The 226,173-nt window shown below is 64.4% G+C and carries 210 protein-coding genes and 5 pseudogenes (2 of these 215 only partly in view); 136 read left to right on the top strand and 79 right to left on the bottom strand.

Translation table 11 applies throughout. The features are described from left to right. The 8 genes in view from nuoL to I6F17_RS18435 are tightly spaced (at most 30 nt apart) and all read left to right on the top strand, a layout consistent with a single transcriptional unit that may run on beyond the window. Window positions 1-681, top strand: the 3' portion of a protein-coding gene (nuoL, locus tag I6F17_RS18470) for an NADH-quinone oxidoreductase subunit L (RefSeq protein WP_225124064.1). 1,425 nt of this gene lie to the left of the window's left edge; the window shows 681 of its 2,106 coding nt (coding positions 1,426-2,106); its start codon lies off the left edge, out of view; the stop codon is at window positions 679-681. Then, the gene (locus I6F17_RS18465) at window positions 682-2,190 is read left to right on the top strand and encodes an NADH-quinone oxidoreductase subunit M (RefSeq protein WP_036010164.1); all 1,509 of its coding nucleotides are present in this window, start codon (window positions 682-684) and stop codon (window positions 2,188-2,190) included. 22 nt (window positions 2,191-2,212) lie between these two features. Further along, complete coding sequence (gene nuoN / locus I6F17_RS18460; protein ID WP_036039013.1) at window positions 2,213-3,649, top strand: NADH-quinone oxidoreductase subunit NuoN; 1,437 nt, start codon at window positions 2,213-2,215, stop codon at window positions 3,647-3,649. A 1-nt stretch (window position 3,650) separates the two neighbouring features. After that, complete coding sequence (locus I6F17_RS18455) at window positions 3,651-4,457, top strand: biotin--[acetyl-CoA-carboxylase] ligase (protein ID WP_057029436.1); 807 nt, start codon at window positions 3,651-3,653, stop codon at window positions 4,455-4,457. Continuing rightward, window positions 4,457-6,127, top strand: coding sequence for a ribonuclease J (locus I6F17_RS18450; protein ID WP_036039008.1), 1,671 nt, complete (start codon window positions 4,457-4,459; stop codon window positions 6,125-6,127). The genes I6F17_RS18455 and I6F17_RS18450 overlap by 1 nt, the downstream gene beginning before the upstream one ends. A 10-nt stretch (window positions 6,128-6,137) precedes the next feature. Continuing rightward, window positions 6,138-6,542: a methylmalonyl-CoA epimerase gene (gene mce, locus I6F17_RS18445; protein WP_036010154.1), complete on the top strand. Its 405-nt coding sequence runs from the start codon at window positions 6,138-6,140 to the stop codon at window positions 6,540-6,542. Between the two features lie 9 nt (window positions 6,543-6,551). After that, window positions 6,552-6,827 carry a DUF1467 family protein gene (locus tag I6F17_RS18440; RefSeq protein WP_025036606.1) on the top strand — a complete coding sequence of 92 codons (276 nt, stop codon included), beginning with the start codon at window positions 6,552-6,554 and terminating at the stop codon, window positions 6,825-6,827. A gap of 30 nt (window positions 6,828-6,857) precedes the next feature. Then, a complete protein-coding gene (locus I6F17_RS18435; RefSeq protein ID WP_036010150.1) occupies window positions 6,858-7,211 on the top strand; it encodes a hypothetical protein in 354 nt (117 codons plus the stop codon). Here the strand turns inward: I6F17_RS18435 and I6F17_RS18430 are convergent, their stop codons facing one another. Both I6F17_RS18430 and I6F17_RS18425 read right to left on the bottom strand, forming a co-directional pair. Further along, window positions 7,212-7,475: a GlsB/YeaQ/YmgE family stress response membrane protein gene (locus I6F17_RS18430; RefSeq protein ID WP_024341246.1), complete on the bottom strand. Its 264-nt coding sequence runs from the start codon at window positions 7,473-7,475 to the stop codon at window positions 7,212-7,214. 31 nt (window positions 7,476-7,506) lie between these two features. Then, window positions 7,507-7,956 (bottom strand): YidB family protein, encoded by a 450-nt coding sequence (locus tag I6F17_RS18425; protein WP_036025325.1) that lies wholly within the window; start codon window positions 7,954-7,956, stop codon window positions 7,507-7,509. A gap of 230 nt (window positions 7,957-8,186) precedes the next feature. On the opposite strand from I6F17_RS18425, the gene mtnK reads away from it, so the two are divergent. After that, window positions 8,187-9,476, top strand: a complete 1,290-nt coding sequence (mtnK, locus tag I6F17_RS18420) for an S-methyl-5-thioribose kinase (protein ID WP_225124065.1) — start codon at window positions 8,187-8,189, stop codon at window positions 9,474-9,476. Between the two features lie 59 nt (window positions 9,477-9,535). On the opposite strand, the gene I6F17_RS18415 is transcribed toward mtnK, so the two are convergent. Then, entirely contained in the window at window positions 9,536-10,420 is an 885-nt protein-coding gene (locus tag I6F17_RS18415; RefSeq protein WP_225124066.1) for a hypothetical protein, read from the bottom strand. A 224-nt stretch (window positions 10,421-10,644) separates the two neighbouring features. On the opposite strand from I6F17_RS18415, the gene I6F17_RS18410 reads away from it, so the two are divergent. The 8 genes from I6F17_RS18410 (at window position 10,645) to I6F17_RS18375 (ending at window position 19,974) form a co-directional block, all read left to right on the top strand. Further along, the gene (locus tag I6F17_RS18410) at window positions 10,645-12,231 is read left to right on the top strand and encodes an ABC transporter substrate-binding protein (protein ID WP_036010252.1); all 1,587 of its coding nucleotides are present in this window, start codon (window positions 10,645-10,647) and stop codon (window positions 12,229-12,231) included. 54 nt (window positions 12,232-12,285) lie between these two features. Beyond that, on the top strand, window positions 12,286-13,209 hold the full coding sequence (locus I6F17_RS18405; RefSeq protein WP_036038986.1) for an ABC transporter permease: 924 nt from the start codon (window positions 12,286-12,288) through the stop codon (window positions 13,207-13,209). Next, window positions 13,206-14,027, top strand: a complete 822-nt coding sequence (locus I6F17_RS18400; RefSeq protein ID WP_036038984.1) for an ABC transporter permease — start codon at window positions 13,206-13,208, stop codon at window positions 14,025-14,027. Before I6F17_RS18405 ends, I6F17_RS18400 begins: the two co-directional genes overlap by 4 nt. Beyond that, complete coding sequence (locus tag I6F17_RS18395; RefSeq protein ID WP_225124067.1) at window positions 14,024-15,004, top strand: ABC transporter ATP-binding protein; 981 nt, start codon at window positions 14,024-14,026, stop codon at window positions 15,002-15,004. Before I6F17_RS18400 ends, I6F17_RS18395 begins: the two co-directional genes overlap by 4 nt. Beyond that, window positions 14,997-16,025: an oligopeptide/dipeptide ABC transporter ATP-binding protein gene (locus I6F17_RS18390; protein ID WP_225124068.1), complete on the top strand. Its 1,029-nt coding sequence runs from the start codon at window positions 14,997-14,999 to the stop codon at window positions 16,023-16,025. Before I6F17_RS18395 ends, I6F17_RS18390 begins: the two co-directional genes overlap by 8 nt. A gap of 238 nt (window positions 16,026-16,263) precedes the next feature. Beyond that, on the top strand, window positions 16,264-17,187 hold the full coding sequence (locus I6F17_RS18385; protein WP_225124069.1) for an ABC transporter substrate-binding protein: 924 nt from the start codon (window positions 16,264-16,266) through the stop codon (window positions 17,185-17,187). Window positions 17,188-17,509: 322 nt separating this feature from the next. After that, a complete protein-coding gene (locus tag I6F17_RS18380; protein ID WP_225124070.1) occupies window positions 17,510-19,270 on the top strand; it encodes a radical SAM protein in 1,761 nt (586 codons plus the stop codon). A 335-nt stretch (window positions 19,271-19,605) separates the two neighbouring features. After that, the gene (locus I6F17_RS18375; protein ID WP_081493744.1) at window positions 19,606-19,974 is read left to right on the top strand and encodes a hypothetical protein; all 369 of its coding nucleotides are present in this window, start codon (window positions 19,606-19,608) and stop codon (window positions 19,972-19,974) included. 549 nt (window positions 19,975-20,523) lie between these two features. Here I6F17_RS18375 and I6F17_RS18370 read toward each other — a convergent pair. After that, window positions 20,524-21,234, bottom strand: coding sequence for an outer membrane beta-barrel protein (locus tag I6F17_RS18370; RefSeq protein WP_225124071.1), 711 nt, complete (start codon window positions 21,232-21,234; stop codon window positions 20,524-20,526). Window positions 21,235-21,642: 408 nt separating this feature from the next. Between I6F17_RS18370 and I6F17_RS18365 the strand changes: the two genes are divergently transcribed. The 3 genes from I6F17_RS18365 (at window position 21,643) to I6F17_RS18355 (ending at window position 27,108) form a co-directional block, all read left to right on the top strand. Next, window positions 21,643-24,120 carry an arylsulfatase gene (locus tag I6F17_RS18365; RefSeq protein WP_225124072.1) on the top strand — a complete coding sequence of 826 codons (2,478 nt, stop codon included), beginning with the start codon at window positions 21,643-21,645 and terminating at the stop codon, window positions 24,118-24,120. A 117-nt stretch (window positions 24,121-24,237) separates the two neighbouring features. Continuing rightward, on the top strand, window positions 24,238-24,663 hold the full coding sequence (locus I6F17_RS18360; RefSeq protein ID WP_225124073.1) for a DUF2721 domain-containing protein: 426 nt from the start codon (window positions 24,238-24,240) through the stop codon (window positions 24,661-24,663). A gap of 159 nt (window positions 24,664-24,822) precedes the next feature. Then, window positions 24,823-27,108: a multiheme c-type cytochrome gene (locus tag I6F17_RS18355; RefSeq protein WP_338107421.1), complete on the top strand. Its 2,286-nt coding sequence runs from the start codon at window positions 24,823-24,825 to the stop codon at window positions 27,106-27,108. Between the two features lie 223 nt (window positions 27,109-27,331). Here I6F17_RS18355 and I6F17_RS18350 read toward each other — a convergent pair whose 3' ends face one another. Beyond that, window positions 27,332-27,958, bottom strand: coding sequence for a LysR family transcriptional regulator (locus I6F17_RS18350; protein WP_036038958.1), 627 nt, complete (start codon window positions 27,956-27,958; stop codon window positions 27,332-27,334). Between the two features lie 130 nt (window positions 27,959-28,088). On the opposite strand from I6F17_RS18350, the gene I6F17_RS18345 reads away from it, so the two are divergent. Next, complete coding sequence (locus I6F17_RS18345; protein ID WP_225124074.1) at window positions 28,089-28,481, top strand: RidA family protein; 393 nt, start codon at window positions 28,089-28,091, stop codon at window positions 28,479-28,481. A 45-nt stretch (window positions 28,482-28,526) separates the two neighbouring features. After that, window positions 28,527-29,228, top strand: a complete 702-nt coding sequence (locus I6F17_RS18340) for an L-2-amino-thiazoline-4-carboxylic acid hydrolase (protein WP_036038955.1) — start codon at window positions 28,527-28,529, stop codon at window positions 29,226-29,228. A 284-nt stretch (window positions 29,229-29,512) separates the two neighbouring features. Here the strand turns inward: I6F17_RS18340 and I6F17_RS18335 are convergent, their stop codons facing one another. From I6F17_RS18335 to I6F17_RS18320, 4 genes are all read right to left on the bottom strand, one after another. After that, window positions 29,513-30,538 (bottom strand): ABC transporter permease, encoded by a 1,026-nt coding sequence (locus tag I6F17_RS18335; RefSeq protein WP_036038970.1) that lies wholly within the window; start codon window positions 30,536-30,538, stop codon window positions 29,513-29,515. Between the two features lie 11 nt (window positions 30,539-30,549). Continuing rightward, window positions 30,550-32,052, bottom strand: a complete 1,503-nt coding sequence (locus I6F17_RS18330) for a sugar ABC transporter ATP-binding protein (protein WP_036038953.1) — start codon at window positions 32,050-32,052, stop codon at window positions 30,550-30,552. A gap of 15 nt (window positions 32,053-32,067) precedes the next feature. After that, entirely contained in the window at window positions 32,068-33,087 is a 1,020-nt protein-coding gene (locus tag I6F17_RS18325; protein WP_036038951.1) for a sugar ABC transporter substrate-binding protein, read from the bottom strand. Window positions 33,088-33,229: 142 nt separating this feature from the next. Next, window positions 33,230-33,634, bottom strand: coding sequence for a globin (locus tag I6F17_RS18320; protein WP_225124075.1), 405 nt, complete (start codon window positions 33,632-33,634; stop codon window positions 33,230-33,232). A 481-nt stretch (window positions 33,635-34,115) separates the two neighbouring features. Here I6F17_RS18320 and I6F17_RS18315 point away from each other — a divergent pair, with 481 nt between their 5' ends. The 8 genes from I6F17_RS18315 (at window position 34,116) to I6F17_RS18280 (ending at window position 43,062) form a co-directional block, all read left to right on the top strand. Beyond that, on the top strand, window positions 34,116-34,493 hold the full coding sequence (locus I6F17_RS18315; protein ID WP_225124076.1) for a DUF2946 family protein: 378 nt from the start codon (window positions 34,116-34,118) through the stop codon (window positions 34,491-34,493). 85 nt (window positions 34,494-34,578) lie between these two features. Further along, window positions 34,579-36,789 (top strand): TonB-dependent receptor, encoded by a 2,211-nt coding sequence (locus I6F17_RS18310; RefSeq protein WP_225124077.1) that lies wholly within the window; start codon window positions 34,579-34,581, stop codon window positions 36,787-36,789. A 62-nt stretch (window positions 36,790-36,851) separates the two neighbouring features. Continuing rightward, window positions 36,852-37,385, top strand: coding sequence for a copper chaperone PCu(A)C (locus I6F17_RS18305; protein ID WP_225124078.1), 534 nt, complete (start codon window positions 36,852-36,854; stop codon window positions 37,383-37,385). A 29-nt stretch (window positions 37,386-37,414) separates the two neighbouring features. Beyond that, window positions 37,415-37,933 (top strand): YcnI family protein, encoded by a 519-nt coding sequence (locus I6F17_RS18300; RefSeq protein ID WP_225124079.1) that lies wholly within the window; start codon window positions 37,415-37,417, stop codon window positions 37,931-37,933. Next, complete coding sequence (locus tag I6F17_RS18295; RefSeq protein ID WP_225124080.1) at window positions 37,933-39,495, top strand: CopD family protein; 1,563 nt, start codon at window positions 37,933-37,935, stop codon at window positions 39,493-39,495. Before I6F17_RS18300 ends, I6F17_RS18295 begins: the two co-directional genes overlap by 1 nt. A 164-nt stretch (window positions 39,496-39,659) precedes the next feature. Next, window positions 39,660-40,979, top strand: coding sequence for a proline--tRNA ligase (proS, locus tag I6F17_RS18290; RefSeq protein ID WP_036038943.1), 1,320 nt, complete (start codon window positions 39,660-39,662; stop codon window positions 40,977-40,979). A gap of 90 nt (window positions 40,980-41,069) precedes the next feature. Then, window positions 41,070-42,350, top strand: coding sequence for a lipoprotein-releasing ABC transporter permease subunit (locus tag I6F17_RS18285; RefSeq protein ID WP_036010095.1), 1,281 nt, complete (start codon window positions 41,070-41,072; stop codon window positions 42,348-42,350). Window positions 42,351-42,357: 7 nt separating this feature from the next. Next, the gene (locus I6F17_RS18280) at window positions 42,358-43,062 is read left to right on the top strand and encodes an ABC transporter ATP-binding protein (protein ID WP_036038941.1); all 705 of its coding nucleotides are present in this window, start codon (window positions 42,358-42,360) and stop codon (window positions 43,060-43,062) included. Window positions 43,063-43,154: 92 nt separating this feature from the next. Here I6F17_RS18280 and I6F17_RS18275 read toward each other — a convergent pair whose 3' ends face one another. After that, on the bottom strand, window positions 43,155-44,234 hold the full coding sequence (locus I6F17_RS18275; protein WP_225124081.1) for a zinc-binding alcohol dehydrogenase family protein: 1,080 nt from the start codon (window positions 44,232-44,234) through the stop codon (window positions 43,155-43,157). A 111-nt stretch (window positions 44,235-44,345) separates the two neighbouring features. Between I6F17_RS18275 and I6F17_RS18270 the strand changes: the two genes are divergently transcribed. Both I6F17_RS18270 and I6F17_RS18265 read left to right on the top strand, forming a co-directional pair. Further along, window positions 44,346-45,119 (top strand): helix-turn-helix transcriptional regulator, encoded by a 774-nt coding sequence (locus I6F17_RS18270; RefSeq protein WP_225124082.1) that lies wholly within the window; start codon window positions 44,346-44,348, stop codon window positions 45,117-45,119. A 153-nt stretch (window positions 45,120-45,272) separates the two neighbouring features. Beyond that, window positions 45,273-48,422, top strand: coding sequence for a GAF domain-containing protein (locus I6F17_RS18265; RefSeq protein WP_225124083.1), 3,150 nt, complete (start codon window positions 45,273-45,275; stop codon window positions 48,420-48,422). Window positions 48,423-48,472: 50 nt separating this feature from the next. Here I6F17_RS18265 and I6F17_RS18260 read toward each other — a convergent pair whose 3' ends face one another. Together I6F17_RS18260 and I6F17_RS18255 are read right to left on the bottom strand one after the other, a co-directional pair. Continuing rightward, the gene (locus I6F17_RS18260; RefSeq protein WP_225124084.1) at window positions 48,473-49,792 is read right to left on the bottom strand and encodes a hypothetical protein; all 1,320 of its coding nucleotides are present in this window, start codon (window positions 49,790-49,792) and stop codon (window positions 48,473-48,475) included. A gap of 156 nt (window positions 49,793-49,948) precedes the next feature. Next, window positions 49,949-51,355, bottom strand: a complete 1,407-nt coding sequence (locus I6F17_RS18255; protein WP_225124085.1) for a PLP-dependent aminotransferase family protein — start codon at window positions 51,353-51,355, stop codon at window positions 49,949-49,951. A gap of 113 nt (window positions 51,356-51,468) precedes the next feature. On the opposite strand from I6F17_RS18255, the gene I6F17_RS18250 reads away from it, so the two are divergent. The 18 genes from I6F17_RS18250 (at window position 51,469) to fabZ (ending at window position 74,470) form a co-directional block, all read left to right on the top strand. After that, window positions 51,469-51,930, top strand: coding sequence for a carboxymuconolactone decarboxylase family protein (locus I6F17_RS18250; RefSeq protein WP_036025271.1), 462 nt, complete (start codon window positions 51,469-51,471; stop codon window positions 51,928-51,930). Between the two features lie 41 nt (window positions 51,931-51,971). After that, window positions 51,972-52,610 (top strand): HD domain-containing protein, encoded by a 639-nt coding sequence (locus I6F17_RS18245; protein WP_036025269.1) that lies wholly within the window; start codon window positions 51,972-51,974, stop codon window positions 52,608-52,610. Between the two features lie 557 nt (window positions 52,611-53,167). Then, window positions 53,168-53,890: an outer membrane beta-barrel protein gene (locus I6F17_RS18240; RefSeq protein ID WP_225124086.1), complete on the top strand. Its 723-nt coding sequence runs from the start codon at window positions 53,168-53,170 to the stop codon at window positions 53,888-53,890. 445 nt (window positions 53,891-54,335) lie between these two features. Then, window positions 54,336-57,839: a DNA polymerase III subunit alpha gene (dnaE, locus tag I6F17_RS18235; protein WP_225124087.1), complete on the top strand. Its 3,504-nt coding sequence runs from the start codon at window positions 54,336-54,338 to the stop codon at window positions 57,837-57,839. A 130-nt stretch (window positions 57,840-57,969) separates the two neighbouring features. Further along, window positions 57,970-58,713: a carbonic anhydrase gene (locus I6F17_RS18230; protein ID WP_225124088.1), complete on the top strand. Its 744-nt coding sequence runs from the start codon at window positions 57,970-57,972 to the stop codon at window positions 58,711-58,713. A 145-nt stretch (window positions 58,714-58,858) separates the two neighbouring features. Further along, window positions 58,859-59,386: a DUF2846 domain-containing protein gene (locus I6F17_RS18225; RefSeq protein WP_225124089.1), complete on the top strand. Its 528-nt coding sequence runs from the start codon at window positions 58,859-58,861 to the stop codon at window positions 59,384-59,386. Window positions 59,387-59,612: 226 nt separating this feature from the next. Beyond that, complete coding sequence (locus tag I6F17_RS18220) at window positions 59,613-62,414, top strand: caspase family protein (RefSeq protein ID WP_225124090.1); 2,802 nt, start codon at window positions 59,613-59,615, stop codon at window positions 62,412-62,414. A 211-nt stretch (window positions 62,415-62,625) separates the two neighbouring features. Then, a complete protein-coding gene (locus tag I6F17_RS18215) occupies window positions 62,626-63,621 on the top strand; it encodes a 30S ribosomal protein S2 (protein ID WP_036010040.1) in 996 nt (331 codons plus the stop codon). Between the two features lie 133 nt (window positions 63,622-63,754). Further along, a complete protein-coding gene (tsf, locus tag I6F17_RS18210) occupies window positions 63,755-64,678 on the top strand; it encodes a translation elongation factor Ts (protein WP_036038916.1) in 924 nt (307 codons plus the stop codon). Between the two features lie 59 nt (window positions 64,679-64,737). Continuing rightward, window positions 64,738-65,454 (top strand): UMP kinase, encoded by a 717-nt coding sequence (gene pyrH / locus I6F17_RS18205; protein ID WP_036038914.1) that lies wholly within the window; start codon window positions 64,738-64,740, stop codon window positions 65,452-65,454. A 65-nt stretch (window positions 65,455-65,519) separates the two neighbouring features. Beyond that, on the top strand, window positions 65,520-66,083 hold the full coding sequence (gene frr, locus I6F17_RS18200) for a ribosome recycling factor (RefSeq protein ID WP_025036556.1): 564 nt from the start codon (window positions 65,520-65,522) through the stop codon (window positions 66,081-66,083). A gap of 12 nt (window positions 66,084-66,095) precedes the next feature. Continuing rightward, a complete protein-coding gene (locus I6F17_RS18195) occupies window positions 66,096-66,854 on the top strand; it encodes an isoprenyl transferase (protein ID WP_036038912.1) in 759 nt (252 codons plus the stop codon). Beyond that, entirely contained in the window at window positions 66,851-67,693 is an 843-nt protein-coding gene (locus tag I6F17_RS18190) for a phosphatidate cytidylyltransferase (protein ID WP_036038910.1), read from the top strand. The genes I6F17_RS18195 and I6F17_RS18190 overlap by 4 nt, the downstream gene beginning before the upstream one ends. 4 nt (window positions 67,694-67,697) lie before the next feature. Continuing rightward, on the top strand, window positions 67,698-68,921 hold the full coding sequence (gene dxr / locus I6F17_RS18185) for a 1-deoxy-D-xylulose-5-phosphate reductoisomerase (RefSeq protein ID WP_225124091.1): 1,224 nt from the start codon (window positions 67,698-67,700) through the stop codon (window positions 68,919-68,921). A 44-nt stretch (window positions 68,922-68,965) separates the two neighbouring features. Further along, window positions 68,966-70,117 (top strand): RIP metalloprotease RseP, encoded by a 1,152-nt coding sequence (gene rseP, locus I6F17_RS18180; protein ID WP_036010021.1) that lies wholly within the window; start codon window positions 68,966-68,968, stop codon window positions 70,115-70,117. A gap of 176 nt (window positions 70,118-70,293) precedes the next feature. After that, complete coding sequence (bamA, locus tag I6F17_RS18175; RefSeq protein WP_225124092.1) at window positions 70,294-72,819, top strand: outer membrane protein assembly factor BamA; 2,526 nt, start codon at window positions 70,294-70,296, stop codon at window positions 72,817-72,819. Between the two features lie 125 nt (window positions 72,820-72,944). Then, the gene (gene lpxD / locus I6F17_RS18170) at window positions 72,945-74,012 is read left to right on the top strand and encodes a UDP-3-O-(3-hydroxymyristoyl)glucosamine N-acyltransferase (RefSeq protein WP_036010017.1); all 1,068 of its coding nucleotides are present in this window, start codon (window positions 72,945-72,947) and stop codon (window positions 74,010-74,012) included. Continuing rightward, window positions 74,009-74,470: a 3-hydroxyacyl-ACP dehydratase FabZ gene (gene fabZ, locus I6F17_RS18165; RefSeq protein ID WP_024341283.1), complete on the top strand. Its 462-nt coding sequence runs from the start codon at window positions 74,009-74,011 to the stop codon at window positions 74,468-74,470. The genes lpxD and fabZ overlap by 4 nt, the downstream gene beginning before the upstream one ends. Before the next feature lie 12 nt (window positions 74,471-74,482). Here the strand turns inward: fabZ and I6F17_RS18160 are convergent, their stop codons facing one another. Continuing rightward, window positions 74,483-74,803, bottom strand: coding sequence for a KTSC domain-containing protein (locus I6F17_RS18160; RefSeq protein ID WP_225124093.1), 321 nt, complete (start codon window positions 74,801-74,803; stop codon window positions 74,483-74,485). 176 nt (window positions 74,804-74,979) lie between these two features. Between I6F17_RS18160 and lpxA the strand changes: the two genes are divergently transcribed. The 3 genes from lpxA to lpxB are packed head-to-tail and all read left to right on the top strand — an operon-like array spanning window position 74,980 to window position 77,837. Continuing rightward, the gene (lpxA, locus tag I6F17_RS18155) at window positions 74,980-75,771 is read left to right on the top strand and encodes an acyl-ACP--UDP-N-acetylglucosamine O-acyltransferase (RefSeq protein WP_225124094.1); all 792 of its coding nucleotides are present in this window, start codon (window positions 74,980-74,982) and stop codon (window positions 75,769-75,771) included. Window positions 75,772-75,789: 18 nt separating this feature from the next. Then, window positions 75,790-76,659 (top strand): UDP-2,3-diacylglucosamine diphosphatase LpxI, encoded by an 870-nt coding sequence (lpxI, locus tag I6F17_RS18150; RefSeq protein ID WP_157283600.1) that lies wholly within the window; start codon window positions 75,790-75,792, stop codon window positions 76,657-76,659. Next, complete coding sequence (lpxB, locus tag I6F17_RS18145) at window positions 76,659-77,837, top strand: lipid-A-disaccharide synthase (protein WP_225124095.1); 1,179 nt, start codon at window positions 76,659-76,661, stop codon at window positions 77,835-77,837. Before lpxI ends, lpxB begins: the two co-directional genes overlap by 1 nt. Before the next feature lie 112 nt (window positions 77,838-77,949). Here lpxB and I6F17_RS18140 read toward each other — a convergent pair whose 3' ends face one another. Next, window positions 77,950-79,491: a PAS domain-containing sensor histidine kinase gene (locus I6F17_RS18140; RefSeq protein ID WP_225124096.1), complete on the bottom strand. Its 1,542-nt coding sequence runs from the start codon at window positions 79,489-79,491 to the stop codon at window positions 77,950-77,952. Between the two features lie 346 nt (window positions 79,492-79,837). On the opposite strand from I6F17_RS18140, the pseudogene I6F17_RS18135 reads away from it, so the two are divergent. Then, window positions 79,838-80,011 (top strand): annotated as a pseudogene (locus I6F17_RS18135) (lipid-A-disaccharide synthase); the annotation flags it as partial. Between the two features lie 79 nt (window positions 80,012-80,090). Here I6F17_RS18135 and I6F17_RS18130 read toward each other — a convergent pair. The 4 genes from I6F17_RS18130 to I6F17_RS18115 form a co-directional block, all read right to left on the bottom strand. Continuing rightward, entirely contained in the window at window positions 80,091-80,417 is a 327-nt protein-coding gene (locus tag I6F17_RS18130) for a GcrA family cell cycle regulator (protein ID WP_036010004.1), read from the bottom strand. A 39-nt stretch (window positions 80,418-80,456) separates the two neighbouring features. Then, window positions 80,457-80,642 (bottom strand): hypothetical protein, encoded by a 186-nt coding sequence (locus I6F17_RS18125; protein WP_036025247.1) that lies wholly within the window; start codon window positions 80,640-80,642, stop codon window positions 80,457-80,459. Window positions 80,643-80,787: 145 nt separating this feature from the next. Next, window positions 80,788-81,099 carry a hypothetical protein gene (locus tag I6F17_RS18120; protein WP_036044300.1) on the bottom strand — a complete coding sequence of 104 codons (312 nt, stop codon included), beginning with the start codon at window positions 81,097-81,099 and terminating at the stop codon, window positions 80,788-80,790. Window positions 81,100-81,226: 127 nt separating this feature from the next. Beyond that, window positions 81,227-81,442 carry a dodecin family protein gene (locus I6F17_RS18115; RefSeq protein ID WP_035699963.1) on the bottom strand — a complete coding sequence of 72 codons (216 nt, stop codon included), beginning with the start codon at window positions 81,440-81,442 and terminating at the stop codon, window positions 81,227-81,229. Between the two features lie 258 nt (window positions 81,443-81,700). Here I6F17_RS18115 and I6F17_RS18110 point away from each other — a divergent pair, with 258 nt between their 5' ends. After that, complete coding sequence (locus I6F17_RS18110; RefSeq protein WP_225124098.1) at window positions 81,701-82,327, top strand: phytochelatin synthase family protein; 627 nt, start codon at window positions 81,701-81,703, stop codon at window positions 82,325-82,327. 541 nt (window positions 82,328-82,868) lie between these two features. Here I6F17_RS18110 and I6F17_RS18105 read toward each other — a convergent pair. The 9 genes from I6F17_RS18105 to gltX all read right to left on the bottom strand — a co-directional run bounded on the left by I6F17_RS18105 (window position 82,869) and on the right by gltX (window position 92,623). Then, window positions 82,869-83,186: a hypothetical protein gene (locus I6F17_RS18105; protein ID WP_225124099.1), complete on the bottom strand. Its 318-nt coding sequence runs from the start codon at window positions 83,184-83,186 to the stop codon at window positions 82,869-82,871. Window positions 83,187-83,391: 205 nt separating this feature from the next. Continuing rightward, complete coding sequence (locus I6F17_RS18100; RefSeq protein ID WP_036025234.1) at window positions 83,392-84,159, bottom strand: SDR family oxidoreductase; 768 nt, start codon at window positions 84,157-84,159, stop codon at window positions 83,392-83,394. Then, window positions 84,156-85,265, bottom strand: coding sequence for an ABC transporter ATP-binding protein (locus I6F17_RS18095; RefSeq protein ID WP_225124100.1), 1,110 nt, complete (start codon window positions 85,263-85,265; stop codon window positions 84,156-84,158). Before I6F17_RS18095 ends, I6F17_RS18100 begins: the two co-directional genes overlap by 4 nt. A 10-nt stretch (window positions 85,266-85,275) precedes the next feature. Beyond that, on the bottom strand, window positions 85,276-86,133 hold the full coding sequence (locus I6F17_RS18090; RefSeq protein WP_036010046.1) for a carbohydrate ABC transporter permease: 858 nt from the start codon (window positions 86,131-86,133) through the stop codon (window positions 85,276-85,278). Next, window positions 86,126-87,049: a sugar ABC transporter permease gene (locus tag I6F17_RS18085; RefSeq protein WP_225124101.1), complete on the bottom strand. Its 924-nt coding sequence runs from the start codon at window positions 87,047-87,049 to the stop codon at window positions 86,126-86,128. Before I6F17_RS18085 ends, I6F17_RS18090 begins: the two co-directional genes overlap by 8 nt. After that, entirely contained in the window at window positions 87,046-88,332 is a 1,287-nt protein-coding gene (locus tag I6F17_RS18080) for an ABC transporter substrate-binding protein (protein WP_128265666.1), read from the bottom strand. Before I6F17_RS18080 ends, I6F17_RS18085 begins: the two co-directional genes overlap by 4 nt. Before the next feature lie 60 nt (window positions 88,333-88,392). Next, window positions 88,393-89,571 (bottom strand): ROK family transcriptional regulator, encoded by a 1,179-nt coding sequence (locus tag I6F17_RS18075; protein ID WP_225124157.1) that lies wholly within the window; start codon window positions 89,569-89,571, stop codon window positions 88,393-88,395. 178 nt (window positions 89,572-89,749) lie between these two features. Further along, the gene (gene gltA / locus I6F17_RS18070; protein WP_036009984.1) at window positions 89,750-91,051 is read right to left on the bottom strand and encodes a citrate synthase; all 1,302 of its coding nucleotides are present in this window, start codon (window positions 91,049-91,051) and stop codon (window positions 89,750-89,752) included. Window positions 91,052-91,195: 144 nt separating this feature from the next. After that, window positions 91,196-92,623 (bottom strand): glutamate--tRNA ligase, encoded by a 1,428-nt coding sequence (gltX, locus tag I6F17_RS18065; protein WP_225124102.1) that lies wholly within the window; start codon window positions 92,621-92,623, stop codon window positions 91,196-91,198. A 155-nt stretch (window positions 92,624-92,778) separates the two neighbouring features. On the opposite strand from gltX, the gene I6F17_RS18060 reads away from it, so the two are divergent. The 4 genes and pseudogenes from I6F17_RS18060 to I6F17_RS18040 all read left to right on the top strand — a co-directional run bounded on the left by I6F17_RS18060 (window position 92,779) and on the right by I6F17_RS18040 (window position 97,496). Beyond that, the gene (locus I6F17_RS18060) at window positions 92,779-94,455 is read left to right on the top strand and encodes a glutamine--tRNA ligase/YqeY domain fusion protein (protein ID WP_225124103.1); all 1,677 of its coding nucleotides are present in this window, start codon (window positions 92,779-92,781) and stop codon (window positions 94,453-94,455) included. Between the two features lie 17 nt (window positions 94,456-94,472). Continuing rightward, a complete protein-coding gene (locus tag I6F17_RS18055) occupies window positions 94,473-94,859 on the top strand; it encodes a nuclear transport factor 2 family protein (protein ID WP_225124104.1) in 387 nt (128 codons plus the stop codon). A gap of 123 nt (window positions 94,860-94,982) precedes the next feature. Next, window positions 94,983-96,206: pseudogene (locus I6F17_RS18050) on the top strand (ComEC family competence protein); the annotation flags it as partial. A 642-nt stretch (window positions 96,207-96,848) separates the two neighbouring features. Further along, window positions 96,849-97,496: a BglII/BstYI family type II restriction endonuclease gene (locus I6F17_RS18040; RefSeq protein ID WP_225124106.1), complete on the top strand. Its 648-nt coding sequence runs from the start codon at window positions 96,849-96,851 to the stop codon at window positions 97,494-97,496. A gap of 2 nt (window positions 97,497-97,498) precedes the next feature. Here I6F17_RS18040 and I6F17_RS18035 read toward each other — a convergent pair whose 3' ends face one another. Further along, a complete protein-coding gene (locus I6F17_RS18035) occupies window positions 97,499-98,164 on the bottom strand; it encodes an MT-A70 family methyltransferase (RefSeq protein ID WP_225124107.1) in 666 nt (221 codons plus the stop codon). A 254-nt stretch (window positions 98,165-98,418) separates the two neighbouring features. Between I6F17_RS18035 and I6F17_RS18030 the strand changes: the two genes are divergently transcribed. Further along, a complete protein-coding gene (locus I6F17_RS18030) occupies window positions 98,419-99,690 on the top strand; it encodes a hypothetical protein (RefSeq protein ID WP_225124108.1) in 1,272 nt (423 codons plus the stop codon). A 604-nt stretch (window positions 99,691-100,294) separates the two neighbouring features. Here the strand turns inward: I6F17_RS18030 and I6F17_RS18025 are convergent. The 7 genes from I6F17_RS18025 to I6F17_RS17995 form a co-directional block, all read right to left on the bottom strand. Continuing rightward, window positions 100,295-100,522 (bottom strand): hypothetical protein, encoded by a 228-nt coding sequence (locus I6F17_RS18025; protein ID WP_225124109.1) that lies wholly within the window; start codon window positions 100,520-100,522, stop codon window positions 100,295-100,297. Then, a complete protein-coding gene (locus tag I6F17_RS18020; RefSeq protein ID WP_225124110.1) occupies window positions 100,519-100,740 on the bottom strand; it encodes a hypothetical protein in 222 nt (73 codons plus the stop codon). Before I6F17_RS18020 ends, I6F17_RS18025 begins: the two co-directional genes overlap by 4 nt. A gap of 11 nt (window positions 100,741-100,751) precedes the next feature. Continuing rightward, the gene (locus I6F17_RS18015) at window positions 100,752-101,822 is read right to left on the bottom strand and encodes a phage major capsid protein (RefSeq protein ID WP_225124111.1); all 1,071 of its coding nucleotides are present in this window, start codon (window positions 101,820-101,822) and stop codon (window positions 100,752-100,754) included. 70 nt (window positions 101,823-101,892) lie between these two features. Beyond that, a complete protein-coding gene (locus I6F17_RS18010; RefSeq protein ID WP_225124112.1) occupies window positions 101,893-102,141 on the bottom strand; it encodes a hypothetical protein in 249 nt (82 codons plus the stop codon). A gap of 47 nt (window positions 102,142-102,188) precedes the next feature. Continuing rightward, the gene (locus I6F17_RS18005) at window positions 102,189-102,530 is read right to left on the bottom strand and encodes a hypothetical protein (RefSeq protein WP_225124113.1); all 342 of its coding nucleotides are present in this window, start codon (window positions 102,528-102,530) and stop codon (window positions 102,189-102,191) included. A 281-nt stretch (window positions 102,531-102,811) separates the two neighbouring features. Continuing rightward, the gene (locus I6F17_RS18000) at window positions 102,812-104,218 is read right to left on the bottom strand and encodes a helicase RepA family protein (RefSeq protein ID WP_225124114.1); all 1,407 of its coding nucleotides are present in this window, start codon (window positions 104,216-104,218) and stop codon (window positions 102,812-102,814) included. Between the two features lie 2 nt (window positions 104,219-104,220). After that, window positions 104,221-104,661, bottom strand: coding sequence for a hypothetical protein (locus I6F17_RS17995; protein ID WP_225124115.1), 441 nt, complete (start codon window positions 104,659-104,661; stop codon window positions 104,221-104,223). 132 nt (window positions 104,662-104,793) lie between these two features. On the opposite strand from I6F17_RS17995, the gene I6F17_RS17990 reads away from it, so the two are divergent. From I6F17_RS17990 to I6F17_RS17975, 3 genes and pseudogenes are all read left to right on the top strand, one after another. Beyond that, window positions 104,794-105,507 (top strand): hypothetical protein, encoded by a 714-nt coding sequence (locus I6F17_RS17990; protein WP_225124116.1) that lies wholly within the window; start codon window positions 104,794-104,796, stop codon window positions 105,505-105,507. A gap of 259 nt (window positions 105,508-105,766) precedes the next feature. Then, window positions 105,767-106,900: a site-specific integrase gene (locus I6F17_RS17980; RefSeq protein ID WP_249782548.1), complete on the top strand. Its 1,134-nt coding sequence runs from the start codon at window positions 105,767-105,769 to the stop codon at window positions 106,898-106,900. Window positions 106,901-106,938: 38 nt separating this feature from the next. After that, window positions 106,939-108,009, top strand: a pseudogene (locus tag I6F17_RS17975) (ComEC/Rec2 family competence protein); the annotation flags it as partial. A 6-nt stretch (window positions 108,010-108,015) separates the two neighbouring features. On the opposite strand, the gene I6F17_RS17970 reads toward I6F17_RS17975, so the two are convergent. From I6F17_RS17970 to I6F17_RS17940, 7 genes are all read right to left on the bottom strand, one after another. Continuing rightward, the gene (locus I6F17_RS17970) at window positions 108,016-108,957 is read right to left on the bottom strand and encodes a GAF domain-containing protein (protein ID WP_225124118.1); all 942 of its coding nucleotides are present in this window, start codon (window positions 108,955-108,957) and stop codon (window positions 108,016-108,018) included. A 217-nt stretch (window positions 108,958-109,174) separates the two neighbouring features. After that, window positions 109,175-109,609 (bottom strand): hypothetical protein, encoded by a 435-nt coding sequence (locus I6F17_RS17965; RefSeq protein WP_025036527.1) that lies wholly within the window; start codon window positions 109,607-109,609, stop codon window positions 109,175-109,177. Between the two features lie 389 nt (window positions 109,610-109,998). Then, a complete protein-coding gene (gene lexA, locus I6F17_RS17960) occupies window positions 109,999-110,700 on the bottom strand; it encodes a transcriptional repressor LexA (protein ID WP_036009965.1) in 702 nt (233 codons plus the stop codon). A gap of 176 nt (window positions 110,701-110,876) precedes the next feature. Continuing rightward, window positions 110,877-112,085, bottom strand: a complete 1,209-nt coding sequence (gene glp / locus I6F17_RS17955) for a gephyrin-like molybdotransferase Glp (RefSeq protein ID WP_036044304.1) — start codon at window positions 112,083-112,085, stop codon at window positions 110,877-110,879. A 219-nt stretch (window positions 112,086-112,304) separates the two neighbouring features. After that, the gene (locus I6F17_RS17950) at window positions 112,305-112,508 is read right to left on the bottom strand and encodes a hypothetical protein (protein ID WP_036009959.1); all 204 of its coding nucleotides are present in this window, start codon (window positions 112,506-112,508) and stop codon (window positions 112,305-112,307) included. A gap of 158 nt (window positions 112,509-112,666) precedes the next feature. After that, window positions 112,667-113,290 (bottom strand): HAD family phosphatase, encoded by a 624-nt coding sequence (locus tag I6F17_RS17945; protein WP_036044305.1) that lies wholly within the window; start codon window positions 113,288-113,290, stop codon window positions 112,667-112,669. A 28-nt stretch (window positions 113,291-113,318) separates the two neighbouring features. After that, window positions 113,319-114,452 carry an alpha-hydroxy acid oxidase gene (locus I6F17_RS17940; RefSeq protein WP_225124119.1) on the bottom strand — a complete coding sequence of 378 codons (1,134 nt, stop codon included), beginning with the start codon at window positions 114,450-114,452 and terminating at the stop codon, window positions 113,319-113,321. Between the two features lie 302 nt (window positions 114,453-114,754). Between I6F17_RS17940 and I6F17_RS17935 the strand changes: the two genes are divergently transcribed. Further along, window positions 114,755-116,089 (top strand): S41 family peptidase, encoded by a 1,335-nt coding sequence (locus tag I6F17_RS17935; RefSeq protein WP_036044307.1) that lies wholly within the window; start codon window positions 114,755-114,757, stop codon window positions 116,087-116,089. Between the two features lie 81 nt (window positions 116,090-116,170). Here the strand turns inward: I6F17_RS17935 and I6F17_RS17930 are convergent, their stop codons facing one another. The 5 genes from I6F17_RS17930 to I6F17_RS17910 form a co-directional block, all read right to left on the bottom strand. Then, window positions 116,171-118,897 (bottom strand): EAL domain-containing protein, encoded by a 2,727-nt coding sequence (locus I6F17_RS17930; RefSeq protein WP_225124120.1) that lies wholly within the window; start codon window positions 118,895-118,897, stop codon window positions 116,171-116,173. Between the two features lie 183 nt (window positions 118,898-119,080). After that, the gene (gene moaC / locus I6F17_RS17925; RefSeq protein ID WP_225124121.1) at window positions 119,081-119,614 is read right to left on the bottom strand and encodes a cyclic pyranopterin monophosphate synthase MoaC; all 534 of its coding nucleotides are present in this window, start codon (window positions 119,612-119,614) and stop codon (window positions 119,081-119,083) included. After that, window positions 119,614-120,435, bottom strand: a complete 822-nt coding sequence (gene trpC / locus I6F17_RS17920; protein ID WP_225124122.1) for an indole-3-glycerol phosphate synthase TrpC — start codon at window positions 120,433-120,435, stop codon at window positions 119,614-119,616. The genes moaC and trpC overlap by 1 nt, the downstream gene beginning before the upstream one ends. An 8-nt stretch (window positions 120,436-120,443) precedes the next feature. Continuing rightward, window positions 120,444-121,457, bottom strand: coding sequence for an anthranilate phosphoribosyltransferase (gene trpD, locus I6F17_RS17915; protein WP_225124123.1), 1,014 nt, complete (start codon window positions 121,455-121,457; stop codon window positions 120,444-120,446). A gap of 14 nt (window positions 121,458-121,471) precedes the next feature. Beyond that, on the bottom strand, window positions 121,472-123,370 hold the full coding sequence (locus tag I6F17_RS17910) for a SurA N-terminal domain-containing protein (RefSeq protein WP_225124124.1): 1,899 nt from the start codon (window positions 123,368-123,370) through the stop codon (window positions 121,472-121,474). Window positions 123,371-123,593: 223 nt separating this feature from the next. Here I6F17_RS17910 and tpiA point away from each other — a divergent pair, with 223 nt between their 5' ends. From tpiA to I6F17_RS17895, 3 genes are all read left to right on the top strand, one after another. Next, entirely contained in the window at window positions 123,594-124,349 is a 756-nt protein-coding gene (gene tpiA, locus I6F17_RS17905; RefSeq protein WP_225124125.1) for a triose-phosphate isomerase, read from the top strand. A 140-nt stretch (window positions 124,350-124,489) separates the two neighbouring features. Continuing rightward, on the top strand, window positions 124,490-124,873 hold the full coding sequence (gene secG / locus I6F17_RS17900) for a preprotein translocase subunit SecG (RefSeq protein WP_036009912.1): 384 nt from the start codon (window positions 124,490-124,492) through the stop codon (window positions 124,871-124,873). Window positions 124,874-125,039: 166 nt separating this feature from the next. Beyond that, complete coding sequence (locus tag I6F17_RS17895; RefSeq protein ID WP_225124126.1) at window positions 125,040-126,671, top strand: CTP synthase; 1,632 nt, start codon at window positions 125,040-125,042, stop codon at window positions 126,669-126,671. Window positions 126,672-126,713: 42 nt separating this feature from the next. Here I6F17_RS17895 and I6F17_RS17890 read toward each other — a convergent pair whose 3' ends face one another. Then, a complete protein-coding gene (locus I6F17_RS17890) occupies window positions 126,714-128,372 on the bottom strand; it encodes a hypothetical protein (RefSeq protein ID WP_225124127.1) in 1,659 nt (552 codons plus the stop codon). A 215-nt stretch (window positions 128,373-128,587) separates the two neighbouring features. Between I6F17_RS17890 and I6F17_RS17885 the strand changes: the two genes are divergently transcribed. The 3 genes from I6F17_RS17885 (at window position 128,588) to I6F17_RS17875 (ending at window position 131,084) form a co-directional block, all read left to right on the top strand. Then, window positions 128,588-128,914 carry an NIPSNAP family protein gene (locus tag I6F17_RS17885; protein ID WP_225124128.1) on the top strand — a complete coding sequence of 109 codons (327 nt, stop codon included), beginning with the start codon at window positions 128,588-128,590 and terminating at the stop codon, window positions 128,912-128,914. 113 nt (window positions 128,915-129,027) lie between these two features. After that, window positions 129,028-129,876 carry a 3-deoxy-8-phosphooctulonate synthase gene (gene kdsA, locus I6F17_RS17880; protein ID WP_225124129.1) on the top strand — a complete coding sequence of 283 codons (849 nt, stop codon included), beginning with the start codon at window positions 129,028-129,030 and terminating at the stop codon, window positions 129,874-129,876. Further along, a complete protein-coding gene (locus I6F17_RS17875; protein WP_225124130.1) occupies window positions 129,876-131,084 on the top strand; it encodes an MFS transporter in 1,209 nt (402 codons plus the stop codon). The genes kdsA and I6F17_RS17875 overlap by 1 nt, the downstream gene beginning before the upstream one ends. Window positions 131,085-131,141: 57 nt before the next feature. Here I6F17_RS17875 and I6F17_RS17870 read toward each other — a convergent pair whose 3' ends face one another. Next, the gene (locus I6F17_RS17870) at window positions 131,142-132,212 is read right to left on the bottom strand and encodes a GTP-binding protein (protein ID WP_225124131.1); all 1,071 of its coding nucleotides are present in this window, start codon (window positions 132,210-132,212) and stop codon (window positions 131,142-131,144) included. Between the two features lie 116 nt (window positions 132,213-132,328). On the opposite strand from I6F17_RS17870, the gene I6F17_RS17865 reads away from it, so the two are divergent. Next, window positions 132,329-133,417 (top strand): cyclase family protein, encoded by a 1,089-nt coding sequence (locus I6F17_RS17865; RefSeq protein WP_036044326.1) that lies wholly within the window; start codon window positions 132,329-132,331, stop codon window positions 133,415-133,417. Window positions 133,418-133,474: 57 nt separating this feature from the next. On the opposite strand, the gene queF is transcribed toward I6F17_RS17865, so the two are convergent. Together queF and I6F17_RS17855 are read right to left on the bottom strand one after the other, a co-directional pair. Continuing rightward, window positions 133,475-133,939 (bottom strand): preQ(1) synthase, encoded by a 465-nt coding sequence (gene queF / locus I6F17_RS17860; RefSeq protein ID WP_036044327.1) that lies wholly within the window; start codon window positions 133,937-133,939, stop codon window positions 133,475-133,477. 40 nt (window positions 133,940-133,979) lie between these two features. Then, window positions 133,980-134,957 carry a lyase gene (locus I6F17_RS17855; protein WP_036044328.1) on the bottom strand — a complete coding sequence of 326 codons (978 nt, stop codon included), beginning with the start codon at window positions 134,955-134,957 and terminating at the stop codon, window positions 133,980-133,982. A 174-nt stretch (window positions 134,958-135,131) separates the two neighbouring features. On the opposite strand from I6F17_RS17855, the gene eno reads away from it, so the two are divergent. The 15 genes from eno (at window position 135,132) to I6F17_RS17780 (ending at window position 150,954) form a co-directional block, all read left to right on the top strand. After that, window positions 135,132-136,415 (top strand): phosphopyruvate hydratase, encoded by a 1,284-nt coding sequence (gene eno / locus I6F17_RS17850; RefSeq protein ID WP_036044362.1) that lies wholly within the window; start codon window positions 135,132-135,134, stop codon window positions 136,413-136,415. A gap of 46 nt (window positions 136,416-136,461) precedes the next feature. Beyond that, the gene (locus tag I6F17_RS17845) at window positions 136,462-137,595 is read left to right on the top strand and encodes a zinc-binding dehydrogenase (protein ID WP_225124132.1); all 1,134 of its coding nucleotides are present in this window, start codon (window positions 136,462-136,464) and stop codon (window positions 137,593-137,595) included. A gap of 202 nt (window positions 137,596-137,797) precedes the next feature. Beyond that, the gene (locus I6F17_RS17840; protein WP_036044330.1) at window positions 137,798-138,349 is read left to right on the top strand and encodes an NAD(P)H-dependent oxidoreductase; all 552 of its coding nucleotides are present in this window, start codon (window positions 137,798-137,800) and stop codon (window positions 138,347-138,349) included. Between the two features lie 178 nt (window positions 138,350-138,527). Then, a complete protein-coding gene (locus I6F17_RS17835) occupies window positions 138,528-138,845 on the top strand; it encodes a septum formation initiator family protein (protein WP_025036496.1) in 318 nt (105 codons plus the stop codon). A 220-nt stretch (window positions 138,846-139,065) separates the two neighbouring features. Further along, on the top strand, window positions 139,066-140,025 hold the full coding sequence (locus I6F17_RS17830) for a GAF domain-containing protein (protein ID WP_225124133.1): 960 nt from the start codon (window positions 139,066-139,068) through the stop codon (window positions 140,023-140,025). A gap of 330 nt (window positions 140,026-140,355) precedes the next feature. Then, a complete protein-coding gene (gene adh, locus I6F17_RS17825) occupies window positions 140,356-141,873 on the top strand; it encodes an aldehyde dehydrogenase (RefSeq protein ID WP_225124134.1) in 1,518 nt (505 codons plus the stop codon). 350 nt (window positions 141,874-142,223) lie between these two features. Further along, a complete protein-coding gene (pdhA, locus tag I6F17_RS17820) occupies window positions 142,224-143,246 on the top strand; it encodes a pyruvate dehydrogenase (acetyl-transferring) E1 component subunit alpha (RefSeq protein ID WP_036025165.1) in 1,023 nt (340 codons plus the stop codon). A 30-nt stretch (window positions 143,247-143,276) separates the two neighbouring features. Continuing rightward, window positions 143,277-144,659 carry a pyruvate dehydrogenase complex E1 component subunit beta gene (locus I6F17_RS17815; protein WP_074447972.1) on the top strand — a complete coding sequence of 461 codons (1,383 nt, stop codon included), beginning with the start codon at window positions 143,277-143,279 and terminating at the stop codon, window positions 144,657-144,659. A 3-nt stretch (window positions 144,660-144,662) separates the two neighbouring features. Beyond that, entirely contained in the window at window positions 144,663-144,965 is a 303-nt protein-coding gene (locus I6F17_RS17810; RefSeq protein ID WP_008547332.1) for a DUF5076 domain-containing protein, read from the top strand. Window positions 144,966-144,967: 2 nt separating this feature from the next. Beyond that, window positions 144,968-145,420: a nucleoside deaminase gene (locus I6F17_RS17805; RefSeq protein WP_225124135.1), complete on the top strand. Its 453-nt coding sequence runs from the start codon at window positions 144,968-144,970 to the stop codon at window positions 145,418-145,420. A gap of 63 nt (window positions 145,421-145,483) precedes the next feature. Continuing rightward, window positions 145,484-146,833 carry a pyruvate dehydrogenase complex dihydrolipoamide acetyltransferase gene (locus tag I6F17_RS17800; RefSeq protein ID WP_036044339.1) on the top strand — a complete coding sequence of 450 codons (1,350 nt, stop codon included), beginning with the start codon at window positions 145,484-145,486 and terminating at the stop codon, window positions 146,831-146,833. 49 nt (window positions 146,834-146,882) lie between these two features. Beyond that, window positions 146,883-147,089, top strand: a complete 207-nt coding sequence (locus I6F17_RS17795; protein ID WP_225124159.1) for a hypothetical protein — start codon at window positions 146,883-146,885, stop codon at window positions 147,087-147,089. A gap of 17 nt (window positions 147,090-147,106) precedes the next feature. Then, the gene (lpdA, locus tag I6F17_RS17790; protein ID WP_225124136.1) at window positions 147,107-148,528 is read left to right on the top strand and encodes a dihydrolipoyl dehydrogenase; all 1,422 of its coding nucleotides are present in this window, start codon (window positions 147,107-147,109) and stop codon (window positions 148,526-148,528) included. A gap of 133 nt (window positions 148,529-148,661) precedes the next feature. Then, window positions 148,662-149,903, top strand: coding sequence for a threonine synthase (locus tag I6F17_RS17785; RefSeq protein ID WP_225124137.1), 1,242 nt, complete (start codon window positions 148,662-148,664; stop codon window positions 149,901-149,903). Window positions 149,904-149,982: 79 nt separating this feature from the next. After that, a complete protein-coding gene (locus I6F17_RS17780; RefSeq protein ID WP_225124138.1) occupies window positions 149,983-150,954 on the top strand; it encodes a tripartite tricarboxylate transporter substrate binding protein BugD in 972 nt (323 codons plus the stop codon). 55 nt (window positions 150,955-151,009) lie between these two features. Here I6F17_RS17780 and I6F17_RS17775 read toward each other — a convergent pair whose 3' ends face one another. The 3 genes from I6F17_RS17775 to I6F17_RS17765 all read right to left on the bottom strand — a co-directional run bounded on the left by I6F17_RS17775 (window position 151,010) and on the right by I6F17_RS17765 (window position 154,146). Further along, a complete protein-coding gene (locus tag I6F17_RS17775; protein ID WP_036031653.1) occupies window positions 151,010-151,396 on the bottom strand; it encodes a response regulator in 387 nt (128 codons plus the stop codon). A gap of 96 nt (window positions 151,397-151,492) precedes the next feature. Beyond that, window positions 151,493-152,164: a response regulator transcription factor gene (locus tag I6F17_RS17770; RefSeq protein WP_225124139.1), complete on the bottom strand. Its 672-nt coding sequence runs from the start codon at window positions 152,162-152,164 to the stop codon at window positions 151,493-151,495. Next, entirely contained in the window at window positions 152,161-154,146 is a 1,986-nt protein-coding gene (locus I6F17_RS17765; protein ID WP_225124160.1) for a PAS domain S-box protein, read from the bottom strand. The genes I6F17_RS17770 and I6F17_RS17765 overlap by 4 nt, the downstream gene beginning before the upstream one ends. Window positions 154,147-154,788: 642 nt before the next feature. On the opposite strand from I6F17_RS17765, the gene I6F17_RS17760 reads away from it, so the two are divergent. From I6F17_RS17760 to I6F17_RS17750, 3 genes are read left to right on the top strand one after another with little or no spacing between them, the layout of a single operon-like run. Next, the gene (locus tag I6F17_RS17760) at window positions 154,789-155,181 is read left to right on the top strand and encodes a hypothetical protein (RefSeq protein ID WP_225124140.1); all 393 of its coding nucleotides are present in this window, start codon (window positions 154,789-154,791) and stop codon (window positions 155,179-155,181) included. Further along, the gene (locus I6F17_RS17755; protein WP_225124141.1) at window positions 155,178-155,366 is read left to right on the top strand and encodes a hypothetical protein; all 189 of its coding nucleotides are present in this window, start codon (window positions 155,178-155,180) and stop codon (window positions 155,364-155,366) included. Before I6F17_RS17760 ends, I6F17_RS17755 begins: the two co-directional genes overlap by 4 nt. Beyond that, window positions 155,363-155,725, top strand: coding sequence for a hypothetical protein (locus I6F17_RS17750; RefSeq protein WP_225124142.1), 363 nt, complete (start codon window positions 155,363-155,365; stop codon window positions 155,723-155,725). The genes I6F17_RS17755 and I6F17_RS17750 overlap by 4 nt, the downstream gene beginning before the upstream one ends. Window positions 155,726-155,902: 177 nt before the next feature. Here the strand turns inward: I6F17_RS17750 and I6F17_RS17745 are convergent, their stop codons facing one another. Beyond that, on the bottom strand, window positions 155,903-158,092 hold the full coding sequence (locus I6F17_RS17745; protein ID WP_225124143.1) for a lytic transglycosylase domain-containing protein: 2,190 nt from the start codon (window positions 158,090-158,092) through the stop codon (window positions 155,903-155,905). Window positions 158,093-158,412: 320 nt separating this feature from the next. On the opposite strand from I6F17_RS17745, the gene I6F17_RS17740 reads away from it, so the two are divergent. The 6 genes from I6F17_RS17740 to I6F17_RS17715 all read left to right on the top strand — a co-directional run bounded on the left by I6F17_RS17740 (window position 158,413) and on the right by I6F17_RS17715 (window position 165,289). After that, window positions 158,413-160,149: an adenylate/guanylate cyclase domain-containing protein gene (locus I6F17_RS17740; protein WP_036044356.1), complete on the top strand. Its 1,737-nt coding sequence runs from the start codon at window positions 158,413-158,415 to the stop codon at window positions 160,147-160,149. Between the two features lie 124 nt (window positions 160,150-160,273). After that, window positions 160,274-160,450, top strand: coding sequence for a hypothetical protein (locus I6F17_RS17735; RefSeq protein WP_167361664.1), 177 nt, complete (start codon window positions 160,274-160,276; stop codon window positions 160,448-160,450). A 151-nt stretch (window positions 160,451-160,601) separates the two neighbouring features. Beyond that, window positions 160,602-160,814, top strand: a complete 213-nt coding sequence (locus I6F17_RS17730) for a hypothetical protein (protein WP_036044357.1) — start codon at window positions 160,602-160,604, stop codon at window positions 160,812-160,814. 121 nt (window positions 160,815-160,935) lie between these two features. Continuing rightward, entirely contained in the window at window positions 160,936-161,193 is a 258-nt protein-coding gene (locus tag I6F17_RS17725; protein ID WP_036009816.1) for a hypothetical protein, read from the top strand. A 1,560-nt stretch (window positions 161,194-162,753) separates the two neighbouring features. Continuing rightward, on the top strand, window positions 162,754-164,475 hold the full coding sequence (gene ilvD / locus I6F17_RS17720) for a dihydroxy-acid dehydratase (protein ID WP_036012786.1): 1,722 nt from the start codon (window positions 162,754-162,756) through the stop codon (window positions 164,473-164,475). Next, window positions 164,462-165,289, top strand: a complete 828-nt coding sequence (locus I6F17_RS17715) for a tetratricopeptide repeat protein (protein ID WP_057029289.1) — start codon at window positions 164,462-164,464, stop codon at window positions 165,287-165,289. The genes ilvD and I6F17_RS17715 overlap by 14 nt, the downstream gene beginning before the upstream one ends. Before the next feature lie 15 nt (window positions 165,290-165,304). Here the strand turns inward: I6F17_RS17715 and xth are convergent, their stop codons facing one another. Beyond that, complete coding sequence (xth, locus tag I6F17_RS17710; protein ID WP_225124144.1) at window positions 165,305-166,102, bottom strand: exodeoxyribonuclease III; 798 nt, start codon at window positions 166,100-166,102, stop codon at window positions 165,305-165,307. Between the two features lie 153 nt (window positions 166,103-166,255). Between xth and I6F17_RS17705 the strand changes: the two genes are divergently transcribed. Further along, window positions 166,256-168,565, top strand: coding sequence for an ATP-binding protein (locus I6F17_RS17705; RefSeq protein WP_036044264.1), 2,310 nt, complete (start codon window positions 166,256-166,258; stop codon window positions 168,563-168,565). A gap of 5 nt (window positions 168,566-168,570) precedes the next feature. Here I6F17_RS17705 and erpA read toward each other — a convergent pair whose 3' ends face one another. After that, window positions 168,571-168,900 carry an iron-sulfur cluster insertion protein ErpA gene (erpA, locus tag I6F17_RS17700; protein ID WP_024342679.1) on the bottom strand — a complete coding sequence of 110 codons (330 nt, stop codon included), beginning with the start codon at window positions 168,898-168,900 and terminating at the stop codon, window positions 168,571-168,573. A 110-nt stretch (window positions 168,901-169,010) separates the two neighbouring features. Here erpA and I6F17_RS17695 point away from each other — a divergent pair, with 110 nt between their 5' ends. The 12 genes from I6F17_RS17695 (at window position 169,011) to surE (ending at window position 181,092) form a co-directional block, all read left to right on the top strand. Then, the gene (locus tag I6F17_RS17695; RefSeq protein ID WP_225124145.1) at window positions 169,011-170,219 is read left to right on the top strand and encodes a deoxyguanosinetriphosphate triphosphohydrolase; all 1,209 of its coding nucleotides are present in this window, start codon (window positions 169,011-169,013) and stop codon (window positions 170,217-170,219) included. Between the two features lie 9 nt (window positions 170,220-170,228). After that, window positions 170,229-172,019 (top strand): arginine--tRNA ligase, encoded by a 1,791-nt coding sequence (gene argS, locus I6F17_RS17690; protein WP_225124146.1) that lies wholly within the window; start codon window positions 170,229-170,231, stop codon window positions 172,017-172,019. A 140-nt stretch (window positions 172,020-172,159) separates the two neighbouring features. Beyond that, window positions 172,160-173,704: an SPOR domain-containing protein gene (locus I6F17_RS17685; RefSeq protein WP_225124147.1), complete on the top strand. Its 1,545-nt coding sequence runs from the start codon at window positions 172,160-172,162 to the stop codon at window positions 173,702-173,704. Window positions 173,705-173,750: 46 nt separating this feature from the next. Further along, window positions 173,751-174,779, top strand: a complete 1,029-nt coding sequence (gene nagZ / locus I6F17_RS17680) for a beta-N-acetylhexosaminidase (RefSeq protein WP_225124148.1) — start codon at window positions 173,751-173,753, stop codon at window positions 174,777-174,779. Next, window positions 174,776-175,615, top strand: coding sequence for a ScpA family protein (locus tag I6F17_RS17675; RefSeq protein WP_036012765.1), 840 nt, complete (start codon window positions 174,776-174,778; stop codon window positions 175,613-175,615). Before nagZ ends, I6F17_RS17675 begins: the two co-directional genes overlap by 4 nt. A gap of 21 nt (window positions 175,616-175,636) precedes the next feature. Next, on the top strand, window positions 175,637-176,392 hold the full coding sequence (gene scpB, locus I6F17_RS17670) for an SMC-Scp complex subunit ScpB (protein WP_036012763.1): 756 nt from the start codon (window positions 175,637-175,639) through the stop codon (window positions 176,390-176,392). A gap of 164 nt (window positions 176,393-176,556) precedes the next feature. Beyond that, on the top strand, window positions 176,557-176,790 hold the full coding sequence (locus I6F17_RS17665) for a twin-arginine translocase TatA/TatE family subunit (protein WP_036012762.1): 234 nt from the start codon (window positions 176,557-176,559) through the stop codon (window positions 176,788-176,790). 90 nt (window positions 176,791-176,880) lie between these two features. After that, window positions 176,881-177,375, top strand: coding sequence for a Sec-independent protein translocase protein TatB (gene tatB, locus I6F17_RS17660; RefSeq protein ID WP_225124149.1), 495 nt, complete (start codon window positions 176,881-176,883; stop codon window positions 177,373-177,375). After that, a complete protein-coding gene (tatC, locus tag I6F17_RS17655; RefSeq protein ID WP_128261555.1) occupies window positions 177,372-178,184 on the top strand; it encodes a twin-arginine translocase subunit TatC in 813 nt (270 codons plus the stop codon). The genes tatB and tatC overlap by 4 nt, the downstream gene beginning before the upstream one ends. Window positions 178,185-178,402: 218 nt before the next feature. Beyond that, window positions 178,403-179,734: a serine--tRNA ligase gene (serS, locus tag I6F17_RS17650; RefSeq protein ID WP_225124150.1), complete on the top strand. Its 1,332-nt coding sequence runs from the start codon at window positions 178,403-178,405 to the stop codon at window positions 179,732-179,734. 119 nt (window positions 179,735-179,853) lie between these two features. Further along, on the top strand, window positions 179,854-180,216 hold the full coding sequence (locus tag I6F17_RS17645) for a hypothetical protein (protein WP_225124151.1): 363 nt from the start codon (window positions 179,854-179,856) through the stop codon (window positions 180,214-180,216). Window positions 180,217-180,324: 108 nt separating this feature from the next. Then, complete coding sequence (gene surE / locus I6F17_RS17640) at window positions 180,325-181,092, top strand: 5'/3'-nucleotidase SurE (RefSeq protein ID WP_192893197.1); 768 nt, start codon at window positions 180,325-180,327, stop codon at window positions 181,090-181,092. A gap of 3 nt (window positions 181,093-181,095) precedes the next feature. Here surE and I6F17_RS17635 read toward each other — a convergent pair whose 3' ends face one another. Then, on the bottom strand, window positions 181,096-181,467 hold the full coding sequence (locus I6F17_RS17635) for a response regulator (RefSeq protein WP_036044248.1): 372 nt from the start codon (window positions 181,465-181,467) through the stop codon (window positions 181,096-181,098). 229 nt (window positions 181,468-181,696) lie between these two features. On the opposite strand from I6F17_RS17635, the gene I6F17_RS17630 reads away from it, so the two are divergent. Together I6F17_RS17630 and I6F17_RS17625 are read left to right on the top strand one after the other, a co-directional pair. Next, window positions 181,697-182,347 (top strand): protein-L-isoaspartate(D-aspartate) O-methyltransferase, encoded by a 651-nt coding sequence (locus tag I6F17_RS17630; RefSeq protein WP_085969151.1) that lies wholly within the window; start codon window positions 181,697-181,699, stop codon window positions 182,345-182,347. 109 nt (window positions 182,348-182,456) lie between these two features. Then, window positions 182,457-183,842 carry a LysM peptidoglycan-binding domain-containing M23 family metallopeptidase gene (locus I6F17_RS17625; RefSeq protein ID WP_225124152.1) on the top strand — a complete coding sequence of 462 codons (1,386 nt, stop codon included), beginning with the start codon at window positions 182,457-182,459 and terminating at the stop codon, window positions 183,840-183,842. Window positions 183,843-184,018: 176 nt separating this feature from the next. Here the strand turns inward: I6F17_RS17625 and I6F17_RS17620 are convergent, their stop codons facing one another. Beyond that, window positions 184,019-184,999 carry an ATP-binding protein gene (locus I6F17_RS17620; protein ID WP_225190438.1) on the bottom strand — a complete coding sequence of 327 codons (981 nt, stop codon included), beginning with the start codon at window positions 184,997-184,999 and terminating at the stop codon, window positions 184,019-184,021. 182 nt (window positions 185,000-185,181) lie between these two features. Here I6F17_RS17620 and yajC point away from each other — a divergent pair, with 182 nt between their 5' ends. The 6 genes from yajC to I6F17_RS17590 are packed head-to-tail and all read left to right on the top strand — an operon-like array spanning window position 185,182 to window position 190,823. Further along, window positions 185,182-185,550, top strand: a complete 369-nt coding sequence (gene yajC / locus I6F17_RS17615; protein WP_225129266.1) for a preprotein translocase subunit YajC — start codon at window positions 185,182-185,184, stop codon at window positions 185,548-185,550. A gap of 47 nt (window positions 185,551-185,597) precedes the next feature. Next, on the top strand, window positions 185,598-187,202 hold the full coding sequence (secD, locus tag I6F17_RS17610; RefSeq protein ID WP_036044231.1) for a protein translocase subunit SecD: 1,605 nt from the start codon (window positions 185,598-185,600) through the stop codon (window positions 187,200-187,202). A 10-nt stretch (window positions 187,203-187,212) separates the two neighbouring features. Further along, window positions 187,213-188,232: a protein translocase subunit SecF gene (gene secF / locus I6F17_RS17605; protein WP_225129269.1), complete on the top strand. Its 1,020-nt coding sequence runs from the start codon at window positions 187,213-187,215 to the stop codon at window positions 188,230-188,232. Between the two features lie 60 nt (window positions 188,233-188,292). Beyond that, entirely contained in the window at window positions 188,293-188,676 is a 384-nt protein-coding gene (locus I6F17_RS17600) for an MTH938/NDUFAF3 family protein (RefSeq protein WP_225129271.1), read from the top strand. Continuing rightward, window positions 188,673-189,536 (top strand): phytoene/squalene synthase family protein, encoded by an 864-nt coding sequence (locus tag I6F17_RS17595; protein WP_225129273.1) that lies wholly within the window; start codon window positions 188,673-188,675, stop codon window positions 189,534-189,536. The genes I6F17_RS17600 and I6F17_RS17595 overlap by 4 nt, the downstream gene beginning before the upstream one ends. Before the next feature lie 45 nt (window positions 189,537-189,581). Further along, window positions 189,582-190,823, top strand: a complete 1,242-nt coding sequence (locus I6F17_RS17590; RefSeq protein WP_225129275.1) for a threonine ammonia-lyase — start codon at window positions 189,582-189,584, stop codon at window positions 190,821-190,823. A gap of 7 nt (window positions 190,824-190,830) precedes the next feature. Here the strand turns inward: I6F17_RS17590 and I6F17_RS17585 are convergent, their stop codons facing one another. Further along, window positions 190,831-192,009 (bottom strand): aminotransferase class V-fold PLP-dependent enzyme, encoded by a 1,179-nt coding sequence (locus tag I6F17_RS17585; RefSeq protein WP_225129277.1) that lies wholly within the window; start codon window positions 192,007-192,009, stop codon window positions 190,831-190,833. 148 nt (window positions 192,010-192,157) lie between these two features. On the opposite strand from I6F17_RS17585, the gene I6F17_RS17580 reads away from it, so the two are divergent. After that, complete coding sequence (locus tag I6F17_RS17580; protein WP_008547150.1) at window positions 192,158-192,631, top strand: VOC family protein; 474 nt, start codon at window positions 192,158-192,160, stop codon at window positions 192,629-192,631. Window positions 192,632-192,643: 12 nt separating this feature from the next. On the opposite strand, the gene I6F17_RS17575 is transcribed toward I6F17_RS17580, so the two are convergent. From I6F17_RS17575 to I6F17_RS17550, 6 genes are all read right to left on the bottom strand, one after another. Then, entirely contained in the window at window positions 192,644-193,198 is a 555-nt protein-coding gene (locus I6F17_RS17575; RefSeq protein WP_198399917.1) for a CAP domain-containing protein, read from the bottom strand. A 95-nt stretch (window positions 193,199-193,293) separates the two neighbouring features. Beyond that, on the bottom strand, window positions 193,294-194,388 hold the full coding sequence (locus I6F17_RS17570) for a serine/threonine protein kinase (RefSeq protein WP_225129279.1): 1,095 nt from the start codon (window positions 194,386-194,388) through the stop codon (window positions 193,294-193,296). A gap of 7 nt (window positions 194,389-194,395) precedes the next feature. After that, window positions 194,396-195,823 (bottom strand): methylenetetrahydrofolate--tRNA-(uracil(54)-C(5))-methyltransferase (FADH(2)-oxidizing) TrmFO, encoded by a 1,428-nt coding sequence (trmFO, locus tag I6F17_RS17565; protein WP_225129281.1) that lies wholly within the window; start codon window positions 195,821-195,823, stop codon window positions 194,396-194,398. A gap of 127 nt (window positions 195,824-195,950) precedes the next feature. After that, window positions 195,951-196,103 (bottom strand): DUF1127 domain-containing protein, encoded by a 153-nt coding sequence (locus I6F17_RS17560; protein WP_007590701.1) that lies wholly within the window; start codon window positions 196,101-196,103, stop codon window positions 195,951-195,953. Window positions 196,104-196,582: 479 nt separating this feature from the next. Further along, complete coding sequence (locus I6F17_RS17555; protein WP_036028201.1) at window positions 196,583-197,407, bottom strand: lytic murein transglycosylase; 825 nt, start codon at window positions 197,405-197,407, stop codon at window positions 196,583-196,585. A gap of 119 nt (window positions 197,408-197,526) precedes the next feature. Then, window positions 197,527-198,435 (bottom strand): DUF2189 domain-containing protein, encoded by a 909-nt coding sequence (locus I6F17_RS17550; protein WP_225129283.1) that lies wholly within the window; start codon window positions 198,433-198,435, stop codon window positions 197,527-197,529. Window positions 198,436-198,771: 336 nt separating this feature from the next. Between I6F17_RS17550 and I6F17_RS17545 the strand changes: the two genes are divergently transcribed. Further along, window positions 198,772-199,170 (top strand): DUF3597 domain-containing protein, encoded by a 399-nt coding sequence (locus tag I6F17_RS17545; RefSeq protein ID WP_036028199.1) that lies wholly within the window; start codon window positions 198,772-198,774, stop codon window positions 199,168-199,170. 54 nt (window positions 199,171-199,224) lie between these two features. On the opposite strand, the gene I6F17_RS17540 is transcribed toward I6F17_RS17545, so the two are convergent. Next, window positions 199,225-199,500, bottom strand: coding sequence for a GNAT family N-acetyltransferase (locus tag I6F17_RS17540; protein ID WP_036044205.1), 276 nt, complete (start codon window positions 199,498-199,500; stop codon window positions 199,225-199,227). A 321-nt stretch (window positions 199,501-199,821) separates the two neighbouring features. Between I6F17_RS17540 and I6F17_RS17535 the strand changes: the two genes are divergently transcribed. Next, window positions 199,822-200,217 (top strand): SPW repeat protein, encoded by a 396-nt coding sequence (locus I6F17_RS17535; RefSeq protein ID WP_225129285.1) that lies wholly within the window; start codon window positions 199,822-199,824, stop codon window positions 200,215-200,217. A 48-nt stretch (window positions 200,218-200,265) separates the two neighbouring features. Here I6F17_RS17535 and I6F17_RS17530 read toward each other — a convergent pair whose 3' ends face one another. Both I6F17_RS17530 and I6F17_RS17525 read right to left on the bottom strand, forming a co-directional pair. Next, entirely contained in the window at window positions 200,266-200,541 is a 276-nt protein-coding gene (locus tag I6F17_RS17530) for a GNAT family N-acetyltransferase (protein WP_036028195.1), read from the bottom strand. A gap of 83 nt (window positions 200,542-200,624) precedes the next feature. Further along, window positions 200,625-200,984 (bottom strand): hypothetical protein, encoded by a 360-nt coding sequence (locus tag I6F17_RS17525; protein ID WP_225129287.1) that lies wholly within the window; start codon window positions 200,982-200,984, stop codon window positions 200,625-200,627. Between the two features lie 93 nt (window positions 200,985-201,077). Here I6F17_RS17525 and I6F17_RS17520 point away from each other — a divergent pair, with 93 nt between their 5' ends. The 6 genes from I6F17_RS17520 (at window position 201,078) to I6F17_RS17495 (ending at window position 207,575) form a co-directional block, all read left to right on the top strand. Further along, window positions 201,078-201,575 carry a hypothetical protein gene (locus I6F17_RS17520; RefSeq protein WP_225129289.1) on the top strand — a complete coding sequence of 166 codons (498 nt, stop codon included), beginning with the start codon at window positions 201,078-201,080 and terminating at the stop codon, window positions 201,573-201,575. Window positions 201,576-201,680: 105 nt separating this feature from the next. Beyond that, window positions 201,681-203,282, top strand: coding sequence for an acyl-CoA synthetase (locus I6F17_RS17515; RefSeq protein WP_225129291.1), 1,602 nt, complete (start codon window positions 201,681-201,683; stop codon window positions 203,280-203,282). 9 nt (window positions 203,283-203,291) lie between these two features. Further along, window positions 203,292-204,152 (top strand): DUF296 domain-containing protein, encoded by an 861-nt coding sequence (locus tag I6F17_RS17510; RefSeq protein ID WP_225129293.1) that lies wholly within the window; start codon window positions 203,292-203,294, stop codon window positions 204,150-204,152. A 96-nt stretch (window positions 204,153-204,248) separates the two neighbouring features. Next, window positions 204,249-205,016: an AAA family ATPase gene (locus I6F17_RS17505; protein WP_225129295.1), complete on the top strand. Its 768-nt coding sequence runs from the start codon at window positions 204,249-204,251 to the stop codon at window positions 205,014-205,016. Window positions 205,017-206,055: 1,039 nt separating this feature from the next. Then, window positions 206,056-206,619 (top strand): SRPBCC family protein, encoded by a 564-nt coding sequence (locus I6F17_RS17500; protein WP_036044199.1) that lies wholly within the window; start codon window positions 206,056-206,058, stop codon window positions 206,617-206,619. A 2-nt stretch (window positions 206,620-206,621) separates the two neighbouring features. After that, window positions 206,622-207,575 carry a YncE family protein gene (locus I6F17_RS17495; protein WP_225129297.1) on the top strand — a complete coding sequence of 318 codons (954 nt, stop codon included), beginning with the start codon at window positions 206,622-206,624 and terminating at the stop codon, window positions 207,573-207,575. Window positions 207,576-207,637: 62 nt separating this feature from the next. Here I6F17_RS17495 and I6F17_RS17490 read toward each other — a convergent pair whose 3' ends face one another. Both I6F17_RS17490 and I6F17_RS17485 read right to left on the bottom strand, forming a co-directional pair. Beyond that, window positions 207,638-208,453: a DUF3313 domain-containing protein gene (locus tag I6F17_RS17490; protein ID WP_346657035.1), complete on the bottom strand. Its 816-nt coding sequence runs from the start codon at window positions 208,451-208,453 to the stop codon at window positions 207,638-207,640. Between the two features lie 29 nt (window positions 208,454-208,482). After that, window positions 208,483-209,601 carry an acetylhydrolase gene (locus I6F17_RS17485; protein WP_225129302.1) on the bottom strand — a complete coding sequence of 373 codons (1,119 nt, stop codon included), beginning with the start codon at window positions 209,599-209,601 and terminating at the stop codon, window positions 208,483-208,485. Window positions 209,602-209,694: 93 nt separating this feature from the next. Between I6F17_RS17485 and I6F17_RS17480 the strand changes: the two genes are divergently transcribed. Then, window positions 209,695-210,339: a TetR/AcrR family transcriptional regulator gene (locus tag I6F17_RS17480; RefSeq protein WP_036044218.1), complete on the top strand. Its 645-nt coding sequence runs from the start codon at window positions 209,695-209,697 to the stop codon at window positions 210,337-210,339. A 53-nt stretch (window positions 210,340-210,392) separates the two neighbouring features. Here I6F17_RS17480 and I6F17_RS17475 read toward each other — a convergent pair whose 3' ends face one another. After that, complete coding sequence (locus tag I6F17_RS17475; RefSeq protein ID WP_036044196.1) at window positions 210,393-211,040, bottom strand: HAD-IA family hydrolase; 648 nt, start codon at window positions 211,038-211,040, stop codon at window positions 210,393-210,395. 99 nt (window positions 211,041-211,139) lie between these two features. Here I6F17_RS17475 and I6F17_RS17470 point away from each other — a divergent pair. Beyond that, window positions 211,140-211,253, top strand: a pseudogene (locus I6F17_RS17470) (DUF433 domain-containing protein); the annotation flags it as partial. Between the two features lie 110 nt (window positions 211,254-211,363). Further along, window positions 211,364-211,510: pseudogene (locus tag I6F17_RS17465) on the top strand (RNA 2'-phosphotransferase); the annotation flags it as partial. Window position 211,511: 1 nt separating this feature from the next. Here the strand turns inward: I6F17_RS17465 and I6F17_RS17460 are convergent. The 5 genes from I6F17_RS17460 to I6F17_RS17440 all read right to left on the bottom strand — a co-directional run bounded on the left by I6F17_RS17460 (window position 211,512) and on the right by I6F17_RS17440 (window position 218,131). Continuing rightward, window positions 211,512-212,081, bottom strand: a complete 570-nt coding sequence (locus I6F17_RS17460) for a DinB family protein (protein ID WP_225129304.1) — start codon at window positions 212,079-212,081, stop codon at window positions 211,512-211,514. Window positions 212,082-212,163: 82 nt separating this feature from the next. Then, window positions 212,164-215,145, bottom strand: coding sequence for an excinuclease ABC subunit UvrA (uvrA, locus tag I6F17_RS17455; RefSeq protein WP_057029260.1), 2,982 nt, complete (start codon window positions 215,143-215,145; stop codon window positions 212,164-212,166). Between the two features lie 277 nt (window positions 215,146-215,422). Then, complete coding sequence (locus I6F17_RS17450) at window positions 215,423-216,178, bottom strand: outer membrane beta-barrel protein (RefSeq protein ID WP_036028173.1); 756 nt, start codon at window positions 216,176-216,178, stop codon at window positions 215,423-215,425. Between the two features lie 233 nt (window positions 216,179-216,411). Then, a complete protein-coding gene (locus I6F17_RS17445) occupies window positions 216,412-217,110 on the bottom strand; it encodes an outer membrane protein (protein WP_036012666.1) in 699 nt (232 codons plus the stop codon). A 238-nt stretch (window positions 217,111-217,348) separates the two neighbouring features. Further along, window positions 217,349-218,131: an outer membrane beta-barrel protein gene (locus I6F17_RS17440; protein ID WP_036028162.1), complete on the bottom strand. Its 783-nt coding sequence runs from the start codon at window positions 218,129-218,131 to the stop codon at window positions 217,349-217,351. A 445-nt stretch (window positions 218,132-218,576) separates the two neighbouring features. Here I6F17_RS17440 and I6F17_RS17435 point away from each other — a divergent pair, with 445 nt between their 5' ends. Continuing rightward, window positions 218,577-219,071 carry a single-stranded DNA-binding protein gene (locus tag I6F17_RS17435; protein WP_225129306.1) on the top strand — a complete coding sequence of 165 codons (495 nt, stop codon included), beginning with the start codon at window positions 218,577-218,579 and terminating at the stop codon, window positions 219,069-219,071. Between the two features lie 17 nt (window positions 219,072-219,088). Here the strand turns inward: I6F17_RS17435 and I6F17_RS17430 are convergent, their stop codons facing one another. Continuing rightward, the gene (locus I6F17_RS17430; RefSeq protein ID WP_036012656.1) at window positions 219,089-219,418 is read right to left on the bottom strand and encodes a low molecular weight protein tyrosine phosphatase family protein; all 330 of its coding nucleotides are present in this window, start codon (window positions 219,416-219,418) and stop codon (window positions 219,089-219,091) included. A gap of 164 nt (window positions 219,419-219,582) precedes the next feature. Between I6F17_RS17430 and I6F17_RS17425 the strand changes: the two genes are divergently transcribed. Next, window positions 219,583-219,981, top strand: a complete 399-nt coding sequence (locus I6F17_RS17425) for a DUF2306 domain-containing protein (RefSeq protein ID WP_036028159.1) — start codon at window positions 219,583-219,585, stop codon at window positions 219,979-219,981. A 169-nt stretch (window positions 219,982-220,150) separates the two neighbouring features. Next, window positions 220,151-222,883, top strand: coding sequence for a DNA gyrase subunit A (gene gyrA / locus I6F17_RS17420; RefSeq protein WP_225129308.1), 2,733 nt, complete (start codon window positions 220,151-220,153; stop codon window positions 222,881-222,883). Between the two features lie 179 nt (window positions 222,884-223,062). On the opposite strand, the gene I6F17_RS17415 is transcribed toward gyrA, so the two are convergent. Continuing rightward, on the bottom strand, window positions 223,063-223,320 hold the full coding sequence (locus I6F17_RS17415) for a hypothetical protein (protein ID WP_036044191.1): 258 nt from the start codon (window positions 223,318-223,320) through the stop codon (window positions 223,063-223,065). A 269-nt stretch (window positions 223,321-223,589) separates the two neighbouring features. On the opposite strand from I6F17_RS17415, the gene coaD reads away from it, so the two are divergent. The 5 genes from coaD to queA all read left to right on the top strand — a co-directional run. After that, the gene (gene coaD, locus I6F17_RS17410) at window positions 223,590-224,084 is read left to right on the top strand and encodes a pantetheine-phosphate adenylyltransferase (protein ID WP_225129310.1); all 495 of its coding nucleotides are present in this window, start codon (window positions 223,590-223,592) and stop codon (window positions 224,082-224,084) included. 39 nt (window positions 224,085-224,123) lie between these two features. Beyond that, window positions 224,124-224,687 (top strand): peptidylprolyl isomerase, encoded by a 564-nt coding sequence (locus I6F17_RS17405; RefSeq protein WP_225129312.1) that lies wholly within the window; start codon window positions 224,124-224,126, stop codon window positions 224,685-224,687. A gap of 7 nt (window positions 224,688-224,694) precedes the next feature. Further along, window positions 224,695-225,120 carry a hypothetical protein gene (locus I6F17_RS17400; RefSeq protein WP_036044189.1) on the top strand — a complete coding sequence of 142 codons (426 nt, stop codon included), beginning with the start codon at window positions 224,695-224,697 and terminating at the stop codon, window positions 225,118-225,120. Then, a complete protein-coding gene (locus I6F17_RS17395; RefSeq protein ID WP_128261588.1) occupies window positions 225,117-225,581 on the top strand; it encodes a peptidylprolyl isomerase in 465 nt (154 codons plus the stop codon). Before I6F17_RS17400 ends, I6F17_RS17395 begins: the two co-directional genes overlap by 4 nt. 144 nt (window positions 225,582-225,725) lie before the next feature. Next, window positions 225,726-226,173 carry the beginning of a tRNA preQ1(34) S-adenosylmethionine ribosyltransferase-isomerase QueA gene (gene queA / locus I6F17_RS17390; RefSeq protein WP_225129314.1) on the top strand. It continues 626 nt past the right edge of the window, so only the first 448 of its 1,074 coding nucleotides appear in the window; it begins with the start codon at window positions 225,726-225,728; the stop codon falls past the right edge of the window.

The raw sequence follows: 226,173 nt of genomic DNA, 5'->3' as shown, positions 1-226,173 counted from the left end.
TTCGCGATGTACGGCTTCCTGATGACGATCGTCGCCGCCGGCCTGACCTCGTTCTACTCCTGGCGCCTGATCTTCAAGACCTTCCACGGCGAGCCGCATGACGAGCATCATTACGAGGCCGCGCATGAGGCTCCGCTCTGGATCCTGATCCCGATCGGCGTGCTCGCGGTCGGCTCGTTCGTCGCCGGCCTCCCGTTCAAGGAGCTGTTCGCCGGACACGGGGTCGAGGAGTTCTTCCGCGAGTCCGTCAAGATGAACCCGCACATCATCGAGGAGATGCATCACATCCCGCAGACCATCGCCTTCCTGCCGACGGTGATGATGGTGCTGGGTTTCCTCGTCTCCTACCTGTTCTACATCCGCCGGCCCTACCTGCCGGTCGAGCTCGCGAACACGCAGCCGATGCTATACCAGTTCCTGCTCAACAAATGGTACTTCGACGAGCTCTACGACATCATCTTCGTTCGACCGGCGAAGTGGATCGGCTACCAGCTCTGGAAGAAGGGCGACGGCTTCATCATCGACGGCTTCGGCCCCGACGGCGTCTCGGCCCGCGTGCTGGACGTCACCCGCAACGTCGTCAAGATCCAGACCGGCTATCTCTATCACTATGCATTCGCCATGCTGATCGGCGCCGCCGGCCTGATCACCTGGTTCATGTTCGGCTTTGGAGGCCAGTAAATGACAACCTGGCCAATTCTTTCGGTCACGACGTTCCTGCCCCTGGTCGGCGCGCTGATCGTCTATCTGAGCCGCGGTGACGACGAGGCGGCGCGGCGCAATTCGCGCTGGATCGCGCTCTGGACCACGCTGATCACCTTCGCGGTGTCGGTGATCCTGGTCATGCGCTTCGACCCCAGCAACCCCGACTTCCAGTTCGTCGAGAAGGCGAACTGGCTCGCCACCGGCATCACCTACCACATGGGTGTCGACGGCATCTCGCTGCCGCTCGTGATCCTCACCACCGCCGTGATGCCGTTCTGCATCATCGCGAGCTGGAAGGCGATAACCAACCGCGTCCGCGAATATATGATGGCGTTCCTGATCCTGGAAACGCTGATGATCGGCACCTTCTCGGCGCTCGATCTCGTGCTGTTCTACCTGTTCTTCGAGGGCGGCCTGATCCCGATGTTCCTGATCATCGGCGTCTGGGGCGGTCCGCGCCGGGTCTATGCCTCGTTCAAGTTCTTTCTCTACACGCTGCTCGGCTCGGTCCTGATGCTGCTCGCCATCATGGCGCTGTACTGGAACGGCGGCACCACCGACATCCCGACCCTGATGCACACCGCCGTGCCGCGGTCGTTGCAGACCTGGGCGTGGCTCGCCTTCTTCGCCTCCTTTGCGGTGAAGATGCCGATGTGGCCGGTGCACACCTGGCTCCCCGACGCGCACGTGGAGGCACCGACCGCGGGCTCCGTGGTCCTCGCCGCGATCCTCCTGAAGATGGGCGGCTACGGCTTCCTGCGCTTCTCGCTGCCGATGTTCCCGCTGGCCTCGCACGACTTCGCGCCGCTGGTGTTCACGCTCTCGGCCATCGCCATCATCTACACCTCGCTGGTCGCCCTGATGCAGGAGGACATGAAGAAGCTGATCGCGTACTCCTCGGTCGCGCATATGGGCTTCGTCACCATGGGCATCTTCGCCGGCACCATGCAGGGCGTCGCCGGCGGCGTGTTCCAGATGATCTCGCACGGCATTGTCTCCGGCGCACTGTTCCTCTGCGTCGGCGTCGTCTACGACCGCCTGCACACCCGCGAGATCGCGGCCTATGGCGGCCTCGTCAACCGGATGCCACTCTATGCGATGACCTTCATGGTGTTCACCATGGCCAATGTCGGTCTGCCCGGCACGAGCGGCTTCGTCGGCGAATTCATGACGCTGCTCGGCACCTTCAAGGTCTCGATCCCGACCGCGTTCTTCGCCAGCTTCGGCGTGATCCTCTCGGCGGCCTACGCACTATGGCTCTATCGCAAGGTCGTGTTCGGAGCGCTGGTCAAGCCGCAGCTGGCGAGCATGAAGGATCTCACCTTGCGTGAGTGCGTCATTCTATTCCCGATGATCGCGCTGACGATCCTGTTCGGCGTCTATCCGAAGCCGGTGCTCGACATGTCGGCCGCCTCGGTCCAGCAACTCGTCAACAATTACAACACCGCCGTGACGGCCGTGAAGGCCGCCGCACTGCTCCAGTGATCGGGCAGGTCAGGATATCGCCATGAGCTTTTCGACTGCAGGTTATCAACTGGCGCCGGTGCTGCCCGAGCTCGTGCTCGCGGTCGGCGCGATGGCGCTGCTGATGCTCGGCGCCTATCGCGGGCAGGAGACGACCAAAACCGTCACCTCTCTGGCCGTGGTGCTTCTGATCGTGGTCGGCGCGCTCGTCTACATGCAGCCCGCGGGCAAGCAGGTGACGTTCGGCGGCAGCTTCATCGTCGACGACTTCGCCCGCTTCATGAAGATCCTGGCCCTGATCGGCTCGGCCGTGACGCTCGTCCTGTCGACCGAGTTCCTGTCAGACCCGTCGCGCCGGATTTTCGAATACGCCATCCTCGTGCTGCTCTCGACGCTCGGCATGATGGTGCTGATCTCGGCCGGCGACCTGATCTCGCTCTATCTCGGCCTCGAATTGATGTCGCTAGCGCTCTACGTCGTGGCGGCCTCGAACCGCGACAACGCCAAGTCGACCGAAGCCGGCCTGAAGTACTTCGTGCTCGGCGCGCTGTCCTCGGGCATGCTGCTGTACGGCGCCTCGCTGGTCTACGGCTTCACCGGCACGGTGAGCTTCACCGGCATCGCCGCGGCCGCGACGGTCTCGAATGTCGGCCTGGTGTTCGGCCTCGTCTTCCTGCTCGTCGGCCTCTGCTTCAAGGTCTCGGCCGTGCCGTTCCACATGTGGACGCCTGACGTCTACGAGGGCGCGCCGACCCCGGTCACCGCCTTCTTCGCTTCGGCGCCGAAGGTCGCCGCGCTCGCCGTCTTCACCCGCGTGACGCTCACCGCATTCCCCGGCATCGTCTCGCAATGGCAGCAGATCCTGGTGTTCGTGTCGATCGCCTCGATGGCGCTCGGCTCCTTCGCCGCGATCGGCCAGAGCAACATCAAGCGCCTGATGGCCTATTCGTCGATCGGTCACATGGGCTTTGCGCTGGTCGGCCTTGCCTCCGGCACGGTCGAAGGCGCGCAGGGCGTCCTGATGTACATCGTGATCTATGTCGCGATGACGCTCGGCTCGTTCTCGATCATCCTCGCCATGAAGCGCAACGGCCAGGCCGTGGAGCAGATCAGCGATTTCGCCGGCCTGTCGCGCACCAATCCGCTGCTCGCCTTCATGTTCGCGATGCTGCTGTTCTCGCTCGCCGGCATTCCGCCGCTCGCCGGCTTCTTCGCCAAATGGTACGTCTTCGTCGCCGCCATCAAGGCGAACCTGTTCACGCTCGCCGTCATCGGCGTGCTGACCAGCGTGGTCGGCGCCTACTATTATCTCGCCATCGTCAAGACGATGTATTTCGACGAGCCAGCCGGCCGGGTCGATCCGGTCCGCATCGAAGTGCGGACGGTGCTGGCGGTCGCTGGCCTATTCAACCTGCTGTTTGCGCTGTTCGCGGGGCCCGTGGTGAGCGTCGCCTCCGCCGCGGCAAAGTCGTTGTTCTAGGATGGCCTTCGCGCTCGGTCCTCGCGCATCGGCTGCGGGCTACAGGCTCGCGGCGTTCGAACGGACCGGCTCGACCAATACCGAGGCGATCGAACACGCCAGGGCCGGCGAGCGCGGCCCGATGTGGTTCGTCACGTCCGAGCAGACCGCCGGCCGCGGCCGGCGCCAGCGCGCCTGGATCGCGCCGCGCGGCAATCTCGCCGCCAGCATCCTCGAAGTCATGGACGTCGCCCCCGCCGTCGCCGCCACGCTCGGCTTTGCCGCAGGGCTGGCCGAGGAGGCGGCGCTGGAGAAGGTGAGCCTCGAGGCCGCGCTCCGTCTCGGCGAAGGCCGGCCCCGCTACGCGCTGAAATGGCCGAATGACGTGCTCGCCAGCGGCAAGAAGCTGGTCGGCATTGGCCTTGAGGCCGAGGCCGTCGGTGGCGGCCTTGCCGTCGTGGTCGGCATCGGGACCAATGTGGTCGCCGCGCCCGAGGGCACCCCGACGCCCGCGGTGTCGCTGGCCGCCCTCGGCGTCCAGATCAGCGCCGAGGAGCTATTCATGGCGCTGTCGGATGCCTGGGTCGAGTTCCGCGGCATCTGGGACAATGGCCGCGGCTTTGCCGAGATCCGCAGGCTCTGGCTGGAGCGCGCCGCCGGCCTCGGCGAAAAGGTTGCCATCCACACGGGAACCATGACGCTGGAAGGTGTTTTTGACACGATCGACGACACCGGCTGCCTGATCGTCCGCACCGCGGAGGGCCGCCTCGTGCCGGTTGCGGCCGGCGAGGTGTTCTTCGGCCCCGTCGCCTCGGTGGGAGCAGCGTGATGGCAAGGCCGGACGAATTGGTGTTTGCGCCGCTCGGCGGCGTCGGCGAGATCGGCATGAACCTGTCGATCTACGGCCTCGGCAACCGTCACCAGCGCGCCTGGCTTGCGGTCGATCTCGGCGTCTCCTTCGGCGATGAGGAGCATCTGCCCGGCATCGACCTGATCATGCCCGACATCTCCTTCCTGGAGAAGGAGCGCAAGAACCTGATGGGCCTGGTGCTGACCCACGCCCATGAGGATCATTTCGGCGCCATCATCGACCTCTGGCCGAAGCTGAAATGCCCGATCTACGCCACCAGGTTCAGCGCCGCGCTGTTCGAGGCCAAATGCGCCGCCGAGCGCAACGCGCCCGAGATTCCGGTCACCGTGGTGCCCTCAGGCGGCCGTGTCGATATCGGTCCGTTCAACGTCGAGTTCATTCCGGTCGCGCATTCGATTCCGGAAGCGCATGCGCTGGCGATCCACACCGACGCCGGCATCGTGCTGCACACCGGCGACTGGAAGATCGACCCGACCCCGACGCTTGGAGCCGCGACCGACGAGAAGCGGCTGCGCGAATTGGGCGAAGAGGGCGTGCTCGCCTTGATCGGCGATTCCACCAATGCCGTTCGCGACGGCCGTTCGCCCTCGGAGGCCGAGGTCGCCCGAACCATCATCGACCTCGTCAAATCCGCCAAGGGCCGCGTCGCGGTGACGACGTTCGCCTCCAACGTTGCTCGCGTCAAAGCGGTGGCTGACGCCGCGAGGGCCGCGGACCGCGAGGTCGTCGTGGTCGGCCGCGCCATGGAGCGCGTGGTGCAGGTCGCGCGCGAGACCGGCTATCTCGAGGGCGTGCAGAATTTCCGCTCGCCCGAGGTCTATGGCCACCTGCCGCAGGACAAGGTGCTGGCGCTGTGCACCGGAAGCCAGGGCGAGCCGCGCGCCGCGCTGGCCCGCATCGCCAATGACGACCATCCTGAAATCACGCTGAACCGCGGCGATAGCGTCATCTTCTCCTCGCGCACTATTCCCGGCAACGAGAAGGCGGTCGGCTCGATCATCAACAATCTGGTGCTGCAGGGCGTCGAGGTCATCACCGACCGCGATGCGCTGGTCCACGTCTCCGGCCATCCCCGCCGCGACGAGCTGCGCGATATGATCTCCTGGGTGAAGCCGCAGCTCCTGATTCCGGTCCACGGAGAGGCGCTGCACCTGCACGAGCACGCCAAGCTCGCCCGCGCCGCCGGCGTGCCGCGCGTGCTGGTCTGCCGCAACGGCGACCTCGTCAAGCTCGGCCCCGGCGATCCCGGCATCGTCGGCGAGGTGCCATCGGGGCGTCTCTACAAGGACGGCACGATCCTGGAAGACTCGAAGTCCCGTGCCGTGATCGAGCGGCGGCGCATGGCGTTCTCCGGCTGCGCCTTCGTCGCCATCGCCATGACCGCCCAGGGGGAGCTGGTCGACGAACCCGAGGTCGATCTGGTCGGCATCCCCGACAAGAACAGGGCCGGCGAGACCTTCGACGACATCGTCTTCGATGCCGTGATGTCGACCATCGAAGGCCTGCCGAGGGCGCGGCGGCGCGATCCGGACGCCTTGGCCGAGTCGGTGCGACGCGCTGTCCGGGCCGTGATCAACGAACATTGGGGCAAAAAGCCCCCCTGTCTGGTACATGTACTGACGGTATAGGGAGGGGAACATGTTGGGCCGGCTCAACCATGTCGCGATCGCGACCAAGGACGCCGTCAAGGCCGCGAAGATCTACGGTGCGGCCTTCGGCGCCCAGATTTCCGAGGCCGTGCCGCTGCCCGAGCACGGCGTCACCACCGTGTTCGCGACCCTGCCCAACACCAAGATCGAGTTCATCGAGCCGCTCGGCGAGGCCTCGCCGATCGCGAAGTTCATCGAACGCAATCCCGACGGCGGCATCCATCACGTCTGCTACGAGGTCGTCGACATCATCGCCTCGCGCGACACGCTGGTGAAGGAGGGCGCCAGGGTGCTCGGCGACGGCGTGCCGAAGATCGGCGCCCACGGCAAGCCGGTGCTGTTCCTGCACCCCAAGGATTTTTCCGGCGCCCTCGTCGAGATCGAGCAGGCATAAGGCCGCGCCATGGCCATCCAGATTTCAACCTGGCTCGCGATCTATTTCGTGCTCTGGTGGGTCATGCTGTTCGTGACGCTGCCGTTCGGCGTGCGCAGCCAGCACGAGGACGGTGTTGGCGCGCCCGGCACCGATCCCGGTGCTCCCATCCTCACCCGCATGGGGCACAAGCTGATCTGGACCACGATCATCTCGGCAATCGTGTTCGGCATTGGCCTTGCGGCCTATCATGCCGGCTATCTCTCGATCGAGCGCCTGTCGAAGATGATGGGAATGCCGTTTTAAGTTTTGATTGGCGTTGCTATGGGGTCAAAAATGACATTTCAGCGTATCGTCATTGCGCTTCTGGTGCTGATCGTCGCAGGGCTCGGTGCCATCGGCTATTTCGAATGGCGAATGGCGGCGCAGGTGCGCACCCTGAAGGCGTTCGTCGAGGGCTATGTCTTCAACGAGGCCGTGCTGGCCTGCGAACAGGCCAAGAGCTCGACGCCGTTCAAATGGAACGGCGGCAAGAGCACCTCGGTGATCGGCCTGAACTCGGTCAAGACCGACAAATACACGGTCAGCGCCAGCTACACGCTGGTCGCGGACAGCGTCTATTGCGACTACGATCCGATCAAGAGAAAGGCCGACATCGGCTCCAGCTTCCTGGAGCGGGAGACTTTCTAGCTAGATCGCGCGGCGCTGCCGGCCGGCGAAGAGACCGTAAACGAACAGCACGATGATCGCGCCGACCACGGCACCGATCAGGCCCGCACCCTCGCCAGGGCGATACCAGCCCAGCGCTTGCCCGAGATACGAAGCGACGAAGGCGCCGACGATGCCGAGGATGGTCGTCAGGATGAACCCGGACGGTTCATTGTCGCCCGGCATGATGAACTTGGCGATCACGCCGGCGAGAAAGCCAATGATGATGGTCCAGAGAATGCTCATGAGTACACCTTTTCGAGTTGAGCCGCTGCTTCTATGCGTCGGGCAGGCGTCCATCCGGCGTGTATTTGTCGATTGCGGAAGGAAGCTCGCGGGTTAGCCGTGAGACGATCTCCTCCTGGGAAAGCCCGGTTTGCTGCGCGAGCTTCTCCAGGACGTCGCTGCCGATGGCCTGCTTCAGCTCCGGCGGGGAGATCTCCTTGTTGGGGCCTGGCTTCACCCATGAATCGGCGATCTCGCCCTGCCCATTCTGGTTGAACCTCTCCAGGAGCTCGCCAATCCCGCCATTGAGCAGGCCCCCGATTCCGCCAGCGCCGAGCATGCCGCCGAGATTGCCGAGCATGCCTCCGAGCGGCTGCTGGCCGCCCGTGGACGAGCCGGCGCCGGCGCCTTTCAGCAGCTCCGCCAGCTTGTCGCGGTTCTGATATCCGGCGATGGCCAGCATCGCCAGCAGGGCAGTCATGGAAGGCATTCCGCGGCTCATCGCTCGCTCCTTTTAGAAGGTCAGAAACCCAAAACCGTCTCAGCTTGCTTGGGTTCCTCAATCGACCAATCGGAGCTCGCGACCAAGCGTCCCAGCTTGGCCGCCACCAAAGCACCGGGTGGCAGACAACGTACATTGTGGCTACGATCCGATGAAAAGAATGGCCGGATCGGCTCGAGCTTGCCAGCATCGGGAGTAGCGATCCGGCCCAGACATGGGATGGGATCGCAATGACCGGGGACCGGGCAGGGGACTATCGGATTTTGCACGAGGCGGACTTGCGGGACTATCTCGCAGGCCTGCCCGATATCGCCGCGCTCCTTGGCGGCGAGCCGGCGTCCTGGGCGATCACCGAGGTCGGCGACGGCAATCTCAATCTCGTCTTCATCGTCAAGGGCGCAAGCGGCGGGATCGCCGTGAAGCAGGCGCTGCCTTACGTCCGCCTCGTCGGCGAGAGCTGGCCCTTGCCGTTGTCGCGCGCCCATTACGAATATCTGGCGCTGTCGAAGCAGGCCCAGCTCGCGCCCGGCCTCGTGCCGGCCGTGCTGCATCACAACGAGGTCCTGGCGCTGACCGTGATGGAGCTGCTCGAGCCCCACATCATCATGCGCAGGGGTCTGGTCGCGGCAACGCGCTATCCGCGCTTCGTGGAGGACATCACGACCTTCATGGCGCGGACGCTGTTCTTCACCTCAGACCTCGCGCTGTCAGCGGCCGAGAAGAAGGAGGCCATCGCGGCCTTTGCCGGCAACCACGCGCTCTGCAAGATCACCGAGGACCTGATCTTCACCGATCCCTACCGCATCGCCGAGCAGAACCGCTGGACCGCGCCCTATCTCGACGGCCTCGCCGCGAGCTTGCGCGAGGATCTGGAGCTGCACGTCGCGGTCTCCAGGCTAAAGCTGAAATTCATGGCCAATCCCGAAGCGCTGATCCATGGCGACCTCCACACCGGCTCGATCATGGTCACGGATAGCCAGACCCGGGTGATCGACCCGGAATTCGCATTCTACGGTCCGGTGGGATTCGACGTCGGTGCCGTGCTGGCCAATCTCCTGATGGCCTATTTCGCCTCCGCCGGCCACGAGCGCGCGCCGGGCGAACGGGCGGCATTCGAGGCCTGGGTGCTGGCGACGGTCGAGCAGGTCTGGACCGAGTTTGCCCGAAAGTTCCTCGATCTCTGGCGGGCGGGAGGCACCGGCGATGCCTATCCGGTCTCGCTTTTCGCCGGCGAACAGGGTGCCGCGCGGTTGGAAGCCGAGCGACAAAGCCACATGCAACGCCTGTTCGCCGACACTGTCGGCTTCGCAGCCGCAAAAATCATCCGCCGCATCTTCGGCCTCGCCCACAACATCGATTTCGAGCTGATCGAGGACCCGCGCACGCGGGCGGTCAGCGAAGCCCGTGCCGTGCGGCTGGCGAGGGCGATGATGGTGGAGACGGCGTCGTTCCGGACCATCGCGGATGTGACGAATGCCGCGCGAAAACTGCGGGACTGGATGCCGGAATTGTCGGGCTGAACCAGCCTCATGCCCGCCCACGCTCCGTGATTGCGAGATGAGAGATCGTCCCCGGAACGTTAGTAAAGCCGCATCGGCAGCAGGACGCCGTCCGCGCCGGCCAGCAAACCCCAGGTCTCGTTGGCCGCGACCTCGAACTCCCGGCTCGCTGCCGCTCCGCCGTCCACCTTGAGGGTGACCTTGTACCTGCCGGGCGGCAGATCGAGCTTCTGGCTGTCCGGCAATTCGCCTGCGGCACCGTCGGAGTTCGCCAGTTCTTCGCCGGCGTGCGCCGCCAGATTGACGGCCTGGTCGGCGACGGTGATCACCGCCCCTTCATCTGTCTTGTTGCCGAGCATCAGCCTCACTTGCCCCGGCTTCGGCAGCAGGCCGATGGTCGCCGGAGCGAATTTGCGCCCCGACAGCTCGGCAATTGTCCTGTCGTCCTGACGTGAGAGCCGGAGCAGGAGCGGTCCCTCTCTCGTCAGGAACGTGATCTCGGCTCGGTCCGGCTCTGCCACCGCACCGTCTTTCTCCGTCCCGCCACGCTTGCCGAGTGCGTCGCGATAGAAGCCGAGCACAGAACCGAGATCGCGCGGCGTCTCGGCGTAAATCGACCGGATCTGCGGCGAATCTTTCGCCGTCGCGAGGGCCCAGCCTTCGGGCAGCGGCAGGCCGGTATGCTCGGAGAGCTTGGCTTCGAAACGCGCTCCCGCACCGCGCGCCATCATCCCGACGGGAATGCTGAGCAGTCGTTCGACGAAATTGTCCAGAGTGTCATGGCTCCGGACCGCCCACCAGGTCTGGTCGACATTGTCGTTCGCGCCGGAGGTGCGACTCCAGCCGAACTGGATAGCGTCTGTCGCGCTCTCTCTACCGAGGCCGGCCGCGACCGGGCGCGCCAGCACGGCCGTCGCGGCGACCAGACCGGCCGCGAGCAGGGCAGCTAGCGTTCGGCGATTCATTTTTTCCGGATCCCTTGGGGCTCAGATTATGATCCTGAGCTTGGTCGCGTTGATCACGAAAAATGTTCATCGATCCTGGTCGTCGATGACGCACCGCGTCAATGCCCCGCCGAAAGACTGCCTCAGGAACCGGCATCATTTGCCGTCAAAACGAAGCTTGCTTTCGGCAGGCGACGAATGATCAAATCGCTCATCGGAATACGCCTGCGTCGGGGGGACACATGATGTTCAAGACCATCGCGATCGTTGCCGGTTTGGGACTGGCGCTCGCCGCCACAGCCGAGGCGCAGACACCGCGCAAGGGCGGAACCATCCGCATGACGGCGCCCTACGGCTCGAGCTTCACCAGCCTCGACATTCACACCACGCAGCGCGCCCAGGACGAGATCTACGCCAAGGCCCTGCACCGTTCGCTCTACATCTGGAATTCGGCGGAAGGAAAGCCGGTGCTGGAGCTCGCCAAGGAGGACGTGGTCTCGGGCGGAGGCCTCGTTCACACCTTCAAGCTGCGCGACGACGCCTATTTCCATAGCGGCCGCAAGATGACCGCCGACGACATCATCTGGTCCTACAATCGCATCATGGACGGCAGCAAGGCCTATCCCGGCGCGCGTTACGTCCGCGTGATCGAGGGAGCGGCAGCAGTGGAGAAGGGCCAGGCCAAGGAGATCTCCGGCCTGAAGAAGATCGACGACTTCACCATCGAGATGAAGCTGACCGAGAAGGTTGATCCCGGCTTCTACTTCTTCACCGCGCTGACCTCGATCTATCCCGCCGACGAGGCCGCCAAGGAAAGCTTCATCCAGAAGCCGATCGGTCTCGGTCCGTTCAAGTTCGTGGAGCACGTGCCGGGATCGCGCATCGTCCTGGAGCGCTGGGACCGGTTCTACAAGCCCGGCAAGCCCTATGCCGACAAGATCGTGGTGTCGGTGATGGGCGAGGCCGCGGCGCGCGACGTCGCCTTCCGCAACAAGGAGATCGACACCTCGGTGCTGGGACCTGCGCAGTACGTCGCCTACCAATCCGACGCCGACCTCAAGGGCACCATCGTTGAGGTCGCCGAGGTGTTCACGCGCTACATGGGCATGAATCCCGCGGTCAAGCCGTTCTCCGACAAGCGCGTGAGGCAGGCGATCAATTACGCCATCGATACCGATTTGATCATCAACAAGCTGGTCAAGGGCAAGGCCTACCGCGCCACCAGCTGGCTGCCGCTGACCTCGCCGGCCTACGACAAGGCGATGAAGCCTTACCCCTTCGATCCCGCCAAGGCCAAGCAATTGCTCACCGAGGCCGGCTACGCATCCGGCTTCGAGTTCGAATGGACCACCAGCCAGAATGAGAGCTGGGGCCTGCCGATCGTCTCGGCCGTCATTCCGATGCTGGACAAGGTCGGCATCAAGGCCAAGGTCAAGCAGGTCGAGACCGCGGTGCTGGCCGAGGTGGTCCGCACCGGCGACTATCAGGCCTTCATCTATTCCCAGGCGAGCGGCCCCGATCCTCAGGCCGCGCTCAAATGCTTCCATTCGGCGACGCCGCAGGCGGCCTGTAACTACACGACCTACAAAAATCCCGACTTCGACAAGATCCTCGATGAAGCCGGACAGGCCGACGATCCCACAAAGCGCATCCAGCTGATGCAGAAGGCCAATGCGCTGCTCTACGAGGAGGCGCCGGTCTGGTTCTTCAACTACAACAAGGCGGTCATGGCGGTGCAGCCCTGGCTGAAGGGAATTCAGCTGAACGCGACCGAGCTGACCCACCAGAACGTCGAGGACCTCTGGGTCGACGAGACCTCGCCCGCGAAGTGACACGCGCGCTCCCTCCAGCGCGACCGGCGGGGGAGGGAGCGGGGAAAAGTTGAGATGCTCGCGTTCCTGATCCGCCGCGTCCTGCAGACCATCCCGACCGTGCTCGCCGTGGTGCTGCTGGTGTTCGTGCTGTTCAGCGTCGTTCCCGGCAGCATCGTCTCGAGCATGAGCGACGACAGCGATCCGCAGGTCGAGCTGCGCATGAAGAAGCAGCTCGGCCTCGATCAGCCCGTCTATATGCGTTTCGGCGCCTACATCGCCGGGCTCGCGACCGGCGATTTCGGAACCTCGTTCCGGACCCGTGAGCCTGTCACGACCATGATCGCCAAGCGGGCTTGGCCGACGCTGCAGCTGATCTTCGCATCCATGGCGTTTGCGATTCTGCTCGGCGTGCCGCTCGGCTTCGTCGCCGCCTTGCGGCCGGGCAGCCTCGTCGACACCGTCTCGATGATGCTGGCGGTGTCGGGCCTGTCATTGGCCAAGTTCTGGCTCGGGCTGCTCTTGATGTACCTGTTCGCGCTCAAGCTCGGCTGGCTGCCGAGTTTCGGCTACGGTGACGGCAGCCTCAAATACCTGATCCTGCCCGCCGTGACGCTTGGCGTCTCGCCGATGGCGCTGCTGGCGCGGACGACGCGCGCCGCGGTGCTCGAGATCATGACCGCGGATTTCGTCCGCACCGCGCGCTCGAAGGGCATGAGCGAGACCAGGGTCGTCAAGTGGCACGTGATGCGCAACGCGCTCGTCCTCATCCTCACGACCATGGGCCTGCAGTTCGGCGCACTGATGGGGCAGGCGGTCGTGGTCGAGAAACTGTTCTCCTGGCCGGGCATCGGCTCGCTGCTGGTCGACAGCGTGCTCCAGCGCGACATTCCCGCCGTCCAGGGCTCCATCCTCGTCGTGGTGATGTTCTTTCTCGCGATCAATCTGTTGATCGACATGCTCTACGGCGTGATCGATCCCAGGATCAGATACGCATGAAGCTGCGCGCCAATCTCGTCATCGGCGGGTCGTTGTTCGCGCTGGCGATCGTGGTCGGTCTGCTCGCGCCATGGCTGGCGCACACCGATCCCGTCATGGACGCCAACCTCATGAATGCGGAGGAGCCGCCGAGCTGGACCTGGTGGTTCGGCACCGACGCGCAGGGCCGCGACATCTATTCCCGTGTCCTCTACGGCGCGCGCGTCTCGCTGACGGTCGGCATCGTCTCCCAGCTCATCAACAGCGTCATCGGCGTGGCGCTCGGCCTCAGCGCCGGCTATTTCGGCGGCTGGTGGGACGATGTCGTCAACGCCCTGACCAATCTCATGCTCGCGATCCCCTCGCTGATCTTCGCGCTCGCCATCATGGCCGTGCTCGGTCCCGGGCTGACCAGCCTCTTGATCGCGCTCGGGCTGACCAATTGGTCGTTCACCTGCCGCCTCGCGCGGGCCTCGGCACTGTCGCTGCGGAGCCAGGGCTATGTGCAGGCGGCCACCGTGCTCGGCTACGGTGACGTGCGCATCATGATCACGCAGCTGCTACCGAACATGCTGGGACCGATCGTCGTCATCGGCACGCTGGGCATGGGCAGCGCGGTCCTCTCCGAAGCCGCATTGTCGTTCCTGGGGCTCGGCGTCCGCCCGCCGTTTCCGAGCTGGGGCAGCATGCTGTCGGAAGCGCGCGAGCAGATCACGACGGCGCCGTGGCTTTCGATTTTTCCCGGCCTTGCCATCTTCCTCACCGTGCTCGGCCTCAATCTGCTCGGCGATGGTCTGCGCGACATTCTCGATCCGCAATCGCGGAGCCGGCGCACATGACAGGCAGCCCGCTGCTCGAGGTCGAGGATCTGCGCATTGATCTCGATGACGGATCGAGGCGCGTTGCGGCGGCCGAAGGCATTTCATTCCGCATCGACCGCGGCGAGACGTTCGGCCTCGTCGGCGAGTCCGGTTGCGGCAAGAGCATCACGGCGCTCGCCCTCATCGGCCTGCTGCGGCCACCCTTGTCGATCGCCGGCGGCGTCATCCGGTTCCAGGGCCAGGAGATCCAGCACCTGTCCGCCGCGAGGCAACGGCAACTGCGCGGCAATCGCATCGCCATGATCTTCCAGGAGCCGATGACGGCGCTGAACCCGGTGTCGCCGGTGGGGCGGCAGATCGCCGAGATGTTCGTGCTGCACAAGGGCAAGAGCTGGCGGGAGGCCAACCAGCTGGCGGTCGAGGCGCTCGCGAGCGTCCGCGTCCCCGCGCCGGAGCGGCGCGTGAAGGACTATCCGCATCAGCTGTCGGGCGGGATGCGCCAGCGCGTGATGATCGCGATTGCGCTCGCCTGCGGTCCGGACCTGCTGATCGCCGACGAGCCGACGACGGCGCTCGACGTCACCGTGCAGGCGGAGATCATCGAGCTGATGCGCAATCTGTGCGCCGAGCGCGGAACGGCGATCCTGATGATCAGTCACGATCTCGGCCTGGTCGCCAATGTCTGCCGCCGCGTCGCCGTCATGTATGCCGGCCGCATCGTCGAGGAGCGCGGCTCGGCCGACATCTTCCGTGCGCCCTCACATCCCTATACGCAGGGCCTCGTCGACTCGCTGCCGCGGCTCGGCAGCCGTGCTGCGCTCGGCCGCAGCAGGCTGAAGGAGATCGCGGGCGTCGTGCCGGCGATCACGCGCTTCCCCGATGGCTGCCGGTTCAATCCGCGTTGCGCGCAGGCGACGGATATTTGCCGAACCATTGCGCCTCAGACGGAAGGGCTGGAGGCGGGCGGTTTCGTCCGGTGTCACCACCATGCATGAGCCAAAGGGGAGAGCGGATGACGATGTGATCCTCAGCGTGGAGGATCTCGCCGTTCACTTTCCGCTTGGAGGCGGCCTGCTGGGCCGCGGCCGTCGGCTGCTCCGCGCCGTCGACGGCGTCGACCTCAGGCTGAAGCGCGGCGAATGCCTCGGCCTCGTCGGCGAGTCCGGCTCCGGCAAGTCGACGGTCGCATTGTCCATTCTGGGCCTGCTGACGCCGACGCGCGGCCGCATCGTGCTGGACGGGCAGGTCGTCACCAACCGGCAATCCGGCGACCGGAAGGCACTCGCCCGCATCGTGCAGATCGTGTTCCAGGATCCCTACGCCTCGCTCAATCCGCGCCAGACCGTTCGCCGCACGCTCGAGGACCCCTTGCGCGTGCACGGCGTGACCGCGAAAAGCGAGATCGAGGACCGCCTCGCGACGATGCTGAGGCATGTCGGCCTGCGGCCCGAGCAGGCCGACCGCTATCCGCATGAATTCTCCGGCGGCCAGCGCCAGCGCATCGGCATCGCCCGGGCGCTGATCCTCAACCCCAGAATCGTCATCTGCGACGAGCCGGTCTCGGCGCTCGACGTCTCGATCCGCGCCCAGATCATCAATCTGTTGCTGGAATTAAAGGACACGCTCGGCCTGTCCTACATCATGATCAGCCATGACCTCGGCGTCGTCGAGCACATGAGCGACCGCGTCGCCGTGATGTATCTCGGCCGCATCGTCGAGAACGGCGACTGGCGCGAGATCTTCGAACGCCCGGCGCACCCCTACACGCAGGCCCTGATCGCCGCCATCCCCGATCCCTTGCGCCATGCCCCGCTGGCAACGACCGGCGGCGACTTGCCCAATCCGCTAAACCCGCCGAACGGCTGCGCCTTCAGCCCGCGCTGCCGCTACGCGGAAGCGGTGTGCCGGAGCGAGCCGGGGCCAACGCTGGAGACGCGCGCAGATGGGCACGCGGTGCGGTGCTGGCGAAGCGAGGAGATTGCGGGGCGGTCGGCGTTAGTCTCGACCGAGGGCTGATGCGCCGAAGGGCGAAGGCGCTTATATTCCACTAAGGCGTGTACTCAAAAGGCGAGTATGTCAGCTTCTGCGGAAAATCTTGCGATCGATCAGAGCATTACCGCACGTTCCCCTCAATAGACGTCCAATCGGCAATAGCTGTGTTAGGGTTTGCTTGTTGTCAGCGGGGCAGAGCATGCGGCGACGAGAATTCATGGCACTCCTAGGCGGTGCAACGGCTGCTACGGCATGGCCTGTCGTGGTGGACGCGCAGGAGCCAGCAAGGGTTCGGCGGGTCGGGTACATTGCCGGCGCCGATGACGCCACGATGGGACATATCTTCGCGGCATTCCGGCAGCGGCTTACCGAACTGGGGTACGTCGAGGGTCGATCTATCGCGCTTGAGGTGCGCTGGGCGGAGGGACGCGTCGAGCGGCTCCCCGAGTTGGTGACCGAGCTTATCGGTCTCAAATCGGATGTGCTGGTGGCGGGCAACAGCGTTGCTGCGATAGCGGCCAAGAAGGCTACTCGAACAATCCCCATTGTTATGGTTGCGGCCGATCCGGTTGGACTTGGCCTCGTGGAAAGTTTGGCGCGACCCGGAGAAAACGTGACGGGGCTGAGCTATTTCAATGAGGCAATGATCGCAAAACGTCTGCAATTGTTGAAGGAGATGGCGCCAGGCTTAGTCCGGGTAGCGGTGATGAAGAACTCGACAGTTGCCATCCACGCCATCTTCTGGCGGACCGCTGAGGCGGCGGCACGTACTCTGGGCGTGGCGCTACAGCCTCTCGAGGTGGGAAGGCCGGAGGATTTTGATGCGGCGTTCGCCGCCGCCACGGGAGGCAACGCCCAAGCTCTCATCGTCTTCGATGACGTTCTGACCATTGTGCATAGACCCCGCATCATTTCTCTCGCTGCCGCTCACCGACTTCCGGCCGTGTACGGACTTCGCGAGTTTCCGAAGGATGGAGGCCTAATGTCGTTCGGTGCGAACTTCGTTGTCTTGTTCCGGCGTGCCGCCACCTACGTGGACAAAATCTTGAAGGGCGCCAAGCCTGCCGATCTTCCCGTCGAGCAACCAACCACTTTCGAGCTTGTCATTAATCGCAAGACTGCGAACGCCCTCGGCCTTACCGTGCCGCCCACCTTGCTCGCCCAAGCTGACGAGGTGATCGAATGATGTCGCCTTCCGGTCCAAGTCTGACCTCTGGTGAGGGCGGCTTCTGCGCGGCTATCGGGAGCATAGCGGATCGCATCTGCGCTCGGCGCGGGTTTAGGGGCACGCGGAAATCTTGTGATCAATCAGAGCATTATCGCACGTGACCCGGAGCGGACGTCTTGCGCGCTAGCTTGCGACCATGCAGCCCCATTTGTGTCGAACACGCTATAGCGCCGTCTGCGGTTAGCTGACCGGATGTTTTCGTGCCACAACTCGTCGTCTTTTTGCGAGGAGCTGACGGAAACCAGTTGGCCTTTGACCGAGATCGAGCTACCCGTAGCTCATGAGGAAGGACAAGACTTTTCGGCTTGTTCTGATCAAGCCGTCACATTACGACGACGATGGCTACGTCATTCGATGGTGGCGCGGCGGCCTGCCTTCGAATTCACTAGCCTGTCTTTACGGCATCGCGCTCGATTGTCGTGAACGCGGGGTTCTCGGGCCCGATTGCAACATCGAGATCGACGCCATCGATGAGACCAACTGGAAGGTGCGTGTCGCGGATCTAGCGCGCGCGATCAAGGCCGCGGATGCTGGCATGGTGATGCTGGTCGGGGTCCAGTCCAACCAGTTTCCCCGATCGCTCGATCTGGCGAGACAGTTTCGCAAGCTCGGAATCCACGTTGCGATCGGCGGCTTCCATGTGTCCGGCACCCTCTCGATGTTGCCCCAGCGCGATCCCGGCGTTCAGGAGATGATGGACCTCGGTGTGTCGGTCTTCGCAGGCGAAGCCGAGGGACGGCTCGAGGAGCTGTTGCAGGATGCGGTCGCCGGGCGATTGCAGCCTCTCTACAACTACATCGACGATCTGCCACATCTGGAAAGCCAGCCTCTGCCGATCATTCCCCGCCAGCAGATCGGACGAGTCATCGGCCACACCACGAGCTTCGACGCGGGGCGCGGCTGCCCCTTCCAATGCTCGTTCTGCACCATCATCAACGTGCAGGGCCGCAAGTCGCGACGCCGCAGCGCCGACGACATCGAGGCCGTGATCCGCGCCAACGTCGCGCAGGGCGTCTTCGCCTTCTTTCTCACCGACGACAATTTTGCACGCAACAAGGATTGGGAGATCTTGCTCGACCGCATCATCGCGCTGCGCGAGAAGGAGGGCTGGGACCTCCGATTCACGATCCAGGTCGACACGCTCTGCCACAAGCTGCCCAACTTCATCGAGAAATGCGCCAAGGCCGGCGTCCGGCGATGCTTCATCGGCCTCGAAAACATCAACCCGGACAGTCTGCTCGGCGCCAAGAAGCGGCAGAACAAGATCACCGACTATCGCGAGATGATGATGGCCTGGAAGAAGGCCAGGATCATGACCGTCGGCGGCTACATTATTGGCTTTCCCAACGACACACCGGAATCGATCGTCCGCGACATCGAGATCATCAAGCATGAGCTGCCGATCGACATGCTGGAGTTCTTCTTCCTGACGCCGCTGCCGGGCTCGGAAGACCACAAGACGCTCTACCTGAAGGGCGTCGCGATGGATGCGGACCTCAACAAATACGACCTGGACCACGTCACGACGGACCACCCCGCCATGTCCAAGGCGGGCTGGGAGCGCGCCGTCGAGCTCGCCTGGAACACCTATTACAGCTGGGAGCACATCGAGACGCTGATGCGGCGTGCCGCGGCGATGGGCAATAATGTCGGCAAGATCGGCACCTACGCGCTCTATTTCAAAGGCTACCATCCCATCGAGCGCGTCCATCCGCTCGAAGGGGGTGTGCTGCGGCTGAAGAGCCGCGACGAGCGCCGTCCGCATCTGCCGGTCGAGCCGGCCTGGTCGTTCTATCCTCGCTATGCCGCCGACACCGTCGTGAAGGCCGTACAATGGGCTTCGCTCGCTCTGCGCCTCCACCGGCTGGCGCGCAGGGTCAAGTCGGATCCGCACCGGCTCGCCTATGTCGATGCGGCGATCACACCGCAGGCTGACGAGACCGCGAGTCTGGATTTGTACAAGACGCGGTCCAGCCAGGCGTTTCTCGATCAGCGGCGGCACATCGAAGAGGCACAGAAAGCCAAGTCAGCCGGGGGATAGCGATTTCTCACCGCCGCGCGAACCATCCAATCAAATTGACCGATGTCCAGTTGCGCGCCGAACAGCCCCAAACCATCACTTTGACTGTGCCCCAAGCTGACCAGAGACGAGCCGCCGCCATATCGGCTTTCTACGGGACAGCAGACTTGGCACCATGGTTGCGCTGACCGCCGCTCACGACCCCAAGCAGACTTGATGTCCGCCTTCACAGGCAGCCGCGCGGCACGGCGGCCTTGCCGTACCTTTCACGCCGAGGTGATCAAGAAATATACTTCCTGATACCCGGTCCGGTATCATAATAGGCCACCATTAGGGCGTGGGTCAGGGGGACTCCAATGCACCGGTTTGTTTCCAAGGCCAACATAGATCATTTTATCAGCCTACTAAATTGCAGCGATCTCACGGCCGACCAGCGAGCGAACATCACCAAGCTATTGATCGATGAGCTCGATAAGCTCGCGCATGATCTTGAGCACCTCGAATTTGCCGAGAGAAAAGTGGCAGACGGACGTGACCAGGTGAACCGTGTCAGAGACAAGCGAAATAATCATCCCTTCGGCACCACGGAGCGCGAACAGGCCGAACGGCTCCTCGTAAGCTGCGAAAACTTGCAAACGACGCTTGAAGATTTTTGTCATCGCCTGCGTACAAAGGTCTACAACTCGCCGGGCAAAACTATTTCTACAACTCCGCGGCGAACCTGATATATTGATTTGATCACTGGCCAGGCTCTGCCCGTAGGCGTCAGTGGCAGAGAGACCGATCGCGCTCCCGCCTGCAAAGAAGGGGAGCGTGCCATGTGGCAATCCGCAACAACGGCACCGTTTGATCGTGATCTGCGATTAGCGGTCATCGACAGCACCGGTGAACACGCGCTCGTATTCCCCTGTCGGAGAGTGCTTCGTGGTTGGATAAACTCGCAGACAGGCTCACCGGTCCATGTATTCCCGACACATTGGTGCGAGTGGGAGGGGCTCATAGAGGAGGCGCCGATTGGCGAGCCAGAGCCGCAACGGTTGGCCGTTGTCGAAGCGTACGCGGACGATCTGCGAGCGATCGTCAAGAAGGGGCATGATCAAGAAGGACCATGATCGTGTGGATTAGCGTGCCGACGAGATGTCTTGTACTGACCGCGTTTGGTCATTTCGACTTCGAGCGCGGGGTCAGTCTGCAATCCTATGAGCTAATTGGTCGGTTGAATCGATTTCCTCTGGAGCCGTGCTGAAAGCGCGGCTCCAGATAGACGGTCTCATTTAGAACTTATAATTCACTCCGAACCGCATCAGGTTGAGGTGATCCTTGCTCGCTCCCGTACCCGCAGCGGCAATGTAGAGATACTCTCCCTTGAGGGTCCAGTTTGGCGTGAAGGCATATTCAGCGCCGAGACCAGCAGCCAAGCCCGGACGCCAATGCGCCTCAGTGCAGCCCACCAGGACGCCGGCGGTTCCGCACGGGACGCCTGCGATGCTGGTCCCGTCAGCCGTCTCACGCAGGAATGCCGCACCGCCGGTCCCGTAGAGCAGGAAATTGTTCAAGGCCATTCCGAAGCGCGCACGTGCGGTAATGATGGCCTCTGTTTTCGTGGCGAGATTAAGAGTGATCGGCGCGGGAATGCCAGCGATTGCGGGAATGACCGTACCCGACCCGCGGATATTCGCCCAATCGATGTCACTCTCAACGCCGAGCACTACGTGACCCTGCTGAATCTGCGCGCCCGCAGTACCGCCGACGAAGCCACCACTGAGATCGAAGCTGGTTCGGTCGAAGCGGCTGGAGATCAGATTAAGAGGGTCCTGCTGGCCCAATCCATAGCCACCGTTCACACCGATATAGAAGCCGGTCCAATTGAATACTGCGGCGGCAGGCGCTACCGGCGGCGGTTTGACGGCGAGGTCCGCCGCTTCCGCCCCGAATGAAGTGAGAAGACCCAAGCCGAGGATCAGCGGCTTCAAAATCTGTTTCATGATAAGTCCCCATTTGACGTAGGCAATGTGCTCGTTGCGTTCGCAACCAGCGGCTCCGAACACGCCTCGAGCCACCGGCGTCTATCGTTGGTGGAAAGAGACACGGGCGCGCCGTGCTGCGGCTTGATGCATGTCAAAATATGGCCGCTGCAAGCCAAAGGAAACATGTGTTCGTTGCGCAAGCCCAGTGAGCGTATTGCTACACAGAATCAGTCATTTGATTGTGAGGAGTTACGAAGTGGCCGCTTGTCCGTAACGCTTGAATCTCTTCAGATGTTGCTACTCTGCAACTAAATTCTTCGCACTGTCCCGTTCGCAATGGGAACTAGCAAGTTGATCTGTGTCAACGCGGCGCCTCGCAAATTCTCCCAGATAAAATTCGATGTTCAGTTGCTTGGAGGGCCTGCAATGAATCTTCGCGTCATCGTTGCTGCAGCGCTTTTGACTTCGGCGATGTCAGTGCCTGCACTTGCACAGCAGGCCGCAGCGCCAACCGGATCCCCTGCCGCGACCGTCACTATTCCCGGCAACCAGCTGCCGCCGCCACCCTTGCCGTTCGGCGGCGTAATCAAGGAAAATGCCAAGGACTCCAAGCCGTGGTGGCCGCCGACGGTCGTGCCGCGGAAAGGCGCGCCCAATGTGCTGCTCATCATGACCGACGACTCCGGTTTTGGCGTGCCCAGCACATTCGGTGGCGTGATTCCGACACCGGCATTGGATCGGATCGCCAAGGCTGGTTTGCGATATACCCAGTTCCACTCGACCGCGCTGTGTTCGCCGACGCGAGCGGCGTTGATCACAGGTCGCAATCATCACTCGGTCGGCTTCGGCCAGATCAGCGAATTCGCAACCGGCTACCCCGGCTACAACTCGATCATCGGTCCCGAGAACGCCACCATCGGCCGGGTCCTTAGCGACAACGGCTATGCCACCTCGTGGTTCGGCAAGAACCACAACACGCCGGCTTTCCAGTACAGCGCGGCGGGGCCGTTCGACCAGTGGCCGAGCGGAATGGGCTTCCAGTATTTCTATGGCTTCATGGGCGGCGAGTCCGACCAGTGGACCCCGTACCTTTTCCGCAATCACAGCCCGATTTATCCCTGGCTCGGCAGGAAGGACTACAACCTCGTCACCGACATGGCCGACGAGGCCATCAAGTACATGAAGGAGCTCAATGCCTCGGCTCCGGAGAAGCCCTTCCTGGTCTACTACGTGCCCGGGGCGACGCACGATCCGCACCAGCCGACTAAGGAATGGATCGACAAGATCAGCAGGATGCGGCTGTTCGACGACGGCTGGGAGAAGCTGCGGGAGCGGATCTTCGCTAACCAGAAGCGCCTCGGCGTCATTCCTGCCAATACGCAACTCACCCCGTGGCCGGACTCCTTGCCCAGGTGGGATTCCCTCTCTGAGGTGAAAAAGAAGATCGTCACCCGCCAAGCCGACGTCTTCGCGGCCTTCACCGCCTATAATGATCACGAGATCGGCCGCGTGATTCAGGCCGTTGAGGACATGGGCAAGCTCGACAACACGCTGATCATCTACATCAATGGCGACAACGGGACGAGTTCGGAAGGCTCGATGATGGGCACGCCGAATTGGTTGACCGTCGCCAACGGCATGCTTGAGTTGCCAGAAGCCGAGTACCTCCGCTACTACGAGTCCTGGGGCTCTGCCGAAACCTATCCGCACATGGCCGTGCCGTGGGCGTGGGCATTCGATACGCCGTTCAAATGGACGAAGCAAATTGCCTCGCATTTCGGCGGAACGCGGCAAGGCATGGCCATCTCATGGCCCCGCCACATCAATGATGTCGGGGGCATCCGCAACCAATTCCATCACATGATCGACATCGTGCCGACAATCCTCGATGCGGCCGGCATCAAGGCCCCCGACATGGTCGACGGCATCAAGCAGAAGCCGATTGAAGGTGTGAGCATGGCGTATACGTTCGACAAGGCTAACGCCAACGCGCCATCGAAACGCACCACTCAATACTTCGAGATGTTCGCAAACCGCGGCATCTACCACGAAGGCTGGTACGCGGCGACGACTCCGCCGGAGCCACCGTGGCTGGTCGGCACGAAGCCGCTGCCGCCGGTCGAGCAGTACAAGTGGGAACTCTACAACATTACTGAGGACTTCTCGCAGGCGAACGACCTCGCTGCCAAGCAGCCCGAGAAGCTCAAGGAGATGCAGGCATTGTTCATGGCGGAGGCAGCAAAATACCAGGTTCTGCCGCTAGACAACTCGGTGCTGCCTCGTCTGCTCACGCCGCGGCCAAGCGGGACGGCGGGGCGAAACGAATTCACCTACACAGGTGAGAATCTGGATATTCCGATCGGGAACGCCCCCAGCCTCCTGAACCGGAATTTCACGATCACGGCGAACATCACGATCCCGGAGGGCGGTGCCGAGGGAATGATCGTAACAATGGGCGGCCGGTTCGTTGGCTATGGATTGTATGTTCAAAAGGGCAAGCCGGTCTTCGTCTACAATCTGCTCAACTTGAAACGCTACCGTTGGGAAGGTGGCGTCGGAGCGGAGGACTGGCTGGGTAGCTCGCTCAAGCCGGGCAAGCACACGATCGTGTTCGACTTCAAATACGATGGCCCCGGCCTCGGCAAGGGCGGCACTGGTGTGCTTTCCGTGGACGGAAAGATGCTTTCCGAACAGAAGATGGAGCACACGATCCCGTTCATGATGGCAATAGATGAATCCTTTGACGTTGGAGCTGACACGCGCACGCCCGTGGATGAGAGCTACACCCTGCCGTTCCGTTTCACCGGGACCATCGACAAGCTGACTATCAAGACCGGACCGGAGCAGCTGGCTGAGCCAGATCGTAAGGCCATGCAGGACGCGGTGAAGAAGGCCAGCGACTGACTATTGAGACTCAATCGGGGGAGCGTTTGCGAACTCGCGCGCTCCTCCTATTCCAGCGCGGGGAGCTGACGAACGCATGTTGATGTTACTGTGCAAAGTGTAACCCAGTTGATACCGGTGACGCCTTCCATTGATCAGTTAGCGCGGATCATTGGCAATGTCGCCGCACCCGCGTTCCTCCTGGGCGCGGTGGCTGCCTTTATCTCGGTTCTGATCTCCCGTATCAATCGGGTGATCGACAGAACCCATTTCATTCATGGCATCCCGGGAAGCGACGCCTCTAAATCATTCCTCAAGGCTGACCTGCCTCGGCTGCGCCAGCGGGCGGCACTCTTGAACAGATCGCTATTCTGCGCAATTGTCTCGGCGATACTGACGGCCTTGATCATCATTGTTGCATTTGTAAGCGCACTGCTGCATTTGGCACATGAGTACGGGGTGGCGATCCTGTTCATGGCTGCGCTCGTGATGTTCTGCCTCTCTCTCATTGATCTGGCCCGCGAGACGAGAATTGCGCTTCACGAGAATGATCTTCGAGTGTAGTTCAGACGGGCAGGAAGATGCTCGGATCGGTAAGCGGACGTGGCGAAGGGCTCTGGGAAGAACCGCAAGCGCCGAAGGGCCCATGAGAAGGGGAGGCTAGCGCCGTCGCTCGATGCGCCACATCAACCGGCGGCACCGCGGAAGTACGCCCCCCGACTGGTGAGCGCTCTCGCTTTGTTGTTTGTTGGCGCTGCCGCGGCGCTCTACTGGTACACGAGAACGGACAGTCTAACCTTTCCACAGCAGATCGCCGAACTGCGCTTCGTCGGTAGCCCGGCCTGCAGCGGGTGCCACCAGACAGAGGCGAAACTCTGGCAAGCCTCGCAACACCGGCACGCCATGGATCACGCCACCGAGCAGTCGGTGCGCGGTGATTTCAATGAAGCGGTGTACGAGTATGCAGGGACACGTTCGCGCTTCTTCCGACATGACAAGAAATTTCTAGTCGAGACGGACGGACCCGATGGCAAGCTCGCAACCTTCGAAGTCAAGTACACCTTCGGCGTCGATCCGCTGCAGCAATACCTGATTGAATTCCTCGACGGCCGCATCCAAGCGCTCTCCATCGCGTGGGATACGAGGTCACGGGAGCAGGGCGGTCAGCGCTGGTTTCACCTCTATCCCGATGCGGCCGTCACCAGTAGCGACCCCCTGCACTGGACAAAGCCAAACCAAAACTGGAATTTCATGTGCGCCGAGTGCCACTCGACTGGCGTGCACAAGAACTATGACGCTTCAAAGAACCAGTTTGCCACCACGTTTGCCGAGATCAGCGTAGGATGCGAAGCTTGTCATGGCGCGGGCTCGCGGCATGTCGCATGGGCAAGGAGCAGGAGCAAGGTATCCGGTCCGGATCACGAACTGTTAGTGAGGTTCGATGAACGCTCGGGCATCACATGGTCAGTCGATGGCGGGACCTTGAAGCCGGTGCGCAGTGCGCCGGCACCGGCCCGGCGTAAGGAAGTCGAGACCTGCGGCCGCTGCCACGCGCGCCGTGGCCAGCTCTCCGAGGACTGGACGCCGGGACGGTCGCTTTCCGAAACCCACGCGGTGTCGCTGCTCGACCGCCAGCGCTTCCATGCCGACGGCCAGATGCGCGACGACGAGGAGACCTACAACTACGCGCCGTTCAGGCAGAGCAAGATGTTTGCCAAGGGCGTGACTTGCAGCGACTGCCACGATCCGCATAGCGCCGCGCTGAAGGCGCCGGGCGACGGCGTCTGTGCGCAGTGCCATGCGTCGGCCAAGTATGAATCAGCCGCGCACCGGCATCACGCCGAGGTTTCTCAGCCACTGAGCTGCGCCTCCTGCCACATGCCGGAGCGCCGGTACATGGTGGTCGACCGCCGCCACGATCACGGCTTCCGGATCCCGCGCCCTGATCTCTCAATGCAGACGGGCGCCCCGAACGCGTGCAATGACTGCCACCGCGACAAGCAAGCTGCTTGGGCGGCCCGGCAGATCGAGACGTGGTTCGGCCCGAGGCGGCAGGGATATCAAACCCACGCCCGCGCATTCCATGCGGCCTGGAATGAGGAAGCAACTGCGCAGGCGCTGCTTGCTGCACTCGCCGCCGCCGGCGACGTACCCTCGATCGTGCGCGCCAGCGCGCTAGCTCAGCTTCCTGCGCCTGACGCTGACCTGATCCGCCGCGGCCTGTCCGATCCGGATCCGCTGGTCAGACTGGGAGCACTTGATGGACTCGAAGGTATGGAGGGGGACCAGCTCTGGACGCTCGGCTCGGCGCAACTGAGCGATTCGGTTCGCGGCGTCCGCGTTCGCGCCGCCGAGCTGCTCGCCTCCGTACCTTCGGCGCGCCAGCCCGCAGGAGATCGCGACAGGTTCGCGCGGGCTGCAGCCGAATTCGTTGCTGCGCAAAAGCTCAACGCCGACCGTCCGGACGCGCGGACCGCGCTCGGCAGCTTCTTCGCGCGCCAAGCGAACGCCCGCGACGCCGAGAACGAATATCTGGCCGCGATTAGGCTAGACCCCTCGTTTGCAGCCGCCGCGATCAATCTGGCCGACCTGTACCGCCAACTCGGACGCGAGAATGACGGCGAGCGGGTCTTGCGCGGGGCTCTGTTGGGTTCGGCGCAAGATGCTTCGCTGCACCATGCGCTCGGCTTGACCTTGGTGCGCCAAAAACGCAACGAGGCGGCGCTCGACGAACTGCGTCAGGCGGCTGTGCTTGATGCTGGGCAGGCGCGCTATGCCTATGTCTATGCGATCGGGCTTTACTCGGCCGGCCGTCGCGACGATGCGCTTACTATACTGAGGGAGGGCCTGCGCGCTCATCCGAATAATCGGGACATGCTTTCAGCCGCGATCCATCTCAGCCGCGAGAAGGGCGATGTGGCAGCCGCCCTGGACTATGCCCGTCAGATGCAGCGGCTCTTACCTCAAGACAGAAGCTTGGGCGACTTAATCAAGGAACTGGAGAAGTAGACGCCCTTCTATCACCAACGAGCCGCATATCCGCTGATGGCCCAACTCTGACGTCCGGCGAGGCCGGCTTCTGCGCGGCTACCAGGAGCACAGCGGACCTCATCCGCGTTCTAACTGCGGCGCGGGTTTATGACGACGCGCCATAGACAGTCACCACGGTTTCTCTGCAAGGATGCGGTGAGTTGAACGCAGCCCTGGGCCTTGGCACGCACGTTGAACACCCTCAACTCCCGACGCCGCCGACCAGACGCGGGCGGCGGTTTGCGAGCGGTTTGTCGGCCAACAGGGCCCGCAGCCACGCCCGAAAACTTACGATCTCCGGACAATCCGCCGTGCCTTCCGGCGCAACCAGCCAATCGCCCGGGCCCGATCCCTCATTGATCCGCTCGCACCGATAGCCCGGATGGTGGCTCACGCCGCGGGCGATCAGCACGTCCACCTTGCCCTCGACGAGCTCGTGCAGGCCGGCGGGCTGCAGCACGCGTACACCGATCTCCGCGTGTGTACTGCGAAACGCCGCCAGATCGAGGCGGCGTAGGTCGTAGCTGCCGTGCACCCCCACGTGCAGGAGCACCGTGCCCGACGGCTTCAACTGCGAGGTCGCCTCGGCAATGTGGCGAAAGCCTTCGGAGATCCCTGGCAGATAGGCCTGGCCGGCCTCGGTGAGGATGAGCTGCTTGTGCAGCCGCTCGAACAGCTGCACGCCAAGGCGCGCCTCCAGCGCTTTCACCTGCTGCCCTACGGCGGCGGGCGAGACGTGCAGCTCGTGCGCGGCTAGCTTGAAGCTGAGATGGCGCGCGGCGGCCTCGAAGGCGCGGAGCGCGTTGAGCGGGGGCAGGGCGTAAGTCATCGTAACCGCACTTTGACACCGATGGGCCGCGGCCTTGCAATAGATTTTCTTGCGCTGAACCGCAGGAATGATGCTTTGCGCGGCCCTGATGCCGCCGGATACGCTTGACCCGCAAATCCGGAGAAACGTCATGTCCCCAGCTCACATCGTCAGCCACAATCCCGCTACGGTTCACCCACCCGCCGGCGGCTACTGCATGGGCCTGGAGCTGAAGCAGCATCGCCGCCTGCTGTTCATCAGCGGCCAGGTTCCTGAAACGTCCGACGGCACCGTGCCTGATGGCTTCGAGGCGCAATGCGAGCAGGCTTGGTGCAATGTCAGGGAGGTGCTGGCCGCGGCAGGCCTTGGTGTCGAGCACCTGGTCAAGGTCACCACGTTCCTGACCGACCGCAGTCAAGTCGTCGCCAACCGCGCCATTCGCCGCGCGATGCTCGGGGAGCACCAGCCGGCGTTGACCGTCGTGGTCGTCGACACGGTCGACAGCAAATGGCTGCTCGAGATCGAGGCGATCGCCGCCGAATGAGGGGCGTCGTCGATGTTGCAATGAGCCAATCATATCGGGTGTCCAATGGCTGAGATTCATCCGTTCTACCAGACGCACCGGCAAGCCATGGAAGCCGCCATGCGCGAGCGAATAGACCTTGCCGAAGCGATGCTCCGCGAGCGTGCGCATCTCTCAGATATCGACGCAATCAGGCAGGAGGTGATGGACGAATTCGAGATCGTCCTCACCCAGATGCCCTATGTCGGCGGCACGGCAAGCCGCATGAGCGATTTCTTCATGCGCCTGACCGGCTTCATGGCCATCAGTCGGGTGCTGCGGCGGCGTGGCGTGCCGGTACCCGTGATCGGCGAGATCGAGCGGGAAACCTACAGGGCGCAGCTGCAGACGATTCCCGAAGCCGAGCGTCTCGCCGCGGGGCGCCAGTTCATGTCACGGGAGAACCAGGCCTTGATGCGCAAGCAGGCGGCAAGGAGCGTCACAGAGGCTCATCAAGCGGAGTTTCCGGAAGATTTCGTCTACGATTTCGTCGAGCCGGGTCCGCAGGACACTTTCGAGTTCGGCATCAACTACAAGGCCTGCGGATTCTGCAAGCTCGCGGCGCGCCGCGGCGACACGGAAATCCTGCCGAACATCTGCGGCCTCGACTTCGTCGCCTACGCGACGCGAGGCATCCGCCTGGAGCGGACCCAGACGCTGGCCGGCGGCGCCAGCCACTGCAATTTCCGCTTCTCGCGATTGCCATCAAACGCGAAGGCGGAGCGTTAGGCCGTATTCCTTCTGCCGCTACATCGTCATTGCGAGCGCAGCGAAGCAATCCAGAAATGCATCCGCGGAAAGACTCTGGATTGCTGCTGCGCTCGCAAGGACGGGGATGCACCGGCCTTTCAAAGCCGGCTGCCGATGATGCCACTATACCCCTGTTTTGCCCGACGGAGCAAATTGACTTCGCCGAATCCGCAATCTCGCGACGCCCGCCGGCAAGTCATTGATTCCGCTGGCACCGGCTACTGTGCATGGGGTTGTTTTCGCACTTTTGTTTTGCCGGCCGTCTATTCCGCCGCTTTCTCCCTCAAGCGCTGCGCATAGACGTTGATGACCAGCGCCGCCAGCAGGATCAGGCCGCGGATCAGGATCTTGAGGAAGCTGTCGATGTTGACGTGGTCGAGGCCGTTGTTGAGCACGCCGAGCACGAAGAGGCCGACGATGGTGTTGCCGATGCCGCCGCGGCCGCCGAACAGGCTGGTGCCGCCGACCACGACGGCGGCGATGGAATCGAGCAGGTAGGTGTCGAACTCGTTCTGCTGCGCGCTGCCGAAATGGGCAACGCCGAGCATGCCGCCGAGGCCCGAGCACACCGCCGAGATCACCATGACCGCACCGAGGATGAGCTTGACGTTGAGGCCCGAATATTCGGCCGCCTCGCGATTGCCGCCGACCATGTAGACGTAGCGGCCGAAGCGCGTGTAGGTCAGCACCAGATGGCCACCGAGCAGCATGATGGCGGCAACGATGACGATCCAGGGGATGCCGCCGATCGAGCCCGAGCCGAGCGTCGTGATCAGGCTCGGCACCTTGTAGGCGATCTGGCCGCGCACCAGCAGCGCGGAGATCCCGGCGGCGATCTGCATCATCGCCAGCGTCATGATGAAGGAGGGGATGCCGATCACGGTCAGCCCCAGCGCGTTGACGAGACCGAGCAGGGCGCAGAGCAGCAGCGACAGGATGATCGCGACTGCGCCGGGCAGGGGAATGTTGGCGATGTTGACGTAGGATTCCTGCAGCGTGAAGTAGGCGACCGCAATGCCCGTGACGTTGGCGATGCTGGCGACCGACAGGTCGATTTCGGCGCAGAGGATCACGAAGGTGAGGCCGACGGCGATGATGCCCGTCACCGACACCTGGGTGAGGATGTTGCCGAGATTGTCGAGCGTCGCGAAGGAGGGGCTGGCGAAGGCGAAGAAGGCGGTGAGGAAGATCAGCGTCAGGAACGGGGCGATGTTGCGCATCTGCGAGCGCAGGAAGGGGGCAAGGCCCCGTGCCCGTTGTCCTGTCGCCAAAGCCGTCTCGCTGCTCATGTGCTTCTCCGTCACGCCGCTTCCAGCAGGCGGTCCTTGCTGACCGGCTCGTTCTTGAATTCACGCACCAAGGCGCCGCGCTTGAGCACGAGGATGCGATCTGCCAGCGACAGCACCGTTTCCGGCTCGGTCGACAGCACGATGATCGCGAGCCCCTTCGTTCTGAGGTCGCGGACGATGTTGATGACGTCGTTCTTGGCGCCGACATCCATGCCACGGGTCGGCTCGCACAGCACCAGCAGCTTGGGCGGATAGGTCAGCCATTTCGCCAGGGCGACCTTCTGCTGGTTGCCGCCCGAGAGCATGCCGAGATCGAGGCCGACCACCGGCGGCCTGATCTGCAGCTGCTCGACCTGGCGCTTGGCGATGTCGCGCTCCTGCGCCGGCTTGAGCAGCAGCGAGGAGATGCGGTCGAGGATGCTGATCGAGATGTTCTTGTAGACCGGCTCCTGGTGGAACAGCATGTCGCGCCGGCTCTCCGGCACCAGCGCCACGCCGGCGCGGCGCGCCGCCGCCGTGCTGGCGAACGTTTTCGTCACGCCTTCGACTGCAAGCGTCCCCCCGTCCGGCTTCAACTTGCCGAACAGGATGCGCGACAGCTCCTGCTGGCCGCAGCCCATGAAGCCGTAGATGCCGAGCACCTCGCCGGCACGGGCTTCGAACGAGACGTCCTGCAGGCTGCGGGACAGCGACAGCTGGTCGACGCTGAGAATGACCTTGCTGTCGCTCGGCTGCGGCAGCATCAGATCGTCGGTGTAGCTATGCTCGAGCGCCTCGCCGCCGCGGCCGATCATGGCCTCGATCAGTGCGCCCTTGCTGGTCGCGGCGCTCGCCGTCTCCGCAACCTTGCGGCCGTTGCGGAACACGGTCACCGTGTCGGACACCAGCAAGATGTCCTCGATGAAATGCGAGATGAAGACGATGGCAGTGCCTTGCTCGCGCAGCCGCCGGAGCGCCTTGAACAGGCGCTCGACCTCGGGCGGGGAGAGGGCGGAGGTCGGCTCGTCCAGGATGACGATCCGCGCGCCGGAGAACAGCACGCGCGCGATCTCGATCAGCTGCTGCAGCCCGATCGGAAGGTCGCCGAGCCGTGCCATCGGGTCGACGTCGATGCCGAAGCGGGCGAGCTGCTCGCCCGCCTCCCGCGCCATCCGCCGCCATTGCACGAGGCCGAAGGCGTTGGTCGGCTGGTTGCCGAGGAAGACGTTCTCCGCGACCGTCAGGTCGGGCGCGACGCTGAGCTCCTGGTGCACCATGGCGATGCCGGCGGCGTGCGCATCGCGCGCCGAGCGAAAATGCATCTCCCGGCCGTCGACCAAGAAGCGGCCGGAGAACTCGGTGTGCACGCCGGCGATGATCTTCATCAGCGTGCTCTTGCCGGCGCCGTTCTCGCCGACGAGACCATGGATCTCGCCGGGATAGAGCGCGAAGTCGACACCACGAAGCGCTTCGACGCCGCCGAAGCTCTTCGTGATGCCCTGCAGTTCCAGGATGGGCTGTTGTCCCACGCTCATGAAGGATCTGGACGCTCAGATCAGGAAGTGATCCTGCATCCACTGCATTCCGGCGGCGTTGGCCTTGGTCACGACCGGACCGTCGGTGACGACGTTCTTCGGGATGCCTTGTCCGCTCTTCTCGCCGCCGATCACGGCGGAGACGCCCGCGACGATGGCGCCGCCATGGATGCGGCAGGACGGATTGCGGACGGTCGCGAACATACGGCCTTCGCTGACCGCCTGGATCGCCGGCGGCATGGCGTCGACCCCGCCGATCAGGATGTTGGTGCGATTGCGCGCTTTCATGATGTTGGCGGCGGCCAGCGCCATGTCGTCATTGTGGAAGAAGGCCGCATCGATCTGCGGGTATTTGGTCAGATAGGTCTCCCAGAGGCGGGCGGTCTTCGACACGTCCCAATCGGCCGGCTGGGTGTCCAGCACTTCGATGCCCGGGAATTGCTTGACGACCGAGTTGAAGCCCTTGGCGCGGCCCTGCGCACCGGTGTGGCCGAGCGCGCCCTGCGTCATGATGATCTTGCCCTTGCCGCCCATGGCGTTGCACAGCGCCTGTGTCACCGAAGCGCCCATGAACTCGTTGTCGGGAGCGAGGAAGGAATGGACGTTGATCTGATCGAGCGGCGCGATCAGCGTATCCATGTCGATCACGGGCGTGCCGGCGTCGATCATCTTCTGCACCGGCTGGGTGAGGGTGCCGATGCCGAAGGCCTGGATCGCGACGAAGTCCCATTTCTGCGAGGCCATGTTGTCGATCGCCGCGCGCTGCTTCACGGCGTCGAGCTGGCCGTCGAACCAGGTCACCTCGACGTTGAACAGCTTGCCCCAGAATTCCGCCGCCTGCTTGCCTTGCGCGCACCAGGTGGCCTGGAGGCCGGCGTTGGAGAACGCCGCCTTCAACGGCTTCTCGCTGCGTCCGACTGCGGCCAGTGCGGGGTTTATGCCCATGCTGCCGAGGATGGCAGCTCCGGCGCCGGCGGCCGCAGCCGCCTGAAGAAGATCGCGCCTGGTCGTCGAGAAATCTTTCGTCCCGGACATCGCTCGCTCCCATATATTTTGTCGTCGGCGCGTCATTGGTAGCGCTACCGATCTCCGAAAGTCTCTCACAAGAGTTGTTCGCACTCAATCTGCATTCAGCCGCAGTGTCGTCGCAGCCCGCGCGTTGGTGCAGCGCAAAGCGTCAGGTGGCCGCGGCGGCGAATGCGTCGATCTCGGCGAGCAATGTATCCCAGGACTGCGCGATCTCGGGCGTCCATTCATCGCCGAGCAGATCGCGGAGCGCATCCCTGATGACGGCGAAGAACGCGATGAACAGCTCGCGCGGCGTGCCATAGGCGTCGTGCGAGGCGACCTCGCACGCGATTAGCCGGAAATCCCCGCGGCGCTCGCCGGCGAAGTCGAGAATCGCCTCGATCGTCAGCGCCAGCATCGACCCCTTCACGAGGTCACCGCCGTCCGTGCGGAACATCGCCTGCGTTTCCGGATGGAGATCGAACAGACGTCGATAGACGAACGGCGTGAGGTCGGCGCAGCGCGAGGCCGCACGTTCGAAGCTGTTTTCGATGAGAAGAGAGGCCGCGTTCATCGACGGTTCAGCGCCGCGGGCAAAAAAAGAGCGGGGCCCTGGCCCCGCTCAAAAATTGTGTCGACCCTATTATCCCCGATCTTAAGATTTGATCTTGATTGACGGGGCGACGCTGCGTTTTGCGCGCCAGGGGCTCCTCCCGAGACTTGGACCACCAGGCCTCGACCTCGCGGTCAGCGCCTGAGCAAGAGGGATGCTAGATCAACTTTTCTCACTTGTCATCATTTTCGGCAACGAATGTTCAAAATAGGAGCAACTGACGAAACGATCGGGCTTCCGGCCCCTTAAATATATGACAGATATAAGAAATTTGTGGATGGCCGGGCGGGTTTTCCTGCCTCAGATGCCGGCCCGCCGGAGGGTGGGGTCGTCCGACCACAATTTTTCGAGCAGTTTGCGCAGGGCCCAACGGGCGACGGAACTGGCCTCGACTCGGCTGCGCCCGAGTGATTAGTTAGCGCACGAACGAATGGTCCGGCGGATGCGCGCTCGCCTGCAAAAATTCCTGCCTCTGGTCCTGCTCGCCCTGGTGATGCAGGTGCTGGCGCCGATCGCCGCCTGTCTCGCGGCCGGCCAGGCTGCGGCCGATCCGTTCTCTGCAGGCGTCATCTGCCACAGCGCAAGTGAGCAGGGCGGCGGCCCGGTCAACGAGACCGGGACACCGGCCGCAAAAGCTGGCGCATGTGCGCTTTGTTGCCTCGCGCACGCTGACGCTTCGCTTGACGCGCCGCCCCATACGGCGTTCTCAACTCCCGTCCGCCCCATCGCCCGCATCGTCTGGCGCATGGCGAACGCGCCCGTCCTCGCCGCCATCGACGGTTCGAGCGCTTGGGCGCGCGCTCCCCCTCGCATTTCCTGATCTGCGAAACCTTCAGCTCCGAACCGGCTTCAGCCGTGCCGGGATCGCAATGCGCCGGCCCTCTGCCGGCATCAGGAATGACCTCATGCCTCGTTCAGGCTTCTTTCGACTGCTTTCCGCACGTAAGATTCTGCTTGCCTCAGCTTCTGCCCTCGTCGTGCCTCCCAATGCCATCGCGGAGGAAAGCCGACGCGAGCTTCCTCCCGTCACGGTCGACGCGCCACGGGAGAAACGGGCCTCACCAGCCCGCGCACAGCGAACGCCCGCGCGATCAACGCGGGCCCGCGCGCCTGCAACTGCGCGTCCGCAACCGACGGCAGCTTCCGAAGGGGGCCCCGGCCCTGGTGCCCTGACGGTTCTCACCGCCCACCAGGCGCTGAGCGAGATCAACCAGACGCCGGGCGGCGTAGCGCTGGTCGCAGCGGAGGCCTACCGGAATTCGACTCCCGCCAGCACGATCAAGGATGTCCTGGACTACGTGCCCGGCGTATTTGCGCAACCGAAATGGGGCGACGACACCCGGCTTTCGATCCGCGGATCCGGCCTGTCGCGCAATTTCCATCTGCGTGGCGTGCAGCTTTACATGAACGGCATCCCGATCAGCACGGCGGACGGCTACGGCGATTTCCAGGAGATCGACCCGACGGCCTACAAATATGTCGAGGTGTACAAGGGCGGGAATGCGCTGCAGTTCGGAGCCAATTCGCTGGGCGGCGCCGTCAACTTCGTGACGCCATCGGGACGCGACCGGTTTCCGAATGGCGTCTCGCTCGACGTGGGAGCCTTCGGTTTCAGGCGACTGCAGGCCAATGCAGGGGGCGCCAACGGGCCGTGGGATGGTTTTGTCACCGCATCGACGCAGGCCACGGACGGCTTCCGTGATCACAGCTTCGGCTCGGGCAACCGCGTGAGCGGCAATGTTGGCTACCAGTTCTCGCCGGATTTCGAGACGCGATTCTATCTCAACGCCAACGAGGTGCGGCAACGCATTCCAGGAACCGTCACCAAGGCGTCTGCCTTGACCAATCCGGAGGCCGCGGCTCCGGCGAACGTTGCGCTGGACCAGCAGCGCAACATCGACACGGTCAGGCTGGCGAACAAGACGACGATCCGATTCGACGACACCAAATTCGAGTTCGGCGCTTTCGGCGTCGACCGACACCTCATGCATCCGATCTTCCAGTGGCTCGATTATCGCTATAGGGATTACGGCGGCTTCGCGAAGATCACGGACGACCGCATGATCGGCGGTTACCGCAACAGGCTGGTCGCGGGCGTCAACCTATTGAATGGCAGCATCGACAACCAGCAATTCGCCAACATTGCCGGACAGAAGGGTGCATTGCTGTCGTCGTCGGTCGATCGCTCGGAGAACACCTCGGTTTACGTTGAGGACAGCTTCTACTTTCTGCCGAATGTCGCCGCGATTGCCGGCACGCAATTTCTGCATGCGACCCGCAAACGGCGGGACCGGTTTCTTGGCGACGGCGACCAGTCGGGAGCAACACGTTTTGATCTTTGGTCGCCGAAGGCGGGCCTGCTGTGGCAGATCGACCCGACGTGGCAGGCCTTCGCCAACGTTTCGCGGAGCGCCGAAGTGCCGAGCTTCGGCGAGAGCGCGCGCGGTCCTGGCATTCCGACGATTCCGTTCACCAGCATCCGCCCGCAGATTGCGACGACCTACGAGATCGGGACGCGCATGAGACGGCCCGACTACACGTGGGAGCTGACCGCCTATCGCGCCAATATCCGCGATGAGCTGCTGTGCCTCTACAGCGCGTTCGGCAATTGCAACGTGACCAATGCCGACCGAACCTTCCACCAGGGCGTCGAGGCTGGGGCAGGGGCAGCAATCTTCCGCGACATCTTCGTGACAGGAGGCGCGCCCGACAAGGTGTGGCTCAACCTCGCTTATACCTACAACGATTTTCGCTTCGATAACGACCCGACATTCGGCAACAACCAGCTGCCCGGTGCACCGCGTCACTATTTGCGCGCCGAATTGCTCTACAAGCATCCGATCGGTTTCTATGCCGGTCCGAACGTCGAATGGGTGCCGCAGGCCTATTTTGTCGACAGTATGAACACGTTGACGACGGAGCCGTATGCACTGCTCGGATTGAAAGCGGGCTTCGACAATGGCGGGCCATTCTCCGCCTATATCGAGGGTCGAAACCTCACCAACAGGACCTACATTGCAAGCGCCAGTATCATCGATCGCGCCACTGCGACGTCGGCGTTGTTCGAGCCAGGCGCCGGCCGGGCGGTCTACACCGGAATGAGGTATCGATGGTAAGCGCGCTGGGGCTGCCGAGACCACCACGACCGATCCAATCAGATCAAAACCGAGGGAACCAAATGAACAGGATCAAGCTATCACTTCTGGCTGCCGCCATGCTGCTCGGCACCAGCGCGGCAGTCGCAGCCGACGACGTCAAGACCGGCGATCTCGTCATCTCGCAGGCCTGGAGCCGGGCAACGCCGGGCGGCGCCAAGGTCGCCGGCGGCTATCTTACCATCGAAAACAAGGGCAGCGCCGCCGACAGGCTCGTCAGCGTATCCGCCGACATCGCAGGCAAGGCTGAGATTCACGAGATGGCGATGGACAACGGCGTGATGAAGATGCGCGCGCTCGACAAGGGACTGGCGATCGAGCCCGGCAAGACCGTGAAGCTCGCCCCCGGCGGCAATCATTTGATGCTTCAGGAGCTGAAGGGGCCGTTCAAGCAGGGCGACAAGGTGCCGGTGACGCTTCAGTTCGAGAAGGCCGGAAAGATCACCGTTGCGCTCGACGTCCAGGGCGTCGGCGCGCAAGCACCGGGTGGTGGGGGGCACTCGGGTCACATGGACATGAAGAAAATGCCGGATCATTCGGGAATGAAGATGAAATGAGACTGTTCTGGACTCTCGGGAGACCGAATATGTCGAAGCGATCCTGCTTGATTCTGATTGCCGCGGTCGCCGCATCACCAGTGGCGGCGCATGTCTCGCTCGAGACCAAGCAAGCCACAATCGGCGCGTCCTACAAGGCGGTGTTCACCGTGCCGCATGGCTGCGCGGGCTCGCCGACGGTGAAGCTCCGCGTGCAGGTTCCGGAAGGGGTCATCGCGGTGAAGCCGATGCCGAAGGCCGGCTGGACCGTCGACGTCGTCGAGGGCAAATATGCCGGGGAATACGACTATCACGGCAACAAGCTCTCGTCCGGCGTCAAGGAGGTGGCGTGGTCCGGCGGCAAGTTGGCTGACAAGAACTACGACGAGTTCATCATGCAGACGGTGCTGACCGACAAGCTCAAGGCGAACACGACCTTGTACTTCCCAGTGGTTCAGGAATGCGAGACCGGCGTTCGTCGCTGGATCGAGATCCCAACCGAGGGGTCAAGCCATTCGCATGAGGGCAAGTCGCCGGCGCCTGGCGTCAAGCTCCTGCCGAAACCCTGATGCGCCTCGTCGCCGCGGTCGCGACGCTGCTCTTCGCTGCGGGCTTCGCGAGCGGTGCGCTTGCGCATGCGGCGCTGATCTCCGTCGAGCCGGCGAATGGCAGCACGCTCGCGACCGCGCCGAAGGTGGTCGGGCTGCGGTTCAACGAACCGGTAACGCCGGGCGCGATCCGGCTGATCGACGGCACGGGCAGGGCGCGGGACGAGACGCGCGTCAGTGCGTCCGGCGACACGATTTTGATCCAGATGCCAGCGGATCTGCCTGAGGGGACGGCGGTCGTCAGCTATCGCGTGGTCTCGCAGGATGGCCATCCGATCGTGGGATCGCTGATGTTTTCAGTCGGCATGCCGTCGGAAACGAAGCTGCCCGCGAGTACGGACCATTGGTTGGCCGCGCTGATCTGGCTGGCGCGCGTTGGCTTCTATCTCGGTCTGTTCGTAGGCGTCGGCGGGGTGTGGTTTGCGCGCTGGATATCATGGTCTCTGGCCGGCATGACCGTGCCGCGCATGGCGCTCGCGGTCGGCCTTTCCAGCGCGGTGGTGTCGCTCGGTGCGCTGGGTCTCGATCTCCTCGGCCTGCCGCCGGCGGCGCTCGCGACGGCCGCGCCTTGGAAGGTCGCGGTGGCAACCAGTGCCGGCCGCGCGTTTCTAGTTGCTGCCGCCGCGATGCTGTTCGCCTTGCTGGCGCTCCGCAGCGCATGGTCTTCGCGGGCTCTTGCGATCATTGCCATGGTCGGCGTGGGCCTGTCGCTCGCCATGAGCGGGCATGCCGCAACGGCGCCGCCTCGAATGATGATGCGCCCGGCGATGTTTCTTCACGGCCTGTGCGTTGCGCTATGGATCGGCGCTCTTGCTCCGCTCGCGGCTTTGCTGTCGAAGCCGACGCCGGCAACACTCGCCGTCGTGAAGCGCTTCTCGGGCATCGCCATGCCGGCGGTCGGCGTGCTGGCATTGACGGGCCTCGCCCTTGCGCTTGTTCAGCTCGAAAAAGTTTCGGCGTTGGTCGAGACCCGCTATGGCCTCATCCTCTCGATCAAGCTCGGCCTGGTTCTCATGCTGCTCGCACTTGCGGCGCTCAACCGCTTCCGCCTCACTCCGGCACTCGCCCGCGATCGTGGAGCCCAGACCATCCTCAAGCGCTCGATCCTCCTCGAATGCGTGATCGCCCTCGCCATCTTTGCCGTCGTCGCCGGCTGGCGCTTCACGCCGCCGCCGCGAACGATCATTCCGGAGACGACGTTGGCGATCCACATCCACGGCGACAAGGCGATGTTCCAGGTGCTGGTGTCACCTGGAAAGGTCGGCAAGAACGATTTCGTGCTCCAGCTCATGACCGGCGAGGGGACGCCCCTGGCGGCCAAGGAGGTGACGTTGACCCTCAGTCTGCCCGAGCGTGGCATCGAGCCGATGGAACGGGACGCCTTGCTCGGACCGGATGGCTACTGGCACGTGCGCAAGGTCGAGCTGCCCTTCGCCGGCCGCTGGCGTGTGCGGATCGAGGCGCTTGTGAGCGATTTCGAGAAGATCACGCTGGCGGATGAACTCGAGGTGCCACCGCCCTAGGCTCACCGGCTTTGCTGAGCACGGTGCTCCTGAAGTCAAATCTGAAGGCAACGGAAAAATGACAGGTATTTCGCCGCGTTAGCGGCTTTTCCTCATTCCCGTCTTGTGTTTTCGCTCCCAATCCGGTTTCACTGCAGGCGATCACTGATTCCCAGAGTATTACCATGCGGTTGTCGCGGTTCTTTCTGCCCATCCTGAAGGAAAATCCGAAAGAGGCGGAGATCGTCTCGCATCGGCTGATGCTGCGTGCCGGCATGATCCGGCAGGAGGCGGCGGGCATCTATGCCTGGCTGCCGCTCGGCTTTCGCGTGCTGAAGAAGATCGAGCAGATCGTGCGCGAGGAGCAGAATCGCTCTGGCGCGATCGAGGTCTTGATGCCGACGCTCCAGCTCGCCGACCTCTGGCGCGAGAGCGGCCGCTACGACGCCTACGGCCCGGAGATGCTGCGCATCGCCGACCGCCACAAGCGCGAGCTGCTGTACGGACCGACCAACGAGGAAATGATCACCGAGATCTTCCGCGCCTATGTGAAGTCCTACAAGAACCTGCCGCTCAATCTCTATCATATCCAATGGAAATTCCGCGACGAGCAGCGTCCGCGCTTCGGCGTGATGCGCGGCCGCGAGTTCCTGATGAAGGACGCCTATTCCTTCGACCTCAACGAGGCCGCGGCGCGCGTCGCCTACAACAAGATGTTCGTCGCATACTTGCGCACCTTCGCGCGGATGGGGCTGAAGGCGATCCCGATGCGCGCCGAGACCGGCCCGATCGGCGGCGATCTCAGCCACGAGTTCATCGTGCTCGCTGAGACCGGCGAATCCGGCGTGTTCATTAATCGCGACGTGCTGGACCTGCCGGTGCCGGGCGAGGACGTGGATTATGAGAGCGACCTGACGCCGATCATCAAGCAATGGACCTCGCTCTATGCGGCGACCGAAGACGTCCACGATGCCGCGCGGTTCGAGCAGGAGGTGCCCGTGGACAAGCGGGTGAACACCCGCGGCATCGAGGTCGGCCAGATCTTCTATTTCGGCACCAAATATTCCGAGCCGATGAAGGCGCTCGTGGCGGGGCCTGATGGTGTCGACGTGCCGATCCATGGCGGCTCGTACGGCGTCGGCGTCTCGCGCCTGCTAGGTGCCATCATCGAGGCTTGCCATGACGATGCCGGCATCAAATGGCCGGAAGCGGTGGCACCGTTCCGCGTCTCGATCCTCAACCTGAAGCAGGGCGATGCGGCCGTCGATGCGGCCTGCGAGAAGCTCTATGCCGAGCTCACGGGCAAGGGCGTCGACGTGCTCTATGACGACACCGATCAACGCGCCGGCGCCAAATTCGCCGCCGCCGATCTGATCGGCATCCCCTGGCAGATCATGATCGGGCCGAAGGGGCTCGCCGACGGCAAGGTCGAGATCAAGCGGCGCAGCGACGGCGCGCGCGAGACCATGTCGCCTGCCGACGCGGTCGCAAGACTTGTGGGCTGAGAAGGCTGATCGGCTGAATATTGTTCATCGCGCGATATCGCGGCCGCCAATCCGGCCACAATTGACCCCGAATCATGGGATTATCGAGCGATGGATGAGACCATGACCGAAACCGTGCAAACCGCGCCTTTCGCGCCATTCGAGTGGATGCTGTCGGCGCGCTATTTGCGGGCGCGGCGGAAAGAGGGATTCATCTCGGTCATCGCCGGGTTCTCCTTTCTCGGCATCATGCTCGGCGTTGCGACGCTGATCATCGTCATGGCCGTGATGAACGGCTTCCGCAAGGAGCTGCTCGACAAGATCCTGGGCCTCAACGGCCACATCCTGGTCCAGCCCCTGGAATCGCCGCTGACCGACTGGAAGGACGTTGCCGACCGCCTCAGCCAGGTCGAGGGCATCCGGCTCGCGGCGCCGGTGGTTGACGGTCAGGCGCTGGCGTCATCGCCTTGGAACGCCTCGGGCGTCCTGGTGCGCGGCATCCGCTCCGACGATCTCAACAACCTCACCTCGATCGCCAAGAACATCAAGCAGGGTTCCCTCGAGGGGTTTGACGAAGGGCAGGGCGTTGCGATCGGCCGGCGCCTCGCCGATCAGCTTTCGCTGCATGCCGGCGACAGCATCACGCTGGTGGCGCCGAAGGGCGCAGTGACGCCCATGGGAACGACGCCCCGCATAAAACCGTACAAGATCGTCGCGGTGTTCGAGATCGGCATGTCCGAGTACGATCTCGGCTTCGTGTTCATGCCGCTTGCCGAGGCGCAGGCCTATTTCAACCGCAGCAACGACGTCACCTCGATCGAGGTGTTCACGACCAACCCCGACAGGATCGACGCCTTCCGCAAGGCGGTGACGGAGGCGGCGGGCCGGCCGATCTTCCTGGTGGATTGGCGGCAGCGCAATTCGACCTTCTTCAACGCGCTCCAGGTCGAGCGCAACGTGATGTTCCTGATCCTGACCATGATCGTGCTGGTCGCCGCGCTCAACATCGTCTCCGGCCTGATCATGCTGGTGAAGGACAAGGGCAGCGACATCGCGATCCTGCGCACCATGGGCGCCTCGCAGGGATCGATCATGCGGATATTCCTGATCACGGGCGCTTCGATCGGCGTGGTCGGCACGCTGGTCGGCTTCTGCGTCGGCCTCGTGATCTGCGTCAACATCGAATCGATCCGGCAGTTCCTGTCCTGGCTGACCTCGACCGAGCTGTTCTCGCCGGAGCTCTACTTCCTTTCGAAACTGCCCGCCGAGATCGACGTCGGCGAGACCACGGCCGTCGTCATCATGGCGCTGACGCTGTCGTTCCTGGCGACGCTCTATCCGTCGTGGCGCGCCGCGCGCCTCGATCCCGTCGAAGCGCTCCGGTACGAGTGAGGGGCTGATGGAGCAGCAGCAGGGGGCAGAAGATGTACCGGTCATTTATCTCCACGAGATAAAGCGACAGTACTTGCAGGGCGAGGTGCCGCTGACGATCCTCGACGGCGCCAAGCTGGCGCTGTGGGCCGGTCAGTCGGTCGCGCTGGTGGCGCCGTCGGGCTCGGGCAAGTCGACGCTGCTGCACATCGCGGGGCTGCTGGAAGCCCCCGATTCCGGCGAGGTCTATGTCTCGGGCGCGCCGACCTCGCAGCTGCCCGACATCGAGCGCACGCAGCTGCGCCGCACCGATATCGGCTTCGTCTACCAGTCGCACCGGCTGCTGCCGGAGTTCTCGGCGCTCGAGAACGTCATGCTGCCGCAGATGATCCGCGGCCTGAAGAAGTCCGAGACCGTCAAGCGTGCCAAGGAGATCCTCGGCTATCTCGGCCTCGGCGACCGCATCACCCATCGTCCGGCCGAGCTGTCCGGCGGCGAGCAGCAGCGTGTCGCCATCGCCCGTGCAGTGGCCAACGCGCCGCGCGTGCTGTTTGCGGACGAGCCGACCGGCAATCTCGACCCCGGCACCGCCGAGCACGTGTTCCAGGCCCTGATGCAACTGGTCAAGGCGACGCGCGTATCGATGCTGATCGCGACCCACAACATGGAGCTCGCCGGCCGCATGGACCGGCGGGTCTCGCTGTCGCACGGCCAAGTGGTCGAGCTCGACTAAAGAGCTCGAAAACAACCCCATGCACAGTAGCCAAGTGCTTGGTGAGACTTCCGAAAAAAATCGAAGACGGCGGTCCGTCGCCGCCTCACGATTCAGGGCCTGATCACCGTCAATTTGAACGGTCCGCCATTGGCGGCAGCATGCGCCACGGCTTCGTTGGCGTGGTCGAGATCGAAGGTCTCTGTCTCGTACTCTTCCAGCCGCAGCAGCCCGGCACGCACCAGTGCGATCAGGCGGCTGGCCGCATCGGGCGGATACATCCAGACGCCGTGGATGCTGATGCAGTTGCGCATGATCCAGGGGTAGGGCAGCTCGAGGCCCGCGCCGCCGGCCATGCCGACGCCGCCCATCAGCACGACGCGGCCGTAAGCGCGCACCGTCATGACGGCGGCCCGCACCACAATCGGGCTCACCGAGGGCGGCATGATGTCGAACACGCAGTCGATCAGCCCCGGCGCGGCGCGCTTCATCGCTTCGCGGTCGTCGTCCTCATGGCCGGTGAGCCTGACCGGCTTGACGCGGCCGCCGAAGCGGCGGACGAGATCGGCGAGGATCGTCTCGTTGCGGCCGGGCGCGATCACGCAGGCTGCGCCCATCGCCAGCGCAACGGAGACTGCGGCGCTGCCGAAATTGCCGGTGGCGCCGCTCACCAGCACGGTCTCGCCGGGGCGAAGGTTTGCCGCGAGAAAACCGCCATAGGGCACCAGCAGCGTGCCCAGCGCGCACCATTGTGTCGCCTGCTCGGACGTGATCGGGCCGAGCGGTTTGACGTTCTCGGTCGGCACGCGCATCTGCTCGGCGAAGGAGCCGTGGCGAAAGTGCTGTTGCAGGCGCATGCCGCCGGGTCCCGCGGCGGTCAGGCCCTGCAGGGCGATATCCGGCGCCGCGGCGTCATCGCGCGAGCGCACTGTGGGATCGCAGAACACCCAGTCGCCGACGTCAAGCCTGGTCGCGTCCGGCCCGATCGCGCGCACCCGGCCGACGCCGCCGGGGCCGGGAATGATTGGCAGGTCGAGCGCATAATTGCGCGTCCCGTCGAAGACCTCGTTCATGTAGGACAGCACGCGCGTCGCGACGACGTCGATGATGACCTCGCCGGTGCCGAGCACCGGTTCGGGGACAGTCTCGATCGCCAGCGGCGAGCCGAAGGATTTGAGTACGGCAGCTTTCATGATGTTCACCTCGACGTCGGGTGAGGTCCGTATGCGCTGCCCTGGCGGAAGTCAGGAAGGCCTGGTATTATCCTAGTATTCCATAGGCCCTCTATCGCAGGGACATTCGTCATGGCCGATCCACGCCGCGTTGAATTCGGCGACTTCCTGAGGTCCCGCCGCGAAAAGCTGTCGCCGAAGGCGCTCGGCCTTCCGGCGGGCCGGCGCCGGCGCACCGCGGGGCTGCGCCGCGAGGAGGTTGCGCAGCTCGCCGGCATCGGCGTCGACTGGTACATCCGTCTCGAGCAGGGCCGCACGGTCAGCCCGTCCGTGACCACCGTGGATGCGCTGGCCCGGGCCCTCCGTCTCAGCAAGGCCGAGCACGCCCACCTCAAGGCGCTGGCGCGCGAGCCCGCAAGGAGCCCCTTCACCCGCGAGATCGTGCCTCCGCCCATTCGTCGCATGATCGAGAGCCTGCATCAGCCGGCCTACATCACCGGCCGGCGCTGGGACGTGCTGGCCTGGAACGATGCGGCCGAGGAGGTGTTCGGGTTCGGGCGATTGCCGGAGCAGGATCGCAACACGCTGCTTCTTATGTTGACGAACAAGCAGACGCGAAAATCCTACGGCGCCGGCTGGACCGACGTAGCCAAGGCGATGGTGGCGATGTTTCGCGCCAATCACGACGTCTGGGCCGGCGATCCCGCCTTCACGGAGCTGCTGACGCGGCTGCGCGAGGGCAGTCCGGAATTCGTCGAATGGTGGGAGGCGCACGACGTTCGCAGCACGATCTCGGGCCGCAAGACCATGAACCATCCGACCAAGGGCGTGCTGCACTTCGAGCACACCAGCTTCCAGGCCAATGACGATCCCGCGTTGAAGCTCGTAATCTATACGCCGGTCTAAGCCGCCTTTGAGAGCGCGCTTCCGCCGCATCACGCCACGTCGGCTAAGCAGCATCCGGAGCACCCCCCTTGCGCCGGGGAACCTAAGGGCAATCCTACGGTTACCGTTTCATCGGTGTGCAGGTGGAGCAAGGGACGTGTTCGGGGTTGACCGATGACGACAGCGACCGGTGGGGCCTCGGCCGACCGCAACGCCGTCTTAGCCACCCTCGGCGATTATATTCGGGAGATCGGTGACCCCGACGATCTCGCCTATGCGGCGGCGGAGCTGCTGGGCCGCAGCCTCAATGTCAGCCGGGCAGGTTACGGCACCGTCGATACCTCCGCAGAGACCATCACGATCGCGCGCGACTGGAATGCGCCTGGGATCTCGAGCCTGGCCGGCGTGCTGCGCTTTCGCGACTATGGCAGCTATATCGAAGACTTGAAGCGGGGTGAGACGGTCGTCTGCGCTGATGCTGGAAAGGACCCTCGCGTCGGCGACCGCGCCCGAGCTCTCGAGGCAATCTCGGCCCGCGCATTGGTCAACATGCCGATCTCCGAGCCCGACGGGGTCGTGGCGCTGCTCTACCTGAACAATGCAATGCCGCGCGAATGGAGCGCAGCAGAGCTAGAGCTCATCCGAGAGGTTGCCGAACGCACCCGCACCGCCGTCGAACGTCGCCGCGCCGAGAGCGCGGTGCGCGAGAACGAGGCGCGGCTCATCTTCCTCGACGCTCTCAATAAGGAAACGGCCAAGACGCGCGATGCCGACGGCGTCATGGCAGTGACGACGCGAATGGTCGGTGAGTATCTCGGCGTCTCCAACTGCGCCTATGCCGACATGGATCCCGATCAGGACGGCTTCACCATCCGCGGGGATTGGGCGGCCCCCGGTGCGATGCACATAGTGGGGCACTACAGTCTTGCCGACTTCGGCGAGAAGGCGGTGCGAGAGCTGGGCGCCGGGCGGCCCCTCATCATCAACGACAACCTGAAGGAGATCGCTCCCGAGGAAGCCGCCACTTTCCAGCGCATCGGGATCGGTTCGACGATCTGCATGCCCTTGGTGAAGGAAGGGCGCCTGACCGCTTTGATGGCCATTCATCACCGCGGCTCGCATCTGTGGACGCCGCGCGAACTTGCCTTGCTGACCGAGGTGACGGAGCGATCATGGGCGCACATCGAGCGCGTCCGATCCGAGCAGGCGGCGCGCGAAGCTGCCGAACGGCTGGTCCTCGCCAACAAGGCCGCCGGAATCGGCACCTGGGACTACGATCCGATCAACGATGTCCTTCGATGGGATAGCCGCTGCAAGGAGGTGTTCGGTCTCTCACCGAATGCCGAGGTCAGCTATGAGGGCTCATTCCTGAAAGGCATTCATCCCGACGACAGGCAGCGCGCTCATGAGGCCGTCTCGACCGCGTTACAGCCCAATTCTCCGGGAAGCTACAACATCGAATACCGGACCGTCGGTATCGAGGATGGCGTCGAGCGTTGGATCGCCGCAACGGGCCACACGATCTTTTCCAATGGTCAGGCCACGCGATTCATCGGGACTGTGCTGGATATCTCCGCCCAAAAGAAGACCGAGCGTCATCTCAGGATCCTCAACGACACGGGGGCATCAGTTGCCCGCGAACGCGATCTCGATAGGATCGTCCAGATCGTGACGGATGCCGGCGTCGAGCTGACGGGCGCCCAGTTCGGCGCCTTCTTCTACAACGTCCCGGCCGCGGACGGAGGCAGCTACATGCTGTACTCGCTGTCCGGCGTGCCGCGATCCGCTTTCGAAAACTTCCCGATGCCGCGCGCCACCGCCGTGTTCGAGCCGACCTTTAAGGGCACGGGCGTGGTGAGGTCGGACGACATCCTGCAAGACCCGCGCTATGGCAAGAATGCGCCGCGGAAAGGCATGCCCGAGGGCCATCTCCCGGTCCGGTCATACCTTGCAGTCCCCGTGATCTCGCGCAGCGGCGAGGTGCTCGGTGGGCTTTTCTTCGGTCATGCGGAGGTCGGTCGATTCCACGAGGAGCACGAGGCCGCATTGCTCGGCATCGCCGGCCACGCCGCGACCGCGATCGACAATGCCGGGCTGCTGACCAGGCTCGAAGCGCTCAATGCCGAGCTGGAGCAACGTGTCGCCGACGAGATCGCCGAGCGCATGAAGGCCGAGGAGCAATTGCGGCAATCGCAGAAGATGGAAGCCGTCGGGCAATTGACCGGAGGGATCGCCCACGACTTCAACAACATGCTGGCCGTCATCCTCGGCAGCTTGAATCTCGCCAAGCGGCGGCTCGGCAAGGGCGAGCTCAACATTGACCGCTTCCTCGATAGCGCCACGGACGGAGCGAACCGTGCCGCCACCTTGACGCAAAGATTGCTGGCGTTCTCGCGGCAGCAGCCTCTTGCGCCCGAGGTCGTGGACATCAACAAGATGGTCGGTGAGATGAGTGAGCTGCTCGAGCGCTCGCTCGGCGAGCTCGTCCGTCTCGAGACGGTCCTCGCGGCTGGCCTATGGCGCGTCAAGGCAGACCCTGCCCAGCTCGAAAGCGCTCTCGTCAATCTTGCTGTCAATGCACGCGATGCCATGCCGAAGGGTGGCAGGCTGACGATCGAAACCGCCAACGCTTCGATAGATCGAAAATACGCTCGCGAATACGCGCTGCAGCCCGGGCAGTACGTGCTCATTGCGGTGACGGACAACGGCACGGGCATTGCGGCGGACGTGCTGGGAAAGGTCTTCGATCCGTTCTTCACGACCAAGATCGTCGGCAAGGGGACTGGCCTTGGCCTCAGCCAGGTCTACGGCTTCGTGCGGCAGTCGGGCGGCCATGTCAAAATCTATTCGGAGGTGGATGTCGGTACGACGGTGAAGATCTATCTTCCACGCTTCGCGGGCGAGGAGCCTGTCTCAACTCCGTCGCACGGCGTGCCACATCCCGGTGCAAGTCCGCAGAGCGAGACCATCCTCGTCGTCGAGGACGACGAGCGGGTCCGCGGCATCTCCTCCGAAAGCCTGCGCGAGCTTGGTTATACCGTCGTCGAGGCCGCCAGCGCCCGGGAGGCGATCGGCAAAATCGAAGGCGGTTTCGTTCCGGATCTGCTGTTCACCGACGTCGTCATGCCCGACATGACCGGTGCCGAACTCGCGGCCGAGCTGTCGAGACGATACCCGGATCTGAAAGTGCTGTTCACCACCGGCTACACGCGCAACGCGATCGTCCACAATGGCGTGCTCGATGCCGGCAAGCATTTGCTGTCCAAGCCCTTTGCGATCGAGGACCTGGCCGCCAAGGTCCGCTCCCTGCTCGATGAGGGATGAATGAATGTTTGCCGCGTTGAATCGCCCCCGGGGCGATGTCCGACGTCATTTCAAGGCGACGGAGCGGGTCGAGGGTTTGTGCTGACGGTCAGTTGGGGGGCGGGCGTCCAAGGGCTCTCGGGCCAATGAGCTGCCTGCCAGGGAGCCGCTTTCCCAGGCAACGTCGGCCAGGAGCTTGTCGGGCCCGGCGTCGGCAATGCGCAGGATGCCTTGAGCCGAGCCCATTGTGACGGCAGGCCCGCCAGGTCGAGCTCGAATGTCATGATGTCCGTCTTGTCGTCCGCGATCGGCGTGCTTTCGCGGACATGCAGGGAGCGGGAGGCCAGTATCGCCTTGACCATGTCGGGGTCGATGTTGCTGCGCCAGACCTCGTGCTTGCCGGTCCGCAGCGGAGATCCTCCGGCCGTCTTCTCCTTGTCGGCATCCGCCGTGATCAGGATCGTGCTCTTGCCGGTGGCCGTTTCGTCGACCTCGGCCGCAAATGTCAGCGGTGCGCCCTTGCTGCTTTCGCAAGACAGGCGCAGCTCCATCGTTCGGAACGCGGAGCCGTTCGCCTTCTTTGCGGTCGCGATCTTGCGGACGAACGGCCGGGCCTCTTTCTCCAGCGTCCAGTTCGTTTCGACGAGCGGTCGCGTGTCGATGCCGAAACCGTGGAGCTCGGATCGCGTCAGCACGTGCAGGCTTTCGAATTTCACCGTCCGGATCAGCGAATCGAGCTCGCGACCAATTCCCATCGCGGCGATGAACGCGGCGCGATCGCGATCGGCGGCAAGGAGCCGGCGACGCCTGTATTCCGCGACCGCCGCCGGATCGGGCCGTCCGTCGAAGGCGAGCACCAGCTTGGAATTATGGACCGCTATTGTGGCGTCGGGGGCGACCTCGCGCGATGCCGCCCCCAGAAACAGGTATGCGCAGGCCGAGTTGCACATGGCGCGGGTCGTGGTGAGCTCGGCCTCGACCTCGCCGCTTGCGTTCTTGAGCTTCAGGCAGGCGGCATCCACCTGCGTGCCCGCGGCGCAGGCGGTCGCGATCGTCCGGCCAACCCTGGCAACCGCCTTGCGGCTGCGCAGCAACCGCGCGATCGCGTAGGACTGCTCGACGTTGCCGCCGGGCGAATGGAGATAGATCGGACGCTGCAGGTCCTTGACGGCGGCGAGGAAGCGGCGAATGCGCAGCGCAGCCTCCCGATCGATCTCGCCCTCGATGGCAATCCAGCGATCGCAGCCCGGGCCACATGCATCGGGTGGTCCCTTGGCGAGATAGATCGTCAGCCTGGAGGCGAAGCCGGCTTTCTCGGCCGGCATTGCTTCGGCACGCAAAGTGCCGGGAAGCAAGAGCGAGGCAAGGAGGAGCAGGATACGGACATGCATGCAGCAAGCGACCACGCACGGCGAGGAAGAGGTTCGACCCTATATGAGGACCACCGTTATCACAACTTTTGATGGCCGGCCGGTGCACGCTTACTTCGTTCACGCCACCGCAGCAACGCACCCATGCGCGGCGTGCTGTCGTCCGTCAGGTCAAGATCAGGTCAGACGATCGATGATTTGCAACAGTCGATCGCAGGACGCCTCAATTCGTTTGAGCGGAGACGTTGCCACGCCGAGCAAAAGTCCCGGGCGCACTGGTCCGTTCGACGCATACCAGAGCGACAGCGGCGTAGGCGCAAGTTCCATCCGTGCTGCTTCCCTGTCGATGGCCAGGTCGGGTGCTCCGTCCGCCAATTGCAGCACCGCCGCCAACCCGGCAAGCGCAATGTTCGCGGTGCGCGCGCGAAGGTACTTCAGCAATGCATCGCCTTGTGCAGCGTAAACCCGCTTCGTGCGCCGAAGATGCCGCAGATAATGGCCCTCGCGCATGAAGTCGGCCATCGCGCGCTGCACCGCCGGCCCAGGCGCGGGCGCAAGGCACGCAGCAGCTTCGGCAAATTGCGACGCCAGGGCGGCCGGTGCGACGACAAAGCCCAGCCGCAGGGCAGGCGTCACAGTCTTGCTGAAAGAGCCGATGTGAATGACGCGGCCGGCGCGGTCGAGCGATGCGAGCGCCGGCGTCGCCCGGCCCTTGAGCTGAAGCTCGCTGAGATAGTCATCCTCGATCACCCATGCCTTGCTTTGCGCTGCCCAGTCGAGCAGGCGTGAGCGCCGCACAAGCGACAATGTGGAGCCGAGCGGCGCCTGCTGGCCCGGTGTCACCACCACCAGTGCCGCATCAGGAGCATGTTTCATGCCGTAATCGACATCGATGCCGTCCGCATCAACGGGGATCGGCGCAACCGACAATCGCGCGAGCGCGAGACCCTGCCGGGTAAAGGGAAAGCCAGGGTCCTCCATCCAGGCCTTCTTCTGCTCGAGTCCGAGGACGCGGAGCGCCAAGCCAAGGCCGCCGCTGAAACCGGCAGTGACGATGATCTGGGACGGCGCGCATTCGATCCCGCGCGCCAGCGCGAGGTAGGCCGCGATCTCGCGCCGCAACGCCAGCTCGCCGCGTGGATCGGGGTAGATCGCCGGTGCGCTCACCTCCGCCCGAACTGCCTGAGCGCGCATCCGCGCCAGCAACGTCGCGGGAAGGGTCTCCTGCGCAGGCACGCCCATCTGGAAGATCGCGGGTCCCGCCGTCAGCTCCTGGTACATTTCCATGAACGAGCCGGGCGACGGGGCCCTGTCCCGCCTTACTGGGAACGAAGGCCGGTCGGCGACATGGGTTCCAGTCGCACGGCTTGCGACGATCAGTTGGGCGGATGAGAGCTTTTCGTACGCCACCCGTACGGTGCCGCGGGCGACGCCGAGTTGGGCGGCGAGATCCTGCCAAGAGGGCAGGCGTGCGCCCGGGGCGAGAACGCCGCTTTCGATCGCGGTCCTGATCCCCTTGTGGATCTGCTCGGCCAGCGGCGTCTTTGCAGATCGATCGAGCTCCAGATGCAGCGGCCTCGTCATGCCTGCGTGGTACACGAGTTTTGTACGTTCTTGGTGCTTTTTTGTGGACCAGTGCAGGGGCACCTAAGGGGGCAAGAGGGAGATTCATCCCCCGATCATCAAGGAGCAGGCAGATGAGCGAACGGCTCAACTACAATCACGTCGCACCGGCAGGTATGAAGGCGCTGGGCGGTGTCTACGGCTACGTCATGCAGAGCGGACTTCCCGCGACGCTTGTCACCCTGGTCTATCTTCGCGTGTCGCAGATCAACAATTGCGCCTACTGCCTCGACATGCATACACGCGACCTGCTGAAGAGCGGCGTGAAGATCGAAAAGATCGCGCTGGTCCAGGCCTGGGCCGAGGCGGGCCATCTTTTCGACGAGCGCGAGCGTGCGGCTCTCGCGTGGGCCGAGACGATCACCCGCGTCGCCGAGACCAACGTCCCGGATGAGGCCTATCAAGCCGTTCGCAAAGTCTTCAGCGAGCGCGAGCTGGTCGATCTCACGATCGCGATCAGCCTGATGAATGCGTACAATCGCATGTCGATCAGCTTTCGAAATACGCCGCAGGCCGCGCTCGAGGAGGCCGCCTGACCCGAAGGGAATCAGCCGAAACAGAAAGCAGGAACCTGAAAATGACGAGAGTGATCTCCGGCGTCAAAATTCCCGACAGCCAACTGGCTCGCGAGGCCGCCGAGCTGGTGCGCAGTTACGAAGACGAGATGTTGTTCAACCATTCCGTTCGCGTGTACGTGTTCGGCGCGATGACGGGATTGCGCCAGAAGCTGAAGTTTGATTCCGAGCTTCTCTATGTCGCGGCCCTGTTTCACGACCTCGGCCTCGTCGATCACTACCATACCGCGACCAAGCGGTTTGAAGTCGACGGTGCCGATGCAGCGCGCGAGTTTCTGCGGGCACGCGGCATCGCTGATTCCCAGGCCGATCTGGTGTGGGAGGCCATCGCCCTGCACACCACACCCGGCATTCCGCAATATATGAGACCGGAAATCGCGCTCACCAACGCAGGCGTTCTGGTGGATGTGGTGGGCATCGGGTATGATCATTACACACCGGAGCAGCGCGAGCAGGTGATCTCGGCGTTCCCGCGCGGTGACTTCAAGAACGAGTTCGTGAAGGTACAGACCTGCTCGGCGCTGAAGAAACCGCAGACGACGTTCGGGACGGTTAACTTCGACTACATCGCAGATCACGATCCGAGCTTCCAAAGGCCGAACGCGTGCACGCGGATCCGCAATGCGCCCTGGCAAAGCTGAGCAGACGCAGCGCGCTCATCGCAGGGCTATGGCATTTGAGAGCTGTTCAGCCGTTCCTGCGACCATCCTTCGAGATGCCCGCTTCAGGCGGGCTTTTCAGGTGAAAGACGGTGTGTGAGGCTGCAGCTTCCAAAAGGCACTGTCGCTGATTGGCCTCATCACGCAGACGACTCTGATCGCGTATGGGGTGTCGCTTTGTCCGGCGAAGTACGCGCGGAGGCGAGCTAGCGATTGACGCGCCCACGAATGTGATGAAAGCGAGCGAAAAGATGGCGACAATTTGGACGAGGAACTTGTTCGCATTCGCCTCTTCCATCACGCGAATGTGCGCGCGACGATGTTGCGCGCGCATGCAGCTTGTCTCGCCTCGTCAACATTGAAACTGCTGCAAAACCCCTTGTTTGATAGGGTGTCCGCGATGCTCGATTAGCATTCGTTAATGAGCAAAGTCCTTTCGATCAGACTGTGGCGCCGCGGCTACAGCAATTCCGTCGATCGCTGTTATGACGACCCACGGCCGGGGGGCCCACTACTGAAGAAACTGGAACGGGAATCAAATGAAGAAGAATTTGTTGCTTGCAGCTGTCAGCCTGGTCGCGCTTGGTGCGACTGCGCCGGCACTTGCGGCTGATCTCGCGGCACGGCCCTACACCAAAGCACCGCCCGCGGCGATCGCTGCGGTGTATGACTGGAGCGGCTTCTACATCGGTATCAACGGCGGCGGCGGTTCGGCTGACACGTCGTGGGATCTGGTCGGCTTCGGTCCGGAAGGCTCCCACAACTCGACCGGCGGCACCGTCGGTGGCCAGATCGGTTACCGCTTTCAGTCCGGCCAGTTCGTGTTCGGTCTCGAGGGCCAGGGCAACTGGGCCGACTTCTCGGGTGACAACATCAGCGCAATCACCGGTTTGCGGAACCGGACGCGCGTCGATGCGTTCGGTCTGATCACAGGCCAGGTTGGCTATGCCTGGAACAACGTCCTGCTCTACGCGAAGGGCGGTGCGGCGGTCGTCAGCAACAAGTACGACGTCTACAGCGTCGTGACGGGTGCGAATCTCGACCGGGCCGACGAGACCCGCTGGGGTGCCACGGTTGGCGCGGGCCTGGAGTTTGGTTTTGCTCCGAACTGGACGGTCGGCGTCGAGTACAACCACATCTTCCTCGGCGACCACAACGTCACCTTCGCCAGTGGCGCTGTCGAACGCATCGGGCAGGACATCGACATGGGTCTCGTCCGCCTGAACTACAAGTTCGGCGGCCCGATGATCGGCCGTTACTGAGACTGACCGCTCCACGTGAGCGGCTGACGAAAGCCCCGGCCTCGGCCGGGGCTTTTTTCTGTTTGTCTTCAGCGAGTTAACCATCTCCTTTCGGCGGCTTCCGGATCGCTTGACTCCATAGAACGAAATGAGAACAATGTTCTTCATACGTTCCAACAAGGGAGCAGGCCATGTTCAGGGTTTTCGTGGAAGAAGCCGCCGCACTGGCGTCCATCACGCTGTTCGTCGGGATGATCGCGATTTGGGCCCAGGTCATTCCGCAGCTGTAGGCCGGCCTTCTCCGACCTCTTGGGGAAAAGCAGGACGACGCGCCCAAGCGGCCGCTCCGGCGTGGACTCTCAAGCTGTGAGACCCCACCATTGAGAGGCGAGTCGGCCGCGAGTGCATGATGCCTTGAGGCGCCGGCGACCGCTCCATCTCATCTGCAAGAGGCCGTCACGCGACCATGCCGAGCGCCGGATTTGTCCACCTTCACGTTCACTCGGCCTATTCGCTGCTCAAGGGCTCGATCAAGATCGCCAAGCTCGCCGAGCTTGCCAAGAAGGACCACCAGCCGGCGCTGGCGCTGACCGACACCGACAATCTGTTCGGCGCGCTGGAGTTCTCCGACAAGATGGCGGGCTCCGGCATCCAGCCGATCGTCGGCTGCGAGCTCGCCATCGATTTCGGCGATCAGGATCCCAACGCGCGCAACGCGATGGGACCCTCGCGCGTGGTGTTGCTCGCCGCGCAGGAGCGCGGTTATCGCAGCCTGATGCGGCTGAACTCGCGCGCGTTCCTGGAATCGCCGGACAGCCATGCTCCGTTCATCAAGCTCGACTGGCTCGAGGGCGAGACCGAGGGCCTGATTGCGCTGACGGGCGGGCCGGACGGGCCGATCTCGCTGGCGCTCGCCGGCGGCATGGCCGAGCTCGCCGGGGCGCGGTGCGAGCGTCTGGCCGCTCTTTTCGGCGACCGTCTCTACATCGAATTGCAGCGCCACAACGCCGAGAAGGAGCGGCGCGTCGAAGGCGGCCTGATCGACATCGCCTACGCCAAGGGACTGCCGCTGGTTGCGACCAACGAGCCGTATTTCGCGACCACCGACGATTACGAAGCACATGATGCGCTGCTCTGCATCGCCGGCGGCCGGCTGATCGCCGAGACCGACCGTGTGCAGCTGACGCCGGATCATCGCTTCAAGACGCGCGCCGAGATGGCGGTGCTGTTCGCCGACATTCCGGAGGCGCTGGCCTCGACGGTGGAGATCGCCGAGCGCTGCTCGTTCCGGCCGATGACGCGCAAGCCGATCCTGCCGTTCTTCACCGTCGGCGCCGCGGCGAGCTCGGATGCCGCCGCCGTCGAGGCGGCCGAGCTGAAGCGCCAAGCGGAGGAGGGGCTCGCCAACCGTCTGCGCGTGCACGGCCTCTCTCAGGGCACGACGGAAGAAGACTATAACAAGCGCCTGGCGTTCGAGCTCGACGTCATCATGCGCATGAAGTACGCGGGCTACTTCCTGATCGTGTCCGACTTCATCAAATGGGCCAAGGCTCACGGCATTCCGGTCGGGCCGGGCCGCGGCTCCGGCGCAGGCTCGCTGGTGGCGTGGGCGCTGACCATCACCGACCTCGACCCGATCAAGTTCGGCCTGCTGTTCGAGCGCTTCCTCAATCCGGAACGCGTCTCGATGCCGGACTTCGACATCGACTTCTGCCAGGACCGCCGCGGCGAGGTGATCAGTTACGTGCAGCAGCGCTACGGCCGCGACCAGGTCGCGCAGATCATCACCTTCGGTACGCTGCAGGCGCGCGGCGTGCTGCGCGACGTCGGCCGCGTGCTGCAGATGCCCTACGGCCAGGTCGACAAGCTGACCAAGCTGGTGCCGCAGAATCCGGCGGCGCCGGTGACGCTGGCCGCCGCGATCGAGAGCGAGCCGAAGCTGCAGGCGTTCCGCGACGAGGATCCCGTGGTGGCGCGCGCCTTCGACATCGCCCAGCGTCTCGAAGGCCTGACCCGCCACGCCTCGACCCACGCGGCCGGCATCGTGATCGGCGATCGCCCCTTGAGCGAGCTCGTGCCGCTGTACCGCGATCCCAAATCCGACATGCCGGTGACCCAGTTCAACATGAAATGGGTCGAGCCGGCGGGTCTCGTGAAGTTTGACTTCCTCGGCCTGAAGACGCTCACCGTGCTCGACGTCGCCTGCAAGCTGCTCAAGCCGCGCGGCATCGATGTCGATCTCGCCACGCTGCCGATCGACGATGCCGAGAGCTATCAGATGCTGGCGCGCGGCGACGTGGTCGGTGTGTTCCAGGTTGAAAGCCAGGGCATGCGGCGGGCGCTGATCGACATGCGCCCCGACCGTTTCGAGGACATCATCGCGCTGGTCGCGCTCTATCGGCCGGGCCCGATGGCGAACATCCCGACCTATTGCGCGCGCAAGCACGGCGACGAGGAGCCGGAATATCTGCACCCCGTGCTGGAGCCGATCCTGAAGGAGACCTTCGGCGTCATCATCTACCAGGAGCAGGTGATGCAAATCGCGCAGGTGATGTCGGGCTATTCGCTCGGCGACGCCGACCTGTTGCGCCGCGCCATGGGCAAGAAGATCCGCGCCGAGATGGACAAGCAGCGCGACATCTTCGTCGCGGGCGCCGTGAAGAACGGCGTGCCGAAGGGGCAGGCCGAGACCATCTTCGAGCTGCTGGCGAAATTCGCCGACTACGGCTTCAACAAGAGCCACGCGGCGGCCTATGCGCTGGTGTCCTACCACACCGCCTACATGAAGGCGCATTATCCGGTGGAGTTCATCGCCGCGTCCATGACGCTCGATCTGAACAACACCGACAAGCTCTCCGAATTCCGCTCCGAGGCGCAGCGGCTCGGCATCAAGGTCGAGCCGCCGAACATCAACCGGTCGGGCGCGACCTTCGAGGTCGGCGAGAACACGATCTACTACGCGCTCGCCGCGCTCAAGGGCGTCGGCATCCAGGCGATCGAGCAGATCATCGCGGAGCGCACCCGGGGCGGCCTGTTCACCTCGCTCGCGGATTTCGCCGCGCGCGTTAGCCCGCGCGCGATCAACAAGCGCATCATCGAAAGTCTCGCCGCCGCCGGCGCCTTCGACACGCTGGAGCCGAACCGGGCGCGCGTCTTTGCCGGTGCGGATGCGATCCTCGCCGCCTGCCAGCGCGCGCATGAAGCTGCGACCATCGGCCAGAACGACATGTTCGGCATGTCGGCGGATGCGCCGACCATCATGCTGCCGCAGGTCGAGCCATGGCTGCCGGCCGAGCGGCTGCGCCGCGAATACGACGCGATCGGCTTCTTCCTGTCGGGACATCCGCTCGACGATTACGCGACCGTGCTGAAGCGGCTGCGGGTGCAGAGCTGGGCCGAGTTCTCGCGCGCCGTGAAGACCGGCGCCACCGCCGGCAAGGTTGCCGCGACCGTGGTCTCGCGCATGGAGCGGCGTACCAAGACCGGCAACAAGATGGGCATCATGGGGCTGTCCGATCCCACCGGCCATTTCGAGGCGGTGCTGTTCTCGGAAGGCCTTGCGCAATATCGCGACGTGCTGGAGCCGGGCGCGGCCGTGCTGCTGCAACTCGGGGCCGAGCTTCAGGGCGAGGACGTCCGCGCCCGCGTGCTGCATGCCGAGCCGCTCGATGACGCCGCGGCGAAGACGCAGAAGGGGCTGCGCATCTTCCTGCGCGACACCAAGCCGCTGGACTCGATCGCCAAGCGTCTCGCCGGGCCCGAGATGGCGGCCGCCAACGGCGGCGCGCCGAAGGTCGGTAGTCCCGGCATCGCACCGCGCGGAAACGGCGACGGCGAGGTCTCGCTGGTGCTGATGCTCGACCTCGAGACCGAGGTGGAGATGAAGCTGCCCGGCCGCTTCAAGGTCTCGCCGCAGATCGCCGGCGCGATCAAGGCGGTGGCAGGCGTGGTGGACGTGCAGCAGCTCTGACATTGGTTGCACAGCTGCAAACCAAAGCTTAACTATTCGGCTCGCGCGTGGTTTCGAACTTGCGCGAGTGCAGCTATCAGTTGCTGCCTTGACAATCTCGTTCGGCGGGAAACAAGAAAGAAATACATCCATGTGCGACAAATGCTCTGAAGACCTGCATCAACCTGTTGGTGCGTCCAGGCGCTCGATGATGCTTTTTGCCGGTTCGGCACTTGCTGCGGCGATGTTTGGCGGATCCTCGCTGGCGAAGGAGGCGAAGGCGCCGCCGAAGCCGCAGAACGTGTTATCGCCCGATGCGGCGCTGAAGCGGCTGATGGAAGGCAATGCGCGCTATGTGTCAGGTGTGTCGCGCCGCCACGACTTCAAGCATGAGCGCGAGGCCCTGGTCGGCGGCCAGAATCCCTACGCAGCCGTGTTGAGCTGCGCCGATTCACGCATCGCGCCCGAATATGCCTTCGACAGCGGACGCGGCGACCTGTTCGTGTGCCGCGTCGCCGGAAATTTCGCGGGCGATGAGACCGTTGCGAGCATGGAATATACGGTCGCCGTGCTCGGCACGCCGCTGATCCTGGTGCTCGGCCACGACAATTGCGGCGCGGTCGATGCCACGATCAAGTCGCTGAAGGACGACAAGCCGCTGCCTGGGCACATCCCGACGCTCGTCGCCGCTATCGCGCCTTCGGTGAAGACGGCGGCCCAGCAGAGCGGAAATGCGCTCGACAACGCCATCCGCCAGAATGTCATGGACAACGTTGCCAAGCTGAAGACGGCCGCCCCGATCCTCAACGCTGCGGTCGAGCAGGGCAAGCTCAAGGTGGTCGGCGGGATCTATCGGCTGAGCACCGGGACCGTCGATTTGCTGGCACAGGGCTGAGAGCATCGGCGTGGGGTGGTCGCGCCTCTTCCAGGGAGAGGCCGGCCGGCGGATATCCCGTTGACGCTCCACACAGTGGTCGCCGGATGCTGTTGCAACTACGCGGTGTTTTCCACTAGGATGCTTCCGGGGAATTTCTGGGGGCGTGATCGTGGTGTTGCTGCGTGGGCTGGTACTATTCGTGGCCGCAATGTTGCTGTGCGGCTGTGAAACCACCAGGAGCGGGCTCGACTATTCGGCAATAGAGCGAAAGATCGGGCCACCGAAAGCAGGGCAGGCACGTGTGGTCGTCCTTCGCGAAAAGGGCTTCGGCGGGCTTGGCGATCCTGACTGGGCATTCAGCATCGATGGAATGCCGATCAAAGGTCTGAAGACGGGGACCTACGTCTATGTTGACCGGCCCGCAGGCCAACATCAATTCGTTGCGGAAGAGGCAGCGCTCGGCGTCACGCGCGTGGACTTCACAGCTCGATCGGGCCAGACCGTGTTCTTCGTGGCGCGCTACAGCGAGCGAAAAAACGCGATGATCGCAAATTCGAGTACGGGATTGCTCGGCTGGGGCCTCACGCTCGCGATCACCTCGGGTTACAAGAATCAGGGGCCCCTGGATTTCCTGCCGCTGGAGGAGCAGGCTGCGCGGACCACGGTTGCCGAGCTTCGGCTGGCCGAATAGGCGCGCGTGAGGTGTTTATTGGCTTCGGCCTCGCGGCGCGGCGTGAACCGGAGGCCAGAGCGGAAGACCGCCTCGTCGTGCATCTTACGCTGGCCTGACGCCGGCAGCGGCGGCGCCATGCCGCCGCCTCAATCCGCGCTTTTCGTTCAAGTGCCATTCAGCTGGCCGCGCGCCTGATATGCGGTATATGCGGTGGCCACCTCAACCACAAAAGCAGGCACAAGCCATGCGTGGGACGCTCAAAGTCTTCCTCTGCCTTCTCCTGCCGATGGCGGTCCTTGCCGCAGGCGCGCCGCATCAGGCGCGTGCCCAGCAGCAGGAAAAGCGCATCGCGCTCGTGGTCGGCAATGGCGCCTATGCCAAATCGCCGCTCGCGACCACCGCGAACGATGCCGGCCTGATCGCGCAGACGCTACAGGCGGCCGGCTTCGACGTGGTCGGCGCGCGCGATCTCGACGGCGACACGCTGCGCAAGAGCTTGCGCGATTTCATCCAGAAGGCCCAGGCGTCGGGCCCGGGCACCGTCGCGATGATCTATCTTGCCGGCTACGGCGTGCAGCTCGCCGGCGAGAACTATTTCATCCCGGTCGATTCCAACATCAGCCGCGACACCGACATACCGACCGAGGCCCTGCGCATCAGCGACTATGCGCGCCAGCTCGGCTCGATTCCACTCAAGTCCAATATCGTCGTGCTCGACGCAGCCCGTGCGCAGCCCTTCATCGAGGGCGGCCAGCCGATCGCGAGCGGTCTGGCGCTGGTCGAGCCCGAGGCGAACATGCTGATCGCCTTCAATGCCGCGCCCGGCACGGTGGCGCCGGAGGAGCCGGGGCCCTACGGCATCTATGCGCAGTCGCTCGCCGAGATGATCCGCACCGGCGGCCTGCCGCTGCCCGAGGTGTTCGACCGCGTCCGCCTGCGCGTCAACGAGGCCTCCAAGGGCGCGCAGGTGCCCTGGAACGAGCAGAAGATCTCGGCGCCATTCTCGTTCTTCGAGCGCGCGCCCGATGCGCCGCCGCAGCAGGCTGCGCCCGACCAGGTCGCCGCGATCCGCGGCAAGCCGATCCGCGATCTCGGCGTGCAGGACGCCTATGCCGCCGCGCTCGAGCGCGACACGCTGGCGGCCTATGAGGAGTTTCTCGCGGCCTATCCGAACGATCCCCTCGCCAAGCGCGTGATGGCGATCGTTGCCGCACGCCGCGAAGCCATCACCTGGCGGCGGACCTACCGGACCGACACGCCGGAGGCGTATTGGTCGTATCTGCGCCGCTATCCGCGCGGGCCGCATGCGGCGGACGCGCGGCGCCGCCTTGCGATCCTCACCGCGCCGCCCGAGCCGCCGCCGACCTTCGCGATGATCGAGTACGACGTGCCGCCACCGCCGCCGGAGGAGGTGGTCTATGTCGACCGCCCCGTGCTTTACTTCAGCGATCCCGATTTCGGCTTCGCGCCGCCACCGCCGCCGCCGGTCTATTATCTGCCGCCGCCGCCGCCGGATTTCGTCGTGCTGCCGCCGCCGCTGCCCGTGGTCGGCCTGTTCGTGCTGCCGCAGCCGGTGTTCGTGCCGATCCCGGTGTTCGTGAGGCCGCCGGTCTATGTCGCGCCGCCGCCGAACAACATCATCTACCAGAACATCCACAACACCACGGTCATCAACACCGTCATCAACCGACCGCCGGCGCCGCTGCCGGCCGCGGGGCCGGCGCTCGGATCTGGGATCGGACCTGGCAATCTGGCGCCGGCGGTTGCCGGCCGCGCCACGCCGGCAGGTCCCGCCGTGCCGCAGGCGGTCGTTCAGCGCGCCGCCCTGATCCAGCAGGGCAAGGCGCCGATGCCGCCGAGCGCGACGATCCAGCCGACGGCAAGGCCGGGTATCGCGACACCAGCTCCGGCCAATGTCGCCCCTGGCACGACAGCGCCGCCGCCCGCCGGCGCCAAGCTGCCGCAGGCCAATACTGTGCCGCCGCCGGGAGCTCCCGGCAGCCCGCCAGCCGGAGCGGCGCCCGGAGCTGGGACGCCGGGAGGCACACCCAGTCCGACCGCAAACGCTCCCGCCGGCAGCGCCGCTACAACCCCGCAAGCGCTGGCCCCGACCAAGCCGCCGCCGGCCAATACGCTGCCGGTGCCGGGATCTCCGGGCAGCCCGCCGGCCGGAGCGCCGCCCGCGACGGGGACGCCCGGCGGCACGCCCAGTCCGAGCGCGAACGCTCCCGCCGGCAACGCCGCAGCAACCCCGCAAGCGCTGGCCCCGACCAAGCTGCCGCCGGCCAATACGCTGCCCGTGCCCGGCACCCCCGGCGGGCCGCCGCCGGCCAGGGCAGGGGCTGTGCCCGGGACCGTCCCATCCCCTGGCAAGCCCGCCGCGACCGCCACGGCGCCGAGCGGCAACGTTCCGCCGGCGCAGCCGAACGCGGCAACGACGCCCAATCACCCGCCGGCTTCCGGAACCGCGGCGAGCCCGTCCGCGGCCCTGCCCAGGCCGCCGGGGACAACGACCCCGCCTGTGCCTGACCTGCGCGGCAGGCCGGGCGGGCCCCAGCCGGGCGCTTTGCCGCCGCCGAGCGCGGCCACCGGCAAGCCCGCGGCCCCGACTGCGGTCAAACCCGCGACACCTCCGCCGCCGCCTGTAGCGGCGCGGACACCGTCCGGAGTTCAGGATCATCGGCCCGCGCCAGCGCCACCGCAGGCCGCCAGGCCAGCCGCTCCGCCGCCTCCTCAGGCTCTGGCAAGGCCGACGCCGCCGCCTCCGCCGCGCGTTGCGCCACCTCCGCCGCCGCGAGCGGCGCCTCCGCCCGTGGCCGTGGCGCGGCCGGCGCCACCGCCACCTGTTGCCCGGCCGGCGCCGCCTCCGCCAGCGATGGCGCGGCCGGCACCACCGCCGCCGCCGGTTGCGCGGCCAGCGCCGCCGCCGCCACCACCTCCGGTCGCCCGACCGGCGCCGCCGCCGATGGCCGCGGCGCCGCATGCGCCTCCGCGGCCGGCCGGCCCGCCACCGAAGAGCTGCCCCCCGGGCCAGCCCAGGTGTTAGAAGGTGCAAGGGGCAGGGGATGCCGGGATGCGATAGCAGCCTAGAGGCGTCCCCAAAGGCCGTTATTTCCTTGCTTCTGGCCGAAATGGCGCTATATAGCGCGCCATCTCACACGGAAACATGGCTCACAAGGCCGTCCGGTGGCAACCGGGGCGTGAACGCTCCGTTTTGCTCACACGTTTCCGGAGGAACCAACCGGAGAATTAGAACGATGGCACTGCCCGATTTCACTATGCGTCAGCTGCTCGAAGCTGGCGTGCACTTTGGTCACCAGTCTCACCGCTGGAATCCGAAAATGGCTCCGTTCATTTTCGGCACCCGCAACAACATCCACATCGTCGACCTCGCCCAGACCGTGCCGATGCTGCACCAGGCCCTCCAGGCCGTCAGCGACACGGTGGCCAAGGGCGGCCGCATCCTGTTCGTCGGCACCAAGCGCCAGGCGCAGGACGGCGTTGCCGACGCGGCCAAGCGCTGCGCGCAGTATTTCGTCAATTCGCGCTGGCTCGGCGGCACGCTGACCAACTGGAAGACGATCTCGGCCTCGATCAAGCGCCTGCGTCACCTCGACGACGTGCTCTCGGGCGGCGAAGCCAATTCCTACACGAAGAAGGAGCGCCTGACGCTGCAGCGCGAGCGCGACAAGCTCGACCGCTCGCTCGGCGGCATCAAGGACATGGGCGGTCTGCCCGACCTGATCTTCGTGATCGACACCAACAAGGAAGACATCGCGATCCAGGAAGCCCAGCGGCTCAACATCCCGGTCGCTGCGATCGTCGACACCAATTCGGACCCGAAGGGCATCACCTATGTGGTGCCGGGCAATGACGACGCCGGCCGCGCCATCTCGCTGTACTGCGATCTCGTCGCGCGTGCGGCGATCGACGGCATCTCGCGCGCGCAGGGCGATTCGGGCATCGACGTCGGCGCCTCGGCCCAGCCGGTCGCCGAAGAGCTGCCGGCGGCGTCCTCGAGCGGCTTCCAGGGCCTTGCGGGTCCCCGCGGCACTGCCGACGACCTCAAGAAGCTCCCGGGCGTGTCGGGCGCGATCGAGAAGAAGTTCAACGACCTCGGCATCTTCCACTATTGGCAGCTCGCCGAGCTCGACCACGACACCGCGCACACGATCGGCGAAGAAGTCGGTCTGCCGAGCCGTGCGGATGCCTGGGTGGCCAAGGCCAAGGCGCTGACCGCGGAAGCGGAATAGTCAAAAAGAGCGATGGGTTGGCCGGATAGGGTCCGGCCACCATTTCAGTTGACGCGAATTCCTGAGATGGACCGCGGCGGGGCGATTCGATGCCGCGCCGCGGCAAACCGGCAGGCACAAAGGATTTTCAACGATGGCAACGATCACAGCTGCGATGGTCAAGGACCTGCGCGAATCGACCGGCGCGGGCATGATGGACTGCAAGGCCGCGCTCACCGAAAACGACGGCAACATGGAAGCAGCGCAGGACTGGCTGCGCAAGAAGGGGCTGTCCAAGGCCGCCAAGAAGTCGGGCCGCGTCGCCGCCGAGGGCCTGATCGGCGCGCTCACCAAGGGCACCAAGGGCGTCGTGGTCGAGGTCAACTCCGAGACCGACTTCGTTGCGCGCAACGGCCAGTTCCAGGGCCTGGTCAAGATGATCGCCCAGGTCGCGTTCGACGTCGGAGCGGACGTCGAGAAGATCAAGGCCGCCAAGGTCGGCGACGTCACGATCGAAACCGCCATCAATGATGCGATCGCCACCATCGGCGAGAACATGACGCTCCGCCGCGCCGCCGCGCTCGAGGTGAGCCAGGGCGTGGTCTCGCACTACGTCCATGGTGCCGTCATCGACGGCGCCGGCAAGATGGGCGTGATCGTGGCGCTGGAATCGCCGGGCAAGGCCGATGAGCTCGCAGCGCTCGGCCGTCAGATCGCGATGCACGTTGCGGCCGCCAACCCGCTGGCGCTCGATCCGTCCGGCCTCGATCCGGCCGTGGTCAAGCGCGAGAAGGACGTACTGGCCGACAAGTACCGTCAGCAGGGCAAGCCCGAGAACGTGATCGAGAAGATCGTCGAGTCCGGCCTCAAGACCTACTACAAGGAAGTCTGCCTGCTCGAGCAGGCCTTCATCCACGACACCGGCAAGTCGGTGGCGCAGGCGGTGAAGGAGGCCGAGGGCAAGGTCGGCGGCGCTGTGAAAATCGCGGGCTTTGTGCGCTATGCTCTCGGCGAGGGAATCGAGAAGCAGGAAAGCGACTTCGCGGCCGAGGTCGCCGCGGCCAGCGGCAAGAAGTAAGCGCCGGAAGTTCCTTCCGGCGTGCCGCCGGAAGCGGCGCCCGGACAAGGAAAGTGCTCATGACTGATCCGGTCTATCGTCGCGTCGTGATCAAGCTGTCCGGCGAGTATCTCGCGGGACAGCAAGGCTTTGGCATCGATCAGCCGACCGTCGACCGGGTTGCGGCCGATCTGATCGCGGCCCGCCATCTCGGCACCGAGGTCGCGGTCGTGATCGGCGGCGGCAACATGGTCCGCGGCGTCGAGGTCTCATCCCGCGGGGTGTCGCGCACCACCGGCGACACCATGGGCATGCTCGCCACCATGATGAATTGCCTCGCGCTGGAAGCGGCGATCGAGCGCAAGGGAACGCCGGCGCGGACGCTGTCGGCCTTCGTCATGCCCGAGATTTCCGAGCTGTTTACCCGCACTGCGGCACACAAATACCTGGCCGAGGGACGGATCGTGCTGCTCGGCGGCGGGACCGGCAATCCGTTCTTCACCACCGACACGACCGCGGTACTGCGGGCCGCCGAGATCGGCGCGCAGGCGGTCCTGAAGGCGACGAATGTCGACGGGGTCTACTCGGCCGATCCGAAGCAGGATCCGACCGCGACGCGGTTCGACCGCCTGACGCATTCGCAGGCGATCGAGGGCGGTTACAAGGTGATGGATGCGACCGCCTTCGCGCTTGCCCGCGAGACATCGCTGCCTATCATCGTATTCTCGATCGCGGAGCCGGGCTCGATCGGCGCGATTCTGCGTGGCGTCGGCCACGGAACCATCGTCGCCGGCTGACGGCTCATCTGGCGCGCCGAACGGACGGTGCGGAGCGGTCGCCGGGATTTTGAAGGAGAAACGTGATGGCCACGGGTAATTTCGATCTCAACGAAGTGAAGCGTCGCATGCAGGGCGCCGTCGCCTCGCTCAAGCACGAGCTCGGCGGCCTGCGCACGGGACGCGCCTCCGCCTCGATGCTCGATCCGGTGCAGGTCGAGGCTTATGGCAGCCACATGCCGCTCAATCAGCTCGCCACCGTCAGCGTGCCGGAGCCGCGGCTGATCTCGGTGCAGGTCTGGGACAAGTCGATGGTCAAGGCCGTCGAGAAGGCGATCGTGGATTCCAATCTCGGCCTGTCGCCCGCGACCGAGGGCCAGGTGCTGCGCCTGCGCATTCCCGAGCTCAACGAGGAGCGCCGCAAGGAGCTGGTGAAGGTCGCGCACAAATATGCCGAAGCCGCCAAGGTCGCCGCGCGCCATGTCCGCCGCGACGGTCTCGACGTGCTCAAGAAGCTCGAGAAGAATCACGAGATGTCGGAGGACGACCAGAAGCGTCACGCCGACGAGGTGCAGAAGGCGACCGACGGCACCATCGCCGAGATCGACCAGTTGCTGGCCGCCAAGGAAAAAGAGATCCTCACCGTTTAAGGCATCGCCTTCATGTCCAACGCCGCCGCGCCCGCAACGGAAGGACCCGACAGGTCCGAGGCGCCTGCGCATGTCGCCATCATCATGGACGGCAACGGGCGTTGGGCGGCCGCGCGCGGTCTGCCGCGTGCGGAAGGGCATCGCCGCGGCGTCGACGCGCTGCGCCGCGTGGTGCGCGCCTCGCACGAGCTCGGCATCCGCTATCTCACCATCTTCTCGTTCTCGTCGGAGAACTGGTCGCGCCCGGCGAGCGAGATCGGAGACCTGTTCGGCCTGCTGCGGCGCTTCATCCGCAACGACCTGGCGAGCCTGCACCGCGACGGCGTCAAGGTCCGCATCATCGGCGAGCGCGAGGGGCTCGAGAGCGACATCTGCGCCTTGCTGAACGAGGCCGAGGAGCTGACGCGCGACAATACGCGCCTGACGCTCGTCGTTGCCTTCAACTACGGCTCGCGGCAGGAGATCGCGAAGGCGGCGCAGAAGCTGGCCCGCGAGGTCGCGGAGGGCAGGCGGGATCCTGCCACGATCGACGCCGAGACGCTTGGCGCGCATCTCGACGCGCCCGACATCCCGGACCCCGATCTCATCATCCGCACCAGCGGCGAGCAGCGCCTGTCCAACTTCTTGATGTGGCAGGCTGCCTATAGCGAGCTCGTGTTCGTGCCGATCCATTGGCCCGACTTCGACAAGGCGGCGCTGGAAAGCGCGGTCGCCGAATTTGCCAGGCGCGAGCGCCGTTTCGGCGGCCTGGTTGCGAAGACCGCCTCGTGAACGAACCCGATCCTGCATCGGCGGGCGCCAAGCCTGCCCCGAGCAATCTGGTGATGCGGGTCCTCGCAGCGCTAGTGCTGGCGCCGCTGGCCATCGCGATCGCCTATGCCGGTGGCTGGTTGTGGGCGCTTCTCGTCACCCTGGTCTCGATCGGGCTGTTCGCGGAATGGCTGATGGTGGTGGGCGCAGCATCGGCCACGCTGACCGGGGCAGGAACGGTCGTGATCGCCATGATGGGAGCCTCCGTCGCTTTCGGCGCGCTCAAGACCTCCGTCGTCACCGGCCTCATCGGCGGTGCCATCGTGACGCTGATCGCCCGGGGCAAGTTCTTGTGGGCGGCGAGCGGATTTGCCTATGCGGCGGCGGCGCTGCTGGCCTCGATCCTGGTGCGCAAGGATCTCGTCAACGGCTTCTCCGCGCTGATGTTCGTGCTGCTCGTGGTGTGGGCGACCGACATCGGCGGCTATTTCGCCGGACGCAGCATCGGCGGCCCGAAATTATGGCCGCGCGTGAGCCCGAAAAAGACCTGGGCCGGCGCGTTTGGCGGCTTTGCGGCGAGCCTTGCGGTCGCGGCCGGTTTCGCCGCCTGCGGGATCGGAAAGCTGGTTCCGCTGCTGCTCGTCGGCGCCGTCCTGTCGGTGGTGTCGCAGCTCGGCGATCTCTTCGAATCCGCCGTGAAGCGGCGCTTCGGTGTCAAGGATTCCAGTCACTTAATTCCCGGCCATGGCGGGCTTATGGACCGCCTGGACGGTTTTGTCGCCGCCATCCTGGCGGCCTGGTTTATCGGCTTTTTCCGCCATGGTGTGCATAGCGCCGGAAGCGGTCTTATGGTTTGGTGAGGATATGAGCGCCGTTCCCTTGCGTAACAACAGGCTTGCTGCGTCCGACATTCGCAGCGTCACGGTCCTCGGTGCCACCGGCTCGATCGGCGACAGCACGATGGATCTCTTGCGCGCCTCGCGCGAGCGCTACCGTGTCGAGGCGCTGACGGCGAACGGCAATGTCGCAGCGCTCGCCAAGCTCGCCAAGGAATTCAACGCACGCTATGTCGCGATCGCCGACACCTCCAAGCTCGCCGAGCTCAAGGCTGCGCTCGCGGGCACCAGCACCGAATGCGGCGCCGGCGAAAGCGCCGTGATCGAGGCCGGCGCGCGTCCGGCCGACTGGGTGATGGCGGCGGTCAGCGGCGCTGCCGGGCTGAAGCCGGCGCTCGCCGCGGTCGATCGCGGCGCGCATGTCGCGCTCGCCAACAAGGAGTGCCTGGTCTGCGCCGGCGACTTCTTCATGCAGCGCGCGGCAAAAGCCGGCGCCTGCATCCTGCCGGCCGATTCCGAGCACAACGCGCTGTTCCAGGCGCTGAGCTCAGGCAATCGCGACGAGCTCGTCCGCGTCATCATCACCGCCTCCGGCGGCCCGTTCCGGACCTGGAAGCCCTCAGACATCGAGCAGGCGACGCTCGAGCAGGCCCTGAAGCATCCGAACTGGAGCATGGGCCAGAAGATCACGATCGATTCGGCCTCCATGATGAACAAGGGGCTCGAGGTGATCGAGGCGTCCTATCTGTTCGCGCTCTCGCCGGACGAGATCGACGTGCTGGTTCATCCGCAGTCGATCATCCACGGCATGGTCGAGTTTTCCGACCGCTCTGTGGTGGCCCAGCTCGGCGCGCCCGACATGAGGACGCCGATCGCCCATTGCCTCGGCTGGCCCGATCGAATCAAGGGCCCCGCGGCCAAGCTCGACCTTGCCAAGATCGGCCAGCTGACCTTCGAAGCGCCGGACTTCGAGCGCTTCCCGGGACTGCGGCTGGCCTACGAATCGCTCCGGACCGGGAAGGGCGCGACCACCGTCTACAATGCCGCCAACGAGGTCGCCGTGGCCGCCTTCATCGGCGGCAAGATCCGGTTCGGTGCGATTGCCCGGCTAGTCGAGGCGACCCTCGAGGATTGGATCAAAGGCGGCAACCAGGCGCCTCTGACCTCCGCAGACGATGCAATCTCTGTTGACCATGTTGCGCGAAATAGGGCTGCCGCCCTATTGCCTCAAATTGCCTTAAAGGCATCCTAGTTGGTTCGGGACCAGGGCCTTGCGGCGCTGGGTGAGGGAATTCGATGATCGACTTTTTCGTCCATAGTTTCAATACGTTGAGCCATGGGCTCCTCGGCTACGCGGTTCCCTTCCTGTTCGTCCTGACCATTGTCGTGTTCTTCCACGAACTCGGCCATTTCCTGGTCGCGCGCTGGGCGGGCGTACGCGTGTTAACCTTTTCGCTCGGCTTCGGCCCCGAGCTGGTCGGCTTCAACGACCGCCATGGCACCCGCTGGAAGATCTCGGCGATCCCGCTCGGCGGCTACGTCAAGTTCTTTGGCGACGAGAGCGAGGCCTCGACCCCGTCGGCCCAGACGCTGGCGGCTATGTCGGCCGAGGAGCGCGCCGGCAGCTTCCACCACAAGAAGGTCGGTCCCCGGGCGGCGATCGTCGCGGCCGGACCAATCGCCAATTTCATCCTGGGCGCGCTGATCTTCGCCGGAATGGCGCTCTATTACGGCAAGCCGAGCACGATCGCCCGGGTCGACGGCGTCGTCGCCAACGGCGCGGCGGCTGCCGCGGGCTTCAAGGTGGGCGACGTCGTCATCCAGATCGACGGCAAGCCGATCGAGAGCTTTGCCGACATGCAGCGAATCGTTGCGATGAACGCCGGTTCGGCTCTTACCTTCCAGGTGAAGCGCGACGGCGCCGTCGTCTCGCTGACCGCGACCCCGGCGCTGCTGGAGCGCAAGGACCCGTTCGGCAACAGCCACCGTCTCGGCGTTCTCGGCATCGAGCACAAGTCGCAGGCCGGGGAGGCCTCGACCACCCCGGTCGGCGTCGGCGAAGCGCTCAAGATCGGCGTCGAGCAGGTCTGGTTCATCATCACCAGCACTTTCAAGTTCCTGGGCTCGCTGTTCGTCGGCCAGGGCAATCCGAACGAGGTCAGCGGCGTCCTGGGAATCGCGAAAATGTCGGGGCAGGCGGCCAGCGCCGGGTTCCAGTTCGTGATCAATCTCTGCGCGGTGCTGTCGGTGTCGATCGGCCTTTTGAACCTGTTCCCGATCCCGCTGCTCGATGGCGGCCACCTGATGTTCTATGCGGCCGAGGTGGTCCGGGGCCGGCCTTTGTCCGAGCGGACCCAGGAAATGGGGTTCCGAATCGGGCTTGGCCTGGTGCTGATGTTGATGGTGTTTGCGACCTACAACGACATCCTGCGAATGGCAGCTTCCTGATAGGGGCTTTTTTGTGGCGTTGCTGTTGAGCAACGTCTTGGAATGAAATTGAAATTACGGCGCTTTCGGCCGTTTGCGGCGTCGGCGAAATTGGCTACAAGCGGCCTGAACTTGGGGAATCTCCGGACCGGCGTTGGGGTTGGGTCTGGCAGGGAATGATAAGGGCGCGTTGCGCGATGAAGTTTGGACTGCGACTCCGGGGGGGCTTGCTCGCGACCCTGATCTTGTTCGGCGCGCCGGTGGTTGCCCCGGTTGGGGCTGTTTTCGTGTCTTCGTCTGCGCTCGCTCAGACCGTTCAGTCGATTTCCGTCGAAGGGAATCGCCGCGTCGAGGTGGAGACGATCCGCTCCTATTTCAAGCCTGGTCCCGGCGGCCGGCTGGATCAGGCCGCCATCGACGACGGCCTTAAGGCGTTGATCGAGACCGGCCTGTTCCAGGACGTCAGGATCAACCGCGGTTCCGGCGGCCAGCTCATCGTCTCCGTGGTGGAAAACCCGGTGATCGGCCGCATCGCCTTCGAGGGCAACAAGAAGATCAAGGACGAGCAGCTCACCGCTGAAGTCCAATCCAAGGCCCGCGGCACCTTCTCCCGCGCCATGGTGCAGTCGGACACGCTCCGTATCGCCGAAATCTATCGCCGCTCCGGCCGCTACGACGTGCGCGTCACGCCCGAGATCATCGAGCAGCCGAACAACCGCGTCGACCTGATCTTCACGGTCGAGGAGGGCGTCAAGACCGGCGTCCGGTCGATCGAGTTCGTCGGCAACAATGCCTTCTCGTCCTACCGCCTCCGCGACGTGATCAAGACGCGCGAGACGAACCTGCTGAGCTTCCTCGGCAGCGGTGACGTCTACGATCCCGACCGCGTCGAAGCCGATCGCGACCTGATCCGCCGATTCTACCTCAAGAACGGCTTCGCCGACGTGCAGGTCGTGGCGGCGCTCACCGAGTACGATCCGGAGAAGAAGGGCTTCAACGTCACCTTCAAGATCGAGGAAGGTCAGCAATACCGTGTCGGCGCGGTGGATTTCCGCACCAGCATTCCGAACTTCGATCCGAGCTCGATGCGCGCCTATTCGCGCCTCAATGTCGGCTCGCTCTACAACGTCGAATTGGTCGAGAAGTCGGTCGAGGAGATGCAGATCGAAGCCTCCCGCCGCGGCTATGCCTTCGCCGTGGTCCGGCCCGGCGGCGACCGCAACTTCGAAGCGCACACCGTGTCCGTCGTGTTCAACATCGACGAGGGCCCGCGCACCTATATCGAGCGTATCAACCTGCGCGGCAACACCCGCACGCGCGACTACGTGATCCGCCGCGAGTTCGACATCTCGGAAGGCGACGCCTACAACCGCGCGCTGGTCGACCGTGCCGAGCGGCGGCTGAAGAACCTCGACTATTTCAAGAGCGTGAAGATCACGACCGAGCCGGGCTCGTCGAGCGACCGCGTCATCCTGATCGTCGACATGGAAGAAAAATCGACCGGCGACTTCTCGGTCTCGGGCGGTTACTCCACAACCGACGGCGCGCTGGCCGAAGTCTCGATCTCCGAGCGCAACCTGCTCGGTCGCGGCCTGTTCGCCAAGGCTGCGGTGACCTATGGCCAGTATGCGCGCGGCTACTCGCTGTCGTTCGTCGAGCCGTACCTGCTCGACTACCGCGTCGCGCTCGGCCTCGACCTCTATCAGCGTGAGCAGAAGTCCAACAGCTACATCTCCTACGGCACCAAGACGCTCGGCTTCTCGCCGCGCCTCGGCTTCTCCTTGCGTGAAGATCTCTCGCTCCAGGTGCGCTACTCGATCTATCGGCAGGAAATCACCCTGCCGAGCTACCTGGCGAACTGTAACAACGTGGTTGGTTCGGCGGCCTTCAATCCCAGCCCGGCCTTCTCTGCTGCCACCGGTATACCTCTGGATCCGTCCACCAACGGCCTCGGCTGCTACAACGATGGCGAAGCCTCGCTGCCGGTGCGCAAGGAGCTCGCCAACGGCAAGACCCTGACCTCGGCGCTCGGCTACACGCTGACCTACAACACGCTGGACAACAACAAGAACCCGACCGACGGTCTGCTCGTCGACTTCCGGCAGGACTTCGCCGGCGTCGGCGGCGACGTCTCCTATCTGAAGTCGGTGGTCGATGCGAAGTACTACACTCCGCTCGTGTCCGACATCGTCGGCCTCGTCCGCTTGCAAGGCGGCATGCTGAACAAGATCGGCACCGATCTGCGCATGCTCGACCACTTCCAGATGGGCCCGAACCTCGTCCGCGGCTTCGCCCCGAACGGCATCGGTCCGCGCGACTTGAACCCGTTCGGCACGCAGGATGCGCTCGGCGGCACCCAGTATTGGGGTGCTTCGTTCGAATTGCAGATGCCGTTCTGGTTCCTGCCCAAGGAAGTGGGTCTGAAGGGCGCGGTCTATGCCGACGCCGGCGGCCTCTACGACTACAAGGGACCGACGAGCTGGACCACCACCAACGAGGTCAATGCGCCGGGATGTATCCCGTCGAGCATCAATCCCTCGAGCACGGGGACCTGCACCGGTCTCGTCTATGACGACAGCAAGGTCGTTCGCTCGTCGGTCGGTGTCGGCGTGATCTGGCAGTCGCCGTTCGGACCGCTGCGCTTCGACTACGCCGTGCCGCTCAGCAAGGGCAAGTACGACCGCACGCAGGAATTCCGGTTCGGCGGCGGCACCACGTTCTAATTCGATCAGCACGGCACGATCCGGATCACCGGAACCGGTTTCGGAAAGGGATCGTGCCGATCCAGGACATGAGGCATGATGCGGCCTGACCGCTTCATGCCGAAGCCGGACCGCGACGGGGTGGAATGGCGCAGCCGATCTTCTTCACAAAGCCGCCTGCCGCAGCGTTGGCCGACATTGCCACGCTGACAAAGGCGCAGCTGGTCGACCCCGCGAGGGGCGGCCACGTCATCACGGGCCTTGCTTCGCTCGACGAAGCTGGCCCGATGCATCTGGCGTTCTTCGACAACCTCAAATACGCCGATCAGCTCAGGGCGACCAAGGCGGGGGCCTGTCTGGTCAGTCCGCGCTTCGAGGCCGAGGTGCCCGAACATGTGGCCGTGCTGCGGGTGGCGCAGCCATTCCGCGCCTTTGTCCGGATCGCGCGGGAATGGCACGCCGACGCGCTGCGGCCGCAATCCTGGGTCGGCAACGACGGTATCGCGCCATCGGCCATCATCGATCCCACGGCCCGGCTCGAGGACGGCGTGGTCGTCGACCCCCTGGCCGTGATCGGCCCGGACGTCGAGATCGGCAGTGGCACTGTGATTGGCGTCGGGGCGGTGATCGGCCCCGGCGTCAAGATCGGCCGGGATTGCAATGTCGGCGCCCGGACCGCGATCCAGTGCGCCCTGATCGGCAACAACGTGCTGATCCATCCCGGCTGCTCGATCGGCCAGGACGGCTACGGCTTCATCTTCTTCGGCCCCGAGGGCCATCTGAAGGTGCCGCAGACCGGGCGCGTGCTGATCCAGAACGACGTCGAGGTCGGGGCCAACACCACGATCGACCGGGGGTCCCTGCGTGACACCGTGATCGGCGAGGGGACCAAAATCGACAATCAGGTCCAGATCGGCCACAATGTGACGATCGGCCGGCACTGCCTGCTCGCGGCCCAGATCGGCCTCGCCGGCAGCCTGACCATCGGCGACAACGTGGCGCTCGGAGCGAAGGTTGGCATCAACAATCACCTCAAGATCGGCGACGGGGCGCAGGTGACGGCGATGAGCGCGGTCAAGGACGACATCCCGCCGGGCGGCCGCTGGGGCGGGCACTTCGCCAAGCCGACCAAGCAATGGTTCAAGGAGATCATCGCGGTGGAGCGGCTGGTACGCGACAGCAAGGCCGATCCGAAGGACGAGGGACGGGAATGACGGCGGAATCACCTGTTAAGTTCGAGCTGGTGGACATCAACGCGATCCTCCAGACACTGCCGCACCGCTTTCCGATGCTGCTGATCGACCGCGTGATCAACATCCGCGCCGATTACAGCGGCATCGGCATCAAGAACGTCACCTTCAACGAGCCGGCGTTCCAGGGACATTTCCCCGAGCGTCCGGTCTATCCCGGTGTCATGATGATCGAGGCGATGGCGCAGACCGCGGGCGTGATCGGCATCAAGTCGGTCGAGGGCACCGAGAAGCCGCGGGCGGTCTATTTCCTCACCATCGACAAGTGCAAGTTTCGCAAGCCGGTGCTTCCGGGCGATACGATTGAGTATCACATGCGCTCGCTCGGCCGCCGCAAGGCCATGTGGTGGTTTCACGGCGATGCAAAGGTCAACGGTCAGGTCGTTGCCGAAGCCGACGTCGGCGCCATGCTGACCGATTGAGCGGCACTGGGCTCAGGTGCAGTCGTAGCGGCTGCCGGCCGCCTCCCGCCTGATAGTCCGGTTGAAGAACTGGCCCATGGAGGGCGCGCCGAGGAGGCGCTCGACGGTGTCGGCCGTCACGCCGCAATAGCGGTGATAGGCGCCGTTGCTCGCGACGATCAGGTCCTGCTGCGCGCGATCGTAACAGACCCGCTGAAGCACCGTGCTGCGGGTGATGTCCCGGCACTCGAATGTCCGCAGATCGGCCAGGCGGTGTTCGCCGGTGTCGACCGCCTCCGACACGATCGGAGTATCCGCGAGCTGCGCCAGCAGAAGGATCAGGGCCCTGACCACGATCGTTGAAGCTCCGCATGAACCTGACGACGGGACGGGAAGGCCGCCTCATCCGGCACTTGAAACACGGCGAGATGATACGTCACTGGACAGATCGGGCATAGTCGCGCTAACCAGCCGAAAACCGAGCGACTTCAATACATAACCCGACCTTCTTGACGAGTAAGATTGGCTTGATGAGCAAGATTGATCCCACCGCGCGGATCGCGGACGGCGCCGTGATCGGCGAGGGCACCGAGATCGGACCCTATTGCATCATCGGCCCGAACGTCGTCATCGGCGCGAACTGCAAGCTGATCGGGCATGTGCACATCACGGCGCAAACCACGATTGGCGACGACTGCACCATCTATCCGTTCGCTTCGCTGGGCACGCCGCCGCAATCGCTCAGCTATCGTGGCGAGCTGACGCAGCTCAGGATCGGCGCGGGCTGCACCATCCGCGAATCCGTCACCATGAACGCAGGTACCGTCGCTGGCGGGGGCGTCACCTCGGTTGGCGACCGCGGCTATTTCATGAACTGCAGCCACGTCGGCCACGACTGCCATGTCGGCAACGACGTGATCTTCGCGACCTCGGCAACGCTCGGCGGCCATTGCGAGATCGGGGACTTCGTCTTCATCGGCGGGCTGTCCGCCGTGCATCAGTTCACTCGCATCGGACCGCAGGTCATGGTCGGCGGCGTGTGTGGCGTGCGCGACGACATCATTCCGTTCGGTCTCGTCAACGGCCAATATGCCGTGCTCGAAGGCCTCAATCTGATCGGCATGAAGCGGCGCAAGTTCACCAAGCAGCGGCTTGCCACCGTGCGCGCGTTCTACCAGAAGCTATTCCATGGCGCCGGCACCTTCGCCGAGCGGCTGGAGGCGGCGCGGCCGCTCGCGGGCGAGGACCCCGCGATCGCCGAAATTCTCGACTTCATCGGCAAGGGCAAGCGCCCGCTCTGTCTTCCCGCCATCGCGAAGTGATCTTGGAGTGACCTTGGGATGGCCGCGGGCACGACATCGGCGGCTTTGCAGGTTTCGTCACCGGTCGGCATCGTCGCCGGCGGCGGTGCCATGCCGTTTGCGGTCGCCGAGTCGCTCGCCGCGCACGGCATCACGCCGGTGCTGTTTCCGCTGCGCGGCGCCTGCGATCCCCAGCGGGTGGAGAAGTACCGGCATCGCTGGATCTCCGTCGGCCAGCTCGGACGCGCGATGCGGCTGTTCCGCGAGGAGGGCTGCCGCGACCTGATCTTCATCGGCACGTTGGTGCGGCCTTCGCTGTCCGAGATCCGGTTCGACTTCACGACGCTGCGCCTGCTCGGCAACGTCATCCGCGCCTTCCGTGGCGGCGACGATCATCTGCTGTCGGGTGTCGGCCGCATCCTCGAGCAGGACGGCTTCCGGATGGTCGGCATCAAGGACGTCGCGCCGGATCTCCTGATGCCCGAGGGCTGCATCAGCCGCGCCTGGCCGAGCGATGCCAGCAAGGCCGACATCGCGCGCGGCCGGGCGGTGCTGACCGCGCTCGGCCCGTTCGACATCGGCCAGGCCGTGGTCGTGATCGATGGCCACGTGGTGGCGGTCGAGGACATCGAGGGCACCGACGCGCTGCTCGCCCGCGTCGCGAGGCTGCGCGAGGAGGGCCGCATCCGCGCCGCCACCGGACGCGGTGTGCTGGTGAAGGCGCCGAAGAGCGGCCAGGACCTGCGCTTCGACCTGCCGACGATCGGTCCGCGCACCATCGAGGGCGTCGCGGCTGCCGGCCTTGCCGGCATCGCCGTCATCGCGGGCAACACCATCGCCGCCGAGCCGCAGGCCATGATCGCGCTTGCCGATGCCAAATATCTCTTCGTCATCGGCCTGCCCGCGTGATGTCGCGTGATCCCAAGCGCAAGATCTTCCTGATCGCGACGGAGGAGTCCGGCGACAGGCTCGGCAGCGCCTTGATGAAGGTGCTGCGCCAGCGCCTCGGCGACGGCGTGCAGTTCGTCGGCGTCGGCGGCCGCACCATGGCGCGCGAGGGCCTGGAATCGCTGTTTCCGATCGAGGAGCTCTCGATCGTCGGGTTTGCCGCGGTGGTGCAGCAATTGCCGAAGATCCTGCGGCTGATCCGGCAGACCGCCGACGCAGTGACCGAGGCCGCGCCCGACGTGCTCGTCATCATCGACAGCCCCGACTTCACCCATCGCGTCGCCCGCCGCGTGCGCGCGCGCAATCCCGCGATCCCGATCGTCGACTACGTCTCGCCGCAGCTCTGGGCATGGCGGCCGGGACGGGCGCGGACCATGCTCGGCTATGTCGACCACGTGCTCGGCCTGCTGCCGTTCGAGCCCGAGGAATACCGCAAGCTCGGCGGGCCGCCCTGCAGCTATGTCGGCCATCCCCTGATCGAGCAATTGGGCTCGCTGCGGCCGAGTGCGGAGGAGCAGGCGCGCCGCGACAGTGAGCCGCCGGTGCTGCTGGTGCTGCCCGGCAGCCGCCGCAGCGAGGTCAGGCATCATCTCGACGTGTTCGGCGCAACGCTCGGTCGCTTAAGGGGTGAGGGCTGTGCGTTCGAACTGATGCTGCCGACCATGCCGCATCTCGAAGCCACCATCCGCGAAGGCATCGCGAGCTGGCCGGTCAAGCCTCAGATCGTGATCGGCGAGAACGAGAGGCGTGCGGCCTTCCGCATCGCTCACGCCGCGCTGGCGAAATCCGGCACGGTGACGCTCGAGCTCGCGCTGTCGGGCATTCCGATGGTGACGGCCTATCGCGTCGGCGCGATCGAGGCGTTCATCCTGCGACGCGCGATCCGTGTCTCCTCGGTGATCCTTGCCAATCTCGTGATCGGCAAGGATGTCATTCCCGAGTATTTGCAGGAGGAATGCACGCCGGAGAAGCTGGCGCCGGCGCTTCGGGACGTGCTGACGGAGTCTCCGCTGCGCCGGCAGCAGGTCGAGGCGTTCGCCAGGCTCGATCAGATCATGTCGACCGGCAACACATCGCCGAGCGTGCTCGCCGCCGACATCGTGCTCGCGACGATGCGCCAGGGCCGGCGAACGAGCTAGGGTGTTTCAAAAAGGTCTGCTTGAGCTGCCCCCTCCAAAGCGAGAGCTGCCCTCAAAGACCAGACGCCAAGAAACGCAACAGCGAAGGCGTGAGTTACGCTAAAGCGACGGATCACCCCTGTTGCGAAGGCAGACTAAAGTGAAATACGGCCCCCCGTGGTTCATTCGCACCAGTCCAAAGTCGTCCTCCGTGCGCCTCGATGATCGATTGGCAAATCGACAAGCCCATGCCGGTCCCGTCCGGCTTGGTGGTGTAGAAGGGCTCGAACAGGCGGTCAACGATTGCGACGTCAAGTCCAGGTCCGGTATCCCGTACGGCGACAACAACGAGATTTGATGTATCTGCAGCCGTGCTGATCCGCAGCTCTCGTCCGCCAACGTCGACGCAGTTCATTGCCTCGATCGCGTTGAGGATCAAATTGAGAACCACCTGTTGCAGCTGAACGCGATAGCCCTGCACGAGCGGCAAGCCCGGAGCGAGGTCGGTCTGGATCGAGACATCATGTTTGAGCAGCTCGCTACGGGCGATGGTGATCACGTCCAGGATTGCACCATTGACATCGACGCTCTCCTTCGGCGCCGGAGCTTTCTTGATCAAGGAACGGATCCAACTGATAATCTCGCCGCCTCGCTTGGCTTCTGCGACAATGGATACGAGCGCCTGCTGTGCCTTTTCGAAATTCGGAGATTGTGTTCCTAGCCAGTTCAGTGCGGCCTCTGCGTTGCAGAGCACCGCGGTGATTGGTTGGCTTAATTCGTGTGTCACCGACGCCGTGACCTGGCCCATTGCCGCCGCGCGATTGGCGTGTGTTAGTTCAGCCTGCATCTCGCGGAACGTCTCGGCGGTTCGCTTGCGTTCGGTGATGTCGCGGCTCAGACAAATGATTCGTGACTGTCCGACTTCGCAGAACTCGCGCATACGAACTTCGACGGGAAACACAGTGCCATCCTTTCGGCAATAGCGCCTCTCGAGCGTAGCGATGCCGCCGGCCTTGAGACGCTCGCGGTTGCGACGCCAAGTCGCTTCATCCATCTCCAGATCGAACAGGGCCGCAGTTGCCCCAACCAGTTCGGTCCGGCTGTAGCCGAGACTTTCGCAGGCATTCCGATTCACATCGAGAACGTGACCATCTTCACTGTGCAGCATGAACGTATCGGTCGCGTGGTCCACGAAGGTACGGAAACGGGCCTCGCTCTCGATCAGCGCCTGTTCGGCGCGCTTGCGCTCCGTGATGTGGCGCCCCACACCTCGGTAACCCACGAAGTTCCCTGTCTTGTCAAAGATGGGCAGCCCAGAGACGGAAATATAGCGCTTGCCGCCGTCGGGCATCGGCCGCGCGAGCTCGAAATCGCGAAACGGGAGGTGAGCGTCGAGTATCTCCCGGTGTTTGCGCCAGCCATCTGCGTCAGGTTCGAGATACGGGATCTCCCATCGTGTCCTGCCGATCTCGGAGACCGGCGGCTCGGGAAGCGTCTCGGCGAACTCCTGGCGGATGAAGCGATGCTCCGCGTCCGTTTCCCAGTACACATCGAAGGAGAATTGCACCAGCGTGCGAAAGCGCTCCTCGCTCTCGCGCAGTGCCTCCTCGGGGCGCTTGCACTCATTCGAATCGAGGGCGACCGACGGCACTTCAGTCGCATGTTGCATGATCATCTCTTGCTCACGCGTGATGGATCAATCGACAGATTTCTCATGCCGGATCGCGTCCCTCGGAGCCGGTCAAGATCGATCGGGAATATGCCTTTGGCGACTATACTCCCGTATACAGGGCTTCTCTATAGCGACGTGGCTGTGACGACCCCGAGCCGAAACAACGCAAGCTAAAACCCGGTTCCATCAACGTATGCGTGTGAGGTGGGCCCTGTTTCTGTCTCGCGGGTGGCCGACGCTCATTTGCAAAGTAACGACGCGGCCATCGATCCGCTGATTGGAGCGAAACGGGCTAAACTTGCTTCCGCGAGTTCTTCGCTTGTTGAACTGAAGCGGATTTCTCGAACTTGAGAAGCTGGCGCCTGCGCTGTCCGCGCTGCTGACGGATTCGCCGCTCCATCGCGAGCAGGTCGAGGCATTCGTCAAGCTCGATCAGATCGTGTCGACCGGCAACAAAGCGCCGAGCGTGCTCGCCGCCGACATCGTGCTCGCAACAATGCGGAAGAGTGGGCGAACGAGCTAAGGCGCGTACTCATGAACGTCCGAACCCGTCGAGGCGAGCCCGACATGGACGGGAGGGCAAGGACGTTCGTGGTGAGCTCTTAACCTGTGTTTCTGACCGCCTCAGCCAGAATGGCGTAAAGCTGCTGCCGGCTGAATTCCTTTGGCAGCTCCCTCTCTGCTGTACTCGGCGACACCCTCCGCGCGATGGGACGGGCGCAGGCGGCCGACGACGGCCTCAGCTTCGGGGCCGGCCTTATCTGGGGCTGCGCTGTGGGCGGCTTGTGGCCGCGCTTCAGGCCCAGACGGTTCAGCATACCGCATACCGCGTTACGACTGCAGCCGAGATGGCGCGCAATCTGCGCCGCGCTCTGTCCCGCGGACCAGAGCCTTTTGAGAAGCGCTATGTCTTTCGCATCCCAGCCCATGAGAGATAGTATAACGGCGACTGCCAGACACCGGCTAGTCTAGTCTTCGTCCGGCTCGCGCACGACCGCCGGTTCGTCGGCATCATCTTGCTCATCCTCGTCTTCGTCCTCCTCGTCTTCATCCTCCTCGTCTTCATCGGGATCCCTGGGTGGCATCACGATGCGCATCCGCATGAGCAGTTTCCTGGCTGTGGTGGAAAATGCTTCGGAGGTGTGTTGCTTCATGGCATTGTGCTCCTCGAGAATTTGCGCAGTCGCCAGATTCTTGGCCGGCATATGCCGGTGCCGGGCGACCGCCGCAAACGCGATGCTGGTCGGGTAGACTGCACGATCAGCGGGCGGCGGGCCATGCAACAGGCAGCGTTTTCGGCTACTTGATGCCCGAGGACCCATTGGGCTCTATGTTCACCAAAACCTCGCCGGCAGCGATTTCAGGAACTCCAAGATCGAGGTCGGGTAGACTGGCTTGAACAAATGTCAGTATCTTGGCGTTCGCTGCGTTGGCGCTTTCGCGGTCGTCAAATATCATCACCGCGATACCGACACCGTCGCCCGCATCCAGCACATGGTAAGATTTGAATCCCCGCGATTGTCTTAGGATCTCACCAACGCCGCTCTTGGCGCGACGAGCGGCGTCCGCGACCGAACGAACCTTACTGTACTTGCGAATGACCATGTACATGGGGCCACCACGCGCCATACGCTCCTTCGCATCAAAGCATTTCGGTCCCGCTCGGACTAGTGCCAACTTCCGGGTAACGCGCCTGTCCAATGAGCCGTCCTCGCCCGAAGCGGCGAGGTGCTGAGGCTCAGGAGCCCTCGAACTTGAACGATACGTTGAGCTTGGCGCGATAGGCCTCAACTTTTCCCTTGTCATCCAGTTGCATATCGAGCTTGACGACTTCTGCAATGCGGAGATCTCGGAGAGATTTAGCAGCTTGCTCGACTGCGTTAGCGGCCGCCTTCTCCCATGAGTCGCTGCTGGTACCGACCAATTCAATGACCTTGTAGACGCTATCGGGCATGTTCGTCCTCCTAATCGGTAGGAGCAGGAAGTCTAGCACTGGGATCTCGACGCTGATACATCTCGGGGATGCCGCGGAAAGGGTCCGATTGGCTGTCACTTTCCTGTTCGACCCAAAAGAAGAACTCGGGTCGTCCTGTCGGAGATTATGTTCGCATTTTCAGCCCGGACGAACGCGGACAGGTATCTTCTTCGCGCTCTCCGGCTTCCGAGTATAATTTGCGCGTCTAAGTCGTCATTGCCGCCAAGGTTCCGATCCATGAAGCGATGGCACCGCGTAAGCATCAGCAGCTTGGTGATTGCCCTGAGTCTGGTGTGTGCCGGGACCCTGGTTGTCAATCAATCGCACGTGCCATCAGAAGCCATAGCCTCATCGGTCACACGTACTCCGGAGCTTATTGAGCGTGCGTGGCACCTGCCCGTGAATGGCTCTCGCTGCGGACCTGCCGCTGTTGCAAATGCGTATCGGTCCCTTGGCGAGGCGGCAAGGACGGAAGGCAAGGTGTTGGCCGGGACGTGGAGTTGCTGGACAGGCGTATGCATTATGGGGCTCACGCTTGACGAACTGGCCAACGTCGCCCAGTCCAACACCAGCCGGAAAGTTACTGTCTTGCGCGATCTCAGCGAAAACCAGTTTCTGGAGCATCTCCGTCGCTCCAACGATCCGCGGCGACGTTACATCGTGAATTTCGATCGCGCTCATATTTTTGGTGCTGGTAGTGGACACCATTCCCCAATTGGAGGCTATTTCGAAGCCGAAGACCTCGTTTTCGTGCTCGATGTCAATTTCGATTTCCAGCCGTGGCTAGTCGAACGGAAGCGGCTGTTCAACGCTGTAAATACGTTTGACGGCGATAAGAAGAGGGGACTGCTGTTCATAGAGTAACATCCCGCTCCATGTCGCCTCGTGACCCTTAGCCGGATCATTTGAGGCAGTTGGGATGTCGTCTATCGGCGGTGGACAGAACGCGGGAGGGCCGTCTTGCCTCGACTGGCGCTTGTGCGCCCTATGACGGCCCGCCACTTACGGTCGGTGGAGAGTTGAACAAGCTCGCCGTGAATACGGAATTGGGCGGGCATCCACTGGCGTTCCGACGTCTCCGCCTCGATGACGGTCGGCGAGGAAGTGGCCATCTGCATGCTGCGGGACGAGCGCGCTAGCCTTTGGCGAGCCGTTCGAAGGCTTCTCCTTCACGCGTTTCGACGGCAGCCGCGCGACGATCTGACAGCAGACGGGAAGCATTCCTGCCGTGAGCCGTTTAGGCCGCCGGGGTCTCGCTGCACGCAGGCACCAAGCGCGACATACTGACCCGGGAGCGACATTCGGTCGGCAGCCAAGCCGACCCCGAGGCCGCATGCGAACCGTGAATTGACCACTTCCGGCGCCCGCGCAACTCGCCACAGACGCAGAGCGCACGCCGAGTGTTCTATTTCGGAGTTCCGGTCTGGCTACCCGAACCGGTGGTCTGCTCACTTCCCGGCCGGCCCGGAGGATGCGCCGAAGCGGCCGGCTTGTCTTGATCGGCCACGTATCCGGACTCTCCGGAGTTGCGGGTCTTGATCCCTTTGTCCGCATCGCGCTGCATCTGCTCGTTGGGCTGGCCAGCCTTGAGCTCCCGGTCCACGTCGCGCTTCATCTCTTCCTTGGTTTGCTCACTGGGTGCAGCCTTTTGCTGTTGGGCCGTTGCTTGGAAGGTCATTGCGCTTCCGGCAACTACAATCAATGCGAGAATTGCTGTTCGCATGCTTCTTCTCCACGGCTTGCTCCGGCCCCTAAACGCGCGAACCTCCCAAGGTTTCCTAGTTCCAATCACTATTGTCGAACGTCACGTCTTGGATCAGGTGGGCCGCGCTCAAGGCGCCGATTGGCCCACGGGCGACCTGCATTTGCGTCGCTTGGCGTCTCCCTAGAGAGCAAGGCGGACCCGAACGATTTTATGAACACCCGCCCTAGGCCAGTCCGCCATCAACCCTGAAACACTGGCTGGTGATGCGCTGGCTTTCGTCGGAGGCGAGGAACAGTGCCATGTTGGCAATGTCTTCGGGCGTTACCGCATCGGGCACCGCCTGGCGCGAGCGTATCTCGGCGATGACCCGATCGTCCGGATACCACAGCCTGCGCTGGCGCTCGGTGATCACCATGCCCGGCGCGATCGCGTTGACGCGAATGCGGTCGGGGCCGACGGAGCGCGCCAGCGAGTTGGTGAAGCCGACGATCGCCGCTTTCGCCGCGGCATAGACCGGCAGTGCCGGCGCGCCGCGCATCCAGGCGATCGACGACATGTTGATGATCGAGCCGCCGCCGCGCGCCTGCATCTGCGGCACCACCGCTTGCGCCGCGAAGAAGACGTGCTTGAGATTGACGCCGATCATCCAGTCGAACTCGGACGGCGTGACCTCGGCGAGAGCCTGGCGCTGATCGTTGGCGGCGTTGTTGACGAGAACGGCGGCGTCGCCAAGCGAGCGGCGGGCTTCTGCCATCGCGCTGCGCAGGGCATCGATGTCGAGGAGATCGCAGGGCACGAACAGCGGCGCAGGCCCGGACGAGGCCGCTATTTCCCGCACCAGGGCTTCGCCGGCGTCCTTATCGATGTCGAAGAAGGCGACCCGGGCGCCTTGGCCCGCGAAGGCCCGGACGAAGGCGGCGCCGATGCCGCTGGCGCCTCCGGTGATCAGCACCACGCTGCCGGCTAGGCTGGAATAGGTCGTCTTCGTCATGCGATCAGGCGCTCCGTCTCGGGGTCGAACAGGCAAATGCGGCGGGTGTCGAGCGCGAAGGCGGCGGACGTGCCGGGCGCGGGGCGGATATCCGGCGAGACTCGTGCCATCGCGGGCTCGCCGCCGAGCCGCAGGAGCACCATCGTCTCGGCACCGGTGGGCTCGACCAGCTCCACCGGCGCCTCGACGAGGACAGGCGCTTCGCTGGAAAACGTGCGGCTCCCCTCAGCGATGCATTCCGGCCTGATTCCGAACACCACCTTGCGCCCGACAAAGGGTGCTGCGGCGTCATATCCCCTCAGGCGCAGACGAAGCTCGTCGGGCCGTCCCGCGCCGATCACGACGACCGGCCGGTCATTTTCGGCCTCGAGCCGCGCCGGCATGGTGTTCATCGGCGGCGAGCCCATGAAGCGTGCGACGAACAGATTGGCGGGATAGCGGTACACGGTGTCGGGATCGGCGAATTGCTGCACGCTGCCCTGATGCATCACGGCGATCCGCGTCGCCATCGTCATAGCCTCGATCTGGTCGTGGGTGACATAGACGATGGTAGCGCCGATGCGCTGATGCAGGCGCTTGATCTCCATCCGCATCTCGACGCGCAGCTTGGCATCGAGATTGGAGAGCGGTTCGTCGAACAGGAAGAGCAGGGGATTGCGCACCAGCGCGCGTCCCATCGCCACTCGCTGGCGCTGGCCGCCGGACAATTGCGAGGGCTTGCGGCCGAGCAGCGGCTCGATCTGGAGCAGTTTTGCGACATTGCCGACCGCAGCGTCCTGCTCGGCTTTGGGAACGTAACGGCATTCCATGCCGAAGGTGATGTTCTGGCGCACGGTCATCGAGGGATAGAGCGCGTAGGATTGGAACACCATGGCGATGTCGCGGTCCTTCGGCGCGACGTCATTGACGACGCGGCCGCCGATTTCGATCGTTCCCGCGCTCGGGCGGTCGAGCCCGGCGACGATGTTGAGCAGGGTGGACTTGCCGCAGCCGGACGGGCCGACCAGCACGGTGAACTCGCCGCTCTCGATGTCGAGCGCGATGTCCTTTAGCACCTCCAGATTGGCGTAACGCTTGGACAGGGCGCGAATGCTCAGTGCTGCCATGACAACTCCATCATTTCACGGCCCCGGCAGTCAGGCCGCGGACGAAGTACTTGCCGCCGAGCAGGTAGATCAACAGCGTGGGCAGCGCGGCGATGATCACCGCTGCGCTCTGCACGCCATGCTGCGGGATATCCGCGACGGCGGCGGACAGCGCGATAAGCGCTGCGGTGACGGGCTGCTGCTGGCCGGTGGTGAACGTCACGCCATAGAGGAACTCGTTCCAGATATGGGTGAACTGCCAGATCACCGTGACGATCAGGATGGGACCTGAGAGCGGCAGGATGATGCGCCAGAAGATGCGGAAGAAGCCGGCGCCGTCGATGCGGGCGGCCCTGATCAGTTCATGGGGAATGGCGACGTAATAATTCCGGCAGAACAGCGTGGTGAATGAGAGCCCCTGAATGGTGTGAATCAGCACGAGGCCGGTCAGGGTGTTGATGAGGCCGACGTCCCGCAGCACGATGGTCCAGGGCAGCAGGCGCATCTGCTGGGGGAGAAACAGGCCAAGCGTCACGATGCCATAGATCCAGTTGTCGCCTCGGAAGCGCCAGAGCGACACGGCGTAACCGGCGATTGCGCCCAGCAGGGTGGAGAAGATCGTGGCGGGAATCGTGACCAGCGCGGAGTTCAGCATGTAGGGCCGGATGCCGGCGCAGGTCTCGGCGACACAGAAGCCGCTCCAGGCTGCGGCGTAGTTGCTCCAGGCCAGATGCTGCGGCCAGCCGATCATCGATCCCTGCGCGATCTCCTCGTTGGTCCGCAGCGAGTTCAGCACCACGACCACGAGCGGCGCGAGCCAGGCCGCGGCGATCAAGAAGACGGCGAGATAGATCAGGATCCGGGTCGGTGCGAAGCTGCGGTCAGGCATGGGCGCCTCGCCGTCGCTTGATGTATCGCCACGCCGCATAGGGCAGCAGCACCGCGAGAAGAATGAGCAACATCAGCACGGCCGCCGCCGCGCCGCGGCCGAGCAGGCTGCGCTGGAACATCAGGTCGTAGACGACGAGTGCCGGCAGCTGGGTCGCGATTCCCGGTCCGCCGTTGGTGAGCGCGCGCACGAGATCGAAGGTCGAGATCGCGAACTGCAACTGGATCACCACGACGGTGACCGTGATCGGCCACAGCGACGGCAGGATGATACGCCGGTAGGTTCGGACCGGTCCCGCGCCGTCGATCTGCGCGGCCTTGATGATGTCGGGATCGACCGAGCGAAGGCCGGCAAGGAACAGCGCCATGGCAAAGCCGCAGGATTGCCAGATCGCGGCGATGACAATGGTCCAGATCGCCATGTCGCGGTCGATCAGCCAGTCGAACTTGAAGGAGGTCCAGCCGAGGTCGTGCACCAGCTTCTGGATCCCGAGACCGGGATTGAGCAGCCAGCTCCAGACCGTGCCGGTGACCACGAAGGACACCGCCAGGGGATAGAGGAAGATGGAGCGCAGCACGTTCTCGCCACGAATGCGCTGATCGAGCAGGATCGCGAGGATGAGGCCGGTCGCTGCGCTCAGCAGCACGAAAGCGCTGCCGAACAGCAGCAAATTGTCGAAGGCGATTTGCCAGTTGCGCGATGCCGTGACCGCCGTGTAGTTGCGCAAGCCGACCCAGCCCGCAACGGGAACGAGGGTGGACGGCGTGAACGAGATCCAGATCGTCCAGAGCGAAAACGAGACGAGGTGCGCCGCCGACAGCAGCAGCGGCACCCAGATCGTCAGATATTCGGGCAGCCGGCGCACCCATTCGGGAAGCGCCGGCCGGCCCGGTCTCATCGTGGCGGCATTGCTCAACGCGCGCCCTCGACGGCCTCGGCGAGGCGGGTGGCTGCCTGCTCCGGCTTGATCGTCTTGTTCTTCACGTACTCCGTGATTACGTCGATCATCGCCGCGGTCATTCCGTTTTCCTGCGCCATGTTGTGCGCCATGCTGAGGACGGCCTGATTGCTGGCGATGGCCTCCTTCAAGGCCTTCGAGGTTGTTCGTTGCCCCTCCGACCAGCCTTCGCCTGATAGATCGACGTCAGTGCGCACGGGGATGGAGCCGGTGATCTGCGAGTACATGGTCTGGATCGCCGGATCCATGACGAGCTGAGCCATCAGGGTCTGGCCGGCTTGCAGGTCCGCCTCCTTGCGCTGCCAGAAGATGAAGGCGTCGGCATTCAACAGGAAGACCGGCTTGCCGTTGTCGCTCGGGCCTGGCGCAATCATGAAGTCCTCGAGCTTGAATCCGGCATTGCGCAATACGCCCTGCGCCCATCCGCCCATGATCATCATGCCCATGTCGCCGTCGATGAAGCGCTTCAGGTTGGTCGAGAAATGCTGGGCGCCGACGTTGGGGTCCATCCAGTCGGCGATCTTGCGCACCTGGGCGAACGCGGCCTTGATCTCCGGACCCTCGAGGGCCTTCTTCTCGAGATTCATGATGGCCGCGCGATAGGCGAGCGGACTGATGCCCGCGAGAGCCGCCTCGAATTTCTGTCCGTCGTCCGGGCGGGTGCCGCCATTGGCGATGGGAGAGGCGACTCCGCCCGCCTTCATCTTTTCGGCGAGGTCGTTGAAGTCGGCCCAGGTGACGGGGACCTTGTCCGCCTTCGCCTTGTCCATCGCGCGCTTGGACAGGAAGAGCATGTTGGTGCTGTAGATCTGTAGCGGCAGCGCAATCCATTTGCCGCCGGGCTTGTGCAGCTTTGCAAGGTCCGGAGCGACAACCTTCTCGTAGCCGGCGGCCGCGACGAGGGCATCGAGATTGACGGTGGGCGCAATCTTCGACCAGGCCGCAATCTCGGGCCCCTTGAGCTGCGAGCAAGCCGGCGGATCGCCGGCCATGATCTGGGCCCGCAGCTTGTTCATCATCTCCGTGGTGAAGCCTGGGACGGGCGAGTGCTGCCAGACCCCGCCCTTCTCCTCGAATTTCTTGCCGAGCGCCGTAATGGCCGCCCCGTCGCTGCCCGCCGACCATTGCGAGATCGCGGTCAGTCGCGGCTTGGCGGCGCCTTGCGCGCGGGCAAAGGCCGGAAATGCGAGCGCGGCAGCAGAGCCAGCGAGCAGACGACGCCTTGTTGTTGTGATCGGCATGGCAGTTCCTCCCGGTGTGAAATCGTTCGCGCTTTATAGGCCGTTTGGGCTCAGCGCATGTCAGGCCGCCTCCGTCGATGCCGCGGGCATGCCGCCACGACTGGCGAGACAAAAGGCGGCGAAGGCGAGCGCAGCCTGCGGATCGTTGCCGGTCGACGGCGGCACGAAAGCGAGGGAGACCTGCGCCAATTTGCGTCCGCCCAGCAGGCAGGCGTCGATGCCATCGACCAGTGCTTTCCGATCCTCTTCAGCGAGAAGCGACGGCCAGCCGCTGATCGCAACGCCGCCGCACGGCTTGACGTTCAGCGTATTGCCGATCGCAAGGCCGAGCCGGAACAGCCGCCGGCGCAAATCCTGCCGCACGCGCGCTGAGATCGGGACCGTGTTGACCCATTCGTTGCCGAGCTGGAGCAGCTCGGTCTCGGAAACGCCGAGAAGCGCGGCCAGCGCGGGAATCGACGTATAGGCCTCGACGCAGCCGTGATGTCCGCAGCGGCAGCGCGGTCCGTCAGGCCCGAACACCATGTGGCCGAGCTCGATCGGCTGCAGAGCATCGGTCTCGGCCGGATCATCCATCCAGGCGCCGGCGACGCCGTGGCTGACGAGCACGAACAGATGCGTGTCGTTGAACGGGTAGTTTTCCGTGCGGCAGCGGTGAAAGGTGGCATGCGCGACGACCGAATTGGTGAATTCGAGCGGCACGCCCGCGAACATCTCGCCGAACATGTCGCTGATGCGAGCGACGTCGCAGGGAATGATCGGATTGGCCGATATGCTGAGACGGCCGAGGCCGGGAATCGAGACGCCGATCTGCGAGAGGGTGATCCGGCGGCGCCGCGTCCAGTCGCGCAACAACGTCATCGCTTCGCGAAATGCCCGGCCGACGGTCTCGACGTCAGGCGTCTTCGGGAGCGGCACACGCTCGGTGTAGTGCAGCTCACCCGACAAACCGCCGACCCCGACGCTGAGCCGCTGCGTCGTCAGCTCGAAGGCTGCCAGCGCCACCGCGCCGTCCAGCGACACGAGACCGGTCGGGCCGCCGACGTAAGGGGCAGGGCGCCGCACTTCCTCGATCAGACCCTCGGCCTTCAGGTCGAGCAGGATGCGCGACAGGCTCGCTTCCGACAGACGCACGGCCTTGGCCAGTGGCGGACGAAACGAGCCGCCCGACTGAAGCAGATGAGTCAAAATGGCAGCGCGCGTCTGCCGCCGACTTCTCGGCTGCTCCGGCATTTCCATCCCTGTCGTCATTCTTACTTAGAGTAAGAATGCGCGCGGAGCATTTAGGCTGTCAAGGCGCTTGCCGCCGTGAACATGGACTTTGTTGTTGTGCGCGGCAGCACGAGGAAAGTGCCGGCGCAAACAAAACGGCGCCATCTTGCGATGGCGCCGCTGCGAAAGGCGTGATGGCCTGACGTTAGCGCTTGTCGATCGGCACGTAATCGCGCTTGGCGACGCCGGTGTAGAGCTGACGCGGGCGGCCGATCTTCTGCTGGGGATCCTCGATCATCTCGCTCCACTGGCTGATCCAGCCGACGGTGCGGGCGACCGCGAACAGCACGGTGAACATCGAGACCGGGAAGCCCATCGCCTTCAGCGTGATGCCCGAATAGAAGTCCACGTTCGGGTAGAGCTTGCGGTCGATGAAGTACTGGTCGCTGAGCGCGATCTTCTCGAGTTCCATCGCCACCTTCAGCATCGGATCGTCGCCATGGCCGGTCTCCTTGAGCACGGCATGACACATCTTCTGCATGATCTTGGCGCGCGGATCGTAGTTCTTGTAGACCCGGTGGCCGAAGCCCATCAGGCGGACTTCGGAATTCTTGTCCTTCACCTTGGCGATGAACTCGGGGATCTTGTCGACCGTGCCGATCTGATAGAGCATGTTCAGCGCGGCTTCGTTGGCGCCGCCATGGGCCGGGCCCCAGAGGCAGGCGATGCCGGCCGCGATGCAGGCGAACGGGTTGGCGCCCGAGGAGCCGGCGATGCGCACCGTCGAGGTCGAGGCGTTCTGCTCGTGGTCGGCGTGCAGGATGAAGATCTTCTCCAGCGCGTCGGCGAGCACCGGGCTGACCTTGTAGTCTTCGCAAGGCACCGCGAAGCACATGTTCAGGAAGTTCTCGGCAAAGCCGAGCGAGTTCTTCGGATAAACGAAGGGCTGGCCGACGGTGTATTTGTAGGCCATCGCAGCCAGCGTCGGGATCTTCGCGATCATGCGCATGGAGGCGATCATGCGCTGCTTCGGATCGTTGATGTCGGTGCTATCGTGATAGAACGCGGCGAGGGCGCCGACGGCGGCAACCATGATCGCCATCGGATGGGCATCGCGGCGGAAGCCCTGGAAGAAGCGGGCCATCTGCTCGTGCACCATCGTGTGATGAGTCACGCGGTAGTCGAAATCCTTCTTCTGCGCGGCGGTCGGCAGGTTGCCGTAGAGCAGGAGGTAGCAGGTCTCCAGGAAGTCGCCATGCTCGGCGAGCTGCTCGATCGGGTAGCCGCGGTATTCCAGCACGCCCGCGTCGCCGTCGATATAGGTGATCTTGGACTGGCAGCTCGCGGTCGAGGTAAAGCCCGGATCGTAGGTGAACAGGCCGGACTGGCCGTAGAGCTTGCCGATATCGATGACGTCAGGCCCGACGCTGCCGCTGAGGATCGGAAGATCGAAATTCTTGTTTCCGACCGTCAGCGTCGCGGTCTTTGGGCTTTCTTTTGCGTCCATCAGAGGTCCCCGATGTGTGGTGAGACGGGCCGGAGCCGGAGACCCCCAGGGCGACCATGGGGGCAGGCCGGATGTTCCAGAATGTGGGGGAGATGGGTATATTATTGCTATGTGCGCTGCAAGATCGCCGCACGCATGGTCGACTTACGTCGTAGACTGATCCCTAAGCCGGCCGAGGCTTTCCTGCCGTCCAAGCACCTCCAAAACCTCAAATATACCAGGGGACGTCGTCCGTCCGGTGAGCGCCGCCCGAAGCGGCTGGGCGACCGCGCCGAGCTTGAGACTATTTTCCTCGGCAAAGGCGCGCAGCGCCGCTTCCGTGGTGGCGCCGCTCCACGTCTCGACTTTCTCCAGCGCGGAATGTAGCTGGCCGATCAGCTTGCGGTTCTCGGGCGTCAACAGCGCCTGCGCCTTGGGATCCGGCGCCAGCGGCCGGTCGGCGAAGATGAAATGGGCGCCGTCGATCAGCTCGATCAAGGTCTTGGCGCGCTCCTTGAGCGCCGGCATGGCCTTGAGCAGCTGCGCGCGCGTGGTGTCGTTTAACTTGGCCTTGATCTCGTCGCGGCTCGGCACGATGTGGTCGAGCACGTCCTCGAACATCTTCACGAGCGATTGATCGTCGGCGTGGCGGATGTAGTGGCCGTTGAGGTTTTCCAGCTTGGCGAAATCGAAGCGGGCGGCGGCGCGGCCGACGCTGCCGAGATCGAACGCGTCGATCATCTCCTCGGTCGAGAAGATCTCCTGGTCGCCGTGGCTCCAGCCGAGCCGGACCAGGTAATTGCGCAGCGCAGCCGGCAGGTAGCCCATGGCGCGGTAGGCATCGACGCCGAGCGCACCGTGCCGCTTGGAGAGCTTGGAGCCGTCCGGGCCGTGGATCAGCGGAATGTGGGACATGCTCGGCAGCGCCCAGCCCATCGCATCGTAGATCTGCTTCTGGCGAGCGGCGTTGATCAGATGATCGTCGCCGCGGATCACATGGGTGACGCCCATGTCGTGATCGTCGACGACCACGGCGAGCATGTAGGTCGGGTTGCCGTCACCGCGCAAAAGGACGAGATCGTCGAGATTCTCGTTCTGCCAGACCACGAGGCCCTGGACCTGGTCCTCGATCACGGTCTCGCCGGTCTGCGGCGCGCGCAGGCGGATGGTGGGCTTGACGTCGCCCGGAGCCGACGCCGGATCGCGGTCGCGCCACATGCCGTCATAGAGGCGGGTGCGCCCCTCGGCGCGCGCTTTCTCGCGCATGGCGGCGAGCTCCTCGGCGGAGGCGTAGCAGCGGTAGGCCTTGCCCTCGGCCAGCAGCTGCTCGGCGACCTCGCGGTGACGGGCGGCGCGGGCGAATTGGTAGATGACCTCGCCGTCCCAGCCGAGCTCGAGCCACTTCAGCCCGTCGAGGATGGCGCCGATCGCCGCCTCCGTGGAGCGTTCCCGATCGGTATCCTCGATCCGCAGCAGCATCTTGCCGCCGTGCTTCTTGGCATAGAGCCAGTTGAACAGCGCCGTGCGGGCGCCCCCGATATGGAGGAAGCCGGTCGGCGAGGGAGCGAAGCGCGTGACGACGGAATCGGACATTCTTGGCAGGGCCTATGCATTGGAGGCGGTGGTGTATAGCAGGAACGGGACATAACTAAAGGGCGACGGCGGACCCGGCAGGCCTTGCTTAAGCTCTTGGCGCGGCCACGCGAATTTGGCAGAAGGACCGCTGATTTCCCTACAGGATTTTCGTAATGACAGAACCGGTGGCAGCTGAGGTTGGGCGCGATTTCATTCGTGACATCATCCAGGCCGACCTCGATCAGGGCAAATACAAGGAGATCGTGACCCGGTTCCCGCCGGAGCCGAACGGCTACTTGCATATCGGCCACGCCAAGTCGATCGCACTCAACTTCGGCGTCGCCCAGGAGTTTCCGGGCCGCTGCCACCTGCGCTTCGACGACACCAACCCGGTCAAGGAAGAGCAGGAATATATCGATTCAATCCAGGCCGACGTGCGCTGGCTCGGCTTTGACTGGGGCAAGAACCTGTTCTTCGCCTCGGACTATTTCGACCGCCTGTACGAATGGGCGGAGAAGCTGATCCGCGACGGCCTCGCTTATGTCGACGACCAGACCCAGGAGGAGATCCGCACCTCGCGCGGCACGCTGACCGAGCCTGGCAAGAACTCGCCGTTCCGCAACCGCAGCGTGGAGGAGAATCTCGACCTGTTCCGCCGCATGAAGGCGGGCGAATTCCCCAACGGCGCGCGCGTGCTGCGGGCCAAGATCGACATGGCCGCGGGCAACATCAACCTGCGCGATCCCGTGCTGTACCGCATCCTGCATGCACACCATCCGCGCACCGGCAACGCATGGTGCATCTACCCGAGCTACGACTATGCCCACGGCCAGTCGGATGCCATCGAAGGCATCACGCATTCGATCTGCACGCTGGAGTTCGAGGACCACCGACCGCTCTACGACTGGTTCATCGAGAAGCTGCCGGTGCCCTCACAGCCGCATCAGTACGAATTCGCGCGGCTGAATCTCACCTATACGCTGCTGTCCAAGCGCGTGCTGACCCAGCTCGTCCGCGACGGCCATGTCGCGGGCTGGGACGATCCGCGCATGCCGACCATGGCGGGCATGCGCCGCCGGGGCGTGCCGCCGGCCGCACTTCGCGAGTTCGTCAAGCGCATCGGCGTCGCCAAGGCCAACAGCGTCGTCGATGTCGGCATGCTGGAGTTCTGCATCCGCGAGGAGCTGAACCGCACGGCGCAGCGGCGCATGGCGGTCTTGAAGCCGCTCAAGGTGGTGATCGAGAATTATCCGGAAGGGCAGACCGAGGAACTCGAGGCGATCAATCATCCCGACGATCCCTCGGCAGGCACGCGGAAGATCACGTTCGGCCGCGAGCTCTATATCGAGCAGGACGACTTCATGGAGAACCCGCCGAAGAAGTTCTTCCGCCTGTCGCCGGGCAACGAGGTGCGGCTGCGCTATGCCTATTTCGTCAAGTGCACCGGCGTGATCAAGAACGACAAGGGTGAGGTGGTGGAGCTGCGCTGCACCTATGATCCCGCGACCAAGGGCGGCAACGCGCCCGACGGCCGCAAGGTCAAGGCGACCATGCACTGGCTGCCGGCGGCGGCCTCCAAGCCGGCGGAGATCCGCATCTACAACCAGCTGTTCGCCAATCCGAGCCCGGATGCCTCGAACTTCGCGACCGATCTCAACCCGAACTCGCTGGAGATCCTCGCCGATGCGCGGGTCGAGGCATCCGTTGCGGAGAGCAATTCGACCGAGCCGATGCAGTTCGAGCGTCAGGGCTATTTCGTGCGCGACAAGGACTCGACGCCGGGCAAGCCGGTGTTCTCGCGCACCATCGGCCTGCGCGACACGTTCGCGAAGGAAGTCGCCAAGGGTTGAGAAGGGCTGAGCAGGACATGAGCAGCGAGGCCGACGCCATCGTTTCCGCCATCATCGCGAAATGGTGCGCCGGCTTCTCTGTGCTCGATGCGGCCGCGCTGTCGTCGCTCTATGCGAAGGACGCATTCTTCTTCGGCTCCAACCCGAAGCTCTATCGCGGCCGGGACGGCGTCGCCGACTATTTCAACGGCCTGCCGCGCTGGCGCAGGCCGAGCGCGACCTTCTCCGACGTGCACGCCGCGCAGGCCGGCCCTGATCTGATCAACATGGCCGCGACCATCACGTTCGATCTCGCGGGCGAGCGGGATGATCTCGTCGTCAAGATGAGCTGGGTCATCATCCGCGAGGACGGCGAGTGGAAGATCGTCAATCACCACGCCTCGTCGCAGGCGCCGCTGATCTAGCAACGGGCGTCAGCCCGGAGAAAAGTAGCGCGCTCTTCGCCTGTTCCCGATCCGTACCGCTATTCGCGCAGCCGCACGTTCCGGTAGCCTGCGCAGCCGTCGCGTATCGTAAGGTGCAGGGGAATGGCGGAGCCGGGCCGGCCAGGACGGTCCCAGGGAGTTGCCGGGACGTGGCCGGTCGGCCGCGCCGCCCCGGCCGGCGGCTTGGCGCCAGCGGGCCTCGGCGTCTGGCCGGCGATCGTCGACACGCTGCGCCAATGGGCTCGGGCCGAGGCCGGGCCTGGCCGGCTGTTGCCGTGGGTGCCGGTCGCCTTCGGCGGCGGCATTGCGCTTTACTTCGCCGCCGATCATGAGCCGGTGCTGTGGGTGGTTGCCGCGACAGCCATCGCGCTGATGCTCTGCGCGATGCTGCTCCGGCGGAGCCGGCTGTTTGCGCCTGCGATCATGCTCGCGGCGCTCGCCGCCGGCTTTGCGATGGCGACCTGGAAGACGGCGCGCATCGCTCATCCCGTGCTGGCCAAGCCGCTCTATTCGGTGTCGCTGTCGGGCTTCGTGGAAGCGCGCGACATCCGCGAGCGCACCGACCGCTTCGTGCTGCGCGTCAGCGCGATGGAGGCGCAGCGCAGCGACGTCAAGCTCGAGCGCGTCCGCCTCTCGGTGCGCAAGGGCACGGCGCCTGAGGTTGGCAGCTTCGTGCAGCTGAAGGCGCGGCTGCTCCCGCCGATCTCGCCGGTGCGCCCCGGCAGCTATGATTTCTCGCGCGACATGTTCTTCCAGGGCATCGGCGCCTCCGGCTTCGTGATGGGCGCGATCACGGCGTCCACACCGCCGGATGGCGGCGGCCTCCGGCTGCGCTATGCCGCCTTCATGCAGGGCCTGCGCGATGCGATCGATGCGCGCATCCGCGCAACGCTCGAAGGCGACAACCGCGCGATTGCGACGGCGCTGCTCACGGGGCGGCGCGATGCGATCACCGCGTCCGTGAACGATGCCATGTTCGTCTCGGGACTCGGCCATGTGCTGTCGATCTCCGGCTATCACATGGCGGTCGTCGCCGGCGTCGTCTTCTTCGCGGTGCGCGCGCTGCTAGCCTTGATCCCGGGGCTGGCGGCCGGCTCTGCCATCAAGAAATGGTCGGCCGCCGCGGCGCTGGTCGCGGCCGCGTTCTATCTGTTGCTGTCGGGCGCAGAGGTCGCGACGCAAAGATCGTTCTTCATGACGGCGGTGGTGCTGATCGCAGTGATGGTCGACCGGCGCGCCATCACTTTCCGCACGCTGGCGGTTGCCGCGCTAATCGTGCTTGCGGTCGCGCCGGAGGCGTTGGTGCATCCAAGCTTCCAGATGTCCGCCGTATTACCCGGATGATCTCCTCAGTAGCGCAAGAAATCCTTTTCTTTTCAAATGTTTGATAAATTTTTCGCCGAAGAAGTTTCCGAACAAAAGTCGGCCAAAAGCAGCCGAAAACCAGCAATCAACGGCGAAAAGTCCCAAACAAAGTCCCAATGAGCCCCGGACCGGTTCGCGGAACGTTCCGCCAGCAAATTGACCGGAGTGGGCAAGCCTCTTCTTTGTCGAACCATAAGGTCGAACTTGGAGTATCGAATGGCCCCCGGTCACGAACGGGGGCTTTTTCATTTCCTTGGCGCGCCACCGAGACCCGTTGCTTTTGGACGCCGATAGTTCGCTGCTAATATGCCGTTCTTATCCTCCAACCCGGACCTGAGCATGTCGGGATCAAAGGAACACGAACTCCTAGAACGGCTAAACGCTGGCTGGTGTGAAGCGCCCATATTGGCGCAGAAGTTCGGATGGCGTCCACACACACTGCGAGGGGCACTAAGTAAGTTAGCAAAAAAGCACCATTTGAAGATTGAGCGTCGGCGAGAGAGCGGAATTAATCTATATCGTGTGGTTCAGGGCGAGCCTCAGGACGCTGAGTGAATTCTTGATGGCTAGGCGAATCAGGCCGGCGATGCTCTGTATGCGTGCATGTCCACAGAGCACCTTGTCCCCGACGATTTGCGTGAGCTGTACCACGTCAAGGAGTGGCGCAACGCCGCTGGCGTGTTGACGACTGCCTGCCCAAAGGAGTGGGAGGAGATCGTCACGATCCTCCGCAAGTTCCGGCTTCTGCGGTCGGAGGTGCAGGCGGCAGGCAAGAACCGCTCTCCAATCTCCAAGCAGCTCGACGGTGCATTCTACGCCATCGGGTGGCAAGAGAAGCAGTTCAAGACCGCGATTAAACTGGACGAGGTCGAGGTCGAGAGCCCGACCCATAAGATCGACTGTTTCAAGGGTAGGGTGGCACTCGAACTCGAATGGAACAACAAGGACCCGTTCTTCGACCGGGACCTGAACAACTTCCGCCTCCTGTACGATCTCCGCGCCATCGACGTGGGGATTATCGTGACACGGGCGAGTGAGCTGCAATCGATCTTCAACAGCCTCGGGAAGGGCACCTCTTACGGCAATTCGACGACCCACCACACCAAGCTGTGGCCGCGCATCGACGGCGGCGGAGGCGGCGGCTGTCCTATCCTCACCTTTGCGATCACACCGAAGCTTTACGTTGATGACGGCCCGCCTAGCCTTCTACAAACTCTGCGCGGCAAGTCTGGCGAGGACGAGGAGGAGTAGCCTCACTCGGCTGCTTCAAGCCGCCGGTCGGTGGCCGAATTGTGCGCGTAGGTTTTCCACGTCGGTTCGTAGCTGTGGTCCGCTTGGTTGCCCCAAGTCGTCCAGCCGGGCCGAACGCCTCTGCTGAATAACTCGATGAAGGGGCCGGGAGAGCACTTCTCGATGATCGGGTACTGCTCGTCAGGCTTTCGCGAGTGCTCCCGCTTCCGAGTGCCGATGTAGTTTACCTGGCTCCGAGCAGGGGCGAGCGTCCTCGCGTTCTTCCCGCGCACTCCGAAGAGCAGGATTTCAGTGACGTTACGGAAGTAGAAGCCGACACCGCGCCCGTCCGACTGGCCGTCCTTGCGGAGCTTGTGCCAGACGATATTGCCTTTGTAGGTGAAGCCCCACTGTTGCATGATGTGCAGGCCGTCCGGCAGGATGGCGTTTGGGCACCAAAGGTACAGGTGAGCGGTGTCGGCGCAGATCGAGCTGACGGGCAGCTTGGCGATCTCTTCGAGGCTCATCGTGTCGTAGCGATTGAGGCGCTTGTGTCCGGGCGCGACCTTGCCGGTCGAATTCTGGAACCGCCATGGGGGATCGGCGAGGACTGTGCCGAAGCGTTTTCTCGCAATAGGACCAAAGACCTCGCTAACAGAGGGGCCAGCAGTATCCTTTGAAGCCTTCATACGACACCCCGTTCACCGCCCGAGTTTCACTCTAAGTGAATAACCTGATTCGCACGAGGCAACAGAACTAGCAAACTGATTGGTTAGCGGCTGGCTCTAGGGTGGTGACAAGTGGCCGCGTTGAAGGGAATTATCCAACGAAAAATGTCCGAGCCGCCGTTGCGCGTGAGGTTCAGGGATGCGATTTGCGCCTATAGACCACTGGAACAGCCTATGATTGAATGCTCGCCTCAACTCGCGAGGGAAGGAAGAAGATGGTCCGCGCCACGTCCGTGTTCACCCCAACGGACATCCCGACGTTCACCTATGTCGAGCGCAGGGATAGAAACTACGAGGGTGATCTTCGGCGGGCGTTCGACATCCCGAAGATGATCGTCTCGGTTTCCGGGCCATCGAAATCAGGCAAGACCACCCTGATCCGAAAAGTTGTGTCACAGGACAACCTCATCCATGTTTATGGCGCGAACGTCAAGGCGCCCGACGATCTCTGGGTCAATGTTCTTGCGTGGATGGGCGGACCAATCGAAACAACGCATACGTCGGGCTCCAAGACTGGCGGCACGCTTTCCGTTTCAGGCGGCGGTGAAATTGGAGTTCCTCTCGTCGCGAAAGGCCACGGCACAGCTCAGGGCGCAGCAACTCACGAAAGCACCGATACCACCTCCAAGAAGATAGCGACCTCTCTTCTCGATCAGATCGTGAAAGAAATCGCTAACAGCAGCTTCGTCGTGTTCATAGACGATTTTCACTACATCGAGCGATCAGTGCGTGAGGAAATCGGACGGCAAATCAAAGCCGCCGCAGAGTTGGGCGTTCGCATTTGCACGGCCTCCGTACCACACCGATCTGACGACGTTGTGAGGAGCAACACCGAGTTGCGCGGTCGGGTAACCGCGATCGACATGTCGTATTGGAGTGCCAGCGAATTGGAAGAGATTGCTTACCGAGGGTTCAGAGAGCTGAACATCGATTTGGCGCCGCAATTGCTGAGCGTTCTGGCAGGTGAGGCATTTGGTTCGCCCCAGCTCATGCAAGCGATCTGCTTGAACTTCTGCTTCGAGATGAACGTTGGTGAACAGTTGCCAGAACACGTCCGGCTTGACGAGGATGCCAAGACAATACGCAAGGTGCTTGAGCGGACTTCGACCACAACTGATTTTTCCACCATGCTCTCAGCCCTTCACGCTGGTCCTAAGCAGCGCGGGACCGAGCGAAAGCGCTTTCACTTCTGCGACGGCACGACCGGTGACGTGTACCGGTGCGTTCTGCTTGCAATAAAGCAGGACCCACCCGCTCTCGCCCTGAGCTATGAGCAGATACTGAGCCGGGCAGCGAAGATTTGCGACGGTGACAGTCCGGTCGGCTCAAGCCTATCTGAGTCTCTCAAGCAGATGGACGGGCTGGCCAAGCTAGTGCAGACGGCGCCAGTCATCGAGTGGGATGAGAACGTCCTCGACATTGTGGAACCCTACTTCTTGTTTTTTCTGCGTTGCTCGCCGTTCATCCAACAGCTTGCGCAGAAATAGTCCGATAACGCGGTGGGCAACTTACAGCCCATGCCCGGCGCCCTCCCAAGTTATTTTTCGAGCTGCTGTACATTCGCTGCCTCTTTCGAACGCCGAAGAGCGCGCAACCCGTCGACGATCGCGTCATAGTCGGTCTGCGGGACGGTCGCGATCCACTCGTCGGAGCGCCGCTCCCGTTCTCGCCATTCAGCCTGAACTGCCGCCAACCGGGCCGCACGGAGCGGGACGCTATAACGACCATGCTTCAAGGCGTTTTGGTTACCGGGCTGGGCGCCGCGTCTCCTGGGCATTCGTTCCCGACCCTTTCTCAAAATCTGCGGCGTCTAACTTTGAACCCCCGGACCGTTCTAGGAGGCTCCCGGACGCCAGATTTTCCGACCGCCCCCCGGTGCCGCTCAGTGAAGTGTGCCGCAGCCCATCATGGCCGCTGCCTCACGCGCTCGCACCAGGGCTCGGCGCGGTTCACCTTCACGCACCAGCTCGGCGGCATCGCGGAGGAGCGCAACGGCTTGTTCTATCTCCAGGGCAGCTTCGCCGAACCGTCTGATGCCGGCGCGCAGCTCAGCCGCGCTCGCACTGCACTGCCGAGCCGATTCAACCAACGTCACTCAGCACGCCCGGCGAGCAAGCTCGCGGTCCTCTCCGGCGCCAGAGAACGCTCAGAAGGTGCCGCGACACTTGCCTCCAGATCGGCGATGCGGTTCGCCTGAATTTGCAAAGCGCGGCGCATCAGCTCGAACTGTCGCTCGACTTCCTCGCGCTCAGCTTTCTGCGCGCGGCCAACTTCCTCGCCGATCATCGTCGCGAAATGCTCCAGGTCGACCGCCATCATGCACCACCATTCCGCCGCAGAGTTTCGTTGATGTATTGCTGAGCCAACTCCGCACGCTCGCGCCGAGCCGGGTCATTGAGCCAACGCTGATGCTCCGCAGCCTGTTGCTCCAGGCGCTCAAGTGTCTCGGCAACTGTCGCGAGGACGCGCTCGGCGCGAGCTGCCGGATCATCCGCTTCGGTTCTGGCTTGCCCGCCGTTGAAGGAATAATCCGGCATCTCTCCCACCGTCACCAGGTCACTGCGTCGGCATAGGCGACGCAAGTCGCGCGGCGTTTGGCGAACGCCAGGTCGTGCAACAAGCGGAACGTCGTTGAGGCGGTCTGCCACAGGCTTCTGACGGGATCGGCCGTGGTCGGACCGGTGTTGCTCACGATTTCGAGCGGCACGTCAGACATGTGCAACGTAGCGGCATTGGCGGCCTCGATCTCCGGCGCCGGGTCTGTCGACACCAACAAGGCCGCAGCGTCTGCTGCAATGACGCGATCGGCCGGCAGCGCTGCACTGGCGGCCACGTCCAGAGAGGCGGCCAGGACAGGATCGAGGATGCGCAGCTTGGCGAGACGCTTCGGAGCCATGACGAAGGTGACGTTGCCGCTGCCGCCATCTGCGACACTGGCGGCGAGATCAATCAGGTCTTGTTTCATCGCCGCGCTGTCGGCACCAGGAATTCCGGTGCCGGCAGTGACGCCATAGAGCAGCCCCGCAGGCGCCGCGCTCGTGGCGGCGCTTGTCGAGAACAGCGCAGTGTCGAGGCCAGCGGCAAGGTCTTCCCGGAGCATCTGTGCGAAGATGCCTTCGGCATCCGACCGCTTCGCCAATTCGCGCGTGAAGGGGATGATGACGCCCATCTTTTTCGCCGGGCCAATCTGGATGGCATCGAAGGCGTAGTTGCTGACCGCAATGGGCGAGTTTTCGGCGACGAAGCCCGGTGCGGTCGCGCCGACCCGCGTCGGATATTTCGTGGTGTCCTCCAGATTGGTCGTCACTGCCGGCGTCGCCTGTGCAATCAAGCGCGCTGCGCCCGAATACGGCGCGAGATCGTTGAGATATGCCCCAAAGGACTGCTGAGCCAACTCAGCGGCCCAACCGGAGCCGGTCGTCGATCCAGGTGCGGCCACAGCGCGCGCCACGATCTCCTTTGCAACCGGATCATCGCAAGGAACAAAAGGATCGATGTCCTCATGTTCGCGCTGGAGGGCATGGCGCTGTGCGAGCGCGAAACACGCGCGCGTGAAGGACAAGCCGGAAGGCTTGGGATAGTCAGCGCGAACAGGGATCGGTCGCGGGCCTTTCGTCATTGTTTGTTCCCGTGGTCTGTTGGGCTTGAACAACAAGACCATCTTCGGAGCGATTTGGCTGTCTACGCATCTACATGGAGCGCTTCTTTTTTATAGATGCCAAAAACTCGGAGACGACTCCAAGGATGGATTCGAATATTTCTTTCGGATTCTCGCTCTCGGACTCCAGCAAGCGATGCGCGTCGATAAGCTCACCGACCATTCCGTCGCGGACAGGCCCACCAACAAACCTTGCCCTGTTGCGCTGATTTTCACGGTAGCGTCTCATGCGTTCGCGGTTGAGGCGTTTTTTGCGCCCCTTGAGGGTCTCGCTAGTCACTGCTACTCCAGAGTTCGCTGATCTCGTTCCAGGGGCATTCATCCTGCTCAGTGCAGGCTGCCGCGCTCCTGCCGCTGCACTTCGGCAGTCGCCAGCTCCACCAGCTCCGGCCACTCGAGATCACGGTCCAGAGCCCGCGCGAATCCGGTCGCATCACCATAGTGGGCGCAGCCATCGGCGATCTCCTCGGCAAGGGTCGCCAAGGTCCAGTTGACCGCGCGTGCATTGAGCCGCGCCATCTTGGCCGTCAGGCTCGCCAGAACCGGCACAGGAATGGCCTTGGCGGTCTGGGCCAGCTCAGCAAGGTGCGCCGCGCCGGGCGCACCGGCGAGCTTGCCTGCGAAGTGCAGGAAGTATTGCTCCAACAGGTTCGGTTTCGTCACATGCATCGATTTGCTTCCTTTGTTACGACATGGCGACGCAGGCGCCGCCCCAGATCGATATTTTCATTCCGACAGCCCCCATTTGCTCCACTTTGTTTTCGACCTCCCCACCTGCTCCGCTCCACTCTCCACCCCTAATAAGGGGGGTGGAGGTGGAGCAGATCGGGAGCGTCACCTTGCTCCACTTTGCTCCACCGAAGTGGTGCAGGTGGAGCAGGATTGGATTGCTCCACTTGCTCCACCTCTGCTCCACCTTAGTGGACCAAGGTGGAGCAGGGCGCTCGGACCTAGTCGTCATCCCCTGCGACCTCGATGAACTTCTTCATCTTGCGGTTCTCGTCGGGCTTTTCGACCTCGACCAGCGCGCCGCTCGCCAGCCAAATCTTGATCAGACCGGCGACCTTGGCCTTCTCCGTCTTCACGGCAAGGCTCAGGTTGAGCGCCTTGGCGATCGGCACGCCAACCCATCCTTTGGCTTGGCTGTTGGCGCGCCATTGGCCGGCCCTGATCGCGGCAGCGGCCCGGTCGAAGTCGCCGCCCGTGATGCCGTCGAGCGGGTCGGGCCACTCCCATTTCGTCGGGACACCGATGCTGTCACCGCCCACGCCGCCGAACGGACTATTGCCAAGGTCGACCGACACCAGCTTGAACCAATCACGCTTCTCGGCCGGCGGAGCCATGTTGGCCTTATCGTCGATCACCGAGACGTAAAGCCGGCGGTTATCGACGCCGGCTTTCTTGGCCTCATCCTCAGTCATCCGGTTCAGCACGCGCACCGAACGGCAGGCATCGGCAAAGGCGCCGCCGCCGCGAGCGCTTTCGACCGTTACAGCTTGATCCCCTTTACGCACGTGATGCACCAAATCGATCGCGCAGTCGCCCCGGTCGGCAACCTTGCCCCACTCCTTGACCACCATGTCGATGGCGCCGTTCAGGTTCTCCGGCACCTTATGGCAGGACACGAACGGATCGATGATCACGACATCGATGCCCTTGTCCTTGATCTCCTCGATGAGCGCTTCGACCAAGGGCCAGCGGAGCGTCGCTTCACCATCCTCCATCTCGGCGATCACCAGCGGCTGATCCCGGCCGCTGCTCACGAAGAGCCTGTCACCAATGTCCTCGGGCGAGAGATTGTAGTGCAGCGCCGTCGACTGAATGCGGCGCGTGATCTCGTCATAGGGGTCCTCCAGATTGAAGTACCAGACCCGCAACTGCTCCGTCGATGTGCCGAGCAGCGGACGGCCGGAAATCATTGCCAGCGCTTCGACGATCTTCATCGCCGACTTGCCGACTGCGCCCGGCGCGATGGTCGCGCTGACAAATTTCCGGATCAGGTGACGACCATACAGCCAGTCGCGCATCGGGATGCGTTCCGGCTCAGTCCAGACGTATTGCGGCGCGCGCATGCTGACGCCGAACATCCCCAGACCATGCGCAGGATCGCTGGTCTTGAGCTTCTTGCGCGAAAGCTCGATCAGCTTATTGAAATCCGGGTTGCGGCTGCCGCCAGACCACGGACCGCAGAAAAGCCGGATAATATCATCGCTCTGGTTCTCGCGGATCAGCTCCTCGATGACCTCGGTCATCTTGGCGACCCACTGGCCTTCCTGCTTGCTCTCTTCGAGCAGCCGGTGCCGCCGTTCCATGGCGGCAAACAATTCGTCGTTGCTGGGCGGTGTGATCATTTTCATGGTCAGACCCACTGCATGATGCGCGCAACATCGCGGATGTTGACGCCGATGATCGCGCAGACCGGCTCGAAGTCGTCGTCCTCGTCGCGCGGGCCGACGCCATAGTAGGGCTCGATGGTGATGCCCAGCTCCAGGGCGGCGACGATGACGGCGCCGCGACCAACGTATCTCCGCGCCCAGCGCTCGATGTCGTGCTTCAGCGTGCCGTTGATCGGACACGTCGTCGGCTGCACCGACTTCATTCGCCGGCACAGCTTCAGGAAGTCCTTGGCAATCTCGACTTCTTCCCGCCGCACCGGCTGGCGGGGGTGGACGCCGCGGTAGTCACGATAGGCAGCCAGCCCATTCGTGCACACGGTGAAGCCGCCGATCCTGGTCGGCCCCTCCGGAGCTTTCTCAGTAGACACTTCGTCATTGGTCGAAGTATAGTCGCTATGTTCCATAATTATGAATGCTCCTTTTGCCCGTCTCTGGGCCGCCCAGAGGCGGGTCTTTTTGCCCGCTCCGCTTGACGACTCAGTTCAATAGCAGTTAGGTTACATCCATTGTAACCTTACGGACAAGGGGGCCGTCTAATGTTCTGTCTGACGCCATTTCCGGCGCACCAATTTGATAAGCTGATCGATCGGTCGGAGTCGGCGCGGAAGGTGATGAAGAACCGAGGTCACCTCAAGCCGCTGATCGCGCCGAGCCCGAAGCAGCGCGCCGACGGTCTCTGGCGCGAGCAGGTCTTGATTGCGGCTGACGCGATCATCATCACCGCCATCGATCTCTTGATGAAAGCCGGCGCCATGCGCGAGGCGGTCGACGGCGCAATGAATGACATCCAGTTTTCGATCGTCAGTCGCTTGGGCGAACTCGACGACGGCAAGAACATCGAGCTTGGCTTCGGTTACGAGATTGTCGGCGAGCGCTTTGGTAAGCATTTTGCGGTGGTCACGGCCGCGACCATGATCGAAACGATCCAGCTCACGGTGAATCACTTCCAGAAGGAGGGCGTCACTGACGCCAACAAGCTGGCTTTCTTTTGCATACCGCTGCGGGAAGCCTATGACATCGTGCGCACCCGCGCCAAGCAGCACAACATCGATTTCCCCGCACGCATCTGGCCGACGCCGGAAGAAGTCGGCGCCGACGCTGCCGTGCTTGCTGCGGCGATTGGACCGCGCACATCACCCGTCATCTACAAATGGAGTGCCAACCGTTGCACCGCTGAAGTTCTCTCAGTCAAATTTGCAGCCAAATTTGTGAGTCCAACCGATCAGTTGTCGAAGGGGAGTAAGGGCTAGAGTGCCTGCATTGCGACGGGACTTACCGGACTAATTGAAACGACCTAATGTAGAAGTGGAAATTTAAGTCGATGATCCGGTTATTGACCGGCAAGGAAGCCGCCGCAAGGCTCGGCATCACCGTGGATCAGCTTGCGGCGCTGGTTCACGATGGCGAGATTTCTTTCATCAACATGGGGCGCGGCTCGAAACGGCCTCGGCGACGATACACTGAAGCGGACCTTGACGATTTGATCGAGCGGCGACGGAGGCGGGAATCATGTCCATCTGGAAGCCCAAAAATTCGGCGTTCTACCGTTACGACTTCTGGCTCGGCGGTCATCGGTTTCACGGCGCTACGGAATGCACAACTCGAAAAGAAGCAAAAGCCGTTGAAGCGCTGAAGCGAGAGGACGCCAAGAAGCTCGTGAAGGCGATGAAGCGCTCGCGCTCATCGCTGTTGATCGACGATGTTGCCGCGCGATTGTGGACTGATCGCGCGCAGTACGATGCTGATCCCGATGCGACCTCGACGAACCTGGCGCGCCTTGTGAGCTATTTCGGCAAGGCGACGCCCCTCACTGACATCGATCACAACAAGGCCAAGCAATTGGTGGCATGGCGGCGCGGTCAGCGCGTGACGAGGCGTGGCAAGCTGACCAAGGAGGAAAAGGACGCCTTGCCGCTGATCACGAATTCGACCGTCAACCGCTCGACCATCGCCGTGCTGCGGAGGCTGTTCGCATTCGCCAAGGACGAAGGTGCCCAGTTCGAGAATGAGCCGAAGTGGGGAGAGCTGTTCCTGCCAGAGCCCGAGGAGCGGGTGCGGGAGTTGCAGGACGACGAAGCGGCCGCGTTCGATGAAGCTATGCGCATCGATTACGGACCGTTCTTCCACTTTGTCCGGGCGAGCGGGCTGCGGCTCAAGGAATGCGTGACGCTGCGATGGTCCGAAGTGAACTTCGGCACCAAGCAGGTCGTGCGCATTGGCAAGGGCGGTCGCCGCGTGGTGTTCCCGATCACCGAGACCATCCGCGATATTCTCTTCCCCTTGCAGGGTCAGCATCCGGACTTCGTGTTCACCTACGTGGCGAAGTACGGCAACAAGCGGCTTGAACGGGTGAGGGGGCAGCGCTACCCGCTGACTTACAACGGCACGAAGGCGGCGTGGCAGGCGATGCGAGCGCGGGCGGGGGTGCAGGATTTCCGGTTTCACGACTTCCGGCATGACTTCGGCACCAAGGTGCTACGCGAGACTGGCAACCTCAAGCTCGCGCAAAAAGCGTTGAACCATAGGGACATCAAGAGCACGTTGCGCTACGCGCATGTACTTGACGAGGACGTGGCTGACGCTGTCGAACGCGTCGCAAAGTCCCAAAAAAAGTCCCAATCTAAGCTCCGCGACGCAAGCTAACATATTGACGTAGCAAGCGATCTCGGAAGTGGCGTCAAACCTTCCAGATGTCGTTTGCGGCAACGCTCGGGCTGGTGGCGCTGGTGCAGATCGGCATGCCGAACCTGCTCGCATCGCCCGATCATTCCGCGACGGCGCGGATCGCGTTGTGGGGCGGCCGCGAGATCGCGATGCTGTTCCTGGCCTCGCTGATCGCGGGGCTCGCGACCACGCCATACGCCGCCTTCCACTTCCATCGCGTGACCCCATACGGCGTGCTCGCCAATCTCGGCGCCATGCCGGTGGTCTCGGCACTGGTGATGCCGGCCGGGCTGTTGGGGCTGCTCGCGGCGCCCTTCGGGCTCGACGGCGTGTTCTGGTGGTTGATGGGGATCGGCATCGAGTGGATGGTCCTGGTCGCGCGCTGGGTGGCGGCCCTGCCGGGCGCCGTCGGCCGCATTCCCGCCTTCGGGATCGCGCCGCTGATCGCAGCGAGCCTCGGGCTCATCGTGATGGGCCTGCTGCGCACGCCCTTGCGTTGGTCCGGCGCCCTGGTGCTGCTGGCAGCGATCCTCTGGGGACTGTCGGTGCGGCAGCCCGATATCCTGATTGCCGGGGATGGCGCCAGCGTTGCGGTGCGTGGCGGGGACGGGCGCCTGCATGTGATCCGCACGAGCAAGGACGGCTTCCTGTTGAAGGAGTGGTTGGCCGCGGATGCCGATCCGCGCGATGCCGGCAACGCCTCGTTGGCGAGCGGGGTGTCGTGTGACGAGTCCGGCTGCGTGGCGCCGCTCGCGGACGGACGGCTGATCGCGTTGGCGACGCGCATCGACGCGCTGGCCGATGATTGCAGCCGCGCCGCGCTGGTGGTGACGGCGCGGCCCGCGCCGTCCGATTGCGCGGCGATGGTGGTCGATCGGGCGCGTCTTGCCAGTCAGGGCGCACTGGCTCTGACGCGACGCGGAGAGGGCTTTTCGGTGCAGGCGGTGAGGACGAGGGGAGCAAGCCGTCCCTGGCTGCCGGCCGGCGCCGGCGAGGGAGATTTCGACGGCAGCCTCGTGCCGAAGGCGGCCGTGCCCCGCAACCGGGACGCAACGCCATCGGAGGCCGACTTGCAGGCCGACGATTGACGCGGATCACAAATACCAGGCCAGCACGGCGTCAAGCCTTCCGTTGCCGATAACCGGCAGGGCCACCATTCGGCTCAGCCCGGCTGCGCAGGCTTCGGAGCCGGCGATCGAGCCGTCATGGGTGAGATCGTCGTTGAGCGCGGGCATGCCGGCGGCCCAGGCGCCGCCGATGCTGCCTTCGCCCCTGGCGATGGACTGCGCCGCATAGCGTGCGGCGAGGTCGGTCTGCGCGCTGCAATCGCCGGCGCGAAAGACCAGCGCCGAACGGTCCTCGTTCGGGACCCAGATCTCGAAGCGTCGCGCAATCGGCGTTGCCTGCGCGGAGAGGAATGTCAGAACCCACGTCTGGTCGGTGCCGGTTCGGTAGGGCACGCCGACGCCGAGATTGATCCCGTCCTTGGCGGCGTCCTCCCAGCGCAGGAAGCTCTTGGCGTCGTGCAGGTCCTTGATGATCAGAGGCAGGCCCGCCTTCCAGGTGCGTCCGGGCAGGCCGAAGCCGCGCGGAAATCTGGTGTGGCGGGAGTTGAATTCGAACATGTCCGCGGTGCCGTAATAGCCATCGACGAGCCCCATCTCATGCGAGAGATCAGGATCGTTGTGCCAGAGTTCGATCGCGCCGACATGCGCCTCGTCGTCGCCGCAGAACAGCACCAGCACGGCTTGCAGGAATTCGCCCGCGAACACCGGCACCGCCACGCCGCAGGTGAGGCCGGCCGCAGCGGCCTGATCGGTCCGCTTGAAATAGGAGTTGGCGAATTTCGTGAGGATGACGGGGTGGCCACAGGCCCAGGCCTTGCCTGGAAGTCCCTCGTCATATCCGAAGTGCAGCTCTTCGCTGACGGCCTTGAACGCGGACAGCCCATCGTCGTAGAGGCCGCCGCCGAATTCCAGCCGCATGCGCGTCCGTTCGGGTACCCAGAGTTCAACGACGCGAATGAAGGTCTTCATCGAGCGTGTCCGCCGCCTCAAACCACGACAGCATCGGTCATTTGGCTGCGGAGCGGACGTTCAAAATGCGGGCAGCACGGCCCAAACTTCGTGCGACGACGAGGCGCGGCGGTGGGCTCGCCGATCGAATGTCCTGAAACACAAACTTACCGGGCTCGCCGGCCTCGGCCGGCGACGGCAATTTCAATCCCGGGCTCGGCCTGTCGGCCGAAGGGCGTCAGCCGATCGGCAGGCGCGTGATCGTGGGCCGCGTGTCGGCGACGATCTGCGGCTTGTGCTCGCGCTCGGGGGCTGGCTGCGTCACCGGCAATTGCAGCACGGTCGCGCGCTGGCCTTCGACGAGCTGCGTCACCAGCACGTATTTGCCGTCGGGGAATTCGATCGCGTCATGATGGCGATCGGGAATGTGCGGGTCGATCTTGCCGAACTTGCCGACGCGAGAGTTCACGGTGCGCGTCCAGATCCAGCGGTTGTCGTAGCGGACGTTGTCGGCGAAAGCGAGCTCCGTCCCCGGCAGGAGACAGACCGCGACGGAGGGATCGGCTTCGGAAGCGAAGCCGCGCGTCGAGGTGCCGCGGAAGGTTGTCGTGACGATCGTCTCGCCGACTTCGGCGGGGCGCGTCGCGACGGCATGCAGGCTGTAGTCACACATCGGGTGCTCCTCATGCTGGGATAGCGACCCGCGTCTCTTTCGAGGCGCAGGCCTCTATCAGAGTGGAAGCATACAACGCTCTGCTCGGTTATGGGCAAATCTGCGGCTCGCGTTCGCAGCACGCGATCACATTATCTTTCCCGGATTCGATAGGAACAAACCTCGCGTCCTTGCATTTGGCCGCAGCTATCAGCACTGCCGGCACAACTCTACCGGCGAAGCAGAGGGAGATTGCTGCGCGCCTGCACGGGCGAATGTCGCGCGGGAAGATGGACCGGACAGCTGGCGCAGAACCAGACAAACCATCCGGCCGGAGCGGACAAACCTCCGCTCCAATCCTGGATCGACGATACCGATCGAAGCGCGCGCGGCGCTGGATGCTTTCGGTATCAGTACTTCCGGTAAAGCCCGATCAGCTTGCCCTGGATCTTCACGCGGTTCGGCGGAAGAATGCGGACCTCGTAGGCGGCATTGGCGGGCTCGAGCGCGATCGAGGCGCCGCGGCGGCGGAAGCGCTTGAGCGTGGCCTCCTCGTCGTCGATCAATGCCACCACGATGTCGCCGGTATTGGCGGTCTCGTTGCGCTGGATCAGCGCCATGTCGCCGTCGAGGATGCCGGCCTCGACCATCGAATCGCCGCGCACTTCGAGCGCGTAGTGCTCGCCCGAGCCGAGCATGTCCGGCGGCACGCTGATGGTATGGCTGCGGGTCTGCAGCGCCTCGATCGGCGTGCCGGCGGCGATGCGGCCCATCACGGGCACCGCGACGGGGCGCTCGCCCTCGTCCGCAGGCGGGCTGGAGCTCGCGCGCACCTTGCCGAGATTGCCCTCGATCACGCTCGGGGTGAAGCCACGGCGATTGCCGGCGGCGGCCTGGAGCTCGGGCAGCTTGATCACCTCGATGGCACGGGCGCGGTTGGGCAGGCGGCGAATGAAGCCGCGCTCCTCGAGCGCAGTGATCAGGCGATGGATGCCTGACTTCGAGCGCAGGTCGAGCGCATCCTTCATCTCGTCGAAGGACGGCGGCACGCCGCTTTCCTTCAGACGTTCGCTGATGAACCGCAGAAGCTCGTATTGTTTGCGCGTCAACATCTCGACCAAAGTCCCCCGGTTGATGTCGTTCGATTCCGACACGATGAAGCCGGCACTAAGCCGCTACATCCTCGAAACAAATCATGAACGGACACTATATGTTCGATATGTGTTCCGCAACTGCTTAATTTATGGTGAACGCGGCCAAGCTCGCGGAATGCGTGTGGCTGGGCGGCTCAGACGGGCAGCCGGAGCACCTCGCAAGGCGTGCCGGCCTCGGCCTTCGGCGCGAACGGTGCGCGCACCAGAAGTACCTGTGCCGCAGCGAGATTCGCAAGAAGGGAGGAGTCCTGATGGCTGACCGGAAGGGCGACGCGCGTGCCGTCGTCGCGCTCCTCCAGCCGCGCACGCAGATAGTCCTCGCGCTGGTCGTTGGCGGCGAGATCGCGGCCCAGCACGGCGCGCTCGCGCCGATGATGAATCGCTGAACGGCCCGACAGGGCGCGAATCAAGGGGACCATGAACAGGAAGGCGCACACGTAGGACGACACGGGATTGCCGGGCAGGCCAATCACGCGCATCGCGCCTATCCGACCGTGCATCATCGGCTTGCCCGGCCGGATCGCGATCTTCCAGAACGCCATCGCGATGCCTTCGCCCTTGAGCGCCTGCTGGACCAGGTCGTGGTCGCCGACCGAGGCACCGCCGGTCGTGATCAGGATGTCGGCGCCGCTCTCGCGCGCGCGGCGGATGCCGGCGGACGTCGCCTCCAGTGTATCGGCGGCAATTCCGAGGTCGATGGTCTCGGCGCCCTCGCTGCGGGCGAGCGCATGCAGGGCATAGCCGTTGGAATAGACGATCTGGCCGCGACCAGGCGTGGTGCCCGGCATCACGAGCTCGTCGCCGGTGGCGAGAACGGCAACCCTCGGGCGGCGGATGATGGCGAGATGCGGATGATTCATTCCGGCGGCGAGGGCGAGATCGCGCTCGGTGAGGCGGATTCCCTTGCGCAGCAGCACGTCGCCTTCGCGGAAGTCGACGCCTGCAGGGCGGATGTGCCGGCCGAAAATGGCGGCTTCCTTGATCGTGACATGTTTGCCGTCGGCAGCCGTGTCCTCCTGGATCACGACGGCATCGGCGCCGTCGGGAACGACGCCGCCGGTGAAGATCCGCACGGCTTCGCCGGGGCCGACGCTTCCCGCGAACGGCCGGCCCGCCGCGACCTCGCCGACGACGGTCAACCTCGAATCGTTTGCCGCGTCGGCCGTGCGCACGGCATAGCCGTCCATCGCCGACATCGCCTCCGGCGGCTGCGTGCGCCGCGCCGCTACATCGCGGGCGAGCACACGATGGTAGGCCTCGTCGAGGCAAACCATCTGTTCAGCCAGCGGCTCGACGCCGGCCAGCACCGCGGCAAGCGCGTCAGAAACCGGCATCAGGGCCACGGGCGAACTCCTGCTGAGCACATCAGTCAATGGGCGGCGAGAGTTCTAGCCGAGTGCAGGCGTGAGGCAAAGCAGCACGCGGGATGATTTATCCTGCGTGATCGCGGGGTGGAGGAGGTCGGCTCAACTCTGCCGCGTCATGATGCGGAAGGCGAGACAGACCGGAACGAGGATTGCCATGGCAAGGACGAGAATGACGAGCGCCACGGCCAACATCGTTCAACGCCCCGTCGGATCGCCCGGACTGATGTCCGCGACGTCGGGCGGCTTGGGACCCTGATCCTTGTCCGGCAGCGGGTCCGCCTGGGATTTTAGGTCGGCGGCCTTGCTGATCAGCTTGGCGGAGAGGTCAGAATCCGAGGTGGTTCTGGCGAATTCGAGCAGGAGAGAGGCTTGCTTGGTGAGATAGGTCTTGCCCAGCACGTCGATCAGTCCAATGTAGAAGTCCCAACGGACTCATGAGTCCGAAGGGTGGTATTCCGTTCCCGGAACTCTGTATAAAAATGCACAAAGTGATCAGGTTCCACATTTTCAGCAGTTTTTGTTCCGGCAAGTGAGCGCGCTCCGGGCTTTCCCGCGGCTCAGATCCCCAGTGCTTTCAATGCGTTCCCGACATCACGCGGCGAGGTGACATGCACGGCGGTCAACCCGCGCGCCCGCGCTCCCTCGATGTTCTCGGCGAGGTCGTCGAAGAACACGATGCGCTCGGCCGGCACGCCGATCGCCGCCACGACATGGTCGAAGGCCTCGGCATCCGGTTTGCGCAGGCCGATGCTGGAGGACAGATACAGCTCGCGGAAATGGCCGAGCAGACCGGCATATTCCTTCGAGAAATGGTCGACGTGCGGCCGATTGGTGTTGGAGAAGGCGTAGAGCGGCATCTGCTTCGCCGCGCGCGGCAGCAGCTCGGCGATATCAGGCATCTCGCCGGCGAAAATCGCGTTCCAGCCTTCCAGGAATTGCGCATCCGAGATGCCGATCCCGAGCGAGGACCGCAGCGAGGCGAAATAGTCCGCATCGCTGATCTTGCCCATCTCATGCAACCGGTAGGCCTCGTCGCGCACATAGCGCGCGATGATGGCCTCGGGCTGGCAGCCGGCATGTCCCGCCCAGCAGGCGATCGCCTTGGAGAAGTCGATGTCGAGCACAACGCGCCCGAGGTCGAACAGCAGCGCATCCGCGCTGCCGGGAGAGAGCGATGTCATTGCGTCCTTTTCACTTCGGTATGGCGCGTCAGTAACGATAGGGCTCGTGGTCGAACAGCGGGAACGCGCTGAACACGCTGGGCGCGTTGGTGGCGGCCGCCGGATGCAGGCAGGATTTGTCGATCTCGGCGAATGAGGTGGCGCCCAGGAGGCCGAGGCAGCGCAGCACCTCGTCTTCAAGCAACTCCAGCATCCGCGCGACGCCGGCTTCGCCGGCTGCCGCCAGCGCCCAGCATTGCAGCCGGCCGATGCCGACGAGGTCGGCGCCCGCCGCGATCGCCTTGACGATGTCGGTGCCGCGGCAAAAGCCGCCGTCGACCATGATCCTGGCGCGGCCCTTCACGGCGTCGACGATCTCCGGCAGCACGTGCATGGCGCCGCGGCCGTGGTCGAGCTGGCGTCCGCCATGGTTGGAGACGTAGATCCACTCGACGCCGTGATCGAGCGCGATCTGCGCATCCTCGGCCGTGGCGATACCCTTGAGGATCAGCGGAATTTTGAACGTGTCCTTGATCATCTTCACGGTCCGCCACTCCAGGCCCTTCTGGAAATCGCCGCCGGTGGCGCGCAGGCGGCTCTCGCGAACGTAGCGCTTGGCGATGTCACGTTCACGACGGCTGTAATGGGCGGTGTCGACGGTCAGGCAGAAGGCGGCATAGGCGTTCTTCTCGGCCCGGCTGACGACGTCGGCGACGAAGGCATCGTCGCCGCGGACATAGAGTTGATAGAGACGCAGTGCATCGGGGGCAGCCTCGGCGGTCGTCTCGAGGCCGGGCTCGGACACCGAGCTCAGCATGTGCGCCGCGCCGAACCTGCCCGCAGCGCGCGCGACGCTCGCCGCGCCATCCGGATCGAAGATCTCGAGTGCGCCGACGGGAGCCAGCACCACCGGCAGACGCAGCTTGCGGCCGAACTGCTCGACGCTGCCGTCGATCCTGCGCACATCGCGCAGCACGCGCGGGCGGAAGGCGATCTCGTCGAGCGCCATGCGGTTGCGCCGCATCGTGGTCTCGGTCTCGGCGGCGCCGACGATGTAGTCCCAGGCATTCTGGTTGAGGTTGGCGCGCGCCTTCCGGATGAACTCGTGCAGGTTCTGGAACGGCTCGTCGCTGGCGCCGAGCTCGACGTTCCGTTCCGGCCGGATGCGGGGCGCTTCATTCATTGTTGTCCTCCCGAGAATTTGAAGTCTTGTCGCCATCGCCTATCGCGTCCGGCCCTCCAAAACCATCCTAAAATCGCATAGCTGCGAAGCGTGGGCGGCCCGGACCGGTGTCGTGTTGCTTCGAAACAGTTTCGGAACGTTGCCAAAAGTTTAGGCCAAGGCGAAGAGATTTCTTCGGTGTACCCGCCAGCGCGGCATCCCGGCCTTGAAGAAACCAGAATGGTATTGTGAGAGATGGACTGGATCGCCATTTGCATGGCGTCTCCCAGCCTCAAGAGAAACGCCAAGCAAAAGGCACCTTCATGCGGAAAACCCTGCTGTTCCCCCTGGGCGCGCTCACGGGAGCGTGCCTGACCCTTTTGGTAGCCAGCCCGCAGGGCGGCGTATGGGCGGCGCGGGCGGCAGTGGGCGCGAATGATGCTTATTCCCAACTCAATCTGTTCGGCGCCGTGTTCGAGCGGGTCAAGGCCAGCTATGTCGAGAAGCCGGACAATGCCAAGCTGATCGAGGGGGCGATCACCGGCATGGTGACCTCGCTCGACCCGCATTCGCGCTACATGAACGCCAAGGCCTGGACCGAGATGCAGGAGACCACGTCCGGCGAGTTCGGCGGACTCGGCATCGAGGTCACGATGGAGGATGGTCTCGTCAAGGTCGTCTCCCCGATCGACGACACGCCGGCTTCGAAGGCCGGCATCATGTCCGGCGACCTCATCGGCAAGATCGACGGCGAGGCCGTGCAGGGCATGACGCTCGAGCAGGCGGTCAACAAGATGAAGGGACCGGTCGACACCAAGACCAAGCTGACCATCATCCGCAAGGGTGCGGATGCGCCGCTCGAGGTTGCGATCACGCGCGAGATCATCCATGTGCGTCCGGTGCGCTTCCGCGTCGAGAACGGCGACATCGGCTATATCCGCATCACCTCGTTCAACGAGCAGACCACCGACGCCCTGAAGAAGGCGATCGCCTCGGTCTCCAAGCAGGTCCCGCCGGAGAAGCTCGCCGGCTACGTGGTTGACCTGCGCAACAATCCGGGCGGCCTGCTCGACCAGGCCGTGTCGGTGTCGAGCGCCTTCCTGCAGCGTGGCGAAGTCGTTTCGACACGCGGCCGCTCTCCGGAAGAAACCCAGCGCTTCACCGCCCATGGTGGCGATCTCACCAAGGGCAAGCCGATCGTGGTGCTGATCAACGGCGGCTCGGCCTCGGCCTCGGAGATCGTTGCCGGTGCGCTGCACGACCACAAGCGCGCGACGTTGATCGGCACGCGATCGTTCGGCAAGGGCTCGGTGCAGACCATCATTCCGCTCGGCTCTGGCAATGGCGCGCTGGCGCTGACCACGGCGCGCTACTACACGCCGTCGGGCCGCTCGATCCAGGCCCAGGGCATCGCGCCCGACATCGAGATCCTCCAGGACGTGCCGCCCGAGCTGAAGGGGCGGATGGACACCATGGCGGAATCCCAGATGCGCGGGCATCTGTCGGCCGACGGCACCGAGCAGACCGGATCGCAGTCCTACGTTCCGCCGGAAGAGAAGGACGACAAGGCTCTGCACGCAGCCTACGACTTCCTCCACGGCGTTACGGCAAATGCCGTCGCGGCCAAGCCAGCGACGAAGTCTGCAGTGCCGAACTAGATCTCACGAAGTTCCGGATCGTCTTTCGCCCGGGAGCGGATGACCGCTTCCGGGCGATTTCGTTTGCAGCTCCGTTTCGGCCTAACCGACCTCGCGGCGGCGGCTCTCGCTGCCTTCGCGCCGGGCGCGCCGGCTGCGGTGCAGCGCGAACAACTCCAGCATCTTGTCGGCCGGCTTGGCAGCGCTGAACAGATAGCCCTGCATCTCGGAGCAGCCGAGCGTGCGCAGCAGGCGCTGCTGCTCCTCGGTCTCGACACCCTCGGCCGTCGTGGTCATGCGACGGGCGGCCGCCAGGTTGACGACGGCCTGAACGATGCTGGCGGAGCCGTCGGGACGGGCGATGTCCTCGACGAAGCAGCGGTCGATCTTGATCTTGTCGAACGGGAAGCGGTGCAGATAGCTCAGCGACGAGTAGCCGGTGCCGAAATCGTCGAGCGCGATGCGCACGCCGATGGCACGAAGCTGGTGCAGGATCGCAAGCGCGGCATCGTCGTCGCGGATCAGGACCGCCTCGGTGATCTCGAGCTCGAGTCGGCTCGCCGGCAGGTTCGACGTGGCGAGCGCCGCCATGATCTTCACCGCCAGCGTGCCGCTCTTGAACTGCACCGGCGAGACGTTGACGGCGAGACGGATGTCGTCGGGCCAGCTTGCCGCGTCCCGGCACGCGGTCGCCAGCACCCATTCGCCGATCTCGTTGATCAGGCCGGTGTCCTCGGCGATCGGGATGAAATCGGCGGGAGAGACCCAGCCGCGCTCGGGATGGCGCCAGCGCACCAAAGCCTCGCAGCCGGTGATGCGGTCGTCTTTCAGGCCGAGGCAGGGCTGGTAATACACCTCGAGCCCGCCTTCGCGGCCGCCTTGCGCGATGGCGTGGCGCAGGTCGCCCTCGAGCTGGCGGCGTTCGCGGACCTTGGCGTCCATGTCCGGCTCGAAGAAGCGGTAGGTGTGGCGTCCGGAGGACTTGGCCGCGTACATTGCCATGTCCGCGTTCTTCAGAATCTGGTCGAGCGCCGTGCCGTGTTCCGGCGCGAGCGCGATGCCGATGCTGGCGTCGCTGGTGAGATGATGGCCCATGCAGTCGATCGGCGTGCGGATGGTTTCGAAGACGCGCGCGACGAGCTCGTTGACCTGATCCAACGACGTCACCGCGCCTTGCACGATGGCGAATTCGTCGCCGCCAAGGCGCGCCACGAAGTCTGCCGGGCCGGCACAGCGGCGGAGGTTCGTCGCGATCGATTTCAACAGCTCGTCGCCGACGAGATGGCCGAACGCGTCGTTGACGCCCTTGAACTCGTCGATGTCGATGTAATGCACCGCGGTCTGCTCGCCGTCGCGGGCCGCGGCCAGCTCCTGCCGCAGATGCTCGTGAAACATGGCGCGGTTGGGCAGGTCAGTCAGTGCGTCGTAATGGGCGAGATGGGTGATGCGCTCCTCGATGCGCCGGCGCTCCGTGATGTCCTCGTGGGTCGCCACCCAGCCGCCATCCGCGAGCGGCTCGTTGAGGATGTGGATCGAACGGCCGTCGGCGGTATCGACCACCATGGAGTTGCGGAGATGGATGTCCTTCAGGACGCGCGCGACGTAGGCATCGACGTCGCCGGTAAACGAGCCGGTCGTCTTGCGATGGGCGATGATGTCGCGAAAGCTGCAGCCGGGCTTCACGATCTCGGCCGACAAGCCGTACATCTCGATGTAGCGCTGGTTGCAGACCACGAGCCGCTGCCCGGCGTCGAACAGCAACAGACCCTGCGTCATGTTGTTGACGGCGCGGTCGAGCCGCTGCTTCTCCAGCGTCAGCTGTTCGCGCGAAAGGCGGTGCTGCTCCAGCAGCTTGCGCACGACGGCGATCAGCACGCCTGCGATCGCGAGCGCGGAAGAGGCTGCGATCGAGATCAGAATGCCGATCTGCTCGCGCCAGTCCGCCAGGGCCGCTGCGCGCGTCGTGGTGGCCATCACCAGGATCGGGAAGTGGGGCAGGGCGCGGGAGGAGATCAGCCGGTCCTCGCCATCGACGGGGCTGTTGAAGCGGCCGGCGAAACGATCGAGCCCGAACACCCTTTGATGCTCGAACGGTCCGGTCTTGAAGTTTCGCCCCATCAATTCGCCGGACTGCGGATAGCGGGCGAGCAGTGTGCCGTCGCGATGCAGCATCGAGATCGTCGCGCCTTCGCCGAGCACCACGGAGGCGAAGAACTTCTCGAAGTTGGCGGGCTCGATTCCGCGTCCGACCACACCGAGGAACTCGCCGCGTGGCCCTACGACCCTCCGGGCCACCAGAATGGTCCATGCGCCGGAGATGCGGCTGTGCAGCGGTTCGATCAGGACATCAGGCGCATAGGGATCGTACTTGAAGGTGCGGAAGTAGGCGCGATCGGCGACATTCACCTTGGGCGTCGGCCATGCGGTCGACGAATTGATCAGATTGCCTTCGGCATCGATGATGTTGACGCCGCCCATATAGGGCAGCGCCTCGATCTTCGACCGCAGCATCCGGTGCACGTCCTCGCCCGAGAAACGCTTGCGATACTCCTCTCCGGTCGTAACTCCGGTGGTGCGGACGTGGTCGACGAAACCCTTCTGGATGACGGCGAAGTCCTGCAACTGCTGATCGAAATGATGAGCAAGCAGCAGCACGGCGTTTTCCAGCTCGCGGCCGGAATTGCGCAGCGCCCGCTCCCGGAAGTTCTGCGCCATCAGGACCGAGCCTATGGCGATGGCCGCGATCAGCAGCGTGCCGCCAACCACCAGCCACCGGATCGGGCCGCTGCGCACGAAGACTTGGTCAAAGAGACGACTGCCGAATTTCATCTTTATGCTGGATTCGTTGCCGCGCACACGTCAGGATCAATTCAGGACCCTGAGAACATCCGTTGGTTTACGGTGACGGTGTGGAAGTAAAGTTAGGAAGCGCGGTTAACGAGACGTGAATGCTCGCGCGCAAAAGCAATCCATTCGCGCGGTGCGAAAGTGGGGCGCTAACTCAAGCCCGCTTCAGGCGCGGTAATGGCCGGATTTGCCGCCGAGCTTCTCGACCAGATGGATGCCTTCGATGCGCACGCCGCGCTCGACGGCCTTGATCATGTCGTAGATGGTGAGGCAGGCGACCGAGACCGCCGTGAGCGCCTCCATCTCGACGCCGGTCGGCCCCGTCACCTTCACGCTGGCCCGTACCACGCAGCCCGGCAGCTTGGCGTCAGGCTCGATGTCGACAATGACCTTCGACAGCGCGAGCGGGTGACAGAGCGGGATCAGCTCCGAGGTGCGCTTGGCGGCCATGATGCCAGCGATGCGCGCGGTGCCGAGCACGTCGCCTTTCTTGGCGTTGCCGGACACGATCAGATCGAGCGTCGCCTTGGTCATGACGACGAGTCCCTCGGCGACAGCGAGCCGCTCGGTCGCGGGCTTGTCCGAGACGTCGACCATCCGCGCCTCGCCGGAGGCGCCGATATGGGTGAGGGCGGGGCCGGCCTTGGCTTTGGCCGGCTTCGTCTTGGCTGACATGGTCTTCGCTGGCTTGCGCGCCATCAGCGCGTGCCTGTGGCGCGCGCGCTGGCCTCGCGCGCGAGCAGCGCGCGCGTCGCCGCCGTGACGTCGGCCTGCCGCATCAGGCTCTCGCCGACCAGGAACGTCGACATGCCGACGCGCTCGAGCCGGGCGAGGTCGGCGGGCGTGAAGATGCCGCTCTCGCCGACCATCAGCCGGTCCGAAGGGATCAGCGGCGCCAAGGCCTCGCTGGTCGCCAGCGTGGTTTCGAAGGTCCGAAGATTACGGTTGTTGACCCCGATCATCGGCGAGCGAAGTCTCAGCGCCCGGTCGAGCTCGGCGCGGTCATGGATCTCGATCAAGACGTCCATGCCGTAGGCGAGGGCGGCGTCTTCGAGGTCTCTTGCGGCGGCGTCATCGAGCGCCGCCATGATGATCAGGATGCAGTCGGCGCCGTGCGCGCGGGCCTCGACCACCTGGTAGGGATCGAACAAGAAATCCTTGCGCAGCACGGGGAGCGAGGTTGCTTCGCGCGCGGCCACCATGAAGTCGAGATGGCCCTGGAACGAGGGCGTGTCGGTCAGCACCGACAGGCAGGCGGCGCCGCCTGCTTCATAGGCCTTTGCGAGTGCCGGCGGGTCGAAATCGGCGCGAATGAGTCCCTTGGAGGGCGAGGCCTTCTTGATCTCGGCGATCAGCGCATAGCCGCCCTTGGCGTGCTTTGCCTTGATCGCGCGCAGGAAGCCGCGCGGCGCGGAGGCAGCCTTGGCCTGCGCCTCGACGATGGAGAACGGACGCGCACGCTTTGCCGCCGCGATCTCTTCGCGCTTGTAGGTCTCGATCTTGGTCAGGATGTCGGACATGCGGGAGTTCAGCTCTTGGAGATCGTGACCAGGTGCTTCAGCTTCGCGTTGGCTGCGCCGCTGTCGATCGAGCGGACGCCGATCGCGACGCCCTCCTTGAGGTCCTTGGCGCGGCCGGCCACGACCAGCGCGGCGGCGGCGTTGAGCAGCGCCACGTCGCGATAGGGGCTCGGCTTGCCGTCGAGCACGCTCTGCAACGCGACCGCATTGGCGTCGGCGTCACCGCCCTTGAGCGCACCGGCCTCGCAACGCGGGAGCCCGGCTTCCTCCGGCGTCACCTCGAAATTCCGGATCTCGCCGTTGTGGAGCGCGGAGACGAAGGTCGGGCCGGTGAGGGTGATCTCGTCGAGACCGTCGGAGCCGTGCACCACCCAGGCGGATTCAGAGCCGAGATTCTTCAGCACCTGCGCCAGCGGCTGCACCCATTGCCTGGAGAACACACCGACCATCTGCCGCTTCACGCCGGCCGGATTCGACAGGGGACCGAGCAGATTGAAGATCGTGCGCGTGGCGAGCTCGACCCGGGTCGGGCCGACGTTCTTCATGGCGGGATGGTGGGCGGGGGCAAACATGAAGCCGATGCCGCATTCGCGCACGCAGCGGCCGACCTGCTCCGGCTTGAGATCGATCTTCACCCCGAGCGAGGCCAGCACGTCGGCGGCGCCCGAGCGCGACGACAGCGCGCGGTTGCCGTGCTTGGCCACGGGCACGCCGGCGCCCGCGACGATGAAGGACGCGCAAGTCGAGACGTTGACCGAGCCGGAGCCGTCGCCGCCGGTGCCGACGATGTCGACCGCCTCCGGCGGCGCCTGCACGGTCAGCATCTTCGCGCGCATCGCCGCGACCGCGCCGGTGATCTCGTCCACGGTCTCGCCGCGCACCCGCAGCGCCATCAAGAGCCCGCCCATCTGCGAGGGCGTGGCCTCGCCGCTCATCATGGCATCGAAGGCGGAAGCGGCTTCGTCACGCGACAGGCTGGCGCCGGTCGCCACTTTTCCAATGATCGATTTCAGGTCGTCCATCGCGTGCTTTCAACTCACTGGTTCGCGCCGGTCACCTGCGCGAAGGCGGCCTGATTAATGGTAGTCCCGATGTCGGTTTCAAGCTTGTTGACGTAGGAAGCGACCTGCTCCTCGGTCTGGGCGCGGTCGAGGCTCTCCTTCAGCTTCTTGACCGCGTCGGAGGCAGAGTCGACCGCGGAATCGACGATGTCGGTGACGCGGAAGACGATCACCTCGCTGCCGCCGCTCACGGCCGTCTGTCCGACGCCGTCCTTGGCGGTGCGGAAGGCCGCCGCCACGACGGTGCCGGGCACGCCGGCGGGCGAGTCGTCGCGCTTGAAGCCGGTCGCGGTCTCGACCTTGGCGCCGACGGCGGTGGCCTCGTCGGCGAGCTTGCCGCCCGCATCGAGCTTTTGCACCATCTCGGTCGCCTTGGCCTTCAGCTTGGCGGCGATCTGGTCCTGGCGCCAGCGCGCCTCGACCTGATCGCGGACCTCGTCGAGATTGCGGTCGCGCGAGGGGGTAATGGCGAGCACGTCGTACCAGACATAACCGCCTTTGAACGAGATCGCGTCGTTGTCGACGCCGACATCGGTGGTGAAGGCCTGCGACACCACGTCGAGGCCCTGCGGGATGCTGGCGACCGGCTGGCCGTTCGGGGCGCGACCGGAGCGGTCGACGGCCTCGATGGTCACGGCGGTGAGGCCGAGCTTCTGCGCCGCGTCGATCACGCTGGAGCCGCCGCCACGCTCGTCTTCCATCTTGTCGCGGAGGTCGGCGACCTTGACGCGTGCACGCTCAGTCGCGATCTCGCGCTTGATGTCGCCGGCAAGCTTGGCGTAGTCGGCCTCGGCGCCCGGCTCGATCTTGTCGACCCTGACGATCGCGACGCCGAGCCCGCTCTGGATCGGCTGGCTGATCTCGCCGGCAGGCAGCGCGAACGCGGCATCGCCGACGGCGGGCGCGAGCGAAGACTTGGTCACCAGTCCCAGGTCGACGTCGGAGGCGCTCAGCCCGCGTTCCTTGCCGATGTCCTCGAACGACGTGCCGCCGACGAGGCGCTCGCGAGCGGCCTGCGCTTCGGCAACGTTCGGAAAGACGATCTGCTGGATCTGGCGCTTCTCAGGCGTGCCGAGCCGGTCCTTGCGCTGCTCGAACATCTTCCGGGCATCCTCGTCCGAGACCTCGGTCCATTTGCCGATCTCTTCCGGCGAGACCACGACGAAGGAGATCTTGCGATATTCGGGCGCGCGGAACTGGACCTTGTGATCCTCGAAATAGGCGGCGAGCGCCTCGGGCGAGGGCGGGTCGATCGGACCGGCCTGCGCGGCGTCGAGCCGGACGAATTCAATCGAGCGTTGTTCGTTCTGGTAGCGCGTCAGGACGTCGACCATGGCCTTCGGCGGCTCGAGGCCGGCGCCGACTGTGCCGGTGATCTGCCGGCGCAGCGATACCTTGCGTTGCTCGGCGACATAGCGCTGCTCGGTGTAGCCGAAATTGCGGATCAAGGCTTGGAAGCGATTGGGGTCGAAATTGCCGCCGATACCCTTGAAGTTGGGGTCGTTCATGATGAGCTGGCGGATCTGCTCGTCGGATTGGCCAAGGCCGAGCCGGCGCGCCTCTTCGTCGAGCGCGGCCTCGGCAATGGTCTGCTGCAGCACCTGGCGGTCAAGGCCGAACGCGCGCGCCTGGTCGGGCGTCAACGGACGGCCGAACTGGCGGCTGATCTGTTGCAGGCGGTCGGTGTAGATCTGGCGGAACTCGTTGAGCGAGATCTCGGTGCTGCCGATCTTGGCGACCGTGGACTGGCCGAAGCCCTTGAAGATGTCGGCAATGCCCCAAATGCCGAAACTGATGATCAACACGCCCATCACCACGGCCATAACGATCTTGCCGAGCCAGTTCGATGAGGCCTTGCGTATTCCTCGGAGCATTTGGTCCAACTTGTTTGGTCAGGAGGGGAACGGAGCGCGTCTTAATGCAGATTCCGCAAAAGCGCGTCACCAAATTGATAGATCATCATAAAGTGGCGGCTTTCCCCCCGCAACCTCGCCTCGGGCGACCACTTGAAGCTGCGGCGAAAGGGCCTCTGGTCTCTGGAACTGCGGGAGCACCTCTGCTAGCGCAAGAACAAACCTCATTCTGCTGGACATCGACATGACCGACGCCATCCGACCGCTGATCGCGGGCAATTGGAAAATGAACGGCCTGAAAGCCCAGGCTGCTGAATTCGACGCCATGCTCAACGGCGCGGCAGACGTGGCTGGCAAGGCCGACCTGCTGGTCTGCCCGCCGGCGACCCTGGTTGCGGCGTTCGCCGAGAAGGCACGCGGCAAGAAGGTCGCGGTCGGGGCCCAGGACTGCCACCCCAAGGCCTCCGGTGCCCACACCGGCGATATCGCCGCCGAAATGCTCGCCGATGCAGGCGCGACCGCCATCATCGTCGGCCATTCCGAGCGCCGCGCCGACCACGGGGAGGGCGACGCGCTGATCCGGCAGAAGGCCGAGGCGGCCTGGCGTGCCGGGGCCGTTGCGATCGTCTGCATCGGCGAAACGCAGGGCCAGCGCGACGCCGGCCAGACCCTGGACATCCTGCGCGGCCAGCTCGACGGCTCGCTGCCAGAGGGCTCGACGGCGGCCAATCTGGTCGTGGCCTATGAGCCGGTCTGGGCGATCGGCACCGGGCTGACCCCCACAGCCAAGGATGTCGAGCAGATTCATGGGTTTATCCGGGAACTCCTGACCATCAGGTTCAAGGCTGAGGGCGCGAAGATGCGAATCCTCTACGGCGGCTCGGTCAAGCCCTCGAACGCGGCCGAACTGATGGCGGTGACGAACGTCAATGGGGCTCTGGTCGGCGGTGCCAGCCTGAAGGCGGCCGATTTCCTTGCGATCGCTAAGGGCTGCCCCTAGCTAAGTCCAAACCGCGGGACCGGGCCCGATCGGGGGTGGCAATGCCACCTCCGATCGTGTAACACCGCGCAACTTCAGGAAAACCCGCGAAGCGCGATCGGCCGCCGTCAGGCGCCGCCCGCTTGTGACGGAAGGATATCATGCAGACCGTTGTCATCGTCATCCACCTCATGATCGTCGCCGTCATGATCGGTGCCGTCCTGCTCCAGAAGTCGGAAGGCGGCGGCCTCGGCATGGGCGGCGGCGCGGGCTTCATGTCGAGCCGCGGCACGGCGAACCTTCTGACGCGGACCACCGCGATCCTGGCCGTCGGCTTCTTCCTCACCAGCCTGTTCCTGTCCTGGTATGCCGGTTACGACCGCAAGCCGTCGTCGATCATCGGCCAGCCCTCGCAGACCCAGCCGGCCGGCGGGTCGCCGATCGCGCCGCCGACCTCGGGCGGCATCCTGGATTCACTGAAGAAGGCCGACGAGCAGCAGCAGGCACCGGCTCCGACCGGTCCTCAGGTGCCGCGCTCGCAATAAAGCAGGGGGGCCATGCAGGGCGGTGGCTACCGTCCTGCATCAACAATCCCCATCAAGGCACTGTCATCACTCTTCGTTTCGGCTCACCCACAGGCCCGCAAAATCTTTGGGGCGGAATACGAATCGCTTTGGCGAATCGTATTTAGGGGATTAGAGGTTAAGTCCCATGGCGCGGTACATATTCATCACCGGCGGCGTGGTTTCTTCGCTCGGCAAGGGTCTGGCTTCGGCGGCACTGGGTGCCCTGTTGCAGGCCCGAGGCTACAAGGTCCGCCTCCGCAAGCTCGACCCCTATCTCAACCTCGATCCCGGAACGATGTCGCCGTATCAGCACGGCGAAGTGTTCGTGACCGATGACGGCGCGGAGACCGATCTCGATCTCGGTCACTACGAGCGCTTCACCGGCCGGCCGGCGACCAAGGCCGACAACATCACGACCGGACGCATCTACCAGGACATCATCTCCAAGGAGCGCCGCGGCGATTATCTCGGCGCGACCATCCAGGTTATTCCGCACGTCACCAACGCCATCAAGGAATTCGTCCTCGACGGCAACGACGATTACGACTTCGTGCTGGTCGAGATCGGCGGCACCGTCGGCGACATCGAGGGCCTGCCGTTCTTCGAGGCGATCCGCCAGCTCAAGAACGAGCTGCCGCGCGATCACGCCGTCTACATCCATCTGACGCTGCTGCCCTATATTCCCAGCGCCGGCGAATTGAAGACGAAGCCGACGCAGCACTCCGTGAAGGAGCTGCGCTCGATCGGCATCCAGCCGGACATCCTGCTCTGCCGCACCGACCGCGAGATCCCGAAGGAGGAGCGGCGCAAGCTCGGGCTGTTCTGCAACGTGCGCGAAAGCGCCGTGATCGAGGCGCGCGACGTCGACAACATCTACGCGGTCCCCGAGGCCTACCACAATGCGGGCCTCGACGACGAAGTGCTCGCCGCCTTCGGCATCGGCTCGCGGATTCCCCCGGAGCTGCGCAGCTGGCAAGAGATCAACGAGCGCATCCGCAACCCCGAAGGCAACGTCACCATCGCCATCGTCGGCAAATACACCGGCATGAAGGATGCGTATAAGTCGCTGATCGAGGCGCTCTCGCATGGCGGCATCGCCAACAAGGTGAAGGTCAATCTCGACTGGATCGAGAGCGAGATCTTCGAGAAGGAGGATCCAGCGCCGTTCCTCGAGCACGTCAACGGCATCCTGGTGCCCGGCGGCTTCGGCCAGCGCGGGGCGGAGGGCAAGATCAAGGCGGCGCAGTTCGCGCGCGAGCGCGACGTGCCGTATTTCGGCATCTGCTTCGGCATGCAGATGGCGGTGATCGAGGCCGCGCGAAACCTCGTCGGCATCGAGGACGCCAACTCCACCGAGTTCGGCCCGACCAAGGAGCCGCTGGTCGGCCTGATGACGGAGTGGCTGCGCGGCAACGAGCTGGAGAAGCGCTCGCAGGCCGGCGACCTCGGCGGCACGATGCGGCTTGGCGCCTATCCGGCAACGCTCAACCGCGGCAGCCGCGTCTCGCAGGTCTATGGCGGCGCAACCGAAATCTCCGAGCGTCACCGCCATCGCTACGAGGTCAACACCGCCTACAAGGACCGCCTCGAGCAGCACGGCTTGAAGTTCTCAGGCCTCTCGCCCGACGGCGTGCTGCCTGAAATCGTCGAGTACGAGGATCACCCCTGGTTCATCGGCGTCCAGTTCCACCCCGAGCTGAAGTCGCGGCCCTTCGAGCCGCATCCGCTGTTCGCTTCGTTCATCGAGGCGGCGGCGAAGCAGAGCCGGCTGGTGTAGCCGGCTCGGTCTGCCCTGGCAAAGTCTTGCTCGCACGTCCGGCTACGCGGCCGCGATGTCCATCCTGCGGCAGAAGCAAGATGCCTTGATCGGCACCTCCGCCCGCGACTGGGCGAGGTCAAGTCGCTGCTTGATCAGCGGCCTCTCGGCCTTGTCGCCACGCCGCATGAGACATTCGTGCAAGCCGTGAAGCGACCACAGATTGTCGGGATGCTGGCAGGCGCGGCTCAGCTTTCCATCGAGGCCGAGATCGGAACGGTACACTGCCTCGGCTTCCTCGATCCGTCCCTGCTCCAGCAGCAGCGCGCCGAGTGCGTGACGCGGTGGCTGCATCCATCCCCACGGCTCGTCATAGGGCAGGGCGTCGCTGAGCACGACCGATCTGCGCAGCTCAGCGAACGCGAAGTCGTAATTGGCTTTGCGATATTCCAGTTCGCCATTCAACATGGCTTCGGCCACGCCGAGCAGGACGACGACCTTGTTGTTGTGTACGAGCCGGCTTTCCGGCACGCGCGTCTTCGCCTGAGCGAACAACGCTTTCTCGGTCTCGGCCTCAGCGACGTAGCCGAGCGCCGAATGAGCCACCGCCTTGGCGTAGTGGATCATCGCCGTCACAGAGCAGTATAGCTCGCGATCCTCCGGCAGCTGTTGAGCAATGATGTCGTGCCATTTGCCGAAACGCACGAGAACGTGCTGCTTCATCGTCAAATAGCCTTCCAGGAAGTCCGCCATGGGGGGCGATTGAATGCGCAGCACTGGCTCGGGCACGGTGGCAATGAGTTCCTCGGCCGCTGCGATAGCGGGGGCGTATTGACCCAGGAACATCGCGCCGTAGATGGCGAAGTGGAAGTTGTGGATGACATAGACCAGGTAGACACCCGGATCGTCCGAATAAGCGAGGAATCTGCGGTCGGTCGCCAGCGCCTTCTGATTGTAGAGCAGGACGTCGTTGTACTGCCCGCACAGCACGTCGAGATGCGTCGGCATGTGGATCAGATGGCCGCTATCGGGAGCGATCCCGCGCAGCCGGTCCCCAGCCCGCATCGCCCGTTGCGGGAAGGGCGACATCTCCATGAGGTGGACGTAGAGATGGAGCAGCCCCGGATGATTCCACGCAGCCGGCCATCGATCGAAGGCTTGTTCGAGCACGGCCCTGCATTCCTCGGTGCCAGCGCCCTTGGTGGGTTCTCCAGACGAGAGGTCCCACATCAACCACGGCGTCTCGTTCATGATCGATTCGGCAAAGATGGCGAGGACCTCGAGATCGTCGGGATAGGTGGCGAAGACCTTTCGCATCTCTCGCGTGAAGGCCTTGTCCCACGGCGCCATGTCCTCGATCGCTTCACGCTGCGGATAGCGCACCGACAAGGCGCGGATCAGCGCTTGCCCGACCGGGCTCGCCTTATCCGCCTGCGCGAGCGCGTCCTGCGTCGCATCGTATGATGCTGCCAGCGCCAATTGACGGCCTTGTGCGTCATAGCGGACCCAGGGCAGGTTGTAGTTGGGACCCGCGGCGTAGCCGATGCCCCAATGCGCCATGGCGCAGCTGCTATCGAACTCGAGCGCCTTGCGAAAACATTTGATCGCCTCGCCGTGGTTGAATCCGAACACCCAGTTGAGCCCTCGGTCGAACCAGAGCTGCGCATCGGGCGAAGTCGTGCTGATTTTGCGGCTGTAGGGTCCGAGATCAAAATAGGTCATTGCCTTCGCCCCCTTTGATCGCTTCGGTCGTTTTGCCGATTGCTCTCGGGCAGTCGGCGGCTGATACGTCCGGACCGAGCCTGCACATTATCAAGAGCGCCGGCCCCGCGCTATCGAGCTATGCGCGGAGCGCCATGAGGGGGCCCCGGGTGAGGCTCAAGACAGCGTTGTGGCCAGCGGGTATAACCGCCGCTCCTGTCAGGGAGGGAGCAAGAATGATCTACGAAATGCGCGTCTATCGTTGCGTGCCCGGCCGCCTACCGGCATTGCTCAAGCGGTTCGAGGCCGCCACGCTGAAGATCTGGGAGAAGCATGGCATCAAGCAGGCCGGGTTCTTCACCACCCTGATCGGCGAATCTAACCAGGAGCTGACCTATTTCCTCGCCTGGGACTCGCTTGCCGAGCGCGAGAAGAAGTGGGGCGCGTTCATGACCGATCCGGACTGGATGAAGGCGCGCGCCGAGAGCGAAGCCGACGGCCAGATCGTCGCCAACATCGTCAGCCAGATCCTGGCGCCGACCGCCTTCTCGGCGGTGAAGTAGCAGACACCGGGCAGGGAACCCTGGCGCAACCCTGATATTCGGACCGTCCGGGCGGAAGAGGGTTGATCCGACCCTCGTGGCGGCTATGGTCGCGCCGAAACGAGGGATTTGCCTTGAGCTCTTCGAATTCTGCGGCGCCGGTCGTCACCATCGGCAGGGTCAAATTCGGCAATGATTTGCCGATCTCGGTCATTGCCGGGCCCTGCCAGCTCGAGAGCCGCCAGCATGCGCTGGAGGTCGCCTCCGCGCTGAAGGAGATCGCGGAGCGGCTGAACATCGGCCTCGTCTACAAGACCTCGTTCGACAAGGCCAATCGCACCAGCGCGGCGGCGGCGCGCGGGCTGGGCCTTGCGCAGTCGCTGCCGATCTTCGCCGAGATCCGATCCTCGCTCGGCCTGCCCGTCCTGACCGACGTGCACGAAGCCACGCAATGCGCCGAGGTGGCGCAGGCCGTGGACATCCTGCAGATTCCAGCCTTTCTGTGCCGGCAGACCGATCTGCTGCTGGCGGCGGCCGCGACCGGCAAGGTCGTCAACGTTAAGAAGGGCCAGTTCCTGGCACCCTGGGACATGGCCAACGTCGTGACCAAGATCACGAGCGCTGGCAATCCCAACGTGCTCGTCACCGAGCGCGGTGCGTCCTTCGGCTACAACACGCTCGTCTCCGACATGCGCGCGCTGCCGATCCTGGCGCGCACCACCGGCGCGCCCGTGATCTTCGACGCCACCCATTCGGTGCAGCAGCCGGGCGGGAAGGGGACGTACTCGGGCGGCGAGCGCGAATTCGTCCCGGTGCTGGCGCGTGCAGCTGTCGCGGTCGGCGTTGCCGGCGTCTTCATCGAGACCCATCCCGATCCCGATCGCGCGCCTTCCGACGGTCCTAACATGGTGCCGCTGCGCGAGTTCGAGGGGCTCATCGCCCGGCTGATGGCGTTCGACGCGCTGGCAAAGAATCCGCGCTGATGCAGCAGAGCGAGGCGCGGCCGCAAGATCACGGCTTGCCGACGGCGCTCTACGTCATCTCAGGCGCAAGCTTTGCCGCTGCCTTGTCGGCCCGCGCGCTCGATCCGGTGCTGCCGCACGTCGCCGAGGATTTTGGCGTCAGCATCGCAACCGCCGCGGGCTTTGCCGCGGTGTTCGCCTTCACCTTCTCGATCATCCAGCCGATCATCGGGGCCGCCGCCGACCTGTTCGGCAAGACCCGGCTGATGATCGGCTGCCTCGCGCTGCTCGGCTTCGCGAACATCCTGGGCGCATTCTCGACGTCGTTCTCGGTTCTGTTCGCAACTCGCATCCTCGCGGGCATCGGCTCCGGCGGCGTATTTCCGGTGGCGCTCAGCCTGACCAGCGATCTCGTCGGTCCCGAGAAACGCCAGGTTGCGATCAGCCGCACGCTCGCCGGCGCCATGACGGGCAATCTGCTCGGCGCCTCGGCCTCAGGCCTGATCGGTGATTTCCTCGGCTGGCGCGGCGTGCTGGCGGTGCTCGGTGTCCTCGTGATCATCGCATCGATCGCGGTCGCGGCCGGCTTTCGTGGCGCCAAGGTCAAGCATCTGCCGAAGACGAGCCTGTCGGCGTTGAAGGCCGGCTATCGCACTATCTTCACCAACCCGAATGCCTATGTCTGCTATTCGGCGGTGTTCATCGAAGGCTGCTGCGTGCTCGGGCTGTTTCCCTACATCGCTTCGTTCCTGTTCGAGCTCGGCCAGACCTCATTGTCGATCGCCGGCATCGTCATCGCCGGCTTTGCGGTCGGCGGCCTGTTCTACACGCTAACGGTGTCGCGCCTGCTGCCTTGGCTCGGCGTGAAGGGCATGATGATCACAGGGATGACGCTGGTGGCGTCACAGCTCATCGCCGTGGCCTTTGGCCCGCGCTGGGAAGTGCAGGCGCTGAATCTCGTCGTGATGGGCTGGGGCTTCTACATCGCCCATGGCTGCCTCCAGGTCTTCGCCAGCGAGCTCTCGGTCGAGGCGCGCGCCACGGCAATGTCGCTGCATTCGTTCTTCTTCTTCATGGGGCAGACGGTGGGGCCGCTCGCCTACGGCTTCGGGCTCCAGCATGCCGGCAAGATGGTGACCTTGTCTGCGAGCGCCGCGATAATGGTGCTGCTCGGCCTCGTCTGCGCGCGGCTGCTCAAGCAGCGGGCGCCGTCAGATGCCCGCGTCTGAAGGCGCGTCCGGAAGAAGCGCACTTTCAAAAAGCTTCGCGAGCAGTCTTTGTGGCGCTCAGGCGCTCGCGTGGGCCTCCTGCCAGAGGTCAAGCACCTCGTGACGCGTGATGCCACGGGTGATGAACACGATGCGCGAACGGCGGTCGGCATCGGGCCATTTTGCAAGCGCCACCGGCGGATGGAAGACGTGGTGGACGCCATGGACCGCGACCGGCGTCTCTTCATCTCGAAGGTTCAAGATGCCCTTGACCCGCAGGAGGTCCTCTCCCCGGGTGGCGCGCAGATGCGCGAGCCAGCGCGATACGGCCATCCAGTCAAGGGGATCGTCGAATGCGATCATGAAGCTGAGGATCGATGCATCGTGGCTATGATGCTCGTGATGGGCATGACCGTCATCGTGATGGTGGCCGCTCTCATGTGCAGCCTTGGCGACGTCGGCGAACGCCTGCTCGTTGAGCCAGCGCTCGATATCGGCCGTCTTCTTTTCGGGGTCAATGAGGGCGGCGCCGAACAGTTGAGCCGGATCGACCTCGCCATGCGCCACGTTCTCGATCCTGGCGCCGGGATTGAGCCGACGAAGCCGCAAATCCAGTGCGTCAGTATCATTGACCAAATCGCGCTTGGTGATCAGCAGCCGGTCAGCGAGCGCGACCTGCTTCACCGCCTCGTATTGGCGGTCGAGCTGCCGCGCTGCATTGACCGCGTCGACGGTGGTCACCACGGTGTCGAGCCGCAGGAAATGCGAGACCAAAGGGTTGTTCAGCAGCAGCTGAGCGATGGGAGCGGGGTCAGCCAACCCCGTCGTCTCGACCAAAATCCTGCGGAACGGCGGGACCTCGCCACGATCGCGGCGCACCAGCAGCGCGCGCAGGGTCTCTTCCAGATCGCTGCGAATAGTGCAGCAAATACAACCACTCGCAAGCACGGCGACTTCGCCATCCACGCGTTCCACGAGGAGGTGGTCGAGGCTGACCTCGCCATATTCGTTGATGACGACGGCGCTGTCCTTCATCGCGTCGTGGCGCAGCAGGCGGTTGAGCAATGTGGTCTTGCCGCTGCCAAGAAAGCCGGTGATCAGTGACACCGGAGTCCGCTCGGCGGATTTGTCGCTCTCGAACAGGCTCATCGGCGTCCTCAACCCTGGTCTTATTTTTGTCGCTGGACAACAGCCTAATGGAGGAAGAGCATTCCGAAAACAGGATCTTAAGCCCGATCTCAGCGGGCACACCCCGGGAGGAAGCGATGGACGATACCAAAGGCGATGAAGAGAAGGGCGGTGCGGCGACCGATCGGCGGACCTTGCTCCGCACGGCAGGCCTTGCTGGTGCGGCTGGGGCGGCATTCGCAGGTGCGATGCACGGCAAGTTCTCACTTGCACCGATCACCGCGGCCCAGGCCCAAACCCCGGCGATGCCAAAGGGCGTGGACAAGCCTTGGTGGCCCTCGAAATGGGGCAAGGACGACGAGGCTGGCGCGTCGAACCACATGACGCCACAGAAGGTTCTCGATGCGGTGAAGTGGATCAAGGATGGCAAGATCTACAAGATCGGGCGCGTTTACGAGCAAGGCATGCCGTTGTTCGGCGCCCGCGCATTCTCGTTGCGCATTCCCGGCGGGCCGACTGGCGGCCCGTTCGGCGACAACAAGCTCGTCTATCACGACGAGTTTCTCGCCACCGAAATCGGCCAGACCGGCACCCAATTCGACGGACTCGGCCATATCGGTATCCAATTGGGCAAGGACGGCGACAAGAGCGAGATGCGCTTCTACAACGGCTTCACCGCCGCTGAGATCAGCGACGCCTACGGCCTGAAGAAGCTTGGCGCCGAGAAGCTCAAGCCGCTGTTCACACGCGCCCACCTGATCGACATGGTCGCGCTAAAGGGCGGCATGATGGATGCGGGCCAGGAGATCACCTCGGCCGATATCAAGGCGGCGCTCGCGAAGCAAAACATCGCCGAGAGCGACGTCAAGCCAGGCGATGCGATCATGTTCCACACCGGCTGGGGCTCCCTGTGGATGAAGAACAATGATCGCTACAATAGCGGCGAGCCTGGGATCGGCCTCGATGCCGCGAAGTGGATCATCGAGAAGGATCTAGCGTTGACAGCGGCCGACACCTGGGCGGTCGAAGTGGTACCCAATCCCGACAAGTCGCTCGCCTTCGCGGTTCACGGCGAATTGCAGACCAAGCACGGCATCCTCAACCACGAGAACCTGATCTTTGACGAGTTGATTGCCGAGAGGAAGTACCAGTTCGTCTACTGCTTCACGCCATCGCCGATCAAAGGCGCGACCGGCAGCAATGGCTGTCCGATCGCGATCACCTGACGCGGATAAAAAAGCGGGTGGGCGGGACTTCCGCCCACCACGCGAAGGGCTGCCCAATCACCCCCGTCCGCGATAGGGCGCCACGCCTTGCTCCGGCACCCACAGGCCCTTCGGCACGCGGCCGGTCTGCCAGAACACGTCGATCGGGATGCCGCCGCGCGGATACCAATAGCCGCCGATGCGCAGCCATTTCGGCTTGATCTCGCTGGCGATGCGCTTGCCGATCATGACGGTGCAGTCCTCGTGGAAGGCGCCGTGATTGCGGAAGCTGGCGATGTAGAGCTTGAGCGATTTCGATTCCAGCAGCCAAGCGCCTGGCGCGTAGTCGATCATCAGATGCGCGAAATCCGGCTGGCCCGTAACCGGGCAGAGCGAGGTGAATTCCGGCACGGTGAAGCGCACCAGATAATCCGTGCCCTTCTGCGGATTGGGCACGCGGTCGAGTTGGGCCTCTTCCGGCGTGTGCGGCCATTCGACCGCGCGGCCGAGCTGGAGGGACTTTTTCGCCATCGTCGTCAACATCCTGTTTCGGATGCCGGGATGGACGCAAACGGGCTCGTCGTCAACCGGCGGCGATTGTCTGGATCATGACGATGCGGTCGTTGCCGGACTCGCAGCCCCAAAGCTCGCCCGGGCGCCCGTCGAGCTGGCGGACATTGGCGTTGGCCTTGTCGCTGGCGAAGACGTTGAACTTCTCGGTGGCGGGATCGAAGCGCACGATGGCGTTGGCGGAGAAATCGGTCAGCCAGACCTTGTCCTTGTCGTCGACATAAACGGCATAGGCGCGGGGACGTTCGCCCGGCAGCTTCCAGGTCTTCCACGAGCCGTCGGCGGGATCATGCACCGAGACGTGGCCGCTGTTCCACTCGCTGACCCAGATCCGGCCCCTCGAATCCGACCAGACGCGCCGTGAACCCTGGTTCGGGGTCGGCGGCTCGACCACGGTCGCATTGCCGCCCGCGCGGTCGATCTTCGCGATATGGCTGCCGCCGAGGGAGGCGTACCAGACATCGCCCTTGGGTGTCACCGTGATGCCGTAGGGGCCGACCCCCTTCGGCGCCTTGAACACATTGATCTCGCCGGTCTTCGGAGACAGCCGGCCGTAATAGCCGGACTGGCCGGTGAACCAGTAGGTGCCATCCCTGTCAAACACGCCGGTGTTGAGATTGGCGGAGGCGAACTTTTCCGGCAGGCGGAACAGCGTCACCTTGAGATCGGCAGGGTCGACCCGCGCAATCGCGTTCTGGCCGCCTTCGGTGATCCAGGGCGCACCGTCGGGCCCGACGGTCACGCCGTGTGGGGCTGCGCCCTGGCCGAGGCTGACCGTCTTGAAACGGCCATCGCGTGGATCGAGACTGCCGAGCAGGCCCTTGCCCTGCGCCGTGAACCAGATCGTGCCGTCAGGGGCGGGCGTGAGATCGTGCAGGCCGATACCCGGGCTGATCGGGTAGTATTTCGTCCGGAACGGGCCTTCCTGCGCAAATCCTGGGCGGGCGGCGAGCAGCGCGGCGCTCGCAGCAAGAAATTGGCGGCGATTCATGGCGTTACCCCGACTGTTTGAGATTGAGGTTGGGCACGCGGACCAGATGCGGTCGAGCATATTCTGAGGCGCCTTTCGCGTCAGTCGGAGCCGTGCGTCCAAGCGTTCACATTTGCTTGCGGCCCGTGTAAGACCCGCGGCACCGATCAGCCCCAACGAACGGAAGTGGACATCATGACCGCCATCATCGACATCATCGGCCGCGAAATTCTCGATAGCCGGGGCAATCCCACCGTCGAGGTCGATGTCGTGCTGGAGGACGGGGCGCTCGGCCGCGCCGCGGTTCCGTCCGGCGCCTCCACCGGCGCCCATGAGGCCGTGGAACTGCGCGACGGCGACAAGGCGCGCTATCTCGGCAAGGGCGTGACCAAGGCGGTCGGCGCCGTCAATGGCGAGATCTTCGAGGCTCTGAGCGGCCTCGATGTCGAGCAGCAGGCCCAGATCGACCAGATCATGATCGACCTCGACGGCACGCCGAACAAGAGCCGGCTTGGCGCCAACGCCATTCTCGGCGTCTCGCTGGCCTGCGCCAAGGCCGCCGCGAACTCGCTCGACATGCCGCTCTATCGCTACGTCGGCGGCACCTCCGCGCGCCTGCTGCCGGTGCCGATGATGAACATCATCAATGGCGGCGTGCACGCCGACAACCCGATCGACTTCCAGGAATTCATGATCCTGCCGGTCGGCGCCTCGAGCTTTGCCGAGGGCCTGCGCTACGGCGCGGAAGTCTTCCATACGCTGAAGTCCGAATTGAAGAAGGCCGGCCACAACACCAATGTCGGCGACGAGGGCGGATTCGCCCCGAACCTGCCGTCGGCGGACGCCGCGCTCGACTTCGTCATGAACGCGATCGGCAAGGCCGGCTTCAAGGCGGGCACCGACATCATGCTCGGCCTCGACTGCGCCTCGACCGAGTTCTTCAAGGACGGCAAATACGTCTATGAAGGCGAGGGCAAGACCCGTTCGATCTCCGAGCAGGCGAAGTATCTTGCAGACCTCGTCGCGCGCTATCCGATCGTGACCATCGAGGACGGCATGTCGGAAGACGACATGGATGGATGGAAGGAGCTCACCGACCTGATCGGCAAGAAGTGCCAGCTGGTCGGGGACGACCTGTTCGTCACCAACGTCAAGCGCCTCGCCGAAGGCATCAAGACCGGCCGCGCCAACTCGATCCTGATCAAGGTCAACCAGATCGGCACGCTGACCGAGACGCTCGCCGCGGTCGAGATGGCGCACAAGGCCGGCTACACCTCCGTGATGTCGCACCGCTCCGGCGAGACCGAGGATTCCACCATCGCCGACCTCGCGGTCGCCACCAATTGCGGTCAGATCAAGACCGGCTCCCTTGCAAGGTCCGACCGGACCGCCAAATACAACCAGCTCCTGCGCATCGAGCAGCAGCTCGGCAAGCAGGCGCTCTATGGCGGCAAGGCGGCACTGAAGGCACTGGCGTAAGCCGGCGTCTCGATCCGCGCGAAGAGAAGGACAGGGGAGGATCGACATGAGTGACGGCAAGACCGGACTGGAATTGCGTTCGCTGCTGAAGAAGAGCGGCGAGCTGGAATTGTCTCTCGTGACGGTGCCGACCCCGGAGCCGGCCGACGATGAGGTCGTGGTTCGCGTCGAAGCCACCCCGATCAACCCGTCCGACCTCGGGCTCCTGATCGGTCCCGCCGACATGTCGGCCGCCAAGGCCTCCGGCACCAAGGAGATGCCGGTCATCACCGCCACGATGCCGGAGGCGGCGATGCGGATGATGGCGGCGAGGTTCGATCAGTCGCTGCCGGTCGGCAACGAGGGCGCCGGCACGGTAATAAGGACCGGATCGTCGGATGCGGCCAAGGCCCTCGTGGGCAAGACGGTGTCGATGATCGGCGGCGGGATGTACACGCAGTACCGCGTGCTCAAGGTCCGCGACGTCATGGAGCTGCCGCCGGGCACCACGGCGGCGGACGGCGCCTCCTGGTTCGTCAATCCGCTGACCGCGCTCGGCATGACCGAGACGATGCGGCGGGAGAACCACAAGGCGCTCGTGCATACGGCCGCCGCCTCCAATCTCGGTCAGATGCTCAACAAGATCTGCATCAAGGACGGCATCAGCCTCGTCAACATTGTCAGGAACAAGGAGCAGGCCGACATCCTGCACAAGATCGGCGCAAAATACGTCGTGGATTCCAGCGCGCCCAGCTTCATGGACGATCTCACCAACGCGCTGGTCGAGACCGGCGCCACCATCGCCTTCGACGCCATCGGCGGCGGCAAGCTGGCGAGCCAGATCCTGACCGCGATGGAGATCGCAGCCAACAAGACCGCGAAGGAATACAGCCGCTACGGCTCCAACGTGTACAAGCAGGTCTACATCTATGGCAGCCTCGACACGCGGCCGACGGAGCTGAACCGCTCGTTCGGGCTCAGCTGGGGCGTCGGCGGCTGGCTGCTCACGCCATTCCTTCAGAACATCGGTCCGGCCGAGATCGGCCGCCTGCGCCAGCGCGTGGCGTCCGAGCTCAAGACCACCTTCGCCAGCCATTACACCAAGGTGGTGTCGCTCGCCGAGGCGCTCGATCCCGCCAACATCGCGGTCTACGCCAAGCGCGCCACCGGCGAAAAATTCCTGATCAACCCGAACAAGTGATCGCTTCGGACCGTTACCGACAGACATCAGGCCGCCGTTTGGCGGCCTGATTGCTGTTGATCTTGGCCGGATGAAGCGCGCGCGCATCCATTTCCAGAAACGCAGCGTTTCCAAATCGGACCAGTTCATGCACTTGCATCTATTGGCCCGGATGGCTTAAGTGCCGTCCCGGCATTTCCGCTCGAGCCTTCAAGGACACCCAATGGCCTACAACATCGTCACGATCGCTGGCAGCCTGCGCAAGGACAGCTTCTCGCTCAAGATCGCCAATGCGCTCGCCAAGCTTGCGCCTGCCTCGCTCAAGCTCGAGGTGATCACGCCGGCGGGCATCTCGTTCTTCAGTCAGGACCTCGAGGCCGCGCCGCCCGCGGACTGGCTCGCCTTCCGCGAGAAGCTCAAGACGTCGAATGGCGTCCTGTTCGTCACGCCCGAATACAACCGCTCGATCCCGGGCGTTCTGAAGAATGCCATCGACGTCGCCTCGCGGCCCTATGGCAAGAGCTCGTTCCTCGGCAAGCCGGTCGGCATCATCTCCAACTCGCCGGGGCTGCTCGGCGGCGTCAGCGCGGCCAAGCATCTGCAGAACATCCTGCCGGGCATTTCCGGTCCGGTCCTTCAGCAGCCGGAAATCTATCTCAGTAGCGTCGGCGATGCCTTCGATGCGGACGGCAACCTGACCAAGGACTCCCTCAAGACGGTGCTGCAGCAATACATCGACGCCTTCGCCGCGCATGTGGCGAAGAATCAGGGCTGAGCTTCCGGCCAAGCCGACGCTCCGTCATGCCCGGGCTTGTCCCGGGCATCCACGTTCTTCGTTATCGCCGGCAAAGCACGTGGATGGCCGGGACAAGCCCGGCCATGATGCGTCGTGGGGATAGTGCCTCGTTCTGGCGATTAGCACTCCCTTAACCAACCTGTCCCATCTTCCGAAGATGGTCTCCCGCGCGCGCCTGAAATCGATCCTGACCGGTCTTGCCCTCTATGCGATGGCGGCGGCGATCGTCGGCTATTTCGGCGTCAACGCCTACACCGGCAAATACGGTCTCAACGCCCGCCAGGAGCTCGACCAGGAGATCATCGCGCTGACGAGCGAGCTCGCTCAGCTCAAGCGCGAGCGCGCCAGAAGTGAACAACGGGTGTCGCTGCTGCGGTCCGAGAAGATCGACCCGGACATGCTGGACGAGCGGGCGCGCTTCCAGCTCGACTATGTCCATCCGCGCGATCTCGTTCGAATGATCCCGGCGAACTAGCGGCATCCGCAGCTTTCGAAAGCCGCAGGGAAGGTCGCTGCTGACATCCGACCACCACACCTTTGCCTCCTCCTGCGAAGGTCGTAACCCTGGAACCGGGCGGTTGCCTTGACGGCGGCGCCGCGGCGGGCTCATGCCTTTGCTGGCGCTCGCTGAAGTTGACGCAGATCAACCGGGGAGCACCGGCGCGTCCTACAATCGATATCCGGAGGAAACTGTGATGAATGGGACAATGCCCCGGCATCACGCGGCCCGCGTCGAGGCCGCCATCGCGTCAGGCCAGGCGGCCCGGTCCGCGCTCGTGGCCTCGTGGCGCCGTTCCTCCCGGTTGCACCATCTCGATCCCGGCGGCCACGCCGCGCCGATGCGGCTGACCGAAGCCGAGCTGCAGCAGGCGCGCGAGCGGATCGCGCCGCTGCTGGCCGCCGCGCAAGGCGCCATGGACCGGCTTTATCAGGCCATCGGCGCGAGCGGCTGCTGTGTGCTGCTCGCTGATGGCGAGGGCGTGCCGGTCGATCGCCGCGGCACGGTGGCGGATGACGCGACGTTTCAGTCTTGGGGCCTGTGGACCGGTGCGCTCTGGAGCGAGGAGCACGAGGGCACCAATGGCATCGGCACCTGCCTCGTCGAGCAGCGTCCGCTGACGATCGATCGGGACCAGCATTTCTTTGCCCGCAATACGCTTCTGAGCTGCAGCGCCGTTCCGATCTACGATCATGAGGCGGCGCTCGCGGGCGTGCTCGACGTCTCCTCCTGCCGTGCCGACCGCACCGACGCCTTCGCCAGCCTGATCGCACTCGCGACGGGCGAGGCCGCCAAGCGGATCGAGGCCGACCTGTTTCGAACGGCTTTTGCCAACGCCCGCATCGTGCTGACGCAAGCTGCGGACGGAAGTTGCAGCGGCCTCGTTGCAGTCGATGCGGATGATCTCGCGATCGGCGCGACCCGCTCCGCCCGGGTGGCGCTCGGAATCGCGCCCGGCCGGGCCTTGCAGCCGGTGCCTGCCGCCGACCTTCTCGGCGGTGATACCGCACGCGATCACCTTGCCGGCGGCCAGCGCGCGGTGTTGCAGCGCGCGCTGCTGCGCGCTGGCGGTAATGTCTCCGCCGCCGCCAAGGCCCTCGGCGTCAGCCGCGCCACGCTGCACAGGAAGCTCAAGCGGTTCGAGCTGAACCACTGAACTGCGCTGTTTGCTCGAAACGCCGATCCCGTGCCCCGGACGCAGCGCAGCGCGTCGCCCTTGCGACGTGGTGCGCTGCTGAGCCGGGGCCCATGTCGCCGCATTCTCCCGTGCCGCCTTCTGGATCCCGGCTCGGCGCAGCAACGCTAAGAGCGTTGCTGCGCGTTCGGGACACGAGAGCGGCGCCGCGCCACGACTGTCGCAGAACTGCGACAGGTCCGCCCCACCATCGCTTTCCGCCGGGCTGACAGAAAACACCTCCCGCGACATCGTCAGCGCAAGTCGCGACCAGGCGACGAATTGCGCAAGCACAAACATCGGGAGTGATCAATGAACAAGGTGGAATTCCTCAGCGTCACCAAAGTGCCCTTTGCCGAACGCTACGACAATTTCATCGGCGGCAAGTTCGTCGCGCCGATCTCCGGGAAATATTTCGACAATGCCTCGCCCCTGACTGGCCAGGTCGTCTGCAAGATCGCGCGGTCCGACGCGCAGGACATCGAGGCAGCGCTCGACGCGGCGCATGCTGCCAAGTCCGCCTGGGGCCGCACCAGCGTCGCCGAACGCGCCGCGGTCCTGAACCGGATCGCCGACCGCATGGAGGAGAACCTCGAGCGCCTCGCGATTGCCGAGACCTGGGACAACGGCAAGCCGATCCGCGAGACGCGCGCCGCCGACCTGCCGCTCGCGATCGACCATTTCCGCTATTTCGCCGGTGTCGTCCGCGCCCAGGAAGGCTCGATCGGCGAGATCGACCACGACACCATCGCCTATCATTTCCACGAGCCGCTCGGCGTGGTCGGCCAGATCATTCCCTGGAACTTCCCGCTTCTGATGGCCTGCTGGAAGCTCGCGCCGGCGCTGGCCGCCGGTAATTGCGTGGTGCTCAAGCCCGCCGAGCAGACCCCGGCCTCGATCATGGTCTTTGCCGAGATCATCGCCGACCTGCTGCCGCCTGGTGTGCTCAACATTGTCAACGGCTTTGGCCTCGAGGCCGGCAAGCCGCTGGCGTCGAGCCCGCGCATTGCCAAGATCGCCTTCACCGGCGAGACCACGACGGGCCGGCTGATCATGCAATATGCCAGCCAGAACCTGATTCCGGTCACGCTCGAGCTCGGCGGCAAGTCGCCGAACATCTTCTTCAAGGACGTCACCGCCGAGGACGACGATTTCTTCGACAAGGCGATCGAGGGCTTCGTCATGTTCGCGCTGAACCAGGGCGAGGTCTGCACCTGTCCGAGCCGGGCGCTGGTCCACGCCGACATCTATGACCGCTTCATGGAGCGGGCGCTCAAGCGCGTCGCGGCGATCAAGCAGGGCGATCCGCGCGATCCCACCACCATGATCGGCGCGCAGGCCTCGAGCGAGCAGCTCAGCAAGATCCTCGCCTATATCGACATCGGCAAGCAGGAGGGCGCCAAGGTGCTGGCCGGCGGCGGACGCGCCGATCTCGGCGGCGATCTCACCGGCGGCTTCTACGTCCAGCCGACCGTGTTCGAGGGCCACAACAAGATGCGAATCTTCCAGGAGGAGATTTTCGGCCCCGTCGTCTCGGTCACGACCTTCAAGACCGACGAAGAGGCGCTGGCTATCGCCAACGACACGCTCTACGGCCTGGGTGCCGGCGTTTGGAGCCGCGACGCCAATCGCTGCTACCGCTTCGGCCGGGAGATCCAGGCCGGCCGGGTCTGGACCAATTGCTACCACGCCTATCCGGCGCACGCGGCGTTCGGCGGCTACAAGCAGTCGGGCGTCGGGCGCGAGACCCACAAGATGATGCTCGATCATTACCAGCAGACCAAGAACCTCCTGGTCAGCTACAGCCCGAAGAAGCTCGGCTTCTTCTGATCGGGAAGCCGCACTCACGAGGTCGTCATGCCCGGGCTTGTCCCGGGCATCCACGTTCTTCGTGCGCGGGGCGAGGCGTGGATGGCGGCCATGACGTCGTGGAAGCTGTGGCGCTCAATTTATGAGATTTGGCGGCAGGATGACTGCGCAGCACTTCTTGATCCGGTCACGAATCTGCGCGCGCGATGGCGCTCATAGATTTGTTGCCCGATCAGCGCCAAAGATTTTGCAATATTTCGATCACGTTGCAGTGCGGCATAATGAAAGTCGTGCCATGCCGCCGCGGTGCTTTCCAAGGGCGTTTGACTTGGGTTAGAGAGGGCGAAAGTTTTCTCTGACCCGGAATTCCCATGGCCGCACCCAAGAAAGCCGCCGCAAGCGCTCCACAGGACAAGACCGACGGCGGTTCGCCCCCGGAATTCACGAAGGAGCAGGAACTCAAGGCGCTCCGCGACATGCTCCTGATCCGGCGCTTCGAGGAAAAGGCAGGCCAGCTCTACGGCATGGGTGCCATCGGCGGCTTCTGCCACCTCTATATCGGCCAGGAGGCCGTGGTGGTCGGCATGCAGATGGCCCTCAAAGAGGGCGATCAGGTCATCACCGGTTATCGCGACCACGGTCACATGCTTGCGACCGGCATGGATGCCAACGGTGTCATGGCCGAGTTGACGGGACGCCGCGGCGGCTATTCCAAGGGCAAGGGCGGCTCCATGCACATGTTCAGCAAGGAGAAGCACTTCTACGGCGGTCACGGCATCGTCGGCGCCCAGGTCTCGCTCGGCACCGGCCTTGCCTTTGCCAACCACTACCGCGGCAACGACAATGTCAGCGTCACCTATTTCGGCGACGGCGCGGCCAACCAGGGCCAGGTCTATGAGAGCTTCAACATGGCGGAGCTCTGGAAGTTGCCGGTGATCTACGTCATCGAGAACAACCGCTACGCCATGGGCACCTCGGTCTCGCGTGCCTCGGCACAGCAGGATTTTTCCAAGCGCGGTGCGTCCTTCAACATCCCGGGCAAGCAGGTCGACGGCATGGACGTCCGCGCCGTGAAGGCGGCGGGCGAGGAGGCGGCGGCCTGGTGCCGTGGCGGCAAGGGTCCCTTCATCCTGGAGATGCAGACCTATCGCTATCGCGGCCACTCGATGTCCGATCCCGCAAAATATCGCACACGCGAGGAGGTCGAGAAGGTTCGCCACGACCAGGATCCGATCGAGCAGGTTCGCAATCGCCTGCTCGCCGCCAAGGTCAGCGAGGCCGATCTCAAGGCGATCGACGCCGAAGTGCGCGACATCGTCAACGCCTCCGCCGATTTCGCCCAGCATGACCCCGAGCCGGATGCCGCCGAGCTCTGGACCGACGTGTACCGCTGAACGCGCGCGCAAGCTTTCTTTGGAGAAGATATGCCAATTCAAGTGCTGATGCCCGCGTTGTCGCCCACGATGGAGAAGGGCAACCTCGCCAAATGGCTGAAGAAAGAGGGCGAGACGATCAAGTCCGGCGACGTCATCGCCGAGATCGAGACCGACAAGGCGACCATGGAGGTCGAGGCGACCGACGAGGGCACGCTCGGCAAGATCCTGATCCCCGAGGGCACCGCCGACGTCGCGGTGAACACCCCGATCGCGACCATCCTCGCCGACGGCGAGAGCGCGGCTGATCTCGCCAAGGCACCCGCAGCGGCGGCGAAGGCCGCGGAGTCCGCGCCGCCGGCCGCAGCAAAGGCCGAGGCGCCCGCGCCGAAAGCCGCGCCTGCTCCGCAGGCCGTTGCCGAGCCCGATCCGGAAGTCCCTGCCGGCACCGAAATGGTGACGCAGACCATCCGCGAAGCGCTGCGCGATGCCATGGCCGAAGAGATGCGCCGCGACGCGGACGTATTCGTGATGGGCGAAGAAGTTGCCGAATATCAAGGCGCCTACAAGGTGACCCAGGGCCTGCTCCAGGAGTTCGGCGCCAAGCGCGTGATCGACACGCCGATCACCGAGCACGGCTTTGCCGGGGTCGGCGTCGGCGCCGCGATGACCGGCCTCAAGCCGATCGTCGAGTTCATGACCTTCAACTTCGCCATGCAGGCCATCGACCAGATCATCAACTCCGCGGCCAAGACGCTCTACATGTCGGGCGGCCAGATGGGCTGCTCGATCGTGTTCCGCGGTCCGAACGGTGCGGCCGCGCGCGTCGCCGCCCAGCACAGCCAGGACTATTCGGCCTGGTATTCGCACGTCCCGGGCCTCAAGGTGGTGGCGCCGTATTCGGCCGCGGACGCCAAGGGCCTGCTCAAGGCTGCGATCCGCGATCCCAACCCGGTGATCTTCCTCGAGAACGAGGTGCTATACGGTCACACCGGCGAAGTGCCCAAGCTCGACGATTTCATCATCCCGATCGGCAAGGCGCGCATCGTGCGCGCCGGCAGCCACGTTACCATCATCTCCTGGTCGAACGGCATGACCTATGCGCTCAAGGCCGCCGACGAGCTCGCCAAGGACGGCATCGAGGCCGAGGTGATCGACCTGCGCACGCTGCGCCCGATGGACACGGAGACCATCATCAACTCCGTGAAGAAAACGGGACGTGCAGTTACCGTGGAAGAGGGGTGGGCCCAGAGCGGCGTCGGCGCCGAGATCGCCGCGCGCATCATGGAGAACGCCTTCGACTATCTTGATGCGCCGGTGACGCGCGTGTCTGGCAAGGACGTGCCGATGCCCTATGCCGCGAACCTGGAGAAGCTCGCGCTGCCCTCGGCGGCGGACGTCGTCGAGGCCGCTAAAGCCGTCTGCTACAGGTAGACCATGGCAGGCCCCAAGGAGCAGCCACTGCCGCCAGACGTCATGACCCGCGACGACGCGGTCGAGATCCTGCGCGTGTTCGTCCTGGACGGTGGGCTGTCGATGGCGTTCCAGCGCGCCTTCGAGGAGCCGGACATGTGGGGCCTCCTGCTCGTCGATCTCGCACGTCATGCCGCGCGCGCCTATGCGCGCGAGAGCGAATATACCGAGGAGGACGCGCTGAACCGGATCCTCGACATGTTCCAGGCCGAGATCGAGCGCCCCACCGACACGGGCACCACCACGCCGCGCGGCAAGGGGCACTGACCATGGCGATCGAAGCCTATCATTACGATTTGATGCTGGAGGCGATCCGCGAGGCGGAAGCCTCGATCGCGCAGGGCGGCTTGCCGATCGGCGCGGTGCTGACGCGCGACAACAAGATCATCGCCCGCGGCCACAACAACCGCGTGCAGGAGAACAATCCGATCCTGCATGGCGAAATGAGCTGCCTGCGCGAGGCCGGCGCGATCTCGTTCCACGACACCGTCATGTACACCACGCTGTCGCCATGCTCGATGTGCGCCGGCGCGCTCGCGCTGTTCAAGGTCAAGCTGGTGGTGATCGGAGAGTCCATCACCTTTCCGGGCTCCAAGGACATCCTCGACAAGTTCGGCATTCCGTGGATCGACCTTGCCGACGACCGCTCCATCACGATGATGAAGAATTGGCGCTCCATCCCCGCCAATGAGCGCCTGTGGCAGGGCGACATCGGCAACTAAACCTGGTCTGTTCGTCTTCGCTGTCGAAAGACGACGTTTTGCAAAGTTCTTCTTGAGGTCAGCATGCCCATCAACATCCTGATGCCCGCTCTCTCGCCGACGATGGAGAAGGGCAACCTCGCCAAGTGGCTGAAGAAGGAGGGCGACAAGGTCAAGTCCGGCGACGTCATCGCCGAGATCGAGACCGACAAGGCGACCATGGAGGTCGAGGCGATCGACGAGGGCACGATCGCCAAGATCCTGGTGCCAGAGGGTACGCAGGATGTCCCGGTCAACGACGTGATCGCCGTGCTCGCCGGCGAGGGCGAGGACGTGAAGGCTGCGGGTAGCGCCAAGCCCAGCGCCTCGGCCGCGCCGCCAAAGGCCGCTGAGGCTCCCGCTGCGCCGGCTCCCGCGCCTGCGCCCGCCGCACCGAAAGCTGCTGCGCCCGCCGCGGCACCCGCGCAGCAGGCTGCAGCTCCGGCAGCGCAAGCCAATGGTCATGGCGGCCGTGTATTCTCGTCGCCGCTGGCGCGCCGTCTCGCCAAGGAGGCCGGCATCGATGTCGCCATGGTCGCCGGCACCGGTCCGCACGGCCGCGTGGTCGCCCGCGACGTCGAGCAGGCCAAGTCCGGCAAGGGTCTGAAAGCGCCCGCCGCGGCACCGTCAGGCGCGCCTGCGATCGCGCCGACCATGTCGGACAAGCAGATCCTGTCGCTGTTCGAGCCCGGCTCCTACGACATCGTCCCGCATGACGGCATGCGCCGCACCATCGCCCAGCGCCTGACCGCATCGATCCAGAACGTCCCGCACTTCTACCTCACCATCGACTGCGACATCGGCAAGCTGCTCACTGCCCGCGAGGAGATCAACGCCGCCGCGCCGAAGGACAAGGAGAAGAAGCCGCTCTACAAGATCTCGGTCAACGATTTCGTCATCAAGGCGATGGCGGTCGCGCTGCAGAAGATCCCGAACTGCAACGTCAGCTGGACCGAAAGCGGCATGGTCAAGCATCACCATTCCGACGTCGGCGTTGCCGTCGCGATGCCCGGCGGCCTGATCACGCCGATCATCCGCAAAGCGGAGACCAAGACGCTCTCGACCATCTCCAACGAGATGAAGGATTTTGCCGCGCGCGCCCGCTCGCGCAAGCTCAAGCCGGAGGAATACCAGGGCGGCACCACGGCCGTTTCCAACCTCGGCATGTACGGCATCAGCCACTTCACTGCGGTGATCAATCCGCCTCATGCCACGATCCTTGCGGTTGGCACCAGCGAGGAGCGTCCCGTGGTGCGCGGCGGCAAGATCGAGATCGCGCACATGATGAGCGTGACCTTGTCCTGCGATCACCGCGCCATCGACGGCGCGCTCGGCGCCGAGCTGATCGGCGCGTTCAAGCAGCTGATTGAAAACCCCGTGATGATGATGGTCTGAAGCGGCGGCAGAGGGGGCAACCTTGCATGTCCGGACCCGCTGGCCATGGATATCGCTATTGCTCGGAGTCATCGTCGCGCTCAACCCCGTCGGGCTCGATTTTCTTCACTCTGCGTTCTTTGCCGGCGAGCAGCTGGCACGGAACATCGCCCAGCCGATCGTGCTCACTGCGCTTGCCATCATAGTCCTGGTGGTGCTGCTCGAATGGCTGGTGAGGTCTTTTCTGGTCAAGCGCCGCGCCCGCGGCGCTTCTTGAGTTGAACGGGAGCCGCTATGGCCGACACATCCTTCGACGTCATCATCATCGGCTCCGGCCCCGGCGGCTATGTCACCGCCATCCGCGCCGCGCAGCTCGGCTTCAAGACCGCGATCGTCGAAAAATCCTATCTCGGCGGCATCTGCCTCAACTGGGGCTGCATTCCGACCAAGGCGCTGCTGCGTTCGGCCGAGATCTACCACTACATGCAGCACGCCAAGGACTACGGGCTCTCCGCCGAGAAGGTCTCGTTCGATCCGAAGGCGGTGGTGCAGCGTTCGCGCGGCGTCTCCAAGCGCCTCAACGACGGCGTCGGCTTCCTGATGAAGAAGAACAAGGTCACCGTGATCTGGGGCGCCGCCTCGATCGACGCGCCCGGCAAGGTCACGGTGAAGAAGTCCGACGTCGAGGGTCCGAAGGGCGCGCTGGGCGAGGGGACCTATCAGGCCAAGCACATCATCGTCGCCACCGGCGCGCGGCCGCGCGTGCTGCCCGGCCTCGAGCCCGACAAGAAGCTGGTCTGGACCTATTTCGAGGCGATGGTGCCGGAGCGCATGCCGAAGTCGCTGCTGGTGGTCGGCTCCGGCGCGATCGGCATCGAGTTCGCCTCGTTCTTCCACACCATGGGAAGCGAGGTCACGGTGGTCGAGGTGCTGCCGCAGATCCTGCCCGTCGAGGACGCCGAGATCGCGGGCCTCGCCCGCAAGCGGCTGGAGAAGCAGGGCATTAAGATCATGTCCTCGACCAAGGTCACGAAGCTGGAGAAGAAGGCCGATAGCGTCCTCGCCACCATCGATGACGGCAAGGGCAAGCCCGTCACATCAGAGTTCGAGCGCGTGATCTCGGCGGTCGGCGTCGTCGGCAACATCGAGAATCTCGGCCTGGAAAAAGTCAGCGTGAAGACCGACCGCGGCATCATCGTGGTCGACGGCTACGGCAAGACCAACATCCCCGGCATCTACGCGATCGGCGACGTTGCCGGCCCCCCGATGCTGGCGCACAAGGCCGAGCATGAGGGCGTGATCTGCGTCGAAGCGATCAAGGGCCTCAATCCGCATGCCATGGACAAGAACATGATCCCGGGCTGCACCTATTGCCATCCCCAGGTCGCCTCGGTTGGTCTTACCGAAGCCAAAGCGAAGGAGAGCGGCCGCGAAATCCGCGTCGGTCGCTTCCCCTTCGTCGGCAATGGCAAAGCGATCGCGCTTGGCGAGGACCAGGGCCTGGTCAAGGTGATCTTCGACAAGAAGACCGGCCAACTGCTCGGGGCCCACATGGTCGGCGCGGAGGTCACCGAGCTGATCCAGGGCTACGTCGTCGCCATGAATCTGGAGACGACGGAAGAAGAGCTGATGCACACGGTCTTCCCGCATCCGACCCTGTCGGAGATGATGAAGGAAGCCGTGCTGGATGCGTATGGACGGGTGTTGAACATTTGACAGCCCTCATTGCGAGCGAAGCGAAGCAATCCAGACTGCAGCTGTGGAAACGGTCTGGATTGCTTCGTCGCAAGAGCTCCTCGCGATGACGAGTGGATAGAGCGGTTTGAATAAACAAGAAGAAAGAAGCAGCATGCACGACAACGACAATCTCACCATCGAACGTCCGACCTTCGTCACCCATCTCGAATGCGCGATGGAGGGCGATCATTACGCGGCCGACGAGGTTCACAACCTCTCCAAGGCCGGCAAGCCGCTTCTGGTGCGCTACGACCTCGCGGGCGTGAAGAAGGCGCTCACCAAGGATGCGCTCGCCCAGCGCCCCGGCGACATGTGGCGCTACCGCGAGCTCTTGCCCGTGCGCAAATGCAAGGACATTGTCTCGCTCGGCGAAGTCACGACGCCCCTAATCCGGCTGCCGAAGCTCGGCGCAAAACTCGGCGGCGGCGAGATCATCGTCAAGGACGAGGGACGGCTGCCGACCGGCTCGTTCAAGGCGCGCGGCCTCGTGATGGCGGTGTCGATGGGCAAGGCGCTCGGCATCAAGCACATGGCGATGCCGACCAACGGCAATGCCGGCGCGGCGCTGGCGGCCTACGCCACGTCCTGCGGCATCAAGACCACGATCTTCTGCCCGGCCGATACGCCCGAAGTGAACGTCAGCGAGATCGAGCTGCAGGGCGCGACCGTCTACCGCGTGAACGGCTATATCGACGATTGCGGCAAGATCGTCGGCGAGGGCAAGGCGAAAGTCGGCTGGTTCGACACCTCGACCTTGAAGGAGCCGTACCGCATCGAGGGCAAGAAGACGATGGGCCTCGAGCTCGCCGAGCAGCTCGGCTGGGACGTGCCCGACGTGATCTTCTATCCGACCGGCGGCGGCACCGGCCTGATCGGGATGTGGAAGGCCTTCGACGAGCTGGAGAAGATCGGCTTCATCGGCTCAAAGCGCCCGCGCATGGTCGCGGTGCAGGCCTCCGGCTGCGCGCCGATGGTGCGCGCCTATGAGGCCGGGACCGAGCATGCGGCGCGCTGGGAGGACGCCCACACCATCGCCTCGGGCATCCGCGTGCCGCAAGCGATCGGCGATTTCCTGATCCTGCGCGCGGTGCGCGAGAGCAAGGGCTTTGCCATTGCGGTCGACGACGACAAGATTACGGCGGCGCTGAACGAGGTCGCGCGCGAGGAGGGGCTCTTGCTCTGCCCCGAGGGTGCTGCGACCTACGCCGCCTACAGGGAAAGCCTCGCCGACGGCCGGGTCAGCAAGACCGATCGTGTCATGCTGTTCAACTGCGCGACTGGCCTGAAATACCCGCTGCCGCCGGTCACCCGCACGCTCGATCGCCACAAGCCGATTGACTATTCTCAATTCTAGCGCGGCAATACGCCACGAATGATCCCTCTTCCCGTACGCGGGAAGAGCAAGAACAAGATGGACATCTGGGGAGAAGACAATGAAGAAGGCCTTCTGGGCTGCGCTGATTGCTGTTCTCGCTGTTGCAGGCGCCGCGAGCGCCGACGATTTTCCCTCGCGTCCCATTACCATCATCGTGCCGTTTGCGGCCGGGGGCCCTTCGGACGCAATGGCGCGGGTGCTCGCCGAGCGCATGCGGGTGCCGCTCGGCCAGCCGGTCGTCGTCGAGAACGTCACCGGAGCCGGCGGCTCGATCGGTGTCGGCCGCGCCGTGCAATCGCCGCCCGACGGCTACACCATCTCGTTTGGCCATCTCGGCACCCATGTCGCCAATGGCGCCGTCTACAAGCTCAAATTCGACCTCGTCACCGACCTCGAGCCGGTGGTGCTGCTGCCGAGCAACCCGATGATCGTGGTCAGCAAGAATGCGGTGCCGGCGACCTCGCTGAAGGAGCTGATCGACTGGCTGAAATCGCGACCGTCGCCGCCGACCGCCGGCACGGCCGGCGCGGGCTCCGGCAGCCACATCGCCGGCGTCTATTTCGAGAGCGTCTCCGGCATCAAGCTGCAATACGTGCCGTATCGCGGCACTGCACCGGCATTGAATGATCTCATCGCCGGCCAGATCGACATCATCGTCGACCAGACCTCCAATTCCATCGGCCAGGTCCGCGCCGGCACCATCCGCGCCTACGCCGTCACCGACGACAAGCGCCTCGCCTCCGCGCCCGAGATCCCGACCGCGGACGAGGCGGGCCTGAAAGGCTTCAACATGACGCTGTGGTCGGGCATGTGGGTGCCGAAGGGCACGCCGAAGGAGATCGTCGCAAAGCTCAACGCCGCGGCCGTGGAGGCGCTGAACGATCCGGCGGTGAGGAAGCAGCTCGAAAGCCAGGGTCTCGAGATGACGCCCAAGGATCAGCTCACGCCCGAAGCGCTTGGCACGCGGCAAAAGGCCGAGATCGCCAAATGGTGGCCGATCATCAAGGCGGCGAACATCAAGGTGGATTGAACCGGGCGGCGCACTCCTCGCGGCGTCACCCCCGCGTTTGCTGGCGGCGGGGCGCTCACGACGTGGTTTGGTGACCTGGTGCCAGCGCACGGTCCAGGCATTGCATCAGATCCGAGGCGGCGAACGGTTTACCGAGAAAACAGATTGCGCCCGCATCGAGCGCCCGCACACGCACGCCCTCATCCGGGAAAGCTGTGATGAATATGAACGGCGTAGCCGACCCCTGCGCCCGCATCTTCGTCAACAGATCGATTCCGCTCATCAGCGGCATCTGCACGTCGGCGATCACGCACGAGGTATCGCTCGAATCGGTCGAGCTCAGGAACTCTTCCGCCGAGGCGAATGTGTGGACGTTGTATCCGCGCGATTCCAGGAGATTGTTGATCGCGGCCCGAACGTAGGGGTCGTCGTCAAGTACCGAGATGACCGAAGCCACTGACAAGACGTCCGCTCCTCGCCGGGAATTACGCTTGCCGTCGCCACGGCTAGAACATAAAGGCGCAAGGTGGACCTGCCGGTCATGATTGGAAACTCATACTTAGGTTTGTGCATCGGGCTTGTTCGGGCCGATCCCGAGCGCCTCGCTCATTCTCACCAGATCGGCCAGCGACTTCGCGCCCATCTTCCGCATGATCTGGCCGCGGTAGATCTTGACGGTGATTTCGGCCAATCCGAGCTGGGCGGCGACCTGCTTGTTCATCAGGCCGGACGTCACCAGTGACAATACGTCTCGCTCCCGCGAGGACAGTGACTCGAAGCGTGATCTGACCGTCGAGACCGTCCTGTTGAGGTCGCGGCGCTTGCGGTCTCGCTCGATCGCGGCCTGGACTGCGTCGAGAATGTCCTGATCGCGGACCGGCTTGGTCAAGAAGTCGATCGCCCCGCTCTTCATGGCCCGAACCGTCATGGGGATATCGCCATGACCGGTAATGAAGATGATAGGCGTGTGGATATTTGCCTTGGCAAGGTCGGCCTGCAGCTCGAGGCCGCTCGTTCCGGGCAGGCGGATGTCGAGCACCAGGCAGCTCGGGACGTCTGGCGGCTTGGCCTGGAGGAGCTGCGGCGCCGAGCCGAATGCTTCGACCTTGAGACCGACCGACTCGAACAGATTGGTGAGCGCACGGCGCATGGACGCGTCGTCGTCGACGATGAGGACAAGGGGCTGATCGCCGTCCTTCTGCTGCGGCGAAGAGTCCGCGCGCTCGGTCACGATGCTTCCTCTCGGTGGAGGGGCAAGGTGATCTGAAAAGTCGCGCCGCGCTCCTGATTTGGTATGGCGGAAAGTCGTCCGCCATGGGCCTCGATGATCGATCGACAGATCGACAGGCCCATGCCCATGCCGGAGGACTTCGTGGTGAAGAACGGCGTGAACAGGCGGTCTATCGCCTGTTCGCTGATGCCGGTTCCGCAGTCGGAAACGCTCACCTGCATCGCGCTATCGCCGCTCGCCTGTGAGCGAATCGCCAGCTCGCGCGGGCGATCATGGACGTCTGCCATGGCCTCGATCCCGTTCATGATCAGGTTGATCAGGACCTGCTGCAATTGGATGCGATCGCCAAAGATCCTCGGCAGTGCCGACGACAGCTCCATGCGGACGGACACGGCGTGGCTGGCCATCTCGCGCTGAACCAGCGCGACGGCCTCCCGCACGACCGCATTGGCGTCGAGCGGAACCATCTCGATGTCAGAACGCTTGGCGAGCGCCCGAACGTGACGGATCACGTCGCCGGCGCGCCTGCCGTCCTCGATGATCCACTCGACCGAGCGGCGGGCCGCCTTGAGATCCGGCGGACTGCGCTGCAGCCAGGCGAGGCAGGCGTCGGCGTTTGCGATCACTGCAGCGAGCGGCTGATTGATTTCGTGGGCAATCGAAGCGGTCAGCTCACCCAGTGTCGTGACACGTGTCACATGGGCGAGCTCGGCCTGGGCCTTGCGCAGTGCGTCTTCGGCTTGGTTGGCCCGGATGGCGGCGGTTACGTCCGTGCAAACGCCACGGTAGCCCAGGAAAGCGCCATCCGCGTCGAAGAAGGGCTTGCCGCTGGTCCGGACGTAGATCGGCTGCCCATTGCGGTCCTTGCTGCGGTACACCAAGTCGCGGAACGGGACGTGGGCGTCGAGCGCCGCTCGATGTTGTCGCCATTTTTCGGGCTCGAGAGCGGCGTCGGGCGCAATGTCCCAACGCGTGAGCCCGATGAGGCCGGCGGGGGCGGTGTTGGTATCGGAGTGCTCGGATATCTGGGTGACCCGGTGGTCCGGACCGGTTTCCCAGAACCAGTCAGACGCGGTTTCGGCATAATCGCGAAAGCGCTGCTCGCTGTCACGAAGCCTGCGTTCTGCCTCCTTGGTCGCCGTGATGTCGGTGACCGATCCGACAAACTCAACGCGACCGCTCGCATCTCGCGTTGCCCGTGCCACCGCTCGGACGTATTTGATGGAACCGTCGGGCATCACCAGCCGGTATTCGTGATCATAGTCCTTGCCCTCGCGCGCCGCCCGGCCCGTCGTCTGCTGCACGGCGAGCCGGTCCTCCGGATGGATCCGCTGGAGCATGAAGGGGATCGCGGGCTTCGTCCCCTCTTCGCATTCGAAGATGCGATAGGTCTCCTTGGACCAGGTGATCTCGCGGGTTGCGGCCTTCCAGCCGAAACTACCAGTGTGGCTCAATTCCTGCGCCTGGGCGAGATAAGCCTCGCTCTGTCGCAGCGCGTTCTCGGCCTCTTTGCGCTCAGTGATGTTCTCGCAGGCGACCAGCACGATCGGCCCGCCATTGGCTCGCAGCATGGCCTTGGCGTTCTCGCGCACCCATAACATCGAGCCGTCCTTGCGAACCTTCCGGATCTCCCAGGTGTGTGACTGATCAAGGGTCTTGAGGCACAACGCGACACAGGCGCGGACAGCGGCGCGATCTTCCGCGAGGAAGACATCCAGCACGGATCGGCCGATCAACTCCGCCGGCGTGTAGCCCAGCTGCTCGGCGCCGAATGTGTTCACGTTGATCACGGTACCGGCCGGATCGACCATGAAGTACATGACCGGCGTGTGCTCGAAGACCTGTTGCCATTGCTTGACCGCCTCAAGCAAGTCGGCGGCGTTGGCATCGGTGCGCTGCTTGGCCGGAACAGTTTGCCTCAGGCAGCCGACGAGGAATTGCGCGGCTGACTTTCCGAATGTCGCTGCCCGGCCAGGCTTCATCGCTGGCGCTCCCGGCACTCTCTGCGTGAACAGGAGTAGAGCACGTCGCGGCCAGAGGAGCAATTCACCAGTCAAAGTCGGATCGGCCGTCATGACGTTCGCCTTTGGACCGTCCGCTCGCCGCCAGGTCCATTGCGGCGCCCTCAAGGACACCGTGCCGGCCGAGGTTCACGGTGACCGTGCAGCCGGTGCGTCGTGCGCCGTCTCGTTGAATTCGAGCAGCGTGGGCCCGGGCGAATACGGGACAAACTTAGGTATAGCTCCTCCATGCCTAGTCATGTCGGCCATTTTACCTCCGTACAATTGAGCGTTTCGTGCCCGGCGGACTAGCCTCTCGACCATCGGGAGTGTCGAAGCGAACAGCCGAGAAAAGCGCAAGCAACAGAGGGAGACAACAATGTGCGACATGTCGGTACTTCCTAAGCGTCGCCTATCAGCATCCGAAAGTTGCTCCTCAGTCAATGGCTGCGCGGTGTGCGGCGGCAAGTTTGGCCTGATCCGCTACTATTCCTGGCGCACGGCGCTCTGCTCCAAGAAGTGCGTTGATCGTTTCCGCACGCGAAGCGAACGCGACCGCCGGTGGCTGTTTCGGGCCCAGGTCGCATAAGGCTGGATTGGAGAGTTGATCCGGGAGGCCGTGCGTTGAACCGTTCATGCAAGCTCTTCTGCTGGATCGTTCTCATCGCCCCCATCGCGGCCGGCCAGGCACAGGAGACGGGACATGGCGTCGTTCATCGCCAGCACCCGCCCCAGGACCAGGCGCTGCACGAAAAGTTCTATTCCACCTGGCACATGCCTGATAACCCGAGCCTCAGTTGTTGGAACAGCGCCGACTGTTATCCGACCGACATCAAGTACATCGACGACCAGATCTATGCGCGGCGCCGGGAGGACGGGAGATACATTCTGATCCCACCGCAAAAGGTGGAGCGAAACAGGGATAATCCGGACGGCCGGAACCATCTGTGCGCTCCACCGCCCGCACTGTCTCCGCTCGACAGCGTTTACTGCTTCGCTTTGGGAGGTGCCACATGAGATTCGCATTCGTGCTGGTCAACGGCCGGACCCCGTTCCGGCAGACCTCGTGCATGCAATGCTGCGAGCCGATCAGCGGCAGCTATTTGCGCGAGATCGCGACCCGTCTGCCTTACTGCGATCATCAGTGCTACGCGCTGTTCTGCCAGACGCTCGCGAAAGATGGCGTGAGAGCGGCTTCATGAAGTTCGTGGTGGTCAATCACGAGCCCCCGTTGCACGCGGCCGCGTGCAGCACATGCTCGCGGTCGCTCCGCTCCGGCTATGTCCGCCATGCGCGGACGCAGCGCCGTTACTGTGACGACGATTGTTACCGGCGCGGCGAATTCTCCACGCTGTTCATGCACTGGCCGGTGCCTGGGCGGACGGAACCAATTGCCGGCAAGGTCGAGTTCGCCGCTGGCAGCATGATCCAGACGTTGACGGTGATGAGTGCCGTCTGGTGCTGGAGCTGCACGATCACCGCCTGGACCTTCGCGAGAGCTTTGACCGGCGCATATTTGGACAGTCGCGACCCGATCACGATGGAAGGAGGTGACACCTAGAGCATGATCCGGAAAAAGTGTGAAGCGGTTTTCCGAAACGATCATGCTCAAACAATAACCTAAAGCGCGATGACGATTCATCCTAATCGCATCGCGCTTTAGCTGCGCGGCTGCACGCGCGTAGAAGCCGCAGCACCGTATTCTTGCAGGCGCCGCGTCCAGCCCCGGCGGCGTCGATCAGGGAATGGGTGCTGCGGCCGCCGCTGGCTCCGTTGCGCTGGCCTCGTGCGTCACCACGCGCTGGTCGCTCTTGCCGGCGATCATGCTGCTGCCCTCGAACCTTGCCCGGTAGACCAGCACGTTCTCCATCACGCGCTGGACGTAGTTGCGCGTCTCGGACAGCGGGATGCGCTCGACCCAGTCGACCGGATCGATGTTGGGGTCCCGGGGATCACCGCGCTTCTGCACCCATTCACGCACGCGGCCGCGGCCGGCATTGTATCCGGCGAAGGTCATGATCTGGTTACCGCGATATTCCGAGAACAGCGCGCTGAGCTCGGCGGCGCCCATCTGCGTGTTGTAGACGGGGTCGGAGACCATCCTGTCCCAGTCGTAAGTCAGGCCGAAGCGCTTCGCGGTGTCGCGTCCCGCTTCCGGCGTCACCTGCATCAGCCCGACCGCGTTGGCATGCGACTTGTCGCGCTGCTCGAACGAGCTCTCGGTGCGTGCCACCGAATAGATCACGCTGGTCTCGATCGCCGGTGCGACCTGCTTGTGCTCGGGGATGCCGATGGTCGGGAAGGCGTAATGGTCGAGCGCGAGCCCGCGCGCCAGCGCGGTCTTGCCGACCTCCAGCATCACGCGCGCATCGTTGCGCCGGCCCGCAAGCTCGCCGAGCGCTTCCAGCGCGGCGACGTCGGTGCTCTCTTTGGCGAAATCCTCAGCGTAATAGAACACCATGTCGCGCTCGCCGATGCCGTAGAGCATGTCGGCGGCGCGCACGCGCTCGTCCGCAAGCTGCGCATCGGCCGAGGCCAGCACCGGCGAGGGCGGACGCAGCTCGATGCCGTCGAGGCCGAGCCTGGCGCGTGCGAGCTGGCCGTAATAGGCGGTGTGATAGCGCGCCGCCGCCCGGTAGCTCATGCGCGCGTCGGCCGCCGCGCCCATGGCTTCGGCCGCGCGGCCGCGCCAGTAATGCGCCCGTGACAGCGCGATCGGATTGGACGAGCCAGCGTCGATCGAGGCGAAATGCACCATCGCCGTCTTGGGATCGTCGAGATAGCGTAGCGCGATCCAGCCGCACATGAAGTGATAGTCGACGCGATAGACTTCCTTGTCAGGCACCGCGGCCGTGCGGACCACGTCATAGGCGGTCCTGGACTTGCCCTGGTCGAGCAGCTTGCGCGCCAGCATGCGGCGCTCGCGCCACCAGGCGTCGGTGTCCTGGGCCGCCATGGTCTCGGGCGCGGCGGCAAGGATCACCTCGGCGGCGTCGTCGATGCGGTCCTTCTGCAGGTGCCATTGCGCGCGGCACAGCACGTAGCCGAGATCGCGGCGCGCTTCGGCCGGCACGTCCTCGAGATAGTCATTGGCCTTGCTGGCCTTGCCGGTGACGGCGGCGCAGGCCTTGACGATGGCAAGCGCATCCTCGCCGAGCCGTTTGGCCGCGCGCCTTGCGCCGTCATAGTCCTTGGCGCCGAGACGCTTGTCCATGCGGGCGCGATGATCGTCCGCCGTGAGCAGATCACGGAAGGCCTGGTAGGAGTCCTCTTCGCTCCGCTCGGACAATTCCTCCGCGCGCCAGGTTTCCCGGACCAGCCGCGCAGCCCTGTCGGTCTCGCCTTCGGCGAGCAGGACGCGCGCGAGTGCGAACTTGCCCTTGGCGCTGGTCGGGCGATCCATCGTGAACTTGTGCACGATGGCCGCGTCGGCCTTCTCCTGCCACAGCCGTGCCTCGGCACGGCGGCGGAGCAGGGCGCTGCTCGGCCAACCGGGATTGGCGGCGAGGAAGGCGGCGTAGCGCTTGAAATTCGCGGTGCTGTCGGGATGGCGCAGCATGAACCAGTCGGCGAGCTTCTGTCCGGCAGGGTCCGTGATGCGGTCGCGCGCAGCGCTCGCGTCTTCGGTCTTGCCCTTGCGCGTCAGGTCGATGGCGTCCTTCAGCGCGGCGAGATCGCCGGTCAGCGGCGGCGGCACCGGCTTGGCCGCGCGCTCCTCGACTGCCTTCTTCGATTTGCGCTTGGCCTCGGCGTGCTTGCCGTGTCGCGCTTTGCCGGCGGAGGCGTGGCGGTGCTTGCCCGCTTTCGCCTCATGCGTCTTCTTCGGTGCGGATGATTTTTGACTGCTCTTCGCCTCCAGCTCGGTGGGAAGGAGGGCCATCGCGGCCACGGCAACGACACACGCGAGCGAGCGTAGGCACTGGTTCATTGGATGGTCCCCCCTGCGAAAACCACTACAAACCAAGGTCCGCGACATGCGGCTTGCGAATCAAAAACACACTGAACGATGCGTCGGCATCGTGTCGCATCCTCAAGCTGTCGCAACAATGCGGCAAAATACCGATTGGAACTAGGGAACTTCCGAAATGGCGGAAGAGGCAGTGGCTTTAACCTTTGTTAACGATGCGGACTCGCGCGACGATTGCGCGCGGTACAGGGCGCCGGAACGGCCAGATTGCACGTGTTGCCTCGGCCAAATCCGGTGTATGAGTTCCCTCGCTTCATCCTTTCAGCCTTTGCCCTGTACCTATGCCGATTTTCAACCAGTCGATCCGGCGCAAGATCGTCGGCATCGCGCTCGGATTGATCGTCCTGATGCTGGTCACCTCGATCCTGTCCATGGTGATGTCCAGCCAGGTCGGCATTTTGCTCGACGAGCTGACCAACCGCTACATCCCGGCCTATAGCCATCTGGCGCGCGCGAACATCCGCTCGCTGGAACGGGCGCTGGCGCAGCGGCGGATGGTGATGACCAGGATGGAGGCGCCGTCGGACGAGGAGGCCTACGCGGCGCGGCTTCGCGACTTCGAGGCCTTGGACCGCAATTTCGAGCGGGAGGCCGAGGCCGCTCGCAAGCTCATCAACGCGATCATCGACGACCCCAGGACGTATTCCGACAACGCCGCGCTGGCACGGCTCGACGTCCGGATCGAAAGCTCCGTTACCGAGCTGCGGCGCGATCTGGACGAGGGCAATGCGAAACTGCTCAAGCAGGTCGAGGCCAAGGATATGGCCGCGGCCCGCGGCACGCTGGAACACCTCGACACGCTGCGCGATGCATTCAACCGGAAGGTCGATGCGATCCGCGCCGACATGCTGGCGCAGGTCTATTTCTCGACGTCTCAGGTGATCGGCCGCCAGCACCAGACCATCATCGTGTCGGGGATCGTAACCCTGCTCGCGGCGATCGTCGGCTTCGTGTTTGCGCTGCTGGTGAGTAGCGGCATCACGCGACCGGTGCGCCTGCTGCTGGCCGGCGCCCGCGAGGTCGAGGCGGGCCGGTTCGACAAGCCCATCACCGTCTCGACACAGGACGAGATCGGCGAGCTCGCTGCCGCCTTCAACCGCATGATCGAGCAGCTCAGGCACAACGAGCGCATTCGCGAGACCTTCGGCCGTTACATCGACCCGAAGGTGGTGCAGGGCCTGATCGACCGGCCGGAGGTCGCCATCGACGGTGAGCGCCGGGTGATGACCATCTTGTTCTGCGACATGAGCGGCTTCACCTCGATGAGCGAGGGCATGACGCCGCGCGGCCTCGTCAAGGTGATGAACCACTACTTCACCGTGATGTCCGCTCCCATCAGGAACAATCGCGGGATCATCGACAAATATATCGGCGACGCCATCATGTCATATTGGGGGCCGCCCTTCATCGAGGAGGAGGAGCAGGGTCTGCTCGCAGGGCTCGCCGCCGTCGAGATGACCGATCAGGTGCCCGCGCTGCAGAAGCAGCTGCCGGACCTGCTCGGCATCCGCGCCATGCCGGCGCCGTGCGATCTTCGCGTCGGCATCGCCACGGGCGAGGTCCTGACCGGCAGTATCGGTTCCGAGCTGATGATGAGCTTCACCGTGATGGGCGACGCCGTGAATCTCGCCTCGCGGCTGGAGGCCGTCAACAAGGTCTACGGCACCCGCATCCTGATCTCGCAGGCGACCGCGGACGGGATCGGATCGCGCCTGGAATTGCGCGAGATCGATCGTCTGGCGGTCGCGGGCCAAAGCGCGCCGCAGGCGATCTTCGAGCTGATGGCGAGACCGGGCGCGCTCAGCGATGCGCAAGTGAGCTTGCGCACGCATTATGCCGATGGTCTCGCCGCCTATCGTGCGCGGCGCTTCGACGAGGCCCGCGCCGCCTTCAACGCGGCGCTAGAGGCGGTCCCTGGCGACGGCCCCTCGCGCACGATGCTCGGCCGCATCGCTCAATTTGCGGCCAATCCGCCGGATCCCGATTGGGACGGCGTCTGGCGGCTGGAGCAGAAATAGCCGTGCCTTTGCGGTCGGACACGCCGCGCCGGAAAAAAAGATGCTACTCCATAACGATGTTCGCCGTGACCTATTTCCCGGGCTTAGGTTGGGTGTCCATGAGGCGTCTGATGGGGACACGCCGATGACACATCTCGAGGACAGGCTGGAACGGTTCGAGACGCTCACCGCCGAATGTGAGCTGATCGCCAAGCTCGCCACCGACAGCAGCAAGCGCGAGTTCTATTTGAAGCTCGGGGAACAATACCGTCAGCTGGCCGTCGATATCCGGCAGGCGATCGCGACGACGGCTGCGGCCTGAGCCGACTGAAATCCGTTCTTAACGTTTGGCGCGCATCCTTGGAGCAAGCGAGCATCGCCGGTCGGCGACACTCGTTGGTGGGAAGGCCGGGGTTCGCTGCAATGCAGCGCGCCTCGTGAGTGTGATTTGCCATGTCTGACAGGGCAATCCCATGCGCCTCGTTGCAGTGATCATATTCGCGCTCATGACGGCGGCCTGCGATCAGGAGCAGGACATCACCGGCTCGACGACGCCGGCCTGTCCGTTGCGCAACTACAGCTACAATCCACGCGACATGAACCAGTGCGTCAGCGCCTGCAAAACGTGCGACCGCGGCACGACGGTCACCTGCACGACCTCCTGCACCCTCAAGGGCGCTCGCTGAGCACTTTGCGGATGCGCGGAACCGGTAGGGCCCTCGAGCCAATGCCGGCGGTGCTGGAGCACCGGAACGATTCACATGGATTAATCATTGAAGGAGGCGGCAGGACGCGGAGTCCAATGGAATGGGTATGCTCGATCCCGGTCGATTTCTGGTGTCGTGCTCGCATTGCGATGCCTGGCCGATGGCGGCCAATGTGAAACGGTCGAGCTGGTCGGCGTCGCCGCACGAGGTCCGCTTCGTCTGCACGCGTTGCCGCCGCGAAGAGACGGCGATCGTCTCGGCCTCCGGCGAATTGACTCCCATCAAGCGCGTCGATGCCCCGCCACGCGATGTCGCTGTCGCCTGGGCCCAGGCGCAACGCTCGCGCGGGCGGTCCTGATGATTGGTATCGCCGGCGCCGGTGCCCGGCTCCAGGTGAGAGCTGCCGGCTGTCAGGGATCAGCCTGTTTCGCTTCTCTGTCAATCTGCCCGCATAAAAATATTCCGCTTTACCGAAATTCGGAAATGACGTATGTGTCGCCCATCCCGGCTCAATCTCGAGGGGCGACCATGCGGTCGTCATTGTCGCGAGCCGGGTTTGCGGTGGACGCGGCAGCGTCGTGTACGAGAGCTGAGGGCGGGGCGGATTGCTCTCCGTGAGCCCGAGGCTTCGTACGGACGAGCGGCGCTGTCAGGTTCGTCGCGCCGGCATTTCGATGGCAACGTGCACAACGCCGTCGAACCCTGCGGCGCCAACGGACCGCGCGTACGGCAAAACCGTGTGGTCCTGGCCGTCGTTGCTACGGCCAAGCTCTGGCGAATGCGGCCCTCGCGTCAACCGGCGCGGTGCCGGCGACTTTCGCGGGAGTGAGGGAGGCCAGAGGGAACTCGGCTCCCGGGAGAGCGCGGCATAAGCCGTCCGACCATCGCGCAGGGAAGGCCGTGTGTTGGGCTTCACCTGTATGCTGCTGTGCGGTTCTTCCTGCGTGTGCTCTCGCGCAGCGGACCGCGGGTGCCGCCGGCACCCGGCCTTCCCTGCGCCCTCTTGGCTATGAGGGTGGAGTGACCAAGCAAAGCTCGGGCGAAATCAGCCGCGAGAATGCGAAGGCATGTCTGCACCTCCACACTCGCTGTCATCGCCCGCGAAGGCGGGCGATCCAGTACGCCGAGACGGCAATGATTGAAACGAGGGGGCACGGCGTGCTGGATTCCCTGCCTTCGCAGGAAACGACAAGTGTTATTTGGAGAACGCAGCGTCGCCTCACACTCAGTCATTGCGAGCGCAGCGACTTGTCCGCCGAAGCCTTTGGCGAAAGCGGAATCAATCCAGAATCTTTCCGCGGCGGGATTCTGGATTGCTTCGTCGCAAGAGCTCCTCGCAACGACGAGGAGGAGAGTGCGGGCGCTACTCTTCGCTCTCGTGCCCCGGACGCAGCGCAGCGTCCCCCCGGCGATGCGAAGCATCGTCCGGTTCGACGATACGCTGCCGAGCCGCCGCCCATCTATCCGCAATCGCCGTGTTGCCTGGGGTCCCGGCTCTGCGCCGCAACGCCCCACGCGTTGCAGCTTGTCCGGGACACGAGCGATGTGCATCGCTTCGCGTGGGGCCGCCGCCGACTCACTCCCGGTATGCCCGCCTGTCGTCCAGAGCGGATGTTCTTTGCCTTTCGAAAGATCTCAGGTTGTGGATCGTCATTTTGGCGAGGTATCCACGTAAGCAAACCCGTGTCTTCCCGGTCACGATTGTGCTGCCTGTGCAACACCCGCATCGGATTTAACCCTCATCACCCGCGGTTCGCATCGCCGCCGCTTTTTGGCCACACCCGAACATGAATAAAATCGCTCTAATGTTCTAAGGGTAGTGGCGGTCTTCGAAGGCGACGAGAAAATCCCAAGGTCGATTCAAATCTTGGCTCTGATTTTTCGGGTCTGAAAGGGTTGGCCGGGGAAGCTGGTTGCGATGGGCGCAAAGATCAACAAGCAAAGGCTGCCGAGCCGTCACGTGACGGAAGGCCCTGCGCGCGCGCCGCATCGGTCCTATTTCTACGCCATGGGTCTGACCACCGAGCAGATCCACCAGCCCTTCGTCGGCGTCGCCTCGTGCTGGAACGAAGCTGCTCCCTGCAACATCGCGCTGATGCGTCAGGCGCAGGCGGTGAAGAAGGGCGTCGCGTCCGCCGGCGGCACGCCGCGCGAATTCTGCACCATCACCGTGACCGACGGCATCGCCATGGGCCATGACGGCATGCGCTCCTCGCTGCCGTCGCGCGAATGCATCGCCGATTCAGTCGAGCTGACCGTGCGCGGCCATGCCTATGACGCGCTCGTCGGGCTCGCCGGCTGCGACAAGTCGCTGCCGGGCATGATGATGGCAATGGTCCGCCTCAACGTGCCCTCGATCTTCATCTATGGCGGCTCGATCCTGCCCGGCAATTTCCGCGGGCAGCAGGTCACCGTGCAGGACATGTTCGAGGCGGTCGGCAAGCATTCGGTCGGCGCCATGTCGGACGAGGACCTCGACGAGATCGAGCGCGTCGCCTGTCCCTCGGCCGGCGCCTGCGGCGCGCAGTTCACCGCCAACACCATGGCGACCGTCTCCGAGGCGATCGGGCTGGCGCTGCCGTACTCGGCCGGTGCTCCGGCGCCGTACGAGATTCGTGACGCCTTCTGCATGACCGCGGGCGAGAAGGTGATGGACCTGATCGCCCAGAACATCCGGCCGCGCGACATCGTTACCCGCAAGGCGTTGGAGAATGCGGCCGCCGTGGTCGCGGCGTCCGGTGGCTCGACCAATGCTGCGCTGCACCTACCTGCGATCGCGCACGAGGTCGGCATCAAGTTCGACCTGTTCGACGTCGCTGAAATCTTCAAAAAGACACCATATGTCGCGGATTTGAAGCCGGGTGGCCGTTATGTCGCCAAAGACATGTTTGAAGTAGGTGGCATACCGCTTCTGATGAAGACGCTGCTCGACAACGGCTTCCTGCACGGTGATTGCCTTACCGTCACAGGCCGCACGATCGCCGAAAACCTCAAGAGCGTGAAATGGAATCCGCACCAGGACGTGGTGCACCCGGCAGACAAGCCCATCACCGTGACAGGCGGTGTGGTCGGCCTGAAGGGCAATTTGGCGCCAGAAGGTGCGATCGTGAAAGTCGCGGGAATGTCCAACCTCAGGTTTACCGGTCCGGCCAGGTGCTTCGACCGTGAGGAGGACGCGTTCGAGGCGGTCCAGAACCGCACCTACCGCGAAGGCGAAGTCATCGTGATCCGCTACGAGGGGCCCAAGGGCGGTCCCGGCATGCGGGAAATGCTCCAGACCACGGCAGCGCTGACCGGCCAAGGCATGGGCGGCAAGATCGCGCTCATCACCGACGGCCGCTTCTCCGGCGCCACCCGCGGCTTCTGCATCGGCCATGTCGGGCCGGAGGCGGCGGTCGGCGGCCCGATCGGGCTGCTCGAGGACGGCGACGTCATCGAGATCGACGCGGTGGCCGGTACTCTTAACGTAAAATTGAGCGACGCCGAGCTCGCCCAGCGCAGAACCAAATGGAGCGCCCGCGCGACTAACCACACGTCGGGTGCGCTCTGGAAATATGCTCAGCAGGTTGGACCGGCGGTCGGGGGGGCAGTGACCCATCCGGGCGGCGCGCACGAGAAACAGTGCTATGCGGACATTTAGGCGTGCCACAGTTGCGTTTGTGTTGGGGGCGGCTGCGCTGGCCGCGCCGGCGTTCGGCTTCGACGGTGCGCCGGTCAACCCGAAGGACGCCACCATCCCGGTCGTGACGACCTTGCCCGGCGCTGCGGGTGCGGTGCGCACCAAGGTTCCGCCGCAGGTCGCAACCCAGGAAACCTCGCTCAGCGCCTTGCAATATGCCGCCGAGGGCGGCCACCCCATCGCGCAGTGGAAGCTCGGCCGTATGTACGCCAACGGCGACGGCGTCGCCCAGGACGATCTGCGTGCCTTCGAATATTTCAGCCGGATCGCCAACGCGCATGCCGAGGACAGCCCGTCGGCGCCGCAGGCGCAGATCGTGGCCAACGCCTTCGTCGCCCTCGGCCGCTACTATCTGGCCGGCATCCCGAATTCGAAGGTCAAGGCCGACCCGGACCGCGCCCGCGAGATGTTTTCCTATGCCGCATCCTATTTCGGCAACGCGGACGCGCAGTACGACCTCGCCCGTCTGTACCTGAAGACCCCGGACGCCTCGCGCGAGGACTACCGCTATGGCGCGCGCTGGCTTGGCCTCGCCGCGCAGAAGGGCCAGCATCAGGCCCAGGCGCTGCTCGGCCAGATGCTGTTCAACGGCGACCGCCTGCCGCGGCAGGCCGCGCGCGGCCTGATGTGGCTGACGCTGGCGCGCGACAGCGCCGGTGCCGACGAGGTCTGGATCAAGGAAAGCTACAACCGCGCCTTCGCCAAGGCCTCCGACGACGACCGCGCCATGGCCCTGCAAATGCTGGAGCAATGGGTGCAGGGGCGTCGGGAGTGATCGGCTGAGGCGGCCTCAAGCCGCCTCGAGATCCAGATCCGCCCACACCGGCACGTGGTCCGACGGCTTCTCCCAGCCGCGCACATAGCTGTCGATGCCGACATTGGCGAGCTTGTCGCTCGCCTGCGGCGACAGCAGTAGGTGGTCGATCCGCAGCCCCTGGTTCTTCTGCCAGGCGCCGGCCTGGTAATCCCAGAAGGTGTAGAGCCCGCCCTCGTCGGTGACGGCGCGCAAGGCGTCGGTGAGGCCGATGCCGAGCAGGGACTGGAAGCTCTCGCGCGTCTCGGTCTTGAACAGCGCGTCCTCGGTCCAGGCGGCCGGATTGTGCACGTCGCGGGCATGCGGGATGACGTTGAAATCGCCGGCCAGAATCAGCGGGACCTCCTCCTTGAGCCGCTCTTTCGAATAATCAAGAAGCCGCGACATCCATTTGAGCTTGTAGGGATATTTATCGGTCCCGACCGGATTGCCATTGGGCAGATAGAGGCAGGCGATGCGCAGCACGCCAGACTTCAGCGTCACCACGCCTTCGAGGAAGCGGGCATGGCTATCCTCGTCGTCGCCGGCAAGGCCCGACTTGGTCTCGTCGAACCTGAGCTTGGAGAGCAGGGCGACGCCATTGAACGTCTTCTGCCCGTGCGTCACCACGTTGTAGCCGAGCGCCTCGATCTCCAGCCGCGGAAAGGCCTCGTCGACGCACTTGATCTCCTGCAGGCAGACGATGTCCGGCTGGCACTCTTTCAGCCAGGTCAGGAGCAGATCGATCCGCTGCCGGACCGAGTTCACGTTCCAGGTGGCTACTCTGATGGGCATTGGAAGGGCTCCGGGCGGGGGTCTTGGTTAGAACAAAATGCAAACGCACCCGTCAAGCCGGCCGCAAAATCTCCCACAAAATTAACCCGGCTTAAGCAGGCCGCAGGCCATTGATCGTCAAGAGGTTCCTCGGATGGATGGCCGGACAAGGCGATGAAGCGAACTCAGCCGCGTGACGGCCTGATCGGCGCGTTCCTGTATTGGCTCGGCGGCTTCGAGATCGAGGACGGCCTGACCGCGGACCTCAGCGAGCGCGAGATCCGCCGCATCCGCGCCAAGCAGATCGACGCGGTGACCCAGCTAATGCCCGTGACGATGGCCGTGACGATGCTGAACGTCGCCATCGTGCTGATCCTGTTCTGGGGCAGGGGCTGGAACGACTTCCTCGCGATCTGGGGCCTGACGCTCGCCGCCACCGCTTCGCTCGCGGTGCGCGCGTGGCACAAGTCGCATCAGAACCCGCCGCAGGAGGCATCCCCGCACGCGGCGCGGCAGATGCTGCGGCAGGCGTTTTTTCTCGCCGCGATCTGGGGCGCGCTGCCGCTCGCTCTGTTCAGCCGCATCGAGCCGACCAGTCAATTGCTCCTGGCCTGCCTGATGGTCGGCATGATGTCCGGCGGCGCTTTCACGCTCTCGACCTTCCCGCGCGCGGGCCTCGTCTATCTCGCGACCATGACGATCGCCTGTGCCGGCGCGCTGCTCCTGTGCGGCACCGGCCCATATCTGGTGACCGCCGTGTTCCTGCTGCTGTTCGCATTCTTCATGGCGCGCAACATCGTCTCCCAGGGCAACCTCTTCCTCGGCAATCTCAAGGCCCAGCTCGAGCTCGAGCGCCAGACCGAGATCATCTCGCTGCTGCTGAAGGACTTCCAGGAGAACGCCAGCGACTGGCTCTGGCAGACCGATGCCGAGGGACGCCTCGTCGACGTGCCGCAACGCTTCGCGGACGTCGCGCAGCTGCCGCTCCCGCTGCTGAAAGGCGCGCAGTTCGCCGACGTGCTCGACATGCTCTGCCCCGAAGACAAGTCAGCGGCCTACAACATCGTCGGCCTGATGGAGCAGGCCGAGCCGCTGCACGAGATGAATCTCAAGGTCGTCGCAGGCGGCGAGGCCCGGCTGTGGTCGCTGACGGCGAAGCCGGCCCATGATCGTGACGGTCATTTCCTCGGCTATCGCGGCTTCGGGCGCGATGTCACCGAGCGCTGGCGCGCGGAAAAGGCCGAGGCCGAAAGCCGCGCCAAGTCCGACTTCCTGGCGGTGATGAGCCACGAGATCCGCACGCCCATGAACGGCGTGCTCGGTCTTGCCAGCATGCTGCTCGAAACCAGGCTCGATCCGGAGCAGCGCGAGGCCGTCACCACGATCCGCGAGTCCGGCGACAACCTCCAGCGCATCCTCAACGACATTCTCGATCTCTCCAAGCTGGAAGCTGGCCGCTTCCAGTTCGAGGCAATCGACTTCGCGCCGCGGGCGCTGGTCGAGACGGTTGCGACCGTGGTGCGCGCCAGCGCCAAGACCAAGGGGCTCATGGTCAAGGTCGAGCTCGATCCGAACCTGCCGCCGACGCTCCGCGGCGACGTCGCGCGCATCCGCCAGGTGCTGCTCAATCTCGCCTCCAACGCTGTGAAGTTCACCGACGAAGGCGAGGTGACGATATCGGCGACCTGCCAGGCGCGGCGCGACCTGCTGGCGACCGTCGAATGGACGGTGACCGACAGCGGCATCGGTATCGCGCCCGACAAGCTCGACCTGCTGTTCAGCGACTTCGCCCAGGCGGATGCCTCGATCAGCCGCCGCTTCGGCGGCACTGGCCTCGGCCTTGCCATCAGCAGGCGGATCATCGAGCAGATGGGCGGCACGATCGGCGTCATCTCGACGCCAGGAGAGGGCTCGACCTTCCGCTTCACGCTGGTCCTGCCCTGGAGCCAGGCGCAGGCGTCCGATCAGGCTGGCGGTCGCGACGAAGCCGACGAGCTCCAGGCCCGGATCGCCGGTCTCGACCGGCCGCTGAAGGTGCTGGTCGCGGAGGACGATGCGGTCAACCGCATGGTCGTGAGCAATATGCTGGGGGCATTCGACATCGAGCAGCGTGTCGTCGCCGACGGGACCGAAGCCGTCGCGGCAGCCTCCGAAGGCAATTACGACGTCGTGCTGATGGACGTGCGCATGCCCGACATGGACGGGCTCGCCGCCACCCGCGCGATCCGCGCGCAAGGCGAGCGCTTCGAAGCCTTGCCGATCATCGCGCTGACCGCCAATGCCTTCCCCGAGGACATCAAGATCTGCCGCGAAGCCGGCATGTCGGACTTCCTGGCCAAGCCGCTGCGAAAGCCGGCGCTGGTCGGAGCGCTCCTGCGGGCGCTGGACGGTCACGTCATGTCGGAGGACGCACCGCTGCAGCCGACGTTGATGCCGGTCGAGGTGGCCTGGACGGACGAGGAAAGGCAGATAACGGGCGCGTAGGTGCGCTAGACCGAGAAGCTCGTCCCGCAGCCGCAGGACGCGGTGGCGTTGGGATTGTTGACGCGGAACGAAGCGCCGATCAGGTCATCGACGAAATCGACCTGCGATCCCGCCAGAAACGGCTGCGAGGCGGAATCGACCAGCACCACCGCATTGTCCTGCTCGATCACGAGATCGTCGTCGGTGCGGGCACGGTCGATGTCGAACTTGTACTGGAAGCCGGAGCAGCCGCCGCCCTCGACGGAGATGCGCAGCATCGCGCCAGAACCTTCGCCCTTGAGGATCTCCCCAATCCGGCGTGCGGCCCGGTCGCTGATGGTCACGGCAGTCGTCATTGCTGGTCTCCGATAGTCCCGGCGTCATACCCAATTCATTTGGTATCCCGCGCCCGACATAGTTAAGTGCCACCATACGCAGAATCAAATGGATAGGGACTAAATTCGCCGTGTCCGTCGGAATGGCAGCCCCCCGCGCGCCCTATGCCTGCGACCCCGATCGCAGCCGCGGCCGGCTGGTCGCCGAGCCTCCGAGCCGGACCCGCAGCCCGTTCCGGCGCGATTGCGACCGGGTGATCCATTCCACCGCGTTCCGACGCCTGAAGTACAAGACCCAGGTGTTCGTGTTCCACGAGGGCGACCATTACCGCACCCGGCTGACCCATTCGCTGGAGGTGGCCCAGATCGCCCGCGCGCTGGCCCGCCAGCTCGGGCTCGACGAGGACCTCACCGAAACTCTGGCGCTCGCGCACGATCTCGGTCATCCGCCGTTCGGGCATGCCGGCGAGCGGGCCCTGGACGCCTGTCTGAAGGCGTTCGGGGGCTTCGACCACAATGCCCAGACGCTGCGCGTCGTGGCTTCGCTCGAGCACCGCTATCCCGAGTTCGACGGGCTCAACCTGACCTGGGAATCGCTGGAAGGCATCGTCAAGCATAACGGTCCGCTGACCGACCGCAGCGGCGCCCCGGTCGGGGGCTACCGCGAGCATGGCGTTCCCGTCGGGATCGCCGACTACGTCAAGACCTACGATCTCGAATTGTGGAGCTTCGCCTCGCTGGAGGCGCAGGTCGCCGCGATCGCCGACGACATCGCCTATGATGCCCACGACATCGATGACGGTCTGCGCGCCGGCCTGTTCCAGCTCGACGATCTCAAGGTGATGCCGCTGACGGCGGAGATCATCGCCGAGACTGCGGAGCATTATCCCGATCTTGAAGACGTCCGGCGCGGTGCTGAGCTGGTGCGCGAGCTGATCTCGCACCTGATCGGAGCGGTGTTTGCGGAGACAGGGAAGAACCTCGCGGCCGTAAAGCCGCAATCGGCCCAGGATGTCCGGCGGCAGAACCGGGCGCTGGTCGCGTTCCCCGCCGAAGTGGCCGAGGAAGAGGCCGCCATCAAACGCTTCCTGTACCAGCACATGTACCGCCACGAGCGGGTGATGCGGGTGATGGGTGAGGCCGAGCAGATCCTGTTTGACCTGTTCGCAAAATACCTGAAATCCCCCAGCGAGCTGCCGCCGGAATGGCTGCTGGGGTCGGAGGCGGACGATGAGGGCGACCGAGCCCGTCGGATCGGCAATTTCATCGCCGGAATGACCGACCGTTTCGCCCTGACTGAGCACCAGCGGCTCTTTGACTCGACCCCGGATTTGCGTTAGGCGGCGGCCATGCCCCAGACATCCTCATCGCTGCATCTGTTCGCTGACGTGCTCGCACGCGTGCACGGCGCCTGCCGCGCGCTTGCGGCGGATTTCAGCTGGCCCGAGGGCATCGATTTCTCCCGCGTGGTGGTCGAGCCGCCGCGCGATGCCTCCCATGGCGACATGGCGACCAACGCCGCCATGGTGCTTGCGAAAGAGGCAAAGGCAAAGCCGCGCGATCTCGCCGAGCAGATCGCCGAACGGCTGCGAACGGATGCGCTGATCGCCAAGGTCGATGTCGCCGGTCCCGGCTTCATCAATCTGACGCTGAAGCCGGCCGCCTGGGCCGAGGCGCTGCGTACGGTGCTGCGCGAAGGCGCCGATTACGGCCGCATCCGGGGCGGCGCCAAGGTCAATGTCGAATACGTGTCGGCCAATCCGACCGGGCCGATGCATGTCGGCCATTGCCGCGGCGCCGTGTTCGGCGACGCGCTGGCGAGCCTGCTCCAGTTCGCCGGCCACGATGTCACGCGAGAATATTACATCAATGACGCCGGCGCCCAGGTCGACGTGCTCGCGCGCTCGGCCTTCCTGCGGTATCGCGAAGCGCTCGGCGAGGACATCGGCGCGATCCCGGAAGGGCTCTATCCCGGCGACTACCTCAAGCCGGTCGGGCAGGCGCTGGCGACGGAGCATGGCGACAAGCTGCTCGCGATGAGCGAGGCCCAGTGGCTGCCGACCGTGCGCGCCAAGGCGATCGCGATGATGATGGACGAGATCAAGGACGATCTCGCCGCCCTCAACATCCGCCATGACGTGTTCTTCTCCGAGCGCTCCCTGATCGAGACCGGTAACAACAAGGTCGCCGAGACCATCGACTTCCTGAAGGCCAAGGGCGACATCTACGAAGGCCGCCTGCCGCCGCCGAAGGGCGCGCCGGTCGAGGATTGGGAAGACCGCGAGCAGCTGCTGTTCAGGGCGACCGCCTACGGCGACGACGTCGATCGTCCGCTGATCAAGTCGGATGGTTCCTACACCTACTTCGCCTCCGACATCGCCTACCACAAGAATAAGTTCGACCGCGGCTTTGCCGAGATGATCGACGTCTGGGGCGCCGATCACGGCGGCTACATCAAGCGCATGCAGGCGGCGGTGAAGGCGACGACGTCGGCTACGGGATCGCTGGACGTCAAGATCGTCCAGCTCGTGAAGCTCCTGCGCAACGGCGAGCCGGTGAAGATGTCCAAGCGGAGCGGGGACTTCGTCACCTTGCGTGAAGTGGTGGATGAAGTCGGCCAGGACGCCGTCCGCTTCATGATGCTGTACCGGAAGAACGACGCGGTGCTCGATTTCGACCTGGCCAAGGTCATGGAACAGTCGCGCGACAACCCGGTGTTCTACGTCCAGTACGGCCATGCCCGCGGTCACTCGATCTTCCGCAATGCCCGCGCCGAGGTGTTCCCGGAACTCCCAGAGGATGCCGGCGCGCGGATCGCATGGCTCGCTGAGTCGGCGGTGGAACGGTTGTCGGACCCCGTTGAGCTCGATCTTCTTAAGCGCCTCGCAATTTATCCGCGCATGCTGGAAGCTGCCGCCGCGGCCCATGAGCCGCACCGAATTGCCTTTTATCTCTATGATTTAGCCAGCGAATTTCATGCACTTTGGACGAAAGGGCGCGATTTGCCCTATTTACGCTTCATTATCAATAATGATGCAGATCTTACAAAGGCGCGATTGGCAATGGTCCAGGGCGTCGTCTCGGTCCTGGCATCGGGCCTCGCCATCCTCGGCGTCCATGCCCCGGACGAGATGCGGTAGTTTGGGGCGAACTACTTAAGGGGAATTCGGGGGTAACCGGCAGAAGCCGGATCGCTTAGACTTGGTTGAAAGCCTTGTGGGTCGAAAGCCGTGCCTTGGTCGAGGGGCGCGCGGCTTTCCCGAAGGGACGCATCATCACGATGGCCGAACGATATCAGGACAGACCGTTTCCTTCCGATGACTATGGTCACGGCGGCGACCAGCATGGGAAGGCGGACAGCGATCCCTTGGCCGAGCTCGCCCGTCTGATCGGGCAGACCGATCCGTTTGCAGCGCAGTCGCGTCCGCGGGCGGCGCCCGCCCAGAGCTATCAGGACCACGATTACCGCCAGCTCGATGATCAGCAGGACTACGCGGAGCAGGCACCGTCGCCGCCCTCATGGATGCGGCGTGCCAACGTGCAACCGCAGCCGGCACCCGCGCCGGAGCCTGACTATCCGGTCACCGTAAGCCCGGTCCACCCGCTGCATCGCTACGCCGCCAAGCCTGCCGCGCCCGAGCCTGTCGTTCATCAGCCCCAGGCCTATCAGGACACCTATCAAGATCAGGCTCATCAGGAGCAGGCCTATCAGCAGCATGGTCAGGCCCACCAGGAGCAGTCCTATCAGGAGCCGTATGCGCAGCCCGATCCGTCGCGCTACGACGATGCGCTCTATGGTCGGCTGGAGACGGGCGAGCAGGACTATCAGCGCGAGCCGGCCTATCCCGACGACCCTTACGCCGACCAGAGCGACTATCCGGAGGACGAGGTCGAGGAGCCGAAGAAGCAGCGCGGCGGCATGATGACGGTCGCGGCGATCCTGGCGCTTGCCGTGCTCGGCACCGGTGCTGCATTCGCCTACAAGACCTATATCGGCTCGCCTCGTAGCGGCGAGCCGCCGATCATCAAGGCCGACAACACCCCGACCAAGATCGTGCCGGCGCCGACGGACTCCGCGGTCAAGGTGCCGGACCGCATGGTCAGCGGTGACGGCACCGAAAAGATCGTGCCGCGCGAGGAGGCGCCCGTCGACGTCAACGCCAAGGCGGGCGGGCCGCGCGTGGTGTTCCCGCCGCTGAACCAGAATGCGAACCCGCCCTCGGTGGCGAGCGTGTCGCCATCCACCGTGCCGCCGCCGAGCGCGGGTCCGAGCCCGAGCAACGGCACGCTGCCGAACAATTCGCCGCGCGCGATCAGGACCGTTGCGGTGAAGGGCGATCAGACCGATAGCGCCGTGCCGCAATCGGCCGCCGCCAAGCCGACGCCCGCGGCGCCGAAGCCTGTTGCCGCGCCGGTTGCGCCCGCCGCCCCGCGCAATCCGCCGACCTCGGCCAATGCCAGCGCCAACCAGCCGATGTCGCTGGCGCCGCAATCGTCCCCGGCGGCCGAGCCGCCGCAGCGGATGGCTGCGACGAACCCGACGCAGATCGCGCCCACCAGCAGCGGTGGCGGCTACATCGTGCAAGTCTCCTCGCAGCAGAGCGAGGATAGCGCCGCCGCATCCTACCGGGTGCTTCAGAGCAAATACGGCAGCGTGCTCGGCTCCCGTTCGCCCGTCATCAAGCGTGTCGACCTCACCGACAAGGGCAAGGGAGTCGTCTACCGCGCCTTCGCCGGCCCCTATGGTTCGGCCGAGGAAGCGACGCAAGCCTGCAACAATCTGAAGTCCGCAGGCCTGTCTGCCTGCTTCGTCCAGAGGAATTAATGGCGGTTTCCTTGACCCCCTGACGGGGCAGGGTTAATCGGCCGTTATGAGCACGCGGGCCTTCATTACCGGCGTATCCGGAACGGAACTGACCGCCGCCGAGCGGGAGTTTATCCGTGCCGAACGCCCATGGGGCTTCATCCTGTTCAAGCGCAATGTCGCAACACCGGCACAAATTGCTGCGTTGGTTGCGGAATTGCGCTCGGTGGCGAATGCTCCCGACGCGCCGGTCCTGATCGACCAGGAGGGGGGACGGGTGCAGCGGCTGGGGCCGCCACACTGGCCGGTTTATCCGCCGGGGGCCGTATTCGCGAATTTGTACGACACTGATTCGGCGCTCGGGCTCACCGCGGCGCGCCTCAGTGCCCGCCTGATCGCAGCCGATCTCGCCGATCTCGGCATCACCGTGGATTGCCTGCCGCTGGCCGACGTGCCGGTGCCGGGCGCCGATGCGGTCATTGGTAACCGGGCCTACGGCACGGAGCCGGGCAAGGTCGCGGCGATCGCCCGTGCAGTCACCGAGGGCCTGGAGCAGGGCGGCGTGCTGCCGGTGCTCAAGCATATTCCCGGGCATGGCCGCGCCACCGCCGACACCCATTTCAAGCTGCCGACCGTCGACACGCCCCGGGACGAGCTGGAGCAGACCGATTTCGCCGCATTCAAGCCGCTGGCTGATCTGCCGATGGCCATGACTGCACATGTTGTGTTTAGCGCCTTCGACCCCGCCCATCCGGCGACGACATCTGCGACAATGATTGCTGACGTGATTCGCGGCGCAATCGGGTTCCAGGGTTTGTTAATGAGTGATGACGTGTCGATGAACGCGCTGTCGGGAAATATCGCCGAGCGGACTCGCGCGATCTTCGCGGCCGGCTGCGACGTGGCCCTGCATTGCAACGGCAACATCGAGGAGATGCGCGACGTCGCCGGCGAAACACCTGAACTGGCCGGTGGGGCGCTGGAGCGGGCGAACGCCGCGCTCGCCGCACGCAAGCCGCCGCAGCCGTTCGACCGCGTGGCCGCACGCGCCGAACTGGATGCATTGATCGCACGGGCAAACACGGCATCGGCATGACTGCAGAAATCCTATCGTTCGAAACCGGGCGGCCCGCAGAGCTCGCCGAGGGTGAGCCGGCGTTGGTGGTGGACGTCGAGGGCTATGAGGGCCCGCTCGATTTGTTGCTTGCGCTGGCGCGGCAGCAGAAGGTCGATCTCGCGAAGATTTCGATCCTCGCGCTCGCCGACCAGTACCTCCATTTCATCGAAGCCGCGCGAAAGATCCGGCTGGAGCTCGCCGCGGACTATCTGGTGATGGCCGCATGGCTTGCCTTCCTGAAGTCGCGCCTGCTGCTGCCGGAGCCGCCGAGCGCGGAAGGCCCGAGCGCCGAGCAGATGGCGACGGCGCTCGCCAACCGGCTGCGCCGCCTGGAAGCCATTCGCGAAGCCGCCAACCGGCTGATGAACAGGCCGCAATTGCAGCGCGACATCTTCGCGCGTGGCGAGCCCGAGCACATCGCCGAGATCAAGCACCCGAAATACACGGCCACGCTCTATGATTTGCTCACCGCCTATGCCGCGCAGCGCCAGTCGCGCGTGCTGGCGAGCGTGCATCTGGCCAAGCGCACGGTGTGGTCGCTCGCCGAAGCACGCGCCACGCTGGAGCGGCTGGTCGGCAGCATCACCGAGCAGGACGATTGGGGTGTTCTCGACGACTTCCTGATCCGGCATGTCGCCGACCCGACGCAGCGCGCGACGGTGTTCGCCTCGAGCTTTGCCGCCGCGCTCGAACTGGTGCGCGAAGGTCAGCTCGAGCTGAATCAGAAGGAAGCGTTTGCGCCGATCTATTTCCGGAAGGGGCGCCCAAAACCGGTCCCGGACGCAGCTCCTGCGCCTGATGCGCCGGTCGCTTAAGTGCAAGAAGGAGAATCTGCCATGGCAAGCCTGGCTGAAGTGCGGGTAGAAGAGGCCGAGCCGATGGAGAACGAATCCCAGGCGCGTCCCGAGGAGTTGCGGCTGCTGGAGGCGCTGCTGTTCGCCTCGAATGAACCGCTGGACACCGCGACGCTGGCCAAGCGCATGCCCGAGGGCGTCGACGTCAAGGCTGCGCTCGAGCAATTGCAGGCCGATTATGCCTCGCGCGGCGTCAATCTCGTTCGCGTCGCCAACAAATGGACGTTCCGCACCGCGGGCGATCTGGCCTGGCTGATGACGCGGGAGAGCACCGAGACCCGCCGCCTGTCGCGGGCCGCAATCGAGGTGCTCGCGATCATCGCCTATCACCAGCCGGTGACGCGGGCCGAGATCGAGGAAATCCGCGGCGTCGTCACGTCAAAGGGTACGCTCGACGTGCTGCTGGAGACCGGCTGGATCAAGCCGCGGGGCCGGCGCAAGACGCCGGGCCGGCCCTTGACCTTCGGAACCACCGAGGAGTTCCTGTCGCAATTCACCCTGGAACAGCTCGGCGACCTGCCCGGCCTGGAAGAGCTGAAGGGGACGGGCCTGTTGGATTCGCGCCTGCCCACCGGGTTCAGCGTGCCGACGCCGTCGGATGATCCGGCCCTGCGGGAGGACGAGGATCCGTTGGAACCGGGCGATGACCTCGATCTCGCCCTTGCGCCTGCGGTCGAGCCTGAGAGCCCGCCAGAAGGCGGCAATGAGGGTGGCAGCGAAGGCGGCGCCGAGGACTGACGTACCGGCGAATTACGGGCCCCTGCGACCAGTTAACACTAGCAAGATTGCGTAGCGCCGACAGCGAATTGGCGCTGCCTTGGTCCTTGTTTTTGAGGCCTGCCAAGCCTAGGTTTCGGTGAGATCGGCCGGGTCCCGGCCATGCGCGTTTGGAGGGTTGCAGGATGGGTTCACTCAGCATTTGGCACTGGATCTTGGTGATCGCAGTGGTCCTGCTGCTGTTCGGCCGCGGCAAGATTTCGGATCTGATGGGCGACGTGGCTCAGGGCATCAAGGCGTTCAAGAAGGGCATGCAGGACGACGACAAGGCTGCCGAGAAGCCCGAGCCGGCGAAGTCGATCGAGCACAATGCTGCGCCGACCGCGACACGGTCCGACGTCGGCAGCAAGGCCGTCTGAGCCGGAAGAAGCACGCGAGACGCGGGTAGCGGCCCGATCCTGCGCGCAAGGGATTGGGCCGGCTCCGGCTTCGCGTGAACGGAAGACCTCATGTTCGACATCGGGTGGAGTGAACTGGTCCTTATCGGGGTCGTGGCCCTGATCGCTATCGGCCCGAAAGAGCTGCCGGGCGTGCTGCGCATGGTCGGGCAGTGGATGGGCAAGGCGCGCAAGATGGCGGCCGAATTCCAGGGCCAGTTCCAGGAGGCGATGCGTGAGGCCGAGATGGCCGACCTCAAGAAAAGCTTCGACGAGGTCAAGGAAGCCGCCACGGGTTTCAATCCGATGAGCTCGCTCCAGAAGGACGTGAGCGACGCGCTTCGCATCGATGCGCTGGACAAGCCGGCCGAGACGCCGGCCGCCGCTGCCGTCGATCCGCCCGTCACGCCCACGACACCGGAGACCCCGACGCCGTCGACCTTCATGGAAGCCGAAGCGCATTCGGCCGCGAACGAGCCGCTCGCGATCACCCGTGAGGTCGAACAGGCAAAGGTTGCGCAGGACACCGCGCCATCCGAAGCGATCAAGGACGCCAAAGCGTCATGACCGACGCCGATATCGAGGCCAGCAAAGCCCCGCTGATGGACCATTTGATCGAGCTGCGCTCGCGGCTGATCAAGGCGCTGCTCGGCTTTGGCCTGGCCTTCATCTTCTGCTTCTTCTTCGCCAAGCAGATCTACAACGTGCTTGTCTGGCCGTTCGTGTGGATTGCGGGGCCGGAGAACTCGAAATTCATCTACACGGCGCTGCTCGAATATTTCATCACCCAGCTCAAGCTGGCGCTGTTCGGCGCCGGCTTCATCTCGTTCCCGATCGTGGCGACGCAGATCTACAAGTTCGTCGCGCCCGGGCTCTACAAGCACGAGAAGCAGGCGTTCCTGCCGTATCTGGTCGCGACGCCGTTCTTCTTCGTGCTGGGCGCGGCGCTGGTCTATTTCGTCGTGCTGCCGATGCTGGTGCGCTTCTCGCTCGGCATGCAGCAGGCCGGCGGCGACGAGACCGCGCAGATCCAGCTGCTGCCCAAGGTCGGCGAATATCTGTCGCTGATGATGTCGCTGATCTTCGCCTTCGGCATCGCCTTCCAGCTGCCGGTGATCCTGACGCTGCTCGGGCGGATCGGCATCGTCAGCTCGACGATGTTGCGCGAGAAGCGCCGCTATTTCATCGTCTTGGCCTTCGTGATCGCAGCCGTGCTGACGCCGCCCGACGTGCTTAGTCAGTGCTCCCTCGCTTTTCCGCTGATGGCGCTATACGAGGGCTCGATCCTCGCGGTGGCGATGGTGGAGAGGAAAGCGGCCGCCGCACAGGCTGCCACCGGCACTGACGTGTCGACGCCGGCCAATCCGGCGGAGTAGGGCGACCAAGCCCACCGGTGTCATTCCCCGCCTTGTGCGCAATTGCGCACTGGAGCAGGGAATCCAGTACGCCGCGGCCCCTCGGGGAAACACTGACGTCTCTGGAATACTGGATCGCCCGCTTTCGCGGGCGATGACAGAATGCTAGGGGAAAGCGCGCCAATGTAAGTTGTCAGCATAAACGTTGACTATTTACGCGCCGATCCAGGACCACATCCATGCACGACATCAAAGCGATCCGCGACAATCCGCAAGCCTTCGACGCCGGCCTCGCACGGCGCGGTTTGAAGCCGATGTCGGCCTCGCTGCTCGCGATCGACGAGAAGCGGCGTGCGGCGATCCTGGCCTCCGAGCAGGCGCAGGCGCGGCGCAATGCAGCTTCGAAGGAAATCGGCGATGCCAAGAAGGCCAAGGACGAGCCGCGTGCGTCGAAGCTGATGGCCGAGGTCGCCGAGCTCAAGACCACGATGCCCGAGCTCGAAGCGGCGGCAAAAGCCGCTGACGATGAGCTGACCAAAGAGCTGGCCGCGATCCCGAACATTCCGTTCGAGGACGTGCCCGACGGTCTCGACGAGCACGGCAACGTGCAGCATCACGTGTTCGGCAACAAGCGCAACTATGGCTTTGCGCCGAAGCTGCATGACGATCTCGGCACCGCGCTCGGCTACATGGATTTCGAAGCGGCGGCAAAACTCTCCGGCGCGCGTTTCGTCGTGCTGAAGAAGGGGCTGGCGCGGCTCGAGCGTGCCATCGGCCAGTTCTTGCTCGATCTGCACACCACCGAGCATGGCTACACCGAGATCAATCCGCCGCTCTTGGTGCGCAACGAGGTGATGTTCGGCACCGGACAATTGCCGAAATTCGAGGACGATCAGTTCTGGGCGATCAAGGGCGAGCTGCTCGCCTCGCCGGACCATGAGCGGCTGAAGACCGAGCGCCTCGGTCTGATCCCCACCGCCGAGGTGTCGCTCACCAATCTCGCCCGCGAATCCATCCTCGATGAGAAGCAATTGCCGATGCGGCTGACCGCGCTGACGCCATGCTTCCGCGCCGAGGCGGGTGCGGCGGGGCGCGACACTCGCGGCATGATCCGCCAGCACCAGTTCACCAAGGTCGAACTGGTCTCGATCACGACGCCGGAAGTGAGCAAGGACGAGCTGGAGCGGATGCTGTCCTGCGCCGAGCAGGTGCTGCAGAAGCTCGACCTGCATTACCGTGTGATGACGCTCTGCGCAGGGGATATGGGCTTCTCGGCGCAAAAAACCTACGACATCGAGGTCTGGATGCCCGGGCAGGGCGAGGGCGGGGCGTTCCGCGAGATCTCGAGCTGCTCGGTCTGCGGCGACTTCCAGGCACGGCGCATGGATGCGCGCTCGCGCGGGCCCGACGGCAAGCCGCGCTTCGTGCACACGCTGAACGGCTCCGGCACCGCAGTCGGCCGCGCGCTGATCGCCGTGATAGAAACCTATCAGCAGGAGGACGGCTCGATCGCGGTCCCGGACGTGCTCCAGCCCTATATGGGCGGGCTGAAGGTGATCGCGCGCGACTAAAGGGTTTTCCCGCGAAGTGGGCAGCGGTTCGCGTCCGAAAACGCGGCATGACGAGAATCGCGTTGCGAAGATCGGGCGGCCGGCTATCCTGCCGGCCCGTCCACGGGAACCCTCCCTTCATGGCCTTGCACCGCGACATCTTCTGGGTCGGAAGACAATGGGCGGTGACGGGGGCCGGGATCCAGGCCATCGATCAGCGCCTGCGCGGCGTTCTCGACATCGGGATCGCGCGGCTCTGGGACGATGATCTCGTGCAGAGCCGGCGGGCCAAGCCCGGCGTCAATGCTGCGGATTTCGACAAGGCACTGAGCGTGGCACGCGAACGCTTTCCGCAGAAGCCGACGTCCGACCCGTTCGTGGCGCAGCTGAAGGCGCTCGGCGTCATCGAGACTTCCGTCGTGAACCCGGTCGTGCCGGCGATGCAATTGCGTGCAGAAGGCCGGCTTGCGCGCTTCCTGCCGCAATGGCGCGTTCGCCGCTAGCGGGACCAGCCCGGGAACCAGCCGCCGGACCGCAATCGTCCGGTTTGCCTGATCGGCGCTGGCCGGATAAGACGGCTCAGACCCGCTTTCAGGAATCGACCCTTCCGCATGCGCATTCTCTGCACCAATGACGACGGCATCCACGCTCCCGGCCTCAAGGTCGTGGAGGAGATTGCGCGCGCTTTGACCGATGATGTCTGGGTGGTGGCGCCCGAGCTCGACCAGTCCGGCGTGTCGCACTCGCTGTCGCTGAACGATCCCTTGCGTCTGCGCGAGGTCGGCCCACGGCACTTCGCCGTGCGCGGCACGCCGACCGACTGCGTCATCATGGGAGCGCGCCATATCCTGGGAGCCAAGCTGCCCGATGTCGTGCTGTCCGGCGTCAATAAGGGCCGCAACGTCGCCGAGGACGTGGTCTATTCCGGCACTATTGCCGGCGCATTGGAAGGCACCATCCTGGGGTTGCCGTCATTCGCATTGTCGCAGGAGTTCAGCGTCGAGACCCGCGAACGGCCGCCGTGGGACACGGCTCGCAAATTCGGGCCGGATATCCTGCGCAAGGTGATCGCCGCCGGCGTTCCGAAGGACACCGTCATCAACATCAACTTCCCGTCCTGCGCGCCGGAGGATGTGCTGGGCATCCGCGTCACGCGGCAAGGCAAGCGCAATCTCGGCTTCCTCAGGATCGACGAGCGCCGGGACGGCCGCGGTAATCCTTATTTCTGGATCGGCTTCGAGCGGACCGCGATGCTCGACACGCCCGCCGACGGCACCGATCTCGCGGCGCTGCGCGAGCGCTACGTCTCGGTCACCCCGCTCAGGCTCGACCGTACCGACGAGGCGTTTTCGGAGCAGCTTGGCCTCACCCTGAAATAAAGGTTAGCTGCCGCGAAGCGCAGCCTCGATAGTCTTGCCGAGCGCGTCGAGCTGAAACGGCTTCTGGAGCGCCGGCCGGTCGCGATATTGCTCGGGCAGGCCGGAGGAGCCGTAACCGGTGGCGAAGATGAACGGGCAGCCCTTGGCCATGATGACATCGGCGACCGGCGAGATGACCTTGCCGTTGACGTTGACATCGAGAATGGCGAGATCGAACTCGGTGGATTGCGCAAGCCGCATGGCCTCATTGATGTCGCCCGCTTCGGCGGCAACCTTGTAGCCAAGCTCCTCCAACATGTCTGCGACCATCATTCTGATCATGACCTCGTCCTCGACGAGGAAAACAGAGCGGCCCGAAAGCCCTGTCGCAGTCATGGTTGAGTCCTTGCCCATTCTCGTGAACGTTCGCAGATAACGATAGGCGACGCAATGCGCGTTTCGGCGAACGCAAACCTCGCAAATGGCTTAGCGCTTTGAAGGCCTTGTTGTGGTCAAATGCTGCGCCGAAAGGATATCATGAGTTCCTGAGCCGGAACAAGATTCTCGTCTCGGGTTCTTGCGGTGCAGTACGGCGATCCGCCAGACGAGACGAGCGATAGCAGCAATGACGTCCCACCAGCACCCGCCGGAAAAGATGATGTTTCAGCTCACGCTGAGGCGTCGGGGCATCAGCGATCAGGCCGTGCTGCGGACCATGGAAGAGGTGCCGCGCGAGCTTTTCGTCGACGAGGCCGATCGCGAGGGCGCCTATCGTGACAGCGCGCTGCCGATCGCCTGCGGGCAGACCATCAGCCAGCCCTTCGTCGTCGCCTACATGACCGAGCAGCTCCAGCTCCAGAAGCAGCACCGGGTGCTCGAAATCGGCACCGGCTCCGGCTACCAGGCCGCCGTGCTGTCGCGGCTCGCCGGCCAGGTGCTGACCGTCGAGCGCTATCGCAAGCTCGCCGACACGGCACGCGCCCGGCTTGAGAAGCTCGATTGTCACAATGTCGAGGTGATGCTCGGTGACGGTCTCAATCTGCCTCCCAACATCGGCCCGTTCGATCGCATCATCGTCACCGCGGCGATGGAGCAGATACCGGAGAACCTGGTCGAGCGGCTTGAGGTCGGGGGCATCCTGATTGCCCCGGTCGGCCCGCATCAGGGCGTGCAGACGCTGACCCGCCTGGCTCGTAGCGAAACCGGAATCGAGCGCAAGGAACTCGTCGAGGTCCGCTTCGTGCCGGCACTGCCCGGGGTGGCGCGGGAGCTGTAGAATCCCGGATCGGCAGTGCCGCCAACATCTTATTGTGAGGGTTAAGCCGTTATTTACTCGCCGCGTGTTTACTTAAAACACCAGTTCTGTTGCGTACGAGTGAGTAACCATGTCCGCTGTCGCCGAGTTGCTTTACTCGCGCCGCGTGCCGCAGGTCGCGGTGCTGGCGCTGATCTCCTTCAGCTTTGCAGGGTGCAGCGCCGACATGTCGTCGCGGCTGTCCCAGACCAACTTCTCCAATCCTTTCGCCTCCGAGCAGACCGGTTCGGTGCAGCAGCCGCCGCCGCAGCAGCGTGAGTTGCCGCAATATGCGCGGCCGCAGACGCAGCCCGGTTACTACCAGTCGCAGGCTTTGCCTCCGCCCGCGGTATCTGCCCCGCAGTCCTATCCCGTTGCCTCCGGGGGCGGGGTGTCCGGTGGCGGACGCGGCGTCAGCTCATATGCGCCTCCGGCGCAACCGCATCTGGAGACCACGGCGACCGTCCCGCCGAAGTCGGTCGCGGCCGCCCAGCCGGCCGGCGGGACCAAGATCATCGTCGGCACCAGCGACACGCTCGACGTGCTCGCCAAGCGCTATCGCGTCACGCCGCAGGCGATCCTTGCCGCCAACGGCTACAAGGGTCCGCGGGCGCTCTCGCCCGGCCAGCAGCTGATCATTCCGTCGCCGGCAACGGCAGCGGCGCCGGCGCCAGCGACGGCTCCGGTCGCCGCAGCGCCTGCGGCGAAGCCGGTTGCTGCCGTCGCGGCGCCGCCGAGCACGCACTTCGTCAACCGCGGCGACACGCTCGCCAGCATCGCGCGCAAGAACCGCATCTCGGCGGCAGAGCTCGCCCGTGCCAACGGCATCGATCCGTCGGCGAAGCTGAAGCTCGGCACCAAGCTGACCGTGCCCGGGGCCAAGACCGCTGCCGTTGCGGCGCCGGTTGCTGCGGCTCCGGTCGCGGCTGCACCGGTGGCTGGAACGCTCCAGCCCGTTCCGGCAGCTCCGGCGCCCGCGACCAAGATGGCCACTGCCGCCGCGCCCGTGCAGAGCGCGCGGCTCGCCCAGGCCACGAGCAATGTGGAAGAGAAGGCTGCCGAGACGCCGGCGAAGGCTGCGGAGGCCACCGGCGCGCTGCCGACCTTCCGCTGGCCCGTTCGCGGCAAGGTGGTCACGAGCTACGGTGCCAAGACCAATGGCAAGTCCAATGACGGCATCAATCTGGCGGTGCCCGAGGGGACGCCGGTCAAGGCGGCCGAAGATGGCGTCGTCGCCTATTCCGGCAACGAGCTGAAGGGTTACGGCAATCTGGTTCTGGTTCGGCACTCCAACGGCTACGTCACCGCATATGCCCATGCGAGTGAGCTGTTGGTGAAGCGCGGCGATACCATCAAGCGCGGCCAGGTCATTGCCAAGTCGGGTCAATCCGGGGAGGTGGCGTCGCCGCAGCTCCACTTCGAGATCCGCAAGGGATCGAGCCCGGTTGACCCGCTTCAATTCCTCAACGGGGCGTGAGACTTACGTAGCCTCCGCACGAACGGTGTCGTCGCCCGGCTCGACCGGGCGACCCAGTACGCCGCGGCCTCTCGATTGACAACAACCGTCTCTGGAATACTGCATCGCCCGCTCCAGTGCGCAAGTGCGTACAAGGCGGGCGATGACAGTTGAATTCGGGGTAACAGCTCGCGCTACTACGCCGTCAGCTTCACACCCAGCCGTCCCGCCAGCTCCTGCACGAACTGCCAGGCGACGCGGCCCGAGCGCGAGCCGCGCGTCGTCGACCATTCCAGCGCCTCGCGCTCGAGCGTCTCGTCGTCGACCCTGATCCCGAAATGGCTGCAATAGCCGCGCACCATGGCGAGATATTCGTCCTGGCTGCAGCGGTGGAAGCCGAGCCAGAGGCCGAAGCGATCCGACAGCGAGACCTTCTCCTCCACCGCTTCGCCCGGATTGATCGCGGTCGAGCGCTCGTTCTCGATCATCTCGCGCGCCAGCAGATGGCGCCGGTTGGAGGTGGCGTAGAGGATGACGTTCTCGGGCCGGCCCTCGATGCCGCCTTCGAGCACCGCCTTGAGCGACTTGTAGGAGGCATCGTTGCCGTCGAAGGAGAGGTCGTCGCAGAACACGATGAAGCGGAAGGAGGAGGCCCGCAGCTGCTCCATCAGGGCCGGCAGGCTCTCGATGTCCTCACGGTGGATCTCGATCAGCTTGAGCTTGTCGGCCGGTTTGCGCTCCGCGTTGATGCTGGCATGCGCCGCCTTCACCAGTGACGACTTGCCCATTCCGCGTGCGCCCCAGAGCAGGGCGTTGTTGGCGGGCAGGCCGTTGGCGAAGCGCTCGGTGTTCTCCATCAGGATGTCGCGCATCCGGTCGACGCCCTTGAGCAGGAACAGCTCGACGCGGCTCACGCGCGGCACCGCCGAGAGGCGTCCGTCGGGATGCCAGACATAGGCGTCCGCCCGCTTGAACGACTCGGCCTCGACCGCCGGCTTGCCCTGCGCGGAGAGGTGCGCCGCAATGGTCTCCAGGGCGCGGAGGATGCGCTCCTGCGCGAGGTCCGGGCCTGCCTTGGTGACCGCCGCCGTGGGGCGTTTTGCCGCGAGGCGGGTGGGCTTGTTGGCAGGGGTGCGGGGGCCTTTGCCGGCCGGGCTTTTGCTATGGTTTTTGGGCATGTCCGAAGTTCCTGAGAACGCAGCCTTATCGGGCCTGACGGGCCGCCGCAAGGTGGCCCAAAAGGGCAGCCTGGCAGCGTTGCAATTGGGGCAATGGCCGCTATAGTCCGCGCGAATTTGACCGAACCGGTCGCCTTTGAGGGCCTGACCGGCTTTCCCCCGTTCTCACGAGGATCGTCCGAATGCTGATTACCCCTGCGTATGCCCAGGCCGCGGCCGCTGGCGACACCAACAGCATGTTGATGTCGCTGCTGCCGTTCGCCCTGATCTTCGTGATCATGTACTTCCTGATTCTGCGCCCGCAGCAGAAGAAGGTCCGCGACCACGCCGAGCTCGTGAAGAATATCCGCCGCGGCGACACCATCGTGACCTCGGGAGGTCTCGTCGGCAAGGTCACCAAGGTGGTCGACGACGACCAGATCGAGTTCGAGATTTCCGACGGCGTGCGCGTGCGGCAGATGCGCCAGATGATCTCGGGCGTGCGCGCCAAGGGCGAGCCGGCCAAGGAAAGCGCAAAAGAGAGCGTCAAGGACGACACCGCGGCGAAGTGAGAGCTTCACCGCGAGTCTCAAGTCTCCTGATCTGACAGGTCCAGTCGATGTTGTATTTCACGCGGTGGAAGGCGCTGGGGATTATCCTGACGGCGCTGATCGTGTGCCTCTGCGCGGTCCCCAACTTCTTCCCCGAGGCGCAAGTCAAGAGCTGGCCCGCCTGGGCGCAGCGCCGCATCGTGCTCGGCCTCGACCTCCAGGGCGGCTCCTATCTGCTGCTCGAGGTCGACGCTGCCTATGTGAAGAAGGAGCGGCTCGACCAGGTCCGCGACGACGTTCGCCGGACCCTGCGCGACGCCAAGATCGGATTCACCGGCGGCGTCACCGTGCGCAACGATGCCGTCGAGGTTCGCATCACCAAGGAGACCGATGCGCAGCCGGCGCTTGCCAAGCTGCGCGAGCTGTCCCAGCCGCTGGGCGGCCTGATGGGATCCAGCGGTCAGCGCGACCTCGAGGTGACTGATGCCGGCGGCGGGGTGATCCGCCTGAGCGTCCCGCAGGCTGCGGTGCTCGATCGCCTGCGCAAGACCATCGAGCAGTCGATCCAGATCGTCGAACGCCGCGTCAACGAGCTCGGCACCGTCGAGCCCGTCATCCAGCGCCAGGGTAACGACCGCATCCTGGTGCAGGTCCCCGGTCTTCAGGACCCGACCCGCCTGAAGGAACTGCTGGGCAGGACCGCGAAGATGGAATTCCGCATGGTCGACACCTCCGTGCCGCCGGATCAGGCGCAAGCGGGCAGGGTGCCGCCGGAATCCGAACTGCTGATGAGCGCCTCGCCTCCGCCGACGCCCTATGTGGTCAAGAAGCAGGTGCTGGTCGCCGGCGGCGACCTGACCGATGCGCAGGCGACCTTCGACCAGCGCACGGGTGAGCCGGTCGTCAGCTTCAAGTTCAACACCTCGGGCGCGCGCAAATTCTCGCAGGCCACGCAGGAGAATGTGGGACTGCCGTTCGCGATCGTGCTGGACAACAAGGTGATCTCGGCGCCCGTCATCCGCGAACCCATCACCGGCGGCCAGGGCCAGATCTCCGGCAATTTCACGGTGCAATCGGCCAACGATCTCGCGATTCTCCTGCGCGCCGGCGCATTGCCGGCACCGCTCACGGTGGTCGAGGAGCGCACCGTGGGTCCGGGACTCGGCCAGGACTCGATCGAGAAGGGCGAACTTGCGGCCTATGTGGGCTCGATCCTCGTCATCATCTTCATGCTCCTGACCTACCGGCTCTTCGGCGTGTTCGCCAATATCGCGGTGGCCATCAACGTCGCCATGATCTTCGGCCTATTGTCGCTGCTCAACGCCACGCTGACGCTGCCCGGCATCGCCGGCATCGTGCTCACCGTCGGCATCGCGGTCGACTCCAACGTGCTGATCTACGAACGCATCCGCGAGGAATTGCGCGGCGGCCGCAACGCGATCTCGGCGATCGACGCCGGTTTCAAGCGGGCGCTTGCCACCATCCTCGATTCCAACATCACCACCTTCATTGCCGCCGCGGTGCTGTTCTACATCGGCACCGGCCCGGTGCGCGGCTTTGCCGTGACGCTCGGCATCGGCATCATCACAACGGTGTTCACCGCCTTCACCCTGACCCGGCTGATCGTCGCCTGGTGGGTGCGGTGGAAGCGGCCGCAGAGCGTGCCGATCTAGGAGCCTGATCGTGACTCAGACCGTTCTCATCGGGCTCGGCGTTCTCATCGCCATTCTCACCGTGGTCTCGGCGCTTGGCCTGCTGCCGTCGCTGCGCATCGTCCCCGACGATACGCATTTCGACTTCACGCGCTTCCGTCGCATCAGCTTTCCGATCTCGGCGGCGCTGTCGATCGTCGCGATCGTATTGTTCTTCACCCATGGTCTGAACCTCGGTATCGACTTCAAGGGCGGCACGCTGTTGGAGGTGAAGGCGAAGTCCGGCACCGTCGACATCGCCGCGATGCGTACCTCGCTTGACAAGCTGGGTTTGGGTGAAGTCCAGTTGCAGGAGTTTGGCGGCCCTGAGAACGTCCTGATCCGAGTTGCGGAACAGCCCGGCGGAGACGTCGCGCAGCAGCAAGCGTTGCAGAAACTTCGTGGCGCGCTCGGAGATAACGTCAGCATTGAGCGCACCGAGGTGATCGGCCCGCGCGTCGCGGGCGAGCTCCTGGCCTACGGCATGCTCGGCCTGATGCTCGCGATCGTTGGGATCCTGATTTATCTCTGGTTCCGGTTCGAATGGCAGTTCGCGCTGGGCGCCATGATCGCCAACGTGCACGACATCGTGCTGACGATCGGCTTCATGTCGATCAGCCAGGTCGATTTCGACCTGACCAGCATCGCGGCGTTGCTGACCATTCTCGGCTATTCGCTCAACGATACCGTCGTCATCTACGACCGCATCCGGGAAATGCTGCGTCGCTACAAGAAGATGCCGATGCCCCAGCTGCTCAATGAATCCATCAACTCGACGCTGTCGCGCTCGATTATCACTCACGTCACGGTGACGCTCGCGCTGCTCGCGCTGCTCTTGTTCGGCGGCCATGCCATCCACAGCTTCACCGCGGTGATGATGTTCGGCGTGGTGCTGGTCGGCACCTACACTTCGATCTTCATTGCAGCGCCGATCCTGATCTATCTCGGCGTCGGCGAGCACCGCGAAGACGCGCCCGATACGGCGACGCCGGCGAAGAAAAGCAAGGCATGATCCGAACCTCAAGCCCTTGCAGGCGTTTGCGAGGGCAGTAAGCCCATTCGGACGAAGCTCATGGCCGGCGATCCCAACGCTCCGCATTTCCCGCGCTCGGCGGCGATCGACGCCTACGGCAAGGGCGGCTTCGCCTTTGCCGGCATGTCCCATCGGGGCTCGCTGCTCTGCCTGCCCGACGCGATCTGGGCCTGGGACGTGATCGATCCCGCGAAGATCGACCGCTACTCGCTGGATCGGGTGTTCACGGCGGCCAACAGCATCGACACGCTCCTGGTCGGCACTGGAACGGGGTTGTGGCTGCCGCCGCCGGAGCTGCGTCAGGCGCTCAAGGCGGTGAGGGTTGTACTGGACACGATGCAGACCGGCCCGGCCGTGCGCACCTACAACATCATGATCGGCGAACGGCGGCGGGTTGCCGCCGCGCTGATCGCCGTGCCATGAGCAACCCGGCGCCGCCTCCCGACTCCTTTGCTTTTTGCGCCGATCTCGTGCGCAGTCATGACTTTCCGCGCTACGCCGCGACCCTGTTCGCGCCGGCCGCCGAGCGCCGCGCGTTACTTGCGATCTTTGCCTTCAACGTCGAGATCGTCCGCGTCCGCGACCAGGTGAGCCAGCCCTTGCCTGGCGAGATCCGCCTGCAATGGTGGACCGACATGCTGTCGGGCCATGTCCATGGCAGCGCCGAGGGCAATCCGGTGGCAGCCGAGCTGCTTCGCGCGATCCGCGATTTCGACCTGCCGGTCGAGCCGCTGTCGCTGCTTGCCGAGGAGCATCAGTTCGATCTCTACAACGACCCGATGCCGACCATGGCCGCGCTGGAAGGTTACCTCGCGGCGACCTCATCGGCGCTGTTCGCCCTGGCAGCGCAAGTGCTGGGACCGCCTTCGGAGGCGACCGAGCATGTCGCCCGCCATGCCGGGCTGGCGCAGGGTATCGTGCAGGTCATGGCCAATCTGCCGCGCGATGCCGCGCGCCGGCAATTGTTCGTGCCGCAGCAGGTGCTGGAGAAGCACGATTGCAGCATGGAGGATGTCTTCGCCGGCAAGCAGACACCCAATCTCTATGCGGTGCTTGAGCAGCTCGCGGGTGAAGCCCGGCAGCATATGACCGCGGCTTCATCGCTGCTGGCGCAGCTGCCGCCGCCGTTGCGGCCGGCGTTTCTGCCGCTGCGCCAGGCGCAGGCCGATCTCGAGCGCCTGTCGCGCCCGGGACGCAATCCGTTTACGTTCCAGCCGACCTCGCGGTTGCGCACGCTCTGGACGCTGTGGCGCGCCTCGCGATCGCGTGAATTTACCAAATAGACGCCGGCTTATCGCCTGGCCCGCCCAAATGCTCTATGCTGTCCTATGGCTGACATGTCCCAAAGCTCGTTCGATCTCAGCGGCCTTCCGGTCGCCCCTGAAGACATTCACGCCGCCGCCAAGACCATCCAAGGCGCCGTTGTCGAGACGCCCTGTAGCCACAGCCGGACGCTGAGCAGCATCTGCGGCTGCGACATCTGGCTCAAATTCGAGAACCTGCAGTTCACCTCCTCGTTCAAGGAGCGCGGCGCGCTCAACCGGCTCACCGCGCTGACGCCGGAAGAGCGCGCGCGGGGCGTGATCGCGATGTCCGCGGGCAACCACGCGCAAGGCGTTGCCTACCACGCCAAGCGGCTCGGCATTCCCGCCACCATCGTGATGCCGATCGGCACGCCCATGGTGAAGATCGAGAACACCCGGCATCACGGCGCCGAGGTGGTGGTCACGGGCGCGACGCTGGAGGAGGCGGCCGCCTTTGCGCGCAGCCACGGTGAAGCGCACGGCATGGTCTTCGTCCATCCTTACGACGATCCGCTCGTCATCGCCGGGCAGGGCACGATCGGGCTGGAAATGCTGAAGGCGGTCCCGGAGCTCGACACGCTGGTCGTCCCGATCGGCGGCGGCGGTTTGATCAGCGGGATTGCCATTGCCGCGAAGTTGATCAAGCCGACGCTCAGGATACTGGGCGTCGAGGCCTGGCTCTATCCCTCGATGTACAACGCCATTCACGACGGCAATCTGCCGGCGCGCGGCGATACGCTCGCCGAGGGCATCGCGGTGAAATCACCGGGCAAGATCACCACCGAAATCGTTCGGCGCCTCGTCGACGATATTGCGCTCGTCAACGAAGCCGAGCTCGAGCGTGCAGTCGCGACCCTGATCTCGATCGAGAAGACCGTCGTCGAGGGCGCCGGCGCCGCCGGCCTCGCCGCGCTGATGTCCGATCCGTCCCGCTTTGCCGGCGAGAAGGTCGGCCTCGTGCTGAGCGGAGGCAATATCGACACGCGGCTGATCGCCTCCGTGCTCACCCGCGAGCTCGCGCGCGAGGGGCGGCTGACGCAATTGTCGCTCGATATCCCCGACAGGCCGGGGCAGCTCGCCGCGGTAGCGGCACTGCTGGCCGAAGCGGGTGCGAACATCATCGAGGTCTCACACCAGCGGACCTTCTCCGACCTGCCGGCCAAGGCGACGCTGCTGCAGCTTGTCATCGAGACCCGCGATGCCGCCCATCTCAACGAGGTGATGGCCAGGCTCAGCGCATCCGGATTGAGCGCGCGCTGCACCTGAGCCCGCGCTAACGTGACGTCAAATCCGCGACGTGGTCGATCAACCGGTCGATCTCGGCTTGGGTATTGTAGTAGTGGGGCGAAGCCCGGACGAGCGGCGGCAGCTCGCGGATCTCGGCATCGATGCGGGTACTCGACGGGTCTGAAGCGCCGATTGTGATGCCCGCCGCCGCGGCGCTGCTGACAATGGCCTCCGCTTCATATCCATCCAAAGTGAAGCTGACGATGGCGCCAGGCTTGCGGCCAAGGTCGTGAATAGTGATGCCGCGAATGGAAGCGAGGCCGCTGCGAAGGCGGCCCGCGAGCAGCCGGCAGCGCTCCTCGATGGCATCCATGCCGATGTCGAGCGCATAATCGACGGCAGCGCCGAGCCCAAGCCGGGCGGCGTAATTATTCTCCCATGTCTCGAAGCGGCGGGCATCGTCGCGGAGCCGATATTCATCGCGCGAGACCCAGGGCGCCGCAAAATGGTCGATCATCGGTGGCTCGAGCTGCTGCAGGAGCGCCCCGCGCACATAGAGAAAGCCGGTACCACGCGGTCCCCGCAGGAATTTGCGTCCCGTGGCCGACAGCATGTCGCAGCCGATGGCCTCGACGTCGACCTCCATCTGGCCGACCGCCTGGCAGGCATCGAGCAGATAGGGGATGCCGTGTGCTCGCGCAATCCTGCCGATGGCCGCTGCGGGATTGGTCAGCCCGCCATTGGTCGGAACCCAGGTAATGGCGATCAGCTTCACGCGTTCGTCGATCATACGTTCGAGTCCGCCGACATCGAACTCGCCCGTCGCATCGCTCGGCACCACATCGATGATAGCGCCTGTGCGTTTGGCGGCCTGAAGAAACGCAACATAGTTGGCGGCGTACTCCGCTTCGGCCGTCAGGATCCGGTCGCCCTCTCGAAATGAAAGCGAATAGAACGCCATCTGCCAGGCAACCGTCGCGTTCTCCACCAGGGCGATTTCCTCCGGCGATGCGTTCAGGAGCCGGGCCACTGAGCCGTAAACGGCTTCGAGCCGATCTGACGCGCGATCGGCTGCGGCATAGCCGCCGATCTCGCTCTCGAGATCGATATGTCCCTTCATCGCCGCGACGACGGGCGCGGGCATGAGAGCCGCACCGGCATTGTGGAGATACGCGAGCCGGGAGGCAGCAGGCGTGTCGGCACGAATCTGGTTGATGTCGATCACGTCAGAGCCTCCATCGTCAGGTTCCTCGTAGACACAATGACGCACGCGAGCAAGCTCGGGCAAACGACTGTTCCAGCTGGAGCATGCAGATCGGGATGCCTATGCTGATCGGAAGCGCAATCTGGCACGGAATCACAGGGAATACCCAATGGCAAAGAACACGATCTGCCTCTGGTACGACAAGGATGCTGAAGCCGCGGCCCGCTTCTATGCCGAGACGTTTCCCGACAGCGCGGTGAGTGCGGTCCATCGCGCGCCCAGCGACTATCCGTCCGGCAAGGCAGGCGATGTCCTGACCGTCGAGTTCACGGTAGCCGGCGTTGCCTGTCTCGGTCTCAATGGCGGACCCGTCTTCAAGCACAACGAGGCCTTCTCGTTCCAGATCGCCACCGACGATCAGGCGGAGACCGATCGCTACTGGAACGCCATCGTCGGCAATGGCGGGCAGGAGAGTGCGTGCGGCTGGTGCAAGGACAGATGGGGAGTCTCCTGGCAGATCACGCCGCGGGTGCTGACCGAGGCGCTGGCCGCCGGTGGCACGGAGGCCAAGCGCGCCTTCGATGCGATGATGGGGATGACGAAGATCGACGTCGCCGCGATCGAAGCCGCGCGCCGCGGCTGAGACGGTCGCGCCTCAGATGCAGAGGCCGAGCAGCTTGACGTGACAGTTGCCGGACTTCGGCTTGCTCGCGGGCGGCACCTCGCGCTTCACCGCGACGACGGGCTCCTTGTCCTTTTTCTTGCCTTTGCCCTTGAGCCCGTAATCGCCGGCGATCACCATTGCCCAATAAGTGCGCTTGCCGCTCGCATTCTTGGCGCTGGCAATGCCGACGCGCGAGGCGTTGTGCAGCAACAGGTTCTTGCGGTGCCCGGAGGAGTCGATCCACTGGCCCAGCGTCTTCTCGAAGCTTTCGTAGCCGTAGGCGATGTTCTCGGCGGCGCGGCCCGCGCCGGCCGGAGCGACGCGGCGGTTGAACGGGCCGAGCGCGTCGTGGCTGAGATCGTCCTTCGCCGCCATCGCGCGGGCCTGATCCATGGCGATGCGATCGAGGGTGGCGTCGCGCACGACGCGGGCCTCACCATGCTTGAGACGGAAGCTGGAGATCAGCTCCGCCGGTGAGTCGGCCAGCGCAGGCGCCCCTGCCAGCAGCACAAGGCCGGCGATCGTTCCGCCAACCATACGATGCATCATCGTCCCCCGAGCGCCCATGATCTCTGCCAACCCTGCCTGATCCAAGCGCTTCTCGATCGCCATTGTGGAGGCTTCAAGGCGCAGATTCCGCGCTAGCTCGTCGGGAGCTTCGCCTCGAAATTGAAGCGGTCGCGCAGGTTCTTGCGCTGCTCCAGGATATCCTTGAGGAAGGCGAGATCCTGCTCGTTCTTCATCATCGGCTCGATCAGGTCGAGCTGGTTCATGGCGACCAGTTGCAGGACCTCGATGCGTGGCTTGCCGCTGGCGTTGCGTGGCAGGGCGTGCACGACCTGGATGTGCTCGGGCGGCTTCGGTCCCTTGGCGGCGGCAAGCTCGCTGCGGAGCTGGCCCTCGAGCGCGGCCTGATCGGCCTCGACGAAGGCGTAAAGCCCGACACCGGAGCGACGGTCGGCAAAGGCGACGATGGCGGCGTCGCGCACGGCGGGATTCCGGCGGATCAGCTCGGCCAGCACCGGCGCGTCGTTGACGAGCCGACGGCCGCCGCCCTCGCGATCGGTGAAGTTGAACAGGCCGCGGGTGATGGCGCGATAGACCTTCTTGCCGGTTGCGAGCCACAGGCTCGCGGCGAACGACTTCCTCGCCAGGATCTTTCGCTCTCGCGGCGTCAGCGCCTCGGGCGCGTAGGAGCGCTTGTGCTTGAGCAGATGCCGGAGGTCCTCATAGGCGAGGATGCGATAGAGCCGGCCGCGGCGCTTGAAGCACGCGGCGAGCTGGAAGTCGGTGACATAGGCGCGGCCGTCGCGGCCGACCAGCCAGTTCTGCTCCTTGGCGAGATCGTTGTGGCAGATGCCGGCGCGGCGCAGCCGACGCAGTGCGGCCTTGGCGGAGCGGAAATAGGCGACATCGCCATGGGGCTTTGCCAGGTGCAGCGCGACGCCGTCGACGAAGCCGCGCACCAGAGCGCGGCGCCCGGCCCAGAGCAGCTCGGGGCCGACGTCGAGGCCTTTGGCCCGCACCAGGGCCTGCTTCTCGCGGGCGAACAGGTGGCGTGCCAGCAGAAACGACCACCATGGCACCTCGTCGAGCCGGCGCAGCACCGCGTCGATCTCGCCGCTTTCGCTGCGGAAACGGCCGCGCTCGACGGTCGAGAACACGTCGCGCTTGAGCATCACGCCTTCGGTCCAGCGCGCCGACAGCTCTGCGGCGTCGTCTTTGGGCAAGCTCATTGCAAACTCACGCGGCGGCGGCAATGCGCAGGTGATCGGCGATCCAGCGATCGAGATCGGCGAGCGCCCGTGCGCTCAGCGCCTGCTTCTTGGCCACCGTCTTCTCGTTGCCGCGCAGCCGCGTGCCGTCGGGCTTCTTCGTTGGTACGCTCGTGAGCGGTGGAAACAGGCCGAAATTGATGTTCATCGGCTGGAACGAGCGCGTGCCCGGCTCGATGGTCTCGATATGGCCGCCGGTGATGTGACCGAGCAGCGATCCCAGTGCGGTCGTAGCCGGCGGGCTGACAAGCGTCTCGCCGCGCGCTTCCGCGGCTGCATAGAGACCCGCGATCAAGCCGACGCTGGCGGATTCCACATAGCCTTCGCAGCCCGTCATCTGGCCGGCGAAGCGCAGCCGCGTCTGTGCGCGCAGCCGCAGCTGGCCGTCGAGCAGCTTCGGCGAGTTCAGGAAGGTGTTGCGATGCAGGCCGCCGAGGCGGGCGAATTCGGCGTTCTCCAACCCCGGAATGGTGCGGAAGATGCGCTGCTGCTCGCCATACTTCAGCTTGGTCTGGAAGCCGACGATGTTGTAGAGCGTGCCGAGCTTGTTGTCCTGGCGCAGTTGCACGATCGCGTACGGTTTCGTGGTGGGATCGTGCGGGTTGGTGAGGCCGACCGGCTTCATGGGACCATGGCGCAGCGTCTCGGGGCCACGTTCAGCCATCACCTCGATCGGCAGGCAGCCGTCGAAATAGGGCGTGTTGGTCTCCCATTCCTTGAATTCGGTCTTCTCGCCGGCGATCAGCGCGGCGACGAAGCCCTCATACTGCTCCTTGGTCATGGGGCAGTTGATGTAGTCGGCACCGTTGCCGCCGGGGCCGACCTTGTCGTAGCGCGATTGGAACCAGGCCACCGACATGTCGATGGACTCGCGGTGCACGATCGGCGCGATGGCGTCGAAGAAGGCGAGCGCGTTCTCGTCGGTGAGCTCGCGGATGGCGTCGGCCAGCGGCGCGGAGGTGAGGGGGCCGGTGGCGACGATGACGTTGCTCCACGAGGCCGGCGGCAGGCCGGCGACCTCATCGCGTGCGATCTCGATCAGGGGATGATCGTTCAGCGCCTTGCTGACGGCCGCCGAGAAGCCGTCGCGATCGACCGCGAGTGCGCCGCCGGCGGGCACCTGGTTGGCGTCGGCCGCGCGCATGATCAGCGAGCCGAGTCGGCGCATCTCCGCATGCAGCAGGCCGACGGCGTTGTTGGCGGCGTCATCCGAGCGGAACGAGTTGGAGCAGACGAGCTCGGCAAGTCCGTCGGTGCGGTGCGCCTCGGTCATGCGGGTCGGCCGCATCTCGTGCAGCACCACGGGCACGCCGGACTTCGCAATCTGCCAGGCAGCTTCCGAACCGGCGAGGCCGGCACCGATCACGTGGACGAGGTTGGATTGGGGTCCTGTCATGGGGCGGACAGGTAGCGCTTTTCGGCGGAGAGTGGAATCGCCGAGATCGAGTTTTCTGCCACCAGATGCGACAACGCCCGCACGAGGCGGGCGCTATCGGTCCGTTCTAGTGAAGGGCTGAAGGATATCAACCCTGATACTGACCGGCGGCAACGCGCGGGATGTCCGAGCGATCGAGGCCGATATCGGCCAATTCGCGATCGCTGAGCTGGGACAGCTCGGCAACATTGCGCTGATAGTCCCGGAAGGCCTGGATCATGCGGATGAGCGAGAGCAGCATTGGTAGTCTCCTGTAGTTCGATTCAGCCTTTGCTTGAGGCCTCATCGTTGAAATGAATATAGGTGAGAGTGGTGCAGTGCGAAAGTTCCGATGTTGCGATGCAGCTAAGCGCTATGCGCATGGCGTACGTAACGGATGATTAACCGGAAGGCGCTTCCGCCCAGAGCTTGGCCAAGGCCGTCCGGCATCGGCGATAAGTACCCATGAAATAACGGTTTTTATGTCAAGAATTGATCTGGGTCATCGCGGAAATAGGTTGCCTATAAGCGGCCAGCAAGTTCAACTCAGCAGCTTATAGACTCAAGTCATGCCTGCCTGATTCGCATAGGACGCGAGGCTATTATATGAATATGGATTCACTTTAAGATCCATTGAATACCGAAAATGCGCCCATGAGCGATGCGCCGGCGCCGCCACAGGCGAGGCACGCTTGCCGGGGTTCGGCAGCGGCGATTCGGCGCGCTTCGGCTGGCTGAGATCTAAGGGGCGCGTGCGAGCTGGGCGGCAAAATAGGCCACGGTCTTGGAGTAGACCTCGCTCTTGTTCCACTGCTTGAGCACCTCAAAATTCGGGCTGCCCGGCTGCCAGTCCTTGCCCTTCTGCCAGCCATAGCCGACCAGATAATTGGCCGTGGAGGCGAGCACGTCGGGCACGTTATGCAGAAGATCGCGCTTGCCGTTGCCGTCGAAGTCGATGGCATATTTCATCCAGGATGACGGCATGAACTGGGTCTGGCCGAGCTCGCCGGCCCAGGCGCCTTTCATGTCGGCGGGCGCAAGATCGCCGCGCTGGACGATGCGCAGCGCATCCAACAGCTCGGCGCGAAACTGCTCGGAGCGACGGCAATCGTAAGCGAGCGTTGCAAGCGAGCGGATCGTTGCAAACTTGCCGGTGTTGACGCCGAAATCGGTCTCCAGGCCCCAGATCGCGACCAGGACTTCGCCCGGCACGCCATAGGCCTGCTCGATGCGCGAGAGCACCGAGCCGTATTGCTTCATCCTGTTGGAGCCGCGCTCCAAGCGTGGCGGCACCATGCGGCCGGAGAACTCCTCGAAACTCTGGGTAAAGACCTTTTGCGAGCGGTCGCGGTTGAGCACGCTCTGGTCGAACGTGACGCCGGCAAGCCCGGCAGTGATGGTTTGCTGCGAGATGCCCTTCGCCGCAGCGTCGGTTTTGAAATCAGCCAGCCAAGCGTCGAAATTGCCCGAGTCGCAGGCAACCGCGGCGGGCGCTGGCTGGACTGAGAGAAGGGACGCGGAGACGGCCAAGGCTGCGAGAGCAAGACGAGAAATCGTCGGAGTCATCAGATGAAATGGATTTCCGTGAATTGACCTGACCGGCAGCATAATCTCGGCTGTAACCGCGGCCAAAGCAAGGCGCGCGGCCCTGTCCGAACCGGCCAGGGCCGCACGTCACGAGATTGTCAGACGTCAGTCCGATTCCGCCACGGGAAAAGGTTGGCCGGGAAGTCGGCGGCCGGCTTGCGCGGTCGATGCGGCGGAGGGGGGACCGGACGTGCGCCCGGATCGGACGCGATCACCTTGCGGTAAAGGTGCCACGTGGCGTGCCCGAGCAGCGGGACCACAACGGCGAGGCCGAGGAAGGCCGGGATCGTGCCAAGCGCGAGCAGTACCGCCACGATCAGGCCCCAGGCCGCCATCGGCACCGGGTTTTTCGCGACCACGCGCAGCGAGGTGCTCATCGCCTCGAACGCACCGGCATGGCGGTCCAGCATCAAGGGGAACGACACGGCACTGAGACAGAGCGCGGCGAGCGCGAACAGGAATCCGGTGCCGCAGCCAACCACGATCAGCCACCAGCCTTGCTGCGTCGTCAGCACGCGCATCATGAAGTCCGAGAATCCGGTGACGCCCTCGTAGCCGAACGCCGCGACATAGATCGCCTGCGCGGTCGCCACCCAGGTGACGAACAGGGCGAGCAGCAATGTACCGAGGCCGAGCATCGCGCCGAACGACGGCGATCGCAGCACCTCCATGGCATCCCAGGCGCTGGCCGGTTCATAGCGCTCGCGCCGGCTGGAAAGCTCGTAGAGCCCGAGCGCAGCGAAGGGCCCGATCAGCGCGAAGCCCGCGGCGAGCGGAAACAGCAGCGGCAGCACCGAATAGCCCATCACCACACGGGCGAGCACGAGGCCGAGCACCGGGTAGATCACGCAGAGGATGATGGCGTGGCTCGGAACGGCCTTGAAATCCTCCCAGCCGCGCCTGAGCGCGTCGTGCAGATCGGACAATTGTATGGTTCGGATCACCGGTCCAGCCGCATCCGTGGGCTGGGCCATCGTGGGGACATTGCCCTGGTAGAGTGTGGCCATGGTCGCGAGCTCCCTTGCCAAGCGGCTGCATCCGGCGCCGGCAAACGGCGCAAGCGGCCGCCCATTCTCTTGAAATCCCACGATCCCGACCAGACGCGAATTCCGGATGGCATCGCGAGCTGAACGGCAAGCATACTCCCAAGTCCGAGTCCTGTCCTCACGCTTGGGTGAAATTTCGATGCCGCGACGCAATCCATGCGGCGTCATTCTGTCGTCATTTCGCCGCAGATAAGCTGATGCTGCTGTCCGTCGCGCAACTTCGCGGGCGCGGCGCACCAACTTCGTCTATAAGTGCCACCAAGGCCCTTCCAACGGATTCCTTTTCGGGGAGCAGACATGAGCATTTTCGGGAAAATCATCAGCGCGATCTTCGGCGGCCAGCCGGCCTCCGCTGCGCCGGCCGGTGGCGCCGCTTCGCCGGGCGCCCCCGCAGGGTCGGCAAGTCCTTCGGCGCCGGCCGCCGCACCCATGGCTGCGGTCGACGTGGCGGCGATCGTCGACAAGGCGGCCGCCGCGCACAAGGGCGAGAAGCTGGAATGGCGTACCTCCATCGTCGACCTCATGAAGGCGCTCGACATCGATTCCAGCCTCGCTGCGCGCAAGGATCTCGCCAAGGAGCTGGGCTACAGCGGCGACATGAACGACTCGGCGAGCATGAACGTCTGGCTGCACAAGCAGGTGATGTCCAAGCTCGCCGCTAATGGCGGCAAGCTGCCGCCGGAGATCAAGCACTGACCGGACCTGGGGTCGTGCCGCAGGGGCCCGCGATCGCCGCGGGCCCTTTTGCATTCAGGCGACCAGATCCGCATCCTCCGGATGCCGATCGAGATAGTCGACGACGAAGCCGCAACCGGCGATCACCTTCTTGCCGTCGCGCCGGATCAGGTCGAGCGCGCCCTTGACCAGCTCGGAGCCGATGCCGCGCCCGCGCAACGCGCGCGGCGTCTCGGTGTGGGTGATGATTACGGCGGACGGCGTCAGCCGGTAATTGGCGAAGGCGATGTCGTCGCCGACATCGAGCTCGAAGCGGCTCCTGTCCTTGTTGTCGCGTACCGAAGCCGCCATGCGGGATCCCTCCGAACTGCAGATTGCCTCCTGATCTAGGAGGCTGACACGGCCCTTGCCAAGGTGAGACCAGGGGAGATTGGCGCAGACGAGATATCTGCAAATGCGCGCCGTCCTCACCGCACTGCGGTATGGCCATGGCGCCCGGCGAGCATGGTCCCGCGGCTCCGCAAATAATTCCCGATACCGCTCTTGCAAGCCGGAGTTCGGTTCCCACGTCCTAGAAAGGACATACGCCCGAATGCGGCCGGCAGGGTCGCCAGACATTCGGAGTGTCATGATCGCCAGCCGCAGACGTATGCCTCTTTGCAGGAGGGTACGATGTCGGACTCTGGTTTCTTGAATACTCATCGAACATGGGAAGACTGGTGTGGGATGCTGCTGGGCGCGGTGATCGTGGCCTCGCCGTGGTTCCCGATCCAGGATGAATCGATCACCGGTCATCAGACGGCCATCCTGAACACCGTTGCGGTCGGTCTCGTCGTATTTGGCATCAGCCAGCTCGAATATGTCGCCTTGCAGCGCTGGCAGGAGGTGATGACGATCCTGGCCGGACTGTGGCTCATCGCCTCGCCATACGTGATCGGCTATTCCGGTGAGGGATTTCTCCGCATCTATCACACGACCCTCGGTGCGGTGGTGGTGCTGCTCGGCATTCTCCAGCTATGGCAGGACTGGAATATGAATGACCAGGACTTGCTCAAGCACGGACAATAGACCGTAAGTGCGGCAGGCCCGCCGGCCACGAGCGGCGGGCCTGTGCACTCACCGTGTCACGAGATCCGCATAGTCCGGGTGCTTGTCGATCCACGCCTTCACGAACGGGCATTGCGGGATCAGCTTCAATCCGTCGGCGCGGACCTGGTCGAGCGCGCCTTGCACCAGCTTCGAGCCAATGCCCTTGCCGCCAAGCTCCTTCGGCACGTCGGTGTGCTCGAAGGTGATGACACCGCCGTCGAGCCGGTAGTGCTCGGTCGCAAGATGACCCTCCACGTCGAGCTCATAGCGGTGATGGGCCTTGTTGTTGATGACGTCGCTCATATCATTGCCTTGCAGCTGCCGGCCTCGCGCACGAGATCGTAACGCACGGTCCGGCCGGGGTTTCCAATCCGAAGCTGTTCCGTTCAATCGGTCGCTTTGGCGAGCCTGGAATCTTCGACCTGTGGCTGCGGGCGGAGGCAGCCCTGGCAGATAACCAGGGAGCGGTTGACCCTGGCGTCCTGTTCGGCCTCGATGCCATCCTGCGCCTGCCACCGTTCCTTCGAATGGGGCTGAGCGTCGGCCTGCAATCTGTTGCGCTCGGCGCGGCCGCCAGTTCGCGTGGGCTGCGAGGCGGTGCGCGGCCGGTTGGGATCCTCGCCGGCGCCATCCCAGGCATAACGCGCAGGCTTGACGGCGAGATCGGATGCCAGATGCGCTTGCGGAGTCGCGGCACATCCGGCGAGCGCCAGTGACAACAGAAGGAGGGCAGGCGCTTTGACCATGATGCGGCACTCTGTACGCGAGAACCAGCGAGGTTGCGTCGATCATGTTTAAGATTCTCTGAACGATATCGTTTGTGGTTGCGACCAACGCCAATGCGATATCTGATCCTCCTGCTCAGCTTGCTCGTGACCGGCGCGCGTGCCGACGACGCAAAGCCGTTCAATCCGGCCGATTATCCGCCCGGCGTGCAGAAGGCTGTGCGCTACGCCAACGAGGAATGCGAGAGCCAGCAAGGCGGCGAGGTGACCTTCGCGCATGATACGGTGCGCAGGATCGACCTGACCGGCGATGGCCGCGAGGACTACATCGTCGATTTCCAGGACACCAAATGCGGCGATCGCGAGACGACCTATTGCGGAACCGGCGGCTGCGTCATGAAGATCCTGGTGACGCTGCCGGACGGCAGCGTGCGCGAGGTCTTCGACGGCTACGTCCTCCGCTACAAGATCATGGCCCCACCGGTGAAGCGCGGCGCCGCGCGCACCATCCGCTTCGATCTGCATGGCAGCTTCTGCGGCGGCTTTGGTCCGCAGGCCTGCTGGAAGACCCGGACCATCACGGCGACGCCTTTTGCGTTCAAGCAGCCGTAGACCAGGTGCGGCGCAGCCGGCCTTGCAGGGCCGCTGGCGTTGGCGATAAATGGGCTGCAATGAACGGACGGCTTCCGTGCCATCCGTCGCCCATGAGGAAGCCCGATGCAGCCCCTGCGCATGTCCCGCCGCGTCATGAATCTCGCCTATATGCTGACCCAGAATGCGCGGCGGCATGGCGCGCGTCCCGGCTTCGTCTGGGGGGACAAGTCCTGGACCTGGCGCGAGATCGATGCGCAGGTCTCGGCCCTGGCCGCGGCGCTCGCCGCGCGGGGCATTGCCAAGGGCGACCGCATCCTCGTCCATTCCAAGAATGGCGATGAGATGTTTGTCTCGATGTTCGCGGCGTTCCGGCTCGGTGCGGTCTGGGTGCCCACCAATTTCCGTCTGATGCCGGATGAGGTCAGCTATCTCGCGCAGGCCTCCGGCGCCAAGGCGTTCCTGTGCCATGTCGATTTCCCCGAGCATGCCGCGGCGGTGCAGGGCGGATCGCTGCAGTTCACCTGGAGCGTCGACGGCAAGGCCGCGTTCGGCGAGCGCTCGGTGGCCGATGCGATCGCCTCGCATGCGGGCGCCGTTGTGGAGAATGTCGCGGTCGAGCATGACGATCCCTGCTGGTTCTTCTTCACCTCCGGCACCACCGGACGCTCCAAGGCGGCCGTGCTCACCCACGGCCAGATGGGATTCGTCGTTACCAATCATCTCGCCGATCTGACGCCCGGCACGACCGAGCAGGATGCCTCGCTGGTGGTGGCACCGTTGTCGCACGGCGCCGGCGTGCACCAATTGATGCAGACCGCGCGCGGCGCGCGCACCGTGCTGCTGCCGACCGAGAAATTCGACATCAACGAGGCGTTCCGCCTGATCGAGGCGCATCGCGTCAGCAATCTCTTCACCGTGCCGACCATCCTGAAGATGATGGTCGAGCATCCCGCCGCCGACAAATACGACCATTCCTCGCTGCGCTACGTCATCTATGCGGGCGCGCCGATGTATCGCGAGGACCAGAAGGCGGCGTTGAAGAAGCTCGGCAAGGTGATCGTGCAGTATTTTGGCCTCGGTGAGGTCACCGGCAACATCACCGTGCTGCCGGCGGCGCTGCACGACCCGGAGGACGGCCCGCACGCCAGGATCGGCACCTGCGGCTTCGAGCGCACCGGCATGCAGGTGTCGATTCAGGACGATGAGGGCCGCGAGCTCAAGGCTAACCAGAGCGGCGAGATCTGCGTGATCGGGCCTGCCGTGTTCGCCGGCTATTACGACAACCCCGAAGCCAACGCGAAGGCGTTCCGCAACGGCTGGTTCCGCACCGGCGACCTCGGCCACATGGACGAGGAGGGTTTTGTGTACATCACAGGACGTGCGTCGGACATGTACATCTCCGGCGGCTCCAATATCTATCCGCGCGAGATCGAGGAGAAGATCCTGACCCATCCCGGGATTGGCGAGGTCGCCGTGCTCGGCGTGCCCGACGCGACCTGGGGCGAGGTCGGCGTCGCCGTCTGCGTCGTCCGAGAAGGCGCGAAGGCGGTGACCGAAGCGGAGATGGCGGCGTTCTTGTCGCCGAAAGTGCCGCGCTACAAGATGCCGAAGCGCTTCTTCTTCTGGGACGCGCTGCCGAAATCGGGCTACGGCAAGGTGCCGAAGCGCATGGTGCGCGACGAGCTCGAGGCGCGCGGGCTGCTCGACCTCGACAAGGCGAGCTGAGCGCACCAGATGCGGAGCATCAAGCAGCCGGGCGCGCCGCTTCCCGAACGCATTCAATGGGTGGAGGCGAGGGGACGCGCTTTCTCGTTCACACTTCAGGCCGGTCTGCCGCTGCTGGAGGCCGCGCGGCGCGGCTTTGCCGCGGAGGGCTTCGCCGGCGGCGTGCTGAATTTTCGCCATGGCGCGCTCGGGCCGTTCGCCTATGTCATGCCGGCGCTGTCGAAGACCGGTGAGAATGCGGCGTTCTACAGCGATACGTTCCGGCCCGCCGGCGTGACGCGTTTGAGGCTCGGCAGCATGACGCTCGGCACGCGCGACGGTGCGCCGTTCTTTCATTGCCACGGACTGTGGACGGAGGCTGACGGCAAGACGAGCGGCGGCCACATGATGCCGGACGAGACCGTCGTCGCCGAGCCGTTCGAGGTCGAGGCCTTCGGTCTGAACGGTGCGGTGTTCACGGCCGAGCCTGATGCGGAGACCAACTTCAAGCTGTTCGGACCGGTCGCGGCTGCAAGCACCGGCGCGCGCACAACGAGCCGCGCCTTCGCGCTCCGCCTGCGCCCGAACCAGGATTTTGCCGGCGCACTCGAAGCATTCTGCCGCACGAACGGTATCGCCCGCGCGAAGATTCATGGCGGCGTCGGCTCGACCATCGGCGCGCGCTTCAGCCATGGCGGCGTGACCGAGCCGTTTGCGACGGAGCTGGCGATTACGGCAGGGACAATCGCGCCCGGCGCCTCCGGCGCGCTGGAAGCTGCGCTCGATGTCGCCCTGATCGACTATACCGGCGGCGTTGCGGAGGGGCGTCTGATCCGTGGCGACAATCCGGTGCTGATGACGATGGAGCTGGTGCTGGAGGCAGGGGACTAGCTCGTCAGCCGTAAGGGAGTGGGTGCAAGATAGCGCTTCTGCACTCCAAATGTTCCTGTTACGTTCCATCGCGGACGCGAGGAGCGGCGGGAAGTCATGGCACGAAGAGGCAATCGAACGATCAACCTGCCAGCGCCGTATCTGAAGCGGGTATGGCTCGATCCGTCGCAGGTTCGCGACCGCGAGGCCTATCCGTTCTGCTTGCCCATCTTCCCTGACGATTTCGAGCTTAGATTCGATAATCCCATCACGATCATCGTTGGAGAGAACGGTGCCGGGAAGTCGACCATCCTCGAAGGCATCGCAGCGCTCGCCGGCTATGACGATGCCGGTGGCGGCAAGGGCTACAAGCCGGTCGATCATTCCGAAGCGCGCGAGGAGATGGGCGGCCAACTCTCCAAGGCGCTGCGCGCAAGCTGGCTGCCGAAGATCACCAACGGCTGGTTCTTTCGTGCGGAGAGCTTTTTCTCGGTCGCGCGATATCTGGACAAGGCTGCGCGGGATGCCGGCCAAGTCGGCCCCGATTTCCTGTCGCACTCCCATGGCGAAGGCTTCCTGCGTTTCTTCGAGGAGCGTTGCCAGCGCCAGGGCATCTTCATCTTCGACGAGCCGGAATCGGCGTTGTCGCCGGCGCGCCAGATCGAATTCCTCAAGCTGCTGCGTCGCATGGAAGAGTCCCGCATCTGCCAGGTCATCATGGCAACGCATTCGCCGATGCTGATGGCCTATCCCAACGCGCGGCTGCTGCGGCTCGGCAAATACGGCCTAGAGCCCATCACGGTGGAGCAGACCGACCATTACCGGCTGATGCGCGAGTTTTGTGCTGATCCGCACGGGTTCGTGGAGGCGACGCTGGCGGAGTAGGTGAGGGGATCCCCTAACAGTAGCTCTCTCCGTCGTCATTGCGAGCGCAGCGAAGCAATCCAGAATCTTTCCGCGGCAGCAGTCTGGATTGCTTAGCTGCGCTCGCAATGACGGAGTGTGGAGCAGCAGTGCGCCAACTCCCGTGTCCCGGACAAGCTGCAACGCGTGAGCATTGCGGCGCAGAGCCGGGACTCAGAAAGCCGCAGCATCGCGGATGCATGGGCTCCGGTTCTGCAGCGCATCACCATAGCGTCGAAGACGCGCGTGAACGCGCTTATGGTGCTGCGCAGCGTCCGTGGCACGAGACCGTTATCAATTCGCTGGCACGGTTTCGCATCCTCGCGGCGGATTCCGCCCGAGCTTTGCTGCATTCGCCACCCTCGAAAGTGCCGAGGGCGCAGGGAAGGCCGGGTGCCGGCCGGGCACCCACGGTCCACTGTGCGAAGCGTGTGCTTGAAAAAGCTGCACAGCGGCATACAGGTGAAGCCAAACATCCGGCCTTCCCTGCGCAGTGGGTTGACGGCTTATGTCGTGCTCTCCCCGGGGAGCGATGCACTATTGCCCCCGTCGCCTTGCGGATGGCTGACGGTGCGGGCCCGGTCGGCCCGCAACGTCACCGCAAGCCTTGGCGCACAGACCCCGGGCGCCAGGACCACACGATTTTGCCGTACGCAGACTGCGCCCGTCGTGTGCGCGCCTCGCCTGCTCACGGAGTGATCCGCCCTGCAAACCGCTTGCGCGCGACGCTGCCTGCGTCCACCACCTCCCATCCCGCGTTCGTGACGATCGCGATGCGCCCCTCGGCCCGGGTTGGGGTGGCCGCAACATGCGATAAATCCGAATTCTAGTAAAGCGAATTATTTGGGCGTGGCCAGGTTGACCCCGGTCTGGTGTTTTGCCCGTCGGCCAACCCAATCAATGGTGTGCATTGGCTTTGCCACCGCCGTGCCACGAACGGGTCTCCCCATGGCCCAAAAATGCGCTAGCATGACCTCAGCGCGCGTTCCAAGTCGCGCAGGTTGAGAAACGAGGAAACGAAATGAGGATGAGAAGCGGACCGGCGATCGCCGGGGTGGCGGCGCTGGCGGTGGCGGGGATGGCTCTGATGACCGCCTTCGAGCCGGTCTGGGCCCATGGGCCGACGCGGCAGAAGGTGCGGGAATCCATCGAGATCAACGCGGCCCCCGCCAAGGTGTGGGCGGTGATCGGCAATTTCCAGGACATGAGCTGGCTTCAGCCGGTCACCAAGACCGAAGGCGAGAAGGGCAACGAGATCGGCGCGACGCGCAAGCTGACCCTGACGGGCGGCGGGACGGTCGAGGAGGAGCTCTACAAATACGAGCCCGACATGCAGAGCTATTCGTACCGGATCACCAAGGTCGACGTGAAGGTGCTGCCTGTGACCAATTATTCCTCGACGCTGACGGTCTCGCCCGCGCCTGATGGCAAGGCCAAGCTGGAATGGGCCGGCGCGTTCTATCGCGGCTATCCCAACAACGACCCGCCGCCGGAGCTGAGCGACGAGGCCGCGATCAAGGCCGTGAGCGGGCTGTACAAGGCCGGGCTCGAGGCGCTCAAGAAGAAGATCGAGAGCGGTAGCTGATCGTGCGGGCGCTGGTTCTGGCGGCGCTCGCCGCCAGCCTTTGTCATGCGAGAATCGGGAGCGCAGCCGCCGAGGAGGCGTTCGTCACCAACCAGCTCAGCGACGATCTGATGGTCGTGGATCTCGCGACGTCGCGCAGCGTTGCGACCATCCCGATCGGCGGCAAGCCGGCCGGAATCGCCGTCAGCGCCGATGGGCGCTTTGCCTATGTCACGAGCCCGGATGCCAAGGCAGTGACGGTGGTCGACGCAGCGACGCGGCAGGTCGCTGGCCGCGTCGAGGTCGGCGGCGGGCCGCTCGGCATTGTCGTGGGGCCCGACGGCAAGGCGGTCTATGTCGCCGACTGGTATGCCGCCGCGGTGCGGGTGATCGATACGGCCTCGCGCAGCGTCACCGCGAGCATCGCGGTGGGCGCCTCGCCCTCGGGCCTCGCGCTGACGCCGGATGGCAAGCTGCTGCTCTCGGCCGACCGCGACGACGACAGTGTCTCGGTGGTCGACACGGCGACGCGCCAGCGCAAGGCCGTGATCAAGGTCGGTACCCGCCCGTTCGGCGTCACCATCGATGCCGATGGCAGGCGCGCCTACACCGCCAATGTCGGCTCCGACGATGTCTCGGTGATCGACATTGCAGACGGCCGCGAGATCGGCCGCGTGCCGGTCGGCATGCGCCCCTATGCGGTGGCGCTCACGCAAGGGCGCGGCTTCGTCACCGACCAATATGCCGGCACTGTTAGCGTGTTCGACCTTGCGAGCCTGAAGCCGATCAAGCGCATCAATGTCGGCGACTATCCCGAAGGCATCGCGGCGACCGCCGACGGCAAGCGCGTCATCGTCGCCTGCTGGGAGAGCAACACGCTTGGCATCATCGATGCGGCCGAGCTGAAGGTCATCGGCGAGATCAGAACCGGCGACGGCCCACGGGCGTTCGGGGCGTTCCTGCGCAGGACGGAGTAGTTTGCCGGATCCGCGGCAGCTTCCTCGGGCTGGCCGAATTCAAACGGCCATCCCGCCAGAGTTCAATTGACGTTCTGCGCTTCCAACATCGTGTTCTCCGGCGCACCTCGGTCGGTCCAGTCCGGCGGCAACCCGATTCTTTCTCCGGCCAGACCCGCCAATCCTGGCGCCCGGCCGAATGTTTCGCAGATCGCTTCCTTGGGCGCACCACCGAGAGAGGCGCTCAATCTGTCGACGGACGGCGGCGCGGGGACCTTCCCGAACGGACTCTCCGCGGCAACGAGAAACCTCCCGAAATCGCTTCCGAAAGCCTCGGCCAGATCATAGGCATCCCCATCGCTTGATACACGCGGAGCGCTGGTGAAGGAGTTCGCTCCGCGCGCCCAGATCATGGCCGCTTGCTGATTGCCGCTGCGGTCGCGGGCCTCGGCCTCGACGGACAGGCTTCCCAGTCCGATCGGAAGCCGCGGCACCGGAATGGGCACGCCGGGAGCGACGATGGAGGGCACGACGCTCGCAACCTTGGAGACGCCGGCTGCCGCCGCATCGGTCGGCGCAATCTGTGTGATGACGGCGCGAACATTCAAGTCCGCAGCCTCCGTGGGAGCTACGATCCGGAAGCGCTCGCTGAGCGCAAGACACATCGCTCTGTTGATTGCGTTCTTGATCAGCCTGCGCTGCTGCGGCGTGAACGGCTGGCTGGCTGCGGTCGCCGTGAACGCGGTCGGCTCGATGCGAGCGGTCTTCGCGGCGAGAACATCAGCCTTGCTGATCCGGAGCTGCGACTTGGTCAAGAGACCATCGGACGGCGTGAGATCGTCGTAGGAGGCCAGCGACCCCGCTCGTTCCAGCGGAGCCGCCGCGCAACCGGCGGCCATCGAGCTCAAGACCGCAACTGCGAGCCACCTCATTGCGAGGGAACGAGACCGGTCGCCACTCCCTGGGCCACGCGCCGGGACTGCGCGACGGGCAGGGGAGAAGGTGCGGCGCCCGGCGCCGAGGCGAGCATGGGCTGCCAGGTCACGTTCCAGCGCGCCAGCGTGGCACCGTTGCCATCGAAAACCAGGTCGAGAAAGGCCAGGGTGAGCTCGGCCGTCGCGAGCTTCACTTTCGGGTTGAGCGCCGGACCACCGGTGAAGGAGCGATCGGTGAAGATGCTGTGCGAGCCGCCTTCGAACACGGCAAGCAGCTTGCGCGGTGTGGCAATGGCGTTGAAGACCTCCAGCCGGTCGGCAGCGGGTGAGTAATATCCGGGGATCTGGATGACGTCCTTCGTCGCCGTCACGTGCAGGGTTGGAACGGTGATCCTGCTCAACACCGAGGCAAGATCGGGTTCGCCATAGAATGGAGGGGCCGAAATGACGATGGCGGCGGCAAAGCGCGGGTCGCGGGCCTCGACCCACTTGCCGTCGCGCATCACGCGGGCGCCAACCGCAACAAGCGCCGTGTTCGCCCCATAGGAATGCCCCGCCGCCATGATGCGCCGGCGGTCTACGTGGGCACCATGGGGACTCGACAGCATGCGATCCAGGGCAAAGCGCAGATCCAGGGCTCGCGCCAGCGCCTCGCTCTCGTGAGCGGCACGCTGCAGGCGGTCCACGACGGCGAGGGGATTGCCCGCCCAGAGCGAGGAATCGCTGCCGGCATGCTGAACATGCAGGCTGGCGACGCCGCGGGCCGACCAATATCGCCCCAGATAGCTGTAGCCCCGACGAGAGCCGCCGAGCCCATGGGAGAACACGATGAGCGGCACGCGCGATCCCGGCGCAATATCCGCCGGCCAGTGCAGGCGCGCCGGAACGGGCCGCGAACGCGCCGGATCGACCCAGTCGAAGTCGACGACCGCGGGGGGCGCGGACTGCGCCCGGGCTGGAGGCGCGGCGAGCGTCGCCGTGACGGCGACCGCCAGCAGCGCGGCACCGAACCGCCGTCGGGTCAGGCTTGTCGCTCCGCTCGCACCGCCCGCGCCATTCGCGTGCGCGGATCGCACATGCCGAGAGGAAGTGTCGCTCAACCCGTTCACCATGAAGGCACCTTGTATGAAGTCGCACCGAGTGTAATTGATGTATTGCACTTAGTGTAATTTTGCAAACTGGTCGATTTCATGGCAAAACAGGTCATGAAAAGTTCATCCCGGAAGGAGGAAGGCCTGCGCGAGCGGAAGCGGCGCGAAACGCTGCATCGTATCGCCGAGCAGGGCCTTAAACTGTTTCTGACCAGGGGCTATGATGCCACCACGCTCGACGCGATCGCGGAGGCGGCGGGGATCTCGCGGCGGACGTTCTTCTACTACTTCAAGTCCAAGGAAGAGATCCTCCTGGCGTGGCAGGATGGTGGTTTCAGCGAGACCTTGCGTGCCGCCGTGCTCGAGCAAACGACCAAGCAGTCGCCGCTCGATGCCGCAAGGAACGGCCTGCTGGAGCTGACAGCCCGCTTCCCGGTCGATTACAAGCAAATAAAAGTGATCGAGCGCCTGATGTCCGCGAACGAGTCGCTTCGCATCCGGCAGCAGGCGAAATACGTCGAGAAGGAAGCTGCCGTGTTCGCGGCGCTGTCCCAGATGTGGCCGCAGCCGCATCGGCAGGCTGCGCTGCGCGTGGTCGCCATGATGTCGGTCGGAGCCTTGCGGCTTGCGATGGACAGTTGGAATCGCGACCAGGGCAAGCGGCCTTTGGCCGTCTACGTGAAAGAGGCTTTTGCGTGCCTGAACCGGGAGATCGGAGCGGGAGCCTCGGGCAAGGCTGCCGGTCGATCCGGCGAGTGAGTGAGGGCCGGCCCGGGCTCTCGATGGAAAAGCAATACGGCCGCGCGGTGGTGTTAAGCCCGCATCGGAGCTGTGACGCCGATCAGCGCCGGCGCGATGTCACGGATGTGCTCGAACACATGGTCGGGCCGAAGCGCCGTTAGCGCCGCCGGTGCCGCATAGCCCCAGCACACCGCGCCGCAGGCGATCCCGACCGCCCGCGCCGCGTCGATGTCGCGGACCTCGTCGCCGATCGAGATCACCCTGCTAGGCGCGACGCCGGCGCGGCGGATGACCCGGCGGAATTTCGCGGCCTTGCCGAACAGCGACGCCGCGCAGTCGAAATGCGAGAACAGCGCTGCGGCGTCCCCGAGCTTCTCGCGCGCATTGGCCTCGCTGTCGGACGTCACCAGCGCGAGCTGCACGCCGTTCTCGGCCAGCGTTCGCAGCATCGTCTCGACGTCCGCGAACAACGAAATCTCAGCTGCTGCCTCCGCCTTCAGCCGCCGCGCATGCCGCGCAATCGCCGGCAGCTTCCACATGGGCACTTCCAGCTTGGCGAGGATCTCGCGGCTCGACGCATGTCTGAGCTCTTCGATGTCCTCAGGCGCGACACGACGAAAATTGAAGCGGTCGGCGACGTCGTTAATAGTGCGCAGGAACCACGGAAAGCTGTCTGCGAGGGTGCCGTCCAGGTCGAAGATGGCGAGGGCGTAGGGCATGTGGGACGGGGTTACCCGGCGGTCCTGCGCATCGGGCTTCCGCCCGCAAGCGCTGACAGATGCGACCGGAGATGTTATATCAAGCTCTAGAGGTGACAGATGTCGGAGCTACTGACAAGGATTACGGTCGATCCGCAGCGTATGCATGGGCGCCGCTGCATTCGCGATCTGCGCATCACGGTTGCCGACGTTCTGGGATTGCTGTCCGCGGGACAGTCACGCGAGAGAAAGCCGCTTCCCGATCTGCCATTCTCGTCACCAAGGATCGCGACTTCTCGCTTCTCCGGGCCGCAAAGCGACAGGGGCCAATCGTGCTTGAGGCGACTGCGCAGCGTGTCGGTCAGCGCCACGGCAAGCCGCACATCTTCAAGGTCGATGCCGGCAGCATGCATGCCAAGGGATTCAAGTTTTTTCGCGCAGAGAACGGTGTGTGGCTGACCGACCGTGTGCCGCCGGAGTTCCTGGCGTAGCTTACGTCCTGGATTTCCAAACGGTCTCCTCGGTCCAGCCGAGTTCGGCGAATTCGGCGGCTCGCAGCGGCGCTTCGCCCTCCGCGAAGAACTCGTCAAGCTGCGGCGGTACGACCCTTGTTTCGGACAGCATGGCATGCGCCTGTCCGCGGTGATGAATTTGATGCTGGAAGAGATGCATGAGCAGCCGGTCGCAGCGCTCGGTTTGAACGCTCGTATCGCGGTTAATCCGGACGAAGGCGTCGAGCCGTTCAGTTGTCAGCGCATCGCAGATCGCAATCAGGCGCTTGTCCATTGCGGCCTGGGCAGCTTTCAGCTCGGCTAAGGAGGGGTACGGCACCTCGTTCTTCCAGGCTGCCGGTCCGAGCCAACCCCCTTCAAGCGCATCGATGTAGAAGAAGTCGATGATGTAGATGTGGTTCAGCGTACGCTGCAGGCTTGGAAAGAAGCCGGTGCGGTGGGCTTCGAATTCAGACTGGGATAGCGCAGCGCAGGCGGCGAGCAGGCGATGGTTCGCCCAAGCGTTGTTGTGGGCGAAGGCGCGGTAGGTTTGTACGAGTCCAGCGGACATGTCGGTTCTTTCCCGATCGAATAGTGGCTGATTACGCTCCGCTAATCCGCCCTACAGCCCTGTGGCTTCGATGCAGCGCAATCTACTCCGCCGCCTCGCTCGCCGCACGCCTCCGCTTCGGCTTCCGCGCCTTCTCCAGCACCGGGGCCAGGAATTTCCCCGTATAGCTCCGCGGCGCTTTCGCAATGTCTTCCGGGGGGCCCCAGGCGACGATCTCGCCGCCGCCGTCGCCGCCTTCGGGGCCTAAGTCGATGACCCAGTCGGCGGTCTTGATGACTTCGAGATTGTGCTCGATGACGACGACCGTGTTTCCTTGCGCGACCAGCTCGTGCAGCACTTCAAGCAGCTTCTTGACGTCATGGAAGTGCAGGCCGGTGGTGGGCTCGTCCAGGATGTAGAGCGTGCGGCCGGTGGCGCGTTTTGACAATTCCTTTGCCAGCTTGACGCGCTGGGCTTCGCCGCCCGACAGCGTCGTCGCCTGCTGGCCGACATGGATGTAATCGAGCCCGACGCGGTGCAGGGTCTGGAACGTCTCACGGACACGCGGCACCGCCTTGAAGAACTCGGCGGCTTCCTCGACCGTCATGTCGAGCACGTCGGCTATGCTCTTGCCCTTAAACAGCACCTCCAGCGTCTCGCGGTTGTAGCGCTTGCCCTTGCAGACGTCGCAGGTGACGTAGACGTCGGGCAGGAAGTGCATCTCGATCTTGATGACGCCGTCGCCCTGGCAGGCCTCGCAGCGGCCGCCCTTGACGTTGAAGGAGAAGCGGCCGGGCTCGTAGCCGCGCGCCTTCGCTTCCGGCAGGCCGGCGAACCATTCGCGGATCGGCGTGAACGCGCCGGTGTAGGTCGCGGGATTCGAGCGCGGGGTGCGGCCGATCGGCGACTGGTCGATGTCGATGATCTTGTCGATGTGCTCGAGGCCCTCGATGCGGTCGTGCGGGGCGGCGCCCTCGCTGGCATTGTTCAGCTTGCGGGCGATGGCGCGGTAGAGGGTATCGATCAGCAGCGTCGACTTGCCGCCGCCGGAGACGCCGGTGACGCAGGTGAACAGGCCGAGCGGAATTTCCGCCGTGACGTTCTTGAGGTTATTGCCGCGCGCGTTCACCACCTTGATGGTGCGGCGATGGTTCGGCGGACGCCGCTCCGGCACCTCGACCTCGAGCTCGCCGGTGAGGTACTTGCCGGTCAGCGATTTCGGGTTGCGCATGATCTCGGCGGGCGTGCCTTCGGCGACGATGTTGCCGCCATGCATGCCGGCGCCGGGGCCGATGTCGAGCACGTAGTCGGCGAGACGAATGGCGTCCTCGTCATGCTCGACCACGACCACGGTGTTGCCGAGGTCGCGCAGCCGCTTCAGCGTATCGAGCAGGCGGGCGTTGTCGCGCTGGTGCAGGCCGATCGAAGGCTCGTCCAGCACGTAGAGCACGCCTGTGAGCCCCGAGCCGATCTGCGAGGCGAGGCGGATGCGCTGGCTCTCGCCGCCGGACAGCGTGCCGGAGGAGCGGGACAGCGTCAGATAATTGAGGCCGACGTCGAGCAGGAAGGTGAGGCGCTCGCGGATCTCCTTCAGGATGCGGCCCGCGATCTCGTTCTGCTGCGCGTTCAGCGCCTCCGGCACGGTCTCGAACCATGCGCCGGCGCCCTTCACGGACAGCTCGGAGATTTCGCCGATATGCTTGCCGCCGACCTTGACGCAGAGCGCCTCGGGCTTGAGCCGAAAGCCCTTGCAGCCCTCACAGGGGACGTCGTGGAAATATTTCGCCAGCTCCTCGCGCGCCCACTCGCTCTCGGTCTCGCGGTAGCGGCGGTTGATGTTGGTGATGACGCCCTCGAACGGCTTCTTGGTGTCGTAGGAGCGCACCCCGTCCTCGTAGGAGAACTTGATCTCGTCCTCGCCCGAGCCGTAGAGGATCGCGTTTTGCGTCTTCTTCGGCAAATCCTTCCACTTGGTGTCGAGTGTGAACTTGTAGTGCTTGCCGAGCGCGGTCAGCGTCTGCACGTAATAGGGCGACGACGACTTGGCCCAGGGCGCGATCGCGCCCTTGCGCAGCGTCAGATCCTTCTCGGGGATGACGAGGTCCTCGTCGACATGCTGCTCGACGCCGAGGCCGCCGCAGGCGGGGCAGGCGCCGTAGGGATTGTTGAAGGAGAACAGGCGCGGCTCGATCTCGGGGATGGTGAAGCCGGAGACCGGGCAGGCGAACTTTTCCGAGAACAGGATGCGCTCGGGGCCGCTCTTGTCGTGAATCTTTGCGGTCTTCTTCTTTTCCTCCGCGGGAGCCGCTGCTGCGGGAGCATCGGCGAACTCGACGACGGCAAGGCCTTCGGCGAGCTTCAGCGCGGTCTCAAAGCTCTCGGCGAGGCGCTGGCCGATATCGGCACGCACCACGATGCGATCGACCACCACGTCGATGTCGTGCGGGAATTTCTTGTCGAGGCTAGGGGCTTCCGCCAGCTCATGGAAGGTGCCGTCGATCTTGACGCGCTGAAAGCCCTTCTTGAGCCATTCGGCGAGCTCCTTCCTGTACTCGCCCTTGCGGCCTCGCACGACGGGGGCGAGCAGATAGAGGCGGGTGCCCTCGGGCAGCGCCAGCACGCGGTCGACCATCTGCGAGACGGTCTGGCTCTCGATCGGCAGGCCCGTGGCCGGCGAATAGGGCACGCCGACGCGGGCCCAGAGCAGGCGCATGTAGTCGTAGATCTCGGTGACGGTGCCGACGGTGGAGCGCGGGTTCTTCGACGTCGTCTTCTGCTCGATCGAGATCGCCGGCGACAGGCCGTCGATCTGGTCGACGTCGGGCTTCTGCATCATCTCCAGGAACTGGCGGGCATAGGCCGACAGCGATTCGACGTAGCGGCGCTGGCCCTCGGCATAGATGGTGTCGAAGGCGAGCGAGGATTTGCCGGAGCCGGATAGCCCGGTGAACACCACCAGCTTGTCGCGGGGAATCTCGACGTCGATATTCTTGAGGTTGTGCTCGCGCGCGCCGCGGATCGTAATTGCGCGCAGGCTGGAGCCCGCGTTCTGTTGTTGGCGCTTCGCCTTGATCACTTCATCCATCCGAGTTGCCCTCAAGGAAGCCCAAAGGTGCGCGATCGCGCCAACAAAAAAGGCGCGCTGCGCCCGGAACCGGGATCGGCGCCGATGGGTATGGCAGCGAACGTAGGAAGAACGGCGGCGGATTTCCAGTGGGACTTGCGAATCGTCAACGGATTGTTGGCGTGCTGGCGGGATCTGGCAGCAGGAACGCGCGGAACCGCTCGCGGAGCACCCAGCCAAAACAAAAAGGCCGGCGCGAGGCCGGCCTTTCGTGACGATGTGACCTCGGCAGGGAAGTTCAGTACTTCGCGACCACCGGGCCACCGAAGGTGTAGTTGAGTCGAACGGTAGCCATGTCCACGTCCTGCTTGATGCTGTCGGTGCGAGTGGTCACGCCGAGGAAGGTGAAGGTCTCGTTGTGCCTGCCCATGAACAGGTGGTTGTATTCGACAGCGACCGACCAGTTCGGGGCGAAGCCGAATTCTATGCCGGTGCCGACGGTACCGCCCCAGCGCGTTTCGTTCGCGGTGTCGAGCGTAACGCCGCCAAAACTGCCAGTGTACTTGTTGTGAGTGACGGCAGCGCCGCCCTTCACGTACCAAAGCACGTTGTTCCAGGCATAACCGACCTGGCCAGTGAAGAGGCCGATGGCGTCGATCCTGGTCTCGTTCACCAGCGGCGCGAGCGCGGCAGGCGAGCTGATGTTCGAACCCTTCAGGTCAGCCCAGTCGCCCTGGGCTTCGAGACCGAACACCCAGTTGGCGGACTGCCAGCGATAACCGATCTGGCCGCCGACGAGTGCGCCGGTCGCATTGTGACAACCTTCGGCCACCGCCGGAGCGACCACGAAGGGGCCGACACTGGTGAGATCCCAACAGTTGCGGCTCCAGCCACCGCCGGCGTTGGCGCCGAGGTAGAAGCCGCTCCAGTTGTACACCGCGATCGGTGCCACCGGAGCCTTGGTGTAGGGGCGGGCCGCCAAATCGGCCGCCGAGGCCGGTGCCAACGCGCTGAGTGCGAACAAGCTGGCCGAAGCCAGCAAAAGCTTCTTCATATCCATTCCCCACTTCCATTTCTCATTCCGGTCTTCCGGAGAGCGGAAGAGCAGCGGACCTTATGACTCAAGCAACGTCATTGCTTTTACACCATTGAAGCCAAAGGTTGTGTCACCCAGCGGCCACACCCCTTCGAAAACGCGAGCGAACGGGCGGCCGCAACAAACAAAAAGGCCGGCGCGAGGCCGGCCTTTCGTGACGATGTGACGTCGGTCGTGATCAGTACTTTAGATCAGTACTTGGCGACGACCGGGCCGCCGAAGTGATAGTTCACGCCGACCTGCACGGTGTGGAGGTCGAGAGTGCCGGTGTTGACCGGGAAGACGCCCGAGAAGTAGGTCTCGCCGCCCAGGCTGCGATAGAGGTACTCGCCCTTGACCGACCAGTTCGGAGCAAACATCGCCTCGACGCCCGCGCCGACCGTCCAGCCCGAATGGAACTGGCTCTCCGAGAGGCTCAGAACAGGGGGCGCGCTGACGCTGATCTTGTTGTTGATCCAGGCGTAACCACCCGTGGCGTACAGCAGGACGCTCGGGGAAGCGAGCCAGCCGATGCGACCACGCACGGTGCCGAGCGCGTCGATACGCGAACTGACCGTCGTGGGAACGAGGGCGCCACCAAAATCAACAAGACCGGTCGCCGAGGCGTTTACGTCAGCCCACGCGCCATCAGCTTCGATGCCGAACACGACGTTGGAGGTCTGCCAGTTGTAGCCAACGGTGCCGCCGACGAAACCGCCCTGCATGCGCGGATCATCGGAGCTGTTTTCCCAGGCGCCGCCGCCGACGATACCGAGGTAGAAGCCGGTCCAGTTGTAGACCGAGGCCACAGGCGCAGGCGCCTTGGTGTAGGGGCGGGCTGCCAGATCAGCAGCCGAAGCGGGGGCCGCGAGAGCGAATACACAGGCCGAAGCCAACAAAACCTTCTTCATTTTCAACTTAATCCCAGTCCCAGTTTCTGTTGTTGCCTTCCTCGCGGAAGGGCAGCGGACTCAAACGGCCCAACTGACGTCGTGTTTACACCACCAAAGCCGCAAGTTGTGTCTCCGAAAAGCCACAACAGTCCAAAAGGTGATGGTTACTGACTTATTTACGTCCAGGCATGTGCCGAAAAAAAGAAGGGCCGGCGCAGGGCCGGCCCTTCCATTTGCTCGCGAAATGAGAGGGATATCAGTACCTCGCGACCAACGGGCCGCCGAAGCGATAATTCAGGCGGACCAGACCCATGTCGACGTCCTGACTGATGCGATCGCTCCCGAAGGCAACGCCCGCAGGCGTCGTGAAGGCGATCGTACGGTCGCCGAGGAAGATGTGGTTGTACTCGACGCCGAGCGTCCAGTTCGGAGCAAATCCGAATTCCAGGCCGGCGCCAACGGTGCCGCCCCAGCGGGTCTCGCGAGCCGACGCCAGCAGCGTGCCGGCGCCAGGCGTGCCAGGCGCGGCATAGACGTCGTACTTATCCCCGACTACGGCGGCGCCGCCCTTCACATAGAGCAGCACGTTGTTCCAGGCATAACCGACCTGCCCCGTGATCAGGCCAAAAGCATCGATGTGAGAGCGGTTACGATCACCGGTGACCAAAGCGCTTCCAGGGAAGAGGAGGCTGACGTTGTCCCCCGAGAAGTCAGCCCAGTTGCCCTGGCCCTCGAGGCCGAACACCCAATTGGCCGACTGCCAGCGGTAGCCGATCTGGCCACCGACCGTGCCGCCGGTCGCATCGTGACAGCCTTCAGCCACCAGAACGCCCGTGACCGGGGTCACGAAGTCCCAGCACTTGCGGCTCGTGCCGCCGCCGCCGTTGACGCCGATGTAGAAGCCGCTCCAGTCGTAAACCGCGGCGACCGCCGGGGCCGGAGCCTTGGTGTAGGGACGCGCAGCCATATCCGCCGCGCTTGCCGGAGCCGACAGCCCCAATGCCATTGCACTGATTACGCCGAAAAGAATCTTATTCATTGCAGTCTCCCCAAGTTTCGTCCGCTTCATGAAAGTCCCCGAAGCGGCTGATCAGACGCGACACCCATATGAATCAATTCCAAGGCAAAGGTAGCTTAAGGAAAGGGCAGAGTCCGTCTCCGGAATGCCACACTCGCTGGCTTAATGAATGGTTCCAACTTGATGAATGTTAAGTAGTATTTACCATTCTCGGGAACCCAAAAAGGTTCCATTCGAGGGCTGTCCTTTTTTGTGGCATGAGAGGGAACGCGGAAATATCCGCTCGCTCGCGCCGAGAACAAATCTGGAACAGACGTGCGCGCGATGCTATATGTGGGGATAACCCTGGGGGTAGCGGGCTGATCGGCGCCCGCAAGCGTATAGGGTCGCCCTAGCGGGCGCAGAGGAACGCGGGCAGCGGATCGGCCCTTTTGAAATTCAGTGGCATTCGGAGTGGAGAGCGGCGATGGCGGGAAGCGTCAACAAGGTCATTCTGGTTGGAAATCTCGGCAAGGATCCCGAAATCCGCCGCACCCAGGACGGGCGGCCGATCGCGAATTTGAGCATCGCGACCTCGGAGACCTGGCGCGACAAGAACACCGGCGAGCGCAAGGAGAAGACCGAGTGGCATCGCATCGTGATCTTCTCTGAGCCGCTTTGCAAGATCGTCGAACAGTATCTGAAGAAGGGCGCAAAGGTTTACATCGAAGGCGCGCTCCAGACCCGCAAGTACACCGACCAGAGCGGCGTCGAGAAATACTCGACCGAGGTCGTGCTGCAGGGCTTCAACTCAACGCTGACGATGCTGGACGGCCGCGGTGGCGGCGGCGGAGGTGGCAGCTTCGGCGACGAGCCGGGCGGCGACTTCGGCTCCTCCGGACCCGTCAGCAGCGCGCCGCGCCGTCCCGTTGCCGCCGGCGGCGGCCGCAACAGCGACATGGACGACGATATCCCGTTCTAGGACTTCGGAAGAGGCGGCTAGTCTCGGCGCAGATAACGGCCAACTCGGTTTTCAAGGATCCGCACCAGGACAGGATCCATGAATTCATAGTCGTCCGGAATGTCGAGACAGATGACCCGCTTGTTGTACAAGCTGGAGCGGAATTTCCGGTTCAGCTTGGTCCGGTGGGTCTTTTCCATGACGAAGATGACGTCGGCCCATTCAATCTGCTCGGCGGACAGCAAGACGTCCGCGCCGTTCGAAATGCCGGCCGAGTCGGTCTCGATCCCGGGCCAGGTCGAAAACACCTGCTCGGCGGTAGGGCTGCGGAGGCGATTGGCGCTGCAGACGAAAAGGACGTTGGTCACTTTGCCGCTCTCGGAGACGATCGGTCAGGTATCGGCGGGATGATTGGTCAGTGCTTTTCGGGCGGGCTTCCGAGAGTTCCTGCTACATAAATACAGTTCTTTTGGTCGACGGCTTTTCCGGCCTAAGCTTATGTGCGCCTCCGCCGGACACGAGGAAGCCCTGCATGAGCCTTGCGCCGCTGCTTGAGGCCGCGCCGGTGGTCCCGCTGCATGCCTTTGCCGCAATGGCCGCCCTTGTGCTTGGCCTCTTCCAGTTCTCCGCCCCCAAGGGCACGCTGCCGCACCGGACTATCGGCTGGATCTGGGTGGTCCTGATGGTGTTCGTGGCCGCCTCGTCGTTCTGGATCCACGAGATCCGTCTGGTCGGGCCGTTCAGCCCGATCCATTTCTTGTCGATCTTCACCCTGGCGGTGCTGCCGCTGGCGGTATGGCGTGCGCGCACCCATCGCGTCGCCGACCACCGGCGGATGATGATCTTGATCTTCTTCGGCGCCCTGGTGGTGGCAGGACTGTTCACGCTGGTGCCTGGGCGCATCATGCACCGGGTGACTTTCGGGGCGTGAGAGCCGGTTCCGCCCAGTCCGTTCCGGCCCCGTCCGCGGCCGTGGCGCGAAGGGCGTAAGTCTCTGGAAAAACAGTGGGAAAAAGCGCTTCCCCAAAGCTCGGCAAGGGTGGTTATCAGGGGTGTGATGCGCTATATGATTCCCAGATAAAACCTCACCGGATTTCCCCTTGGCTGACGACGATAACAAGCCCGGCGACCAGCCGGCGCAACCCTCGGACATTCGCCCCGTCTCCATCCTCGACGAGATGAAGAAGTCCTACCTCGATTACGCCATGAGCGTGATCGTGTCGCGCGCGCTGCCCGATGCGCGCGACGGCCTGAAGCCGGTGCATCGGCGCATCCTGTTCTCGATGAACGAGCAGGGCTTCACGCCCGACAAGAAGCACAAGAAGTCCGCCGGTATCGTCGGTGACGTCATGGGTAAATACCACCCTCATGGCGACCAGGCGATCTACGACGCGCTGGTGCGCATGGCGCAGGACTTCTCGATGCGCGAGTTGCTGGTGGACGGGCAGGGCAATTTCGGCTCGGTCGACGGCGACCCGGCGGCGGCCATGCGCTACACCGAGTCCCGCCTGACCAAGATCGCGCTGAAGCTGCTCGAGGACATCGACAGCGACACCGTCGACTTCCAGGACAATTACGACGGTTCCGAGAAGGAGCCGGTGGTCCTGCCGGCGCGGTTCCCGAACCTGCTGGTCAACGGCGCGGGCGGCATTGCCGTCGGCATGGCGACCAACATCCCGCCGCACAATCTCGGCGAGGTGATCGACGCCTGTATTGCGCTGATCGACAATCCCTCGCTGACCATCGACGAGCTCATCAACATCATTCCCGGCCCGGATTTCCCGACTGGCGGCATCATCCTTGGACGCCAGGGCATCCGCAGCGCCTACCATCTCGGCCGCGGCTCCATCGTGATGCGCGGCAAGGTCACGTTCGAGACCATTCGCAAGGATCGAGAGGCGATCGTCATCACCGAGATTCCGTATCAGGTGAACAAGGCGACGATGGTCGAGCGCATCGCCGAGCTCTACAAGGAAAAGAAGATCGAGGGCATCTCCGACCTGCGCGACGAGTCCGACCGCGAGGGCTATCGCGTCGTCGTCGAGCTCAAGCGCGACGCCGTGCCCGACGTGGTACTGAACCAGCTCTACAAGTTCACCCCGCTGCAGACGAGCTTCGGCGTCAACGCGGTTGCGCTCGATTCCGGGCGTCCGCAGACGATGAACTTGAAGGATATGTTGACGATCTTCGTCGGCTTCCGCGAGCAGGTCGTTACCCGGCGCACCAAGTACAAGCTGCGCAAGGCGCGTGAGCGCGCCCATGAGCAGGTCGGCCTCGCCATCGCGGTCGCCAACATCGACGAGATCATCAAGGTGATCCGCACCTCGCCGACACCGGCGGCGGCCCGTGACACCCTGATGACGCGCGATTGGCCCGCGCGCGACGTCGAGGACATCATCACGCTGATCGATGACCCGCGTCACCGGATCAACGAGGACGGCACGATCCGCCTGTCGCTGGAGCAGGCGAGGGCGATCCTCGAATTGCGTCTCGCACGTCTTACCGCGCTCGGCCGCGACGAAATTGGCGGCGAGCTGTCGAAGCTCGCCGGGGAGATCGGCGACTATCTCGCGATCCTGCGCTCACGCGCGCGCATCCTGGACATCATCAAGACCGAGCTTGCCGAGGTGAAGGCCGAGTTCGCAACGCCGCGCCGCACCGTGATCATGGAGCAGGAGGGCGAGGTCGAGGACGAGGACCTGATCCAGCGCGAGGACATGGTCGTCACCGTCTCGCATGCGGGCTACGTCAAGCGCGTTCCGCTGTCGGCCTATCGCGCCCAGCGCCGCGGCGGCAAGGGCCGCTCCGGCATGCAGACCCGCGACGAGGATTTCGTCAGCCGGCTCTTCGTCGCCTCGACCCATACTCCGGTGCTGTTCTTCTCCTCGCGCGGCCAGGTCTACAAGGAAAAGGTCTGGCGGCTGCCGATGGCCGCGCCGAACGCGCGCGGCAAGGCCATGATCAACATCCTGCCGCTGGAGCAGGGCGAGCGCATCACCACCATCATGCCGCTGCCGGAGGATGAATCGACCTGGGGCCAGCTCGACGTGATGTTCGCGACCACGGGCGGCAACGTCCGGCGCAACAAGCTGTCCGACTTCGTCGACGTCCGCCGCTCCGGCATCATCGCCATGAAGCTCGACGACAACGAGGCGATCGTCGACGTGCAGATCTGCACCGAGCGCGACGACGTGCTGCTGACCGCTGCCGGCGGCCAGTGCATCCGCTTCCCCGTCACCGACGTGCGCGTATTCACCGGGCGCACCTCGATGGGCGTGCGCGGCATCGCGCTCGGCGAAGGCGACAAGGTGATTTCGCTGGCGATCCTGCGCCACGTCGACACCACCTCGGACGAGCGCTCGGCCTATTTGAAGATGCGCCGCGCGGTGGCGGGCGAAGCCGCCGCAGACGAGGCGCCGGCCGATGCCGAGGCCGAAGAGACCTCGGGCAGCTTCCAGCTCCCGCAGGAGCGCTATGTCGAGATGTCGGCGCAGGAGCAGGTCGTGCTGACCGTCTCCGTCAACGGCTACGGCAAGCGGACCTCGTCCTACGAGTACCGCACCACCGGCCGCGGCGGCAAAGGCATCGTCGCTATGAGCGTCAACAACCGCAACGGCAATCTCGTCGCCTCGTTCCCCGTGGAGGAGGCGGATCAAATCATGCTGGTCACCGACAAGGGCCAGCTGATCCGCTGCCCGGTCGAAGGCATCCGCATCGCCGGCCGCTCGACGCAAGGCGTGATCGTGTTCGACACCGCCGAGGACGAGCACGTGGTGTCAGTCGAGCACATCACGGAAGAGGCCGAGAACGGGAATGGAGCGAACGGGGAATAGAGGCTGGCGAATCGGGACTCATCCACTCGCCGTTCCTCGCAGCCGATAGTGCCCCCTGAACGAGATCGCGCCCGTCGGGCCATTCCGACGGGCGCGAGCGTCGCGTAGTCTGCGACGAGACTTCACAAATATTCCTGAGGTCTTGAGGGACCCGCCCGACGCGAACCTGACAGATCCGATTACGGCGTGCGGTTGGCGGTCACGAGGCGGGCCTCGCGGACGTTGGCCTTGGTGCCGGCGCTACGCAGGCAGGACGCTTCGAAGTTCGGCCAGGCCTGCTGCGAGCAATCACGGCCGATGCTGCGGATGTCGAGGCGGTCGCTCTTGGCCAGCGGCTGCGGCACGCTGGCTTCGACGGTCGGGGCAAAGCCGGGCAGGAGGGTGAGGGCCGCGGCAACACACGCAGACAGAGCGATCGCTGAAATGGTCTTGATCATGACAGTCCCCTGTGATGCGGCCGCCTACGCCCAGTACGCGGCCCGTCATTCGTTGGCCGGATTAGTAACCATGGCCAGTTTCCGGACGTCTTCGCGGTCGCCGGAAATGGTTTCGTTCGCGCTCCGTTTTGTTTCGTGGCCGCCCCGAGGACGAAACAAACCGGCTGTCGCCGACGCCCGGCGGGACATTTTTGGAGGGCTGGACCCCGAAACGGACAAGGAACCTGCCCGGCTTGCCGGCCCGGGCCGGGCGAGGTAGGACGAGGGCTATGTCGCGCATCGCCTTCTACCCGGGTTCCTTCGACCCCATCACCAACGGCCACCTGGACGTGGTCCGGCACAGCGTTGCCCTGTGCGACAGGCTCGTGGTCGCGATCGGGGTGCATCCCGGCAAGAAGCCGCTGTTCTCGACCGAGGAGCGCCTCAAGATGCTCGAGGACGTCTGCGGTCCGATCGCGGCGCAGGCCGGCTGCGTGCTGGAGGCGACGACGTTCGACGATCTGTCGGTCACCGCGGCGCGCAAGCACGGCGCGACCATCATGATCCGGGGCCTGCGCGACGGCACCGACCTCGATTACGAGATGCAGCTTGCCGGCATGAACGAGGCCATGGCGCCCGAGGTGCATACGGTCTTCCTGCCGGCCTCTCCCATGGTCCGCCCGATCACCGCCACTTTGGTGCGCCAGATCGCCGGCATGGGCGGGGACGTCTCGGCCTTCGTCCCGCCGCAGGTCGCGGCACAGCTCAAGGCCAAATTCGCCTGAAAACGGCGCGCTTCCTCTTCTCTCTGATCCGGAGTTGTCATGATCCGAATTCTCGCAGTTCTTGCCGCGCTTCTGTTCGCGGCGCCGGCGGTGGCGCAGCAATTGCCGGCAAATCTCGACAAGGCCAACGCCATCGTCATCGACAGCACCAAGGGCCGCATCGTCATCAAGCTCAGGACCGACATCGCGCCGCAGCATGCCGAGCGCATCAAGCAGCTCGCGCGCGAAGGCTTCTACAACAACGTGCCGTTCCACCGCGTCATGGACGGCTTCATGGCGCAGACCGGCGACGGCCAGAACGGCAACGGCACCGGCGGCTCGAAATACCCGAACCTGAAGCAGGAATTCTCCAAGGTGCATTTTGCCCGCGGCATCGTCGGCATGGCCCGACGCGGCGACAGCGTCGACAGCGCCAACTCGCAGTTCTTCATCATGTTCGCCGACGGCGGCAGCCTCGACGGCCAGTACACCGTGATCGGCGAGGTGGTGCAGGGCATGGACGTCGTCGACAAGCTGAAGAAGGCGCCTCCCGGCTCGCCCGGCGGCTCCGTCACCGATCCCGACAAGATGGTGAAGGTGCAGGTCGCCTCCGACATGAAATAGGCGGGCCATGGCGTGGCGCGGTGGCAGGCTCGTGCTGGTTGCCGCGGTGCTGTTGCTCGCCACCTCCCGTGCGGCCGTGGAGGCCGCCCAGGTCGACACGATCCAGGACATCTTCCGGCACCTGCGCACCTGCTGGCGACCACCATCGCCGGCGAGGGCCCGCCCACTCGACATCACCGTCCTGGTGAGCTTTAACCGGGCCGGAAACATTCTGGGCCATCCGAGGATTACCTATGAATCCGCGGAGGCCTCTGACAATGACCGGCTGCAATACCGGATCGCGGTGATGGAGGCGTTGCAACGCTGCACGCCGGTGCCATTTACCGATGCAATGGCCGGCGCCGCCGCGGGACGTCCATTCGCGATCCCGTTCCGCAGCCGCAAGACGTCACCCGACAAAACTTCACCCCCAACGCAAGAGAGACGAGCATGAGCGTCACCGAAAACACCCTGATCCTCGAGACCACGCAGGGCCCCGTCACCATCGAGATGCGGCCCGATCTCGCGCCGAACCACGTCGCGCGCATCAAGGAGCTGGTGCGCGAGGGCTTCTACGACGGCATCGTGTTTCACCGCGTGATCGAGGGCTTCATGGCGCAGACCGGCTGCCCGCACGGCACCGGCACCGGCGGCTCCGGCAAGAAGCTGAAGGCCGAGTTCAACAAGGAGCCGCATGTGCGCGGCACCGCCTCGATGGCCCGCGCCGCCAATCCCGATTCCGGCGACAGCCAGTTCTTCATCTGCTTCGACGACGCCCGCTTCCTCGACAACCAGTACACGGTGTGGGGCAAGGTCACCGAGGGCATGGAGAACGTCGACAAGATCAAGCGCGGCGAGCCGGTGCAGAACCCTGACAAGATCGTCAAGGCGCGGATGGCCGCGGACAAGGAATAGTCACTCGATCCTCATCCTGAGGAGCGCGGAACGCGCGTCTCGAAGGATGAAGGCCCCACTGCTGCAACCCGGCCTTCATGGTTCGAGACGGCGCTAAGCGCCTCCTCACCGTGAGGGTCTGGCTGTGTCGCGCCAAGCCTGCTCATGCGCACCGATCTCTTCGATTTCGATCTGCCGCCCGAGCGCATCGCGCTGCGCCCGGCGAGCCCGCGCGATTCCGCGAGGATGCTGGTCGTCGAGAATGGCGCGCTGCGCGACCAGATCATTTCCGACCTGCCGCAATGGCTGAGGCCGGGCGACCAACTCGTCGTCAACGACACCAAGGTGATTGCGGCGCAATTGAAGGGCCGCCGCATCGGCCGGGACACAGAGCCGAAGATCGAGGCGACACTGATCAAGCGTCTCGACGGCTCGCGCTGGCAGGCGCTGGTGAAGCCGGCCAAGAAGCTCGCCCCCGGCGACCGCATCCGCTTCGGCAACGAAGGCAAGGTCTGCCTGCTCGGCCATCTCGACGCCGAGGTCGAGGCCAAGGGCACCGAGGGCGAGGTGACGCTGTCGTTCTCGTTCCATGGCCCGGCGCTGGACCAGGCCA

This window comes from Bradyrhizobium sp. NBAIM18 (genome assembly GCF_020193825.1).
Taxonomy (GTDB): Bacteria; Pseudomonadota; Alphaproteobacteria; order Rhizobiales; family Xanthobacteraceae; genus Bradyrhizobium; species Bradyrhizobium yuanmingense.
The sequence above is the reverse complement of the archived record's forward strand: the minus strand, read 5'-3'. Positions and strand labels throughout refer to the sequence as shown.

Bases quoted from the DNA above. Each gene is read 5' to 3' on its own strand.
- I6F17_RS17525 (WP_225129287.1), bottom strand. From the start codon at position 200,984: ATGGTCAAAGCGCCTGCCCTCCTTCTGTTGTCACTGGCGCTCGCCGGA.
- I6F17_RS17480 (WP_036044218.1), top strand. From the start codon at position 209,695: ATGAAAAGTTCATCCCGGAAGGAGGAAGGCCTGCGCGAGCGGAAGCGG.
- I6F17_RS18060 (WP_225124103.1), top strand. From the start codon at position 92,779: ATGACAGAACCGGTGGCAGCTGAGGTTGGGCGCGATTTCATTCGTGAC.
- I6F17_RS17945 (WP_036044305.1), bottom strand. From the start codon at position 113,290: ATGACATCGCTCTCTCCCGGCAGCGCGGATGCGCTGCTGTTCGACCTC.
- I6F17_RS18240 (WP_225124086.1), top strand. From the start codon at position 53,168: ATGAAGAAGAATTTGTTGCTTGCAGCTGTCAGCCTGGTCGCGCTTGGT.
- lexA (WP_036009965.1), bottom strand. From the start codon at position 110,700: ATGTTGACGCGCAAACAATACGAGCTTCTGCGGTTCATCAGCGAACGT.
- queF (WP_036044327.1), bottom strand. From the start codon at position 133,939: ATGTTGACGACGATGGCGAAAAAGTCCCTCCAGCTCGGCCGCGCGGTC.
- I6F17_RS17510 (WP_225129293.1), top strand. From the start codon at position 203,292: ATGCGGAGCATCAAGCAGCCGGGCGCGCCGCTTCCCGAACGCATTCAA.
- nagZ (WP_225124148.1), top strand. From the start codon at position 173,751: ATGAGCACGCGGGCCTTCATTACCGGCGTATCCGGAACGGAACTGACC.
- xth (WP_225124144.1), bottom strand. From the start codon at position 166,102: ATGCCCATCAGAGTAGCCACCTGGAACGTGAACTCGGTCCGGCAGCGG.
- I6F17_RS18310 (WP_225124077.1), top strand. From the start codon at position 34,579: ATGCCTCGTTCAGGCTTCTTTCGACTGCTTTCCGCACGTAAGATTCTG.
- I6F17_RS18105 (WP_225124099.1), bottom strand. From the start codon at position 83,186: ATGCGAACAGCAATTCTCGCATTGATTGTAGTTGCCGGAAGCGCAATG.
- I6F17_RS17865 (WP_036044326.1), top strand. From the start codon at position 132,329: ATGGACGATACCAAAGGCGATGAAGAGAAGGGCGGTGCGGCGACCGAT.
- I6F17_RS17705 (WP_036044264.1), top strand. From the start codon at position 166,256: ATGAAGCGAACTCAGCCGCGTGACGGCCTGATCGGCGCGTTCCTGTAT.
- I6F17_RS18410 (WP_036010252.1), top strand. From the start codon at position 10,645: ATGTTCAAGACCATCGCGATCGTTGCCGGTTTGGGACTGGCGCTCGCC.
- I6F17_RS18035 (WP_225124107.1), bottom strand. From the start codon at position 98,164: ATGAAGGCTTCAAAGGATACTGCTGGCCCCTCTGTTAGCGAGGTCTTT.
- I6F17_RS18260 (WP_225124084.1), bottom strand. From the start codon at position 49,792: ATGCATGTCCGTATCCTGCTCCTCCTTGCCTCGCTCTTGCTTCCCGGC.
- I6F17_RS18075 (WP_225124157.1), bottom strand. From the start codon at position 89,571: ATGGAAATGCCGGAGCAGCCGAGAAGTCGGCGGCAGACGCGCGCTGCC.
- I6F17_RS17725 (WP_036009816.1), top strand. From the start codon at position 160,936: ATGGGTATGCTCGATCCCGGTCGATTTCTGGTGTCGTGCTCGCATTGC.
- I6F17_RS17995 (WP_225124115.1), bottom strand. From the start codon at position 104,661: ATGGAACATAGCGACTATACTTCGACCAATGACGAAGTGTCTACTGAG.
- I6F17_RS17405 (WP_225129312.1), top strand. From the start codon at position 224,124: ATGATCCGAATTCTCGCAGTTCTTGCCGCGCTTCTGTTCGCGGCGCCG.
- I6F17_RS17395 (WP_128261588.1), top strand. From the start codon at position 225,117: ATGAGCGTCACCGAAAACACCCTGATCCTCGAGACCACGCAGGGCCCC.
- I6F17_RS18055 (WP_225124104.1), top strand. From the start codon at position 94,473: ATGAGCAGCGAGGCCGACGCCATCGTTTCCGCCATCATCGCGAAATGG.
- I6F17_RS18330 (WP_036038953.1), bottom strand. From the start codon at position 32,052: ATGAGCGTGGGACAACAGCCCATCCTGGAACTGCAGGGCATCACGAAG.
- eno (WP_036044362.1), top strand. From the start codon at position 135,132: ATGACCGCCATCATCGACATCATCGGCCGCGAAATTCTCGATAGCCGG.
- I6F17_RS17765 (WP_225124160.1), bottom strand. From the start codon at position 154,146: ATGAAGCCTGGCCGGGCAGCGACATTCGGAAAGTCAGCCGCGCAATTC.
- I6F17_RS18255 (WP_225124085.1), bottom strand. From the start codon at position 51,355: ATGACGAGGCCGCTGCATCTGGAGCTCGATCGATCTGCAAAGACGCCG.
- I6F17_RS17555 (WP_036028201.1), bottom strand. From the start codon at position 197,407: ATGACTCCGACGATTTCTCGTCTTGCTCTCGCAGCCTTGGCCGTCTCC.
- I6F17_RS17620 (WP_225190438.1), bottom strand. From the start codon at position 184,999: ATGCCCAAAAACCATAGCAAAAGCCCGGCCGGCAAAGGCCCCCGCACC.
- pdhA (WP_036025165.1), top strand. From the start codon at position 142,224: ATGGCCGCACCCAAGAAAGCCGCCGCAAGCGCTCCACAGGACAAGACC.
- trmFO (WP_225129281.1), bottom strand. From the start codon at position 195,823: ATGACAGGACCCCAATCCAACCTCGTCCACGTGATCGGTGCCGGCCTC.
- I6F17_RS17665 (WP_036012762.1), top strand. From the start codon at position 176,557: ATGGGTTCACTCAGCATTTGGCACTGGATCTTGGTGATCGCAGTGGTC.
- bamA (WP_225124092.1), top strand. From the start codon at position 70,294: ATGAAGTTTGGACTGCGACTCCGGGGGGGCTTGCTCGCGACCCTGATC.
- I6F17_RS18300 (WP_225124079.1), top strand. From the start codon at position 37,415: ATGTCGAAGCGATCCTGCTTGATTCTGATTGCCGCGGTCGCCGCATCA.
- I6F17_RS17740 (WP_036044356.1), top strand. From the start codon at position 158,413: ATGCCGATTTTCAACCAGTCGATCCGGCGCAAGATCGTCGGCATCGCG.
- I6F17_RS18465 (WP_036010164.1), top strand. From the start codon at position 682: ATGACAACCTGGCCAATTCTTTCGGTCACGACGTTCCTGCCCCTGGTC.
- tsf (WP_036038916.1), top strand. From the start codon at position 63,755: ATGGCAACGATCACAGCTGCGATGGTCAAGGACCTGCGCGAATCGACC.
- I6F17_RS18000 (WP_225124114.1), bottom strand. From the start codon at position 104,218: ATGAAAATGATCACACCGCCCAGCAACGACGAATTGTTTGCCGCCATG.
- I6F17_RS18110 (WP_225124098.1), top strand. From the start codon at position 81,701: ATGAAGCGATGGCACCGCGTAAGCATCAGCAGCTTGGTGATTGCCCTG.
- I6F17_RS18215 (WP_036010040.1), top strand. From the start codon at position 62,626: ATGGCACTGCCCGATTTCACTATGCGTCAGCTGCTCGAAGCTGGCGTG.
- tpiA (WP_225124125.1), top strand. From the start codon at position 123,594: ATGACCGACGCCATCCGACCGCTGATCGCGGGCAATTGGAAAATGAAC.
- serS (WP_225124150.1), top strand. From the start codon at position 178,403: ATGCACGACATCAAAGCGATCCGCGACAATCCGCAAGCCTTCGACGCC.
- I6F17_RS17540 (WP_036044205.1), bottom strand. From the start codon at position 199,500: ATGGCGGCTTCGGTACGCGACAACAAGGACAGGAGCCGCTTCGAGCTC.
- ilvD (WP_036012786.1), top strand. From the start codon at position 162,754: ATGGGCGCAAAGATCAACAAGCAAAGGCTGCCGAGCCGTCACGTGACG.
- I6F17_RS18295 (WP_225124080.1), top strand. From the start codon at position 37,933: ATGCGCCTCGTCGCCGCGGTCGCGACGCTGCTCTTCGCTGCGGGCTTC.
- I6F17_RS17855 (WP_036044328.1), bottom strand. From the start codon at position 134,957: ATGAATCGCCGCCAATTTCTTGCTGCGAGCGCCGCGCTGCTCGCCGCC.
- gltX (WP_225124102.1), bottom strand. From the start codon at position 92,623: ATGTCCGATTCCGTCGTCACGCGCTTCGCTCCCTCGCCGACCGGCTTC.
- I6F17_RS18375 (WP_081493744.1), top strand. From the start codon at position 19,606: ATGCACCGGTTTGTTTCCAAGGCCAACATAGATCATTTTATCAGCCTA.
- I6F17_RS18425 (WP_036025325.1), bottom strand. From the start codon at position 7,956: ATGAGCCGCGGAATGCCTTCCATGACTGCCCTGCTGGCGATGCTGGCC.
- lpxI (WP_157283600.1), top strand. From the start codon at position 75,790: ATGGCCGCGGGCACGACATCGGCGGCTTTGCAGGTTTCGTCACCGGTC.
- I6F17_RS17885 (WP_225124128.1), top strand. From the start codon at position 128,588: ATGATCTACGAAATGCGCGTCTATCGTTGCGTGCCCGGCCGCCTACCG.
- I6F17_RS18415 (WP_225124066.1), bottom strand. From the start codon at position 10,420: ATGAATCGCCGAACGCTAGCTGCCCTGCTCGCGGCCGGTCTGGTCGCC.
- I6F17_RS17910 (WP_225124124.1), bottom strand. From the start codon at position 123,370: ATGCTCCGAGGAATACGCAAGGCCTCATCGAACTGGCTCGGCAAGATC.
- secD (WP_036044231.1), top strand. From the start codon at position 185,598: ATGTTGTATTTCACGCGGTGGAAGGCGCTGGGGATTATCCTGACGGCG.
- I6F17_RS18270 (WP_225124082.1), top strand. From the start codon at position 44,346: ATGGCCGATCCACGCCGCGTTGAATTCGGCGACTTCCTGAGGTCCCGC.
- I6F17_RS17970 (WP_225124118.1), bottom strand. From the start codon at position 108,957: ATGAAGACCTTCATTCGCGTCGTTGAACTCTGGGTACCCGAACGGACG.
- I6F17_RS18120 (WP_036044300.1), bottom strand. From the start codon at position 81,099: ATGTACATGGTCATTCGCAAGTACAGTAAGGTTCGTTCGGTCGCGGAC.
- moaC (WP_225124121.1), bottom strand. From the start codon at position 119,614: ATGGCGCGCAAGCCAGCGAAGACCATGTCAGCCAAGACGAAGCCGGCC.
- lpxD (WP_036010017.1), top strand. From the start codon at position 72,945: ATGGCGCAGCCGATCTTCTTCACAAAGCCGCCTGCCGCAGCGTTGGCC.
- I6F17_RS17520 (WP_225129289.1), top strand. From the start codon at position 201,078: ATGCGATATCTGATCCTCCTGCTCAGCTTGCTCGTGACCGGCGCGCGT.
- I6F17_RS17590 (WP_225129275.1), top strand. From the start codon at position 189,582: ATGGCTGACATGTCCCAAAGCTCGTTCGATCTCAGCGGCCTTCCGGTC.
- I6F17_RS17675 (WP_036012765.1), top strand. From the start codon at position 174,776: ATGACTGCAGAAATCCTATCGTTCGAAACCGGGCGGCCCGCAGAGCTC.
- I6F17_RS17570 (WP_225129279.1), bottom strand. From the start codon at position 194,388: ATGAGCTTGCCCAAAGACGACGCCGCAGAGCTGTCGGCGCGCTGGACC.
- I6F17_RS17830 (WP_225124133.1), top strand. From the start codon at position 139,066: ATGAATGGGACAATGCCCCGGCATCACGCGGCCCGCGTCGAGGCCGCC.
- I6F17_RS18345 (WP_225124074.1), top strand. From the start codon at position 28,089: ATGTCCCCAGCTCACATCGTCAGCCACAATCCCGCTACGGTTCACCCA.
- I6F17_RS17810 (WP_008547332.1), top strand. From the start codon at position 144,663: ATGGCAGGCCCCAAGGAGCAGCCACTGCCGCCAGACGTCATGACCCGC.
- I6F17_RS17750 (WP_225124142.1), top strand. From the start codon at position 155,363: ATGAAGTTCGTGGTGGTCAATCACGAGCCCCCGTTGCACGCGGCCGCG.
- I6F17_RS18365 (WP_225124072.1), top strand. From the start codon at position 21,643: ATGAATCTTCGCGTCATCGTTGCTGCAGCGCTTTTGACTTCGGCGATG.
- I6F17_RS17535 (WP_225129285.1), top strand. From the start codon at position 199,822: ATGTCGGACTCTGGTTTCTTGAATACTCATCGAACATGGGAAGACTGG.
- I6F17_RS18220 (WP_225124090.1), top strand. From the start codon at position 59,613: ATGCGTGGGACGCTCAAAGTCTTCCTCTGCCTTCTCCTGCCGATGGCG.
- I6F17_RS17800 (WP_036044339.1), top strand. From the start codon at position 145,484: ATGCCCATCAACATCCTGATGCCCGCTCTCTCGCCGACGATGGAGAAG.
- I6F17_RS18025 (WP_225124109.1), bottom strand. From the start codon at position 100,522: ATGATGGCGGTCGACCTGGAGCATTTCGCGACGATGATCGGCGAGGAA.
- I6F17_RS18400 (WP_036038984.1), top strand. From the start codon at position 13,206: ATGAAGCTGCGCGCCAATCTCGTCATCGGCGGGTCGTTGTTCGCGCTG.
- I6F17_RS18280 (WP_036038941.1), top strand. From the start codon at position 42,358: ATGGAGCAGCAGCAGGGGGCAGAAGATGTACCGGTCATTTATCTCCAC.
- I6F17_RS18250 (WP_036025271.1), top strand. From the start codon at position 51,469: ATGAGCGAACGGCTCAACTACAATCACGTCGCACCGGCAGGTATGAAG.
- I6F17_RS17440 (WP_036028162.1), bottom strand. From the start codon at position 218,131: ATGAATAAGATTCTTTTCGGCGTAATCAGTGCAATGGCATTGGGGCTG.
- I6F17_RS17840 (WP_036044330.1), top strand. From the start codon at position 137,798: ATGGCCTACAACATCGTCACGATCGCTGGCAGCCTGCGCAAGGACAGC.
- proS (WP_036038943.1), top strand. From the start codon at position 39,660: ATGCGGTTGTCGCGGTTCTTTCTGCCCATCCTGAAGGAAAATCCGAAA.
- trpD (WP_225124123.1), bottom strand. From the start codon at position 121,457: ATGGACGACCTGAAATCGATCATTGGAAAAGTGGCGACCGGCGCCAGC.
- I6F17_RS17435 (WP_225129306.1), top strand. From the start codon at position 218,577: ATGGCGGGAAGCGTCAACAAGGTCATTCTGGTTGGAAATCTCGGCAAG.
- trpC (WP_225124122.1), bottom strand. From the start codon at position 120,435: ATGTCCGACATCCTGACCAAGATCGAGACCTACAAGCGCGAAGAGATC.
- I6F17_RS17715 (WP_057029289.1), top strand. From the start codon at position 164,462: ATGCGGACATTTAGGCGTGCCACAGTTGCGTTTGTGTTGGGGGCGGCT.
- I6F17_RS17735 (WP_167361664.1), top strand. From the start codon at position 160,274: ATGACACATCTCGAGGACAGGCTGGAACGGTTCGAGACGCTCACCGCC.
- I6F17_RS18450 (WP_036039008.1), top strand. From the start codon at position 4,457: ATGGCAAGGCCGGACGAATTGGTGTTTGCGCCGCTCGGCGGCGTCGGC.
- nuoN (WP_036039013.1), top strand. From the start codon at position 2,213: ATGAGCTTTTCGACTGCAGGTTATCAACTGGCGCCGGTGCTGCCCGAG.
- I6F17_RS17485 (WP_225129302.1), bottom strand. From the start codon at position 209,601: ATGGTGAACGGGTTGAGCGACACTTCCTCTCGGCATGTGCGATCCGCG.
- I6F17_RS18285 (WP_036010095.1), top strand. From the start codon at position 41,070: ATGGATGAGACCATGACCGAAACCGTGCAAACCGCGCCTTTCGCGCCA.
- I6F17_RS17780 (WP_225124138.1), top strand. From the start codon at position 149,983: ATGAAGAAGGCCTTCTGGGCTGCGCTGATTGCTGTTCTCGCTGTTGCA.
- rseP (WP_036010021.1), top strand. From the start codon at position 68,966: ATGATCGACTTTTTCGTCCATAGTTTCAATACGTTGAGCCATGGGCTC.
- I6F17_RS18440 (WP_025036606.1), top strand. From the start codon at position 6,552: ATGGCCATCCAGATTTCAACCTGGCTCGCGATCTATTTCGTGCTCTGG.
- I6F17_RS17835 (WP_025036496.1), top strand. From the start codon at position 138,528: ATGGTCTCCCGCGCGCGCCTGAAATCGATCCTGACCGGTCTTGCCCTC.
- I6F17_RS18040 (WP_225124106.1), top strand. From the start codon at position 96,849: ATGTCCACAGAGCACCTTGTCCCCGACGATTTGCGTGAGCTGTACCAC.
- I6F17_RS17595 (WP_225129273.1), top strand. From the start codon at position 188,673: ATGAGCAACCCGGCGCCGCCTCCCGACTCCTTTGCTTTTTGCGCCGAT.
- I6F17_RS18430 (WP_024341246.1), bottom strand. From the start codon at position 7,475: ATGAGCATTCTCTGGACCATCATCATTGGCTTTCTCGCCGGCGTGATC.
- lpxA (WP_225124094.1), top strand. From the start codon at position 74,980: ATGAGCAAGATTGATCCCACCGCGCGGATCGCGGACGGCGCCGTGATC.
- I6F17_RS18405 (WP_036038986.1), top strand. From the start codon at position 12,286: ATGCTCGCGTTCCTGATCCGCCGCGTCCTGCAGACCATCCCGACCGTG.
- pyrH (WP_036038914.1), top strand. From the start codon at position 64,738: ATGACTGATCCGGTCTATCGTCGCGTCGTGATCAAGCTGTCCGGCGAG.
- I6F17_RS18005 (WP_225124113.1), bottom strand. From the start codon at position 102,530: ATGCATGTGACGAAACCGAACCTGTTGGAGCAATACTTCCTGCACTTC.
- I6F17_RS17645 (WP_225124151.1), top strand. From the start codon at position 179,854: ATGGCCTTGCACCGCGACATCTTCTGGGTCGGAAGACAATGGGCGGTG.
- I6F17_RS17980 (WP_249782548.1), top strand. From the start codon at position 105,767: ATGTCCATCTGGAAGCCCAAAAATTCGGCGTTCTACCGTTACGACTTC.
- fabZ (WP_024341283.1), top strand. From the start codon at position 74,009: ATGACGGCGGAATCACCTGTTAAGTTCGAGCTGGTGGACATCAACGCG.
- I6F17_RS18390 (WP_225124068.1), top strand. From the start codon at position 14,997: ATGCATGAGCCAAAGGGGAGAGCGGATGACGATGTGATCCTCAGCGTG.
- erpA (WP_024342679.1), bottom strand. From the start codon at position 168,900: ATGACGACTGCCGTGACCATCAGCGACCGGGCCGCACGCCGGATTGGG.
- I6F17_RS17475 (WP_036044196.1), bottom strand. From the start codon at position 211,040: ATGCCCTACGCCCTCGCCATCTTCGACCTGGACGGCACCCTCGCAGAC.
- I6F17_RS18325 (WP_036038951.1), bottom strand. From the start codon at position 33,087: ATGTCCGGGACGAAAGATTTCTCGACGACCAGGCGCGATCTTCTTCAG.
- yajC (WP_225129266.1), top strand. From the start codon at position 185,182: ATGCTGATTACCCCTGCGTATGCCCAGGCCGCGGCCGCTGGCGACACC.
- I6F17_RS17990 (WP_225124116.1), top strand. From the start codon at position 104,794: ATGTTCTGTCTGACGCCATTTCCGGCGCACCAATTTGATAAGCTGATC.
- I6F17_RS18435 (WP_036010150.1), top strand. From the start codon at position 6,858: ATGACATTTCAGCGTATCGTCATTGCGCTTCTGGTGCTGATCGTCGCA.
- I6F17_RS17490 (WP_346657035.1), bottom strand. From the start codon at position 208,453: ATGGCCGCCGGTTGCGCGGCGGCTCCGCTGGAACGAGCGGGGTCGCTG.
- I6F17_RS18245 (WP_036025269.1), top strand. From the start codon at position 51,972: ATGACGAGAGTGATCTCCGGCGTCAAAATTCCCGACAGCCAACTGGCT.
- I6F17_RS18265 (WP_225124083.1), top strand. From the start codon at position 45,273: ATGACGACAGCGACCGGTGGGGCCTCGGCCGACCGCAACGCCGTCTTA.
- I6F17_RS17685 (WP_225124147.1), top strand. From the start codon at position 172,160: ATGGCCGAACGATATCAGGACAGACCGTTTCCTTCCGATGACTATGGT.
- I6F17_RS18195 (WP_036038912.1), top strand. From the start codon at position 66,096: ATGTCCAACGCCGCCGCGCCCGCAACGGAAGGACCCGACAGGTCCGAG.
- I6F17_RS17940 (WP_225124119.1), bottom strand. From the start codon at position 114,452: ATGAATGAAGCGCCCCGCATCCGGCCGGAACGGAACGTCGAGCTCGGC.
- I6F17_RS17450 (WP_036028173.1), bottom strand. From the start codon at position 216,178: ATGAAGAAGCTTTTGCTGGCTTCGGCCAGCTTGTTCGCACTCAGCGCG.
- I6F17_RS17755 (WP_225124141.1), top strand. From the start codon at position 155,178: ATGAGATTCGCATTCGTGCTGGTCAACGGCCGGACCCCGTTCCGGCAG.
- argS (WP_225124146.1), top strand. From the start codon at position 170,229: ATGCCCCAGACATCCTCATCGCTGCATCTGTTCGCTGACGTGCTCGCA.
- I6F17_RS18275 (WP_225124081.1), bottom strand. From the start codon at position 44,234: ATGAAAGCTGCCGTACTCAAATCCTTCGGCTCGCCGCTGGCGATCGAG.
- I6F17_RS17460 (WP_225129304.1), bottom strand. From the start codon at position 212,081: ATGTCCGCTGGACTCGTACAAACCTACCGCGCCTTCGCCCACAACAAC.
- adh (WP_225124134.1), top strand. From the start codon at position 140,356: ATGAACAAGGTGGAATTCCTCAGCGTCACCAAAGTGCCCTTTGCCGAA.
- I6F17_RS17600 (WP_225129271.1), top strand. From the start codon at position 188,293: ATGGCCGGCGATCCCAACGCTCCGCATTTCCCGCGCTCGGCGGCGATC.
- I6F17_RS17730 (WP_036044357.1), top strand. From the start codon at position 160,602: ATGCGCCTCGTTGCAGTGATCATATTCGCGCTCATGACGGCGGCCTGC.
- I6F17_RS17935 (WP_036044307.1), top strand. From the start codon at position 114,755: ATGCGGAAAACCCTGCTGTTCCCCCTGGGCGCGCTCACGGGAGCGTGC.
- I6F17_RS18140 (WP_225124096.1), bottom strand. From the start codon at position 79,491: ATGATCATGCAACATGCGACTGAAGTGCCGTCGGTCGCCCTCGATTCG.
- I6F17_RS17785 (WP_225124137.1), top strand. From the start codon at position 148,662: ATGCACGACAACGACAATCTCACCATCGAACGTCCGACCTTCGTCACC.
- frr (WP_025036556.1), top strand. From the start codon at position 65,520: ATGGCCACGGGTAATTTCGATCTCAACGAAGTGAAGCGTCGCATGCAG.
- I6F17_RS17635 (WP_036044248.1), bottom strand. From the start codon at position 181,467: ATGACTGCGACAGGGCTTTCGGGCCGCTCTGTTTTCCTCGTCGAGGAC.
- dnaE (WP_225124087.1), top strand. From the start codon at position 54,336: ATGCCGAGCGCCGGATTTGTCCACCTTCACGTTCACTCGGCCTATTCG.
- I6F17_RS18015 (WP_225124111.1), bottom strand. From the start codon at position 101,822: ATGACGAAAGGCCCGCGACCGATCCCTGTTCGCGCTGACTATCCCAAG.
- I6F17_RS17930 (WP_225124120.1), bottom strand. From the start codon at position 118,897: ATGAAATTCGGCAGTCGTCTCTTTGACCAAGTCTTCGTGCGCAGCGGC.
- I6F17_RS17815 (WP_074447972.1), top strand. From the start codon at position 143,277: ATGCCAATTCAAGTGCTGATGCCCGCGTTGTCGCCCACGATGGAGAAG.
- I6F17_RS17895 (WP_225124126.1), top strand. From the start codon at position 125,040: ATGGCGCGGTACATATTCATCACCGGCGGCGTGGTTTCTTCGCTCGGC.
- I6F17_RS17550 (WP_225129283.1), bottom strand. From the start codon at position 198,435: ATGGCCACACTCTACCAGGGCAATGTCCCCACGATGGCCCAGCCCACG.
- I6F17_RS18020 (WP_225124110.1), bottom strand. From the start codon at position 100,740: ATGCCGGATTATTCCTTCAACGGCGGGCAAGCCAGAACCGAAGCGGAT.
- I6F17_RS18380 (WP_225124070.1), top strand. From the start codon at position 17,510: ATGAGGAAGGACAAGACTTTTCGGCTTGTTCTGATCAAGCCGTCACAT.
- uvrA (WP_057029260.1), bottom strand. From the start codon at position 215,145: ATGGATGAAGTGATCAAGGCGAAGCGCCAACAACAGAACGCGGGCTCC.
- mtnK (WP_225124065.1), top strand. From the start codon at position 8,187: ATGACCGGGGACCGGGCAGGGGACTATCGGATTTTGCACGAGGCGGAC.
- I6F17_RS17505 (WP_225129295.1), top strand. From the start codon at position 204,249: ATGGCACGAAGAGGCAATCGAACGATCAACCTGCCAGCGCCGTATCTG.
- I6F17_RS18080 (WP_128265666.1), bottom strand. From the start codon at position 88,332: ATGCCGATCACAACAACAAGGCGTCGTCTGCTCGCTGGCTCTGCTGCC.
- gltA (WP_036009984.1), bottom strand. From the start codon at position 91,051: ATGGACGCAAAAGAAAGCCCAAAGACCGCGACGCTGACGGTCGGAAAC.
- I6F17_RS17515 (WP_225129291.1), top strand. From the start codon at position 201,681: ATGCAGCCCCTGCGCATGTCCCGCCGCGTCATGAATCTCGCCTATATG.
- lpxB (WP_225124095.1), top strand. From the start codon at position 76,659: ATGTCGCGTGATCCCAAGCGCAAGATCTTCCTGATCGCGACGGAGGAG.
- surE (WP_192893197.1), top strand. From the start codon at position 180,325: ATGCGCATTCTCTGCACCAATGACGACGGCATCCACGCTCCCGGCCTC.
- I6F17_RS17425 (WP_036028159.1), top strand. From the start codon at position 219,583: ATGAGCCTTGCGCCGCTGCTTGAGGCCGCGCCGGTGGTCCCGCTGCAT.
- dxr (WP_225124091.1), top strand. From the start codon at position 67,698: ATGAGCGCCGTTCCCTTGCGTAACAACAGGCTTGCTGCGTCCGACATT.
- I6F17_RS18320 (WP_225124075.1), bottom strand. From the start codon at position 33,634: ATGAACGCGGCCTCTCTTCTCATCGAAAACAGCTTCGAACGTGCGGCC.
- I6F17_RS18455 (WP_057029436.1), top strand. From the start codon at position 3,651: ATGGCCTTCGCGCTCGGTCCTCGCGCATCGGCTGCGGGCTACAGGCTC.
- I6F17_RS17745 (WP_225124143.1), bottom strand. From the start codon at position 158,092: ATGAACCAGTGCCTACGCTCGCTCGCGTGTGTCGTTGCCGTGGCCGCG.
- lpdA (WP_225124136.1), top strand. From the start codon at position 147,107: ATGGCCGACACATCCTTCGACGTCATCATCATCGGCTCCGGCCCCGGC.
- mce (WP_036010154.1), top strand. From the start codon at position 6,138: ATGTTGGGCCGGCTCAACCATGTCGCGATCGCGACCAAGGACGCCGTC.
- I6F17_RS17530 (WP_036028195.1), bottom strand. From the start codon at position 200,541: ATGAGCGACGTCATCAACAACAAGGCCCATCACCGCTATGAGCTCGAC.
- I6F17_RS18335 (WP_036038970.1), bottom strand. From the start codon at position 30,538: ATGAGCAGCGAGACGGCTTTGGCGACAGGACAACGGGCACGGGGCCTT.
- I6F17_RS17845 (WP_225124132.1), top strand. From the start codon at position 136,462: ATGAGTGACGGCAAGACCGGACTGGAATTGCGTTCGCTGCTGAAGAAG.
- I6F17_RS18125 (WP_036025247.1), bottom strand. From the start codon at position 80,642: ATGAAGCAACACACCTCCGAAGCATTTTCCACCACAGCCAGGAAACTG.
- tatB (WP_225124149.1), top strand. From the start codon at position 176,881: ATGTTCGACATCGGGTGGAGTGAACTGGTCCTTATCGGGGTCGTGGCC.
- I6F17_RS18350 (WP_036038958.1), bottom strand. From the start codon at position 27,958: ATGACTTACGCCCTGCCCCCGCTCAACGCGCTCCGCGCCTTCGAGGCC.
- tatC (WP_128261555.1), top strand. From the start codon at position 177,372: ATGACCGACGCCGATATCGAGGCCAGCAAAGCCCCGCTGATGGACCAT.
- I6F17_RS17575 (WP_198399917.1), bottom strand. From the start codon at position 193,198: ATGCATCGTATGGTTGGCGGAACGATCGCCGGCCTTGTGCTGCTGGCA.
- I6F17_RS18095 (WP_225124100.1), bottom strand. From the start codon at position 85,265: ATGGCAGCACTGAGCATTCGCGCCCTGTCCAAGCGTTACGCCAATCTG.
- I6F17_RS17415 (WP_036044191.1), bottom strand. From the start codon at position 223,320: ATGATCAAGACCATTTCAGCGATCGCTCTGTCTGCGTGTGTTGCCGCG.
- I6F17_RS17630 (WP_085969151.1), top strand. From the start codon at position 181,697: ATGACGTCCCACCAGCACCCGCCGGAAAAGATGATGTTTCAGCTCACG.
- I6F17_RS17580 (WP_008547150.1), top strand. From the start codon at position 192,158: ATGGCAAAGAACACGATCTGCCTCTGGTACGACAAGGATGCTGAAGCC.
- I6F17_RS17445 (WP_036012666.1), bottom strand. From the start codon at position 217,110: ATGAAGAAGGTTTTGTTGGCTTCGGCCTGTGTATTCGCTCTCGCGGCC.
- I6F17_RS17875 (WP_225124130.1), top strand. From the start codon at position 129,876: ATGCAGCAGAGCGAGGCGCGGCCGCAAGATCACGGCTTGCCGACGGCG.
- I6F17_RS17500 (WP_036044199.1), top strand. From the start codon at position 206,056: ATGAGGATGAGAAGCGGACCGGCGATCGCCGGGGTGGCGGCGCTGGCG.
- I6F17_RS17890 (WP_225124127.1), bottom strand. From the start codon at position 128,372: ATGACCTATTTTGATCTCGGACCCTACAGCCGCAAAATCAGCACGACT.
- I6F17_RS18130 (WP_036010004.1), bottom strand. From the start codon at position 80,417: ATGGGCTGGGATGCGAAAGACATAGCGCTTCTCAAAAGGCTCTGGTCC.
- scpB (WP_036012763.1), top strand. From the start codon at position 175,637: ATGGCAAGCCTGGCTGAAGTGCGGGTAGAAGAGGCCGAGCCGATGGAG.
- coaD (WP_225129310.1), top strand. From the start codon at position 223,590: ATGTCGCGCATCGCCTTCTACCCGGGTTCCTTCGACCCCATCACCAAC.
- I6F17_RS17625 (WP_225124152.1), top strand. From the start codon at position 182,457: ATGTCCGCTGTCGCCGAGTTGCTTTACTCGCGCCGCGTGCCGCAGGTC.
- I6F17_RS17965 (WP_025036527.1), bottom strand. From the start codon at position 109,609: ATGTGTGACTACAGCCTGCATGCCGTCGCGACGCGCCCCGCCGAAGTC.
- I6F17_RS17870 (WP_225124131.1), bottom strand. From the start codon at position 132,212: ATGAGCCTGTTCGAGAGCGACAAATCCGCCGAGCGGACTCCGGTGTCA.
- I6F17_RS18340 (WP_036038955.1), top strand. From the start codon at position 28,527: ATGGCTGAGATTCATCCGTTCTACCAGACGCACCGGCAAGCCATGGAA.
- I6F17_RS18315 (WP_225124076.1), top strand. From the start codon at position 34,116: ATGCGCGCTCGCCTGCAAAAATTCCTGCCTCTGGTCCTGCTCGCCCTG.
- I6F17_RS18230 (WP_225124088.1), top strand. From the start codon at position 57,970: ATGTGCGACAAATGCTCTGAAGACCTGCATCAACCTGTTGGTGCGTCC.
- I6F17_RS18370 (WP_225124071.1), bottom strand. From the start codon at position 21,234: ATGAAACAGATTTTGAAGCCGCTGATCCTCGGCTTGGGTCTTCTCACT.
- I6F17_RS18100 (WP_036025234.1), bottom strand. From the start codon at position 84,159: ATGACGAAGACGACCTATTCCAGCCTAGCCGGCAGCGTGGTGCTGATC.
- I6F17_RS18030 (WP_225124108.1), top strand. From the start codon at position 98,419: ATGGTCCGCGCCACGTCCGTGTTCACCCCAACGGACATCCCGACGTTC.
- I6F17_RS18395 (WP_225124067.1), top strand. From the start codon at position 14,024: ATGACAGGCAGCCCGCTGCTCGAGGTCGAGGATCTGCGCATTGATCTC.
- I6F17_RS18115 (WP_035699963.1), bottom strand. From the start codon at position 81,442: ATGCCCGATAGCGTCTACAAGGTCATTGAATTGGTCGGTACCAGCAGC.
- secG (WP_036009912.1), top strand. From the start codon at position 124,490: ATGCAGACCGTTGTCATCGTCATCCACCTCATGATCGTCGCCGTCATG.
- I6F17_RS17560 (WP_007590701.1), bottom strand. From the start codon at position 196,103: ATGCTGCTCTCGCTCATCCGCATGATCCAGGCCTTCCGGGACTATCAG.
- I6F17_RS17545 (WP_036028199.1), top strand. From the start codon at position 198,772: ATGAGCATTTTCGGGAAAATCATCAGCGCGATCTTCGGCGGCCAGCCG.
- I6F17_RS18305 (WP_225124078.1), top strand. From the start codon at position 36,852: ATGAACAGGATCAAGCTATCACTTCTGGCTGCCGCCATGCTGCTCGGC.
- I6F17_RS17400 (WP_036044189.1), top strand. From the start codon at position 224,695: ATGGCGTGGCGCGGTGGCAGGCTCGTGCTGGTTGCCGCGGTGCTGTTG.
- I6F17_RS17805 (WP_225124135.1), top strand. From the start codon at position 144,968: ATGGCGATCGAAGCCTATCATTACGATTTGATGCTGGAGGCGATCCGC.
- I6F17_RS18090 (WP_036010046.1), bottom strand. From the start codon at position 86,133: ATGCCTGACCGCAGCTTCGCACCGACCCGGATCCTGATCTATCTCGCC.